At 62.9% G+C, this 230,686-nt stretch carries 204 protein-coding genes, 13 tRNA genes, 1 other RNA gene and 2 pseudogenes (1 of these 220 running past the window's edge); 143 read left to right on the forward strand and 77 right to left on the reverse strand.

What is annotated here, in order from left to right:
• The 8 genes from dnaJ to leuA all read left to right on the forward strand — a co-directional run.
• Positions 1-144, forward strand: the 3' end of a protein-coding gene (gene dnaJ / locus ACQUSY_RS00265) for a molecular chaperone DnaJ (protein WP_428902531.1). 963 nt of this gene lie to the left of the window's left edge; only the last 144 of its 1,107 coding nucleotides appear in the window; the start codon falls outside the window, past its left edge; the stop codon is at positions 142-144.
• On the forward strand, positions 144-872 hold the full coding sequence (locus ACQUSY_RS00270; protein ID WP_428902532.1) for a 16S rRNA (uracil(1498)-N(3))-methyltransferase: 729 nt from the start codon (positions 144-146) through the stop codon (positions 870-872). Before dnaJ ends, ACQUSY_RS00270 begins: the two co-directional genes overlap by 1 nt.
• 23 nt (positions 873-895) lie before the next feature.
• The gene (locus ACQUSY_RS00275; protein ID WP_428902533.1) at positions 896-1,246 is read left to right on the forward strand and encodes an HIT domain-containing protein; all 351 of its coding nucleotides are present in this window, start codon (positions 896-898) and stop codon (positions 1,244-1,246) included.
• A 43-nt stretch (positions 1,247-1,289) separates the two neighbouring features.
• Positions 1,290-2,303, forward strand: a complete 1,014-nt coding sequence (locus ACQUSY_RS00280; protein ID WP_428902729.1) for a PhoH family protein — start codon at positions 1,290-1,292, stop codon at positions 2,301-2,303.
• The gene (ybeY, locus tag ACQUSY_RS00285) at positions 2,297-2,761 is read left to right on the forward strand and encodes an rRNA maturation RNase YbeY (RefSeq protein WP_428902730.1); all 465 of its coding nucleotides are present in this window, start codon (positions 2,297-2,299) and stop codon (positions 2,759-2,761) included. The genes ACQUSY_RS00280 and ybeY overlap by 7 nt, the downstream gene beginning before the upstream one ends.
• A complete protein-coding gene (locus ACQUSY_RS00290) occupies positions 2,758-4,059 on the forward strand; it encodes a hemolysin family protein (protein WP_428902534.1) in 1,302 nt (433 codons plus the stop codon). Before ybeY ends, ACQUSY_RS00290 begins: the two co-directional genes overlap by 4 nt.
• Positions 4,059-4,943, forward strand: coding sequence for a GTPase Era (gene era / locus ACQUSY_RS00295; protein WP_428902535.1), 885 nt, complete (start codon positions 4,059-4,061; stop codon positions 4,941-4,943). The genes ACQUSY_RS00290 and era overlap by 1 nt, the downstream gene beginning before the upstream one ends.
• A 340-nt stretch (positions 4,944-5,283) precedes the next feature.
• Positions 5,284-7,038, forward strand: coding sequence for a 2-isopropylmalate synthase (leuA, locus tag ACQUSY_RS00300; protein ID WP_428902536.1), 1,755 nt, complete (start codon positions 5,284-5,286; stop codon positions 7,036-7,038).
• A 44-nt stretch (positions 7,039-7,082) separates the two neighbouring features.
• Here the strand turns inward: leuA and ACQUSY_RS00305 are convergent, their stop codons facing one another.
• On the reverse strand, positions 7,083-7,781 hold the full coding sequence (locus ACQUSY_RS00305) for a trimeric intracellular cation channel family protein (protein ID WP_428902537.1): 699 nt from the start codon (positions 7,779-7,781) through the stop codon (positions 7,083-7,085).
• A gap of 40 nt (positions 7,782-7,821) precedes the next feature.
• Here ACQUSY_RS00305 and ACQUSY_RS00310 point away from each other — a divergent pair, with 40 nt between their 5' ends.
• The 3 genes from ACQUSY_RS00310 to ACQUSY_RS00320 are packed head-to-tail and all read left to right on the forward strand — an operon-like array spanning position 7,822 to position 10,795.
• Positions 7,822-9,228, forward strand: a complete 1,407-nt coding sequence (locus tag ACQUSY_RS00310) for an RNB domain-containing ribonuclease (protein WP_428902538.1) — start codon at positions 7,822-7,824, stop codon at positions 9,226-9,228.
• A gap of 44 nt (positions 9,229-9,272) precedes the next feature.
• Positions 9,273-9,995: a DNA repair protein RecO gene (gene recO / locus ACQUSY_RS00315; RefSeq protein WP_428902539.1), complete on the forward strand. Its 723-nt coding sequence runs from the start codon at positions 9,273-9,275 to the stop codon at positions 9,993-9,995.
• Positions 9,995-10,795 carry an isoprenyl transferase gene (locus tag ACQUSY_RS00320; protein ID WP_428902540.1) on the forward strand — a complete coding sequence of 267 codons (801 nt, stop codon included), beginning with the start codon at positions 9,995-9,997 and terminating at the stop codon, positions 10,793-10,795. Before recO ends, ACQUSY_RS00320 begins: the two co-directional genes overlap by 1 nt.
• A 1-nt stretch (position 10,796) precedes the next feature.
• Here ACQUSY_RS00320 and ACQUSY_RS00325 read toward each other — a convergent pair whose 3' ends face one another.
• Positions 10,797-11,870: a PIG-L family deacetylase gene (locus tag ACQUSY_RS00325; RefSeq protein ID WP_428902541.1), complete on the reverse strand. Its 1,074-nt coding sequence runs from the start codon at positions 11,868-11,870 to the stop codon at positions 10,797-10,799.
• 116 nt (positions 11,871-11,986) lie between these two features.
• On the opposite strand from ACQUSY_RS00325, the gene ACQUSY_RS00330 reads away from it, so the two are divergent.
• Positions 11,987-12,649 carry a DsbA family oxidoreductase gene (locus ACQUSY_RS00330; RefSeq protein WP_428902542.1) on the forward strand — a complete coding sequence of 221 codons (663 nt, stop codon included), beginning with the start codon at positions 11,987-11,989 and terminating at the stop codon, positions 12,647-12,649.
• A 54-nt stretch (positions 12,650-12,703) separates the two neighbouring features.
• On the opposite strand, the gene ACQUSY_RS00335 is transcribed toward ACQUSY_RS00330, so the two are convergent.
• The gene (locus ACQUSY_RS00335) at positions 12,704-13,207 is read right to left on the reverse strand and encodes a glutathione peroxidase (protein ID WP_428902543.1); all 504 of its coding nucleotides are present in this window, start codon (positions 13,205-13,207) and stop codon (positions 12,704-12,706) included.
• Between the two features lie 114 nt (positions 13,208-13,321).
• Between ACQUSY_RS00335 and dusB the strand changes: the two genes are divergently transcribed.
• From dusB to ACQUSY_RS00360, 5 genes are all read left to right on the forward strand, one after another.
• Positions 13,322-14,476 (forward strand): tRNA dihydrouridine synthase DusB, encoded by a 1,155-nt coding sequence (gene dusB / locus ACQUSY_RS00340; protein ID WP_428902544.1) that lies wholly within the window; start codon positions 13,322-13,324, stop codon positions 14,474-14,476.
• A gap of 4 nt (positions 14,477-14,480) precedes the next feature.
• The gene (locus ACQUSY_RS00345; RefSeq protein WP_428902545.1) at positions 14,481-15,800 is read left to right on the forward strand and encodes a deoxyguanosinetriphosphate triphosphohydrolase; all 1,320 of its coding nucleotides are present in this window, start codon (positions 14,481-14,483) and stop codon (positions 15,798-15,800) included.
• A complete protein-coding gene (gene dnaG, locus ACQUSY_RS00350) occupies positions 15,800-17,713 on the forward strand; it encodes a DNA primase (protein ID WP_428902546.1) in 1,914 nt (637 codons plus the stop codon). The genes ACQUSY_RS00345 and dnaG overlap by 1 nt, the downstream gene beginning before the upstream one ends.
• A 32-nt stretch (positions 17,714-17,745) precedes the next feature.
• Positions 17,746-18,567, forward strand: a complete 822-nt coding sequence (locus ACQUSY_RS00355) for an ATP-binding cassette domain-containing protein (protein WP_428902547.1) — start codon at positions 17,746-17,748, stop codon at positions 18,565-18,567.
• 126 nt (positions 18,568-18,693) lie between these two features.
• Positions 18,694-18,766 (forward strand) — tRNA-Asn (locus tag ACQUSY_RS00360).
• Between the two features lie 110 nt (positions 18,767-18,876).
• Here ACQUSY_RS00360 and ACQUSY_RS00365 read toward each other — a convergent pair.
• Positions 18,877-19,401 (reverse strand): septum formation family protein, encoded by a 525-nt coding sequence (locus tag ACQUSY_RS00365; protein ID WP_428902548.1) that lies wholly within the window; start codon positions 19,399-19,401, stop codon positions 18,877-18,879.
• Between the two features lie 110 nt (positions 19,402-19,511).
• Positions 19,512-20,078, reverse strand: a complete 567-nt coding sequence (gene def, locus ACQUSY_RS00370; protein ID WP_428902549.1) for a peptide deformylase — start codon at positions 20,076-20,078, stop codon at positions 19,512-19,514.
• 47 nt (positions 20,079-20,125) lie between these two features.
• On the opposite strand from def, the gene ACQUSY_RS00375 reads away from it, so the two are divergent.
• The 3 genes from ACQUSY_RS00375 (at position 20,126) to ACQUSY_RS00385 (ending at position 21,994) form a co-directional block, all read left to right on the forward strand.
• A complete protein-coding gene (locus ACQUSY_RS00375) occupies positions 20,126-21,190 on the forward strand; it encodes a DMT family transporter (protein WP_428902731.1) in 1,065 nt (354 codons plus the stop codon).
• 35 nt (positions 21,191-21,225) lie between these two features.
• Positions 21,226-21,303: transfer RNA gene (locus ACQUSY_RS00380), tRNA-Ile, on the forward strand.
• A gap of 187 nt (positions 21,304-21,490) precedes the next feature.
• Positions 21,491-21,994 (forward strand): DUF3145 domain-containing protein, encoded by a 504-nt coding sequence (locus ACQUSY_RS00385; protein WP_428902550.1) that lies wholly within the window; start codon positions 21,491-21,493, stop codon positions 21,992-21,994.
• Positions 21,995-22,148: 154 nt separating this feature from the next.
• Here the strand turns inward: ACQUSY_RS00385 and ACQUSY_RS00390 are convergent, their stop codons facing one another.
• From ACQUSY_RS00390 to aceE, 6 genes are all read right to left on the reverse strand, one after another.
• Positions 22,149-23,384: a beta-ketoacyl-[acyl-carrier-protein] synthase family protein gene (locus ACQUSY_RS00390; RefSeq protein ID WP_428902551.1), complete on the reverse strand. Its 1,236-nt coding sequence runs from the start codon at positions 23,382-23,384 to the stop codon at positions 22,149-22,151.
• 64 nt (positions 23,385-23,448) lie between these two features.
• Entirely contained in the window at positions 23,449-23,697 is a 249-nt protein-coding gene (locus ACQUSY_RS00395) for an acyl carrier protein (protein ID WP_147825969.1), read from the reverse strand.
• Between the two features lie 47 nt (positions 23,698-23,744).
• Positions 23,745-24,746, reverse strand: a complete 1,002-nt coding sequence (locus tag ACQUSY_RS00400) for a beta-ketoacyl-ACP synthase III (RefSeq protein ID WP_428902552.1) — start codon at positions 24,744-24,746, stop codon at positions 23,745-23,747.
• The gene (locus ACQUSY_RS00405) at positions 24,743-25,663 is read right to left on the reverse strand and encodes an ACP S-malonyltransferase (RefSeq protein ID WP_428902553.1); all 921 of its coding nucleotides are present in this window, start codon (positions 25,661-25,663) and stop codon (positions 24,743-24,745) included. The genes ACQUSY_RS00400 and ACQUSY_RS00405 overlap by 4 nt, the downstream gene beginning before the upstream one ends.
• A gap of 85 nt (positions 25,664-25,748) precedes the next feature.
• On the reverse strand, positions 25,749-26,969 hold the full coding sequence (locus ACQUSY_RS00410) for a PucR family transcriptional regulator (protein WP_428902554.1): 1,221 nt from the start codon (positions 26,967-26,969) through the stop codon (positions 25,749-25,751).
• Positions 26,970-26,971: 2 nt separating this feature from the next.
• Positions 26,972-29,698, reverse strand: coding sequence for a pyruvate dehydrogenase (acetyl-transferring), homodimeric type (aceE, locus tag ACQUSY_RS00415; RefSeq protein WP_428902555.1), 2,727 nt, complete (start codon positions 29,696-29,698; stop codon positions 26,972-26,974).
• Positions 29,699-29,988: 290 nt separating this feature from the next.
• Here aceE and ACQUSY_RS00420 point away from each other — a divergent pair.
• Positions 29,989-30,064 (forward strand) — tRNA-Val (locus ACQUSY_RS00420).
• Positions 30,065-30,356: 292 nt separating this feature from the next.
• Here the strand turns inward: ACQUSY_RS00420 and ACQUSY_RS00425 are convergent.
• Positions 30,357-30,539 carry a hypothetical protein gene (locus tag ACQUSY_RS00425; protein ID WP_428902556.1) on the reverse strand — a complete coding sequence of 61 codons (183 nt, stop codon included), beginning with the start codon at positions 30,537-30,539 and terminating at the stop codon, positions 30,357-30,359.
• Between the two features lie 37 nt (positions 30,540-30,576).
• On the reverse strand, positions 30,577-31,755 hold the full coding sequence (locus ACQUSY_RS00430; protein WP_428902557.1) for an aminotransferase class I/II-fold pyridoxal phosphate-dependent enzyme: 1,179 nt from the start codon (positions 31,753-31,755) through the stop codon (positions 30,577-30,579).
• Between the two features lie 121 nt (positions 31,756-31,876).
• Here ACQUSY_RS00430 and ACQUSY_RS00435 point away from each other — a divergent pair, with 121 nt between their 5' ends.
• From ACQUSY_RS00435 to ACQUSY_RS00450, 4 genes are all read left to right on the forward strand, one after another.
• On the forward strand, positions 31,877-32,494 hold the full coding sequence (locus ACQUSY_RS00435; RefSeq protein WP_428902558.1) for a SatD family protein: 618 nt from the start codon (positions 31,877-31,879) through the stop codon (positions 32,492-32,494).
• Positions 32,495-32,609: 115 nt separating this feature from the next.
• Positions 32,610-33,437 (forward strand): hypothetical protein, encoded by an 828-nt coding sequence (locus ACQUSY_RS00440; RefSeq protein WP_428902559.1) that lies wholly within the window; start codon positions 32,610-32,612, stop codon positions 33,435-33,437.
• Between the two features lie 73 nt (positions 33,438-33,510).
• Positions 33,511-34,227, forward strand: a complete 717-nt coding sequence (locus tag ACQUSY_RS00445; protein ID WP_428902560.1) for a zinc ribbon domain-containing protein — start codon at positions 33,511-33,513, stop codon at positions 34,225-34,227.
• Entirely contained in the window at positions 34,224-35,942 is a 1,719-nt protein-coding gene (locus ACQUSY_RS00450) for a bifunctional 3'-5' exonuclease/DNA polymerase (RefSeq protein WP_428902732.1), read from the forward strand. Before ACQUSY_RS00445 ends, ACQUSY_RS00450 begins: the two co-directional genes overlap by 4 nt.
• A gap of 7 nt (positions 35,943-35,949) precedes the next feature.
• Here ACQUSY_RS00450 and ACQUSY_RS00455 read toward each other — a convergent pair whose 3' ends face one another.
• Positions 35,950-36,816, reverse strand: a complete 867-nt coding sequence (locus ACQUSY_RS00455; RefSeq protein ID WP_428902561.1) for a LuxR C-terminal-related transcriptional regulator — start codon at positions 36,814-36,816, stop codon at positions 35,950-35,952.
• Between the two features lie 133 nt (positions 36,817-36,949).
• On the opposite strand from ACQUSY_RS00455, the gene ACQUSY_RS00460 reads away from it, so the two are divergent.
• From ACQUSY_RS00460 to pxpB, 5 genes are all read left to right on the forward strand, one after another.
• The gene (locus ACQUSY_RS00460) at positions 36,950-37,255 is read left to right on the forward strand and encodes a DUF485 domain-containing protein (protein WP_428902562.1); all 306 of its coding nucleotides are present in this window, start codon (positions 36,950-36,952) and stop codon (positions 37,253-37,255) included.
• The gene (locus tag ACQUSY_RS00465) at positions 37,206-38,732 is read left to right on the forward strand and encodes a solute symporter family protein (protein ID WP_428902563.1); all 1,527 of its coding nucleotides are present in this window, start codon (positions 37,206-37,208) and stop codon (positions 38,730-38,732) included. Before ACQUSY_RS00460 ends, ACQUSY_RS00465 begins: the two co-directional genes overlap by 50 nt.
• A gap of 133 nt (positions 38,733-38,865) precedes the next feature.
• Positions 38,866-39,220: RNase P RNA component class A (gene rnpB / locus ACQUSY_RS00470), an RNA gene on the forward strand.
• Positions 39,221-39,253: 33 nt separating this feature from the next.
• Entirely contained in the window at positions 39,254-40,000 is a 747-nt protein-coding gene (locus tag ACQUSY_RS00475; protein ID WP_428902564.1) for a LamB/YcsF family protein, read from the forward strand.
• Positions 39,997-41,565 (forward strand): 5-oxoprolinase subunit PxpB, encoded by a 1,569-nt coding sequence (gene pxpB, locus ACQUSY_RS00480; RefSeq protein ID WP_428902565.1) that lies wholly within the window; start codon positions 39,997-39,999, stop codon positions 41,563-41,565. Before ACQUSY_RS00475 ends, pxpB begins: the two co-directional genes overlap by 4 nt.
• Here the strand turns inward: pxpB and ppgK are convergent.
• Complete coding sequence (gene ppgK, locus ACQUSY_RS00485; protein WP_428902566.1) at positions 41,562-42,314, reverse strand: polyphosphate--glucose phosphotransferase; 753 nt, start codon at positions 42,312-42,314, stop codon at positions 41,562-41,564. The genes pxpB and ppgK overlap by 4 nt on opposite strands.
• Before the next feature lie 61 nt (positions 42,315-42,375).
• On the opposite strand from ppgK, the gene ACQUSY_RS00490 reads away from it, so the two are divergent.
• The 3 genes from ACQUSY_RS00490 to ACQUSY_RS00500 are packed head-to-tail and all read left to right on the forward strand — an operon-like array spanning position 42,376 to position 46,981.
• A complete protein-coding gene (locus tag ACQUSY_RS00490; RefSeq protein WP_428902567.1) occupies positions 42,376-42,612 on the forward strand; it encodes an SPOR domain-containing protein in 237 nt (78 codons plus the stop codon).
• A gap of 29 nt (positions 42,613-42,641) precedes the next feature.
• Positions 42,642-43,982 (forward strand): type I glutamate--ammonia ligase, encoded by a 1,341-nt coding sequence (gene glnA, locus ACQUSY_RS00495; protein ID WP_428902568.1) that lies wholly within the window; start codon positions 42,642-42,644, stop codon positions 43,980-43,982.
• A gap of 8 nt (positions 43,983-43,990) precedes the next feature.
• Positions 43,991-46,981: a bifunctional [glutamine synthetase] adenylyltransferase/[glutamine synthetase]-adenylyl-L-tyrosine phosphorylase gene (locus ACQUSY_RS00500; protein ID WP_428902569.1), complete on the forward strand. Its 2,991-nt coding sequence runs from the start codon at positions 43,991-43,993 to the stop codon at positions 46,979-46,981.
• A 3-nt stretch (positions 46,982-46,984) separates the two neighbouring features.
• On the opposite strand, the gene ACQUSY_RS00505 is transcribed toward ACQUSY_RS00500, so the two are convergent.
• Both ACQUSY_RS00505 and glnA (ACQUSY_RS00510) read right to left on the reverse strand, forming a co-directional pair.
• The gene (locus ACQUSY_RS00505) at positions 46,985-47,590 is read right to left on the reverse strand and encodes a hypothetical protein (protein WP_428902570.1); all 606 of its coding nucleotides are present in this window, start codon (positions 47,588-47,590) and stop codon (positions 46,985-46,987) included.
• Between the two features lie 141 nt (positions 47,591-47,731).
• A complete protein-coding gene (gene glnA, locus ACQUSY_RS00510) occupies positions 47,732-49,156 on the reverse strand; it encodes a type I glutamate--ammonia ligase (RefSeq protein WP_428902571.1) in 1,425 nt (474 codons plus the stop codon).
• Positions 49,157-49,290: 134 nt separating this feature from the next.
• Between glnA (ACQUSY_RS00510) and ACQUSY_RS00515 the strand changes: the two genes are divergently transcribed.
• A complete protein-coding gene (locus ACQUSY_RS00515; protein ID WP_428902572.1) occupies positions 49,291-49,704 on the forward strand; it encodes an RDD family protein in 414 nt (137 codons plus the stop codon).
• Positions 49,705-49,779: 75 nt separating this feature from the next.
• Here ACQUSY_RS00515 and ACQUSY_RS00520 read toward each other — a convergent pair whose 3' ends face one another.
• Positions 49,780-50,490, reverse strand: coding sequence for a DUF4191 domain-containing protein (locus tag ACQUSY_RS00520; RefSeq protein WP_428902573.1), 711 nt, complete (start codon positions 50,488-50,490; stop codon positions 49,780-49,782).
• Positions 50,491-50,601: 111 nt separating this feature from the next.
• Here ACQUSY_RS00520 and ACQUSY_RS00525 point away from each other — a divergent pair, with 111 nt between their 5' ends.
• Positions 50,602-51,942, forward strand: coding sequence for a hypothetical protein (locus tag ACQUSY_RS00525; protein WP_428902574.1), 1,341 nt, complete (start codon positions 50,602-50,604; stop codon positions 51,940-51,942).
• A 53-nt stretch (positions 51,943-51,995) separates the two neighbouring features.
• Here the strand turns inward: ACQUSY_RS00525 and ACQUSY_RS00530 are convergent.
• Positions 51,996-52,687, reverse strand: a pseudogene (locus tag ACQUSY_RS00530) (SRPBCC family protein).
• A 2-nt stretch (positions 52,688-52,689) separates the two neighbouring features.
• A complete protein-coding gene (locus ACQUSY_RS00535) occupies positions 52,690-53,046 on the reverse strand; it encodes an ArsR/SmtB family transcription factor (RefSeq protein WP_428902575.1) in 357 nt (118 codons plus the stop codon).
• A 162-nt stretch (positions 53,047-53,208) separates the two neighbouring features.
• Between ACQUSY_RS00535 and ACQUSY_RS00540 the strand changes: the two genes are divergently transcribed.
• Genes ACQUSY_RS00540 through ACQUSY_RS00550 form a run of 3 tightly spaced genes read left to right on the forward strand, consistent with a single transcriptional unit; the run spans position 53,209 to position 55,927 of the window.
• Positions 53,209-54,441: a sensor histidine kinase gene (locus tag ACQUSY_RS00540; RefSeq protein WP_428902576.1), complete on the forward strand. Its 1,233-nt coding sequence runs from the start codon at positions 53,209-53,211 to the stop codon at positions 54,439-54,441.
• On the forward strand, positions 54,429-55,085 hold the full coding sequence (locus tag ACQUSY_RS00545; RefSeq protein WP_428902577.1) for a LuxR C-terminal-related transcriptional regulator: 657 nt from the start codon (positions 54,429-54,431) through the stop codon (positions 55,083-55,085). Before ACQUSY_RS00540 ends, ACQUSY_RS00545 begins: the two co-directional genes overlap by 13 nt.
• Before the next feature lie 2 nt (positions 55,086-55,087).
• The gene (locus tag ACQUSY_RS00550) at positions 55,088-55,927 is read left to right on the forward strand and encodes a DUF4097 family beta strand repeat-containing protein (protein ID WP_428902578.1); all 840 of its coding nucleotides are present in this window, start codon (positions 55,088-55,090) and stop codon (positions 55,925-55,927) included.
• A 55-nt stretch (positions 55,928-55,982) separates the two neighbouring features.
• Here the strand turns inward: ACQUSY_RS00550 and sucB are convergent, their stop codons facing one another.
• From sucB to ACQUSY_RS00565, 3 genes are all read right to left on the reverse strand, one after another.
• Positions 55,983-57,749 (reverse strand): 2-oxoglutarate dehydrogenase, E2 component, dihydrolipoamide succinyltransferase, encoded by a 1,767-nt coding sequence (sucB, locus tag ACQUSY_RS00555; protein ID WP_428902579.1) that lies wholly within the window; start codon positions 57,747-57,749, stop codon positions 55,983-55,985.
• 62 nt (positions 57,750-57,811) lie between these two features.
• A complete protein-coding gene (gene lpdA / locus ACQUSY_RS00560; protein WP_428902580.1) occupies positions 57,812-59,188 on the reverse strand; it encodes a dihydrolipoyl dehydrogenase in 1,377 nt (458 codons plus the stop codon).
• 32 nt (positions 59,189-59,220) lie between these two features.
• Positions 59,221-60,672 (reverse strand): leucyl aminopeptidase, encoded by a 1,452-nt coding sequence (locus ACQUSY_RS00565; protein ID WP_428902581.1) that lies wholly within the window; start codon positions 60,670-60,672, stop codon positions 59,221-59,223.
• Between the two features lie 149 nt (positions 60,673-60,821).
• On the opposite strand from ACQUSY_RS00565, the gene ACQUSY_RS00570 reads away from it, so the two are divergent.
• From ACQUSY_RS00570 to ACQUSY_RS00585, 4 genes are all read left to right on the forward strand, one after another.
• A complete protein-coding gene (locus ACQUSY_RS00570; protein WP_428902582.1) occupies positions 60,822-61,754 on the forward strand; it encodes a proteasome assembly chaperone family protein in 933 nt (310 codons plus the stop codon).
• Between the two features lie 219 nt (positions 61,755-61,973).
• The gene (locus ACQUSY_RS00575; protein WP_428902583.1) at positions 61,974-63,329 is read left to right on the forward strand and encodes an RNA polymerase sigma factor; all 1,356 of its coding nucleotides are present in this window, start codon (positions 61,974-61,976) and stop codon (positions 63,327-63,329) included.
• Positions 63,326-64,024, forward strand: a complete 699-nt coding sequence (locus ACQUSY_RS00580; protein ID WP_428902584.1) for a coenzyme F420-0:L-glutamate ligase — start codon at positions 63,326-63,328, stop codon at positions 64,022-64,024. Before ACQUSY_RS00575 ends, ACQUSY_RS00580 begins: the two co-directional genes overlap by 4 nt.
• Positions 64,025-65,101: 1,077 nt before the next feature.
• Positions 65,102-65,302 (forward strand): hypothetical protein, encoded by a 201-nt coding sequence (locus tag ACQUSY_RS00585; protein ID WP_428902585.1) that lies wholly within the window; start codon positions 65,102-65,104, stop codon positions 65,300-65,302.
• Positions 65,303-65,470: 168 nt separating this feature from the next.
• Here ACQUSY_RS00585 and ACQUSY_RS00590 read toward each other — a convergent pair whose 3' ends face one another.
• Positions 65,471-66,496, reverse strand: coding sequence for a sugar-transfer associated ATP-grasp domain-containing protein (locus ACQUSY_RS00590; RefSeq protein ID WP_428902586.1), 1,026 nt, complete (start codon positions 66,494-66,496; stop codon positions 65,471-65,473).
• A 191-nt stretch (positions 66,497-66,687) separates the two neighbouring features.
• Between ACQUSY_RS00590 and ACQUSY_RS00595 the strand changes: the two genes are divergently transcribed.
• From ACQUSY_RS00595 to ACQUSY_RS00605, 3 genes are read left to right on the forward strand one after another with little or no spacing between them, the layout of a single operon-like run.
• Entirely contained in the window at positions 66,688-67,707 is a 1,020-nt protein-coding gene (locus tag ACQUSY_RS00595) for a sugar-transfer associated ATP-grasp domain-containing protein (RefSeq protein WP_428902587.1), read from the forward strand.
• A 6-nt stretch (positions 67,708-67,713) separates the two neighbouring features.
• Entirely contained in the window at positions 67,714-68,388 is a 675-nt protein-coding gene (locus ACQUSY_RS00600) for an alanine racemase C-terminal domain-containing protein (protein WP_428902588.1), read from the forward strand.
• The gene (locus ACQUSY_RS00605) at positions 68,385-69,437 is read left to right on the forward strand and encodes an alanine racemase (RefSeq protein ID WP_428902589.1); all 1,053 of its coding nucleotides are present in this window, start codon (positions 68,385-68,387) and stop codon (positions 69,435-69,437) included. Before ACQUSY_RS00600 ends, ACQUSY_RS00605 begins: the two co-directional genes overlap by 4 nt.
• A gap of 52 nt (positions 69,438-69,489) precedes the next feature.
• Here the strand turns inward: ACQUSY_RS00605 and ACQUSY_RS00610 are convergent, their stop codons facing one another.
• Positions 69,490-69,705, reverse strand: coding sequence for a DUF7455 domain-containing protein (locus tag ACQUSY_RS00610; protein ID WP_428902590.1), 216 nt, complete (start codon positions 69,703-69,705; stop codon positions 69,490-69,492).
• Between the two features lie 191 nt (positions 69,706-69,896).
• Between ACQUSY_RS00610 and ACQUSY_RS00615 the strand changes: the two genes are divergently transcribed.
• Positions 69,897-71,975: a DNA gyrase/topoisomerase IV subunit B gene (locus tag ACQUSY_RS00615; RefSeq protein WP_428902591.1), complete on the forward strand. Its 2,079-nt coding sequence runs from the start codon at positions 69,897-69,899 to the stop codon at positions 71,973-71,975.
• Between the two features lie 61 nt (positions 71,976-72,036).
• Here the strand turns inward: ACQUSY_RS00615 and ACQUSY_RS00620 are convergent, their stop codons facing one another.
• Positions 72,037-74,484: a DNA gyrase/topoisomerase IV subunit A gene (locus tag ACQUSY_RS00620; protein ID WP_428902592.1), complete on the reverse strand. Its 2,448-nt coding sequence runs from the start codon at positions 74,482-74,484 to the stop codon at positions 72,037-72,039.
• 95 nt (positions 74,485-74,579) lie between these two features.
• Here ACQUSY_RS00620 and ACQUSY_RS00625 point away from each other — a divergent pair, with 95 nt between their 5' ends.
• Entirely contained in the window at positions 74,580-75,695 is a 1,116-nt protein-coding gene (locus ACQUSY_RS00625) for an alkaline phosphatase family protein (RefSeq protein ID WP_428902593.1), read from the forward strand.
• 17 nt (positions 75,696-75,712) lie between these two features.
• Here the strand turns inward: ACQUSY_RS00625 and sepH are convergent, their stop codons facing one another.
• Complete coding sequence (gene sepH / locus ACQUSY_RS00630; RefSeq protein ID WP_428902594.1) at positions 75,713-76,810, reverse strand: septation protein SepH; 1,098 nt, start codon at positions 76,808-76,810, stop codon at positions 75,713-75,715.
• A 282-nt stretch (positions 76,811-77,092) separates the two neighbouring features.
• On the opposite strand from sepH, the gene ACQUSY_RS00635 reads away from it, so the two are divergent.
• A complete protein-coding gene (locus ACQUSY_RS00635) occupies positions 77,093-77,383 on the forward strand; it encodes a DUF4193 domain-containing protein (RefSeq protein WP_217337690.1) in 291 nt (96 codons plus the stop codon).
• Here the strand turns inward: ACQUSY_RS00635 and ACQUSY_RS00640 are convergent.
• Complete coding sequence (locus ACQUSY_RS00640) at positions 77,361-77,849, reverse strand: DUF3093 domain-containing protein (protein WP_428902595.1); 489 nt, start codon at positions 77,847-77,849, stop codon at positions 77,361-77,363. The two genes, ACQUSY_RS00635 and ACQUSY_RS00640, sit on opposite strands and share 23 nt — an antisense overlap.
• A gap of 12 nt (positions 77,850-77,861) precedes the next feature.
• Here ACQUSY_RS00640 and dut point away from each other — a divergent pair, with 12 nt between their 5' ends.
• The 3 genes from dut to ACQUSY_RS00655 are packed head-to-tail and all read left to right on the forward strand — an operon-like array spanning position 77,862 to position 79,740.
• Positions 77,862-78,317 (forward strand): dUTP diphosphatase, encoded by a 456-nt coding sequence (dut, locus tag ACQUSY_RS00645; RefSeq protein WP_428902596.1) that lies wholly within the window; start codon positions 77,862-77,864, stop codon positions 78,315-78,317.
• Complete coding sequence (locus ACQUSY_RS00650) at positions 78,314-78,901, forward strand: DUF3710 domain-containing protein (protein ID WP_428902597.1); 588 nt, start codon at positions 78,314-78,316, stop codon at positions 78,899-78,901. The genes dut and ACQUSY_RS00650 overlap by 4 nt, the downstream gene beginning before the upstream one ends.
• Positions 78,898-79,740 (forward strand): DUF3159 domain-containing protein, encoded by an 843-nt coding sequence (locus tag ACQUSY_RS00655; protein ID WP_428902598.1) that lies wholly within the window; start codon positions 78,898-78,900, stop codon positions 79,738-79,740. The genes ACQUSY_RS00650 and ACQUSY_RS00655 overlap by 4 nt, the downstream gene beginning before the upstream one ends.
• Before the next feature lie 225 nt (positions 79,741-79,965).
• Here the strand turns inward: ACQUSY_RS00655 and ACQUSY_RS00660 are convergent, their stop codons facing one another.
• Positions 79,966-80,775, reverse strand: coding sequence for an endonuclease domain-containing protein (locus ACQUSY_RS00660; RefSeq protein WP_428902599.1), 810 nt, complete (start codon positions 80,773-80,775; stop codon positions 79,966-79,968).
• A 327-nt stretch (positions 80,776-81,102) separates the two neighbouring features.
• On the opposite strand from ACQUSY_RS00660, the gene ACQUSY_RS00665 reads away from it, so the two are divergent.
• Together ACQUSY_RS00665 and acnA are read left to right on the forward strand one after the other, a co-directional pair.
• Positions 81,103-81,651 (forward strand): hypothetical protein, encoded by a 549-nt coding sequence (locus ACQUSY_RS00665; RefSeq protein WP_428902600.1) that lies wholly within the window; start codon positions 81,103-81,105, stop codon positions 81,649-81,651.
• Between the two features lie 210 nt (positions 81,652-81,861).
• Positions 81,862-84,738 carry an aconitate hydratase AcnA gene (acnA, locus tag ACQUSY_RS00670; RefSeq protein WP_428902601.1) on the forward strand — a complete coding sequence of 959 codons (2,877 nt, stop codon included), beginning with the start codon at positions 81,862-81,864 and terminating at the stop codon, positions 84,736-84,738.
• Between the two features lie 69 nt (positions 84,739-84,807).
• Here the strand turns inward: acnA and ACQUSY_RS00675 are convergent, their stop codons facing one another.
• Complete coding sequence (locus ACQUSY_RS00675; RefSeq protein WP_428902602.1) at positions 84,808-87,516, reverse strand: hypothetical protein; 2,709 nt, start codon at positions 87,514-87,516, stop codon at positions 84,808-84,810.
• 141 nt (positions 87,517-87,657) lie between these two features.
• Between ACQUSY_RS00675 and dxs the strand changes: the two genes are divergently transcribed.
• Positions 87,658-89,616 (forward strand): 1-deoxy-D-xylulose-5-phosphate synthase, encoded by a 1,959-nt coding sequence (dxs, locus tag ACQUSY_RS00680; RefSeq protein ID WP_428902603.1) that lies wholly within the window; start codon positions 87,658-87,660, stop codon positions 89,614-89,616.
• Between the two features lie 146 nt (positions 89,617-89,762).
• Entirely contained in the window at positions 89,763-90,773 is a 1,011-nt protein-coding gene (locus ACQUSY_RS00685) for a hypothetical protein (RefSeq protein WP_428902604.1), read from the forward strand.
• Between the two features lie 58 nt (positions 90,774-90,831).
• On the opposite strand, the gene ACQUSY_RS00690 is transcribed toward ACQUSY_RS00685, so the two are convergent.
• The 4 genes from ACQUSY_RS00690 to ACQUSY_RS00705 form a co-directional block, all read right to left on the reverse strand.
• Positions 90,832-92,979, reverse strand: a complete 2,148-nt coding sequence (locus tag ACQUSY_RS00690; RefSeq protein ID WP_428902605.1) for a 3-hydroxyacyl-CoA dehydrogenase NAD-binding domain-containing protein — start codon at positions 92,977-92,979, stop codon at positions 90,832-90,834.
• 3 nt (positions 92,980-92,982) lie between these two features.
• Positions 92,983-94,185, reverse strand: a complete 1,203-nt coding sequence (locus tag ACQUSY_RS00695) for a thiolase family protein (protein ID WP_428902606.1) — start codon at positions 94,183-94,185, stop codon at positions 92,983-92,985.
• Between the two features lie 74 nt (positions 94,186-94,259).
• The gene (locus ACQUSY_RS00700; protein ID WP_428902607.1) at positions 94,260-95,453 is read right to left on the reverse strand and encodes an HRDC domain-containing protein; all 1,194 of its coding nucleotides are present in this window, start codon (positions 95,451-95,453) and stop codon (positions 94,260-94,262) included.
• Complete coding sequence (locus ACQUSY_RS00705) at positions 95,446-96,027, reverse strand: DUF3000 domain-containing protein (protein WP_428902608.1); 582 nt, start codon at positions 96,025-96,027, stop codon at positions 95,446-95,448. Before ACQUSY_RS00705 ends, ACQUSY_RS00700 begins: the two co-directional genes overlap by 8 nt.
• 25 nt (positions 96,028-96,052) lie before the next feature.
• Here ACQUSY_RS00705 and ACQUSY_RS00710 point away from each other — a divergent pair, with 25 nt between their 5' ends.
• On the forward strand, positions 96,053-97,303 hold the full coding sequence (locus tag ACQUSY_RS00710; protein ID WP_428902609.1) for an alpha/beta hydrolase family protein: 1,251 nt from the start codon (positions 96,053-96,055) through the stop codon (positions 97,301-97,303).
• Here the strand turns inward: ACQUSY_RS00710 and ACQUSY_RS00715 are convergent.
• Positions 97,295-97,741 carry a SufE family protein gene (locus ACQUSY_RS00715; RefSeq protein WP_428902610.1) on the reverse strand — a complete coding sequence of 149 codons (447 nt, stop codon included), beginning with the start codon at positions 97,739-97,741 and terminating at the stop codon, positions 97,295-97,297. The genes ACQUSY_RS00710 and ACQUSY_RS00715 overlap by 9 nt on opposite strands.
• A gap of 24 nt (positions 97,742-97,765) precedes the next feature.
• Entirely contained in the window at positions 97,766-98,671 is a 906-nt protein-coding gene (locus tag ACQUSY_RS00720) for a sulfurtransferase (protein ID WP_428902611.1), read from the reverse strand.
• Positions 98,672-98,799: 128 nt separating this feature from the next.
• Here ACQUSY_RS00720 and zapE point away from each other — a divergent pair, with 128 nt between their 5' ends.
• The 6 genes from zapE (at position 98,800) to ACQUSY_RS00750 (ending at position 116,079) form a co-directional block, all read left to right on the forward strand.
• Positions 98,800-99,834 carry a cell division protein ZapE gene (zapE, locus tag ACQUSY_RS00725; RefSeq protein ID WP_428902612.1) on the forward strand — a complete coding sequence of 345 codons (1,035 nt, stop codon included), beginning with the start codon at positions 98,800-98,802 and terminating at the stop codon, positions 99,832-99,834.
• Positions 99,835-100,051: 217 nt separating this feature from the next.
• Positions 100,052-101,278, forward strand: coding sequence for an ammonium transporter (locus ACQUSY_RS00730; protein WP_428902613.1), 1,227 nt, complete (start codon positions 100,052-100,054; stop codon positions 101,276-101,278).
• Positions 101,279-101,344: 66 nt separating this feature from the next.
• Positions 101,345-102,013, forward strand: coding sequence for a type II toxin-antitoxin system PemK/MazF family toxin (locus ACQUSY_RS00735; RefSeq protein ID WP_428902614.1), 669 nt, complete (start codon positions 101,345-101,347; stop codon positions 102,011-102,013).
• A gap of 72 nt (positions 102,014-102,085) precedes the next feature.
• Positions 102,086-103,039, forward strand: coding sequence for an EamA family transporter RarD (gene rarD, locus ACQUSY_RS00740; protein ID WP_428902733.1), 954 nt, complete (start codon positions 102,086-102,088; stop codon positions 103,037-103,039).
• A 312-nt stretch (positions 103,040-103,351) separates the two neighbouring features.
• Positions 103,352-114,460 (forward strand): hypothetical protein, encoded by an 11,109-nt coding sequence (locus ACQUSY_RS00745; RefSeq protein ID WP_428902615.1) that lies wholly within the window; start codon positions 103,352-103,354, stop codon positions 114,458-114,460.
• A 203-nt stretch (positions 114,461-114,663) separates the two neighbouring features.
• Entirely contained in the window at positions 114,664-116,079 is a 1,416-nt protein-coding gene (locus ACQUSY_RS00750; RefSeq protein WP_428902616.1) for a trimethylamine monooxygenase, read from the forward strand.
• Positions 116,080-116,133: 54 nt separating this feature from the next.
• On the opposite strand, the gene wecB is transcribed toward ACQUSY_RS00750, so the two are convergent.
• The 3 genes from wecB to ACQUSY_RS00765 form a co-directional block, all read right to left on the reverse strand.
• Complete coding sequence (wecB, locus tag ACQUSY_RS00755; protein ID WP_428902617.1) at positions 116,134-117,279, reverse strand: non-hydrolyzing UDP-N-acetylglucosamine 2-epimerase; 1,146 nt, start codon at positions 117,277-117,279, stop codon at positions 116,134-116,136.
• On the reverse strand, positions 117,242-117,526 hold the full coding sequence (locus tag ACQUSY_RS00760; RefSeq protein WP_428902618.1) for a hypothetical protein: 285 nt from the start codon (positions 117,524-117,526) through the stop codon (positions 117,242-117,244). The genes wecB and ACQUSY_RS00760 overlap by 38 nt, the downstream gene beginning before the upstream one ends.
• Before the next feature lie 214 nt (positions 117,527-117,740).
• A tRNA-Val gene (locus ACQUSY_RS00765) sits at positions 117,741-117,816 on the reverse strand.
• A gap of 146 nt (positions 117,817-117,962) precedes the next feature.
• Between ACQUSY_RS00765 and ACQUSY_RS00770 the strand changes: the two genes are divergently transcribed.
• The 3 genes from ACQUSY_RS00770 to ACQUSY_RS00780 all read left to right on the forward strand — a co-directional run bounded on the left by ACQUSY_RS00770 (position 117,963) and on the right by ACQUSY_RS00780 (position 118,253).
• Positions 117,963-118,035, forward strand: a tRNA-Gly gene (locus ACQUSY_RS00770).
• 51 nt (positions 118,036-118,086) lie between these two features.
• A tRNA-Cys gene (locus tag ACQUSY_RS00775) sits at positions 118,087-118,157 on the forward strand.
• 24 nt (positions 118,158-118,181) lie between these two features.
• Positions 118,182-118,253: transfer RNA gene (locus ACQUSY_RS00780), tRNA-Val, on the forward strand.
• 121 nt (positions 118,254-118,374) lie between these two features.
• On the opposite strand, the gene ACQUSY_RS00785 is transcribed toward ACQUSY_RS00780, so the two are convergent.
• The 3 genes and pseudogenes from ACQUSY_RS00785 to ACQUSY_RS00795 form a co-directional block, all read right to left on the reverse strand.
• Positions 118,375-119,613: an MFS transporter gene (locus tag ACQUSY_RS00785; protein ID WP_428902619.1), complete on the reverse strand. Its 1,239-nt coding sequence runs from the start codon at positions 119,611-119,613 to the stop codon at positions 118,375-118,377.
• Between the two features lie 98 nt (positions 119,614-119,711).
• Positions 119,712-119,936 (reverse strand): hypothetical protein, encoded by a 225-nt coding sequence (locus ACQUSY_RS00790; protein ID WP_428902620.1) that lies wholly within the window; start codon positions 119,934-119,936, stop codon positions 119,712-119,714.
• Positions 119,934-120,330 (reverse strand): annotated as a pseudogene (locus ACQUSY_RS00795) (oligopeptide:H+ symporter); the annotation flags it as partial. The pseudogene ACQUSY_RS00795 and the gene ACQUSY_RS00790, both read right to left, overlap by 3 nt.
• Positions 120,331-120,478: 148 nt before the next feature.
• Between ACQUSY_RS00795 and ACQUSY_RS00800 the strand changes: the two are divergent.
• The 4 genes from ACQUSY_RS00800 (at position 120,479) to ACQUSY_RS00815 (ending at position 120,838) form a co-directional block, all read left to right on the forward strand.
• A tRNA-Gly gene (locus tag ACQUSY_RS00800) sits at positions 120,479-120,551 on the forward strand.
• A 48-nt stretch (positions 120,552-120,599) separates the two neighbouring features.
• Positions 120,600-120,673 (forward strand) — tRNA-Cys (locus ACQUSY_RS00805).
• A gap of 16 nt (positions 120,674-120,689) precedes the next feature.
• Positions 120,690-120,761, forward strand: a tRNA-Val gene (locus ACQUSY_RS00810).
• Position 120,762: 1 nt separating this feature from the next.
• A tRNA-Gly gene (locus ACQUSY_RS00815) sits at positions 120,763-120,838 on the forward strand.
• 43 nt (positions 120,839-120,881) lie between these two features.
• On the opposite strand, the gene ACQUSY_RS00820 is transcribed toward ACQUSY_RS00815, so the two are convergent.
• Genes ACQUSY_RS00820 through ACQUSY_RS00850 form a run of 7 tightly spaced genes read right to left on the reverse strand, consistent with a single transcriptional unit; the run spans position 120,882 to position 127,174 of the window.
• Positions 120,882-121,979, reverse strand: coding sequence for a hypothetical protein (locus ACQUSY_RS00820; RefSeq protein ID WP_428902621.1), 1,098 nt, complete (start codon positions 121,977-121,979; stop codon positions 120,882-120,884).
• Positions 121,973-122,803 (reverse strand): hypothetical protein, encoded by an 831-nt coding sequence (locus tag ACQUSY_RS00825; protein WP_428902622.1) that lies wholly within the window; start codon positions 122,801-122,803, stop codon positions 121,973-121,975. Before ACQUSY_RS00825 ends, ACQUSY_RS00820 begins: the two co-directional genes overlap by 7 nt.
• Complete coding sequence (locus tag ACQUSY_RS00830) at positions 122,800-123,828, reverse strand: VWA domain-containing protein (RefSeq protein WP_428902623.1); 1,029 nt, start codon at positions 123,826-123,828, stop codon at positions 122,800-122,802. Before ACQUSY_RS00830 ends, ACQUSY_RS00825 begins: the two co-directional genes overlap by 4 nt.
• Positions 123,825-124,811 (reverse strand): vWA domain-containing protein, encoded by a 987-nt coding sequence (locus ACQUSY_RS00835; RefSeq protein ID WP_428902624.1) that lies wholly within the window; start codon positions 124,809-124,811, stop codon positions 123,825-123,827. Before ACQUSY_RS00835 ends, ACQUSY_RS00830 begins: the two co-directional genes overlap by 4 nt.
• A complete protein-coding gene (locus ACQUSY_RS00840) occupies positions 124,802-125,287 on the reverse strand; it encodes a hypothetical protein (RefSeq protein WP_428902625.1) in 486 nt (161 codons plus the stop codon). Before ACQUSY_RS00840 ends, ACQUSY_RS00835 begins: the two co-directional genes overlap by 10 nt.
• On the reverse strand, positions 125,274-126,161 hold the full coding sequence (locus ACQUSY_RS00845) for a DUF58 domain-containing protein (protein WP_428902626.1): 888 nt from the start codon (positions 126,159-126,161) through the stop codon (positions 125,274-125,276). The genes ACQUSY_RS00840 and ACQUSY_RS00845 overlap by 14 nt, the downstream gene beginning before the upstream one ends.
• 5 nt (positions 126,162-126,166) lie before the next feature.
• A complete protein-coding gene (locus ACQUSY_RS00850) occupies positions 126,167-127,174 on the reverse strand; it encodes an AAA family ATPase (RefSeq protein WP_428902627.1) in 1,008 nt (335 codons plus the stop codon).
• A gap of 230 nt (positions 127,175-127,404) precedes the next feature.
• Between ACQUSY_RS00850 and thrS the strand changes: the two genes are divergently transcribed.
• Both thrS and ACQUSY_RS00860 read left to right on the forward strand, forming a co-directional pair.
• On the forward strand, positions 127,405-129,333 hold the full coding sequence (gene thrS, locus ACQUSY_RS00855) for a threonine--tRNA ligase (RefSeq protein WP_428902734.1): 1,929 nt from the start codon (positions 127,405-127,407) through the stop codon (positions 129,331-129,333).
• Positions 129,330-129,878 carry an HIT family protein gene (locus ACQUSY_RS00860; RefSeq protein ID WP_428902628.1) on the forward strand — a complete coding sequence of 183 codons (549 nt, stop codon included), beginning with the start codon at positions 129,330-129,332 and terminating at the stop codon, positions 129,876-129,878. The genes thrS and ACQUSY_RS00860 overlap by 4 nt, the downstream gene beginning before the upstream one ends.
• Before the next feature lie 35 nt (positions 129,879-129,913).
• Here ACQUSY_RS00860 and ACQUSY_RS00865 read toward each other — a convergent pair whose 3' ends face one another.
• Positions 129,914-131,227 carry an aminotransferase class I/II-fold pyridoxal phosphate-dependent enzyme gene (locus tag ACQUSY_RS00865; RefSeq protein WP_428902629.1) on the reverse strand — a complete coding sequence of 438 codons (1,314 nt, stop codon included), beginning with the start codon at positions 131,225-131,227 and terminating at the stop codon, positions 129,914-129,916.
• A gap of 94 nt (positions 131,228-131,321) precedes the next feature.
• Here ACQUSY_RS00865 and pdxS point away from each other — a divergent pair, with 94 nt between their 5' ends.
• The 10 genes from pdxS to ACQUSY_RS00915 all read left to right on the forward strand — a co-directional run bounded on the left by pdxS (position 131,322) and on the right by ACQUSY_RS00915 (position 141,449).
• Positions 131,322-132,212: a pyridoxal 5'-phosphate synthase lyase subunit PdxS gene (pdxS, locus tag ACQUSY_RS00870; protein WP_428902630.1), complete on the forward strand. Its 891-nt coding sequence runs from the start codon at positions 131,322-131,324 to the stop codon at positions 132,210-132,212.
• Positions 132,213-132,214: 2 nt separating this feature from the next.
• Positions 132,215-132,799 (forward strand): pyridoxal 5'-phosphate synthase glutaminase subunit PdxT, encoded by a 585-nt coding sequence (pdxT, locus tag ACQUSY_RS00875; RefSeq protein ID WP_428902631.1) that lies wholly within the window; start codon positions 132,215-132,217, stop codon positions 132,797-132,799.
• 45 nt (positions 132,800-132,844) lie between these two features.
• Complete coding sequence (locus ACQUSY_RS00880) at positions 132,845-133,606, forward strand: YebC/PmpR family DNA-binding transcriptional regulator (protein ID WP_428902632.1); 762 nt, start codon at positions 132,845-132,847, stop codon at positions 133,604-133,606.
• Between the two features lie 50 nt (positions 133,607-133,656).
• Positions 133,657-134,220: a crossover junction endodeoxyribonuclease RuvC gene (gene ruvC / locus ACQUSY_RS00885; protein WP_428902633.1), complete on the forward strand. Its 564-nt coding sequence runs from the start codon at positions 133,657-133,659 to the stop codon at positions 134,218-134,220.
• A 63-nt stretch (positions 134,221-134,283) separates the two neighbouring features.
• Positions 134,284-134,892: a Holliday junction branch migration protein RuvA gene (ruvA, locus tag ACQUSY_RS00890; protein WP_428902634.1), complete on the forward strand. Its 609-nt coding sequence runs from the start codon at positions 134,284-134,286 to the stop codon at positions 134,890-134,892.
• Positions 134,889-135,917, forward strand: a complete 1,029-nt coding sequence (gene ruvB, locus ACQUSY_RS00895) for a Holliday junction branch migration DNA helicase RuvB (protein WP_428902635.1) — start codon at positions 134,889-134,891, stop codon at positions 135,915-135,917. The genes ruvA and ruvB overlap by 4 nt, the downstream gene beginning before the upstream one ends.
• Before the next feature lie 50 nt (positions 135,918-135,967).
• Positions 135,968-136,354 (forward strand): preprotein translocase subunit YajC, encoded by a 387-nt coding sequence (locus tag ACQUSY_RS00900; RefSeq protein WP_428902636.1) that lies wholly within the window; start codon positions 135,968-135,970, stop codon positions 136,352-136,354.
• A gap of 57 nt (positions 136,355-136,411) precedes the next feature.
• Entirely contained in the window at positions 136,412-138,139 is a 1,728-nt protein-coding gene (gene secD / locus ACQUSY_RS00905; RefSeq protein WP_428902637.1) for a protein translocase subunit SecD, read from the forward strand.
• Positions 138,139-139,134: a protein translocase subunit SecF gene (secF, locus tag ACQUSY_RS00910; RefSeq protein WP_428902638.1), complete on the forward strand. Its 996-nt coding sequence runs from the start codon at positions 138,139-138,141 to the stop codon at positions 139,132-139,134. The genes secD and secF overlap by 1 nt, the downstream gene beginning before the upstream one ends.
• Before the next feature lie 59 nt (positions 139,135-139,193).
• Complete coding sequence (locus ACQUSY_RS00915) at positions 139,194-141,449, forward strand: RelA/SpoT family protein (protein ID WP_428902639.1); 2,256 nt, start codon at positions 139,194-139,196, stop codon at positions 141,447-141,449.
• Here ACQUSY_RS00915 and ACQUSY_RS00920 read toward each other — a convergent pair.
• Both ACQUSY_RS00920 and ACQUSY_RS00925 read right to left on the reverse strand, forming a co-directional pair.
• Positions 141,436-141,978 (reverse strand): hypothetical protein, encoded by a 543-nt coding sequence (locus ACQUSY_RS00920; protein ID WP_428902640.1) that lies wholly within the window; start codon positions 141,976-141,978, stop codon positions 141,436-141,438. The genes ACQUSY_RS00915 and ACQUSY_RS00920 overlap by 14 nt on opposite strands.
• A 140-nt stretch (positions 141,979-142,118) precedes the next feature.
• Positions 142,119-143,393: a DUF349 domain-containing protein gene (locus ACQUSY_RS00925; RefSeq protein WP_428902735.1), complete on the reverse strand. Its 1,275-nt coding sequence runs from the start codon at positions 143,391-143,393 to the stop codon at positions 142,119-142,121.
• A 422-nt stretch (positions 143,394-143,815) separates the two neighbouring features.
• Here ACQUSY_RS00925 and ACQUSY_RS00930 point away from each other — a divergent pair, with 422 nt between their 5' ends.
• The 42 genes from ACQUSY_RS00930 to ACQUSY_RS01135 all read left to right on the forward strand — a co-directional run bounded on the left by ACQUSY_RS00930 (position 143,816) and on the right by ACQUSY_RS01135 (position 189,060).
• The gene (locus tag ACQUSY_RS00930) at positions 143,816-145,132 is read left to right on the forward strand and encodes a replication-associated recombination protein A (protein WP_428902641.1); all 1,317 of its coding nucleotides are present in this window, start codon (positions 143,816-143,818) and stop codon (positions 145,130-145,132) included.
• Positions 145,133-145,373: 241 nt separating this feature from the next.
• Entirely contained in the window at positions 145,374-146,003 is a 630-nt protein-coding gene (gene rpsD, locus ACQUSY_RS00935) for a 30S ribosomal protein S4 (protein ID WP_217337645.1), read from the forward strand.
• A gap of 60 nt (positions 146,004-146,063) precedes the next feature.
• Positions 146,064-146,336: an ATPase gene (locus ACQUSY_RS00940; RefSeq protein ID WP_428902642.1), complete on the forward strand. Its 273-nt coding sequence runs from the start codon at positions 146,064-146,066 to the stop codon at positions 146,334-146,336.
• Positions 146,337-146,378: 42 nt separating this feature from the next.
• Complete coding sequence (gene alaS, locus ACQUSY_RS00945) at positions 146,379-149,039, forward strand: alanine--tRNA ligase (RefSeq protein WP_428902643.1); 2,661 nt, start codon at positions 146,379-146,381, stop codon at positions 149,037-149,039.
• Entirely contained in the window at positions 149,036-149,509 is a 474-nt protein-coding gene (ruvX, locus tag ACQUSY_RS00950; protein WP_428902644.1) for a Holliday junction resolvase RuvX, read from the forward strand. The genes alaS and ruvX overlap by 4 nt, the downstream gene beginning before the upstream one ends.
• Positions 149,506-150,933 (forward strand): endolytic transglycosylase MltG, encoded by a 1,428-nt coding sequence (gene mltG, locus ACQUSY_RS00955; protein WP_428902645.1) that lies wholly within the window; start codon positions 149,506-149,508, stop codon positions 150,931-150,933. Before ruvX ends, mltG begins: the two co-directional genes overlap by 4 nt.
• Positions 150,933-151,763 (forward strand): shikimate dehydrogenase family protein, encoded by an 831-nt coding sequence (locus tag ACQUSY_RS00960; RefSeq protein ID WP_428902646.1) that lies wholly within the window; start codon positions 150,933-150,935, stop codon positions 151,761-151,763. The genes mltG and ACQUSY_RS00960 overlap by 1 nt, the downstream gene beginning before the upstream one ends.
• Before the next feature lie 4 nt (positions 151,764-151,767).
• Positions 151,768-152,979: a chorismate synthase gene (gene aroC, locus ACQUSY_RS00965; RefSeq protein ID WP_428902647.1), complete on the forward strand. Its 1,212-nt coding sequence runs from the start codon at positions 151,768-151,770 to the stop codon at positions 152,977-152,979.
• Positions 152,976-153,491: a shikimate kinase gene (locus ACQUSY_RS00970; protein WP_428902648.1), complete on the forward strand. Its 516-nt coding sequence runs from the start codon at positions 152,976-152,978 to the stop codon at positions 153,489-153,491. Before aroC ends, ACQUSY_RS00970 begins: the two co-directional genes overlap by 4 nt.
• A complete protein-coding gene (gene aroB, locus ACQUSY_RS00975) occupies positions 153,488-154,564 on the forward strand; it encodes a 3-dehydroquinate synthase (RefSeq protein ID WP_428902649.1) in 1,077 nt (358 codons plus the stop codon). Before ACQUSY_RS00970 ends, aroB begins: the two co-directional genes overlap by 4 nt.
• A gap of 18 nt (positions 154,565-154,582) precedes the next feature.
• Positions 154,583-155,029 (forward strand): type II 3-dehydroquinate dehydratase, encoded by a 447-nt coding sequence (aroQ, locus tag ACQUSY_RS00980; RefSeq protein ID WP_428902650.1) that lies wholly within the window; start codon positions 154,583-154,585, stop codon positions 155,027-155,029.
• An 88-nt stretch (positions 155,030-155,117) separates the two neighbouring features.
• Positions 155,118-155,678, forward strand: a complete 561-nt coding sequence (gene efp / locus ACQUSY_RS00985) for an elongation factor P (protein ID WP_428902651.1) — start codon at positions 155,118-155,120, stop codon at positions 155,676-155,678.
• 1 nt (position 155,679) lies between these two features.
• On the forward strand, positions 155,680-156,090 hold the full coding sequence (nusB, locus tag ACQUSY_RS00990; protein WP_428902652.1) for a transcription antitermination factor NusB: 411 nt from the start codon (positions 155,680-155,682) through the stop codon (positions 156,088-156,090).
• Positions 156,091-156,214: 124 nt separating this feature from the next.
• The gene (locus tag ACQUSY_RS00995) at positions 156,215-157,801 is read left to right on the forward strand and encodes a Rieske 2Fe-2S domain-containing protein (protein WP_428902653.1); all 1,587 of its coding nucleotides are present in this window, start codon (positions 156,215-156,217) and stop codon (positions 157,799-157,801) included.
• 116 nt (positions 157,802-157,917) lie between these two features.
• Positions 157,918-158,448 carry a bifunctional pyr operon transcriptional regulator/uracil phosphoribosyltransferase PyrR gene (gene pyrR, locus ACQUSY_RS01000; RefSeq protein ID WP_428902654.1) on the forward strand — a complete coding sequence of 177 codons (531 nt, stop codon included), beginning with the start codon at positions 157,918-157,920 and terminating at the stop codon, positions 158,446-158,448.
• The gene (locus ACQUSY_RS01005) at positions 158,445-159,413 is read left to right on the forward strand and encodes an aspartate carbamoyltransferase catalytic subunit (RefSeq protein WP_428902655.1); all 969 of its coding nucleotides are present in this window, start codon (positions 158,445-158,447) and stop codon (positions 159,411-159,413) included. Before pyrR ends, ACQUSY_RS01005 begins: the two co-directional genes overlap by 4 nt.
• Entirely contained in the window at positions 159,410-160,711 is a 1,302-nt protein-coding gene (locus tag ACQUSY_RS01010) for a dihydroorotase (RefSeq protein ID WP_428902656.1), read from the forward strand. The genes ACQUSY_RS01005 and ACQUSY_RS01010 overlap by 4 nt, the downstream gene beginning before the upstream one ends.
• Positions 160,708-161,208: a PH-like domain-containing protein gene (locus ACQUSY_RS01015; RefSeq protein WP_428902657.1), complete on the forward strand. Its 501-nt coding sequence runs from the start codon at positions 160,708-160,710 to the stop codon at positions 161,206-161,208. Before ACQUSY_RS01010 ends, ACQUSY_RS01015 begins: the two co-directional genes overlap by 4 nt.
• Before the next feature lie 4 nt (positions 161,209-161,212).
• Complete coding sequence (gene carA / locus ACQUSY_RS01020; RefSeq protein ID WP_428902658.1) at positions 161,213-162,367, forward strand: glutamine-hydrolyzing carbamoyl-phosphate synthase small subunit; 1,155 nt, start codon at positions 161,213-161,215, stop codon at positions 162,365-162,367.
• Entirely contained in the window at positions 162,367-165,657 is a 3,291-nt protein-coding gene (gene carB / locus ACQUSY_RS01025; RefSeq protein WP_428902659.1) for a carbamoyl-phosphate synthase large subunit, read from the forward strand. Before carA ends, carB begins: the two co-directional genes overlap by 1 nt.
• Positions 165,654-166,508: an orotidine-5'-phosphate decarboxylase gene (gene pyrF / locus ACQUSY_RS01030; RefSeq protein WP_428902660.1), complete on the forward strand. Its 855-nt coding sequence runs from the start codon at positions 165,654-165,656 to the stop codon at positions 166,506-166,508. The genes carB and pyrF overlap by 4 nt, the downstream gene beginning before the upstream one ends.
• On the forward strand, positions 166,501-167,403 hold the full coding sequence (gmk, locus tag ACQUSY_RS01035; RefSeq protein ID WP_428902661.1) for a guanylate kinase: 903 nt from the start codon (positions 166,501-166,503) through the stop codon (positions 167,401-167,403). The genes pyrF and gmk overlap by 8 nt, the downstream gene beginning before the upstream one ends.
• 130 nt (positions 167,404-167,533) lie before the next feature.
• Positions 167,534-167,788, forward strand: a complete 255-nt coding sequence (gene rpoZ / locus ACQUSY_RS01040; RefSeq protein ID WP_428902662.1) for a DNA-directed RNA polymerase subunit omega — start codon at positions 167,534-167,536, stop codon at positions 167,786-167,788.
• 82 nt (positions 167,789-167,870) lie between these two features.
• Positions 167,871-169,061: a methionine adenosyltransferase gene (gene metK / locus ACQUSY_RS01045; protein WP_428902663.1), complete on the forward strand. Its 1,191-nt coding sequence runs from the start codon at positions 167,871-167,873 to the stop codon at positions 169,059-169,061.
• A gap of 1 nt (position 169,062) precedes the next feature.
• A complete protein-coding gene (locus ACQUSY_RS01050; RefSeq protein ID WP_428902664.1) occupies positions 169,063-171,048 on the forward strand; it encodes a primosomal protein N' family DNA-binding protein in 1,986 nt (661 codons plus the stop codon).
• Between the two features lie 8 nt (positions 171,049-171,056).
• Complete coding sequence (gene fmt, locus ACQUSY_RS01055) at positions 171,057-171,977, forward strand: methionyl-tRNA formyltransferase (RefSeq protein ID WP_428902665.1); 921 nt, start codon at positions 171,057-171,059, stop codon at positions 171,975-171,977.
• A complete protein-coding gene (locus ACQUSY_RS01060) occupies positions 171,974-173,350 on the forward strand; it encodes an RsmB/NOP family class I SAM-dependent RNA methyltransferase (RefSeq protein WP_428902666.1) in 1,377 nt (458 codons plus the stop codon). The genes fmt and ACQUSY_RS01060 overlap by 4 nt, the downstream gene beginning before the upstream one ends.
• 11 nt (positions 173,351-173,361) lie before the next feature.
• Positions 173,362-174,051: a ribulose-phosphate 3-epimerase gene (gene rpe / locus ACQUSY_RS01065; RefSeq protein ID WP_428902736.1), complete on the forward strand. Its 690-nt coding sequence runs from the start codon at positions 173,362-173,364 to the stop codon at positions 174,049-174,051.
• A 12-nt stretch (positions 174,052-174,063) separates the two neighbouring features.
• Positions 174,064-174,327: a phosphoribosyl-ATP diphosphatase gene (locus tag ACQUSY_RS01070; RefSeq protein WP_428902667.1), complete on the forward strand. Its 264-nt coding sequence runs from the start codon at positions 174,064-174,066 to the stop codon at positions 174,325-174,327.
• Between the two features lie 21 nt (positions 174,328-174,348).
• The gene (gene hisG / locus ACQUSY_RS01075; protein ID WP_428902668.1) at positions 174,349-175,188 is read left to right on the forward strand and encodes an ATP phosphoribosyltransferase; all 840 of its coding nucleotides are present in this window, start codon (positions 174,349-174,351) and stop codon (positions 175,186-175,188) included.
• Positions 175,188-175,949, forward strand: coding sequence for an imidazole glycerol phosphate synthase subunit HisF (gene hisF, locus ACQUSY_RS01080; RefSeq protein ID WP_428902669.1), 762 nt, complete (start codon positions 175,188-175,190; stop codon positions 175,947-175,949). Before hisG ends, hisF begins: the two co-directional genes overlap by 1 nt.
• On the forward strand, positions 175,946-176,290 hold the full coding sequence (hisI, locus tag ACQUSY_RS01085) for a phosphoribosyl-AMP cyclohydrolase (RefSeq protein ID WP_428902670.1): 345 nt from the start codon (positions 175,946-175,948) through the stop codon (positions 176,288-176,290). The genes hisF and hisI overlap by 4 nt, the downstream gene beginning before the upstream one ends.
• Complete coding sequence (locus ACQUSY_RS01090; protein WP_428902671.1) at positions 176,287-176,877, forward strand: Trp biosynthesis-associated membrane protein; 591 nt, start codon at positions 176,287-176,289, stop codon at positions 176,875-176,877. Before hisI ends, ACQUSY_RS01090 begins: the two co-directional genes overlap by 4 nt.
• 63 nt (positions 176,878-176,940) lie before the next feature.
• Positions 176,941-177,171, forward strand: coding sequence for an HGxxPAAW family protein (locus ACQUSY_RS01095; RefSeq protein ID WP_428902672.1), 231 nt, complete (start codon positions 176,941-176,943; stop codon positions 177,169-177,171).
• Positions 177,171-177,944, forward strand: a complete 774-nt coding sequence (trpC, locus tag ACQUSY_RS01100) for an indole-3-glycerol phosphate synthase TrpC (protein WP_428902673.1) — start codon at positions 177,171-177,173, stop codon at positions 177,942-177,944. Before ACQUSY_RS01095 ends, trpC begins: the two co-directional genes overlap by 1 nt.
• Before the next feature lie 2 nt (positions 177,945-177,946).
• Entirely contained in the window at positions 177,947-179,152 is a 1,206-nt protein-coding gene (gene trpB / locus ACQUSY_RS01105) for a tryptophan synthase subunit beta (protein WP_428902674.1), read from the forward strand.
• Positions 179,149-179,940, forward strand: a complete 792-nt coding sequence (gene trpA / locus ACQUSY_RS01110) for a tryptophan synthase subunit alpha (protein WP_428902675.1) — start codon at positions 179,149-179,151, stop codon at positions 179,938-179,940. The genes trpB and trpA overlap by 4 nt, the downstream gene beginning before the upstream one ends.
• Before the next feature lie 34 nt (positions 179,941-179,974).
• The gene (lgt, locus tag ACQUSY_RS01115) at positions 179,975-180,916 is read left to right on the forward strand and encodes a prolipoprotein diacylglyceryl transferase (RefSeq protein WP_428902676.1); all 942 of its coding nucleotides are present in this window, start codon (positions 179,975-179,977) and stop codon (positions 180,914-180,916) included.
• A gap of 391 nt (positions 180,917-181,307) precedes the next feature.
• On the forward strand, positions 181,308-185,879 hold the full coding sequence (gltB, locus tag ACQUSY_RS01120) for a glutamate synthase large subunit (protein ID WP_428902677.1): 4,572 nt from the start codon (positions 181,308-181,310) through the stop codon (positions 185,877-185,879).
• Entirely contained in the window at positions 185,872-187,338 is a 1,467-nt protein-coding gene (locus ACQUSY_RS01125; protein ID WP_428902678.1) for a glutamate synthase subunit beta, read from the forward strand. Before gltB ends, ACQUSY_RS01125 begins: the two co-directional genes overlap by 8 nt.
• A 55-nt stretch (positions 187,339-187,393) precedes the next feature.
• The gene (pyk, locus tag ACQUSY_RS01130) at positions 187,394-188,842 is read left to right on the forward strand and encodes a pyruvate kinase (protein ID WP_428902679.1); all 1,449 of its coding nucleotides are present in this window, start codon (positions 187,394-187,396) and stop codon (positions 188,840-188,842) included.
• Positions 188,843-188,974: 132 nt separating this feature from the next.
• Positions 188,975-189,060: transfer RNA gene (locus ACQUSY_RS01135), tRNA-Leu, on the forward strand.
• A 69-nt stretch (positions 189,061-189,129) separates the two neighbouring features.
• Here ACQUSY_RS01135 and ACQUSY_RS01140 read toward each other — a convergent pair.
• Entirely contained in the window at positions 189,130-189,297 is a 168-nt protein-coding gene (locus tag ACQUSY_RS01140; RefSeq protein WP_428902680.1) for a hypothetical protein, read from the reverse strand.
• Between the two features lie 176 nt (positions 189,298-189,473).
• On the opposite strand from ACQUSY_RS01140, the gene ACQUSY_RS01145 reads away from it, so the two are divergent.
• Both ACQUSY_RS01145 and ACQUSY_RS01150 read left to right on the forward strand, forming a co-directional pair.
• The gene (locus ACQUSY_RS01145) at positions 189,474-189,785 is read left to right on the forward strand and encodes a DUF7882 family protein (RefSeq protein ID WP_428902681.1); all 312 of its coding nucleotides are present in this window, start codon (positions 189,474-189,476) and stop codon (positions 189,783-189,785) included.
• Positions 189,785-190,105: a DUF7882 family protein gene (locus ACQUSY_RS01150; RefSeq protein ID WP_428902682.1), complete on the forward strand. Its 321-nt coding sequence runs from the start codon at positions 189,785-189,787 to the stop codon at positions 190,103-190,105. Before ACQUSY_RS01145 ends, ACQUSY_RS01150 begins: the two co-directional genes overlap by 1 nt.
• Here ACQUSY_RS01150 and ACQUSY_RS01155 read toward each other — a convergent pair.
• Positions 190,102-191,181, reverse strand: coding sequence for a carboxylate-amine ligase (locus ACQUSY_RS01155; protein ID WP_428902683.1), 1,080 nt, complete (start codon positions 191,179-191,181; stop codon positions 190,102-190,104). The genes ACQUSY_RS01150 and ACQUSY_RS01155 overlap by 4 nt on opposite strands.
• Before the next feature lie 191 nt (positions 191,182-191,372).
• On the opposite strand from ACQUSY_RS01155, the gene ACQUSY_RS01160 reads away from it, so the two are divergent.
• The 3 genes from ACQUSY_RS01160 to ACQUSY_RS01170 all read left to right on the forward strand — a co-directional run bounded on the left by ACQUSY_RS01160 (position 191,373) and on the right by ACQUSY_RS01170 (position 192,529).
• Positions 191,373-191,573, forward strand: a complete 201-nt coding sequence (locus tag ACQUSY_RS01160; RefSeq protein ID WP_428902684.1) for a hypothetical protein — start codon at positions 191,373-191,375, stop codon at positions 191,571-191,573.
• A gap of 8 nt (positions 191,574-191,581) precedes the next feature.
• Complete coding sequence (locus tag ACQUSY_RS01165; protein ID WP_428902685.1) at positions 191,582-191,839, forward strand: DUF7218 family protein; 258 nt, start codon at positions 191,582-191,584, stop codon at positions 191,837-191,839.
• Between the two features lie 69 nt (positions 191,840-191,908).
• Positions 191,909-192,529 carry an ANTAR domain-containing response regulator gene (locus tag ACQUSY_RS01170; protein WP_217337600.1) on the forward strand — a complete coding sequence of 207 codons (621 nt, stop codon included), beginning with the start codon at positions 191,909-191,911 and terminating at the stop codon, positions 192,527-192,529.
• 83 nt (positions 192,530-192,612) lie between these two features.
• Here ACQUSY_RS01170 and ACQUSY_RS01175 read toward each other — a convergent pair whose 3' ends face one another.
• Positions 192,613-193,050: a hotdog fold thioesterase gene (locus ACQUSY_RS01175; protein ID WP_428902686.1), complete on the reverse strand. Its 438-nt coding sequence runs from the start codon at positions 193,048-193,050 to the stop codon at positions 192,613-192,615.
• Between the two features lie 46 nt (positions 193,051-193,096).
• Here ACQUSY_RS01175 and polA point away from each other — a divergent pair, with 46 nt between their 5' ends.
• The 6 genes from polA to ACQUSY_RS01205 all read left to right on the forward strand — a co-directional run bounded on the left by polA (position 193,097) and on the right by ACQUSY_RS01205 (position 201,030).
• Positions 193,097-195,727, forward strand: a complete 2,631-nt coding sequence (polA, locus tag ACQUSY_RS01180; RefSeq protein ID WP_428902687.1) for a DNA polymerase I — start codon at positions 193,097-193,099, stop codon at positions 195,725-195,727.
• A gap of 52 nt (positions 195,728-195,779) precedes the next feature.
• Positions 195,780-197,450: a DUF885 domain-containing protein gene (locus tag ACQUSY_RS01185; protein ID WP_428902688.1), complete on the forward strand. Its 1,671-nt coding sequence runs from the start codon at positions 195,780-195,782 to the stop codon at positions 197,448-197,450.
• Positions 197,451-197,590: 140 nt separating this feature from the next.
• Positions 197,591-198,622, forward strand: a complete 1,032-nt coding sequence (locus tag ACQUSY_RS01190) for an LLM class flavin-dependent oxidoreductase (RefSeq protein WP_428902689.1) — start codon at positions 197,591-197,593, stop codon at positions 198,620-198,622.
• A gap of 52 nt (positions 198,623-198,674) precedes the next feature.
• Positions 198,675-200,024, forward strand: a complete 1,350-nt coding sequence (locus tag ACQUSY_RS01195; protein WP_428902690.1) for an MFS transporter — start codon at positions 198,675-198,677, stop codon at positions 200,022-200,024.
• A 33-nt stretch (positions 200,025-200,057) separates the two neighbouring features.
• Positions 200,058-200,216, forward strand: coding sequence for a hypothetical protein (locus ACQUSY_RS01200; RefSeq protein WP_428902691.1), 159 nt, complete (start codon positions 200,058-200,060; stop codon positions 200,214-200,216).
• A 58-nt stretch (positions 200,217-200,274) separates the two neighbouring features.
• Positions 200,275-201,030, forward strand: a complete 756-nt coding sequence (locus ACQUSY_RS01205; RefSeq protein ID WP_428902692.1) for an SGNH/GDSL hydrolase family protein — start codon at positions 200,275-200,277, stop codon at positions 201,028-201,030.
• Here the strand turns inward: ACQUSY_RS01205 and ACQUSY_RS01210 are convergent, their stop codons facing one another.
• The 4 genes from ACQUSY_RS01210 to ACQUSY_RS01225 form a co-directional block, all read right to left on the reverse strand.
• Positions 201,031-201,513: a DUF2087 domain-containing protein gene (locus ACQUSY_RS01210; RefSeq protein WP_428902693.1), complete on the reverse strand. Its 483-nt coding sequence runs from the start codon at positions 201,511-201,513 to the stop codon at positions 201,031-201,033.
• A 71-nt stretch (positions 201,514-201,584) separates the two neighbouring features.
• Positions 201,585-201,953, reverse strand: a complete 369-nt coding sequence (locus ACQUSY_RS01215; protein ID WP_428902694.1) for a hypothetical protein — start codon at positions 201,951-201,953, stop codon at positions 201,585-201,587.
• A 33-nt stretch (positions 201,954-201,986) separates the two neighbouring features.
• On the reverse strand, positions 201,987-202,562 hold the full coding sequence (locus ACQUSY_RS01220) for a TetR/AcrR family transcriptional regulator (RefSeq protein WP_428902695.1): 576 nt from the start codon (positions 202,560-202,562) through the stop codon (positions 201,987-201,989).
• A gap of 61 nt (positions 202,563-202,623) precedes the next feature.
• Complete coding sequence (locus ACQUSY_RS01225) at positions 202,624-202,977, reverse strand: DsrE family protein (protein WP_428902696.1); 354 nt, start codon at positions 202,975-202,977, stop codon at positions 202,624-202,626.
• Between the two features lie 101 nt (positions 202,978-203,078).
• Between ACQUSY_RS01225 and ACQUSY_RS01230 the strand changes: the two genes are divergently transcribed.
• Both ACQUSY_RS01230 and ACQUSY_RS01235 read left to right on the forward strand, forming a co-directional pair.
• Positions 203,079-203,555 (forward strand): DUF2975 domain-containing protein, encoded by a 477-nt coding sequence (locus tag ACQUSY_RS01230; RefSeq protein ID WP_428902697.1) that lies wholly within the window; start codon positions 203,079-203,081, stop codon positions 203,553-203,555.
• Positions 203,555-203,758, forward strand: a complete 204-nt coding sequence (locus ACQUSY_RS01235) for a helix-turn-helix domain-containing protein (protein ID WP_428902698.1) — start codon at positions 203,555-203,557, stop codon at positions 203,756-203,758. Before ACQUSY_RS01230 ends, ACQUSY_RS01235 begins: the two co-directional genes overlap by 1 nt.
• An 11-nt stretch (positions 203,759-203,769) precedes the next feature.
• Here the strand turns inward: ACQUSY_RS01235 and ACQUSY_RS01240 are convergent, their stop codons facing one another.
• Both ACQUSY_RS01240 and ACQUSY_RS01245 read right to left on the reverse strand, forming a co-directional pair.
• On the reverse strand, positions 203,770-203,964 hold the full coding sequence (locus ACQUSY_RS01240) for a hypothetical protein (RefSeq protein ID WP_428902699.1): 195 nt from the start codon (positions 203,962-203,964) through the stop codon (positions 203,770-203,772).
• 93 nt (positions 203,965-204,057) lie between these two features.
• Positions 204,058-204,702, reverse strand: a complete 645-nt coding sequence (locus ACQUSY_RS01245; RefSeq protein ID WP_428902700.1) for a GNAT family N-acetyltransferase — start codon at positions 204,700-204,702, stop codon at positions 204,058-204,060.
• Positions 204,703-204,845: 143 nt separating this feature from the next.
• Between ACQUSY_RS01245 and ACQUSY_RS01250 the strand changes: the two genes are divergently transcribed.
• Entirely contained in the window at positions 204,846-205,424 is a 579-nt protein-coding gene (locus ACQUSY_RS01250) for an HdeD family acid-resistance protein (RefSeq protein ID WP_428902701.1), read from the forward strand.
• A 105-nt stretch (positions 205,425-205,529) separates the two neighbouring features.
• Here ACQUSY_RS01250 and ACQUSY_RS01255 read toward each other — a convergent pair whose 3' ends face one another.
• The 3 genes from ACQUSY_RS01255 to ACQUSY_RS01265 form a co-directional block, all read right to left on the reverse strand.
• On the reverse strand, positions 205,530-207,881 hold the full coding sequence (locus tag ACQUSY_RS01255; RefSeq protein ID WP_428902702.1) for an excinuclease ABC subunit UvrA: 2,352 nt from the start codon (positions 207,879-207,881) through the stop codon (positions 205,530-205,532).
• 117 nt (positions 207,882-207,998) lie between these two features.
• A complete protein-coding gene (locus tag ACQUSY_RS01260) occupies positions 207,999-210,002 on the reverse strand; it encodes a S9 family peptidase (protein ID WP_428902703.1) in 2,004 nt (667 codons plus the stop codon).
• Positions 210,003-210,007: 5 nt separating this feature from the next.
• Positions 210,008-210,772, reverse strand: a complete 765-nt coding sequence (locus tag ACQUSY_RS01265; RefSeq protein WP_428902704.1) for an SDR family oxidoreductase — start codon at positions 210,770-210,772, stop codon at positions 210,008-210,010.
• A 133-nt stretch (positions 210,773-210,905) separates the two neighbouring features.
• Between ACQUSY_RS01265 and ACQUSY_RS01270 the strand changes: the two genes are divergently transcribed.
• The 4 genes from ACQUSY_RS01270 to ACQUSY_RS01285 all read left to right on the forward strand — a co-directional run bounded on the left by ACQUSY_RS01270 (position 210,906) and on the right by ACQUSY_RS01285 (position 213,920).
• Positions 210,906-211,376: an NfeD family protein gene (locus ACQUSY_RS01270; RefSeq protein ID WP_428902705.1), complete on the forward strand. Its 471-nt coding sequence runs from the start codon at positions 210,906-210,908 to the stop codon at positions 211,374-211,376.
• Positions 211,377-211,442: 66 nt separating this feature from the next.
• A complete protein-coding gene (locus tag ACQUSY_RS01275) occupies positions 211,443-212,666 on the forward strand; it encodes an SPFH domain-containing protein (RefSeq protein ID WP_428902706.1) in 1,224 nt (407 codons plus the stop codon).
• A gap of 35 nt (positions 212,667-212,701) precedes the next feature.
• Positions 212,702-213,427 (forward strand): glycerophosphodiester phosphodiesterase family protein, encoded by a 726-nt coding sequence (locus ACQUSY_RS01280; RefSeq protein ID WP_428902707.1) that lies wholly within the window; start codon positions 212,702-212,704, stop codon positions 213,425-213,427.
• Between the two features lie 121 nt (positions 213,428-213,548).
• Positions 213,549-213,920, forward strand: coding sequence for an RNA polymerase-binding protein RbpA (locus ACQUSY_RS01285; protein ID WP_428902708.1), 372 nt, complete (start codon positions 213,549-213,551; stop codon positions 213,918-213,920).
• A 74-nt stretch (positions 213,921-213,994) separates the two neighbouring features.
• On the opposite strand, the gene lnt is transcribed toward ACQUSY_RS01285, so the two are convergent.
• From lnt to ACQUSY_RS01330, 9 genes are all read right to left on the reverse strand, one after another.
• Positions 213,995-215,554, reverse strand: coding sequence for an apolipoprotein N-acyltransferase (gene lnt / locus ACQUSY_RS01290; RefSeq protein WP_428902737.1), 1,560 nt, complete (start codon positions 215,552-215,554; stop codon positions 213,995-213,997).
• A 40-nt stretch (positions 215,555-215,594) separates the two neighbouring features.
• Positions 215,595-218,036: a DEAD/DEAH box helicase gene (locus ACQUSY_RS01295; protein ID WP_428902709.1), complete on the reverse strand. Its 2,442-nt coding sequence runs from the start codon at positions 218,034-218,036 to the stop codon at positions 215,595-215,597.
• Entirely contained in the window at positions 218,033-218,851 is an 819-nt protein-coding gene (tatC, locus tag ACQUSY_RS01300) for a twin-arginine translocase subunit TatC (RefSeq protein ID WP_428902710.1), read from the reverse strand. The genes ACQUSY_RS01295 and tatC overlap by 4 nt, the downstream gene beginning before the upstream one ends.
• 5 nt (positions 218,852-218,856) lie before the next feature.
• Positions 218,857-219,123: a Sec-independent protein translocase subunit TatA gene (gene tatA, locus ACQUSY_RS01305; protein ID WP_428902711.1), complete on the reverse strand. Its 267-nt coding sequence runs from the start codon at positions 219,121-219,123 to the stop codon at positions 218,857-218,859.
• Between the two features lie 107 nt (positions 219,124-219,230).
• The gene (locus tag ACQUSY_RS01310) at positions 219,231-220,205 is read right to left on the reverse strand and encodes a helix-turn-helix transcriptional regulator (protein WP_428902712.1); all 975 of its coding nucleotides are present in this window, start codon (positions 220,203-220,205) and stop codon (positions 219,231-219,233) included.
• Positions 220,198-221,187 (reverse strand): helix-turn-helix transcriptional regulator, encoded by a 990-nt coding sequence (locus tag ACQUSY_RS01315; protein WP_428902713.1) that lies wholly within the window; start codon positions 221,185-221,187, stop codon positions 220,198-220,200. The genes ACQUSY_RS01310 and ACQUSY_RS01315 overlap by 8 nt, the downstream gene beginning before the upstream one ends.
• A gap of 51 nt (positions 221,188-221,238) precedes the next feature.
• Entirely contained in the window at positions 221,239-222,213 is a 975-nt protein-coding gene (locus ACQUSY_RS01320; RefSeq protein ID WP_428902714.1) for an FKBP-type peptidyl-prolyl cis-trans isomerase, read from the reverse strand.
• A gap of 9 nt (positions 222,214-222,222) precedes the next feature.
• Positions 222,223-223,233 carry a tRNA (adenine-N1)-methyltransferase gene (locus tag ACQUSY_RS01325; RefSeq protein ID WP_428902715.1) on the reverse strand — a complete coding sequence of 337 codons (1,011 nt, stop codon included), beginning with the start codon at positions 223,231-223,233 and terminating at the stop codon, positions 222,223-222,225.
• The gene (locus ACQUSY_RS01330; protein WP_428902716.1) at positions 223,230-223,898 is read right to left on the reverse strand and encodes an HAD family hydrolase; all 669 of its coding nucleotides are present in this window, start codon (positions 223,896-223,898) and stop codon (positions 223,230-223,232) included. Before ACQUSY_RS01330 ends, ACQUSY_RS01325 begins: the two co-directional genes overlap by 4 nt.
• Positions 223,899-224,053: 155 nt before the next feature.
• On the opposite strand from ACQUSY_RS01330, the gene ACQUSY_RS01335 reads away from it, so the two are divergent.
• Positions 224,054-224,914, forward strand: a complete 861-nt coding sequence (locus ACQUSY_RS01335; RefSeq protein ID WP_428902717.1) for a PAC2 family protein — start codon at positions 224,054-224,056, stop codon at positions 224,912-224,914.
• 59 nt (positions 224,915-224,973) lie between these two features.
• On the opposite strand, the gene ACQUSY_RS01340 is transcribed toward ACQUSY_RS01335, so the two are convergent.
• The gene (locus ACQUSY_RS01340; RefSeq protein WP_428902718.1) at positions 224,974-225,804 is read right to left on the reverse strand and encodes an undecaprenyl-diphosphate phosphatase; all 831 of its coding nucleotides are present in this window, start codon (positions 225,802-225,804) and stop codon (positions 224,974-224,976) included.
• 97 nt (positions 225,805-225,901) lie between these two features.
• On the reverse strand, positions 225,902-227,197 hold the full coding sequence (locus ACQUSY_RS01345) for a M20/M25/M40 family metallo-hydrolase (protein ID WP_428902719.1): 1,296 nt from the start codon (positions 227,195-227,197) through the stop codon (positions 225,902-225,904).
• A gap of 103 nt (positions 227,198-227,300) precedes the next feature.
• Here ACQUSY_RS01345 and ACQUSY_RS01350 point away from each other — a divergent pair.
• Positions 227,301-227,384 (forward strand) — tRNA-Leu (locus tag ACQUSY_RS01350).
• Positions 227,385-227,646: 262 nt separating this feature from the next.
• Here the strand turns inward: ACQUSY_RS01350 and ACQUSY_RS01355 are convergent.
• Together ACQUSY_RS01355 and ACQUSY_RS01360 are read right to left on the reverse strand one after the other, a co-directional pair.
• Positions 227,647-228,723 carry a VIT1/CCC1 transporter family protein gene (locus ACQUSY_RS01355; protein ID WP_428902720.1) on the reverse strand — a complete coding sequence of 359 codons (1,077 nt, stop codon included), beginning with the start codon at positions 228,721-228,723 and terminating at the stop codon, positions 227,647-227,649.
• A gap of 115 nt (positions 228,724-228,838) precedes the next feature.
• On the reverse strand, positions 228,839-230,587 hold the full coding sequence (locus ACQUSY_RS01360) for a DEAD/DEAH box helicase (RefSeq protein WP_428902721.1): 1,749 nt from the start codon (positions 230,585-230,587) through the stop codon (positions 228,839-228,841).
• Positions 230,588-230,686 lie beyond the last annotated feature (99 nt).

Genomic DNA, 230,686 nt, shown 5'->3' on the forward strand with positions numbered 1-230,686 from the left:
GTCGTCACGCCGACCAAGCTCGACAGCAAGCAGCGTGCGCTCATTGAGCAGTTGCAGGGTTCGATGAAATCGCCGAAGCCAGCGCTCGCACAGCACCAGCAGGGGCTGTTCGCCAAGCTGCGCGACCGGTTCCGTACGCACTAATGGCACTGCACTTCATCGTTGATTCTCCCGAGGAGCTGGCGGGGGAGTCTGTTGCGCTCACCGGCCCCGAGGCGCACCACGCAGCCGCCGTGCGGCGCGTGCGCGTTGGCGAAACAGTCACGCTGGGCGATGGCCTCGGCGCATGGGTAACCGGCGTTGTCGCGTCGGTTGCTCCCAAGCGCGTGGAGATTGCGCTGGCGCAGCGCCAGCAGCTCGACGAGCAGACGCCCCGCATCGTGCTGGTGCAGGCGCTCGCTAAGGGCGATCGCGATGAACGTGCTGTTGAAGCCGCCACCGAACTCGGCGTGAGTGCCATCGTGCCGTGGCAGGCCTCCCGCAGCGTTTCGCGCTGGGATGCTGCGAAGGTTGCGAAGGGCGTCGCGCGCTGGCAAAGCATCGCACGTGAGGCCTCGAAGCAAGCCCACCGCGCATGGGTGCCGCAGGTGAGTGAGCCCGTCACGACGGCGCAACTCGCCGCGAAGGCAAGCGACGTTAGCATCGTGGTGCTGGAGCCTTCCGCAGAGCGGGCGCTCACGGCGCTTGAGCTGCCCGCCGACCGCGACGTCTGGCTCGTCGTGGGCCCCGAAGGTGGCATTACGTCGGAAGAACTCGAGAACCTCGAGAAGGCGGGCGCGACGCTCGCGCGCATGGGAACCACGGTGCTGCGCACGTCGACGGCAGGGCCGGCGGCATTGGCAGCGCTGAGCGTGGTTCTCGGCCGCTGGTGAAGCGGCTTCGGTAGACTTTCGGTATGAGCAGCGAGCCTTCGATCTTCACCCGCATTCTGCAGCGCGAGATCCCCGCGACCTTTGTCGCCGAAACTGACAACGTTTTTGCGATCAAAGACATTGCTCCGCAGGCTCCGGTTCACCTCCTGGTGATCCCGAAGACGCAGGAGTACCGCGATGTCACAGAACTTGCCGCTGCCGATCCTGCCCTGTTGCAGGAGATGGTGGCCGTTGCGCAAGAGCTCGCCAACGAGCACGCAGACGGTCACTTCCGACTGATTTTCAACACCGGCGCGAACTCGGGTCAAACCGTGTTTCACGTCCACGCCCACGTTCTCGCGGGCGGACTAAGCGAAACGAGTATGGGTGTCTGACCCACAAACCGTGACAGAGCAGATCTTCGCCGACGGCGTCGCGATGGTCCAGCTCTTGGGCCCACAAGACCGCCTGCTGCGGATGGTCGAAAAGCAACACCCCGGCGTGCAGATTCACGTGCGCGGCAACGAAATCACCCTTACCGGTGATGCCGAACCCGTCGCCGCAGCGAAGAGCCTCGTCGAAGAACTTCTCACGATGACCCGCTCGGGCCACCACCTGGCGCCGGAAGAGGTTGCCACGTCGGCGCGCCTGCAGCAAGACGGCATTCGCCCGTCAGAAGTGCTGAGCGAGCCGATTCTGTCGTCGCGCGGCAAAGTCATTCGACCGAAGACCCTCGGTCAGCGTGACTACGTTGATGCGATCGACGAGAACACGATTGTCTTCGGTATCGGCCCCGCCGGTACCGGAAAAACCTACTTGGCGATGGCCAAGGCCGTGCAGGCGCTGCAGCGCAAAGAGGTCAACCGCATCATTCTGACTCGACCGGCCGTTGAAGCGGGGGAGCGCTTGGGCTTCTTGCCCGGCACACTCACCGACAAGATCGACCCGTACCTGCGCCCGCTCTACGACGCGCTGAACGAAATGATCGACCCCGACATTTTGCCGAAGCTGATGGCGACCGGAACCATCGAGGTCGCGCCGCTCGCGTACATGCGCGGTCGCACGCTCAACGACTCCTTCGTCGTGCTCGACGAAGCGCAAAACACGACGCCGGAACAGATGAAGATGTTCCTGACGCGCCTGGGCTTCGGAACCAAGATGGTCGTCACGGGTGACATCACGCAGGTCGACTTGCCGCAGGGCACGAGTGGTCTGCGCCTGGTCTCCAACGTGCTCAAGAACATCGACGACATTCACTTCGCGCGCCTCACCAGCGCCGACGTCGTGCGCCACTCGCTGGTCGGCCGCATCGTCGACGCGTACAGCGAGTACGACGAGAAGCGCACCGCAGCCCGCCACGAACGCGAGCAGGCTTCAGAATTGGCGAATCGTGCGGAACGCCGCGCGGGTCTTCGCCCCCAAGACCGACAGCCCCGACGAGGACGATCATGATCGAGATCAACAACGAATCCGCCATCAGCATCGACGAGACCGTGCTGCTGCGGCTCACCGAAAGCAACCTCGCGGCGCTGTACGTCAGCCCCGACGCCGAAGTGGCGATCCAACTCGTTGACGAAGGCGCGATGGAAGCCCTGCATGTGCAGTGGATGGACGAGCCCGGTCCCACCGATGTGCTCTCGTTCCCGATGGATGAGCTGCGCCCCGGAACCATGGACAAGCCGACTGAGCCAGGTCTGCTTGGTGACATCGTGCTGTGCCCGCAGGTTGCGGAGTCGCAGGCGAAGACGGCCGGCCACACCATGATGGATGAGCTGATTCTGCTTACCACGCACGGCCTGCTGCACCTGCTCGGATACGACCACGCTGAGCCCGACGAGGAGCGCGAAATGTTCGGACTTCAGCGCGAACTGATCGCTCACTTCCATGAGGGCGAGAAAAACGCGCGATGACAATCTTCTTGCTCATCGCCGCAGTCTTGCTGGTGGCGTTTGGCGGATTGATGGCGGCAGTTGATGCCGCGCTTGGCGTGACCAGCAGGCAAGACTTTGCCGACTGGTCGCACTCAGGTCGCAATGCGAAGGCGTTGCGGATTATCGGTGATGACGTGTCGGCACATGCCAACGCCGTCGTCTTTATGCGTATTCTCGCGGAGACCACCGCGGCCGTGATGGTCACCGCGCTCTTCATGCTCTTGCTCGACCACATCGGCTGGTCGATTCTCGCCGCCGCCCTCATCATGACCGCCGTGTCGTTCGTGCTCGTGGGCGCCAGCCCGCGCTCTGTCGGGCGCCAGCACTCCACGGGCCTGTTGCGCGGAACAGCACTAATTATTCGGGCGTGCCGCATCGCCATCGGCCCGCTCGCTCACGGTCTCGCCGCGCTCGGCGACCGTGTGACGCCAGGCGTGTCGCGCGGGGCATCGTTTACGTCCGAAGAACAGCTGCTCAGCATGGTGGATGAGGCGGCAAGCCACGACCTCATCGAAGAGGATGACCGCGAACTTATCCACTCGGTCTTTGACTTCACCGACCGCTTTGTGCGCGCCGTCATGGTTCCGCGCACGGAAATTGTCACGATCGAAAACGACGCGACGACCGAAGACGCCGTGAGCCTGTTTCTTTCGTCGGGTGTTTCGCGTATGCCGATCACCGAGGGCGACGACGTTGTCGGCATGCTGTACCTGAAAGACATTATCGCGTCGACGTTTGCCGATGAGTCAGGGTGGCGTGCCCGCCCCGCGATTGACCTTGCCCGAGAACCGGTATTTGTGCCGGAGGCGATGAAAGCTGAGACGCTGCTGCAGCAAATGAAGCGCGACTCCATTCACGTGTGCCTTGTTGTCGATGAATACGGCGGTGTTTCGGGCCTCGTGACGCTGGAAGACCTTATTGAAGAACTCGTTGGCGACATTTCTGACGAGCACGATGCTAAGGGCTCGGAGATCATCGACCTCGGCGACGGCCGGTACCGTGTCTCGGCACGACTGCCGCTCGACGAGGTGGGCGATCTGTTCGGTATCGAGCTTGAAGACGAAGACGTCGATTCAATCGGCGGACTCCTCGCGAAAGAACTCGGTCGTGTGCCGGAGTCAGGCTCAATCGCTGAGTCTGACGGCATCATCATGACCGGCGGTGAATCACGGGGGCGCCGCAAGGGCCTCGCGAACATCATCGTCGAACGGAGCGCCTCGCTGAAGGCGGCCGAAGAGGCATTTGCCAACGAAAACTTGGAATCAGGAGACGAATAATGCGCAGCGGATTCGTAACGTTTGTCGGCCGACCCAACGTCGGCAAGTCCACTCTCACGAACGCGCTGGTGGGCGAGAAGGTCGCCATCACGAGCGACAAGCCGCAGACCACGCGTCGCGCGATCCGTGGCATCGTCAACCGACCGACCGGTCAGCTCGTGATCGTGGACACCCCGGGTATTCACCGTCCGCGCACCCTGCTCGGTCAGCGCCTCAATGACCTCGTTGAGCAGGTGCTCGGCGATGTTGACGTGATCGCATTCTGCGTGCCCGCTGACCAGAAGGTGGGCCCGGGCGACACGCGCATCGCGGCATCGCTTGACGGCTACAAGCGCGCCAAGAAGGTCGCGATTGTGACCAAGACAGACACCGCTTCGCGCGATGACATCATGGAGCGCCTCATCGAGGTTGACGCCCTGCGCGAAGACTGGGCGGCTGTGATTCCGCTTTCTGCCGTCACGAACGAGCAGCTCGACGTGCTCTCTGACGAGTTGCTCGCACTCATGCCCCAAGGGGAGGCGCTGTACCCGGAGGGTATCGTCACCGACGAATCGATCGAAGACCGCGTCTCCGAAATCATTCGTGAGGCCGCTCTCGACGGCGTGCGTGATGAGCTGCCGCACTCGATTGCGGTCACGGTTTCGGAGATTGCGGAGCGCGAAGACAGCGATCTCACCGACGTCTTCGCCGACATCATTGTTGAGCGTGACAGCCAAAAGGCGATCATTATCGGCCGCAAGGGCTCCCGACTCCGCGACGTCGGTGCTCGTGCCCGCGCGGAGCTGGAACAGCTCCTCGGCAGCCGCGTCTTTTTGAGCCTGCATGTGCGGGTTGCGAAGGAGTGGCAACGCGACCCCAAGCAGTTGGGGCGTCTCGGCTTCTAACTCAATCTGAAGTTATCCCCAGAAACGCCACGGTCTCTTGTCGTGGCGACGTCGTGCTGGTTATGCTGGCGCTACCTCAAAGGCAACGAAATTCGCATTCGTTGAAAGAGTTGTCGAGGCTGAGATTTCGTGGGGACGATCACCAGCTTCGGCGTATGCCGCGATAATGAGCATCCGCTCTTATCGCGGCATCACTTGTTCTGGGAGCGTGCTACGCTGAAAATATGCGCGCGGGCATGCTCCTTCTTAGCTGCCGCGACGAGACCTCGTTCTAGGGCCTTCCTCGTCGCGGAGTTTGCCGTTGGTCCTTCTGGTTTCTATCAACGAAGAAGCAAACATCATGGAAAACACTCAGCGCCCCTCCGGAATGCCGATCCACAAGTACCGTCCGTTCCACGAAATCATCAAGGTTGACCTGCCTGACCGTACGTGGCCGAGCAAGCACATCGAAAAGGCCCCGCGTTGGTGCGCGGTTGACCTGCGTGACGGCAACCAGGCCCTCATCGACCCGATGAGCCCCGAACGCAAGCGCGTTATGTTCGAACTGCTGGTTCGCATGGGCTACAAGGAGATCGAGGTCGGCTTCCCGTCGGCGAGCCAGACTGACTTCGACTTCGTGCGTCAGCTCATCGAAGAGAACCTGATTCCGGACGACGTGACGATCCAGGTGCTGACGCAGTCGCGCGAGCACCTCATTGAGCGCACGTTTGAGTCGATTGCCGGCGCCAAGCAGGCCATCGTGCACTTCTACAACTCGACGAGCATTGTGCAGCGTGAGGTCGTTTTCCGCTCTGACAAGCAGGGCATCATCGACATCGCTCTCGAAGGTGCACGTCTGTGCAAGGAATTCGAGAAGCGCATTCCGGAGACCAAGGTCTACTACGAGTACTCGCCGGAGAGCTTCACCGGTACCGAGCTCGAGTACGCCGCTGAGATCTGCAACGCCGTGCTTGACGTCCTGCAGCCGACGCCCGACAACAAGGTCATCATCAACCTGCCGGCCACGGTCGAGATGGCGACGCCGAACCTGTACGCCGACTCGATCGAGTGGATGAACCGCAACCTGAAGTACCGCGAGAACGTCATTCTCTCGCTGCACCCGCACAACGACCGCGGAACCGCGGTGGCGGCTGCTGAGATGGGTTACCTGGCCGGGGCTGACCGTATCGAAGGCTGCCTGTTCGGCAACGGTGAGCGCACCGGCAACGTCGACCTCGTCGCACTGGGCATCAACATGTTCACGCAGGGCATCGACCCGATGATCGACTTCAGCGACATCGACCAGGTCAAGCGCACCGTCGAATACTGCAACCAGCTGCCCGTTCCGGAGCGCAGCCCGTGGGCCGGCGACCTCGTTTTCACCGCCTTCAGTGGCTCGCACCAAGACGCCATTAAGAAGGGCTTCGAGGCCATGGCCACGAAGGCTGAAGAGCAGGGCGTCAGTGTCGACGACATTGAGTGGGCGGTGCCGTACCTGCCCGTCGACCCGAAGGATCTGGGTCGCTCGTACGAAGCTGTCATTCGCGTCAACTCGCAGTCCGGTAAGGGCGGCGTCGCGTACCTGCTGAAGAACGACCACGCTCTCGACCTGCCGCGCAAGCTGCAGATTGAGTTCTCTGGTGTTGTGCAGGCCAAGACCGACGCGGAGGGTGGCGAAGTCACGAGCGACCAGATTTGGGCGATCTTCAACGACGAGTACCTGCCCGCAGACATCGCGGAAGACCGTTGGGGTCGTTTCGAGCTGCTCGCAACGCGCACCAGCTCGGAGATGACCGGTGAGGTCGTGCTCGACGTCGTGCTGCGTGACGGCGACGAGCGCATCCAGACGCAGGGCACCGGAAACGGCCCCGTTGCTGCTTTCGTTAACGTGCTGCAGGGCCTCGGCTTTGACGTAACGGTCTACGACTACGTTGAGCACGCGATGAGCTCCGGCGGCGACGCTCAGGCGGCTTCGTACATCGAGCTGCAGGTTGACGGCGACCGTCTGTGGGGCGTCGGTATCGACAGCGATATCTCGACGTCGTCGCTGCGCGCCATCGTCTCAGGTGTGAACCGCTCGATCCGCTCGCGCGACCGCGAGTCGGCGCTGGTCTAAGACAGATTCAAAATGGGGGCGCCGCACGGCGCCCCCATTTTTGTTTAGTCCGTAACCGGCGGCTTAATGATCGTGATGGTTCCGGTCTCGGCAGCCACCTTGCGGCGGTGCAGACGGCGCTGCTCCGGCAGCGACAGGTCAAAGATCACGGCGAGCACACGGATCACAGCGGTCACGATGATGCCGGCGATGGCGGCAGGAACCATGGGAGCGCCGACAGAGTGGGCTACGGCGACGGTCGCGCAACCGAGCCCGGCGGCGACGGCGTAGAGCGACCCGACGTGCATGATGGCGACCGGGAGGCCCATGATGACGTCACGGAGAATGGAACCACCAACAGCGGCACAGACGCCGACAAAGACAGCGGGAACGACGGGAAGGCCCACCGTGAGGGCCTTGACCGTGCCAAACGCACCGAACATGCCGATCGCGCCGGCATCGAGAACAACGATGATCGTATTGGCGCGGTGAAGCACTCCGGCGAGCAGCATACCGATGAGAGCGGCGCCCGACGCGGTCAATAGATACCAGTTCGATTGCAGGGTCGCCGGCGGTACGCCAATGAGCAGGTCACGGATGAGACCGCCACCCATACCGAGCAACAGGCCAATGATCGCGACACCAAGCAGATCCAGGCGACGCTGGCCCTGGAATCCGGAGGCAAAGAGGGCGCCTTGCACGCCGCCGAGGCCGACGGCAAGGAGATCAGCCCAGAGCGGAATCACGAAGATGGTGTCGATCACCTATCCATTCTCGCGCCTGCGATGGGGTTAGGTTGAAGGCATGCCGTTTCGCACGACACGCTTAAAAACACCCCACTCTGACCTTGCTGCGCAGTTTGCGGCCATTCGTGATGGCTTGGAGATCAGCGTGAGCTTTGACGCCGCTGTCGAAGCCGAAGCGCGCCGGGCCACCGCACACGTGCCCATGCCCGAAGCGGATGCGACTGACATTGAGTTCGTCACGATCGACCCCGAAGGTTCCAAAGACCTCGATCAGGCGCTCTTCATTGAAAAGACGGAATCCGGGTTTCGTGTCTTTTACGCGATCGCCGATCTGCCGTCGGTGGTGGAGCCGGGTGGAGCGATCGATCGCGAGGCCCGTGAACGAGGGCAGACGATGTATTCGCCGGACGAAAGTGCGCCGCTGCACCCGCGGGTGATCAGTGAAGACGGGGCGAGCCTGCTGCCCGGTGTGGTTCGGGCTGCCTATGTCTGGGCAATTGACCTGGACGAGACTGGCAAACGTGTGTCGTCGACGCTCAAGCGGGCGCGCGTGCAGAGCCGTGAACAGCTCACGTACGACGAAGCGCAGCGCCGTGTCGACAGCGGTGACCCGCTCATGACGTTGCTCAAGCAGGTCGGTGAGCTCCGCATCGCGCGCGAAGCAGATCGCGGTGGGGCCTCGCTGGATATGCCGGAAGAAGAGATCGTCGCCGACGGCAACTCGTGGACGATCAAGCGCAGCCAACTCTTGCCGGTGGAACAGTGGAACGCCCAAATTTCGCTGATGACGGGGATGGAGGCTGCTCGGCTCCAGTTGGAAGCGGGCCGCGGCATTCTCCGCACGATGCCACGTCCGCCACACGACGCGATGGTGAACTTCCGCCGCGAAGTGCAGGAGATGGGCATTCCGTTCGCAGAAGACGAAGAATACGGCGCATTTCTGCGTCGCCTCCACCGCAACCACCCGGCCGCGGTCGCCGTACTGATGGCCGCGCGGTCGCTGTTCCGCGGCGCTGACTATCACGTTCTCACCGGCTCCGAAAACCCCGACGACGTCATTCAGGCCGCGATCGGTGCGCCCTACGCGCACACCACGGCGCCACTTCGTCGACTCGTTGACCGCTACGTGCTCGCGCATTGCGAGGCCATCGCCAACGGCACCGAGATTCCGGCGTGGGCATCAGAAGGCCTGGAGGACCTGCCGGAAATCATGGCCGCGAGCTCGCAGAAGGCGGGAGCGCTCGAGCGCGAATGCATCGCGGCAGTGACTGCCGTTATTCTCGCGCCGCGCGTGGGCGAGACGTTCGATGGGCTGATTGTCGACCGTCGGGAGAAGCGCGCCGAGGTCGAACTGCTTGATCCGCCGGTGACGACGACCGCGGTGATGGCGGGGGAGCCCGGAACCGCGGTGCAGTTGCGGCTGGAAAGCATCACCGATGCGAAGCCCGTGTTTGTGGCCGCCTAGCGAGGCGCAACCCGCAGTGTCGGTGCCACGCGAGATAATGGGGTGTGCCCACCTATCGTGATGAAGCCGTCGTGCTCCGAACCCACAAGCTGGGGGAGGCCGACCGCATTGTCACGCTGCTAAGCAAGCGCCACGGCAAGATTCGCGCCGTTGCGAAGGGTGTGCGACGCACCAGCTCGAAGTTTGGTTCGCGATTGGAACCATTCATGGTCGTTGACGGCCAGTTCTACGAGGGTCGTTCGCTCGACATCGTGAATCAGGCTGAATCCCTCGCTACCTACGGCGCCGACATCGTGTTGCACTACGAACGCTTCACCGCAGCCAACGCCATGGTTGAGGCCGCCGACCGCCTCGGTGATTCGGAGGCCACGCCGCAGCAGTACCTGCTGCTCGTCGGCGGTCTGCGTGCGCTGGCCCGCGGCGAGCACGCGTCACGGTCGATTCTTGATTCGTACCTGCTGCGGGCGATGTCGCTCTCCGGCTGGGCGCCTGGCCTCGATCACTGCGCCCGTTGTGCACAAGAGGGGCCGCACCAGACGTTTGTTGCCCAACTCGGCGGCATGGTGTGCGACAGTTGCGCACCCGTTGGTTCCGCTCGCATTCCCGCCGGAACCACCACAATGCTTGACGCTCTCATTCGCGGCGATTGGGCAACCATCGAAGCCGCGAGCCCGAACGACCACACCCGGGCGTCTGGCCTGATCGCCGCGTACACCCAATGGCACCTCGAGCGCAGCATTCGCTCGCTCGCACACGTGGAGGCGTAGTGACCCCGAAGCCATACACCCACAAAGATGCCGTTGAGTTTCGACCGCTGGACTGGACCGGAATCTACCCGCCTGAGTATCCGAAGAAGTCGGTCCCCGCGCACGTCGCCGTCGTGATGGACGGCAACGGTCGCTGGGCGAACCAGCGCGGGCTCAACCGGGTTGAGGGTCACAAAGCTGGGGAGCTGGCGCTCCTGGACGTCGTTGCCGGTGCGATTCAAGCGGGTGTCAAGCACCTGTCTGTCTACGCCTTCTCGACCGAGAACTGGGCGCGTTCACCCGAAGAGGTGCGCTTCTTGATGGGCTTTAACCGCGACGTGCTCCACCGCCGTCGCGACCAGCTCAACGAGTGGGGCGTTCGCGTGCGGTGGGCTGGGCGCACGCCGCGGCTGTGGCGCTCGGTCATCAAAGAGCTGCGCTACGCCGAAGAGCTCACAAAAGACAACACCACCCTCACCCTGACGATGTGCGTCAACTACGGTGGCCGCGTTGAGCTCGCCGATGCCATGACCTCGATCGCTGAAGACGTTGCAGCCGGCAAAATCAAGCCGAGCGCGGTCAACGAGAAGCTCATCGCGAAGCGGCTGTATTTGCCAGACATGCCCGACGTCGACCTATTCGTACGGTCATCGGGCGAGCAGCGCACGTCAAACTTCTTGCTGTGGCAGGCGGCCTACGCCGAAATGGTCTTTCTCGACACGCTGTGGCCCGATTTCACACGTGCCGATCTGTGGGAGGCGATCGACATTTATACCGGTCGCAACCGGCGCTTCGGCGGCGCCGTCAACGCCCCGAAGTGATCTAGAGCTCTCCGTCCGTCAAGAAGTATTCGCGCTCGAGGGAGTGACCAAACATCTTGATGTCGAGGCACGCGACGGGCGTATCGCACTTCATGACGTGGTCGTATTTCGTGTACTCGAAGAACGCGCGCAGCTTCAGATCGAGCAGGTCGCCGGTGACGTTGGCAGGCTTGTCTTTGTTGCCGTAGCCGGTGGCGTAGCGCATGACGTCGACCGACAGTCCTGCTGCTTGCGCCGAGTCACGAACGAGCGAGCCGACGGTGCTGTGATCGGAGTGGTCGCGGTGCGAAACCCACGACCAGCCCGGCACCAGAGTGATGAGGGCGGTCGGGTGTGCCGCGGTGATGAGTTCACCGATCGACTGCTTGAGCAGGTCGAGCGAAACCGGTGTTGCCGTGTCGACGGTGTGCATGACATCGATGGTCTGACCGTAGAGTCGCGACAAACTCTCCCACCCGGTGGCTTCAAAGCCCTGGCCGGAGATATTGCCGTCGGGCAATCGAATGAACGTGACCGCGATATCGGGGTCATCGGCCGGGGTGAAACGGGTGACAGGCAGGCCGGTTCCCAACACGAGGTGTTCTTCGGTCCACTCGCCATCGACCCCGCGCAACACGTCGTAGGCGCGGAGAATTCCGGTCTCTCGCGACGTCGCGTAGGTCATGCCTGACCCAGCGTCGCCCGCCGTAACAAACACCGTGCGCACGCACTGGCCGTTTGCGATGGCGTTCGTGATCGCCGGGTTCGCGAAGATGAGATCGTCGTCGTAGTGCGCCATGACCGACATCGTCGTGCCGGCCGCACACGCTACGGGTGGTGGGGGAGTCGGAGACGGCTCCGGTGCTGTCGACGTCGCCGGTGGTTCCGGAACCTGCGGTGTCGTTGTTGGGGGAGCGGGCGTCGGAGATTCGGCTGAAGACCACGGCGTTGGCGTCGCGAAGATGGGGATAAGCCCAGTGGCGGCGCCCGCAGAGAAGCCGACGACACCAAGGACGATAACGCCGATAACGCTCCACATGACCGTCAGGCGCGCACGCCGACGGCGCGCACGAGCGTAACGCCTCGTCCCCTCCATGATTCCCCTTCAATGCAGAAGTGATGACTGCACCTCTAGCGTAGAACTCCACACGAGCAAATGACTCAGGGAAAACTCCGGGAATAGAAATCGGCGGTCCTGATGTTGTGGCTTATGTGACCGAAAAGATTCAGATTGACGTGTGGAGCGACATCGCCTGCCCGTGGTGCTACATCGGAAAGCGAAACCTCGAAGGTGGCATTGCCGCTACCGCTGCAGACGCCGACGCCCCGCAGGTTGAGATTACGTACCACTCGTACGAGCTCTCGCCCGATACCCCCGTTGACTTCGACGGCAGCGAAATTGACTTCCTGGCAACCCACAAGGGCATGCCGAAGGAAAAGGTTTCGGAAATGCTTGACCACGTGACGAACGTGGCTCAGGGCGTCGGCCTGGAGTACAACTTTGACGTGCTGAAGCACACCAACACGGTCCGTGCTCACGAGCTGCTGCACTTCGCCAAGGCGCAGGGTCAGCAGCACGCCATGGCTGAGCGCCTGATGTCGGCATACTTCACCGAAGGTAAGCACGTCGGTGAGATCGACAGCCTTGTTGACCTCGCGACTGAGACTGGCCTCGACGGCGACGCCGCCCGCGCAGCCCTCGAATCGCAGCAGTACTTGAACGACGTTCGCGCCGACCAGGCGCAGGCCGCGCAGTACGGCATTCAGGGTGTTCCGTTCTTCGTTATCAACGGTAAGTACGGTGTCTCGGGCGCGCAGCCCGCAGACGCTTTCGCGCAGATCCTCCGCCAGGTGTGGGCTGAAAACAACGCGTAATCCTGCCGACATGACAATGGCGCTCACCCTTACGGTGAGCGCCATTGTTTTGCGTTAGCGGGGCAGGTTCGCCTCGATGACGTCGACGACAGCCTTGTCAGTCGGGATCACCGGGGGACGGAACCGGTGCAGCGTGTTGTCGGGCGTCAGTACGAACTTCTCAAAGTTCCACAGCACCGGGCCACGCTTGCCATCGGCGTCTTTCGTCTTCTTCAACGCCTTGTACAGCGGGGCGGCGTAGCGCCCGTTGACCTTGATCTTGTCGTTGATCGGAAACGAGACGCCCCACGTCACCGCACAGTAATCGAGAATCTCTTCCATGGTTCCGGGCTCTTGTCCCATGAACTGATTGCACGGAAAGCCCAGCACGGTGAAGCCGCGGTCGCCGTACGTCTTCTGCAGCTCTTCGAGCTGCTCATACTGCGGCGTGAGGCCGCACTTTGAGGCGACGTTCACAATCATGACCACGTTGTCGCGGTACTCGGCCAGCGTATGTTCGTTGCCCGCAGCGTCAACAAACGCGATGTCGCGCAGCGGAGTCTCAGTGGTGTCGGTCATGCTCCGAGACTACTGCCGTGCGGCGGAACCAGGGCGAAAGCGCAGAGAAATATGTGCGGCTGTGAGCGAGCCGCATCCCGCGGGCTTCGCATAGGGGAGAATAGGGAGGTGACGATGACTACAGCTCCTACTCAGCCGCTACGCATCGGGCCGATCGAATTGGAAGCTCCGGTCGTCCTGGCGCCGATGGCGGGTATTACCAACACCGCGTTTCGTCGGCTCTGCCGCGAGTACGGGGCGGGCCTGTTCGTCAGCGAGATGATTACGTCGCGTGCGCTTGTCGAGCGCAACGAAGTCACGATGCGTTTGGTGACGCATCACGAGTCGGAGAATATCCGCTCGATTCAGCTGTACGGCGTTGACCCGAAGACGGTCGCCGAAGCTGTGCGCATCATCGTCGCTGAGGATCGCGCTGACCACATTGACTTGAACTTTGGTTGCCCGGTGCCGAAGGTCACCCGCAAGGGCGGTGGCTCGGCGCTGCCGTGGAAGCACACGCTCTTCAACCAGATCGTGACGCAGGCTGTCGAGGCTGCCGAGCACTTGCCGCTCACCGTCAAGATGCGTAAGGGCATTGACGACAACCACCTCACCTACCTCGACGCGGGTCGTATGGCCGAAGACGCGGGTGCTGCGGCGGTGGCGCTGCACGGTCGCACGGCGAGCCAGATGTACTCCGGTAAGGCCGACTGGTCGGCGATTGCGACGCTTAAAGAGACCGTCACGAGTATTCCGGTGCTCGGCAACGGTGACATTTGGTCTGCCGACGACGCCGTGCGCATGATGGCCGAGACCGGTGCTGACGGTGTTGTCGTTGGCCGCGGCTGCCTCGGTCGCCCGTGGCTGTTCGGCGAGCTCGCCCACGCCCTCGGCGATGGCATTGCCGCGAAGTCTGTTGACGCCACGCTGGGCTTCGTCGCCGCGGCCTTCAAGCGTCACGCTGAACTGCTCACCGAGTTCTTCGAAGACGAGGTTCGCGGGTGCCGCGACATTCGCAAGCACGCCGCCTGGTATTTCAAGGGATACCCGGTTGGTGGCGATATTCGCTCGCAGTTCGCTACGGTGAGTACGTTGGCGGAAATTGACGAGCTGACGACCCTGCTTGATCTGGATGCGCCCTACCCCGGTGAGGCGGCAGAAGGACAACGTGGTCGAGCTGGCACTCCCAAGCGCACCGTTTTGCCAGATGGCTGGCTGAACTCGCACGACATCGCAGCTGATGTCGCGTGCAACCTGACTGAAGGAGAAGCGGATACCAGTGGCGGTTGATGGCGTGGGATCAGGGCGTATCGCGGACGGTTACGATGCGCATGATGTCGAGCGTTTTCACCCCGAGCTGCACCGCTCCGAACGCGACAACTTCGCACGCGACCGCGCTCGCGTGTTGCACTCCGCCGCGTGGCGTCGCCTCGCAGCGAAGACGCAGGTGCTGTCGCCGGCGTCTCCCGCTGACTTTGCGCGCAACCGCCTGACGCACTCGCTCGAGGTGTCGCAGGTCGGCCGCGAACTGGCGACGAGCCTGAGGCTCAACCCCGACCTGGTCGACACCGCGTGCCTCACGCATGACCTCGGCCACCCGCCGTTCGGCCACAATGGTGAGCGCGCGCTCAACTCGTGGGCTCGCGACATCGGTGGCTTTGAAGGCAACGCACAGACCCTGCGCATTTTGGTGCGGCTGGAACCAAAGGTGCTGGATGAGAATGGCGACCCGTTCGGTCTGAACCTCACGCGTGCCAGTATCGACGCGTCGTGCAAGTATCCGTGGACGCTGGACGCGCCCGTGCCCGACCCGGGTGGGCGCCTAAAGTTTGGCGTTTATCCCGACGACGAGCCGGTATTTGAGTGGATGCGTGCTGGTGCGCCCGAACGCGTGCGCTGCATTGAAGCCGAGGTCATGGATCTCTCCGATGACATTGCGTATTCGGTGCACGACTTCGAAGACGCCATCGTCAACGGCTACTTGAGCCCCGCTCGATTGTCAGACCCAGCAGAGCACGAAGCGCTCGTTTCTGGCATTCAAGCGTGGGTGGGCTTTGACTACTCACGTGACGAGCTCGACGAGGCGCTGTACCGCCTCACGCGCATCCCGCCGTGGCTGAAGAGCTTCGATGCCTCGCGTCACGACCTGGCCCGCCTCAAGAACCTCACGAGCGAGCTCATTGGCCGCTTCGCGCGTGCCGCGACCGTGGCAACCCGCGAGTCGTACCCCGTCGAATCCATGACTCGATACCAAGCGCATGTCGTAGTTCCGCGCGACGTCGAAACCGAAGTTGCTGTTCTCAAGGGCATCATCGGTGCTTCGGTCGTATCGATCGAGGGCCGCAAGTCGATCTACAAGGAGCAGCGCAAGGTGCTTAAGCGCCTCGCTTCGGCATTGTGGGACGAGGGCGGCCACGCGCTGGACCCAGTGTTCTCCGCTGATTTCCGCGCGGCACGCGACGATGTGGCCCGCAAGCGCGTCATCGTCGACCAGGTCGCCAGCCTGACCGATGCCACCGCTCTCGCTTGGCACCGCCGCTTTGTCGGCGACATTGACGCCGCTGACGTCGGCATTTGGTCGCCCGGAGCTCGTCCGTTCACCAGGTCGTACTGATGCCCCGCATTTTGCAGGCCGACGTCGATGAGGTGAAGGCCCGCACCCGTATCGAAGAAATCATCGGCGAACGTGTCGCACTGCGCAATGCCGGTGTGGGGTCGATGAAGGGGCTCTGCCCTTTTCACGATGAGAAGTCGCCGAGCTTCCACGTGCGCCCGCAGGTTGGCTACTATCACTGCTTTGGCTGTGGCGAGTCTGGCGACGTCTATACGTTCTTGCGTGAGATGGACCACGTCACCTTCACCGAGGCCGTTGAGCGCCTCGCCGGGCGCCTCGGCTATCCGTTGCACTACGAAGACGGCGGCTCGGCACCCGAGACGAGCGGGCGCGCTCGTCTGTATGCGGCCAATGCGGCAGCGGCAGAGTACTTCCGCACCGAAATTGGCTCACCCGAGGCCGAGACCGCCCGTGCGTTCTTGGGCGAGCGTGGCTTTGACGCCGCGCACGCGAACCACTTTGGCGTGGGCTACGCGCCGCGCGGGTGGGACAACATGACGAATGCGCTCACCCGCAAGGGCTTCACGCGCGAAGAGTTGCTGGCGGCTGGTCTTGTGTCGCAGGGTAACCGCGGTGTGTACGATCGGTTCCGCGGACGTCTCATCTGGCCGATTCGCGACGTTACTGGGCAGACCATCGGTTTCGGCGCCCGCAAGCTTTACGAAGATGACAAGGGGCCGAAGTACCTCAATACGCCCGAGACGCCGATCTACAAGAAGGCGCAAGTGCTGTACGGGCTTGACCTCGCGAAGCGCGATATTTCACGCGGCGACCCCAAGCGGGTCGTCGTGGTCGAGGGGTACACCGACGTCATGGCGTGCCACGTCGCCGGCATCACGACGGCCGTTGCGACGTGTGGCACGGCGTTCGGCGTTGATCACATCAACGTGCTGCGTCGCGTCATGGGTGATGAGTCCAGCCACGGCGAGGTTGTCTTCACATTTGACCCCGACGCCGCAGGCCAGAAGGCTGCGCTTCGTGCCTTCGCCGAGGAAAAGCGCTTCAACGCGCAAACCTACGTTGCCGTTGCACCCGACGGCCTTGACCCGTGTGACCTCCGTTTGCAGCGGGGCGATCAAGCCGTGCTGTCGCTCATGACGTCGAAGGTGCCGATGTTCGAGTTCGTCATCGACCAGCGCCTCGCAAGCTACGACCTCGCCACCGTCGAAGGGCGCGTCGGCGCGTTGCGCGCCGCAGCCCCTGTGCTGGCTGACATCCGCGACGCGCTGTTGCGCCCCGAATACGAGCGCGTTCTTGCACGACGCCTGGGCATGGACCCGACCGACGTGCACCGTGAGGTGGATGCCGCTGTGCGTCGTGCGCCAGCGGAGAAGCGATCGGACGAGCGCCGCGCCCCGCAAGCAGCTCACGACCCGTACGCTGGCAGCTCGGCATCCCATGGTTCCGCACCCTATGATTCCGACCCTGAACATGCTCCCGCCGTCGCGGTGACGCTCGCGACGCTGCCCCGCACGCCCGACGTCTACCGTGACCGCAACACGCTGATGGCGTTTTTGCAGTACGGGCACCTGCTTGATCAGGATCTGATGGCGCAAGCGCTCGAAGCCCCGTTTAGCCACCCGGCGTTTGACGCGGTGCGGGCGGCGATTCTGGCACACCCGGAGCGGACGAAGCCGGGCTGGGCGTTGACGGCTATCGGTGGCGTGCGCGAGCCGTTCCGGCTTATCGCGGGGGAGTTGCTGGCCGCGGAGTTCCCAGCGAAAGACGAGCAAGCCGCTGTTGTCGCGGCTCAAGATCTTGCGCTGTCGAAAGTGGAGCGCGCCATGATTGCGCGCAAGAACGAGCTTCTCGGTGCGGTGCAACGTATTGCGCCGGACTCGGAAGAGGGGCGTGCGCTGCGGGTGCAACTGCGCGACCTCGACGTTCGCATTCGCAGTCTGCGTGGCGAGTAGACCTCACCGCTCGCCTAAGCCAGGATGGGATGATGGCACGCCGACGACATGACTCCGCCGCGGTTCGCGCCGTTGATCTCAGTATCGGAACCAAGCAGTTGCGAATCGTTGATGGCGTGACGTTCACGATGGAGCCGGGAGAGACGCTCGTTGTTGCTGGGCCTGCGGGCGCAGGCAAGAGCACCCTCGCGTCGCTCGTGGCGGGGCAAGCGGCCTCTGGAGTAGAGATTGTGGGTGGCGACCTCACGGTCGGTGGCATCCCCGGCAAGCGCCCGGGACGCCTGCGTCGTGAGTGGCTCGTGCGCACCGGTTACCTGCCGCAGGGCGCAGGCGCGCTTCTCCCGGCCCAATTCACGGTGGGGGAGATCATTGCGTCGCCGATCACGTCGCGTTCGCGCAAGCACAATGCTGCCGCGTTGCGACAGCGCGTTGCCGCGCTGCTTGACGAAGTGCATCTCCCGCTCGGTGCGGCAGACAAGTTTCCGTACGAACTGAGTGCCGGCATGCTGCAGCGCGTTGCGTTCGCGCACGCCGTCGTACTCGAACCGACGTTGCTCGTCGCTGATGATCCGATGGCGAATCTCGATGTCGAAATGCGGCCGGTGATTTACGAGGCCATCCGTCGTCGCCAGCGTGAGCGCAATATGGCGAGCCTCATCGTCACGAACGACGTGAATCTGACACGCGAGCTTAACGCCTCGGCAATTGCGCTGCGTGCTGGCCATGTTGTCGCCGATGGTGACTTCACCGCGGTGCCGCGACCGACGCCCACCGGGCCGATCGCGGCGGCTTTTCTGGCGGAACCGGCGGAAAAGCCGCGCACGCGTCGGCAGCGTCGCGAGCGGCGTCACTAGCGGTTTCTCCGTGTGTGCGGCGGGTTGATTCGGAGGCATTCGCGCGACGCGCCCGGAAGTCGGGCCGTGTTCTGATGCGCCGATCTTCTTTGCTATGCTGGTGTGGTTGCCCCGCATCGGGGCTGATCCCTCATAGCTCAATTGGCAGAGCAGCCGACTGTTAATCGGCAGGTTTTTGGTTCGAGTCCAAATGGGGGAGCAAGAAACCCCCGGAGATATTCTCCGGGGGTTATTTGTTTGTGTCGACGAGACGGGGCGACCAAAAAGCGGCCCTCGTCGATGACGAGAGCCGCTTTTCAACGGTGAAAGTTATTCAGCGCGACCCTGAACCGAACCGGTGGTCTGCACGAGCGAACCGTCGGTTGCGTCAGCCTGGTAAGCAACGCACGTGATGACGCGGTCGCCGTCTTCCCAACCAGCCTCAAGCGGCGTGAAGTAGGTGTAGTCGAAAATCGACGTCTCCCAGTCGAGGCCAACGTACGACTGGAACTCCGTAGCGCACTGCTCGTCAGCCTCGGCGTACATCTCTTCTTCATTGAACTCAGCAAGCGCCGACTCGAAGTTCAGAATGACCTCGGAGTCGTGTGCGTCGCCGCACGGAACCAGCTCAACGTCGCTGAACTCGTCAGCGGCGGGGAAGTTCAGGCAGTCGCCAACTTCGAGATCGTACGCCGAGCCCGTTCCCTGCTCGGTGACCTGGCCATCGTCGTCGCGCGGGACGTCACTGCCGCCGCCGAAGATGTTCTGAACTGCAGAGCAACCGCCGAGGCTCAGTGCGAGGGCAAGCGCTGCACCGGCAGCAAGCGAACGGCGCGCAATAGTGCTGTTAGTCATGTGTGTGATTCTCCCCATAAGAAACATTGTTGTGCTTCGGGTAACGAAGCTCGGGAGCAACGGGCCTGCGAGAGTGAACGTTGTTCCTCGTGTACTCTAGCCGATTTGGCTTAACTCTCGAATCCGTCGACACCAGGTGTCCACGACAAACCGGGCCTGCCCCAGCCACGCTTCTTCGCGATCTTCTGCACGGTCTTCCAGTCGGAGTCGTGCAGACGGTCGACGTAGATCACGCCGTTGAGGTGATCAAACTCGTGCTGCATGATGCGCGCACGCCAGCCGGTTACCTCGATGAGAACCTCGTTGCCCTCGAGGTCAATGCCAGAAACCCGCACGTGATCGGAGCGGCGGAGCGGGAAGCGCTCACCAGGAACCGACAAGCAGCCCTCCGACTCTTCGTCTTCATCCGGGTGTCCTGGTTCCGTCGGCGTCATAAACAACTCGGGGTTGATGATCTCGCCGCGCCACGGCTGTCCCTCGTCGTCTTCGTATGAGTACGTGAAAATGCGCAGCCCCACGCCCACTTGCGGCGCGGCTAAGCCGACGCCGGGAGCCGCGTCCATCGTCTCGTACATGTCGGCGACAAGCGTGCGAATCTCAGCGGTGATCTCCCCGACAGGAGAAGCTGTCGCGTGAAGGACGGGGTCACCCATAATGCAAATTGGTCGAATAGCCACGCGTCAAGCCTAGTCTGGGCACCGGAGCCCCGTATGCTCGTGATGTGATACTTGCCGAGATCGAGAACGTCGGAGATGTGGGGGAGACGCTCGTGGGCGTCTTTCAGAACCCCGGTCTGCTCCTCGGTATCCCGCTTGCCATCGCCGGTGCGGCATTTTTGTCGCTCGGAACCCAGTACCAGCACCGCGGCGTGCAGAAGGTTGCGCTCGAACTCGGGCGCGATGGTGGCAAAGGACTCAGCGGCAATCACCTGAAGCATTTGCTGGTGCGCCCCAGCTGGGTAATCGGAACCTTGATGCTGGGCCTCGCGATTGTCTGCCAGTTGGCTGCACTCGCGCAGGCGCCGCTCATCGTGGTGCAGCCGCTCGGTGCCATCGCGCTCGTCATGACAACGCTGCTGAACGCGCGTATTTCGGGGCACAATCCGACAAGACGGTCGGTCGTCGCGATTTCAGCGTGTGTTGGCGGCGTCTTCCTCTTCGTGCTCATTGCCGCTCTTTTCGCGGAAGATAAAGACGTTTCGGACTACCAACTCTCGATCGTGCTGAGCATCTTGATGGTCGTCATCATCGTGCTGGGTGGGCTGTGGCTTGGGCTCCGTCGCAAGATGGGCCCACTGTTCTACATTTTGTGCGCCGGCATCATCTATGGTTTCGTAGCCACGCTCGCAAAGGTTGTCATCAAGCGCATCCAGGCGGGCGACTTTGAATGGCTCACGCTCGTGTGTGTGATCGCGCTGGTCGCCGGTACTGCTGTGGGTGGCTACTTCGTGCAGACCGCGCACGCCTCTGGCCCGCCCGACCTGGTTATCGCGGGACTCACGGTCATCGACCCCATCGTTGCCGTGCTGATCGGTCTGCTCGTGCTGGGTGAAGCAGCGGGCGCGCCGTCGTGGGCGTACGTCGGCTTCGCGATTGCCGGTGCCATCGCGATTTGGGGTGTCATTGAGCTCGCGCGTTATCACCCGCAGGTCGTCAGCGAGAGTCAAGAACTCGGAATCCCGCGCGGGGGTGCTACGCGGCGGCCACGCGCCGAAGGGGATGTGCCCTTCGCGGGCGGCCCGCTTGAGACTCCTCCTTCTGACCCCGAAGTGCCGCGTGACCGAGCATAGAATACCGATGAGCCTGCGATAGGCTCATCTAACAGGGGGCGGTGGCCAAGCTGGTTAAGGCAGCGGGCTCATAACCCGACGATTCGTGGGTTCAAGTCCCACCCGCCCTACCAAATCGGTGTCTGATCAAGCCTTTCTGATTCGGGCACCGTTTCGCTTTTAGGTCAAGCGGGACTCTCGGAATCACATGGTTGTGATTCGGAGGTGGGTTTGTGATAATGCAAGGGAACAATCAAAAAGATGTTGCCGGGTATCCGTGCAGGTCGTTGGGGAAGACGCACCTGAAGAAACGGAGAGATCATGGCGACACCACAGGCGCGCGGGGTGATTTACATTCACTCTGCGCCACGCGCGTTGTGCCCCCACCTGGAGTGGGCGGTAGGCGGCGTTCTTGGTCGCGCCGTGAACTTTGAATGGACTGACCAGCCGGTGCTGACCGGTGCCCGCCGCACCGAGTTCTACTGGGAGGGACCCGCTGGCACGGGCGCCGCACTCACGACGGCTATCCGCGGGTGGGAACACCTCCGCTATGAAGTGAGCGAAGACCCCACGCCCCGCAGCGACGGTGGTCGCTGGATGCACACGCCGGGCCTCGGCATTCACTACGGTCAGGTCGACACTGCCGGCAACGTCGTGATTGGTGAAGACCGCGTGCGTTACGCGATGGAGATTGCCGACGGCGACGCGTTTGAAATGCAACGCGAACTGGAGCTTGCGCTGGGAAGCGCATGGGATGAAGAGCTGGAACCATTCCGTCACGCCAGTGATGGCGTGCCGGTGGTGTGGCTACACAAAGTTGGATAGGGGATTCCGCGTCCGCGTGGCGCGGGATGGGTGTGGAGCGGTAGGCGCAAGTACCGACCATCGGTGATTATTCCCGGAGGGCGAGAAAGTGAATCCGCTCCCTACGTACAAAGAGGGCTCCCGGAATACCGGGAGCCCTCTAACAATGTGTGCGTTACGCGCTACGGAATGCGATGACGGCGTTGTGGCCGCCGAATCCGAACGAGTTGCTGATCGCGAGCTGGTCGCCAGCGCCCAACTCTGCGGGCTTCGGTGTGATCAAGAACGGAACCTCGGGGTCTTGTTCGTCGACGTTGATCGTCGGCGGAACCGTGCGGTTCTTGAGCGCCAGTACGGTGAACACGGCCTCGAGCGCACCGGTGCCACCGAGAAGGTGACCGGTGGCAGCCTTGGTCGCAGCCACCGGAATCTCGCGAATGCGGTCACCGAAGACGGTCTGCAGTGCGACGAACTCGTTGGGGTCTCCCACCGGGGTCGACGTCGCGTGAGCGTTGATGTGCGTGACATCGTCAGCCGACGCGCCAGCAATTTCGAGCGTCTGACGAACGGCGCGGGCGGCGCCCTTGCCCTCCGGGTCGTTGCCCGTGATGTGGTACGAGTCTGCCGTTAGCGCGCCGCCGACGAGGTAGGCGTAGATCTTCGCGCCACGAGCCTTGGCGTGCTCTTCGGTCTCGAGGATGAGTGCGGCAGCGCCCTCTCCCATGACGAATCCGTCACGCGAAACCGCGGTCGGGCGCGATGCCGTTGCCGGGTCGTCGTTGCGCTTCGACAGCGCCTGAGCGGCAGCAAACGAAGCCATCGTGATCGGGTGAATAGCCGATTCGCTACCACCGGCGATAACGATGTCAGCGAGACCCGCCTGCAGGTGGTTGTAAGCGTTGAGGATCGACTCATTACTTGAGGCACAAGCCGAAACCGCGGTGGATGCGTAGGCGCGAGCCTCAAACTGCAGCGACAGATTGCCGGCAGGGGCGTTGGCCATCAGCATCGGAACCGTGAGCGGCATAACGCGGCGCGGTCCTTTTTCGCGCAGGGTGTCCCACGCGTCGAGGAGGGTCCAGATGCCGCCGATGCCGGTGGCCCAGTCGACGCCGAGTCGCTCGGACTCGACTTCGGGGGCGCCAGCGTCAGCCCAGGCTTCACGTGCAGCGACAAGAGCAAACTGGCTGGACGGATCCAAGCGCTTTGCTTCGTGGCGGGCAAGAACTTCTTCGGGGCGAACGACGGCCTCAGCTGCAAAGTTGACAGGCAACTCGTACTGCTCGACCCAGTCGTGCTCCATGGTGCGCGCGCCGGAGACACCTGCGAGCAGGTTGCTCCAGTTGTCACCTGCTGTGCCGCCGATACCCGACGTTGCACCGATGCCCGTGACGACAATGCGCTTGGTCATTGATACTCCTCTGTGGTCATAAGCTGGCGTGCCCCGGCAGGTTGCGTGGCACGCCAGCAACGCCTTACTCCTGGTTGGAGGCGATGTAGTTGACTGCGTCAGCAACCGTCTTGAGGTTCTTGACCTCGTCGTCCGGAATCTTGACGCCGAACTTCTCTTCTGCGTTGACAACGATCGTCATCATCGAGATCGAGTCGATGTCGAGGTCGTCGGTGAATGACTTCTCAAGAGCGACCTCGCTACCGTCGATGCCGGTCTCGTCGATGATGAGCTCGGTCAGGCCCTCAAGGACCTCGTCGTTCGTGAATGCCATGGTGTTTCTCCTCTGATTAGGTTGGCTGTGAAAAGTCTAGGGGTCCCCTACGGCAGGACAACGACCTGCGCGCCGAAAACGAGACCAGCGCCGAAGCCGATCTGCAGGGCGAGGCCACCGCTGAGTTCCGGGTGCTCTTCGAGCAGACGGTGTGCGGCAAGCGGCACCGAAGCTGCCGACGTGTTGCCTGTGGTCTCGATGTCGCGTGCGATCGCGACGGTCTCCGGCAGCTTCAGCTGCTTGGCGAACTCGTCGATGATGCGCATGTTGGCCTGATGGGGGATGAATGCCGCGAGGTCTTTCGCGTCGATGCCGGCGACTTCGAGCGCCTTCTCGGCGACCTTGGCCATTTCCCACACTGCCCAGCGGAAGACCGTCTGGCCCTCCTGGCGCAGCGTCGGCCACTCGGCTTCGCCGTCGCGGTACTCAACGAGCGTGTGGTTCATGCCCACGGCGTCAGCCTTCGAACCGTCGGAGCCCCACACGGTGGGGGAGATGCCGGGGAAGTCGCTCGGGCCGACAACGGCAGCACCCGCTCCGTCGCCCAGCAGGAACGAGATCGAGCGATCGGTCGGGTCAACGATGTCGCTGAGCTTTTCAGCGCCAATGACGACGGCGTACTTCGCCGCACCAGCACGGATGAGGGCATCGGCCTGCGCTACGGCATAGGCGAAGCCCGCGCACGCAGCGTTGCTGTCATACGCAGCGGCCGGGTTGGCGCCGATGCGATCCGCAACCACAGCAGCCATCGACGGCGTCTGCTGCACGTTGCTGATGGTTCCGACGATCACTAAGTCAATGTCAGCGGGGTTGACGCCGCTCTTTTCGACAGCTTCACGAGCGGCCTCCGATGCGAGGTCGAGTGCCGACGTCGTGGCAACAGCGCGCGTGCGCGTGATGATGCCAGTGCGCTGGCGGATCCACTCGTCGCTCGAGTCGATCGGGCCGATCAGGTCGTCGTTGGGAACAGCGACCTCGCCACGGGCCGCGCCATATGCGTAGATTCGAGTGAATTCGGGGCCCTTGGCCTGGTTCAAGGTCACAGTCATGCGGCCACTCCATTCAGCAGCGCAACCGCTGCTTCGAGATCTTCTGGGGTCTTCACGGCGACCGTGGGCGTGCCCTTGAGGCCGCGCTTGGCGAGGCCGACGAGCGCACCAGCCGGGCTGAGCTCGACGAGTCCGGTGATGCCGTTATCGGCGAAGGACTGCATGCATAGGTCCCAACGCACGGGCGACGATACCTGGCCGACGAGAAGATCAAGAGCGCGCTGGCCATCTGCGACGACGGAACCATCGCTATTGGTCCAGAGGCTCGTTGCGGGAGCCTGGGCACCGGCTACGGTTGCGACAGCGCCGCGCAGTGCCTCGACAGCCGAGCCCATGTAACGCGTGTGGAAAGCGCCAGCGACCTGGAGCGGAATGACGCGCACACCACGCGGCGAGTTTTCAGCGAGCTGCGCGAGAGCATCGAGGGCGCCGGCGGCAACGATCTGGCCGCCGCCGTTGAAGTTCGCGGGCTGCAGGCCGTGCTCGGCGATCGCGGCGAGAACGTCTGCCTCGACGCCGCCGACGACGGCGCTCATGCCGGTTGCGGCTTCGGTCGCTGCCTGTGCCATGGCACGGCCACGCTCGCCGACGAGGTACATCGCGGTCTCGTCGCTCACGACACCGGTTGCGGCGATGGCGGCTAGCTCGCCGACCGAGTGACCAGCAACGCCACCAGCGCGGCCAGCCGCCTCGCCGAGTGCGTGCCACGTCAGCAGCGATGCTGCGACGATGAGGGGCTGAGCGATCTGCGTGTCACGAATCGTGTCGGCGTCAGAAACGGTGCCGTGAGTGATCAGGTCAACCTTCGCGGCGTCCGAGTACGCTTCGAGCCGCGCGCGGGCTCCGTCGAGCTCGAGCCAAGGCGACAGAAAACCGGGAGTTTGAGACCCCTGGCCGGGGCATGCAACAACGATCACTTGTCTATCTTGCCAATCTCATCGGGTCTGTGCTGGGGGTTCCCACACATAAATGCCGAAAAGCTTTGTGCCTACTCGACAGGAATTACGGTGTTCGGCGTGTCGGACGACGACGCAGCAACTCAGTGGTGCCGATGGAACCAAGAATCAGGGCCATCTGCAAAATGAGGGCTTCGCGGGGGCCCGTGGCGTCCCACCCGATCACTTCGCTGACGCGCTTGAGGCGATAGCGCACCGTGTTGGGGTGCACGAACAGCTCGCGCGCGGTGGCTTCAAGAGACCGCCCGTTGTCGAGGTAGCTCCACAGCGTGGTCACCAAATCGGCCGAGTGCGCCTGCAAAGGACGGTAGATGCGGTCGATGAGGGTTTGCTTGGCGAACGGGTCTCCGGCGAGGGCGCGTTCGGGCAGAAGGTCATCGGCCTCGACCGGTCGCGGGGCGTGACGCCAGCCGCGGGCAACGGCAAAGCCGGCGAGGGCCGCGCGCGCACTCTGGCTCGCGTCGACGAGCGTGGCAACGGTCGGGCCGAGAACGAGGTACCCGGGGCCGAAGTGCGGCTCGAGATGGCCGGCGATTTCAATGAAGGGGATGTCTGGGGTGTCTTCGCTGCGCGTGGAGGTGACGGCGCGGCCGATGACGAGCACGAGACGCGAACCCTGCACACCGATGAGAACGTCGATGCCGAGCTTGCGAGCCGCGCGGCGAAACTGGTCTACGTCAAACTGCTGCGGCGTGGTTCCGACGAGCACGCAGACTTCACCGTGACCGTGCCATCCGAGTGCGGCAATACGGCTGGGAAGTTCTTCGTCGGCTTCGCCCGTGAGGATCGAGTCAACGACGAGGGCTTCGAGGCGGGCGTCCCACAGGCCGCGAGCCTCGGCTGCGCGAGCGTACACGTCGGCCGAGGCGAACGCGACGTCGCGGGAGTATTCGAGGATTGCCTGGCGCAGGCTTTCGCTGCGGCCGGCGACGCGCTCTTCGGTCACCGAAACGGTGACGCGAATGAGCTGCAGGGTCTGTTGCAGGCTGACGCTGCGCAACAGCTCACGAGGAGCGGCAGCGAAGATGTCAGCTGCAATCCAGGGTGTCGACGTGGGATCGTCGAACCACTGGATGAATGAAGTGATGCCAGCCTGGGCGACCAGGCCAACCGCCGACCGGCGGGCCGGCGGCATTTCGGCGTACCACGGGAGGGACTCCTCCAAGCGCGTCAGTGTTGCTGTTGCCAGGTCGCCAGAAATCTTGCGCAACCAGGCCAGGGTTTCTGCCTTGCTTTGGGGCGCAGCCCCTCCCGTAGTCGATGCCATGCTTAGCTCTCGCCGCCTGCGTTGCCGCTGGTTCCGGCGTTCACGTTCAGCAGGTCGTACTTGTCGATTGCCTGCTTCGCGAGCGAACGGTCAACGACGCCGTCTTCGGCGAGAGAGAGGAGCGTGCGAACCACGATCGAGGGGCCGTCGATCTTGAAGAAGCGACGAGCCGCAGCGCGCGTGTCGGAGAAGCCGAAGCCGTCAGCACCGAGCGATGCGAAGCGGTTCGGAACCCACTGGCGAATCTGGTCTTGCACGGCGTGCATGTAGTCGCTGACAGCCGTGACGGGACCTTCGGCACCGCGGAGCTTCTCGGTGATGTACGCGGTGCGCGGCTCTTCGTCGGGGTGGAGGAAGTTGTGCTCGTCGGCGGCGAGGCCGTCCTTGCGCAGCTCGTTCCAGCTCGTGACCGACCAAATGTCAGCCACAACACCCCAGTCGTCCTTCAGTAGCTGCTGAGCTTCGTAAGCCCAGCCCAGGCCAACGCCGGATGCGAGAATCTGAGCGCGCGGGCCCTCACCCTCACCGGTTGAGACCTTGTGGATGCCCTTGACGATGCCCTCGACGTCGACGTTCTCCGGCTCAGCGGGCTGAACGATCGGCTCGTTGTAAAGGGTGATGTAGTACATCACGTCAGGGTTCGGGTGGTTGCCACCGTACATCTGGTCAAGACCAGCCTGAACGATGTGCGCGAGCTCGTAGCCGTATGCCGGGTCGTACGAAACCGTTGCCGGGTTCGTCGATGCGAGCAGGTGCGAGTGGCCGTCAGCGTGCTGCAGACCCTCACCGGTCAGCGTCGTGCGACCGGCGGTCGCACCCATCACGAAACCGCGTGCCATCTGGTCACCGGCAGCCCACTGCGCGTCACCGGTGCGCTGGAAGCCGAACATCGAGTAGAAGACGTAAACCGGAATCAGTGGCTCGCCGTGCGTCGAGTACGAGGTTCCGAGTCCGGTGAACGCCGCAACGGCGCCAGCCTCGTTGATACCCACGTGAACGATCTGACCCTGCGGGCTCTCCTTGTAAGCAAGGAGCAGTTCGCGGTCGACCGACGTGTAGTTCTGGCCGTGCGGGTTATAGATCTTGGCGGTGGGGAAGTAGGCGTCCATACCGAAGGTACGGGCCTCGTCCGGGATGACCGGAACGATGCGCTTGCCGATTTCCTTGTCGCGCAGCAGATCCTTGAGCAGACGCGCAAAGGCCATCGTGGTGGCAACTTCTTGCGTGCCCGAGCCCTTCTTGACCTGCTTGTACATGTCGTCGCCCGGCAGGTTCAGGCCCACGTGCGTCGTGCGACGCTCGGGCAGGAAGCCGCCGAGAGCCTTGCGGCGCTCGAGCATGTACTGGATCGTCTCGTCACCGGTACCGGGGTTGTAGTACGGCGGCTGGTACGGGTTCTCTTCGAGCTGCGCATCGGTAATCGGGATGTGCAGTTCGTCGCGGAAGCCCTTGAGGTCTTCCAGCGTCATCTTCTTCATCTGGTGGGTCGCGTTGCGGCCCTCGAAGTGCGAACCGAGACCGTAGCCCTTAACCGTCTTCGCAAGGATGACCGTCGGCTGACCCTTGTGAGCCATTGCAGCCTTGTAGGCGGCGTAGACCTTGCGGTAGTCGTGGCCACCGCGCTTGAGGCCCCAGATCTGGTCGTCGGTGTAGTCCTTGACCATGGCGGCGGTGCGCTCGTCGCGACCGAAAAAGTGCTCGCGCACGAAGGCGCCCGACTCTGCCTTGTAGGTCTGGTAGTCACCGTCGGGGGTGACGTTCATGAGGTTGAGCAGCGCGCCGTCGGTGTCGACGTCGAGCAGCGAGTCCCACTCGCGGCCCCAGACGACCTTGATGACGTTCCAACCGGCACCGCGGAAGAAGCTCTCGAGCTCCTGGATGATCTTGCCGTTACCGCGCACCGGGCCATCGAGGCGCTGCAGGTTGCAGTTAACGACGAACGTGAGGTTGTCGAGACCTTCGTTGGCAGCAACCTGAAGCTGACCGCGCGATTCGACCTCGTCCATTTCGCCATCGCCGAGGAAGGCCCACACGTGCGAGTCGCTGGCGTCCTTGATGCCGCGGTTCGTGAGGTACTTGTTCGTCATGGCCTGGTAGATCGCGTTGATCGGGCCGAGACCCATCGACACGGTCGGGAACTGCCAGTAGTCCGGCATCAGACGCGGGTGCGGGTACGACGGCAGCGCGTTGGGGGCGGCCGACTTCTCCTGACGGAACCCGTCGAGCTGCGCCTCTGAGAGACGACCCTCGAGGAACGAGCGGGCGTAGATACCGGGGGAGGCGTGACCCTGAATGAAGATCTGGTCGCCACCCGACGGGTGGTCTTGGCCACGGAAGAAGTGGTTGAAACCAACTTCGTACAGCGACGCGCTCGATGCATAGGTGGAGATGTGGCCACCAACACCGATGCCCGGGCGCTGTGCGCGGTGCACCGTCAGCGCAGCGTTCCAGCGGGTCCAGGCGCGGTAGCGGCGCTCAACTTCTTCTTCACCGGGGAACTCAGGTTCGTTCTCCGATGCGATCGTGTTGATGTAGTCGGTCGTCGGAACCATGGGCACACCAAGGTGCAGTTCTCGCGACTTCGACAGCAGGCTGAGCATGATCTCGCGACCACGCTGCGGACCCTTAGCGTCGACGAGCTGGTTGAGGGACTCTTGCCACTCACCCGTCTCCTCAGGATCGCTGTCGAGGGGTTCTTGGGAGTACGGATCCTGGTCGTGAACAGTCACCGGGCGACCTTTCGTCGTTCTGGCAGATCATGCCAAGGGCATCGGTTCGACGCGCGGGGGGCTTTGTCGGCACCACACAACACGCGTAGTCCACAGCCTACTCATAAATGGCGTGTACGGCCAGGATCGGACATCGGTTTTATTGTCTTAATTCGTCGCACGGGCGTGTTTGGCTGATCATGGGGGATTTGTGACGCCGTAATGGAACCATCGTGCGGGTTTGTTGCGAGGTTTTGCGTTGCCGATGGTGCAGAGCACGCGATTTCACCCGCTAGGATGGAATGACACCAGGGCCTTTAGCTCAGCTGGTAGAGCGCCACGTTTACACCGTGGATGTCATCGGTTCGATCCCGGTAGGGCCCACCACAAGCAAAACCCCCGAGAATTTCTCGGGGGTTTTCGCGTTCCCGCACCCCGTGGTTCCGCACCCCATGGTTCCGCACCCCATGGTTCCGCACCCCATGGTTCCGCACCCCATAGCTCCGCCCCATAGTTCTGCCCCGTGGTTCCGCACTCCGTGGTTCTGCTCAACGACCGTTATGCACGGTTGAGATCGGTAGGCACGCACTATGTGCCACATCAGCCCCTCTGGTCACACCAGTCACACCGGATCGTGCGTAACGGTTGTTCGTGGCGGTGTGCTGGCAGCCCAACGGGGTTAGCGCTCGATCGCGCGGCGGTCTTCGCCGGCAACGCCGCCGGCGTATTCCCACCGCGCGTGCGAGCGCAGGGCGTTGCGTACGGCGAAGTAGATCACGCCATACGCGATGAGGAGGCCGAGAATGAACAAGCCGAGCCAGATGGCGAACATCGCGAGCTGAAACTGTGAGAACGGGTCCATGCCAACATCGTGGCATAGGGCGAACCTGCGGCCGCTGCTACCCCTTAACCGAGGCCAAGAATCCGCCTAGTCGGCGCAATCCCTCCGCGAGCTCGTCGCGCGAGGCTGCGTACGACAAGCGCACGTGACTGTTTGCGGTGCCCTGAGCGAAGTCGCGGCCGGGAGTCAGCGCGACGTGCGCTTCGTTGAGCACGCGTTCACAGAAGGTCCACGCGTCGAGCCCGGTGCTGCTGACGTCGAAGTAGATATAGAAGGCGCCGTCGGGGGAGACCGGAACCACGAGATCCAGTGCCGCGAGACCCTCAAGTACCAGCGTGCGCCGTTCGTGCAGTTCTTCACGCCGCGCTTCACAGACTGCGATCGACTCGGGAGAGAACGCCGCGACCGCAGCGTGTTGCACGGGTGTCGATGCGCACAAAAAGTAGTTCATCGCAAGCTTCTCAACCGGCTCAACCAGCGGTTCCGGCAGCACCATCCAGCCCAAGCGCCAGCCGGTCATGCCAAAGTACTTCGAGAAGCTACCGATCACGATCGCATCGGGGTCGATCGCGAGCGCCGTGCGCGCCGGGGTGCCGTCGGCCGCCGGATCAGCGAGGTCGAGGTAAATCTCATCGATGATGCGCCACGCGCCGCGTTCACGCGCGAGGGTGCAGACGGCGTCGAGTTCGGCGGTCGTGACCGACGTGCCGGTTGGGTTCGACGGGCTCGCGACCATGACGGCGACGGTGCGATCGGTCCACGCCGCCGCAACACTCGCGGCGTCCAACTGGTAGCGGGTATCGGCTGACGTGGGTAGCGAGACGATGGTTCCGCCGAAGGTGCGCACAAGTTCGCGATTGCACGGGTATGACGGGTCAGCGATGATGACTTCGTCGCCGGGATCGGTGGTCGCGGCGGTTGCCAACAGAAGCGCCCCGGAGGCGCCGGCGGTGATCGCGATCCGTGCCGGGTCAACAGCGACGCCATGCTTCGATCGGTAGTACTCGGCGATCGTTTCTCGTAGCAGGGGGAGGCCGAGCGCTGGCGTGTAGGGGAGGGCGCGCCCATCCATGACCTCGCGCATGGCCGCATGCACCGCGGGCGGGGCGCCGAAATCAGGCTCGCCAATCGAGAGCTTCACAACGTGGTGACCCGCGGCCTCAAGGTCGGCGGCGCGCTGCCCAAAAGCGAGAGCGTGGAAAGGCTCGGCGGTGGCCGCGCGCTGGGCGAGTTTCACGGGGCATACTCCTTGAATGCGGGCGTATATCTACGGTACCTAGTGATTCCGACACTCACGGCCACGCTCGATCATTAGCGATTCACTTATACTTTGTTGTTATAAGTGATACGCTTATGTCATGAGTAGTGTTGCTGCAGTGATTCTTGACGTGGTCGGTTCGCGCAATCTCGACGACCGCATGGCTGCGCAGCGCACCATCGCCGAGGCGTTTGCGCAGGCCGACGGTCTCATTGCGCCCGTGCGCCCAGCATGGCCGACGTTTGCCGACGAGTTTCAAGTGATCTACCGCACTCTCGACGATGCCTGCGCGGCCACCGGACTCGTGCGCCTGGCTCTCGCCGATGGCGTCGACGTGCGGTTCGGTATTGGTGTTGGTGAATCGCGCGAAGTGGGCCCCGGCGCCACCGGCCCCGTGCTCGATGGCGACGCCTGGTGGCGTGCCCGCAATGCGATTGACGAGGCAGAGAAGCGCGGTGCGCGAAGCGGAACCAGAACGTGGGTTGTCGGGGAAGGGGGCGTGCAAGCGAACGTCAGTCTGCTGCTGCGCGATCACCTCATCTCGGCGATGCGGCCCCGTGAAATGCGCATCGCCCTGAAATTGATTGGCGGTAGCACTCAGCAGGAGATTGCCGACAGCGAGGGCATCACCCAGGCCGCGGTTTCGCAAGCAGCGAAGCGTTCGGGTGCGGCAGTTGTGGCGCAAAGCTACGAGCTCTGGCTCAACCGAGAAGCGTGACGCCGACGGCGGCCGCGCTCGCCGAACATAAGCGATTTGCTAATAATTCGAAAACATAAGCAAATCGCAAGTCAATGTCGGGGCAACCGCCTACGGTGGGGCGTGGAGGACACCAATGACTGCCGCCCTACTGCTTTTGACGATTGCGATTGCCGACCTCACGATGCTCGTGTGGTTGTCGGCACGGCAACGCCCGATCGCTATCGTCACTGCCGTCGTCGCACTCGCGGGGTGGCCCATCGTTCTCATCGCCGTGTTCTCCGCACCCTGGTGGGTCGCGCTGGGGCTGATTGTCGTAGCCGCGCTCTGGGCGCTGACGCTCGCCAGCCGGTGGTCGTCGCGCCTCGTCGTCCCCATTGGTCTCCTGCTGGCGGCAAAGCTCGCAGCGCTCCTGCTGGTTCCGTCTCTCGCGACGCTCGTGCAGCCGTCGTGGGCCGACGCGTGGGAGGCAACGGGGGCGGTCGTCTCGCCGACGGTCGCGACCATGGCCGTTGCCGTCGCCGCGTTCCTCGCGCACAGCGCCAACGTCGTGGTTCGCGCCACGCTGACCCTTGCGCGACGAGCCGACACTCATGCACCCATGCCGCCGACGGAGATACCCGCACCCGTGGGCTCGTGGATCATCGCCGGCCGCTGGAGATGGGCGCGCGTGCAGGTCGTGCCACCCGAGCCTGCCGCGCCTCGCGTGATCTCCACGATGCGCGGCGGTCGGTGGATCGGCCCGCTCGAGCGCTGGGCCATCGTCGCCCTCGGTCTCGCAGGCGCTGTCGGCATCATCGCGGCACTCATGGCGGGTAAGGGCATCGTGCGTTTTCCGGAGATTAATGCTGACCGCGGCATTGGTTCCAAGGCCGAAGAATTTCTGGTCGGCAGCCTGTTGAGCTGGTCGCTCGCAGGCTGCGGCATCGCCCTCATCATCGGTGCGGCCACGGTTGCGGCCTAACACGGCGGCAGAGAACGGAACCATTGTTCCGGAACACTCCCGAGATTCCGGCTTTCTGCCGTAAGTTGGAAGGGTGAACGCGACCCCAGCTGACCAGCGCATCCTGCTTGACCTTGTTGACCTCGACCGCCGCATTCTCGTGGCCGAAGCGAGCCGCAAGAACCCGCCGCAGGCCGCTCGCATCGCCGAGCTCACCGCGCAGAAGCAGGGCCAGAGTTCAGAGCTCTCGCAACGCCTGGGTGTGCGCGATGATGTCGCGCTCGAACTCAGCCGCCTCGAAAGCGACGTCAAGGTTGCTCAAGCCCGCCGCCAGCGCGACCAGGAGCGCCTCGCAACGGCATCCGACCCGAAGCAGGCCGTCGCATTCGAGCACGAGATTACCGCGCTGACGAAGCGCCTGAGCGACCTCGAAGATGCCGAACTCGTCATCATGGAGCGCCTCGAAGAAGCCGAGACGGCCGTCAACGAGCAGAAGGCCATCATCGACGTCACGAACGAAGAGGGTGCACGCCTCACCGCCGAAGCACGCGAACTGATCTCCAAGACCACGACCGAACTCGAAGAGCTGGCCCGCGACCGCGTCTCGGTCATCGGCCGTATTCCCGAGGCCCTCGCTAAACAGTACGACCGCGTCGGCGCTGGCCTGCTGACCCGTAACACGTGCGGTGCGTGCAACATGGTGCTCAACGCCACTGACCTGCAGGAAGTCCGCGTTGTCTCGGTTCACGAGATCGCGAACTGCCCGAGCTGTGGCGCGATCCTCGTGCGCACGGAGGAGTCGGGGCTCTGAGCCTGTCGGCCACCGACCCCGCTTGGATTCTCAACGCCCGAAACGGCGTTAACTACGTCGCCACGCTCATCAGCGCCGACGGTACCGAACGCACCCAGCAGATTGCCGTTGCCGATTGGCCCGCGTGGGTTCAGCAGCACGAGCACCCCAACAGCCCGCGCTGGGTCTTCAATGACACTGCGCTGGTCTACCCAACGCTCCTGAACGCCGGGGTCCGCGTTGCACGCGCCCACGACCTGCGGCTGTGTCACGCCATTCTGCGCGACTCTGCCTTTGTCGCGGGTGGTGAGTCACTCCGTCACGCCACCGCGTGGGAAGTCGCACCGGCGGCGGAACCATCAGAGCGGCCCATCGAGGCGCTGTTTGATTTTGGAGTGCAGGGTCCGCGGCACGTGCCCGGCGACCCCGCAGACGTACGTGCCGAATTCGATCGTCAACGTGCCATTCTCGACGCCGCAGACGGGCGATTGCGCCTATTGACAGTCGCGGAATCCACCGGAGCCCTCATCGCCGCCGAGATGCGCAGTGCGGGGCTGCCGTGGGACGTGCTGGCCCACGAACAGATGCTGGCCGAAACGCTGGGGGTGCGGCCTCCCGGTGGCGGCACCCCGTCGATCATGGTGCAGCGCGCCGACGAAGTACGGCAGCTGCTCGGCGACCCCACCGTGAGCCTCGACAGCCAACCCAAACTCCTCCGGGCGCTCCACCGCGCTGGCATCATGGTCGAGTCGACCAGCAAATGGGAGCTGGAAGAACAAACCCACCCCGCGATCGAGCCGCTACTCGAATACAAGAAGCTTTCGCGCCTCTACTCTGCCAACGCGTGGGCCTGGCTTTCCGAATGGGTCCGCGACGGTCGTTTCCGTCCGGTCTATGTGCCCGGCGGTGTCGTTACCGGCCGCTGGGCGTCTTCCGGCGGCGGTGCCCTCCAAATTCCCCGCGCACTTCGCGCCGCGGTGCGTGCGGCACCGGGCTGGCGTCTCATCGTCGCTGACGTCGCGCAGCTCGAACCCCGTGTGCTCGCCGCGATGAGCGGAGACCTCGCGATGGCCGATGCCGCACGCGGCCAAGACCTGTACTCGGGTCTTGTCGATCGCGGCATCGTCGCCACCCGCCAAGAAGCGAAAATTGCCGTGCTTGGCGCGATGTATGGTTCCACGACCGGCGAAGCGGGCCGCCTCGTGCCACGCCTCCGTCGCGCTTTCCCACAAGCGATGGCCATGGTCGACGACGCTGCACAGACCGGCGAAGACGGCGGCATCGTGTCAACGCTCCTCGGCCGCTCGTCACCACCCGCGAGCGACGAATGGACCGCCGTGCAACGCGCGGCCACCGACGCCGACGCTGATTCGAGCTCAGAGCAACGCGCGCGCCGCTCAGCACGCGACCGAGGTCGATTCACCCGCAACTTCATCGTGCAGGGCACAGCTGCCGAATGGGCGCTCGCGTGGCTCGCTGAAATTCGCCGCGGTCTTGCCGCACTTCCCGAAACAACCGGGCAGAAAACGGAACCATCAGGTGCGGCGTTCCAGGCGGTTCCGCACCTGGCATTCTTCCTGCACGACGAAGTCATTCTGCACGTTCCCGGCGACCTCGCCGATGCCGCCGCCGACGTCGTGAGACAGGCCGCAGCGCGCGCCGCGACGCTCCTGTTCGGAACCTTTCCGCTCGACTTTCCGCTCGATCTAAAAATCGCGGAAAACGCCGGAAAGTAGCCGAGCGTTAGGGGAGGAGCCCCAGCAGGCGCGCCTTCGTGACGGCCGCGTGGCGCGTTGACGAGTCGAGCTTCGCCATCGCCGTGCCGAGGTATGCCTTGACGGTGCCCTGCTTCAACCCGAGCTGCGCTGCGATCTCTGCCGTCGTCGATCCGAGTGCGGCGCAGGCAAGCACGTCGGTTTCTCGCGACGAGAGGTGAATGTCGGTGGCGACCGCAACAGCAGCACCCTCCGGTGCGAGGCCTGAGAGGCCAGCCAGGCGGCGCTCGAGACCTTCGAGCCGTGCCCGCAGCGTCTGATCCGTCACGGCCGCGCTCAACGAGCGTAGCTCGGCGTAGCTCTCACGCAACTCTTCTCGTTGTGCCGGTGACATGGTTCCGGTCGGCGCACTGGACGGCGTGCGCGCCAACCGGCGGCGCACCTCGTCGCGAATGCGAATCTCGGTGGCAAGTTCTTCAGCAACCTGAAATGCCGGTGCGGCGATGACGCCGGTCATGCTCGCGGCGTCCCACGCACCGCCATAAAGTACGCCGCGGGCCTCGCCGTTCACGACAACAGGAACAGCCAACAAAGTCGCAATTCCCTCGCCCAAAACTTGGCGGTCGTAGTCATGTGTGATACGCGGGTTGGAACGGTAATCGCTCGTCATTCGCGGGCGCTGTTCAGCGACCGCTTGGCCACCCAAACCGCGCTGCGGCATGACCCGCAAATCTTCAAGAAACATAGTTCGTGCGCCAAAAATGTGCTTGACCTGCACCTCGCCGTCGGCGATGAGTCCACCGAATGCTACGGGAAAGTTCGTGCGTGCCGCGAGGCTTCTGACGGCCTTGGCGACAGCATCATCGTCACTAGGCGAATTGTCAGCGATCGGCATTGATACCAACTTTCGGGGGGTGACACGAGAAGTGGCTTTTCTCTAGGTTGACATCCTACGCGCTAACCACCCAACGGTTACGCGGGCGGGCGGCAAAGATGCCGCTTTAACCGGAGCCGGGCAAGGAGGCCCCATGACCGATTCACCACCAACGACTGAAATCGACTATGTCGAAATTCAGGAATCGGAGAGGTTCGCAACTCTTCGAAAGTCGCATCGCAGCTTTGTTTTTCCGCTCGCGATCTTCTTCTTGGTTTGGTATTTCGCATACGTTCTGCTTGGTGCGTACGCCCATGACTTCATGGCAACGCCCGTATTCGGGCACATCAACGTCGGACTCATCCTTGGGCTCTTGCAGTTCGTGACGACGTTCGCGATCACGGGTTGGTATGTCTGGTACGCGAATTCGCGCCAGCCGCAACAACAAGTCGGCGGCTGACTACTACGCCGCCGGGCGTTCCTTCACGGGCCCGCAGAACGGCTTCGCTATCGCCGGTGACTACCTGTCGGCGGCATCGTTCCTCGGCATTGTTGGTGCCATCGCGATCAACGGCTACGACGGGTTCTTGTACTCGATTGGCTTCCTGGTGGCGTGGCTTGTCGCCCTGCTGCTGGTCGCAGAGCTGATGCGCAACACGGGTAAGTTCACGATGGCCGACGTGCTGTCGTTCCGTCTGAAGCAGGGCCCGGTTCGTATGGCCGCTGCCATCACGACGCTTGCCGTCTGCCTCTTCTACCTGCTGGCACAGATGGCCGGCGCTGGCGCGCTCGTGTCGCTGCTTCTCGGTATCAAGGAAGCTATCGGCCAGTCGATCGTTATCGCCGTCGTTGGTGTTCTGATGATCGTGTACGTACTCATCGGTGGCATGAAGGGCACGACCTGGGTTCAGATCGTCAAGGCCTTCCTCCTCATCGGTGGTGCGATCGTGATGGCGGTATGGGTTCTGGCGATCAACGGTTTCAGCCTCGACACGCTGCTCGGCAACGCTGTGAAGCACGCCACCGCGACGCCTCCGGAGGCCGTGCTTGCCCCGGGTATTCAGTATGGTTCCAACCCTCTTGACTTCATCTCGCTCGGTCTTGCTTTGGTGCTCGGTACGGCTGGCCTCCCGCACGTGCTGATGCGCTTCTACACGGTTCCGACCGCGAAGGAAGCACGTCGCAGTGTGGTGTGGGCCATCGTGCTCATCGGCCTGTTCTACCTGCTGACGCTCGTTCTCGGCTACGGCGCTGCAGCGCTCGTCGGCCCGGATGTCATCAAGAACGCACCCGGTGGCGTGAACTCGGCAGCACCGCTGCTGGCTAACGCGCTCGGCGGACCGCTGTTGCTCGGCTTCATTTCGGCCGTCGCCTTCGCAACGATCCTCGCTGTGGTTGCAGGTCTCACGATCACTGCCGCTGCATCGTTCGCACACGACATCTACTCGAACGTGATCAAGAAGGGCCAGGACTCGTCGGAGGGCGAAGTCAAGGTCGCTCGTCGCACCGTTGTCGTGATCGGTATTCTCGCCGTGCTCGGTGGTATCGGTGTGCAGGGTCAGAACGTTGCGTTCCTCGTGGCACTGGCCTTCGCGGTCGCAGCCTCGGCTAACCTGCCGACGATCCTCTACTCGCTGTTCTGGAAGAAGTTCACCACCCAGGGCGCTGTCTGGAGCATGTACGGCGGTCTCGCCGCAGCACTCATCCTGATCGTGCTGTCGCCGGTGTTCTCGGGCTCGCCCGACAGCGTCTTCAAGGACGTCGACTTCGCCATCTGGCCGCTGAAGAACCCGGGTATCGTCTCGATCCCCGTCGGCTTCTTCCTCGGTTGGCTCGGATCGGTCGTCAGCCAGCGCGTCGAAGACCGCAAGCTTGCGGCTGAGATGGAAGTGCGCTCGCTCACCGGTTACGGCGCCGAGAAGGCCGTCGAACACTAAAGAGCGGAACTACGGGGCCGCGGACGAGAAATCTCTCGTCCGCGGCCCTCGTGCGTTTCTCAGCCCGTGGTTCCGGTGCCGCAGGCTTCGCCGCGCAGAGCGGAACCAAGGGAGCGATACGATAGGAGAAGAATGGGTCGGCCAGACGGTCGCGTTGCGGGCTACCGCACCGAGGAACGTCCGGGCTCCACAGGGCAGGGCGGTGGGTAACACCCACCCGGAGTAATCCGCGAGATAGTGCCACAGAGAGTAGACCGCCGAGCGTACTCGGTAAGGGTGAAAGGGTGGTGTAAGAGACCACCGGGGTCATGGTGACATGACCCGCAAGGTAAACCTCGTCCGGAGCAAGGCCAGACAGGGGATGTTGACGCGGCTCGCCGAGTCCCCGGGTAGGCTGCTGGAGCGCTACGGCAACGTCGCGCCGAGAGAGATGGCCGTCAGAGGGAGCAATCCCCGAACAGAACCCGGCGTATCGGCCGACCCATTCCCTTACTTCCTCGGGAGCGTGCCAGGGTAGAGGTATGGATCTCAACGCAGACCTCGGAGAGAGCTTTGGCGCGTGGACGATGGGCGATGACGCCGCGATGCTCGAGATCGTTTCGAGCGCTAACGTCGCGTGCGGATTCCACGGCGGCGACCCCATCGGCATCATCGCTACGCTCACGGCTGCCGCGAGCGCTGGCGTTCGTGTGGGCGCACACCCGTCATATCGTGATCGCGCCGGTTTCGGCCGCCGCTACGTTGAGATGGCCTCCGATGAGCTGACGGCTGACGTCGCCTACCAGCTTGCAGCGCTCGACGGGCTTGCCCGCGCGGCCGGCGCACCGCTCGCATACGTCAAGCCGCACGGTGCGCTTTACAACACGATGGCAGGCAACGAGAAGGTCGCCCACGCCGTTTACGACGCCATGCAGCTGGTGACTCCCGCCCTCCCCGTGATGGGGCTCGCGGGTTCCGCCGGCCTGTGCTGGGCAGCAGAACGCGGCATCGGAACCATTGCTGAAGCGTTCGTCGACCGCGGGTACCGCGCAGATGGCACGTTGGTCCCGCGATCCGAACCCGGTGCCGTGCTTCACGATGCTGACACCGCGGCGGCCCGCATGGTGCGGTTTGTGACAGAGGGGGTGATGGAGACGGTGGACGGCGGAACCATTGAGCTCGCGGCGCAGTCGGTGTGCGTGCACGGCGACAGCCCGTCAGCGCTCGAGATGGCTCGTCGCACGCGCGCGGCGCTGGAGGCGGCGGGCGTCACCGTGTCTGCGCTGTGACCGCGCCACAACGCATCCTGCCCGTCGGGCAGCACGCGGTGCTCGCCGAGTACGCCACGCTCGCCGATACGATGGCGGCCTTCGCCGGGCTCCCGCCCGAGCGTCCCGAGGGCGTCATTGACGTGGTTCCGGCGGCCCGCACGATTCTCGTGAACTTCGCCGTGCACGTTTCTCGCGCCGAGGTCGAGGAGTGGCTGGGTTCTGCTGACGCCAGCGCTGTGTTGGCGACCCAACCCGTGCCGATTGACATCGATGTGGTCTACAACGGCGACGATCTCGACGAGGTGGCGACACTGCTTGGCCTCTCTCGCGACACCGTCGTCTCGCTTCATACGGAATCCGACTACCGGGTCGCGTTCACCGGGTTCGCACCGGGTTTTGCCTACCTCGTCGCCCCCGACACCCGCCTGCACGTACCGCGACGGTCATCACCACGACCGCGCGTGCCCGCCGGGGCTGTGGGTCTGGCGGGGGAGTTCTCCGGTGTTTATCCCCGCGCGACCCCGGGCGGATGGCAGCTCATTGGGCACACGGGCACCGCACTCTGGGACAGCGAACGCGAACAACCCGCGCTGTTACACCCGGGCGACGCCGTTCGGTTCCGCGCAGTGCGCCGCAGCGTTTCGCTCGCCACGCCGCACATGGCAAAAGCCACGATCCCGGGTATCACCGTGATCAAACCGGGCCTGCAACTTCTCGTGCAAGATCTCGGGCGCCCCGGTCACGCCGCCGACGGCGTCACGGCGTCCGGTGCCGCCGACCGTGCAGCGCACAACGCCGCCAACACGGCCGTCGGCAACCCGCGCACCGCGGCCACGCTCGAACTCGCCCTCGGCGGCGCCGAACTGCACTTCGACGTTGACGCCGTCGTCGCCATCACCGGAGCCAACGCGCCCGCGACGCTCACGACACCGGGCGCTGACGTCGACGGCAGCCCTGACGTGATCGATACACCGATCGCCCCGGGCACACCCACAGCGATCCCCGCTGGCGGCACCCTCACTTTCGGCTACGCCAGCCGCGGCGTTCGCACCTATCTCGCGGTCCGCGGCGGTTGGGCAGCACCATCCACGCTCACGTCACAAGCCACGGATACTCTCTCCGGCCTCGGGCCCGCCCCGATAACGGCAGGTACCCGAGTTGGCATCTCGCCAACACAACCATCCAACGCCGTGACGCCCGTGGTTCCGGCCCCCACGCCCCTCGCCGCACCGGCCGACACGGTCACGCTCGACGTCACGTTCGGCCCCCGCGCTGACTCGTTCACCGCGCAGGCCCGAGAAACCCTCACGAGCGCAGATTTCATCGTCTCGGCAACGTCAGATCGCGTCGGACTCCGTCTCGAAAGCGGCACCCTGCTCGAGCGCATCAATACCGCTGAACTCCCCAGCGAAGGGGTTGTGCGCGGCGCGATTCAGGTACCCGCAAACGGCCAACCGGTGATCTTCCTCGCCGACCACCCGGTGACCGGTGGTTACCCCGTCATCGCTGTCGTGGTTCCGCGGCACCGCGACATCGTCGCGCAGGTGCCCGCCGGAACCACGGTGCGGTTTCGCGCGATTTAGTCGCCGGCGAGAGCGGCGGCACCGATGATGCCCGCCGCATTGCGGTGCGTTGCCGCAACGATCGGCGTCGCCAGATCGAGCAGAGGCAAGAACTGTTCCGGGTGCTTCGATACGCCTCCGCCGACGACGAAGAGGTCAGGGGAGAAGAGAAACTCGACCTGCGAATAGAACTCCTGCAGGCGTGCCGACCACTTCTTCCATGACAGCGACTCGCGCTCCATCGCGGAGTACGCCGCCCACGCTTCGATCTTCTCGCCTTTGCGCTGCAGGTGGCCGAGCTCGGTGTTCGGAATCAACACGCCATCGTAGATAAACGCCGACCCAATACCGGTGCCGAGCGTCGTCACGATCGTGAGGCCATCGCGGCCCTGAGCGGCACCGTAACGGTGCTCGGCAACACCAGCAGCATCAGCGTCGTTGACGAAGTGAATATTGCGGCCGAGGCCGTCTTCGAAGAATTTCTCGGCTTCGAAATCGACCCAGTCCTGTGACACGTTCGACGCCGACAGCGTCTTGCCGTACTTGACGATCGCGGGAAAGGCCACGCCGAGCGGAACATCGTGGTCGTCTTCGACGCCGAGGGTTGCGAGCACGGACTGTACGGCCGCCAGCACATCAGCGGGAGCCGCGCCTTCGGGGGTCGCCACGCGCACGCGTTCCGAAACCATTTCGCCGTGCTGCAGATCTACGATTCCGGCTTTAATGCCGGTGCCTCCAATGTCGACGCCGACGGCACGCTGAGAACTCATGCGCTCAGCCTATATCGGTGAATGCGTTGATCCTCCTAGGATCGAAGCGAAGGAGGCGTACATGTCAAACGAAGCACCCTACGTCGACCCGATGGCCGACGACCAGTACTGGTACAACACCCTCACGCAGGAGGTGGAGAAGGGGCGGCAGTCGCCGTCGCCGTACCGGCTCGGGCCGTTTGCCACCGAAGCTGAGGCCGCTGATGCGCCCGCCGTCGTCAAGCGTCGCGCTGAAGCGTGGGCCGCCGAAGACGAAGCCGAAGACAACTGGGGAAGCTCGGGCTCGTCAGCCCAGTAGTCTGGGAACACCCCGAGGAGAGGAAGCGAATGGACAAGCAGCGCGACTTCGTGTTGAGGACGATCGAAGAACGAGGTGTCAAGTTTGTGCGCCTGTGGTTTACCGACGTTATTGGCACCCTCAAGTCTGTTGCGCTGGCCCCCGCCGAAGTCGAGGGCGCATTCGCTGAAGGGCTGGGCTTCGACGGTTCAGCGATCGAGGGTCTGACGCGCGGATACGAGTCTGACCTGCTCGCCAACCCCGACCCGGCGACCTTCCAAATCCTCCCGTGGCGCGGTGAGACCGACCCCACGGCTCGCATGTTCTGCGACCTCACGACCCCCGACGGACAGCCTGCTGTTTCCGACCCGCGTCACGTGCTCAAGCGCACGCTCGCGAAGGCCGCCGACCGCGGATTCACGTTCTACACGCACCCGGAGATCGAGTTCTACCTGTTGCGCTCGTCGCAGCTGGGCCCCGACGGGCAACCCGTTCCGGTTGACTCTGCCGGATACTTCGACAACGTGCCCGGCGGAACCGCGCATGACTTCCGTCGGCGCTCCGTGCGGATGCTGGAAGACATTGGCATCTCGGTGGAGTACTCGCACCACGAGGGCGGCCCCGGTCAGAACGAAATTGACTTGCGGTATGCCGATGCGTTGGCGACGGCCGACAACATCATGACGTTTCGCACCGTCATTAAAGAAGTTGCGATCGAGCAGGGCGTCTACGCGACGTTCATGCCGAAGCCGATGTCGGGCGAGCCAGGCTCGGGCATGCACACGCACATGTCGCTATTCGAAGGTGACACCAATGCCTTCTACGAAGAGGGCGCGAAGTATCAGCTCTCCAAGACGGGCCGCCACTTCATCGCGGGCCTTCTCAAGCACGCTAACGAAATCACGGCGGTCACGAACCAGTTCGTGAACTCCTACAAGCGCCTGTGGGGTGGCGACGAGGCCCCGAGCTTCGTGTGCTGGGGCCACAACAACCGCTCAGCCCTCATCCGCGTGCCGATGTACAAGCCCAACAAAACGCAGTCGACCCGCGTCGAGTATCGCGCGCTCGACTCCGCTGCGAACCCGTATCTCTCCTACGCGCTCATGCTGGCCGCCGGTCTCAAGGGCATCGAAGAAGAGTACGAGTTGCCCGCCGAAGCCGAAGACAACGTGTGGACTCTCACGGAGTCGGAGCGCCGCGCGCTCGGCTACGCGCCGCTGCCCGCGAGCCTCGACCACGCCCTCGAATACATGGAAGAATCGGAGCTCGTCGCTGAAACGCTCGGCGAGCAGGTGTTCAGCTACGTGTTACGCAACAAGCGCAAGGAATGGGCTGACTACCGTTCACAGGTCACGCCGTTCGAACTGGCTAACAACCTCGAAATGCTCTAGGCGGCATCATGGTGTCGCGCCGCTCAACGAGCCTCAGCGACCTTGCCCGCCGTGGCTTTAGTGCGCTCAGTAGCGCTGCCGCATTACTCGATGAACTCTCTGCACTGACCGGGCTTTCCACCGACGTTTTGCTCGATGGTGCGGAGGGTGCTGCTGACCCCGACCGTGCGCTCACCGGACTCATCCGTATCGCGCGCCGTGACGTGGTTCCGGTGCGCACCGTGCTGGCGGAACCAGTGGCCGCCGAAACAGCGTGGCGCGTGCTTGGAGTGTCGACGGGGCTCGCTGATTTCTACTTGCGTCACCCGCACGAGTTGACCGACCTCGCGGTGGCGCGCGATGCGTTGCCGACGGCAGACGAGTTGCGCGCCGAGTTACTGGAATCCGTCGGCGATATCGACGGATTCGCGTGCTCCGGCAGCGAAGCGGCCTGGGTTGCACTACGCGTACGCTATCGCCGCATGGTCGCGCGCATTGCCGCCTTTGACACCGCAGCGATCGACCCCGTGATCGTGGTCGATGACGTCGCGGCGGCCCTCGCTGACGCGGCCGCCGCAGCACTCGAAGCCTCGCTGTCGGTAGCTCGTGCGAAGCTCACCGGTGTGGGCGGACCCGCAATGTTCAGCCACACTGAAATGCAGGCAACGCGCCTCGCCATCATCGGCATGGGTAAAACGGGTGCGCGCGAACTCAACTACGTCAGTGACGTCGACGTCATATTTGTCTCAGGCACAGCTGACGAGGAGCTGGTCTCTGAAGCCCGCGCGATTGACATTGCGACGCGACTCGCCGTGCAACTCATGCGCGGAATCTCTGGCGTGGAGACGGAACCACCGCTGTGGGAAGTTGACGCTAACCTGCGACCCGAAGGTAAGCAGGGCGCGCTCGTGCGCTCGCTCGATTCGCACCTGACCTACTACGACCGGTGGGCGAAGAGCTGGGAGTTTCAGGCCCTGCTGAAGGCGCGTGCGCTGGCCGGTGACGTCGAGCTGGGTGAAGCCTACGTTGCCGCGGTGCAGCCCAAGATCTGGATGAGTTCGGCGCGCGAAAACTTTGTCGATTCGGTGCAACGCATGCGCGAGCGCGTCACCGAGCACATTCCTGCCGATGACATCGAGTATCAGCTCAAGCTCGGCCCCGGCGGTCTGCGTGACATCGAGTTCACGGTGCAACTGCTGCAGCTCGTGCACGGTCTCTCAGATGAGAAGATCCGTGAACGCTCCACCCTCGGCGCCATCGATACGCTCGCGGCCGAAGGTTACATCGGTCGAGAAGACGCCGCCGCGTTTGCGCAGCACTACCGTCAGCTGCGTGTGATCGAACACCGGCTGCAGTTGGAGAACCTCCGCCGCACGCACCTGATGCCGCGTAGCGAAGAGGGGCAGCGATTCATCGCACGCGCCTCCAAGCTCGCCGTCACCGGCGGCGAGCTGATCGCGGCGTGGGAGGGCATCAAACGCGAAGTGCGTGAGATTCACGTGCGCCTGTTCTACCGGCCACTGCTCAGCGCCGTCGCCTCGCTCGGCGCAGAAGAACGCTCGCTCTCCTCGGAGCACGCACACGCCCGACTCGCCGCGATCGGGTTCCGCGACCCAGCCGGTGCGCTTCGCCACATTCAGGCGCTCACCACGGGACTCAGCCGCAAGGTTTCAATTCAACGGCACCTGATGCCGATCATGATCCGCTGGTTCAGCGAGGGTGCAGATCCCGACTACGGACTCCTCGCGTTCCGCCGCATCTCCGAGCGCCTCGGCGACTCGCCGTGGTTCCTCGGCATGCTCCGCGACTCCTCGGTCGCCGCGCAGCACCTCACTCGCGTACTCTCCGGCTCTCGCTACGTCGGTGAACTCATGGAGTGGATCCCCGAGTCCGTCGCCTGGCTAGACCAGGCGGACGGGTTGGAACCACGTGCCGGCTTCGTGTTGCAGGAGGAGGCGCGCGCCATTCAGTCTCGCCACGAGACCACGAAAGACGCCATGAAGTCGGTGCGGATGCTGCGCCGCCGCGAGTTGCTCCGCACCGCCATGGCGTCGATGCTCGACGCGATCACGCTCGAGCAGACCGCTGCGGCGCTCACCACGATTACCGAAGTTACGATCCAGGCGACCCTGCGCACCGTGCGCCGTGAAGTGGTTCCGCCCGAAGACAACGACCTCGATTTCTCGGTGATCGCTATGGGGCGTTTCGGAGGAGCGGAACTCACTTTTGGTTCCGATGCCGACGTCATGTTTATCTACGACCCCAATGGGGTTGAACCGCAGCGGGCCCAGGAGCTGTCCCTCCGACTCGTCGCGAAGCTGCGTGAGCACAGCGAAGATCACCGCGTGCCTCTCGAACTCGACGCCGATCTGCGCCCCGAGGGACGCTCAGGGCCTATGGTGCGGTCATATGCGGCTTATGAGGAGTATTACGAGCGCTGGTCGCAGCCCTGGGAGGCTCAGGCCCTGCTGCGTGCTCGCGGTATCGCCGGTAGCGTCAAGCTCATTCGTAAGTTCACGATGCTCGCCGACAGCATGCGGTACCCCGAGCAGCCCGAGATTGCCGCAACGCGTGAGATTAAGCGCATCAAGGCTCGCGTCGAAGCCGAGCGGTTGCCGCAGGGTGTTGATCGTTCGCGCCACCTCAAGCTCGGGCCCGGCAGCATCAGTGACGTCGAATGGCTCGTGCAGCTCATGCAGCTACAAAACGCGTGGCGTGTGCCGGAGTTGCGCACCACCTCGACCGTTGAAGCCATGGCCGCGGCGGTCGCCGCTGACCTCATTAGCGAGTCGTCAGCGTCGCGTCTCATGCAGGCGTGGGAGCTGTCGTCGCGCCTGCGTTCGGCGATCACTCTGCTCACCGGTCGCGCGTCAGACGTATTGCCCGGCGACCGTCAGCAGCTTGACGGCATCGGTCGCGTTGTCGGGTACCCCGACCGCTCCGCCACGCGGGTCGAGGAGGATTACCTCGGCGCCGCGCGGCGGTCCCGTCGGGTGTTTGAGAAGCTGTTCTACGGGTAGTCGCTAGATCCGCAGAAGCTGTTTAGCGACCTCAACCGCTGCCGCATCGCGCAGCGGTGGCAGGCTCGCGTGTTCGCTGGCCGAAACAGTGAGGTCAATGCCGGGAACACTTACTGTCGTGGCGCTGACTCCCGTCATCGCCGTCTCCATGTCCATGCTGTACGCAACGCCGCCGACGGCTGCCAGTGCCTCGTCTGGGTGCTCAACCAGGCTCTCCGTCATAGCGAGCTGCTCCGATGTCAGCACGAACGAGTTCTGCGCGAGCGTAATCGACACCGTGCGCACATCCACCCACTCCACAGGATCCGGGTGCTCCCATTCGCACTGGATCTCATACTCAGAGAAGTAGTTCTCCACCAGGACGAGGTCGGCGGTGTACTGCGCCACCGGTGCGCCGATCTGTTCGCAGCTCGTGAGGTGGTCCCACGTGAACGACTCGGCGTCGGAACCATTCGTTGCGTCGTCGGGTGCTGGTTCCGTTGCTTCCGTGGATGCCGATGTATCCGTGTCCGGCTCCGGAACCGCGGTGTCGGTGGTTGGGGCGGAACACGCGGTGAGTGCGAAGAGCAGAGCGGCGGTTGCGCCGGCAAAGACAAAGCGAGAAGTCATGACTCCCACAGTGGTGGAACTTGACCTGCGGTTCAAATTGAGAAATGTGGGATTTGGGGAACATTCATGTTCTGCGCGAATGAGCGCAGAAGCGACGGAACCCCGCCACCTGTTGGTGACGGGGTTTCAATCTCGTGAGAATTAGACTCCGTAGTAGAGTTCGAACTCAAACGGGTGCGGGCGCTGAGCGATCGGCTTGATCTCGTTCTCGATCTTGTAGTTGATCCAGGTCTCGATGAGCTCTTCGGTGAACACACCGCCTTCGAGAAGGAACTGGTGGTCGGCGCGCAGTGCCTCGAGCGAGTCGAGCAGCGAGTTCGGAACCTGCGGAATGTTCTTTGCTTCCTCGGGGGGCAGCTCGTACAGGTCTTTGTCGATGGGCTCGAGTGGCTCGATGCGGTTCTTGATGCCGTCCAGACCTGCCATCAGCTGCGCAGCGAATGCGAAGTACGGGTTCGATGCGCCGTCCGGAACGCGGAACTCGATGCGCTTTGCCTTCGGGTTTGAACCGGTCAGCGGAATACGGATCGCAGCCGAGCGGTTTCCAGCCGAGTAGGCCAGGTTGACCGGAGCTTCGAAGCCCTTGACCAGGCGGTGGTAGGAGTTCAACGACGGGTTCGTGAACGCGAGAACAGCGTTGGCGTGCTTGAGCAGACCACCGATGTACCAACGTGCGATGTCGGAGAGCTGACCGTACCCCTTCTCGTCAAAGAAGAGGGGCTTGCCGTCGAGCCACAGCGACTGGTGGGTGTGCATGCCCGAGCCGTTGTCGCCAAACAGCGGCTTCGGCATGAACGTTGCGGTCTTGCCCCACAGCTCAGCCGTGTTCTTGACGATGTACTTGAACTTCAAGATGCCATCGGCAGCCGACACCATGGTGTCGAATTTGTAGTTGATCTCCTGCTGTCCGGCGGTTCCCACCTCGTGGTGCGAGCGCTCGAGCTGGAGGCCTGCCTCGATCAGACGCAGCGACATGTCATCACGCAGGTCAGCGGTCTTGTCGACCGGCGAGACGGGGAAGTAGCCGCCCTTGAAGGGGGTCTTGTTGGCGAGGTTGCCGCCCTCTTCCTTGCGACCGGTGTTCCATGCGGCCTCTTCCGAGTCAACGGAGTAGAAGCTCTTGCCCTCGGAGACTTCGTAACGAACGTCGTCGAAGATGTAGAACTCGGCTTCGGGAGCAAAGAATGCCGTGTCGGCAATGCCCGTGGACGCCAGGTACTTCTCTGCCTTCTTGGCGACCTGACGGGGGTCCTTGCTGTAGACCTCTCCAGTGCGCGGGTTGAAGATGTCGAAGATCATGATGAGCGTCTTCTCGGCGCGGAACTGGTCCAGGTACGCCGTGGTGACATCAGGAATGAGCTGCATGTCCGACTCGTGGATCGACGCGAACCCGCGAATCGATGATCCGTCGAAGAGCTGGCCGACCGTGAAGAATTCTTCATCAACGGTCGAGGCCGGAATGTTGAAGTGCTGCTGCACACCGGGGAGATCCGTGAAACGGATGTCAAGAAACTTGACGTCGTTCTCCTTGATGTACGCCAGCACTTCAGATGAATCGCGGAACATGCAATCTCCAATGGGGTAGAGCGGCGTTACAGTGCCCAAATGTCGGGCGACTAACGTGACGTTACCTTTTCGTCGTGTCTCGAGCGTATCCCGAATGTTTCAAGCGTGTTACATACGACGATTAGGCTGGAGGGGTGACCAACCCTTCTGCGTACTACCCTGGCCAGGGTCTTGGCCTCCCCGAAACCGGCGTCGGAAGCATCGCCCGTTTCCCCGCCCGCATCCTCGCACTCATCATTGACTGGATCCCCGTCACGATCCTGTCGATGGCGTTTTTCGACTACAGCCCACTGGCGCAGATGCTGATCTTCCTGGGAATCAACGTGGTCTTCGTTCCGACGCTCGGTGGCACCCCTGGGCACCGCATCGTCGGCATGCGAGTGCTGCGTGCTGACGGCGCTTGGACGGGCGTTGTGCGCCCCATCGTGCGCACCGTTCTCATCCTGCTTGTGATCCCGGCTGTCGTCTGGGATCAAGACCAACGCGGCCTGCACGACAAGATCGCCGGAACCATGCTGGTACGTGCGCCGGGAATCTTCCGCCGCTAAATGGTTCCGCTATAACCAAATGAAGAGAGGCACCCGAGTCGGGTGCCTCTCTTCATTTGTCTGCGGGCCTTGCGCTTAGCGCGGGCGCGGGGCGCGAACCTTCGTCGGGTCGATGCCCTTCGGGATGGGCAGTGACGCCATGCCCTGCGTCATCGACGCCATGCGCTTGATGACAGCGGCCTGCGTTGCCTTGTCGATGCTCTTGGGCAGGGCCTTGACGGTCTTGGCGAGGGCCTTGATCGGAACCTGGCCTTCGCCGTTGCCGACGTAGATCACGTGAACCGGAACCTGCGGGGCGACGCGCTTGGCGCGCATCTTCTCTTCGCTGATGAGGCGGGTGAGACGACCTTCGGCGCCCTCGCCGAGAACCAGGATGCCGGCGCGGCCGATGGCGCGGTACACGGCGTCTTGCGTCTTGGGGTTGACGCCAACGGGCGTCTCTTCGGCATTCCAGCCACGACCCAGGCCGCTGGTGATGACGTAGCCGGTGGCGCCGGGCATGCCGTCGATCTTGACGTACATGGCCTTCGTCGCCAGGCGCGACATCGTGATCATGGCACCGAGGAAGCCAAGCAAGAGGCCGGTGACGCCCCAGAGGATGATGCTCCAGATGGCAACCGGCGGAATCAGGAATCCGAGGCCGACACCCAGCGCGATACCCGCCACCAGGATGCCGATGAGCAGCCACGGAAGCCAGGGGTAGACATCTTTCGTGAACTTCACGAGGGTCTTGATCTGGGAAATGAGTCCGGGGCGCTTCTCAGGAGCGGAATTGCGGGCAGCCATGGTGTCAAGAATACCTGGAACGGCTCCTCCACATGTTCACCTGACCCGCCGTCTACCCACAGTTTCGCTCATGGCCGACGTAGCACGGCGCGGCGGGGTGAACCTGGGGGCATGTCTTCGACTCTGCTGACGCGCGACCTTCGCGCTATTCGTCGCGTGGCACCGCCGGATGCCCCGTGTGAGGCGACGCTGGCGATTGCCGAAAACGGGTCATGCCTGTTGGTCGATAGCGACAATGCGGTGCCCGCCGCGGCAATGCGATTCGTCGGTGCCGAACACGTGTGGGCGCCTCTCGATGTGTTTCGACGCACGGATGGGCACGACGTTCTGATGCCGCGGGTGGTGGAACCATTGGAAATGTTCTTGGAGCGCCGTCGCGGCAGTGAAATGCGTGCGGGGGAGATCGTCACCCTCGGTTGCAGCATTCTGCGGGGAGTGACTGAGTTGCGCGCGGACGATACGGCTGAGCCCGTCGCGGGTCGGTGGTGGGTGACGGAGGCGGGGCGACCGGTGTTCGTGGTCGCGACGGGGGACTCGGTGGCGGGCGGTGCTGCTCGCATGTTCGAGATGCTGACGGAGCACGCGGCAGATCGAGACCTGAATAGGGTGCTGACCGACGCTACGGGGTTGGTTGCGGTCGCTGATGCGATAGAACTTACCGACATCGAGCGGCAGCTGGTTCACATCGCGGCACCGCAGCCCGTCGAGCTGACGACGCTCGGCTCGCAACTGCAGACCACGCGCGCCTCGGCTGATGCGCTCGTGCCCAAGCGCCGTGCCGCGTTCGACCGGTTGCTGGAGCCTGGCGGGGCAAGGGAAGTGTCGCAACCAGCGGCGGTGGTGCGTGGGGCTGTCGCGCGGCTGCTCGGTGTCGTGAAAGAGCGGCGTGAGTCGCGCCGTAAACCGGTGCCACAAAGTAGGAAGCACCGCGCCTCGAAAAAGCGTATGTGGCTCGTGGCGGTCGCGTTGGGACTCACCGTCGTGGTCGTCGGAACCATGTGGCCAGACAGCAACGGACCGGAGGGTGTGACGAAGGTCTCTGCGCCGACGACGGAAGCGCCGCCGCAACCCGGTGACGCGGATACTGAGGTGCCAGCGCCCCCGGCGGCAGAACCTGCCGCGGCGTCACCAGCCGCGCCCGAGGTTCCGGAACCCGCTCCGCCAGCTCCGGCGACGATCGTCGCGAAAGAGGGGCAGCCAGAGATCACGGCTGTCGCGACGGCGCTACTCATTGCGGTTGCATCGTGTGAAGGCGAACCGACGTGCGCCGGGCTGTTGAGCGATGCGACATCTGCGGCCCTCGTGCCGCACGCGGGCGTTGTCGAGCTCATCGATGATTACGGCGGCATCGCCGTGTTTTCAGTGACCCCGCCGGACGCATCGGCGGTCACGGTCGTCATCGAGAATCGTGGCGACCAGTGGCTGATTCGGGAGGTCTATGAAAAGAAGTGAATGTGGGTCCATGCCGAAGTCGGCCGATATGACATCGGCCGGCTTCGTGCGCGTCAGGCGTTCTGCAGAATCGCGTGCTCGAGGGGAGCGAACGACGCCTCCATGCCGTCTGCCATGCCGGTCGCGAGGATCATGTTGCGGGTTTCCTTGTCGGGGTACTCGATAAGCACCGTGATGAGGGTGGCACCGTCCTCTTCGTAGAGGTTGAGGTCATTGAGTGTCTCCGTCGGCATGCCCTGCATGCGCTCGGTCGTGACCACGCGGCGTGGCGCGTCGAACATGAGCACTTCGCCTTCGAAGCCGAATGGCTCACCCTCGGTGTCGCGATGACCTGCTCGAGCGCTTCGGCCGACGTGAAGTAGCTGGTGTTGACCATGCGGCTACCGTCAGCGGTGCTCTCAAACGTGAACGTCATGCGCATCGAGGGGAAGCCGTCGAGGGCATCGCCGTCTTCGTCAACAAACGTGTCCATGACTTCGAAGCTGTGCGGCTCGTTGATCGCGAGAAGCTCCCACGAACCCGTCGACGACTCGCCGCGCGGGCCGTGCATCGTGTAGATCGCGCGGCCGCCGACCGTGTGGTCCCACGCGGTGAACGTGGCGGACCATCCCGGAGGGCGCCAAAAGCGTTCGAGCTGCGACGGCGTGGTGAACGCGTTCCAGAGTCGCTCGACGGGTGCCGCGAAATCGGCGGTAACCGTCATCGTGAGATTTTCGGCATCGGTGTGGATATCGGTGACAGGCATTGTCATGCTTCTTTAGCTGGGGTGGCCTCTGCGGCCATCAGGTCATCAAGTCGGGCGATACGCGACCGCCACATGGCTTCGTAATGGGCGAGATGTGCCCGCGCGCGGGCGATCATCTCGGGATTGGCGCGGACAAGCCGCTCGCGTCCTTCGGCGCGTTTGACGATGAGGTTCGCGGCCTCCAGCACGGCGACGTGCTTTTGAACTGCCGCGAACGACATATCGTAATCAGCGGCGAGCGTCGAGACTGACTGCTCCTGCTCGATCGTTCGGCGCAGGATGTCGCGCCGCGTCGACGTCGCCAGTGCATGAAATACACGGTCGATCTCCGCATCGCCTAGTTCTATTTGTGCAACCATTTGGTTGTACGTTACGCCTGCGTAGGAGTCACGTAAAGGGTTTTGAAACATTCGTCGCGACGGTGGGGCCCGCCAGGGGAAGATGGCAGGTGGGGGATATCCCCCACACGGTGTGAGGACAACGCCACTGTGCTCTGATCGGCAGAAATTTAGCGTAGAAGCATGAAATCAACCGTCAAACCCATCGCTGGTGCTGTTGCCCATTTGTGGGCGCTGTTCTTCGTCGGCGTCGCGGCGACCGCTATCATGGCTGCGCTCACGGCCGCCGGCGCGGGACTCCTCGTTGTTCTCGGCATCGGGCTGATCCCGCTCGCCCTCGCACTGCTGTTTCTCGCCGGAATCGCGCGGATGGAAGAGGCGCGTGTCGCTGGCCTCTTTGGCTTCGACGTACCGCCTCACCCGTACGCACGCTCGCCGCGAACCGACTGGCTTCGCGTCCCGCACACCGTGTGGCTTCAGGCCAAAGACTCCCGCAACTGGATCGGTGCCCTGCACTTCACGATCATGTTCGTGCTTGCGTCCGTCGCTATCGGCCTTCTCGGCACGATCTTTTCCGCGCTCACCGTGCTCATTGGTTCCGCTCGCTTTCCGCAACGCGAGTTCTGGATTCTGATTTTTGGCCCGATGAGCGGTGCGGGCGCCACCATTGCCGCGGTCATCGCGATTCTGGTCGCCCTCGCCTTGCTTGCTGCGCTTGGCGTCGCGCACCGCGAGATCTCCCGGTCGATGCTGGTGCCGTCACGTGAAGCGCAACTTGTCGCTCAGGCGAATGTCGCGTCACATCGCCGGAACGAGGCCATCAACGCCGCCGAGATTGAACGCACGCGTATTGAGCGTGACCTTCACGACGGCGTTCAGCCACGACTTGTATCGGTCGGGATGACGCTCGGTATGGCCAAGAACAAGATGGCGACCGACCCCGAAGCCGCTGCGGCGTTAATTGAAGAAGCACACCTGTCGACGAAGGCCGCGATCACCGAGCTTCGTCAGCTCGCCCGCGGTATTCACCCCGCGGTGCTTGACGACCGCGGTCTCGATGCCGCGCTCTCGGCGCTCGCCGCTCGCTCGCACGTGCCCGTGCTGCTCGACGTGCAGGTCTCCGGACGCTGCTCCAAGCCCACCGAGGCGGCGCTCTACTTCGTCATCGCCGAGGCACTGACGAACGCCGCTAAGCACTCGCACGCGCGACAGGTGCGCGTGACGGTACGTGAGCGCGACGGCGGCCGCGTCTGGGCGCGCGTGGAAGACGACGGAACCGGTGGTGCGGTACGCACGCCGGGCGGCGGTATCGACGGCATCGCTGGGCGGATCGCCGCCGTGGGCGGAAGTTTCTCGCTGACGAGCCCCGTGGGCGGGCCGACGACCGTGGAAGTGAGCGTGCCATGCGCATCGTAATCGTCGAAGACGCCGTGCTGTTGCGTGAAGGTCTCGTGCGCCTGCTGGAAGACGCTGGGCACACCGTGGCGGCGGCTCTGCCTGACGCTGGCGCCCTCATGGCAACCCTGGTGACGGCAGATGCCGACCTACTGATCCTCGATGTGCGACTGCCTCCGAGCTTCACCGATGAGGGTATTCGTGCCGCCCTTGCCGTGCGCGCGGCCAACCCGCAGATGGCGATCCTCGTGCTCAGCCAGTATGTCGAAGAGCGCTACGCCACTGACCTCATCACGGCGAACTCGGCAGGACTCGGGTATCTGCTGAAAGATCGCGTCGCCGACGTGAACGACTTTCTCGAAAGCGCTACGGCCGTCGCTGACGGAGCCACGGTGCTCGACCCGGAAGTAGTGGCGCAGTTGCTGAGTCGTCGCCGCCGGGACTCTCGTCTCGAAAGCCTCACCGATCGCGAGCGTGATGTGCTCGCACTCATGGCGCAGGGCAAATCGAACAGCGCCATCGCAAGCGCACTCTTTATCTCCGAGGGCTCAGTCGAGAAGCACATCTCCGCCCTCTTCACCAAACTTGACCTCGAGACCAGCGCATCTGATAACCGCCGCGTTCTCGCTGTCCTGACGCACCTCGGTGCGGATTCTGGAGCATGATCATGACGAACAACAACGCAACCACAAGTATGTCGTCGACGACTGGCCCGCGCCGCGGGCGCGGGATTGCCATCGCCTTTACCGTGGTGGGGCTCGTGATCGCTGGCAGCGGCATCGCGGTCGCCGCGGCCAGCGCCGCGCGCATCGGTGACAAGCAAAGCGACGTGCTGACGGCCGACGCTGAAGGTGTGCAACGCATCGACGTCAACAACTCGGATTCTTCGTTCACCGTTGTCTTTGACGACGTCGATGAGGCAACACTCACCGTGCAGACCAACCGCGCCAAAGGCATCAGCTCGTGGAACCTGACAACGCAGGACGACACACTCGTCGTTCATAACGACAGCGGGTGGTTTAGCGGCGGGCCCTGGTTCGGATTCTTCGGCGAGGAAACCGTGACGCTGACGCTGCCAGAAGAGCTCAACGGAAAGCTCGAACTCGACCTGCAGAACAGTGCCGGCGCGGCCATCGTGACCGGAGACTTCGTCACCGCCGACATTGAGATCAGCGCTGGCGATGTGCAATTGAGCGGTGTGATTGACGATCTTGCGGTCACTGTCAGCGCGGGCTCAGCGCGACTCGCCGCCCGCGATGTCGAAACTCTCGACGTGGAGGTGAGTGCTGGTTCCGTCCGCGGCACCATCGCTGGCACCGCGCCGACCACGTCGACGTTCTCGGTATCTGCCGGCGACGTCAACCTGGCTATGCCGGACCAGGAGTACCGCGTATCGAGCGACGTGTCATTTGGTGATGCGGATATTGATCTCGACACCAACTCATCGGCTTCGCGCAGCATCACGGTGAACGTATCGGCTGGCGACCTGACGCTGCGCCGCGACTAACCAGCAACGACGAGGGGCCCCGGTAAAAACCGGGGCCCCTCGTCGTTAACGGAACTTAGATGCCGAGGTCGGCAGCGAAGTTTGCGTCTTCCAGGCGTGCCTTGATGGCGCCGAGGAAGCGAGCAGCGTCAGCACCGTCGACAATGCGGTGGTCGTACGACAGCGCGAGGTAGACGTAGGAACGAACGGCGAATGCTTCGTTGCCGTCAACCTTCACGACGCCGGGACGCTTCACAACGATTCCGGTGCCGAGGATTGCCGACTGCGGCAAGAACACGACAGGCGTGTCGAACAGTGCGCCACGCGAACCGGTGTTGGTCAGCGTGAACGTGCCGCCAGCGAGCTCGTCGGGCTTCAGCTTGTTGTTGCGCGTGCGGTCAGCCAGGTCAGCGATGTCGCGAGCGATCTGCGCGATGTTCTTCGAGGCAGCGTCACGCAGAACCGGCGTCAGCAGGCCACGCTCGGTGTCAACAGCAATCGACAGGTTCTCGGTCGCGGGGTAGACGATGTTGTCACCGTCAACCGTCGAGTTGACAACCGGGAACGCGCGGAGTGCCTCAGCAGCAGCCAGTGCGAAGAACGGCAGGAACGACAGCTTGTCGCCGGTCTTTGCGAGGAAATCAGCCTTCTTCTCGTCGCGGAAGTTCGCAACCTTGGTTACGTCAACCTCAACGACAGTCGTCAGCTGAGCGGTCTGCTGCATCGACTCAACAGCGCGCTGAGCAAGAACCTTGCGCAGACGCGACATCGGAACCGTGGTGCCGCGCAGCGGCGACGTCTCGAGCTTGACAGCGGGTGCTGCTGCCGGAGCCGCGGCTGCAGCCGGGTTCTGAGCGGCCTTGAGGACGTCTTCCTTGCGGATGCGTCCGCCAACGCCGGTACCCTCAACGGTCGTCAGGTCAACGCCCTGCTGAGCGGCGAGGCGACGCACGAGCGGCGTGACGTAGAGACGGTCGTCGCCCTCGGCTGGCAGAACCAGCTTCGGTGCGGCGGGAGCGGTCGGTGCCGGCGCGGCGGCAGGAGCCGGTGCAGCGGCGGGTGCCGGTGCAGCGGCGGGTGCCGGAGCGGGCGCCGGCGCGGAAGGTGCGGCAGGAGCCGGGGCCGGAGCCGGAGCAGCAGGTGCTTCAGCAGCGGGTGCAGGTGCGGCGGCGGGAGCAACAGGTGCTGTGCCCGAACCGATGCGGGCAAGGACCGAACCGACCGCAATCGTCTCGTCTTCGGCAACCAGGATCTCCTGGAGCTTGCCTGCAACGGGCGAAGGAATCTCGGTGTCGACCTTGTCGGTCGAGATCTCAAGCAGCGGCTCGTCGACGGCAACATCGTCACCGATCTGCTTCAGCCAACGCGTGACGGTACCCTCGGTGACGCTCTCGCCCAGTTCGGGGAGCTTCACGTCGGTCGCGTCGCCAGCCGCGGCCGGAGCCTCAGCGGCCGGTGCGGCTTCTGCAGCGGGTGCTTCTGCGGCGGGTGCCTCTGCGGCGGGTGCCTCTGCGGCGGGTGCTTCTGCGGCGGGTGCCTCTGCCGGAGCAGCCTCGGCTGCCGGTGCTTCGGCGGCAGGAGCGGCGTCAGCCGGGGCAGCGCCCGAGCCATCACCGATCTTCGCCAGAATGGCGCCGACCTCAACGACCTCGTCTTCCTGAACGAGGATCTCTTCAATCACGCCGGAAACAGGCGACGGAATTTCGGTGTCAACCTTGTCCGTCGAAATCTCGAGCAGGCCCTCGTCAGCCTGAACCGTATCGCCGACTTGCTTGAGCCAGCGGGTGACCGTTCCCTCGGTAACGCTCTCGCCGAGAGCGGGGAGGACCACGGATGTGCTCATGTCGATGTCTCCTTCATGATGCTGCTTGTGACGTATCTAGCTTAGTGACGTAACGGGTCTCGTCACGACAATGCGTGAAGCGGTTTTCCGGCGAGAGCCAAGAAGGCTTCACCCATTGCTTCGCTTTGTGTGGGGTGTGCGTGGATCAGCGGTGCGAGATCTTCGGGGAAAGCTTCCCATACGACGGCCAGCTGGCCCTCGGTGATCATCTCGCCAACACGGTCTCCGAGCATGTGAACGCCGATGACGGGGCCGTCAATTTCACGAATGACCTTGATGAAGCCACCGGTACCGATGATCTCGCTCTTTGCATTACCCGCGAGGTTGAATTCGTAGGCCTTGATCTTGTCTGCGCCGTACTTCTCCGCAGCCTGAGCCTCGTTGAGACCGACGGATGCGATTTCTGGGGAGCAGTACGTAATCTTCGGAACCTCGTTGTCTGGAACCGAAGCGACCGTCTGGCCGTCAATGCGCTCAGCAACGGCAATGCCGTGCTGGAATCCGCGGTGCGCAAGCTGAAGGCCGGGAACAATGTCGCCGACTGCCCAGACACCGGGAAGGTTGGTGCGCAGTTCATCATCAACGATGACGAAACCGCGGTCCATCGTGAGCCCGGCTTCTTCAAAGCCGAGACCTGCCGTTGCAGGGCCACGCCCGACAGCGACAAGAAGGTAGTCCCCTTCAAGAGTGGAACCATCTTCCATCGTGACGGTGACACCCTCGTCCGTTTGCGCGGCGGACTGGAACCGTACGCCGAGCTTGGACGTGATGCCACGACGACGGAACGCGCGCTCTAATCCCTTGCTGACAGCGGCGTCTTCATTCGGAACCAGACGGTCCAGGGCCTCGATGATCGTGACCTCGGCACCGAAAGCGTGCCAAACGCTCGCGAACTCAACGCCGATGACGCCGCCGCCGAGAATCAGAACCTTCTTCGGAATCTCCGGAAGAGTGAGCGCCTGTTCGCTTGCGATCACACGACCCGAGATCTCGAGCCCTGGAAGCGAGCGCGAGTACGATCCCGTCGCCAGAATGACGTTCTCGCCCTGGTACACGTCGTCACCGACAAGGACGGTGCGGTCTGCACCGAGTTTGCCCTCGCCGGAGACGATCGTGATACCGCGAGCCTTGACCAGACCTTCGAGACCCTTGAACTTCTTCGCCACGATGTTGTCGCGGTACTTGTGTACGCCCGCGATATCAACGGTGTCGAAGCTTGCCGTCACGCCATAGGTGGCAGCCGTCTTGACGGTGTGCGCCACTTCTGCCGAGTGCAAGAGTGCCTTAGTAGGGATGCATCCGCGGTGCAAGCAGGTTCCGCCGACCTTGTCTTTCTCAATGAGAGCGACCGTCTTGCCGAGTTCTGCAGCGCGGAGGGCGGCTGCGTAGCCGCCACTACCGGCACCAAGGACGACGATGTCGAAGGTGTGGGTGGTCATTCATTCCTCCTGGAAGTCGTCAGCGTGCCGGGTTAGGCGTTACGCGTGACGAAGTTGATGAGCGAACGTACGCTCGCTCCGGTGGCGCCCTTGTCGGTGTAGCCGTACGGGGAGCCCTTGTGCCACGACGATCCGGCGATGTCGAGGTGTGCCCACGGAATACGCGGTGCGTCTTCGGCGTCGTTCGTCTTACCAACAAAGCGACGCAAGAACAGGCCAGCAAACAGCGCGCCACCGGCCGAGTCGCCGATCTTCGCGTTCTGCATGTCAGCGATGGGGGAGTCAAGCTCCGACTCCATGTGCTCGGGTAGCGGCATGTGCCACGCGAGCTCATCCTCCATGGCGGAGGCCTCAAGAAGGTCGGCGACGATCTCTTCGTCACCGAAGACGCCGGTGTGGCGCATACCGAGAGCGACAATGATCGCGCCGGTCAGCGTTGCCACGTCGATGATGACATCCGGGCGCTCTTCGCTGGCGGCAGCGATGCCATCACCCAGCACCAGACGACCCTCAGCATCAGTGTTGAGAACCTCCACCGTGGTTCCGCCAAAGTGCGTCAGCACGTCACCCGGGCGAATCGCGCGACCCGACGGCATGTTGTCGGTGATGCACATCCAGGCGGTGACGCGGTTGCTGCCGCCCAGGCGAGCAGCTGCCTGCACAACAGACAGTACGGTCGCCGCGCCCGCCATGTCTTCCTTCATGCCAACCATGGCAGCGGCAGGCTTCAGCGAGAGACCGCCGGTGTCGAACGTGATGCCCTTACCGACGAGGGCGATGTGGCGTTCGGCGTTCACGGGGTTGTAGTCGAGGTGCACGAGGCGCGGTGCTCGGTCTGAGCCCTGGCCAACGCCGAGGATTCCACCGAAGCCCTTTTCTTCGAGCATCTTCTCGTCAAGAACGGTGACGGTGATGGGTAGGCCATCGACAGCGACCACAGCTGCGTCAGCGAGCTCCGAGGGGCCCATGTCTTGTGCCGGCATGTTGACGAGGTCCTTGACAAGGGCGACAGCGTCACCGATGACAGCGGCGCGGCCCGTGTTGGCCTCGGCGAACAGGACAACGCTCGTTGCGCGCTCGGCGGGAGTGCTCGTCTTGTACGAGTCGAAAGAGTACGAACCGAGGGCTGCACCTTCGGCAGCTTCCTGCGGGTAGTTTGCGGTGTCACCGGTCAGCACGATGCCGAGCTTCGCGAATCCCGTCGTCGCGCGGACAACCTGGCCGACGATCGAGCGCACAGCCTCGGCGTCAATATCGCTACCCGCGCCAGCGACGAGGATCGGCTTGTTGGTGACAGCCGGGAGAGAAACGCGCATGGTGGAACCAGCGGCACCCTTGAAGCCGGTTGCGACGAGGTTGTCCTCGAGGCCAGGCCACGCGCTGAGAGCCTCAGCTGCCGGGAAGGTTCCGACGACCACAACAAGAAGGTCGGCGTCGGAGGAGAGGGGAGATTCGGACGAGGCCACGAGATCAGCGACAGACATAGTTCCTATCCTAGGTTTGTCTGGCACGTCACGGCATTGTTTGGCGCGGGCGCGGCGCAATGATCAGCACGAAATAGGGTCTTGCGGCGGACTGTTCGCTGTCAGCGTCAGTTCGCCGCCGATGTCGGCGTGACTCGTAGCATGGGGGTGTGCCCCTGTCTGATGATGTTTACGAGCGCGTAACCCACGGCCCCGAAGTTCCGCGCGGTCTTCCGCTTGTCGTTTTGATGACCGGCTTTACCGATGCCGGCGCCGCCGTGTCCGGAACCGTCGACTATATGCGGACTCACGCCGATCTCCAGCCCATCGCGATCTTCGATAACGATGTCTTGCTGGACTACCGTGCCCGTCGGCCGATTGTCACTTTCGACGCCGATCACCTCACGAACTACGTGCCGCCGCGGCTCGAACTGTGCCTCGCACGCGACGCCCTCGGCCAGCAGTTCCTCCTCCTCGCCGGGTATGAGCCCGACTGCGCATGGGAGGCTTTCGCCGACGCGGTTCTCGACCTCGCCGATGACTACGCCGTCGACTCGATGACGTGGGTGCACTCCATTGGCATGCCCGTGCCGCACACCCGACCGCTTGCGGTGACCGTGAGTGGCAACCGACGCGACCTCATTGATCAGTACTCCGGGTGGAAGCCGCACACCCAGGTTCCGGCGACCGCTGGACACTTGCTTGAATACCGTTTCTCTGAAGAAGACCACCGTGTTGCTGGTTTCGTCCTCCTGGTTCCGCATTATCTCGCAGACACCGACAATCCCGGTGCCACGATCGCGACGATCGAGTGGATCGCCCGCGCGAACGAGTTGGCGTTCCTCTTTGACGATCTGACTCGCGATCTCGATGAGTACATCGGCAAGGTTTCGGAGCAAGTGGCGGCGAACGACGAGCTGCAGCGGTTGATTGGGCGTTTGGAGAAGCAGTACGACGCCTACCGCGCCGGAACCACGGCAACGGGGGAGTCCTCGCCACTGTTGGGTGGCGCACCCATGCCGTCGGCTGATGAGTTGGCGGCGGAGCTGGAGCGATACCTGGCAAATCGTCCGAAAGACGACGGTAAGGGAACCACTACGTAGGTTCTGAGGGATTTCCGCTTGCGTGGTGGCGCGGCGGGAATAAATGTAGCCCTGACGCGTTATTTTCTTTACGTGTTGTCCTATCGGAGTGAATCCGTGTGAGACAATGAAGATTCGACCCGTTGCCAGGGCTGTATCCGCGTTTGTTTCGCGACACAGGACTTGACAAGGGTCTTACTAGTGTCCGAAACCTCCGGATCATCCGGTGAAAGGTGAAACGTGACCCCTGCTAGCAAGAACGCGCAGGCCGCTCAGGAAGAGACTGAGAAGAAGGCCCCTGCGCGCAAGACGAAGGCGGCCACCGCAGCCTCGACCGCGGCGAAGCCCGCCGCGAAGAAGACGGCGGCTAAGACCGCTACCGCTTCTGCAACACCCAAGGCGAAGACGGCGAAGGCCGCGCCCAAGGGTCGTAAGAAGAAGGGCGAAGACGACGAGCCCGGCGAAGACGAAGAGCTTGATGGCGAAGAGGTCGAACTCGACGAGGCTGACGCAGCCAAAGAGGGCGACGCCGCAAAGTCCGGTAAGGACGACGACGAAGACGACGAAGAGGCGAGCGACACCCGCAAGCCCGCGATGACCGAACCGCTGCCGACCGGCGCGATCGTTCTCACGGCTTCGGATGAAGATGACGCCCCGGTTTTCGCCACGCAGATCACCGGCGCGACCGCCGACCCTGTTAAGGACTACCTGAAGCAGATCGGAAAGGTTCCGCTGCTGAACGCAGTGGAAGAGGTCGAGCTCGCACAGCGCATCGAGGCGGGTCTGTTCGCCGAAGAGAAGCTGTCGACGATGACCGCCGCTGAGAAGCAGGCCCAGCTGGGCCTCGACCTGCAGTGGGTTGCGCGTGACGGCCAGCGTGCCAAGAGTCACCTGCTTGGTGCCAACCTCCGCCTCGTGGTGTCGCTCGCAAAGCGCTACACCGGCCGCGGAATGCAGTTCCTTGACCTGATCCAGGAAGGAAACCTGGGTCTGATCCGTGCGGTCGAGAAGTTCGACTACACCAAGGGCTTCAAGTTCTCGACCTACGCCACCTGGTGGATCCGTCAGGCCATCACCCGCGCCATGGCTGACCAGGCCCGCACGATCCGTATCCCGGTTCACATGGTTGAGGTCATCAACAAGCTGGCTCGCGTTCAGCGCCAGATGCTGCAAGACCTCGGTCGCGAACCCACCCCCGAAGAACTGTCGCGCGAACTCGACATGACCCCCGAAAAGGTCATCGAGGTGCAGAAGTACGGCCGTGAGCCGATTTCGCTGCACACGCCGCTCGGTGAAGACGGTGACAGTGAGTTCGGTGACCTTATTGAAGACACCGAGGCAGTGGTTCCGGCCGACGCCGTGGGCTTCACGATGCTGCAGCGTCAGCTCGAGTCGTTGCTTGACTCGCTCTCGGAGCGCGAAGCAGGCGTTATTCGCATGCGCTTCGGTCTCGGCGACGGCCAGCCCAAGACCCTGGATCAGATCGGTGACACGTTTGGTGTGACGCGTGAACGCATCCGCCAGATCGAGTCGAAGACGATGGCGAAGCTTCGCCACCCGAGCCGTTCGCAGTCACTGCGGGACTACCTCGAATGAGCGGTGCAGCCAACGAGGGCAAGAATCTCGAAATCGTTGTCGACGGTGAGTCGTTCCAGCGCATCCCGATCAAGACCCGCGTGGTCATGCCCGGCGATAGCCTCGACGAATTCATCACAGAGTTCGCTGGCGGCAAGGCTGGTGAGGGCGACGTCCTCTTCGTTACGGAGAAGATCGTTGCCATCACGCAGGGTCGTTCGTACCTGGTGACTGACATTCAGGTGCGCCCGCTGGCGCGCTTCCTGTCGAAGTACGTCACCCGCACGCCGTACGGCATCGGACTCGGCATGCCCGAGACGATGGAGATGGCGCTGCGCGAGTGCGGCACGCCGAAGATCCTGTTCGCGGCTGCTGTCGCGGCGGTGACCAAGGCGTTCGGCCGCAAGGGTGACTTCTACCGCATCGCCGGCGACAAGGCTCGCGCGATCGACGGCCCGACGAGCGGAACCATTCCGCCGTACAACAAGGCTGTCGTGCTGGGCCCTGAGAAGCCGAAGGAAGTGGCGTACCACCTCAAGGAGCTCCTCGGCACGAAGGCTGGCGTCGCGGTTGTTGACATCAACGACCTCGGTGGCAACATCCTCGGCTCGACGCTCCCGAAGGACGGCGAGGCCCGCCTCGTCAAGATCCTCAAGGACAACCCGCTCGGCCAGGGCCACCAGTCAACGCCGCTCGGCATCATCCGCCGCGCTTAACTTCGGCCCCGCGCCACGTTTCGGTCCCCCTCACGTTCTCGTGAGGGGGACCTGTCGTTTACCCGGTCTGGTGTGGTGAGCCAACGGGCCGCAGAACCTAGGCAGTAGCGCGTGGCTCTGTGGCCCCCGTTTCTCTATCTCGCACCCCGTGGTTCCGCCGTCTTGCGTCCCGTGGTTCCGCACCCCGTGGTTCCGCTCTCTTGCGTCCCGTGGTTCCGCCCACCGTACCCACGAATCCTGTTGTGCACGATGAAATGAGTGAAGAGCCCCGACTCGCCGAGCAAACGGACGGAGGCGGCGCCCTGATCGTGCACAACAGGGGCGACGGGTGATGGGCGACGGGCCAGCGGTCAGGATTCCTCCCCAACGGCCCACTCGTGCCGCCCAATGCACACATTGCGGATGGATGACCGGAGGTGGGCGGCTGAGGTTCACAGTCTTGGTATGAACATACGCGGCGCAATACATGACTGTGGAGGTGCTGCGCGCACCTGGCAACTACGCCAACGGGGTGCGTCGAATGATGAGGTGGTGGCAGCAGCGATGGACGGAACCATCGTGCGGCTCCGCAAAGGCGTATACGCGAACGACGGTGGTAGCGAAGTGGCGATTGCCGCGGCCCACGGTGGGATGGTGTCGTGCGTGAGTTCTCTGCGGGCACATGGGGTCTGGTTGCTTGACGAGGTCGCGAACGTTCACGTTGATGTGGGAACGAACGGTCGCGTCCACCCTCACTTTCGGTGTGATTGTGTTGACCATCACGAACGGAGGCAGACTGTTTTCGGACTAGCATCGCCCACTGAGGCGCTGCAGGTCGCGTGGCGGTGTTTGAGCGTTGAGGCGTATTTTGTCGCCTTCGAATCGGCGTGGCGGGTCGGCCTGCTCTCGAAAAGTCAGCGTCACCGCGTCATTGCGGCGACACCAGAACGTATTGCGCGATGGCTTCGCCGAGCCCGAGGCGACGCTGATTCTGGGCTCGAATCGTTATTTCGGTTCCGACTGATGATGATGGGTCTCGAACTTGAGTCGCAAGTCTTGATCCCGACAGTTGGACGAGTCGACTTTCGATACGGTCGTGTGCTTTTCGAAATCGATGGCCGCTCGAACCACGAAGGGGCGACCGAACGGGCACGCGATCTCATTCGAGATGCAAACGCCGTCACACTCGGGTACCTGACGATTCGCCTCACCTACGCGATGATCGTCTTTCGCTGGCCAACCGTCGAAGCCACAGTCCTCGCCGCGATCGACGATATGGCCTTTATCCCCGCCAAATGACGTCGCCTACTCCGTTACTCCCGAGCTCTTCCACATCGCGTTGATCTGTTGTGCACGACGAGTCTGGGGAAGACGTGGCAAAACACGGCGTGTCTTCGTAAGACGCCGAAATGGTCGTGCAGAACAGAATTCTCCGTGCGGCAGGGGAGAGTGAGCCGGGGCGCCCGGCTACTTCTGCAGGCTGAATCCGACGGCGTCTTCGTAGCGCTTGATGAGGCCGGTGCGCACGCCCGAAACCGACGGCTTCATCTGGAACACCGACGAGTTGTGGTTAGCTTCGAGAATCGCGGGGCCGGCGGGGGTCAGGGCGACATCCCAACCAACGTACGGCGTGTGGGGGAGTCGGTGCGACAGCTTCTCGACGAGGGTCACCATGTCGCGGTACATCGGAACCTGGAACCCCTTGATCGAAACACCGGTCGCGGGGTGCACATTGTAGGCGTTCGAGTGCTTGTCTACCGCGCCGTACATCGCGACACCATCGTCGTCGAGCATCGTGAACATGCCGCCGCCAGCGAAGTTATCGATCACACCACCGTTGCCCACACGAAGCACACCGGCAATCACGTGAAAAGACCCCTGCTTGTCGAGGTACGTGATCAACCGCACCGTATTGACCGAGCCGGGGTACAACCGAGCCATCTCATCGTGCTGCACCAAAAACTGCTCAACCAGTGTCTGGTTCCGCTCAATCAATAGCGCCTGAAACGCCGCGGCATCCGCGGCGTCGGCAGCTTCGTACCGGCCGAGACCAGCGCCACCAAACCCGTCAGCAGGCTTCGCCATAACCGCACCGTGCTTCACGACAAACGCCTGTAGTTCTTCAGCCGACACCGACTTCGCATCGATCCACTCGCGACCCATGACGTCAGCGAAGTCCGCGTTGAACTGCAGCTTGTTCTCCATGACCTCACGCGATTCGGCACCGTTGAGCGTCTTCGTGAGGCGGTACGACTTCGGGTGCGTCATCCACGTGCGACGCTCCTTGGCCTTCAGTAGGCGAATGTCCCACACCGCGTAGTCGCGAAAACCCATTTCGTATCGCACCGAGCACCACAGCATGTCGGCGATGATCACCGGCAGCGGAGCCTTGCTCACACGCTTGGTTTGCTTCGCGAATTCGACGATGTTGGAACCCGAAACATTGCGGGCACGGTCGAAGAGGTACTTCATGCGAAGCGCGAGTTGAGCCATTGCTCGATTCTATCGGGCGCACCCTGCACAACCCCGGAGCGCGACGCCGATGCACGCGCAGAAGGAGGCGGATCACGGAACCAGAGAGCACGCCATTCGGGCGCGGCTCAGTTTCTGAGAGGGTGCGGCGCGTAGAATGGGCACTTCAAGTGTTCGGCGCCTGTGGGCGTGACGAAAGGCAACGATTCCTGATGCAGATTGATCTGAAGGCGCGTGTTCGGTACTTCACGAACCGTCTCCGCAACTTCAACCCCGGACGCATCTGGGAGCTCGCGCAGAAGATCGGCAAGGAGCACAAGCGTGCGACCTTCCCGATCTTTATCGACATGCTCTACTCGGCGGGTTTCAAAGACACCGCGTTCATCGACTACTACGAGGCTGACTTTGCGTCGCTCACGCGAGCTGAGCGCAAGACGTTCATGACGTCGCTGCTGCAGCACCACATTGCGGTCAAGGTCAACGACCAGAAGATTGCTGAAGAGAACTTCATCTCGAAGCTCAACTTCAACCGTCGCTTTGAGAAGTACCTGGGCCGCGAGTGGCTCGACCTGCATAACGCCGATGCCGCGGCTCTCGAAGAGTTCGCGCAGCGCCACCGGGTGTTCATCGCGAAGGTGCCGATCAGTCGCGAAGGCCACGGCGTGTTCCGCTACGAGGCGAAAGACGTCACCGACTGGACTGCGTTCTACAACGAGCTCGTCTCGAAAGACCAGATGCTGATCGAAGAGAAGATCACGCAGCACCCGTACCTCGCCGAATACTGCGCAGGTACGGTCAACACGACCCGTATCACGAGCTACTTCGACGGCACCAACGTGCACATCCTGGTGCGCGTGCAGAAGTTCGGTCGTGGCTCTGTCTCTGACCAGTTCTCGTGGGGTGGCTTCTTCACGATGCTCGACGAAAACGGCAAGGCCGTCGGCCGCGGACACAACGGCAAGAACGACACCTTCTACGAAAACCACCCCGACTCGGGCAAGTCGATCATCGACTTCCAGGTGCCGCTGTGGGACGAAGTTGTGGCTCTCATCACCGAGGTCGCTCAGATCATTCCCGAGGTTCCGTACATCGGGTGGGACGTCGCCGTCGGCCCCAACGGTCCGATCCTCATCGAGGGCAACTGGATCCCCGGCCTCTACGAGTCCCGCGTGCTCGCCACCAGTATCCGCCGCGGCACGCGACCCGCGCACGAAGCGGTGATGACCTTCTAAGTCGCAATGGCTTACTCTGTCACCTCCCGCACCCTGCCGATCGCGCAGATCTCTCGTTCGGCGATTCGCCAGAACCTCGAGCCGCTTGATCGCGCAGCGCTCGTGAGCGTCGAACACGATGCTCTCGGCCTCGGCGCAGAATTGGTCACCGACATCGCGCACGAGCTCGGCTTTCTCGGCGTGCACGTCGGCCTCGACGAGATCGAGGTGTTCGACGGCAAGCCGCGGCCCCGCGGCGACGCCGCCCACGCTGCAGAGCACGTCGCCGGACTGGTCGACGGAACCACGCCTGCGGTTCGGTACGTGGGGCAAGTTCTCGGGGTGAAAGCGCTCAAGACGGGGGAGGGTGTCTCCTACGGACACACGTTCGTTGCCCCGGCAGACACCCGCATTGCGCTCGTGACCGGCGGATATGCCCAGGGCCTCGTGCGGTCTCTGGGTAACCAACTCACCGTACTTATCGCGGGCGAACGCAGGCCGATCGTTGGCCGCGTCGCGATGGACGTCTGCGTTGTCGACCTCGGAGATGCCACTGTCAACGACGGTGCCGAGGTGGTCTTTCTGGGGGATCCCGCACGGATCGAACCAAGCATCGCTGAGTGGGCCGAAATCACCGGCATGTCGCCGGCCGAGCTCGTGGCCCCACTCGGGCTTCGCGCCCGTCGAGAGGTGACCGCATGAGCCAGTATCGCGAACAACTCGCCCCAGCCGAGCTCGTCGTCGATCTCGATGCATTCGCGGCCAACCTCGCGACGATCCGCGAACGCGTCGCTCCCGCCGACCACATGCTCGTCGTCAAAGACGACGCCTACGCGCACGGCCTGGCGCCGATTGTCACCCGCGCGTGGCAAGAGGGTGTGCGTTGGATTGGCGCCCTCGACGTCGCCACGGGGGTTCGCGTTCGCGAACTCCTCGGAGCCGACGCAAGAATCTTCGCCTGGATGCTCCAGGGTGCGGCAGACATTGCTGACGCGGTTGCCGCCGATCTCGACTGTGGCATCGGAACCGAAGCGCTTCTCGAAGACGTCGCTGCAGGTTCCGTCGGCACTCCGGTCACCGTGCACCTCAAGATCGATACCGGGCTGCACCGCAACGGCGTACGACCCGAGCGGTGGCGCGCATTTGTCGAGCGTGCGCACGCGCTTGAGGCTGCCGGAGCCATTCATGTGCGCGGTATTTGGTCGCACATCGCAGAAACCTCGGATGCCTCCGACGACGAAGCACGCGCGATCTTTGACTGGGCAGTGGGCGAAGCTCGTGCCGTGGGGCTCACCCCGACACGCATGCACTTGGCGGCTAGCGCAGCGTCATTTGCGCGCCCCGATTACCGCTACGACATGGTGCGCATCGGTGCCTTTGCGTACGGCATTCGCTCAACCGACGGCCCATCCGACGCCGAGCTCGGCATCACACCGATCGCAACGCTCGAAGCGACCGTGCGCCACGTCAGTGACGACGCCGTCGTGATCGACGCTGGCTGGAATGGTCTGATGACGCTCGCCGAGACCAACACCGCCGTGCAAACGCCAGCAGGGTCGCGCCAGATCATGAGCATCAAGGCTGACGTTGTGACGTGCGAGCCGTGGCCCGCGCAACCGGGTGACCGTGTTGCCCTTTTCGGTGGTTCCGCTCTCGAGTCCGCGACGGATATTGCGGAACGTATCGGAACCATCGGTGAAGAAATCGTGCTGCGCGTGAGCCCCGAGATTCCGCGGAAGTATTTGCCGTAAACGCAGAAAAGGCACCGAATGATCGGTGCCTTTTCTTGTGTGTACGCGAAGGTCAGTCGACCTCGGCGAGACGTGCCGTCTCGTCGTGCCAGCTCGTGGCTACCGCGCGAAGCTTCTCTTCGTACTTACGGCCGTGGTGTGCGCAGAACAAGAGCTCACTGCCGTTAACCTCGGCGGCGATGTATGCCTGCGCTCCGCAAGAGTCGCAACGATCCATTGCCGTCAGGCGGTAGGACACGGTCTCCGTCGGCGTTGTCGCTGTCGTCATCGGGTGCCTCCTCGTGTCGTTCCCTGGTGTTTGGGATGTATTTATCAAACCACGCAACCGTGAGCGATGGCCGGTTCCGCGGCGTGTTTCGCTCACCGCGTACGCCCGCAATCCCAGCCCGCGCCTGTACGCCCGCCTTAGTGCGCGTCGATAACCTCGAGTGTCGGTAGGGGCGATTAGGCTTGATTCTCGTGACCTCCGAGTATTCCGCCCACCATCTTCAGGTGCTCGAAGGCCTGGAGGCCGTTCGTAAGCGTCCCGGTATGTATATCGGTTCGAACGGCTCGCCCGGTCTCATGCACTGCCTGTGGGAGATCATTGACAACGCCGTTGACGAAGCGGTCGGTGGCAATGGTTCCAGCATTGACGTCGTGCTTCGTGACGATGGTTCCGTTGAGGTGCGTGACCGCGGTCGTGGTATCCCCGTCGACGTCGAGCCCCGCACCGGTCTTACCGGTGTCGAAGTCGTCTTTACGAAGTTGCACGCGGGTGGCAAGTTTGGCGGCGGCTCGTACGCTGCCTCGGGTGGTCTGCACGGTGTCGGTGCCTCGGTCGTTAACGCGCTAAGTGAGCGCCTCGATGTCGAAGTCGACCGCGGCGGCAAAACCTACGCGATGTCTTTCCACCGCGGAGAACCCGGAACCTTCGCAGACGATGGTGAGGCACGTCCTGACGCGCCGTTCACGCCGTTCAACGAGGGCAGTGAACTTCGTGTGATCGGTAAGGCTCCGAAGGGCACCACCGGCACGCGCGTGCGCTATTGGGCCGACAAGCAGATCTTCACAAAAGACGCCGAGTTTCAGCTCGAAGACCTCCGCACCCGTGCTCGCCAAACCGCATTCCTGGTTCCGGGCCTCGGCATCACCGTTACCGACGAGCGTGGCGACGAACCCACTGTAACCACGTTCAAGTACGACGGCGGTTTGAGCGAGTTTGTCGAATACCTCGCCACCGATGCACCTGTCACCGACACGTGGCGCGTGCAGGGTGAGGGCACGTTCAAAGAAACTGTTCCGGTGCTGCAGGCCAATGGTTCCATGGTCGCTACCGAGGTCGAGCGTGTCTGCCACGTCGACATCGCGATGCGCTGGGGTACGGGCTACGACACCACGACGCGGTCGTTCGTCAACATCATCGCGACGCCCAAGGGTGGTACGCATCAGCAGGGCTTCGAGCAAGAGCTACTGAAGCAAATGCGTAGCGAGGTCGACAAGAACTCGCGCCGCCTCAAAGTCGGCAACGACAAGGTCGAAAAAGACGACGTGCTCGCAGGCCTCACCGCCGTGCTCAACGTCACCCTGCCCGAGCCGCAGTTCGAGGGTCAGACGAAGGAAGTGCTCGGCACGCCCGCAGTGAAGTCGATTGTTGCGCAGGTACTGCGCAAAGACCTGCAGGGTCGCTTCACGTCAACCAAGCGTGACGATAAGACCCAGGTAGCGCAGTTGCTCGACAAGGTTGTTGCCGAGATGAAGGCGCGTGTTTCGGCGCGTGCGCACAAAGAGACGCAACGCCGCAAGAATGCGCTCGAGTCTTCGTCGCTGCCGAACAAGCTTGTCGACTGCCGCTCCAACGACTTCGAGCAGTCTGAGCTGTTCATCGTTGAGGGTGACTCCGCGCTCGGTACCGCCAAGTTCGCGCGCAACAGCGAGTTCCAGGCACTGTTGCCGATTCGCGGCAAGATTCTCAACGTGCAAAAGGCTTCGGTGAGCGACATGCTCTCCAATCTCGAGTGCGCAGCCATCATCCAAACCGTGGGTGCTGGTTCCGGTCGTAGCTTCGACCTCAGCCAGGCACGTTACGGCAAGGTGATCCTGATGAGTGACGCCGATGTTGACGGCGCGCACATTCGCACGCTCTTGCTCACGCTCTTCTACCGCTACATGCGTCCGCTCGTTGAGGCCGGTCGTGTGTATGCCGCGGTGCCGCCGCTGCACCGCGTCATCGTCGTGAACCCGGGCTCCAAGCCCAACGAGACGATCTACACCTACAGCGAGGCCGAGCTACACAAGCTGCTCGCGAAGCTCACGAAGTCTGGCAAGCGCTGGCAAGAGCCGATTCAGCGTTATAAGGGTCTCGGTGAGATGGACGCCGAGCAGCTCGCATCGACCACGATGGACCGCTCCGGGCGCCTCCTGCGCCGCGTGCGCCTCGAAGACGCTGAGGAGGCGGGCCGCGTCTTTGAGCTGCTCATGGGCAACGATGTGCCGCCACGCCGCGAGTTCATTATTGAGTCGTCAGACCGCCTATCGCGCGAAGCCATCGACGCGTAAGCGCGACAAACACGAAACCCGCCGCCTTCATGTGAAGCGGCGGGTTTCGTCGTTGTGGGTGTTACGCGATAGCGGAACCAATGAAGCCGATGACAGCGTCGAGTGCGGTTCCGGAGCCGTCACGTCGCGAGCCGCCCTCGGGCAGGACGCGGGCGGAACCATCGGTGCCGATCGCGCGGGGGTTTTCGCCAACCCAGGCGACGGTGAGGCGCGATTCGCCCTTCAGGAACGCGTGGGCACGTACGCCGCCGGTAGCGCGACCCTTGCTCGGGAACTCGGAGAAGTCCGAGACCTTCGCACGGCCCGCATCAATGCCGTCGATGAATGCGTCGGCACCGGAAACCGTCGCGACGACGGCCTCCGAACCGATCGGAACCACGTTGAAGGCGATTACAGTGGCGCCCGAGCCCAGCTTGACGCCCGCCATACCGCCGGCCGGTGCGCCCTGCGGACGAACCATGGCCGACGAGTAGTGCAACAGTTGGGCGTCAGAGGTGACGAAGACAACGTCGGAAGCGTCGGGTGCGAGCGCGGCACCGACAACCTCATCGCCGGGCTTCATACCAATGATCTCGACCTCCGGGCGAACCGGGATCGTTGACGGCACGATGCGCTTGACGACACCCTCACGGGTACCAAGGGCCAGCGGTGTTTCGTCATCGAAGCTGATGAGCGCGAGCACGCGCTCCTTCTTGTCTGTGATGCCGAGGTATTCGCGAAGCGGCACACCGGCGGCAAGCTGTACGGACGCCGGTGGAATCGACGGCAGATCAACGGGGGAGAAGCGAATGACGCGCCCCTTGTTGGTGACAGCACCCACTTCGGCGCGCGTGGTCGTCTCGAGCGTTGCGAGAACCGCATCGTGCTTACTGCGTCGTGCGGGTGTGGCGATCGTCTGACCCTCAGCAAGCTCAAGGCGCACCGCGCGGCCGGTCGCAGACAACACGATCTGGGTCGGTGCGTCAGCGATCTGGAGGTCGGCGGCAGCCGCGGCCTTGGCCGACTTCGGTGTGGCCGGCTTTGCGTTCATGAGCAACGTGCGTCGCGGCGTGCCGAACGTGTCGGCGGCAGCGTCGAGTTCGGTAGCAACCTGCTTGCGGACAAGCACAGGGTTACCGAGAAGTTCTTCGAGAGCAGCGATCTCGGCGAGCAACTTGTCGCGCTCGGACTCCAACTCAATGCGCGAGAACTTCGTCAGTCGACGCAGACGCAACTCGAGGATGTATTCGGCCTGCAGTTCCGACAGCTCAAACACCTGCTGGAGGCGGTTGCGCGCGGTCTCAGAGTCGTCAGACGAGCGGATGACCTGGATGACCTCGTCGATGTCGAGGATCGCCACCAAAAGGCCTTCAACGAGGTGCAGACGTTCCTTGCGGCGTGCGACGCGGTAGGTCGAGCGGCGTGTAACAACCTCGATGCGGTGCTTGACGTAAACCGCCAGAAGCTCCTTCAGACCGAGCGTGCGGGGCTGGCCGTCAACGAGCGCGACGTTGTTGATGGAGAACGAGTCTTCCAGCGGTGTGAGGCGGTACAACTGCTCAAGCACGGCGTTGGCATCGAAGCCGGTCTTGATGCCGATAACGAGGCGCATGCCGTTTTTGCGGTCGGTGAGATCGGTGACGTCGGAGATGCCCTGAAGCTTCTTCGAATTAACCGCGTCCTTGATCTTGTCGATAATGCGCTCGGGGCCCACCTGGTATGGCAGTTCGGTGACGACAATGCCGGTGCGGCGCGGGCCGAGCGGCTCAATAGAAACCTTGCTGCGCACCTTGAAGGCACCGCGGCCGCTTTCGTAGGCGTCCTTCACACCGTCGAGACCCATCACGATGCCGCCCGACGGGAAGTCAGGGCCGGGGATGAACTCCATGAGTTCTTCGGTCGTGGCGTCGGGGTTCTCGAGCAGGTGCAGGGCGCCGGCCACCACCTCAATGAGGTTGTGGGGTGCCATGTTGGTAGCCATACCGACCGCGATACCGCTGGCACCGTTGACGAGGAGGTTCGGGTACGCGGCGGGAAGTACGGCCGGCTGCATGAACTGGCCGTCGTAGTTGGGTACGAAATCGACGACGTCTTCGTCGAGGTTTTCGGTGAGGGCAAGCGCAGGGGGTGCGAGGCGAGCTTCGGTATACCGCGAAGCCGCGGGGCCATCATCAAGCGAGCCGAAGTTGCCGTGCCCGTCGACAAGCGCAACGCGCATCGCGAAGGGCTGGGCGAGACGCACGAGGGCGTCGTAGATTGCCGAGTCACCGTGTGGGTGGAGCTTACCCATCACTTCGCCGACGACACGGGCGCTCTTGACGTGGCCCTTCTCCGGGCGCAGTCCCATGTCAGCCATTTGGTACAGGATGCGTCGCTGAACCGGCTTCAGGCCGTCGCGCGCGTCAGGGAGCGCGCGCGAGTAGATCACGGAATACGCGTACTCCAGGAATGACCCTTGCATTTCGGCAGAGACGTCGATCTCTTCAATGCGTTCTTCGATCGGCTCATTCGTCGGTGTGTTGCGAGGCATACGGTGCGGGCTCCCGGAAAGCGGGTGGGGGAGCGTGAGCTCCTACGTCGGTCGGGTCAGCTTCGCGATGTGGAAGACTGGCCACGATGCCTTTCATGCTACCTGTCCCTGCCGCTCACTCCCGGAGCATCACCGGGGTGGCGTCGGAGTTGATCACCTCGCTGACGGGGGATTCTGCGTTCGGGCGTGCGCGTTCGGTCGTGCTCGTCGTGATCGATGGCCTCGGTATCTTGCAGTTGCGCGCGCACGCTGGTCACGCACGACGGTTAAGTGCGCTCGTCACGAAGAAAAGCGTCGGCCATTCCCTCTTCCCATCGACCACAGCAGCTGCCCTCACGTCTTTGCTGACGGGTGCCGACCCGGGTGTGCATGGTCTTGTCGGATACCGCACGATGAACACGCAGACGGGCCACCTCAGCAACCAACTCTCCGGGTGGGAACACGACGGGCTGGACCCGGCGACGTGGCAACGGTGCGAAACGCTCTTCGAACGCGCAAGCGCTGCCGGGCACCCCACGTTTGCCGTCGGCCCCTCCGAGTATGTCGGCTCAGGCTTTAGCCAAGCGGTGTTACGCGGCGCCGAGTACGTCGCGGCCGATGTGCTGCGTGAGCGCTTCGCAAAAGCGCTGTCCCTTGCTGACGAGCACGATGGTTCCGTTGTCTACTGCTACATGCCGGAGGTCGACAAAGCTGGCCACAAGCGCGGCGTTGACAGTGCGCGGTGGCTTGCCGCACTTGAAGACGTCGATGCGGCGTTCGCGGCCTCTGTGCCAGACGGCGTTGGCGTGCTGATTACCGCCGACCACGGCATGATCGACGTCCCACCCACGCGTCACGTGCTGCTTGGTGCGAAAGACCCGCGCTGGCAGGGTGTTGCACAGCTCGGTGGTGAACCGCGCATGCTGCACGTGTACGCGGAACCAGGTGCTGACGCGCGTGCGCTGGCGGAACGCTGGCAGGTGCACAGCGACAAGACGGCCGATGTCATGACGCGAGACGATGCGATTGCCGCTGGCATCTTTGGCGCGGTGAATGCTGATGTTGCGCCGCGCATTGGTGATGTTCTCGTTGCAGCCCGCGGACTCTGGGCGTTTTATGACGACACGCTCCAAGACAAGGGTGCGCAACGCATGGTTGGCCAGCACGGATCCATCTCTCCGGAGGAGCTCATGGTTCCCATGCTCCGCGCCGGTGCCTTCGCGCAGGCGTAAGCGTCGCGGTTCGCGGGCTATTCGTCGGTGCGAGCGCCGAAGACGATGTCATCCCACGACGGCATCGAGGTGCGACCCTTGCGACGTCCGCCCGACTTCTCCCGCTCGGCAGCGGCCGCGCGCTTTTCCTCGATGATTTCGTGGTCGTCGTGAGTCGGCTCAGGCTCAGACGGCGCGTCGTTTAGCTCACCGAACAGCGACACCAAACCATCGTCATTCGTGCGGCGCTTCGGGCCCGGAACCACTGGTTCCGCTACCGGGGACTCTGCAGATGGCACCGGCTCACGCTGGCCACGACGGCGGCGCAACGCCTCAAGGAGGTCGGCGGTGTCAGGGCTCGTGTGGTTTTCAGGCTCAGGAGCACGCTTGACCGCAGCGTCCGCCGCCGTCGTGGGGCGGGCAGCCTGCTCCGGCTCGGCCGGTGCGGCCTCGGCCACTTCGTCTACCTGCTCCGGTTCGGGCAAGCGGCGTGGGCCGAAAGCACCGGAGTCAAAACGTGAGTTGTCCTTGAATGGATTGCTGTCGAGCGCGCGGAGACGGGGGATGAGCCCCTCCGGGAGCGAACCCTGACGCGAAAGCTGGGTGGCATCGGCATTGAGCGGCGACAGCGTTGAACGGCGCGGGTCGAACGACCAGCGGCCGTCGTGCTCCACTTCGTTCGCTGTGAAATCGACCTTGATGGTCCAGCCGGACTCGTCTTTCCAGCTTGACCACACTTCACCCTCGGCACCAGCTTCCGCCAGCTTCGCGCGAATTGCGGCACCAAAGCTCAGCGAGCCATCTGGTTCCAACTCTCCGCCCATCAGCACGGGAACAGCGAGTGCCTGATTGACGATGTGCTCGCGCTCGGCGAGAACCGGGCCCTCGTAACGTTCGACATCGGCGATCGTGGTGTTCAAGAGCTCGGCAACATCGGCGGCGGAAAGGCCAGCGCGAATGTGCATCTGAATCTCGCGCGGGCTGGCGCGCGGAGTTTCATCGGGCACGGCCGCCGGGCGAGCCTTGCGGAGTTCGACACGCAAAACATCGTCGATAGCGACCGAAAAACGTTCGCCGGATTCCGTCGCGAGGATGAGCTTGTCATCCTCGGTGCCGACGATTGTGAGCTGATCCATGGCCAGGCCTCTTCCGAACGTAGGTTTACCGGAACATCGTGACACAGACCGAGGTGCAAACCCGGGAATAGAACGGGCGCGCCGCCGGTTTTGAATCGAAGTACGTGACAAGAAAGCGAAATAAGTGTTGACTATCGCTCTGAAAGTCGGTATCGCATTTGCTAAACGGGTCAGGATCGTGCAAACTATCGCCCGCCTGAACCCGTCGGCGGCACCCCGTTTGGCCGCCCCTTTTTCACGGTATTACCCACATCACTATCGGAAGTAGAGAATTCCCCGGACATGGCCACCGATTACGACGCCCCGCGCAAGAATGAAGACGAAAGCGAGTCGATCGAGGCCCTCAAGGAGCGTGTACCCGACAAGCTTTCTGGCTCGGTAGACGCAGAGGACTCAGACAACCCTTCAGGCTTCGAACTTCCTGGCGCCGACCTGTCTGACATCGAGCTTGATGTCGTCGTCCTGCCCCCGCAGGAAGACGAGTTCACGTGCGTTGAGTGCTTCCTCGTGAAGCACCGCTCGCAGCTCGACCACGACTCCGCGGCAGGTCCTATTTGCCGCGAGTGCGCATAGCCTGCGCCACACCAATGGCTGCCGCGAGGCGGTCAGGTGTCCGCGAGGACACCACCCACGCCGGCGTCGGATCGGCGGGATCATTGACTGCAACAGTCACGATTCCGTCGATTCCGCCCCGGATCGTGGTGAAGCTGTGCGCTTTGAGGTTTTGACCTCGCGCCAGACGAGCTTCCTGTCCGGTCGTCGCGACCGGCTCTCCCAGCATTTCAACCGGAATGTGCGCCTTGCCGACACGCAACTCGCCGCCGGTTACTTCGACCACCTTTGACGTGGACAGCATCAGCGCGATGACGGCGATGGCAACGAGGCCGCCGGCGACAAGCGAAATCGACGGATTGTTGCGCATAAACACGAGCGCAGCCATCGGCGCGACGATCATGGCGGCAACGATCATCCACAGCGATGGCGTGAGCCGTTCGCGATAGGTGCGGCCGGTGGACATGGAACTGACTGAATTCTGCATTACCCTCGATGAGTGACTGATTCTGTTGATGTCCTCATTGTCGCACCCGATCTCCCGGTGTACGCGAACCCCGGCGACGCCGGCGCTGATCTGCGCTCATCCGAAGCCCTGACTCTCGCGCCGGGGGAGCGACGCCTCGTCGCCACCGGCGTGCGTATTGCGCTCCCCGACGGATATGCCGCTTTCGTGGTTCCACGTAGCGGACTCGCGGCCAAGCACGGAATTACGATCGTGAACTCGCCAGGAACCGTCGATGCGGGGTACCGTGGCGAGATCAAGGTGTGTTTGCTTAACACTGACCAGCACGCCTCCTACGACATTGCTGTCGGCGACCGCATTGCACAGATGATTGTGATGCCGGTGCCGCGCGTGAACTTTATTCCGGTCGAAGAGTTGCCGGAGAGCTTGCGCGGTGAGGGTGGATTTGGCTCGAGCGGATTCGGCCACAAGATTGAGGAAAAAGCATGACTGACGACATCGAAGAGTTCGGTAAGAACGCTCCGGAAGACCGCGCCGTAACCGGCCCGTTCGATGAGTCGGAAGCAAACCCGGTACGCCCGTACATCGACCTGGGTGGCATCAAGATTCTGCCGCGCGAGGGGCTGAATCTGCGCCTTGAGGTTGAAGAGCAGACCAAGCGCATCGTGGCTGTCGGCCTGGACTACGCCGAGTCGTCGCTGCAGGTGCAGCCGTTCGCTGCACCGCGCTCGACCGGGCTCTGGGCGGAAACCCGCACGCAGATTCGCGAGCAGGTGAAGCAGCAGGGAGGTCGTGTTGAAGAGCGCGAAGGCCCGCTCGGCCCCGAGCTTCTAGCCGAGGTTCCGGTCATCGCTGGCGGCGAAGGCGGCATGCGCCTGGCTCGCTTCGTCGGTGTCGACGGCCCGCGCTGGTTCTTGCGCGGCGTCGTGAGCGGCAAGGCAACGAGTGATCTTGACGCAGCGGCACAGATCGAAGACCTGTTCCGCTCCATCGTCGTGGTGCGTGGCGGCTCGCCGATGCCCCCGCGCGACCTGATTCCGCTGAAGATGCCGGCAAGCCCGGGCGCAGCGTGAGTCAAAACGCGAACGAGGCCGACGGGAAGCCTGAGGCTGAGTCGGCAGATACGCCGGGCACACCCAGGTCTGAGGCGACGGCACCGGAACCAGCGGTTTCTGACGTGCTGAGAGCCGCCCTTGGTGAGGCGGCGCGTCGGGCCGGCATTGATCCGAATGAACAGGCCACCACCGGACACGTCGTGTGGGGTGCCATGGGCGGCTGGCGTGGTGTCGTCGAGTCTGTCGTGCCGTCGTTCGTGTTCATCCTGGTGTTCGCGTTGACTACCGATGCGTGGCTCGCCATCGGGCTGTCGGTCGCGGTCGCAGCCGTCTTCACGGTCGCGCGACTGCTGGCCAAGACGCCGCCGGTTGCTGCCGTGGGCGGGTTGGTCGCGGCGCTCGTCGCCGCCGGGTTTGCACTGTTCACCGGCAAAGCCGAGAACAACTTCATCCCTGGCTTCCTCACCAACGCAGCCTATGGTTCCGGTCTCCTGATCTCCGCCCTCATCGGGTGGTCGATCATCGGACTCATCGGTGGCTATCTGATGAGCGAAGGAACCGCGTGGCGCCGCTCGAAGCGCAAGCGCCGCGTCTACTTCTGGCTGACGATCGGCTGGGCGGGGCTGTTCTTCCTGCGCCTTGCGGTGCAGGTTCCGATCTACCTGCAGGGTGAGAGTGCGTTGGCGGCGCTGGCGACGGCGAAGCTCCTGATGGGTATCCCACTGTTCGCCCCGATGATCGCCGTGACCTGGCTCACCGTCCGCTCCCTCTACGCCAAGGTCCCCGCCGAATCGGGCACGCCTTCCCCTGAAGTAGATTTCTCCGAACCAGAAACCGGAACCACCCCCGCTCCGTAACCCCCAAATTCCGTAACCCCCCAGGTTCCGTAACTTACGGTTCCGTAACCCCCGTGGTTCCGGCAGCCGCATGGCTCAACGACCGTTATGCACGACTGAAAACGGTACGCACGCAAAAAGTGCCACACCTGTCACCTCAGTCACAGTTTTCACACCCGTGCGTGCATAACGGTTGTTCAAACCCCGGCATCGCAGGTGGGTTGATGGAGAGGGTCAGCCTGTGAACTAGCGGGCGAGCGCGGCCAGGATGGCTTGTTCCGTGGCTGCCCAGTCATGCACGACCATCGCGTACGTCAGCCGGATGGTTTGAAAACCAAGGGCAGCTGCGGCGCGATCGCGGCGCAGATCCTCCCGGCGAGATTTGGGGTCGGCGTGCCCCTTGTCCCCGTCGGTCTCGATGATGACCTTGTCTATGAGGGCGTCCACGTGCCCCACCGTGGGAATTTGGACCTGTGAGCGCACGTCAAAGCCCAGAAGGCTGAGACGCAAGCGCACAAGCGATTCGAGTCCGCTCTGCGCGTTGCCCCTCGCACGGGTGAGCAGGCGACGAAGTCGGGGTGAGACCTGCGCCCGAACCCAATCGCGGTCCCGCTTTGCCAGCAGCCCATGGTTCCACGCCGATTCGAATGCTGCGAAGAATGCTTCGGGCGTGAGGCATCCGGCCGCGAGTAAGAGGGCCTCCGCCACCGTCACTGGCGTCAACGCTGTCGACGAACAGGTGTTGTGCGCGCGGAGGTTGCCGTCGTGTGCGTGATGGCGACGCCCATTCCTGCCTAGGTCGGCGTGGATGCGCTTGTCACCACTCAGAATCCAGACCTCTTGATCTCTGAGGAGTGAGATGCATGTCAAGCGCCCGCCATGTCGGGCTGCGTGGGAAGCGAGGGAGTGGAAGCTGAGCGCGTAGACGCCTTTGCGTAAACGCGCGATGTCTCCGCGCTCGACGCTCGCACGAATCTCGCCCGGCGTATGGGTTTCAAGGAGCTGGTGGGTTCGGGCGACACCCCCGAGTCCAGCGATAACGGTGCGAATCTGCATGCGGATAGCGTCCTCCGCCGACTGGCTAAGGTTGCGCTGATGGGGTGGGTGGTGGACAAAACATGGAACCATGTCGCCGGTGGAGGAACCTCCCGCGCCCGCCACAACAACCGTTATGCACGCACTGGTGTTAAAACTGAGGTTGATGGGGCTGGAGGGACACTTTTTGCGTGCGTACCGTTTGGAACCGTGCACAACGGTAGTTGCTAGTCTCTCGGGGGGCGAGATGGGGACGGGGTGTCGGAAATGAATGGGGTGTCGGGGGCACCGGGGACGTGGGACCGGGTGCTGATGCAGCCGAGTCGGTGGGGGACTCAGGCGGTTGCGGTGTCGATTGGCGTCGGCGTACTCGCCGCGGTCATTCTGTCGTGGCCCGTTATCAGTCTCGGCCGCTGGGAATCAGCGTGGGCGGTCATCGCACTCGCGGTGCCGCAATTGTTCAGTCGGGTCCATGGCGCAGCCGTGCTGACCGCGCTCGTGGTGCTCGGCACCATTTTCGCAACAGCCGCGTTCTTGGATGGCCCAAAGCTCGAGCTCATACAGGTCGGCAGTCTGCTCGCTGCCGCAACGGTCATCGAACTCGTCAACCTGTTCGGCAAGAAAGCTCGCTGGGGTATGCGACGCGGCCTCCAGGGTGCACTGCTCGGCATGCTCGTGCTGATGGCCGTTGCCTACTTTGGTTTCGACATCGGCACACGCCTCAGCCCCGACTCCGACCCGGCGCTCGTCGGAGCACTCTTGGCCGCCCTCGTGTTCGTTCCCCTCGTGCTCGCCGGCACCGGCGCGATCTACGTCGTGCTGCGAATCATCATCAGCTTCGCGATGGCAGCCTTCGAGAACCGCCGCCGTGGTTCCGCCGCTCCGTGCCTGCAATAGCGAACACCGCCGCCGGAACCACGAAGAGCGGAACCAGGGGAGTGGAAGCCGAGAGGGAGCGACATGCCCGCAGGGCTGAGGTCTGTCACTCGGCAAGCATGCTAGATTTATCTTGACGTCAAGATACTTTTGATGGGTTGATCTCTCGCGCTGAGGCGCGGAAACTGGTAAGGCGCACCTTGCTAGCCGCCGGGGCCTTTGAGCCCCAAGATGGAGATCAGCAGGATAGACCGGCGCAAAGGAGAGAGCCTCGTGTCAACGGTGAACAGCTTTGGTGCAAAAAGCACCCTGACGGTCGGCAGCACCGACTATGAGATCTTCCGGCTCGACTCTGTCGAGGGATACCAGAAGCTCCCGTTCAGCCTCAAGGTTCTTCTTGAGAACCTGCTCCGCACGGAGGATGGCGCGAACGTAACCAAGGAACAGATTCAGGCGCTGGGTTCGTGGGATCCGTCGGCTGAGCCCGACACCGAGATTCAGTTCACGCCGGCTCGCGTTGTCATGCAGGACTTCACCGGTGTTCCCTGCATCGTTGACCTCGCAACCATGCGTGAAGCCGTGACCGATCTCGGTGGCGACCCCAGCAAGATCAACCCGCTCTCGCCGGCTGAAATGGTCATCGACCACTCGGTCATCGCAGACCTCTTCGGTCGTCCTGACGCCATCGAGCGCAACGTGGAGATCGAGTACGAGCGCAACGGCGAGCGTTACCAGTTCCTGCGTTGGGGCCAGACGGCATTCGACGACTTCAAGGTTGTTCCCCCTGGAACCGGTATCGTCCACCAGGTCAACATCGAGCACCTGGCTAAGGTCATCTACGACCGCACCAACGGTGGCGTGCTGCAGGCGTACCCCGACACCTGTGTCGGTACGGACTCGCACACCACGATGGTCAACGGCCTCGGCGTTCTCGGTTGGGGCGTTGGTGGTATCGAGGCAGAGGCAGCCATGCTCGGCCAGCCCGTCTCGATGCTCATCCCGCGCGTTGTCGGCTTCAAGCTGACGGGTGAGATCCCCGCAGGCGTGACCGCAACCGACGTTGTTCTCACGATCACCGACATGCTGCGTAAGCACGGCGTCGTCGGTAAGTTCGTCGAGTTCTACGGCGCTGGTGTTGGTTCCGTGCCGCTGGCAAACCGCGCCACCATCGGTAACATGTCGCCGGAGTTCGGTTCGACCGCCGCAATGTTCCCGATCGACGACGTCACCCTCGACTACCTGCGCCTGACGGGTCGCGACGAGCAGGCTGTTGACCTCGTCGAGGCATACGCCAAGGAGCAGGGACTGTGGCACGACGCCGCGAACGAGCCCTCGTACTCCGAGTACATGGAGCTCGACCTGTCGACGGTTGTTCCCTCGATCGCTGGCCCGAAGCGCCCGCAGGACCGCATCCTGCTGTCGGAGTCGAAGGCTCAGTTCGAGAAGGACATCGTCAACTACGCGACGCCTTCCACGAGCGACGACATTGTCGACCTCGAGTCGAAGCACTCGTTCCCGGCATCTGACCCGGGCGCGACGCCCGGCGAAGAAGAGGCAACGACGCGTCCGGTACACATCAACAGCGGCGCTCCGGTACACGCGTCGAAGCCGGTTCACGTTCAGACGCCCGATGGCCTGAGCTACACGCTCGACAACGGTGCTGTCACGCTCGCCGCCATCACCTCCTGCACCAACACGTCGAACCCGTCGGTCATGCTTGCTGCTGGCCTCTTGGCTCGCAACGCGCTGGCTAAGGGCCTGAAGCAGAAGCCGTGGGTTAAGACCACGCTCGGCCCGGGCTCGAAGGTTGTCACCGACTACTACGAGAAGTCGGGCCTCGACAAGTCGCTTGAGGGCCTCGGCTTCTACACCGTCGGCTACGGCTGCACGATCTGCATCGGTAACTCCGGTCCGCTGATCGAAGAGGTATCGGCTGCGATCAACGAGAACGACCTCGCCGTGACGGCAGTCCTCTCCGGTAACCGTAACTTCGAGGGTCGCATTAGCCCCGATGTGAAGATGAACTACCTCGCCAGCCCGCCGCTGGTGGTGGCATACGCTCTCGCCGGTACGATGCACTTCGACTTCGAGACCGACGCGCTCGGCCAGGACGCCGACGGCAACGATGTCTTCCTGAAGGACATCTGGCCGTCGCCGGAAGAGGTTCAGGACGTCATCGACACCTCAATCTCGCGTGAGCAGTTCATCAAGCAGTACGCCACCGTTTTCGAAGGCGACGACCGCTGGAAGAACCTCCCGACGCCGGACGGCGCCATCTTCGAGTGGGACGACGCATCGACCTATGTTCGTAAGGCTCCGTACTTCGACGGTATGAAGATGGAACTGACCCCGGTCAAGGACATCACGGGTGCACACGTTATGGCTACGCTGGGTGACTCGGTTACGACCGACCACATCAGCCCCGCCGGTAACATCAAGGCCGGTACGCCTGCGGCTCAGTACCTCACCGAGCACGGTGTGGCACAGAAGGACTTCAACTCCTACGGTTCGCGCCGTGGTAACCACGAAGTCATGATCCGCGGAACCTTCGCGAACATCCGCCTGAAGAACCAGCTCGTTCGCGCCGTCAACGACGGTGTTGAAATCGAGGGTGGCTTCACGCGTGACTTCACGCAGGCCGGCGGCCCGCAGTCGTACATCTTCGACGCATGCGAGAACTACCAGGCAGAGGGCACCCCGCTCGTTGTCTTCGGTGGCAAGGAGTACGGTTCGGGTTCATCCCGTGACTGGGCTGCCAAGGGCACGAGCCTGCTCGGTGTCAAGGCTGTCATCACGGAGAGCTTCGAGCGTATCCACCGCTCCAACCTCATCGGTATGGGCGTTGTGCCGCTGCAGTTCCCGGCTGGCGAAAGCTGGGCATCGCTCGGCCTCGACGGTACCGAGATCGTTTCGATCACGGGCCTGGAGAAGCTGAACGAGGGCGTTACCCCGAAGACGGTCACCGTTACCGCAGCCCCGAGCGAGTTCTCGCCCGCTGGCAAGGAGACGGTCACGTTCGAGGCAACCGTTCGTATTGACACGCCCGGTGAGGCTGACTACTACCGCAACGGTGGCATCCTCCAGTACGTGCTGCGTTCGCTCGTCTAAGTAACCTGAACAATTCGCCCCTGATCCGCTGTGCGGGTCAGGGGCGAATTGCGTTGTGCAGCGTCAGAATCAGCTGTATGTGCGGATGAGCTCAAGCGCGCGCTCAGCAACAGCGGTTTCCCGCTCAGACAGCGAGGCGATGACCGTGTGCATGCGTTCCACCCGGTTACGCCATTCAGCACCACGCTGCTGGCGGCGGGGGAGCGACTCCAGCTCTTGCACTTCGCGCCACGCCGTGAGCAGCATCATTTCGTAGAGCCGTTGGTCTGCTTCGGCTGCCTTTCCGCCGTGCCCGTCGGTGCTGCCCAGTACGGCGACGGTGTCGAGCATCGACAGATCCAGCCCCAGCGCCAGCTTGTTGAGCTCTTGCTTCAGCTCGCGGAGCGCGCCACGTGCCTTGCGGGTTCCGGCGCCACGCCGCACGAGCTGCGCAAGCGACCATCCGGCAATCACAAGCACTTGGGCTGCCGTCCACGTGGCAATCGTGACGGTCCAGAACAGCGCGCTTGGCGGGAGCGTTTGCTTGCGAAAGTTGTTGTATTCCATTTCGCGGCCGAGGTCAGTCATTCGAGAGGCGACGACTCCGCCAACATCAACCGACGATGTGCCGTCAGGCTGATTAAACATTCTCGGTTCTGATGCAATGAAGTAGTACGCACCGAGTCGCGAATCGACTCCCGTGCTGAGCGTTCCCGTGAGGGGCAGCCCGGCGCCCAACGTGTCGTCTTGAGCAATCCAAATGGGCAATATCGCGTAGCCGGGGCGAACATCGCCGGTGACGTCGTCAATCGCGTCGGGATAGCTGGCCGCGATGTCGGACTTGATGCGAGGGTACGTGTCGAGCAGATCGAGGTAGTCGATGCGGATCGTGTCTTCGAATTCGTCGTGCGGCCGCGACTCGACGTAGTCCTCGAGGGGCAGCAGTGCGACGATCAGGTCGACACGCTCGGGCAAGAGCGCTGCGTCCGTCGACGACGTGTGGCTTTCCATCCTGTCACGGACGTAGTCCAGTGTCAGCGTGTCGATATTTGCCGGGCGGTCGACTGGGGCGGCGTCACCAGCGTATTCCGGCAAGAGCGCAGGGTCACCATAGATGCTCAACGACGCCAGTGGTTCGGTTCCGGTGAGGGGTCTGCCGTACGTCTTGTCAGAGGCCTCCATGGTCGCCACTGCAACGCTGCCGCTGATAAGCGCAACAGCGATCGGGACCACAACAGCAACGGCAATCCCGGCACTTTCCGCGTTGAGTTGTCGCGTCCACACCACGAACTTATTCGATGGTTCCGTCTGTACTGCGGAACCATCGATCGCCTCGAGAAGGAGGAGTACACGTTCTGCATGGTGCGTGGGCATCGTCGCGTCGCTATTGGCAAGGTCGAGCGAGGCGCGGAGCTCAGACATGTTGCTCAGGGTGCCACCGCTGGCGGCCTGCGCCCGGTTCTTCATGCGTCCCGCAATTGCGGTTGCTGTGATCTTCGCGGTGAGGCTGCGACCTGCCTGCCGACCCAGGCGCTTGTCGATCCGTTTGAGCGTGGTGATGATGTGCTGTTCGACCTGTTGCCACCGTCGCATGAGATCGGCGTGCGCAACGATCGCAGCCGGAGTGCTGTCGTTTCCGAAGGCGGACTCTGCCTCGTTCACGAGTGCGAGCAGATCACTTCGGTGATGGCCCAGTGTCTTGATTTCGTGGCTCGTGATGCGGTCGGAGCGTTTCAGAATCTCATCGAGAGCCAACGTCGTGGCGAGCGCGACCTGCCCGAGGATGTCGCCTCCGCCGGTGTGTCCGACGCGCAAAGATGATGCGGCAATGAGGGCGTTCGTGCGCCGCCATAAAGCATCGGCGCGAGCAACAAACTCATCGAGAGGCATCGCCTCGGTCGGCTTGCCGCGCTCGTGAACAGGGGCTCGTGGATCAAGAATCGCGCGGGTGAGCACTTGCTCTTCGTGGGCCAAGGCCAGGCTGTCTCGGCGAATTTCCGAGAGCTCGCTCGTCAGCTCACGCTTAATGCCTGCCGTGACCTTCCGCGCTGACTTATCTTTGGCGCGGTCAAGCGCAGCACCCGCGATGAGTACCCGCGCCTCGAGCAGATCGAGTTCCAGCACAACGCGGGCAAGGCGGAGTCGGGCCCGAGAAAAGGCGCGCTTGCGTGCGCGCTCGCGAGCAAGATCCCGTGCCCACAGCACCATGATCAGAATCGCGAAGAGGAGTGGAATGAGAGCGATTGAAATCCAGAAGACGGGGGACCGTTCGCCACCGTCAAATTCGCTGATTGCCGCCGTCGTGGCCGCACCGACGACAGCGGAAGGGCCTTGACCCTGCGACAGATTGTTGACAAGCGTCTCCCGGATGTCAGATGCCGCGCGGTGGTAGGGCATCCAATCGTCAAGATCGGCGAGCTTCGCGACGGCCACTCGGCGAGTGTCGGGCAACACCAGATCGATATCTTCCTCATCAAAACCCACAGACATCATGACATCGACGCCAGCGGGCAGTTCGCCCTGGTCGTATTCATCCCAGGTCAGCTCACGCTCGACGACCATGACAGTGAACGGCTCGTAGCTGTAAGCCGGAGCGACGGCCTCCACCGATTCTTGCGTGATGCCATACGGCAGACCGTCTTCGATGACGAAGGTGATGGCGTGTTCCGGCTGTGCGAGAATGTGCGTTTGTGCGACCTGGCCCAGACCCGCGGCGATGGCTGCGAGCGCGAGGGCTGTGACCGGAGCCACCCACGGGAGGCGGCGCCAGAACGTGGGCTTGTGTTGCTTGTCAGCCATCCAGCCATCCTACGTACCGAGGCGTACAGCGCCGGTACTGCGCTCGCCGAACCAGCCGTGGTTCACCACTCGTTGCGGTGCTCGAGGAGTAGACTGAAAGTTCGTTGCGGGTAGACCCAGCCCGCCGGAAGGAGGACCCGGATGGCTTTGCTGCCTCACCTGACCGGGCCGCGCGATCTTGACAAGCTCAGCATCGCTGAACTCAAGCAATTGGCACAGGAGATTCGAGATTTCCTGGTAGAGAACGTTTCCCAGACCGGTGGCCATCTTGGGCCGAACCTTGGCGTCGTTGAAATGACGATTGCCATGCACTTGGTGTTTGACTCGCCCAACGACCCCTTCGTCTTCGACACCGGACACCAGTCCTACGTGCACAAGCTCCTCACCGGTCGTCAAGACTTCTCCAAGCTGCGCTCGCGCGGCGGCCTGGCCGGCTACCCCCAGCGTTCCGAGAGCCCGCACGACGTTGTGGAGTCCTCACACGCATCGAGCTCGCTGAGCTGGGCTGACGGGATCTCCCGTGGCCTTACCCAGACCGGTCGCGCCGACCGCCACGTTGTCGCCGTCGTCGGCGACGGCTCGCTGACCGGTGGCATGACCTGGGAAGCCCTCAACAACATCACCGACGACAACGACCGCAACCTGGTCATTATCGTCAACGACAACGGCCGCTCGTACGCCCCCACAATTGGCGGCATGTCGCGCTACCTTAACCGTGTGCGCACCGCGGCTCCTTACAAGACGCTGCACCGTGGTTCCGACCGCCTCTTCCGCGCCTTTGGTCCAGTTGGCCGCGCCTTCTATCGTGGTGTTCGTGGCGGCACGCACGGCTTCCTGTCGCGTTTCACAAATAACGTGGCCCTCTACTCGAACCTTGACATCAAGTACCTCGGCCCGGTTGACGGTCACGACATGGAAGCCATGATCGAGACGCTGCGCCAAGCGAAGTCGTACGGCGCGCCCGTGCTCGTTCACGCGATCACCGAGAAGGGGCGCGGCTACCAGCCCGCGCTCGACGACAAGGCCGACCAGTTCCACGCCGTCGGCAAGATTGACCCGGAGACGGGGGAGACCCTCGGAACCTCGGGTACCGGCTGGACGGACGTCTTCTCTGAAGAATTGATTGCGGTTGGGCAGGAGCGCTCCGACGTCATCGCGATGACGGCGGCCATGTTGCGCCCCACGGGCCTCGCCCCATTTGCCGAGCGCTTCCCTGACCGCGTGTACGACGTTGGTATCGCCGAGCAGCACGCGGTCACGAGCGCCGCTGGCATGGCCTTCGGCGGGCTTCACCCGGTCGTGGCGATCTACGCGACGTTCATGAACCGCGCGTTCGACCAGGTACTGATGGACGTCGCGCTGCACCGCGCGGGCGTGACATTCGTGCTTGACCGGGCCGGCGTGACGGGCCCTGATGGCCCGAGCCACCACGGCATGTGGGATCTCGCGATGCTCCAGATCGTGCCACACATCCAGATCAACGTGCCCCGCGACGCTACGCGTTTGCGCGAGGCTCTGCAGGAGGCCGTGGCCGTCGATGACGCGCCGACCGTCATTCGCTTCCCGAAGGGCGACGTCTCACCCGATCTGCCCGCACTGGAGCGCGTCGGCGGCGTCGACATTCTGCACCGCGGAACCTCCGAAGACGTTCTGCTGGTTGGTATCGGCCCATTCGCGCACCTCGCGATGGAGGTCGCCGAGCGGCTTACGGCTCAGGGCATCGGCGCGACGGTGGTTGACCCGCGCTGGGTCATCCCGGTACCGCAGACGGTCGTTGACCTCGCAGCACGTCACCGCCTCGTGATTTCGCTGGAAGACGGCATCCGTGTCGGAGGCGTTGGTACCCGCATCCGTCAGGTCTTGCGTGAAGCCGGCATCGATACTGCGGTCGACGAACTGGGTTTGCCGGACGACTTCATCGACCACGCAACGCGCAACCAGATTCTGGAAGACGCTGGGCTCACCGCCGCCAAGATTGCGCAAGATGTGACCGCTCAGGTGCTCGGTGTGCGTGTGCCTGTCGCACGTCAGCACGCCGATGGTCAGCTCTGGACGGGCCAGATCGCGGCGCAAACCGGCCCCACCGGACTCACGCGTTAACGCGAGCCGCCTGGGCGAGCGCAACCACAGTGCTGTTGATGAGACGGCACCGGCGTTCAGCATGCCTCGGGCATTGTTCGGCAGAACACCAGAATTCTCGGGCTTCGTCGACATAGGCTGATCATGACGAGATTAAGGGGACCGTCATGACTGATTCAACGAACGAACCGTCGCGCCCAGAGCCCGGAACACCGGGCGGGGAGATTCCGCCGCGTCCACCGCTGCCAGATGCACCGGGAGCGCCCAGTGCTCCGGATGCGCCCACCGTGCCGTTTGGTGCACCGCCTGCCGGTTACGGCACGCCACCAGCCGGGTACGGCACGCCGCCGGCCGGCTATGGCCAACCGGTAGCTCCATACGCGCAGGCGCCCGGGGCCTACGGCCAGACGCCGGAGTATGGTGCGCAGAACCCATTTATTGCTCAGCAGCCGAGCGCAGAGCTTCCGGCTCTTGCTGCGAGTCCCTACCCGGCGCCGCCAAAGTCCAAGAAGAAGTGGCCGATGGCACTCATCGCGATCGTGGCCGGGCTTGCGATTGCCGGTGCATCGGTGGGCGTCACGCTCATGCTGACGAGTACGCCGGCGCCCATCATTGACTACGAACCGTCACCGAGCGTTACCGAGAAACCGACGCCGTCGCCCGAGCCTACGACAGCCAAGCCGACGCCGACGAAGACACCGAAGCCCACGCCGACGGCATCTGCGAAGCCTACGCCGCAACCGACAATAACGACCAAGCCGTCGCCGGAACCCACAGCGTCGATTCCGCCGCAGCCAGACCCAGACTCCGGCTCAGCCGATGTTCCGGACCGCTCTGGTGTGACCGTCTCCGCCAGCACCGTGCGCGGCCACATCGAGAGCGTGTTGAAGGAATACGACCAGCTCGACGCGAGTGGCGAGCTGTGGAAGAAAATTCCTGACACCGAGGCCAATACGTACGCCTACCTCGCGTTTCGCTACCTCGTTACTGACCTGAAAGCGGCGACCGCGTTTGGCGTCGATAACGAGGCTGCGACGGAGTACTGGAACAAGGTCATCGACTACGAGAAGAAGCTCCTGACGCAGAAGCCGCTCGGCACCGATGTGACGATTGAAACGAAGAAGACGTACTTCCACTACGACGGAACCACCGGTGAAGGTGAGTACAAGCAGCGGTAGTTCCGCACAGCAAAGCGGGCCGCCTCCACCGGGAGACGGCCCGCTTTTTGCTTGCGACTTACCGGTTCGCGATACCGCGGATCATCGGCTCGTGGAACGAACCACCGAACGCGCGCTGCGAAGCACCCTCGCGGTCGAGGTACGGGCTTGCGCCACCGTCGATGAACGGCCAGCCCGCGCCAAGAATGAGGCACAGGTCGATGTCTTCGACCTCGGGCACAACACCCTCGTCAAGCATGAGCTTGATCTCCTGTGCGAGGCCATCCTGCACGCGCTGCAGAATCGTGGCGTCATCAGCGGGCGTGGTGCCGACAGCACTCTTGACAACCTTTTCGGCTGCCTTCGTGAAGCCGGTCACGCGACCACCCTTGTCCTTCTCGACGACGGCATCCAGCTCTGCCAGAGCGTGGAAGTTGTCGTTCGCGTAGAAGCGCTCGGGGAAAGCACGCACCATCGTGTCTTGCACGTGTGCGGCAACCTTCCAACCGACGAGGTCGATGAGCTGGAACGGTCCCATCGGCAAACCGAGTGGCGCAAACGCCTTCTCGACCTTGCCGATCGGCGTGCCTTCGTAGACGGCGCGAGCAGCCTCACCCATGACCTTGGCCAGCAGTCGGTTCACCACGAAGCCGGGAGCGTCAGCGGTGAGAACACCGTTCTTGCCCAGGTTCTTCGCGACAACGAATGCCGTCGACAGAGCAGCGTCGTTGGTCTGCGGCGTCTTCACGATCTCGATGAGCGGCATGACCGCGACCGGGTTGAAGAAGTGGAAGCCGACGAGACGCTCGGGGTGAGCGAGCTTCGAGCCGATTTCTTCGACCGAGAGCGACGACGTGTTCGTCGCGAGGATGGCGTCTTCCGCAATGATCTTCTCGATGTCGCCGAAGACCTGCTGCTTAACGCCAACCTCTTCGAAAACAGCCTCAATCACGAAGTCGCAGTCAGCGAATTCGCTCTTGTCCGTGGTTCCGCGAACCAGCGCACGCAGCTTGTTGGCGGTGTCGCCATCGAGGCGACCCTTCTCCTGCAGCTTGCCGATCTCAGCGTGAATGTACGAAACGCCCTTGTCAACGCGAGCCTGATCGAGGTCGGTGATGATGACCGGAACCTGCAGGCGCCGCACGAACAGCAACGCGAACTGGCTGGCCATGAGACCAGCACCGATGATGCCAACCTTCGTAACCTTCTTGGCAAGAGCCTTGTCGGGGGCGCCGACAGGGCGCTTCGCGCGCTTCTGCACGAGGTCGAAAGCGTACATCGACGCTGCGAACTGGTCGCCCGTGATGAGTTCAGTCAGCGCTGCATCTTCACGCTCGAAGCCCTCGGCCTTGGTTCCGCCCTTGGCTTCCGACAGCAGGTCGAGTGCCATGTACGGCGACTTTGGAACGGTGCCGATCTTCGACTCGAGCATGCCGCGCGCCATCTTGATGGCGATCGGCCACTTCGTGAGGCGTTCGATCTTGCCGGGCTCGTTCTTACGAACGACCTTGGTCTTGCCGGTCAGCACGCTGTCGGCCCACGCGAGTGAGTTCTCGAGGTACGTCGCGGCCGGGAAGATCGCGTCCATGATGCCGAGGTCGAACGCCTGCTTCGGCTTGAGCATGCGGTTCTGCTTGAGCGGGTTCGAGATAACAACCTCGAGCGCGTTCTCAATGCCGATGAGGTTCGGTAGCAGGTACGCGCCACCCCAGCCGGGGATGAGGCCCAGGAAGACCTCCGGCAGAGCGATCGCAGCAGCCGAAGCGTCAACCGTGCGGTACGTCGAGTTCAAAGCGATCTCGAGGCCGCCACCGAGTGCGAGGCCGTTCACGAAAGCAAACGACGGAACGCCCAGGTCGCTGAGCGAGCCCAGCACCTTGTGGCCGAGCTGGCCGATCAGCAGTGCCGTGGCGGCATCCGGAACCCGTGCGACGTCGGAGAGGTCGGCACCGGCCGCGAGGATGTACTGCTTGCCGGTAATGCCGACAGCCTGGATCTCGCCGGCGGAGGCACGTGCCTTGAGCGTGGCGAGCGCCTCGCCCAGCTCCTTCAGCGTTGCCGGGCCCAGCGTGTTCGGGCGGGTGTGGTCACGGCCGTTGTCCAGCGTGATGAGGGCAAGAACCTTGCCGCTCGCCAGGCGAACGTCGCGCACGAGCGAGTGCGTGATGACCTCGTCGTCTTTGAACGCGTCGAGCGAAGAGAAGTCAATGGCGTCGTAGTTCGTCATGAATTACTTCTTCTTTCCGGTGTAGAACGGGTTCTCCCAAATGACCGAGCCGCCCTGGCCGAGTCCAACGCACATGGCGGTGAGGCCGTAGCGCACGTCGGGGCGTTCCTGGAAGTGGGCCGCGAGCTGAATCATCAGGCGTACGCCCGAGGCTGCCAGCGGGTGTCCGAGAGCAATCGCGCCACCCCAGGGGTTCACGCGCGGGTCGTCATCGGCGATGCCGAAGTGGTCGAGCAGCGAGATCACCTGAATGGCGAAGGCCTCGTTGAGCTCGAACAAGCCGATGTCGTCGATCGTGAGACCGGCCTTCTTGAGGGCCTTCTCCGTCGACGGGATCGGGCCGATGCCCATGATCTCCGGCTCAACACCGGCGAATGCGAATGAAACCATCTTCATCTTCGGACGAAGACCCAGTTCCTTCACCGCGGTTCCGCTCGCCAGCAGCGAGATGGTGGCACCATCGGTCAGCGGCGACGCCGTGCCCGCGGTCACACGACCGTGTGGGCGGAACGGCGTCTTCAGTGTTGCGAGACCCTCCATCGTGGTCTCCGGGCGGCGACCCTCGTCTTCCGTGGCCAGGCCCCAAGCGCCGGTGGCGTCCTTGATTGCAACCTGCACCAGGTCCGGCTGGAACTTGCCGGCGTCGTACGCGGCCTGCGCCTTGTGTTGGCTAAGCATGCCGAAACGGTCAGCGCGCTCCTTGGTGAGGTGCGGGAACCGGTCGTGAATACGCTCGGCCGTGATGCCCATGTTGAGGGCGTCAGCCGAAACCAGCTTCTCCGTCAGGAAACGCGGGTTCGGGTCAGCGTCGCCGCCGAGGGGGTGACGGCCCATGTGCTCGACACCACCGGCGAGGGCAATGTCGTACATGCCGAAGCCGATCGAGCCCGCCATCGTGGTGACACTCGTCATCGCGCCCGCGCACATGCGGTCAATTGCGAAGCCCGGAACCGTCTGGGGGAGTCCGGCAAGGATCGCGCCGGTACGACCGAGGGTGAGACCCTGGTCGCCCTGCTGCGTCGTCGCAGCGATTGCGACGTCGTCAACGCGGTCCTTCGGAACCTCGGGGTTGCGGTCCATCAGACCGATCATCGCCTTGACGACGAGGTCGTCTGCGCGGGTGTTCCAGTACATGCCCTTTTCGCCGGCGCGACCGAACGGGGTGCGCATGCCATCGACGAAGTAGACGTCCGAAATCTCGGCCACTCTGCCTCCAAGTTTGTGGGATTTAACCCAGCCTATTGAGGCGCGGGAGGTGAAAGGAATCGGTTGGGCCGATTCTACGAATGGGCTTCGGTCCCCTCGGGCGCAGTTTGGGCACTCTCTACAAAGGCGGTCGCGATTATCTGTGAGGTTTCGTCAATCTGCCATTCGCGTGCGCCCAATGAGCGGAGCGCGGTACCGATGGACGCTGCGTCGTCGCCGGGGTGCTCCCAAGCCACGCGACGGAGGTAATCCGGCGTCAAGAGGTTCTCTGTCGGCATGTGCAACGCCTCAGCTGCTACCTCGACGAGCGGGCGCGCCGCCTTGTATCGCAAGTCAGCTGCCGGGTTGCGATCTGCCCACGCGCGGGTGGGCGGCAACGCGTCGCTCGATACGCGCTCAGCGGGCAAGTCTTGCGCCAGGCGGCCGCGTTCAATCGCACTCCACCAGCGGTCAAGCTGGCTTCGGCTGGCGCGACCGTTGAATGCCTTCAGGGCACCCAGCTCTTGCTTAGACGATGGATCGGCGATGACGGCAGCCACGAGGGAGCGGTCGGGAACCAGGCGACCGGGTGAGACGTCTTGGTCGCGCGCGAACTCTTCGCGTGCCTCCCACAGTGATCGGGCAACGGCGAGATTGCGGCGGCCGCGAACCGAGTGCAGGCCGCTGAGGCGGCGCCAGGGGTCTTCGCGCGGCGGCTTCGGTTGCTTGAGCCGTACGGCCTCGAACTCTTGGCGCGCGATTTCCGTTTTGCCCTGCTCCTCAAGTTCTGCGCTCACGGTGTCCCATGCGTCTACCAGGTAGACGACATCGAGGGCGGCATATTCGAGCCACGATTGGGGTAGCGGGCGCGTCGACCAGTCATCGGCCGAGTGCGCTTTTGCCAGCGTGATGCCGAGCGTGCGTTCGACCACGGCGCCCAGGCCGACCCGGTCGTAGCCCAACAGGCGTGACGCAAGTTCGGTGTCGAAGATGGCTTCGGGATACAGGCCTTCATCGTGAAGTGACGGGAGATCTTGGCTGGCAGCGTGCAAAAGCCACGGAATGTCGCCAATAGTGTCTTGCAACCCAGAGAAGTCGCCGATTGCTGGCGGGTCAAACAGGAAAACACCGGCATCGCGGCGGAAGACCTGAATCAGATAGGCGCGCTGCGAATAGCGGAAGCCAGAAGCGCGTTCCACATCGACGGCTACCGGGCCGTTGCCCTCAGTGAGTTGTTCTAAGGCGCGCTCGTACTCGGAGCGGTCATCGATGACGTGATAATCAGTCACGCTCGACCTTTCTCGCACCGAATACCGCGATGCGCTCTGACCCGGGCGGCAAGCCGGCGAGCATGCAAACGAGCTCGGCCCAGGCCGCCACGTGGCCCGCAATGTTGTCTGTTGGTGACCACGACGCGCGAAGCTCAATCTGAGCGCCATCGCCCTCTTCGGCCAGCGTGCCGAACCCCCTCGAAAGGGTCTTCGTCGCGGTGCCAGAAACGGCGCGGTAGGGCGCTTGGTGTGAAGCCAGTGCGTCAGTTAGCCAAGACCAGGCTACCTCTGCGAGTAGGGGGTCGACCCCAATTTCGGTCTCCAGCGGCGCCTGCGCAAAGCTAACGATGCGCCACGGGCTCTCCCAGCCGTCTGGAACTTCGGGGTCGTAGAGCAAGACCAGCCGCCCGGTGCCGTACAGGGATTCACCCTCTTCGTGCGGTCGTACGTCGCCCGCAAGCGCGAGAGTCTCGGGCGCTAGACCGGCAGGCGCGGGTATCTCTCGCACCGCAAAGTCGCTACGCAGTTCCAGTGCCATCACGAGTTCGCGGGCGCGACTGAACTCAGCACTGAGCTCCGAATCTTCCGTCACGGCGCCAGACTAGAATGAGACCTGCATGAAGACTTCCAGGCGCGCCGTTTCGTTGCCCTTCGTGACGGCCATTCGCGTATCTGCGGGCATTGTTGGTGGTGCCGTTCTGCTCGCTGCGAGCGCGATCGGTGCGGCGTCGTTATTGATGGCGAAACGCGTGGTAACGCCGAGTAAACGTGAGCCTGACGCGCGCATTGAGGGCTTCGATCTGAAGGCGCAGACCATCACGTTGTCGCGCACGCCAGACACCGAGCTTCCTGGTCGCTACGGCCTGCACGTTTCGGGCACGCCGGACTATCTCAAGCTGGGTGCCGTGCTTTCGGCCACCGACACGTCGGTTACACGCAAACTTCTCACGCAGGTCGAAACGACGTCGCGGATTGATCGTGACGCAACGTTCTCGGGCTGGTATTTCGACACCCCCGATGACCTGCGTCTCGACTACACGCCCGAGCTGATCGGAACGGCCGTCGGGCCGAGCCCCGCTTGGCTGTTTCCCGGTGGCGACACCTGGGTGGTTGTCGTTCACGGACGCGGAACCACGAGGGCCGAGACACTGCGCGCGGTTCCGGTTTTTCACGCGCTGGGATACACGACGCTCGTGGTCTCCTATCGCAACGACGGTGAAGCACCGCGGAGCGTGGGTGGCACGTACGGGCTCGGCTCAACCGAGTGGCGTGACGTTGAAGAGGCGCTCGGCTATGCGCGCCGCAACGGCGCACAGCGTCTGCTGCTGATGGGCTGGTCGATGGGCGGTGCCATCGTCATGCAGACAGTTTTGCAGTCTTCGCACGCGGCACTGATCGACGGCATCATTTTGGACTCGCCGGTAGTCAATTGGCGTGAGGTTTTGGCCCACCAGGCGGAACTAAATCGAGTGCCAGCGGCGATCGGGTCGCTGGCTGTTGCCGCACTCGAGAACCCCGTCGTGGCTAAAGTCGCGGGCTCTGAGGCGAAGATCCCGTTTGACGACATGAACATGCTCGCGCGCGCTGACGCGCTCCGCGTGCCGACGTTGATTCTGCACTCCGATGACGATGGCTTCGTGCCCTCGGACGCCTCGCGCGCTCTCGCCGCGGCGCGTCCAGACATCGTGACGCTGGAATCCTTCACGGTTGCACGCCACACGAAGCTGTGGAATTACGACGAGATGCGATGGACGAACGCGATCACCGCGTGGGCGCGTAGCCGTGAGCAGTCTCGCCCATCTCTCGTGGTTCCGGAGCTGACGGTGGACGACGAAGCGGACCGCGTGCCGGCGGAAGAGTCAGACTGACGCGTGCTTCTTCTCGCGCACCTGGCGCTTGGCGCGCATCAGCATGCCGGTCATGCCGCCGATGCGCAGGGCTGAGACAGCTTTCGTCAGGCCGATGGTCTGCGGGTAGTCGTCGGGAATGGCGAGAACCTCGTCGGCGCTCAGGCCCGTGAGCCCCTGCGCGAGGATGCTCGCGAAGCCGCGCGTTGTCGGTGCTTCTTTCGGGGCCGTCGCGTGCATCGCCACGACGTTGTCGTCATCGACGTCAACGATGATGTACACCGGTGATTGGCACTCGACGACGCGCTCCTGAAGCTCGGGATGCCCCTCGTACTCTTCTGGAATATCGGGCAACTCGTTCGCAAACTCAAGAAGGAGCAGCAGGCGATCCTGCTGCTCCAACTCGAGGAAGTCTTCGCGGATGTCCGCGAGGGTCTGGGGGAGAGGTGAAGTGCTCATCGCCTCCATTCTCCCACGGTGCCGTTAGCGGCGGGCCGGAGCCTCACCGGGTGCGGTGCCAGCGACGATCGGCACGCGCACCGAGGAGCCCCATTCTGTCCACGAACCGTCGTAGTTGCGGACGTTCTCGAAGCCGAGCAGGTACTTGAGCGCAAACCAGGTGTGCGACGAGCGCTCGCCGATGCGGCAGTATGCGACGATGTCGTCATCGTCCTTCAGGCCAGCGCCGTCGCGGTACAGCGCGTCGAGCTCGACGCGCGACTTGAAGCCGCCGTCTTCGTCAACGGCCCGCGACCACGGCACCGACTGTGCCGACGGAATGTGGCCAGCGCGCAACGCACCCTCTTCGGGGTACGCCGGCATCGTGGTGCGCTCACCGGAGTACTCTTCGGGCGAACGAACGTCGATCAGCGGGTTACCGAAGTGCGCCAGAACGTCGTCCTTGTACGCACGAATAACGCTGTCATCGCGCTCGATGACGGGGTACTCGGTTGCCGGGCGCTCCGTCTTGTCAGTCGTCATCGGGCGGCCTTCAGCGATCCACTTGTCACGGCCGCCATCGAGCAGGCGAACATCTTCGTGGCCGAACAGTTCGAAAACCCAGAGAGCGTAGGCTGCCCACCAGTTGGACTTGTCGCCGTAGATCACGACTGTGTCGTCGCGCGAAATGCCCTTGCGGCTGAGTAACTCGGCGAAGCCCTCGCCCTCAACGTAGTCGCGCACAACCGGCTGGTTGAGCTCGGTGTGCCAGTCGATCTTGACGGCGCCAGGAATGTGACCGATTTCGTACAGCAGAACGTCTTCGTCAGACTCGACGACGACGAGGCCGGGCTGTCCCAAACGTTGCTCGAGCCAGTCTCCGGTCACCAGCTTTTCGGGGTGCGCGTATGCGGCAAACTTCTCGGATGAGGTGTCGAACTCGATAGGCACGAGAAACTCCTTCTGATGAAAGGGGTGAAGTGTGGTTCAGAGACGGCGTAGGGTTAATACCGTGCCTCCCAGCCTATGGCTCTGCGCGTGACGCGGCACCATTTCGTAAAAGTTCGACACAGGAAACTATGACCGTCAATGCTGCCCCGGTGGGCGTCGTCCATCTGACCGACCGTAATCCTCAGGTGAGTGGCGCCGACATGCTGGCTAGCCTGGTTCCGCCCCCGCAGTTTGACGACGCACGTTTCGACACGTACCGCGTCGATCCGGAGTTCCCGTCGCAGCAAGACGCGAAAGATCTCCTCACAACGTTTGCCATTGGTTCCGGCCCCATCAAGCGTGGCGGCTTCTTCTCTCGTAAGCAGAGAGAGCCCGAAATGAAGCCGGGTGTTTACCTTGACGGTGGCTTCGGCGTCGGCAAGACGCACCTGCTGGCGTCGATCTATCACGCGATGCCTGCCCGCCGGAAGTTCTTCGGCTCGTTCATTGAGTACACGGCCATCGTGGGTGCCCTCGGCTACAAGAACGCCGTCGAGCACTTCTCCGGTGCGGGCTTGCTCTGCATTGACGAATTCGAGCTTGATGACCCGGGCGACACCATGGTGATGACCCGCATGCTGGGGGAGCTCGTGCGCTCCGGAACCAAGTTGGCAGCTACCAGCAACACCCCGCCGAATGCGCTGGGTGAGGGACGCTTTGCCGCCCAAGACTTCTTGCGCGAGATTCACGCGATGTCAGACAGCTTCCAAACGATTCGCATCGACGGCACCGATTACCGCCAGCGTGCGCTCGATGGGCACGCGATCGCCCTGGGCGAGGCTGACTACGACACCCAGGTCGCGGAGTTCGCACAGGCCGGCGGTGCGTCAGACGATGCCTTCGACGACCTCATTCGTCACCTGGCGCTCGTGCACCCATCGCGCTATATCCGTCTCATCGATGGCCTCAGCGCGGTGGGCTTGCGTGGCGTGCACACGCTGACCGACCAGAGCGAAGCGCTTCGTTTCGTGGCTTTCGTTGACCGCGTTTATGACGCACAGATTCCGATGCGCGCGACCGGCACTCCGCTCGACCAGGTGTTTAGTGAAGAGATGCTCGGCGGTGGCTACCGCAAGAAGCACCTCCGCGCGATTTCGCGTCTTAACGCGCAGACGCACTCTTAACTCTTAAGCCCGGGGGCCTGGTTCCGCTCTCCCTGCACTTCAGTAGGGGATGCGAGCCAGGCTTTCGGCTTTTCGAAACAGGTTGTTAACAGACGGTGCTGACGCGTAATCGACGCGAAACACAACATGATCGTTTCTCGAAACTCACGACCGTGACACTGGGTTCACCCGGTTGAAGTTCACATCAATCCGGGACCCTAACGGATTGAGGAACGACATGGACAGTGGAAACCTCGCTTGGGCGGTGACCGCAACCGCACTCGTGCTTGTGATGACTCCGGGCGTCGCATTCTTTTACGGTGGCCTCGTCAAAGCGAAGAGCGTCATCAGCATGATGATGATGAGCTTTGGCGCGATCGCGCTGGTTGCGGTGTTGTGGATTCTCTACGGCGCCAACATGAGCGCGGTCGAGAACCCGACAGACTTTGCCGGCAACCCGTTCAGTGACTTTGGGCTTGCGAACGCGTCAAGTGACCAGCTCGTCGGCATCGCCTACGGCGCGACGTTCGCGATCATCACCGTTGCTCTGATCTCGGGTGCCATCGCCGACCGCGCAAAGTTCGGTTCTTGGATGATCTTCGTCGGCGTTTGGGCGACGCTCGTCTACTTCCCGGTCGCCGCGTGGGTATGGGGTGGTGGCTGGGCGTTCTCGCTCGGCGAGTTCTTCGGCTTCGACACCGCCACGATTGACTACGCCGGTGGCACCGCGGTTCACATTAACGCGGGTGCTGCGGCTCTCGCCCTCGCTATCGTGCTGGGCAAGCGCCTGGGCTTTCAGAAAGGCATTCAGAAGCCGCACAACGTGCCGCTCGTTCTTCTTGGCGCTGCGCTGCTGTGGTTCGGCTGGTTCGGTTTTAACGCGGGTGCTGAGGGCACGTTCGGTCTGCTGGGCACCGAAGACAGCCGGGTCGGGCTCATCGTCATCAACACGCTGGGTGCGACGGCTGCCGCGATCGTCGGCTGGCTCGTGATCGAAAAAATCAAGGTCGGCAAGCCCACCTCGGTCGGCGCTGTCTCGGGGGCGGTTGCGGGGCTCGTGGCGATCACGCCGGCGTGTGCTGACCTGGCGCCGGGCTGGGCGCTCGTGCTCGGTCTGATCACCGGTGCCGTGTGCTGCTTCGCGGTTGAGCTTAAGTGGAAGCTGGGCTACGACGACTCGCTGGACGTCGTGGGAATCCACCTCGTTGGCGGCCTCATCGGAACCATTTCTATCGGCTTCTTCGGAACGAACGTCGGCCTGCTGACGGGTGGTGACGCATCGCAGCTCGTGCTGCAGGTGCTGTCGTCGCTGGGCGTGCTCATCTACTCCTTCGTCGTCGCCTTCGTGATTGGTCTGATCATTGAAAAGACGATGGGATTCCGCATCAAGAACGAGGACGAACTCGCCGGCGTGGACACCGCCGTCCACGGCGAAGAGGGATACCTCATGGAGGAGCGCGTCTAAGCGAACCTCAATCCACAGGGGGTGCCGGCAAAGCGGCGCCCCCTGTGGCGTGGGTACAGTAGCCAGGTGGCGAATAACACCGGCTGGATCCGACAACTCATCGAAATGCTCCTTCGACTGCTGACGTCGTCGAAGTCGAGCGGAACCAGTGGATCGGCTGGCGGCACGTCACGACCTCAGGGCGGTGCGGGTAGCGCCAAGCTCAAGCCGCAGCCGCACAAGAAACCGAAGAAGCCGTCGGGCGGAACCACGTCGTCGGCTGCCGGAAGCAAGTCACCATCGCGTGGTGGCGACGACATCAGTGTTGGGCAGCTGGGGGGCACCCGCACGATCGAAATCGCGCCGCCTGCGAAGGGCAAGCTGACGATCAGCTACGACCCGTCGACCGACAATGACCCGGATGCTGGCGAGATCATCTGGACGTGGGTGCCCTACGAAGAGAAGGACGGCCGCGGCAAGGATCGACCCGTGCTGATCATCGGCCGTCAGAACCGTGACCGGGTGTACGCCGTGCGCCTTACCAGCAAGTCGCACGATGGTGACCGCGACTACCTCTCGATTGGTTCGGGGGCCTGGGATCCGCAGGGGCGGCCGAGCTGGGTCGACATCGACCAGGTCTACAGCGTGCATCACGACGGGATGCGACGCGAAGCCGCGGCCCTCGATCTCAAGCGGTTTGCCGTGGTCGCAGACGCCCTCGTGCGTCGCTACGGCTGGGCGGTCGCCGGTAAGTAGCTTCACGCACGGCGGGTAGGCTAGATAGGTTGTTGATCGGAGCCTGAAATCAATCCTCGCCCTGCCGTCGCGATCCCCGTACGCGGCGTTGTTGTATCCGTTATCGCATCGATTCTGTTTGGCGCGATTGCTCTCCTCGGCGCACGCCTCGATGGCTTCACGTCAGAAGAAGTGACGGCTTGGCGCGTTGTCTTTATCGTGCTGGCGTTGGCGGCGGTGCATATCCCGCGTAGCCAGCGCCGCGAGTTTGTCGCCGACGCGAAACGCATCGTGACCAGCGCGACCCGCATCCTTGTCTTGCTGGTCTGCACCATGATCATGTGGTTCCAACTCTGGGTCTTTATGTGGGGGAGCGCCAACGGGCACACCCAAGATGTCGCGATGGGGTACTTTCTGCTGCCACTCGTCATGGTGCTCGTCGGACGCGTGCTGTTTCGCGACGCCATGTCGCCGTGGCAGCGCGCCGCGGTTATTGCGGCTGCGGTCGGCGTGCTGGCGCAGCTGGTGTTGACGCGCTCGGTGGGCTGGCCGGTGCTGCTGATCGCGGGGCTCTACCCGGTGTACTTCGCGCTGCGTCGTTGGTTTGACATGGACACGAAGCACGTCTTTCTCATGGAAGCCTTATTGCTGCTGATTCCCGCAGCGTTCTTCATCGGAACCGGTGCTTTCGTCACGGGGGCGGCACCGGCATCAACACCCACGCTTCTCGTCGTCGTGGGGCTGAGCGGTATCGCGATGACGCTGTACATTCTGGCCTCGACGTGGCTACCGCTCGGACTATTCGGGCTTCTCAGCTACCTGGAGCCGGTGCTTCTACTGGCGGCCGCAGTTGCTCTCGGCTATGCCCTGGGCCTGACAGATATTTTTGTGTACGGCCCGATTCTGGTTGCGCTGGTGTTTCTCATTGTTGGGGGAGCGCGAGCCAAACGCGGTGAGCCTGTCACGATCAGCGGCCAAGCGGTGCTGACAACGACTGGCACGGTACCGATCGTGTTGCCCACGGCAGCCGAACTCAACGCGAAGTAGGGTTGACTGTGTAGAAAGTTGCCAGGCACGGCAGTCGCGATCGCATAAAATTGCTGCTGTCGGTGCATTAAACATGGCGGTCATAGTTTGACCGGTGTGCATTGTGCGTGTTCAATCAGAATAAGGTCAATTTTGTCTGCAGATTTTGCTCGCCCAACGCGCACGATCTGCGCTCCGTGTGGAAGTTTATGAATGTCTGTTGCCGGTTTGCCTCCAAAACCGTCCAAGTCAAAAAAGCGAACGAAGTCATTCGGGTTGAGGCGAACGCCAGCCATCACCGCGATCTTCGTTCTTATTGCAAGCCTTTTGGCGGTGCAACCCGCCCAAGCCGCGGTTCCGACGCCGCCAGCGGGCGGCTTCGCTAACGCGATCGAGACGACGGTCTCGGCGACAGACGTTCTTGCTGGTGGGAAGAGTTCGGTCTCGGTCTCGGGCAAGAACGCCAATGCCACGCCTGACCTATACAACGGCAGTGTCGTTGTGATGCTTCCGCACGGCGTGACGTACGACGCGGGCTCCACGAGCCCGGCGGATGCGGGCGCTCCGCAGATTCTGGAGTGGATTCCGGATCCCGCCTTCCCCGACCAGAAGGCTCAGGTATTGGTGTGGCCGAACGTGGCCGACCTGCCGACGGGGTCGAGTATCGACATTGATTTCACGGTCACGCCCTTCAAGCATCTCTACCCGGTCGGATCGACGATCGAGATCGGCGGCGGCGTGTACGCCAACTCCGATGAGCGTCGAGTGCCGCGGGTCACGATTGATGCCAACGGCCAGCCCGTCGTGAGCCGCGCTGATGCCGGTGGCTCGCACGAGACCACCGCTTCGGTATTGCCGATTGAGCTCAAGAAGAGCGAGAAAGACCCGGAGCTTGAGGTCTATCGTGGCCCCGCGAATGCTGCGGAGTACGAACTGACAGTTACCGCCGCTACCGCTGCGGGCACCGACGATGTCTTCGTCGTTGACCTTCTGCCCGCCGACTTCCAGCTCGTTGAGTGCGCCTCGGACGATTTCCCGTGCACCTCGCGCATCGTCGAAGTCGACGGCGAAGTCTTCACCGAACTCACGTGGAATCTGGGACGTGTGGGCGCGGGCGAGATCGTTACGCTCAACTACACCGCGTTTATTGGCCTGAACCAGATCACCGCGCCCGGTGGCGTTGCGAATGGCGCCCCGACCCGCCCCGCTACCGCGGGTGATGCCGTCAAGAACACCGCGACCACAACCGGTGTCTACTCCGGCGCCGTGGCCGGTGAAACGCCCAGGGAAGTGACGGTTACTGACTCCGAAACGGTCACCGTGCTCGACACCGGTGTGGTGAAGAGCGTGAATGTCAACGAGTTCGTTGTCGGTGGTATCGCTACCTACTCGCTGAGCGTGCGTTCGAGCGAGTACGTTGACTCGTCTGAGATCGTGCTGGTCGACCGTCTGCCCGACGGGCTCTGCCCGCTCCTGCCTGCAGGGGTTTCCGGGACCCTGCCGCCCGACTGCCGCGAGACGGTGGGCGTTGTCACGGGCGGAACCATGACGAGCGCCGTCGACAACGGTGATGGTACGTTCACAATCACGTTTGCTGTGGCCGACTTGGCCGCGGATGAAGACGTTGTGGTGACCTACCAGGCGTTCATGCGTGACCGCTACTCGAACGGTTTCAGCACCTCGGCTGGCGACACGTTCCCGAACACGGTGGAGCTGACGGGCGTCACTGACCCCGCTACCGGCAACACCGTCGACCAGGACTCGCGCGATGTGGAGAATGGTTCGTCGGCATCTCTCGCGACGAGCGGTGCGGGTATCACCAAGACGGTATGGTCAAACCCCGACCGTCAGCAGATCGAGTCTGTCGACGGCGCGAGCGCAAGTTGCGCGGTCGCTCCTCCCGGCGAATTCGTGGGCGAAAACGGACCGCTCCTGCAGCTCGGTGATCTGGTGTGCTTCCGAATCAAGGTCGACTACCCGACCAGTGTCGCAACGCGAAACGCGGTCATTACGGACTTCCTCCCCGATGGTGCAGAAATGGTTTCGTGGGCCGTCGGCCCCGGAAACAACGTCGCGAATGTGACCCCGATTCCTAACCGGGACGCGTGGATCACGGGTGCTCGTGCCCCTGGTGACACGACGGGCCCGTTCTTCACGCCACTGGGCAGCGTCCTGGTGCTCGACGTTCTGATGAGAGTTACGTCCGTCCCCACCGACGGTGACGTTGACCTGACCGGCAACCTCGCAAAGCTTCGTTACACCGACGGTGCGGGCAATACCATCGCCGCCCGCGACGACGTCGACATATCGCTGGCTCCGCCGCCCCCGCTTGCGCTCGACAAGAAGGTCAATGGCCAGGAGGCGTTGACGCCCGTGGTCGAGGGACAACAGCTCAACTACACGCTCGCGATCACCAACAACGACACCACCGCGGTCAACGAAGTTGAGGTGTGGGACGTACTCCCGACCGCCTTCGCGTGTGACGACCTCATCCTTCCGGCCAATGCAACGTGCGCCGACGGACGAATCACCTGGACGCTGAGTGGTGCGAGCCTGGGCCCTAACCAGCTGTTCACTGCAGGGGAGACCCTCACCTTGGCGTACACGGTGACGGTTCCGACGCCGTCGTCTATCGGATCAACGCACCAAAACCAGGCTGCGGTCACGCGCTACGAAGTCCCGACGACCGACGGCACAACCGATGGTTCCGTGACCTTCTACCCGGAGAACCCGGTCAGTGCTTACCCGAACGAAGACAAAAATGCACCTCAAGCTGCGGACACTGCCCGGGTAACCCTGCCGGGTGTTGGCGTCGCGAAGACCGTGGTTAAGACGAGCCGCGATGAAAGCGGCAATAACCTGACCGGCCAGGCCACGATTGGCGAAACGGTTACGTACCAGTATTCGGTGACGGTTCCCGGCAAGACGAGCGTCTTCCGTGGCATCCTGTCCGACACCTTCGCGCAGCCGTCGCAGATGACGATTCTTTCGGCGACCGCGTCGGCCCAGAATGTGCCCGGCTTCGTTGCCGTGCCTTCTGCGTCCTGCACGAAGGATGACGACCGCTTCACGCTGTGTTCGAACACGGGGGCCCTAGCATTCCCGGTGACGTGGACGAATGAGTCGGCGGACCCCGCCGTCTTTACGGTGCTTGTCGAAGCGCGAGTCACCGACATCAACGCAAACCGCCACAACGCGAACATCAACAACACGGCGCGGTTCCACTCCACGGCAACCGCGGCGTCGGAGACACGGATTGCTCGTGGTGAGCAAACCAGAACCGTAACGGTCGTTGAGCCGGCACCTACGATCCTTAAGCGTGCCGACAAAGCGACGGCCGCTGGTGGCGACACGGTGACGTACACGCTCACCGCGGCAAATACCGCTAATCGTCCGCCCGCGCACAGCCCGGTTGTCGTTGACTGTGTGCCCGGTGCGTTGCAGTCGCCGACATGGTTGACCGCCGGTAATGTCGCGGGCCCGGTGCCTGGTGACGGAACCAATGGTTGCGCCATCGGCACCCACAAGATGACGTGGACGCCCCCGAACGCCCTCACCACTGCGGCACAGACCGCTCAGTACACCGTCGTGATCCCGGCCGGTGTTGCGGCTGACACTGCGTACCTCAACACGGCAACGGTGACGGCGAAGTCGCACCCGCTGGCCGATGGCACCTCGCGTGACACGTACACGAAGTCGGCCACGGCAACCGTGCGCACCACCGAACCCAGGATCGTCAAGGATGTTGTGGATTTGACCATGGTTCCGGGTGAGACGGCGACCTGGACGATTCAGGTCACCGTTCCGAAGAACGTGGTTTTGTACAACGCTGTTGTGACCGACACGTTCCCTGTTGGGTTCGGTAGCGCGAGCGATGCCGTGGTTTCCGTCTCGTGCGATGCCGCGTGGACGACCGCGTGCGTATCGACGAACGACCGGCTGACGTCGCCCGCGAATGTGCTGGCTATGTCGCTTGGCACGATCGCCGCAGCGCCGGTCGACCGCGTCATGACGTTCACGGTCAAGGCCAAGCTCCAGACCTCACCAATTCCGGCGGCAGGCAACCGGGTCAACACTGCTCAGCTCCGCTGGAATTCGGAGGAGCGTACCCCGCCGACGTCGTCGACCTCGCCGTTCGATTCGTCGCGGAATGACGCCGCGACGACGACCGTGCGTCACCCGCAGCTCGCGATTGCGAAGTCTGTTACTGACGACGTTCTGGGGCAGACTGACCGCGCGACGTACAGCGTGACGGCGACAAACTCCTCGCAGGAGACGGCTTACGATGCCTTCATCCTCGACACGGTTCCCGCTGGCATCGTCATTCTTGATGGTTCCGGCACCCCTGTCGCCAACGGCGGCACTGTCGCTGGCGGCGGCATATGGAATGCGACCGCGCGCACGCTGACCTGGACTGTCGACAGCATCACGCCGGGCGCGAGTGTGCACTTGACGTACAGTGCCCGGCTCGATGCCGCGGCACAGCTGAAACCCGGCACTCTGACGAACAGCGTACGCATCACCGAGTGGAACTCCCTCGATGGTGGTGCGGGTTCGAAGTACGGCCCAACGGCGCCGGCTACGGAGACGGTCACGCCTAAGTTCCCGTACGTTTCCGCTGCGAAGTCGCAAGTGACGCTGAACCCCGTTGTTCGGGGTCAGGAAGTGACGTTCCGTGTTGTGCTGACGAACGCACCGGGCGCTGACATCGCGCAGCACGTGTCGATTGATGACGTGCTGCCTGCTGGATGGTCCTACAAGGCCGATTCCGCTGTCCTCTCCGTTCGGGGTGGCGCGGGCATTGCGGCACCGCCGACGATCGCAGGACAGAAGCTGACGTGGAACAACGTGGGCGGCGACATCGCACTCGGCGCGAACGAGTCCGTTGCTATCACTTATGTCGCGATCCCTGGCCCGAGCGCCGAGATTGGCAGCACGAAGAAGCACACGAACACGGTGACGATTACCGAGGTCGAAGACCGCTCCGGCGGCACTTCGTATGATGGCGGCACCGGTAAGTACCAGGGACCGCCGGTCACGGCCACTGCCGTTATCAATAGTGCTGATCTGCAGATTACTAAGGAGCCCAACGACGACTTCGTCGCTGGTGGCACTGGATCGTGGACCCTCACTGTCAAGAACAACGGTACAGACCCCGCCGTCGGTGTCTCGGTATCCGACGTGTTCGAGCCGGTAACAGGCGTTCAGATTGCGACCATCTCCGGCGAAGGCTGGGCATGCACGCTTGCTCCGCTACAGTGCAGCCGCCCCGCTGCCGAGCAGCTCGCTGCAGGGGCTGCGTTGCCTCCGATTACGGTTACGGCAACGATCGCCGCTGACGTGGCCGCCGGCACCGAGTTCCCGAACACAGCAACGGTGTCAGGAACGACTGATGACCCCACCCCCGACAACAACACGTCGACGGGTACCGGCATCATTGAGGCTCTTGCTGACCTTGCCGTCACCAAGCGGGTCACGGCACCAGCTGTCGCCCCCGTGATGGCCGGTGAAGACATTGCGTGGAGCATCACGTTGACGAACCGCGGCCCTTCGGTGTCGCGTGGCTCGGTTGCGGACCCCATTACGCTGACCGACCCGCTCCCCGCACAGGTGAAAGACGTCACTCTCGTTGGCCTACCCACTGGTGCGGACTGTTCCATCACTGATGGCACGCTGACCTGCCTCGTTACGCACGACATGGCTCTCAACGAGACGATCACGATCAACCTCGCTGGCAAGGTGGCTCCGAACGTGACTGCCGGGACCAATGTCGTTAACGAGGCGAAGGTTACACCGGGCGTCACCAACGACCCGGACGACTCGAACGATTCCTCGACGACGACCACGCCCGTTGCGATTGATGAGGACTTGACGATTTCAAAGTCCATCCTCGATCCCAAGCCGCCCGCAAACGTTGTGCCGGGTGAGACCGTCGATTACCAGCTCGTCATCGGCAACCGTGGACCGTCGACCGCCCGTGAAATTTGGGTGACCGACGTTCTACCGGCAGGTGCAACCTTGCAGGAGCTCCTGTCGGCCAACGGTTGGTCACTCGGAACCGATCCCAAGACGTTCGTCTACGACGGTGAGCTTGCGCCCGGTGGCACCCTCACGTTGACGTACCGCATTGCCGTCGACTCGGCTTTCCAAGGCGAATTGACGAACACGGCGACGGTGTCGTCCACGCATGAGCCCGACCAAGACACGTCAAGCACGACGACGGGTTCGTCCGCAAGTGCTGACCTTGAAATCGTGAAGACGGTGCAGGCGGCGTCGGTGATTCCCGGTGGCGCTGGCACCACCTACACCCTGACTGTCACGAACAAGGGTCCGTCTGATTCGCAGGCGCCGATCACCGTCACAGATCGGCTGCCCGGCGGCATGACGTTGGATGGTGTAGCACCGCAGGGATGTACCCCGGCGACGGACGGCGATCGCATCACGCTCACATGCGAGCGCACTGAGGTGCTGGCGGCAGACAACGAATGGGTCATCACTATCCCGGTGAAGCTCGCCGCAAACGTCACCGCGACAATGCTGGACAACACTGCGGTGGTCGACGGCACGACGACAGATCCCAATCCGGACAACGACGAGGACAACGTCCCGGTAGATGTCACGCCCCGTGCTGACATTTCGGTCAGCAAGGTTGCACGAGCTGACACCGTTGACGCCGGCGCCAAGGTCAAGTGGGACATCGTCGTTACGAACAATGGTCCGTCGGACGCACAGAACGTAACGCTGACCGACGCGCTGCCTGCTGGCCTGTACTACACAGGCCTAGAGACGCCGGACGGTGGCATGTGTCACCAGATGCCGGGCACGCTCGAATGCGCGCTCGGCGCCCTCGCACCGGGCGAATCCAAGGCCTTCGTCGTCGAGACGTTCGTCTGGCAGGTGCTCTCGAGCGGTGATGTGCTTTCCAACACGGCTACCGTGAACACCACGACTGTCGATCCGGTTCCGAGTAACAACACCTCGACGGACACCATTACGGTGACGACGAACAGTGTTCTGAGCATCGAGAAGACCGCAGAGCGTGAGTTGGTCGCCGCCGGTGACACGGCCGCGTTCCAGATTGCGGTCACTAACGAAGGCCCCAGTGCGGCAGCAGTGCCCGTCACGATTTCGGACACTTTGCCTGATGGTTTGACACTCGTAGCGGTAGAGACTGGCGGAGGCGGAGACGAGTGGCAGTGCGCTGTCGCAGATCAGTTGATCTCGTGCGTCTTGACCGACGGGGAAGGCGCCGAAGTGTTCTTGCCTGTTGGTGCGGCGCCGGTACTTCGCATCGTCGCCTCGACATCGCCAAGCGAGGTTGAAGGCACGCGGTTCACGAACGTTGCGGACGCAACTTCGGGCTCGACCACGACACCCGTGCGTGACACTGCTGATGTCGTTGTGACGACGAAGGCTGATCTCGGCATCGAGAAGTCGCACGATCCGCTCGCTACCGCGACGGCAGGTCTGCCGTTCGAGTGGACGCTGACCGTGACGAACCACGGCCCGTCTGACTCGTTGGCAACCGCGGAGGCTCCGATTATGGTCGCCGACCAGCTGCCCGCGGGAGTGTCTTTCGCGCCTACTGACCCGTCGACCACAACCTGCGTGGTTCCGGAGCCCGCGGCCCCGCAATCGGTCCAGTGCGCCATCCCGTCGACGATCCCCGCCGGTGAGTCGGTGGTCATCAAGATCCCTGTGATGATCGCAGAGACCGCGAAGGGTGACCTCACGAACACGGCAACGGTGACAGAATCGCTGACTCCGCAGCCCGAGGACGAGACCTACCCGGACGAAGACACCGACACGGTGACGATCACCGAGGTCGCTGACCTCACGGTCGTAAAGACCGCTTCGGCCTCTGAATTCCTGGCAGGCACGGCGGTTTCTTGGACCATCGCGGTGACGAACCGCGGTCCGTCGAACTCTGACGCGACGCCAGAAAACCCAATCCGGATCACTGACGCGATTCCTTCAGGCGTCACCGACGTCGAGGCTACGGGCGACGGGTGGACGTGTGCTGTTGCAGACGGAGTGCTCGAGTGCGTGCGCACCACTGACCTCCCGGTGGGTGCTGCGCCCGTGATCACGGTCAACGGCATGCTCGAATCGAGTGCGACGGGTGTGGTCGAGAACACCGCAGTGGTCACACCCGACCTCACGCCTCAGCCTGATGGTGGTGAACCCGACTCCTCGACGTCGACCACGCCAATCGTGTTGTCGGCGGATGTCTCGGTCGTGAAGGATCTGAAGACTGGCATCATCGCGGGCAAGAACGCGGCGTACACGCTACTCGTGCACAACGCGGGTCCGTCGGACGCTACTGACGTAGTCGTCGTCGACACACTGCCTGACGGACTCACATTCGTCTCGATTGACGAGACCGACGTGGCTACGTGTGCCGATGCTTCGGGTGTTGTGACCTGTACGTTGGTGGAACCACTGGTGGCGGGTGCGTCTGAAACGCTCACGCTGCACGTGGCAGTTGACGCTGGCGTCTTGGATGACGTGACGAACGTCGTGGAGGTGGCAACGTCAACGCCTGACCCGGAGCCCGGAAACAACGAAGACGAGCACACCGGCACGACGGCGAGCGTTGTCGACCTGTCGATCACGAAGACGACGGAGACCGAAATCGGTGCCATTGGTTCCGAACTTCAGTACACGTTGAGCGTCGCGAACGCTGGCCCTTCGGTGGCGCGCGGTGTCGTCATCACTGACCCCCTGCCTGAGAGCCTGACCGGGCTGTCGGCGGTCGGAGACGACTGGTCGTGTGTCATCACCGCCGCGAACGAGGTTTCGTGCCTCCTCGGCGAGTTGGCGCCCGGTGAGACTGCCGCCCCGGTGACGGTTACTGTCCGTATCGAGGCTGAGGCTTACCCCGAAGTCAGCAACACGGCGACGGTCGAATCGGCCACGCCGGAAGACCCGTCGACGCTCGGCGACAACACGTCGACCGAAACCATCCCGGTGGCACCGCTGAGCAACCTGACGATTGTCAAGACTGCTGAAAGCGCGGTTGTTGCGGCTGGTACCAACGCTTCGTTCCTGGTCGAGGTCACTAACCATGGCCCGAACTCGGCCGAGACCGATGTCGTGCTCACAGACACGCTGCCTGCCGGTCTGACGTTTGTCTCTGCGGAGACCGTCGATGACTCCGGTGCACAGTGGGCGTGTGACGCCGTCAACCAACTCGTGACGTGTGTTCTCACCGATGACGTCGGCGACAGCGTGCTGCTGCCGATCGGTGACGCGCCGGTGCTGCGGATCGTGGCTTCGACGTCGCCGAGCGACATCGGTGACATCTCACACGTGAACGTCGCGCAGGTCACGTCGCCGTCGGCTCCTGGCCCGGTCGAGGATGACGCCACCGTCACTGTGGTGCCGGAGGCTGACCTCGGTATCGAGAAGACACACACGGGTACGGCTGTTGCTGGCTCGGCGTTCGAGTGGACGTTCACAGTCACGAACCACGGTCCGTCGGATTCGCGTGCTGATGAGGCTTCGCCGATCATCATTCGTGATGAGCTGCCTGCTGGTGTGAGCTTTGCACCGGCGGATGCGTCGGCGACGACGTGTGTGGTTCCGGATGACGCGGCACCGCAGGTTGTGGAGTGCGCTGTCACGTCCACGATTGCGGCCGGTGAGTCGGTTGTCATTACGATGCCGGTTCTGATTGATCAGGCGGTGTCGGGCGAGTTGTCGAACACCGCAACGGTGACGGAGTCGCTGACGCCGCAGCCGGAGGAGCAGGAGCACCCTGACGAGAGCACCGACACGGTGATCGTTGACGAGGTTGCTGACCTGACGATCGTCAAGTCGACCGAGAGTGAGAGCTTCACGGCTGGCACGACGGTGACATGGACGATCGCGGTGACGAACCTCGGTCCGTCGAACTCCGATGCCACGGTCGAGAACCCGATCGTTGTCACCGACGTGCTGCCTGCGGGCGTCACGAACGTGACGGCGTCGGGTGACGGCTGGACTTGTGAGGTCACCGACGGTGAGCTCGAGTGCGCACGCACCGAGGATCTCCCGGTTGGCGCGGCCCCGGTCATCACGATGACGGGAACGCTCACGACCGACGCTGAGGGCGAGCTTTCGAACACGGCAACTGTCGTGCCGGATCTCACGCCGCAGCCGGAGGAGAACGAGCCCGACACGTCGACGGTGATCACCCCGATCGACCGCTCGGCAGACCTGTCGATCGTGAAGGAGCTCGCGACGAACATCGTTGCCGGTGAAAACGCGACCTACACGCTGCAGGTTCACAACGCGGGCCCGTCCATCGCGACCGACGTGGTTGTCGTCGACACGATGCCCGCCGGGCTCACGTTCATCGGCATCGATGAGACCGACGTTGCGGAGTGCGTTGACGCTGCTGGCGTCGTGACGTGCACGCTCGCGGAACCATTGGCTGCGGGGGAGAGCGCAACGCTCACCATGCAGGTGGCGGTTGCCGCAGACGTGCTGGGTGACGTTGTAAACACGGCAACGGTCTCGTCGACCACGCCGGACCCCAACCCGGAGAACAACACTGACGATGCCACGGGCCCCACGGCGAGCCTGATCGACCTCGCGGTCGTGAAGTCGACGTCCGTTGAGACGGGTGTTGTCGGCAGCCGGGTGCAGTACGAGCTCAGCGTGACCAACGCTGGCCCGTCGACCGCTCAGGGTGTCGTGCTCACCGATGTCATGCCGGAGGGCCTCACGGCCGTCAGCGCGACGGGCGAAGGATGGGTCTGCGTCATCACTGAAGACAACGCGGTGTCGTGCCTGCTGGGTGAACTCGCGCCGGGTGCTACGGCACCTGTCGTAACGGTCACCGCAGCGGTTGAGGCTGGCGCGTACCCCGAGGTCACCAACACGGCCTCGGTGACGGCGGCGACCCCGGAAGACGAATCGACGCTGGAGGACAACTCCTCGTCGGTGACGATCCCGGTCGCACCGCAGAGCGCGCTTACGCTGACGAAGAGCCTCATTGGCGCCCTCGTCACCGGACGCACTGCTGACTACGTGCTGGTCATCCGCAACGAGGGGGCGACCGAAGACCTCGGTCCGATCACCCTGGTTGACGAGCTGCCCGCCGGACTCACGTTCGTCTCGGCGCAAACTGCAGACGGTACCGATGTCTGCGAGGCCTCTGGTCAGACCGTGACCTGCGTGATCGACGGACCGCTCGCTGCTGGCGAGAGCGTTCAGATCACGATGACGGTTGCCGTCGCTGACACCGCGCGCGGCGTTCTCACGAACACCGCGACGGTGACGAGCGAGATCGACCCTGAAGGCGCCACGGCTGAGGCAACGGCTACGGTCGAGGTCACCACGATCCCGGTTACGGGTGGCGAGCTTTCGGCCCTCGGGCTGCTGGCACTGCCGCTCGTGGTCATCGGTGGTGGTCTTCTCCTGACCGGTCGCCGACGCCGCACGACTGACGCGTAATCCGTTCATAAAGCTGGGGGTGTGCTTGTGGGCACACCCCCAGCTTTCTGCGTACTCAGGCCAAAAACATAGGCACCTGATAGCGTGAGAGGGCAGTCGTGCCTGCCTCGGTTGATCGCGCAGCGATCCCGATTATGAGCATCAAGCTCCGCAACCGCAGTAAACGACTGTGCCTATACAGAACGAACTATGAGGTTGAATACGTGACGCAAAAAGAACGAGTAGCGATTATTGGCGCCGGCCCTTCAGGTATGGCGCAGCTGCGAGCCTTCGAATCGGCTGCCCGCGCAGGTGCAGATGTTCCCGATATCGTGTGCTTTGAAAAACAGTCCGACTGGGGCGGACAGTGGAATTTCACCTGGCGCACCGGACTCGACGAGTTCGGCGAACCGGTGCATTCCAGCATGTACCGGAACCTCTGGTCAAACGGCCCGAAGGAAGCACTGGAGTTCGCGGACTACTCGTTCGACGAACACTTCGGCAAGCCCATTTCGTCATACCCACCGCGCGCGGTGCTGTGGGACTACATCGCGGGCCGCCTCGAGAAGTCGAACGTGCGCGACCAGATTCGCTTCCAGACCGTGGTGCGCTGGGTTGACTACGATGCCGAGCGCGAAATCTTCACGCTCACGAGCGAACACTTGCCGACCGGTGAGTCCGTCACTGAAGAGTATGACCGTGTCATTGTCGCCAGCGGTCACTTCTCGTTCCCGCACATGCCGACCTTCGATGGCATTGAGACGTTTCCTGGTTACATCAGCCACGCGCACGACTTCCGCGGCGCTGAGTATTTCGAGGGCAAAGACGTCCTCGTGATCGGCGCGAGCTACTCCGCCGAAGACATCGGCAGCCAGGCATACAAGATGGGTGCCGCTTCCGTGACCGCGAGCTTCCGCTCGCAGCCCATGGGTTATGAGTGGCCCGACGGTATTGAAGAGCGCCCCGTCGTCGAGCGCTTCGACGGCAACGTCGCACACTTTGCCGATGGTTCCACTCAGCATGTTGACGCCGTCATTATGTGCACCGGGTACCTCCACAAGTACCCGTTCTTGCCGGACGACCTTGCGCTGTCATCGCCCAACAACGTGTACCCGGATGGTCTCTACCGGGGCATCGTGTGGCAGAATAACCCGCGCCTCATGTACCTCGGCGCGCAAGACCAGTGGTTCACGTTCAACATGTTCGACGTGCAGGCGTGGTTCGCGCGTGACTTGATTCTCGGCCGCATTGAACTGCCGTCTGAGGTCGAGCGTGACGCCTCGATCCAGACGTGGCGCGGCGAGTTCGAGAAGATCTCGACCGTGACCGAAGAGATTCGGTTCCAGGCGGAGTACATTCGCGACCTGCTGAATGCGACCGACTATCCGCACTTCGATATCGACCGCGTCGTCGAGATCTTCCTGGCCTGGAAGAACGACAAGAAGGAAGACATCATGGGATACCGTGATCGCGTCTACCAGTCGGTGATGACCGGAACCATTGCTGTCGTACACCACACGCCGTGGATTGACGAGCTGGACGATTCGCTCGAACGGTACCTCGACGAAGACGCTGAGGCCGGGGCAAGCAACGACGACGAAGAGCCCAGCTCTGACGTCAAGGAGCTTGTCGGCGCCTAACGCAGAGAACCCGATGGCCCGTCACCCGCGATGTTGGGTGACGGGCCATCTCTGTTAGTCGTCGACGTCTGTTTCCGCACGTAGTGGTTCCCGTGCCGTCTTCGCCCAGCCCTCGCGGCGCAAGACATGTCGAAACAGGCTGCGAATGAGCGCGGGAAACACAAGCCACGAGACGAGCGTGTGAGCCATATGAACTTCTTCGTCGCTGTTCACATCAGCGGGATCTTCCAAGTAGCCGGCCGCACGCCGGATGACGTTGCGGTCAAACCCGGTCACGAGGGACTGCGGCGCGTCGCCGCGGTAGGCGATGTACTCGCACGCGGCCACGATGCGCGCAGCGGCATGGCCGTCACCGTACGGGTTCGTGTGACCGGCTTGGCGATTGTGAGCCTCGGCATTGTCGAGCAGCTCAGCGGCGGCGTCCACAATATCTGCCGTGTTTGTGCCCACTAGCTTCACGGTTCCGGCGTCCACACCCTCCTGGCGCTCGGTAGTCTCACGAACCACGATGACGGGTGTACCGAGGGCTGGAGCCTCTTCCTGGATGCCGCCGGAGTCGGTGATCGCGATGTATGCGCGCTCGAGAAGGCGCGCAAAAATGCCGTAGCGCAGGGGGCGCACCATGGCGACGTTGTCGAGCCCTGCGAGCTCGGCGCGGAAGACATCGGCGACCGCAGGGTTGGGGTGCAGTGAGACGACGAAGAGGTCATCGACGTGCGACTCAGCAAGAATGCGGATGGCCGCGGCTATACGGGCAATGCCGCCGCTCCAGTTTTCGCGGCGGTGTGCGGTGACGACGATGACGCGGCGCGTCGCGTCATGCTCGAGCTCTTCGAGCTCAGGAACGCCGTACGGCATCTTGCGCTCAGCGACCAGCTGGAGCGCGTCGATAGCGGTGTTGCCCGTGATGAGAATGCGGCCCAGGGCAACGCCCTCACGCAGCAGGTTCTCGGCGTTGTTCGGTGTCGGCGCGAAGTGGGCAACCGCGATGCGGGAAATCAGCTGACGGTTGAGTTCCTCTGGGAACGGCGACAGCGTGTTTGACGTGCGCAGGCCTGCTTCGACGTGTGCGAGAGAAATGTGCAGGTGGAATGACGCGAGGGCTGCGGCTGCCGCACTCGACGTATCGCCGTGCACAAGCGTCGCGACGGGGTAGACCGCGTTATAGGCTCCAGCGCCAGAGCGGGGGGTTATCGCCATATGTCTCAGTAACGAAGTTTGAGAGGCCGCGCATGACAGTGCTGAAGAGGCCGTTCAGGGTGCGCTCATCGTCACGGATCTCGAGCGTCACATCGGGCGTGACGCCGAAAAAGCCGAGAACTTCGGCGACGAGTTTCGTGTGCTGGCCCGTTGAAACGACAACGGGGTCGATGTGAGCTGACTGCTTGAGAGCCAAAATGACCGGCATCATCTTGATCGCTTCGGGGCGAGTGCCAACAACAACCAATACTGAACGCTTTGTACGGGGCAGAGCTCGAGCTTATCGACGCCAATCATGGATTTTTCACAAAAAACGCCAGTTTAAAGTTGTTACTCAGTAGCAGAAGCGTTAAGGGTACAAGATTGTGACACTCGGTGCCCGTTCGGGCGGAGCGCGGGAAAGATAAAAGCCCGATCAGAAATTCTGATGGGCTTGATCTGGAATTCTGATTGGCTTGATCTGGTGGGCGATACCGGACTCGAACCGATGACCTCTTCCGTGTGAAGGAAGCGCGCTACCAACTGCGCCAATCGCCCCAGAACCGGGGTTCGGTAAACGAGCATATCTCACACCGGAAGTGCTGTGCGAATCGACACGGAGACACGCGCGGGCCGCGTTCGGTTTTGCATGAGGGATGATGTCAGCTATTCTCGATAGAGCGCCGGGACACCGGGGCGAAAATGCGGATGTAGCGCAGTTGGTAGCGCATAACCTTGCCAAGGTTAGGGTCGCGAGTTCGAGTCTCGTCATCCGCTCGAGTGTGAGATTCCCTTCGGGGAATATCGCGCGTGGGTTGAACCACACACGGTGATATGGCCGAGCGGCTAGGCACCGGCCTGCAAAGCCGTTTACACGGGTTCAAATCCCGTTGTCACCTCAACAAAACTAAATAGCCCATTGGGCGCGATTGGCGCAGCGGTAGCGCGCTTCCCTGACACGGAAGAGGTCACTGGTTCGATCCCAGTATCGCGCACAGGCGAAATCCCTCGGTTCTCGAACCGGGGGATTTCTTTTTTTGAGTCGTTGTCCGTCGTCAATGACGAGGAGGCTCGCCCGTGCTCGCTGCGCGTGCGTGGGCGAGCCGAAATCCGCGGCTAGCGCTGAGCGGGGCGCAGGAGCGCGTTGGTGAGGCCCAGGAGCAAGATCAACGCGGCGCTCGCAAGGGGCGCCCATAGCGCGACTGCAGAACCGGAACCATCAGCGATGGTGCCGACGATGGCGGAACCAGCGGACTGTCCGACGACAATGGCAGATCCCAGCATGGTCATGACGGTCGCCGAGCGGCCGCGTGGCGTGCGTTCGGTGGCGAGTCCATACGCATTCACGATGAGCGGACCGACGCCGAGGCCCGTGATGGCAAGTGCGACCATCATGGAGAAATCAGAAGAAGCCGTCGCAATGAGGTACGCACCGGCGACCATGACGGTGGCGAACGTGACCCAACGCGCGGCAAGCGAGAAGCGGGCAGGGAAGACCGCAACAGACAGGGCGAGCACGGCGCTCGTGACGCCCATGAGGCCGTACAGTAGGCCGGTCTGTTCGGCGGCCCCACGCTCATCCATCCAGCTCGTCAGCGACGTCAGGGCGGAGCCAAAGAATAGGCCGACGGCCAGCATACCGAGCACCACGATGAGCACCCGGATTTCGAAGAGTTCAGACACCGGCGCTTGGTCTTCTGCCTTGACCGTGCCGCCGCCAGTTGCCACATTCGCGGAGCGGTGCAGAGCGAAGGCCGACACGAAAATGACGGTCAGAATCGCAGCTCCGATGAGGGGAGCAGCTGGGTTCAGTGTGGTCGCAAGCGCACCCACGAGTACTGGTCCGAAGATGAAGACGATCTCGTCGACCGCTGACTCATACGCCAGCGTTCCTTGAATGGTCTTGGCGCGCTTTTCACGCGGTAGGCGTCGGATGTACGCAACCAACCGGGTACGTGACAACGGACCCACTTGGGGTGCCGTCGCGCCAACCAGTACGGCAACGGCAAGCACCCAGACGTCGGGCACCGCGGCAAATGCCACCCAGGCCATCAGCAGGAGCGCCAAGGCGTTGCCGATGCCGGCGAGCAGCATCACGTACCGCTGTCCGTAGCGATCCGCAGCCGCACCCAGCAGCGGGCCGGCCACCGCGGTTCCGACGCCCACAGCGGCAGCCGTGTAGCCACCCAGGAGAATCGACTCGCGCGCTGCCACCACCAACGTCATCACGCCGACGACGTTCATTGCGAAGGGCAATCGGGCGATCAGTGCGATCGGAAAGTAGCTGATGCCTGCCTGGCGCATGAGCCCGGTGGGCTCGGCATCGGTCACGGGTGACGCGGGTGTTTCAGACAATGTGCATTCCTTCGATGACGGCTTGTGCCGCCTTGTCATCGCGTGACAGGTAGATGCACACAACAGCGTTATGTCGCGCTGTCCAGTCTACTGGGCGCTTAGCGCACGCCCTTCATGAGCTTCAGGATGGGCTTCGCCGAGATGAGCACCAGCACACCGATACCGATGGCGATGGCACCAAGCAGAGCGAAGTACGGAACCTCGTTGGTCGGGTCGTAGAACTGCGCGACCCAGCCCGCAACAGCCGTTCCGAGCGAGATCGACAGATAGAACAGCGCGATCATCTGCGTGTGGAGCGCCGCCGGCGCGAGCTTCGTGGTCACTCAGGCCGCCCGAGCCCAGCGCCACGAGAATCAAACCGATGGCTACGCCGGCAAGCCCGGGAATGAGCGCGAGCGCGAGGTGGCCCGCGACGATGACCGCGGCGCTGCCAAACAGCACGCGCTCGGCACCAAAGAGGCGGTCAGCAATCCACGCGCCGACGATAGTCGACAGGTACACGGCACCGCCGTACGCGCCGACGTTACCCAGCGCCACCTGCTGGTCCATACCGAGGCCGCCGTCGACCACGGAGTAGTACAGATAGATCGCGAGGATGCCCTGCATGCCGTAGAAGCTGAATCGCTCCCACATCTCGACACCAAAGATGTTTGCGAGTGCGCGAGGTTGTCCGAAGAAAGTCTTCGTGGCGGCGGGTGGAGCGGGGGCGGGGGGCATGCGAGGAATGCATCATTCCAGGAAACCCGCACTCGCTGGGAACGATTCTCCTGCATAGATTTCGAGCCGTGCGACACGCGCGACATGGCGCGTTTCGCCCCCTTGTTCAATTTTCGGGTAAGCTCGACCCGTGCCCGAGAGGGTGCACGCGGATGTAGCGCAGTTGGTAGCGCATAACCTTGCCAAGGTTAGGGTCGCGAGTTCGAGTCTCGTCATCCGCTCGAGTGAGAGGGTCCCCTCGGGGAATCCCGGGGATTTTCTTTCCATCTGGTGGCGTGGCCGAGCGGCTAGGCACCGGCCTGCAAAGCCGTTTACACGGGTTCGAATCCCGTCGCCACCTCCACACTCACAGTCAATCCGGGCGATTGGCGCAGCGGTAGCGCGCTTCCCTGACACGGAAGAGGTCACTGGTTCGATCCCAGTATCGCCCACGCGGATGTAGCGCAGTTGGTAGCGCATAACCTTGCCAAGGTTAGGGTCGCGAGTTCGAGTCTCGTCATCCGCTCCACAGAAAAGGCCCCGAGAAGTCGGGGCCCTTTCGCGTTCGCAGACTATTCGTAGTCGCTCAGTAGCTCGTCGAATGCCACTTCGTCGTCTTCGCTGATCGTCGGGCCAGTAACGACGTAGACGATGACGCCCTCGAGCGGCTCGCCCGTGCGCGCGTTCCAATCTTCACGGTCTTTGCGAAACTTGCCGTCCGCGTTGTCCATGCTGAGGTCCACCATCTGCACGTACAGCGTGAAGTCGGCATCGTAGTCGCCGGTGTAGAACTCCCAAATGGCCTGTTCAGTGGGCTCTGCGGAACCATAGAGCTGTTCCAGCACCTTGTCGTCGCGGTAGCCGGGTTGCGTCAGTGAGTACAGCTCGTCGTAGCCAAAGTCGGCGGCCACACTGTTGATGCTGTTGACGACTGCGGTCTTGTCAGAGACACCGTGTACCGCTTCGTTCGTCATCCACTTCTGACTCGTGTAGGTGAAGAACCATGACTCGCCGCCATACCCGTTACGAATCGGGCGCTTCATCTCATCAGCTGGTTCCGTCCACGTAAACCCGAAGTCTGCCGTCAGACGCTCGCGCACCTTCAACAGAATCTCGTCGGCATCGGCCTTGTACTCTTCGTAGCTGGGCGCGCCAATCAAATAGATCGGTTCTTCGTCTTTGATGCCGGGATATTTCTCCCAGAACTTCTGCTCGTCCGTCTTCAGGTTCTCGTAGTTGCCCGTGTAGGCGCTCGTGAGTGCTCCGGCCGCGCCGATGGTCGCGACGTTCGCGACGAGGCAAACCGCGAGCGCCAACGAGCCCCAGCGCCTCGCGCCCGGCGTAAACAGTGCCACGAGCACGACGGCGAGCACCGCGAGCTGAATGGCGAGCATGTTGAAGCCGTACAGCGTGTGACTGCCGCCGACATTCCACACGATCAGCAGTACGACAACGAACGCGCCGGCAACGGCGAGAGCTACCGGACCCATCCACGCGCGTTTCGGTTTGCCATCGGAAGCGGAACCAGTGGGCGGCTGAGGAGCGCCGGGAGGCAGTTGCGGTGCACGCGAGCGTTGCGCGCCCCGGTAGCCACCGGGCGGTGGCACCGGGGGAGCACCTTCGCTGTTGGCCACGTACCGGTTAGAGGTGGCTTCGCCGGGGATCACCATGGCTTATCCGTTTCGTAGTTGCCCCAACCGTCATCGCCCTCACGGCCCATGTCGTCGCGGTCGCGTTCGCCCTGACCGAGGCGCTCTTCAATCTCGTCGAGCTGCTCTTGCCCGGGGCCCGGCTTCTCATCTTCGCCGCCATCGCCCTCACCAGGCTCAGGTTTCGTCTCCGCGCCGCCCTCGTCGCCGTCTTGCTTCTGCTGCTGTTGCTCCTGCTTTTCCTGCAGGCGCTGCTCCATCTCCTGCCGCTGCGAGTTCATGTCGCGGTTCGGGTCGCTCGAGTTTTGCGACGACTTCTCTTCGTCTTCGCAGTCTTTCGGCCCATCGAGCAGGTTGAGGAGTGCCTCGTCGTAGAGCTTCTTCGCGGCGTAGGGGTCACCCGCCTGATCTTTCAGATCACCGAGGCGCTCAATCGTGATCGACAGGTTGACGCGCACCGCACATTCTTCAAGACCCGTCACCATGCTCAATGCCTTTTCAAACTCGGCACGGGCTGGCGCATACTGCGCATTGGCCGCGAGACCGACAGCGTTATTGAACGGGGCTTTGAACGGCTCAAAGATATTCACCGGGTACTGCCACTGGGCGGCACGCGATGCGCCGGAACCATCACCGGTAATAAACGACGCAATCGACATATGCGCGGCGGCGTACATGCTCAGAATCTTCACAAGCAGCGCCATCACGACGAGGAGCACCGGAATGCTACCGATACCGATCCACTTGCGAATGCGACGGCGTCTGCGATTGCGTTCCAACAATGCCGCCGCAGCGGTTTCTTCCACGTTCGTGGCGTCGTCGGCCACGTCATCAGTGATGGTCATACGTGGCTCCCTTCATCCTCAGCACGTTGCTCGGCACGTGACGTGGCCTTCAAACCACGCAATTGCGTCGTCATCATGGTGGCGCGCAACAGTTCCCACGCGACGATGAGCGAGACGGCGATCGCAAGAATCCACGACAGGTCGAAAATGCCGCCCGCTGTTTCTGAGTTCGCCAACGTCATCGATGACCGGGGCGCGGCCGGGAACTGGACGGTCGAGCCAGCGTCGCGCACCTGCAGTTCGATGCCGAGATCATCCGCGATCGTCTGTAGATTCTCTTCATCCAAAACGGACAGCGCGATCTCACCCTCATATTCAATGTAGGAATCATCGGGCGAATCGGTCGCATACCCACTGGTGACCTTCATGGGGCCGCCCTCGGTGGTTCCGTAGCCGAACACGGCACCGCCATCGACGAGCTCAGCGGAGTCGACAAACGACTTCGGGTCTCTGCTCGATGTTTGCTCACCATCGCCGAAATAGAACACCATTCGTGAGCGGTCAGCAGTTGACTCTGCCGCCGCGGTGAGCACGCGTTCAAGCGTGGCGGAAGCTGCTCCGATATCGGAACCACGGCTCACGCTGGTGGTCTCGGGTCGCATCACAGCGAGCGACGACATGACAGCACTGGAGTCGGTTGTCAGGGGCAATCGAACTTCGGCGGTACTCGCGAACGTGATGAATGAGAATCGTGCGCCCGCGTACTCTGTCACGAGTTCCGCAATGTCGTCGCGGATGCCCGACAAGCGCGGTTCGCCGTCGCCCCAGTCTTCCGCGACGATAGACGCGGTGGTGTCGACGACGAGGTAGATGTCGGTGTTGGTCGCGACGGTTTGCGTTGGGGTACCCGCTATTCCGGGGCGCAACAGCATGGCGAAGCACAGCGCAACGAGCAGTGCGCGCGTGCTCCACAGGCCGCGCTGGCGCGCCGATTTCGCGGTGATGAGCGCGCGCACCACGATGAACACCAGCGGTGCGAACAGCACTACCAACAGGATCGGCATGATGACTGGTTGGAACGTCATAGCTTCACCCGCCAAAGCACGAGCAGGAAAGCTACGGACAAGCCGGCGAGCACCGTGATCCACAGGTTAGGGTCATCGGTCCACACGATCTGCACATCGCCCTGGAGCGCCGAGGCGTCTTCCTCCTGAACTCTGTCGACGATGTCAGCCACCGTCGTGGTTCCGCGGAGCTCATACATTTCGCCGCCCGTCGAGGCCGCCGCTTCCCGCATTTCCTCGGTCAGCAACGTGCTTGCCCCAGCCACCGGGTTGATCGCGAAAATACGCACGCCTTTCGATGTCGCATACGCGGCTGCCTCGGGCAGCGTCACGATGCTGTCGCCCAACTCTTCGTTATCGCTGGCGAAAATGATTGAGCGGCTACGATCTTCGTCTTCGTGGTCAAAACGCATTGCGCACGCCGTGAGGCCGTCACCAATGAGCGACGAACCGGCGCCATTCATGGTGCCGACCCAGTACTCCGGCATCGAATCCCAGCTGTCAAAGCTATCGCGCAGCGATTTCAAATGTTCCTTCACGAACTCGTAGTCGTCGGTGAGAGGGAAGACCTGAACCGGTGACGCGTTGAAGATCGTCAAACCGATGCGCTCGCCCTGAAAATCTTCGACGAGTTCGAGGAACGTGTCGAGGATCTCCATGTCGACTTCGGCCATCGAGCCAGAGACATCGAGGCACAGCATGATGTCGCGGCTCGTGTTCACTGGTTGGATGGTCTGCGCCGCCATCGGGCGCGCCGCAGCAACGCCGCCGACGCCCATCGCCGCGATGCCCAGCACGAGTGCTGCCGCGAGCGCGACGCGTCGGCGCTTGATGGCACGCGCGAAGCTCGGGAGATTACGCAGACGTTCGGCGCGGGCGAGTGGGGCACCGGCTTGGGCTTTGTGTCGCCGAGACCGTGCGATGCCGAGCACGATACCGGCGATGACTACCGCGGCGGCGAGGCCGAGGACAATCCACAGCAGAAAGGGAAAATCTAGTACCACTGTGACACCACCGCTCGTGCTGCCGCAGCACCCGCGACGGGGTCAATGACCATGTCTTTGCGGAAGATGCTGGGGTAATAGTGCCGCTGGATGGCGTCGATCAACGCGGGATGCACACCGATTTCTTGCAGGTCAGACAGCGACAACACCGGTGCTTCGAGGCCCGAGTATTCGTTGACGAATGCACGCACGGTGGCGCTAAGGTCGCGGTTCGCGGCCTTTGGCGCCAGGGCGCCTGCGGTGTAATCGCGTTCGATTTGATCGATGCGTGCGGCGTATTCGTACCGCAGCTGGGTCAGGACATCCATTGTGACCGGCGCCTGTGGTTCCGTCGTCGTCTTCGGCGGTTTCTCCATGCGGGTGAACCACAGCACGAGCGCCCATGCGATGAGCACCAGCGCAATGAGACCGATGGCAAGCAGCAGCCAGCCCCAGCCGTACTGGTACGGGGGATAGAACTCGTCAGGACCTTGCACGATCCCTCCGATCCAACATGCGCAGAATGTCGCCAATGGCGTTCGCGGTATCGCGGATCGTTACATGACTGATCGCGTACTTCTCAAACATGGCGCGGCGTTCGTTCTCTTCGCGCTCTTCTTCGGCGATAACGGCCGCGCGCAACGAGTTGTCACCGTGTACGAACTCGGGCACACCCCACCCCGTCACAACGTCACTACGGGCCGCTTGGCTCTGTTCGGCGAGTACCGGGTTCGCGTCGGTTACGGTGACCCACAGCATGTCGTGCTGCACACGCAAGCGGCGGATGAGTTGATCGGTGCGGTCGGTCATCGGCGCTTCGTCGGTGATGACGACGAGAATCATGCGGCGCGAAATCGTGGCAGCGACGTACGCGAGCAGCTTATTGATCGAGCCCGGTGCTGTGGTCGCGCGCGTCTCAGATTGGATCGTGCGCAGCGTGCCCTCGAGGACTGACTCCGTACGACCGCTCGCGCGGCGCTTCACCTTGGCGCCGTCACCATAAACCAGACCAATGTCATCGCCGTGCGAAATCGTCAGATATCCCAGGGCGCCAGCGGCTAACAGTGCGAGCTCATACTTGGGCTCCTCGTTTTCGGCGAGTGCGGCCATGGTTGAGCCGGTATCGACGACAAACATGACGGTGTGCATGCGGTCAGCACGCATGCGCTTGACGAGAATCTCGTTGTGGCGTGCCGAGGCGCGCCAATCGATATCGCGCACCTGGTCACCGACCTGATACTCCCGCAGGTCTTCAAAATCGGAACCACGACCACGCATGAGCGATGCGTACGCGCCGTCGAGCGGGTGCATCGATCGTCGCGCAGACGTGATGAAGAGCTTGCTCTTCACCTGCGTAATAAGGCTGGGCATGACCGTTACGGGGTCGGTACAGCGGCGAAGATCGCGTCAATGATCTCTTCGCTGCGGATGTTCTCCGCCTGCGCTTCGAACGTCAGAAGAATGCGGTGACGCAGCACAACGTGGCGGAGCGAGCGGACGTCTTCCGGAACCACGTAGGAGCGGCCGCTGAGAAGTGCGTAAGCGCGAGCCGCCTGCAGGAAAGCAATCGACGCTCGCGGGCTCGCACCGTACTTCAAGAAGCGAGCCTTCTCATCGCCGATGTACGGCCCGGGGTTACGGGTTACGTACACGAGCGACACGATGTAGTTGCGTACGGCCGGGTCAACGTAAATGCGGCTCGCAACATCTTGGAGCATCTTGACGTCGTCGAGCGAGACGACGTGAGCGACGTGGCCCTCGGAACCACGGCCCAAGACACCAGAGTCAATACGGTTGAGCACTTCGAGCTCTTCGTTCGGGCTTGGGTATTCGACAATCTCTTTCAGCAGGAAGCGGTCCATCTGCGCTTCGGGCAGCTCATACGTACCCTCCTGCTCAATCGGGTTCTGCGTCGCAATCACCAGGAATGGTTCCGGCAGCGGGTAAATCTCGCCACCGATCGTCGTCTGGTGCTCCTGCATGGCCTCGAGCATCGCACTCTGCGTCTTTGCAGAGGAGCGGTTGATCTCGTCGAGCAAGACGAAGTTGGCGTGCACCGGGCCCAGCACGGTGCGGAACGAGCCCGTGCTGTTGTCGTAAATCTGGTTGCCCGTAATGTCGCTGGGCAGCAGGTCGGGCGTGCACTGGATGCGCTTGAACTGCGCCTGCACGGTTGCGGCGAGCGTACTGGCCGCCGTTGTCTTCGCGAGGCCCGGGACGGACTCGAGCAGAATGTGCCCGTCGGCGATGAGTGCGATGAGCAGACTGGTGCGCAACCGCTCTTGGCCCACCATTTTGGCGGAGTAGGTGTCTGAAATCACCGTCAGGACCTTGGCGGCCTGTGCCATCTCTTGCTCAGTCGGTGCAGCGTGCCCAACGTTCATTGTCCGTCCCCTTTACGAGGGCAATTCTGAAGAGCCCCCGCAGTCACCCTACCCGCGGTGGGTGGTATTTCCGGCTCGATATTGCCTGAATGTGCAGAGTGAAAAGGGTGAGTGCCGGTGAGCGGTAACCTAGATCCATCGCCTATTTGGAGAACTCTGTGACTGAGAACACCCAGCCGTCCTTCCCGTGCGACGGCTTTGCACTCTTTTCCGACAAGTCCGTTATCGCCATGCGCGTTAACGGCGCGCAGAAAGACCTCGCAACGCAGGTTACTGCTGACGACACTGTCGAGCCGATTACGATCGACAGCGCCGACGGCTTGGCTATTCTCCGTCACTCCACGGCGCACATCATGGCGCAGGCTGTGCAGCGGTTGCGCCCGCAGTCAAACCTCGGCATTGGCCCGCCCATCACCGACGGTTTCTACTATGACTTCCAGGTCGACACGCCCTTCACGCCAGAAGACCTCAAGGCCATCACGAAGGAGATGCAGTCGATCGTTCGCGACGGCCAGCGCTTCGTGCGTCGTGTTGTCACCGACGATGAGGCTCGTGCTGAGCTCGCAAACGAGCCGTTCAAGCTGGAGCTGATCGGCCTTAAGGGCGGTAGCGCCGAGGCCGCTGAGGGTGCGAGCGTCGAGGTTGGCGAAGGCGAACTCACGATCTACGACAACGTCACTCGTGACGGCGAGACGGCATGGAAAGACCTGTGCCGGGGCCCGCACGTGCCGAGCACCCGCATGGCCGGCAACGGCTGGGCGCTGACGCGCGTCGCTGCCGCCTACTGGCGCGGTTCGGAGAAGAACCCGCAGCTGCAGCGCATTTACGGAACCGCGTGGCCGTCGAAGGACGAACTGCGTGCGTACCATGAGCGCCTGGCAGAGGCGGAGCGTCGCGACCACCGCAAGCTCGGTGTCGAGATGGATCTCTTCTCCTTCCCTGACGAAATTGGTTCGGGTCTCGCGGTGTTCCACCCCAAGGGTGGGATCATCCGCTACGAGATCGAAGAGAACCTGCGTCGTCACCTGTTGCGCAACGGCTACGACGTTGTTAATTCGCCGCACATCACGAAGAAAGACCTCTTCCAGACGTCGGGTCACCTGCAGACCTACGCCGACGGCATGTTCCCCCCGATGCACCTCGATGAGGTCGTTGATGACGAGGGCAACATCACTCGCCAGGGCCAGGACTACTACCTGAAGCCGATGAACTGCCCCTTCCACAACCTGATCTTCCGCTCACGCGGGCGCAGCTACCGCGAGTTGCCGCTGCGCTTTGCAGAGTTCGGAACCGTTTACCGCTACGAGAAGAGCGGCACGCTGTCGGGTCTGACGCGCGTGCGCGGCTTGACCCAGGACGATGCGCACATTTACGTCACACAAGATCAGGTGCGCGAAGAGCTGACCACGAACCTCAACCTCGTGCTTGAGCTGCTCCGCGACTACGGACTCAACGACTTCTACCTCGAGCTATCGACCAACGAAATCGGAAACCCGAAGTTCCTCGGCGAGCCCGAGCAGTGGACCACCGCGATCGAAACGTTGCGCGAAGTGGCTGTTGAATCGGGTCTCGAACTCGTCGACGACCTCGGCGGCGCCGCGTTCTACGGCCCGAAGATCTCCGTGCAGGCACGCGACGCAATTGGCCGCACCTGGCAGATGTCGACGATTCAGCTCGACTTCAACCAGCCCGAGCGTTTCGAGCTCGAATACACCGGCCCCGACGGCGCGAAGCACCGCCCGGTGATGATTCACCGCGCTCTCCTCGGCTCTGTCGAGCGCTTCTTCGCGATCCTGCTGGAGCACTACGCTGGTGATTTCCCGCTCTGGCTCGCTCCCGCACAGGTCGTTGGTGTCCCCGTTGCCGATGATTTCGCGCCGTACCTCGACGACGTCATCAAGCAGCTCCGCGCCGCCGGCGTGCGTGCGGAGCTTGACCGGAGCGACGAGCGTATGCAGAAGAAGATCCGCAACCACACGACGTCGAAGGTTCCGCTCATCCTCATCGCCGGTGCCCAAGACCAGGAAGCCGGAACCGTTTCGTTCCGCTTCCGTGATGGTTCCACTCGCAACGGTGTGCCGATCAGCGAGGCCGTCGAACTGATCAAGCGTGCGATTGCCGACCACCGTGTCGTGCTGAACGAGGCTGACTTCGCATGACGAACGACGCTGAACTCGAATCAGCCGCCCACCTCGCAGGCGTGCCTGATGAGTTTCAGCGGCTGTGGACCCCGCACCGGATGGCCTACATCCAGGCGGGGCCACAGCCTCTCGTCGACGAGTGCCCATTCTGCGCCGCACCGTACATGAGTGATGAGCAGGGGCTCATCGTGCACCGCGGTACGCACGCCTTTGTGCTACTGAACCTGTTTCCGTACAACTCCGGTCACCTACTGGTGTGCCCGTACCGCCACATCGGCATGTACGACGAAGCAACGGCAGAAGAAGTTGCTGAAATCGGTGAACTGACGCAGATCGCGATGCGCGTTTTGCGTGTCGTGTCGAACTGTGATGGCTTCAACCTCGGTATGAACCAGGGGCGTGTGGCCGGAGCTGGCGTTGCCGCGCACTTGCACCAGCACATCGTGCCGCGGTGGGAGACAGACGCGAACTTCTTCCCTATCATTGCCAAAACGAAGGCCTTGCCGCAGCTCCTCGGCGAGGTCCGCCAGGCCGTCGCTGACGCGTGGCCAACAACTGATTAGGACGAATGCTCGCACCCCGAGCAGCCACCGGAAGGCTATTGTCTCGTAATAGCCAGCGCCAGGTCGTCCGCGAGCTGGCGCTGGTCTTCATCTGCCAAATCGTGCACAGTGAGGCGAACATGGGAGCCGGAACCAGGGGAGCGGTGCAGGGCAAATTCGTCTTCCGTACGCGCGAGCCAGCCACGCTTCATCAGTTCGCGCACGACGGCGTCGGCCGAAACGCCGGTATCGACCCACAAACTGATGGCCGATAGCGCCGGAGCCGCGATACCGCGCGCGGTCAGCAAGCTCGCAAACGCGGCATTGCGTGCGGCGTAGTGCTTCGCCGCGTCGGCGACGAGCGCTTGCGCTGTGGGCGAGGTGAGCTGACTCAGCGTGAGCCGCTGCAGAATGTGGCTCACCCACGTGGTTCCGGGGCTCAACCGCATCGCGAGACGCGACTGGGTGTGCGGGTCGGTGGCAACGATCGCCAAGCCCATGTCGGGGCCCAAGAACTTCGACACTGACCGCACCAGGGCGAACCGCTGATGTTCTGGTCCGATGATGCTCTGCGGGGCTTGCGGCGCCAACATCGAGAAGTGATCGTCTTCAATCACGAGAACGTACGGGTGCTCGGCAAGAATGGCGCGAAGCTCGGCCGCGCGCGACGGCGTCATTGTCACGCCCGTCGGGTTTTGCGCACGGGGCGTCGTGACGATGGCACGTACGCCGGCATCGAGTGCCGCGCGCAGACCGCTAGGAGTAATGCCTTCCGCGTCAACCGCCATGCCGACAGCACGATAGCCGCCGAGCTTTACGGTGTGGATGCTGGCAAGAAAGCACGGGTCTTCGAGGCCGACGGCGTCATCACGCACGAGCGCACCGGCGAGGAGTCGCTCGATTGCGTCAACCGCACCGCTCGTCACCGTGATGGCGATATCGCTGGGCGCAAGATCAGGAGTGCACCACTGCCGCGCCCACTGTTCGAGGTCGGTGTCGATCGTCGGTTCGCCATACATCACCGGGCGGTCGGCCAGCGCCGCGAGCGCGGGAGCGAGCGGCGGAATGAGCGTGGGGTCAGGGTTGCCGGACCCCACATCGCGCAGCACGGTGCCATGCGCGTAGCCGTCTTGCGGAGAGTGAGCGGAACCATTGACGCGCGTGCCAGCGCGGCCGGCTGATGTCGTGACGCCGGCTTGCGAGAGTAGGCGGTAAGCCGCCACCGCGGTGTTGCGGTTAACGCCGAGCTGATCGGCCAGTGCGCGTACCGGGGGCAGCATCGTGCCAGGGGTGAGCGTGCCGCGATCCACGAGGGCGCGCACGCTTTCGGCGATCTCGGCGGCCGTGGTTCCTTCAATGTGTTGCGTCATATTTACTCACCTCCACTCTATGGTGCTCACGCGTGCTACTTTATGGCATAGGTCAAATTAATCATTGACATATCTTCTGTTCTAGGAGCCCGGAATGACTGAATCTACTACCGCCACGACGCGCGTCAAGCGCGGCCTCGCAGACATGTTGAAGGGTGGCGTCATCATGGATGTCGTCACCGCTGAGCAAGCGCGCATCGCCGAAGACGCTGGCGCCGTTGCCGTCATGGCGCTGGAGCGCGTGCCCGCAGACATTCGTGCCCAGGGTGGCGTTGCGCGCATGAGTGACCCTGACCTGATCGATGGCATCAAGGCTGCCGTGTCGATTCCGGTCATGGCGAAGGCTCGTATTGGCCACTTCGTCGAGGCGCAGGTTCTCGGTGCGCTTGGCGTCGACTACATCGACGAGTCTGAAGTGCTGTCGCCCGCTGACTACATCAACCACATCGATAAGTGGAACCACGAGATCCCGTTCGTTTGTGGTGCGACCAACCTCGGCGAAGCCCTGCGCCGCATCACCGAAGGCGCCGCAATGATCCGCTCCAAGGGTGAAGCAGGCACGGGTGACGTATCGGAGGCCACGAAGCACATTCGCACAATCAAGGCGGAGATCAACGCGCTGCGCGCCAAGACGAAGGACGAACTCTACGTCGCTGCCAAGGAGCTGCAGGCTCCGTACGACCTCGTCGCCGAGGTTGCCGCCACCGGCCAGCTTCCCGTCGTGCTCTTCGTTGCCGGTGGCGTTGCGACGCCTGCTGACGCGGCCATGATGATGCAACTCGGCGCTGACGGCGTGTTTGTTGGGTCCGGCATCTTCAAGTCCGGCAACCCGGCAGCACGTGCAGCGGCCATCGTGAAGGCGACGACCTACTTCGATGACCCGCACGTTATCGCCGATGTTTCGCGCGGTCTGGGCGAAGCAATGGTTGGTATCAACGTTGCCGACCTCGCCGCCCCGCACCGTCTCGCAGAGCGCGGCTGGTAAGTATGATCGTCGGTGTGCTCGCCCTCCAGGGCGGAGTCAGCGAGCACATCGCGATGCTCGAACACCTCGCGGTACCGTCACGCGCCGTGCGCCGTACTGAGGATCTCGACGGGATTGATGGGCTGATTCTGCCGGGAGGCGAGTCCGGTGTGATCGATCGTCTGACCCGACTCTTTGGGCTGCGCGAGCCGCTGCGGGCAGCGATCGGCGCGGGCTTACCGGTGCTTGGCACGTGCGCCGGGCTCATCATGCTGGCTGATCGCATTACCGGCGCAGCGCCCGGGCAACAAACCCTCGGTGGGCTTGACGTCACGGTCGAACGCAACGCCTTCGGCTCACAGCGTGACTCGTTCGACACCACCGTCGACGTCGCTGGCATCGGCGCGATCGACGCCTCCTTCATTCGGGCCCCGATTGTTACGGAGGTGGGGGAGGGTGTCGACGTCATCGCCACGCTGCCAGACGGCCGCATCGTCGGCGTACATGATGGCCACCGCATCGGTGTTTCGTTTCACCCAGAAGTATCTGGTGACCCGCGTTTACATGAGGCATTTGTGCGCTTAATCGCCGAGATCCGGCGACGATGACGATCTACGCGTAAACTGAGTGGCGCAAAACACGAGCGGAGACATATGTCAGGGCATTCCAAATGGGCAACCACGAAGCACAAGAAGGCCGTCATCGACGCGCGTCGCGCGAAGTCGTGGGCAAAGCTCATCAAGAACATCGAGGTTGCAGCGAAGCTCGGCGGCGCCGACCTCGCCGGTAACCCCACGCTCTTTGACGCCGTCCTCAAGGCGAAGAAGACGTCGGTTCCGAAAGACAACATCGACCGTGCCATCAAGCGTGGCGCTGGTATCGGTGGCGAGGCTGTTGAGTACACCTCGATCATGTACGAAGCGTACGGCCCCAACGGCGTCGCGCTCATGGTCGAGTGTCTCACCGACAACAAGAACCGCGCAGCGGCAGAAGTCCGTACGGCTCTCAGCCGCAACGGCGGCACGCTCGCAGACCCTGGTTCCGTCGCCTACAACTTCGCACGCAAGGGTGTCATCGAAGTTCCGATTGAAGGCACCACCGAAGACGACGTCATGATGGTAGCGCTCGAGGCTGGAGCCGAAGAGATCACCAACGAGGGCGAAACCTTCGAGGTCATCACCGAGCCTGGCGATCTCATTGCTACGCGTACCGCGCTGCAGGAGGCAGGTATCGAGTACGACAGTGCAGAAGCGCAGTTCGTGCCGAACCTCAAGGTCGAAGTTGATGCGGAGACCGCGCGTAAGATCTTCCGTCTCATCGACGCACTGGAAGACAGCGAAGACGTGCAGAACGTCTACGCGAACTTCGACCTGACCCCCGAGGTGCAGGCTGAGCTCGAGGCTGAAGACGAGTAGTCTCAGCGCGCCCCGCGCTTAACGTCGGAGTGCTCACATACCGTTGATGTGTGAGCACTCTGCGCGTTTTGGGGATCGACCCCGGCCTGACCCGGTGTGGCGTCGGCGTGGTCGATGTCAATCCCAATCGCACGGCATCACTCGTGCACGTGGGCGTTATTCGGTCATCACCCGACGACGAGCCGGGCGTGCGCCTGGCGTTGATCGCCCAGGGGATACGCGGCGTACTCGATGAGTTTTCTCCTGAAGCCGTCGCCGTGGAGCGCGTCTTTGCGCAGCACAACAAGTCCACCGTCATGGCAACGGCGCAAGCGTCTGGCGTCGCGTTGATGCTCGCGGCTGAACGAGGCATTCCCACCGCGACGCACACGCCGAGCGAAGTGAAGGCTGCCGTCACCGGCTACGGCAATGCCGAGAAGCTTCAGGTGCAGACGATGGTGGCGCGAGTCTTGCGTCTTGATGAGTTGCCGAAGCCAGCCGATGCTGCTGACGCGCTCGCCCTGGCACTCTGCCACGCGTGGCGTCGCGGTCCGGTCGTTGCTGCGGCGAGTGGGGGATTGACGCCCGCTCAGCGCGCGTGGGCCGATGCGGAGCGCCGCTCGCGTCGCGCCTGAACGCAATCGATGACTTTCGGAGTGTTGTCGAACATAACTACGATCCGCGCGTAGGGTGGAACCATGATCTCTTCTCTTCGTGGCCCCGTACTCCATGCGGCGCTCGACAGCGTCATCATCGATGTGGGTGGCGTGGGCTTCACCGTCGCGGTGCCGCCGGATGTCGCCCGTACGGCGCGCGTCGGCGACGTTTTGGTGCTGCACACGCACCTGGTGGTTCGCGAAGATGCGCTGAGTCTCTACGGCTTTCTGGAGCGCGAAGAACTTGGGGTTTTCGTCATCCTTATTTCGGTGACTGGGGTCGGCCCGAAATCGGCACTGGGCGTGTTGTCGACGTTGACCGCCGACCAGATCGCCCAGGCTGTTGCCGACGACGACGATAAGCCGTTCCGCAAAGTTTCCGGTATTGGGCCAAAGACAGCGAAGCTCATCGTGGTGCAACTGGCCGGCAAGATCGCACCGCCGGTTGCTGGTGCTGTGGTTTCTGGAGCGGTCGCGCCGGCTGTCGCCGAGCAGGTCACGGCGGCTCTCGCGGGCCTCGGCTGGAACGAACGTCTCGCCGCCGACGCTGTTGCTACCGTGGCAGCCGACGCTACCGAAGCTGAGCGCGCCAGCGTTCAGGCACTGTTGCGCCGGGCACTTGCCACACTCGGACCACAGGGGAGCCGATGAGCGACGATATCAGTCCGGTCTCGCCTGCGGCGCAAGACGACACTGAGCTTGCCATTGAAGGCGCGTTGCGTCCGGCATCACTCGATGACTTCATCGGCCAGCACAAAGTGCGCGGTCAACTCGAGCTACTTCTTGAAGCCGCCCGCATCCAAAACCGCACGCCCGATCACATTTTGCTGTCGGGCCCTCCTGGGCTTGGCAAGACGACGCTCGCGATGATCGTCGCGCACGAATCAAACCGGCCGCTACGACTGTCATCCGGCCCCGCAATTCAGCACGCTGGCGACTTGGCTGCACTGCTGTCGAGCCTTATGCCGGGGGAGGTGCTCTTCATCGACGAGATTCACCGCATGGCGCGCTCGGCGGAAGAAATGCTCTACCTCGCGATGGAAGACTTTCGCATCGACATCATGGTGGGTAAGGGAGCCGGTGCCACGAGCATTCCGCTGGAACTTGCGCCGTTCACCCTCGTTGGCGCCACGACGCGATCCGGCATGCTCCCGAACCCCCTACGCGATCGTTTCGGATTCACCGCGCACCTTGAGTACTACGATGCGTCCGAGCTCGAGCAGGTAGTGGAGCGCTCGTCGCTCGTCATCGGCGTGGGCCTGGGGCCAGAGGCTCGCGGTGAGATTGCACGACGCTCACGTGGCACCCCGCGAATTGCGAACCGGTTGCTCCGCCGCGTGCGCGACTACCTGTTGGTACACCGTGTCGACTCAGACCTCGAGGCCGTCTCGGCAGCACTTGATCTCTATGACGTCGACGCCATCGGGCTTGACCGCCTTGACCGCACAGTTCTGGAAGCGCTCGTGCGTAAATTCCGGGGCGGCCCGGTCGGACTCTCGACGCTCGCGGTTGCGGTAGGTGAAGAAGCCGATACGGTTGAGAGTGTGGTTGAGCCATACCTGGTGCGAATCGGGTTCATGGGTCGCACACCGCGAGGACGAATCGCGATGCCCGAAGCGTACGCTCACCTCGGAATCCCTCATTCCGACGGTGCCTTCCGTTTCGATGATTTATAATCGCTGAAGGTTTCTCACTACCCTTTAAAGCCCGAAAGGCACAATTTCTGATGCAAGATCCCAGCGGCATGATTCTGCTCGTCCTCGCGGGCGCGCTCCTCGTCTTCATGATGTTCAACTCGCGTAAGCGCATGAAGAAGATGAAGGAAGAGCAGGAAGCCAAGCAGAGCCAGACGGTTCCCGGCGCTGAGGTTCTTCTTCAGAGCGGTATTTACGGCACCATCGTGAGCTACAACCCCGAAGATCTCGACGCTCCGGCCGAGGTTGAGATTGCTCCCGGCGTCGTAATCAAGGCGCACAGCCAGGCGATCCTGCGCATTGTTGAGCCGATCGAGCAGGAAGAGTCTTTCGACGCGCCTGCCAACGAGAGCATCAACGACGAGCCGAACATCGAGTCAGCCGAAGAAACGCGTCGTCGTCTCGACAACAACGGCTAAGACCTCACAGTGACCGCGCGCTCAGCGATGAGCGCCTGTGTAGAAAGCTGACCATTCGTGGCCACATCAACTCCAGTCCGGCATGCCTGGCGTGCCCTCACCGGACTCATCGCCGTCATCGCGGTTCTTTTCGGCGTCAATGCTTTGGGCGTGCACGTGTTCGAGAAGAGCTCATGGACTCCCGAGCTCGCGCTCGACCTTCAGGGCGGCACCCAGATCACCCTGTCGGCGCAGACCGAAGATGGCGCTAACCCGTCGCCGGAGCAGCTGCAGCAGGCGGTCGGCATCATCCGCCAGCGTGTTGACGCGTCGGGTGTCTCGGAGTCCGAGATCCTCACCGAGGGTGGCCGCAACATCGTCGTGCAGGTTCCCGGAACCATTGACCAGGAGACGAGTGACCGTCTCGAGGCGAGCGCACAGATGACGCTGCGCCCGGTGCTGGTGGCATCGCAGGGTGCAAACACCTTCATCGGTGAAGACGGCACGGAGACCCCGTACCCGTGGCCGACGCAGTCGCTGGCGGCAACGCCCGCTGCGGAACCGACGAACGCTTCTGACCTCAACTGGGTCACCGAGAAGCTCGCTGCCGAGTTCAACGCGTTTGACTGTGCTGCGCCGCAGGAAGACCCTTCGAAGGCTGATCCTGACGCGGCCATGATTGCTTGTGACGCCGACGGCTTCACGAAGTACATCCTCGGTCCGGTCGAACTCGATGGCTCGCACATTGACGACGCCACGAACGGCTACGACCAGCAGCGTGCGCAGTGGCTCGTTCAGCTCGACTTCGACGACGAGGGCACGAAGATCTTTGCTGAGATCAGCAAGCGCCTCGTGACGATGACGGGCTCGCAGCGTCAGTTTGCCTTCGTGCTTGACGGTCTCGTCATTTCCGCACCGGAAATGCAGGCTCAGATTCTCGACGGTCGTCCGTCGATCTCTGGCCCGACGTTGGACGCTGAGGGAACCAAGGCGCTCGCTGAGCAGCTGAAGTTTGGTGCTCTGCCGCTGAGCTTCGTTACGGAGTCGAACTCGCAGATCTCGGCAACGCTGGGTACCCAGCAGCTGCAGATCGGTCTGATTGCCGCGCTTATTGGTCTCGCTCTCGTTGCCCTGTACTCGTTGCTCTCGTACCGCGCACTCGGTGTCGTGATCATCGCGTCCCTCGCCGTCATGGCGGTCATCACCTACGTGACGCTGTGTATTTTGGCGTGGCGCATGGGCTTCCGTCTGTCGCTCGCCGGTGTGGCCGGTTTGATCGTGACCATTGGTTTCACGGCCGACTCGTTCATCGTGTACTTCGAACGTATTCGAGACGAACTTCGTGATGGCAAGTCGGTTACTCACGCTGTTGAAGACGGTTGGGACCGCGCGAAGCGCACCATCTACATCTCGAAGTCGGTCAACGTTCTGGCAGCTGTCGTGCTCTATGTGCTGGCAGACTCGTCTGTCAAGGGCTTCGCATTCACGCTGGGTCTGACCACCGTCATCGACGTGCTGATCTTCATCCTGTTCACGCACCCGGTCATGCAGCTGCTGGCTCGCACCCGATTCTTCGGCGCAGGCCACCCGCTGTCGGGTATGAACCCGGACGCACTCGGTGCTGTCTACCGTGAGCGTGCGCAGTTCAAGTCACTGCCGACCGCGGCCCCGAGCCGTGGCAAGAGCGCGAAGGATCTCAAGAGCCGCGGCGAAGCGCAGCGCCGTCAGACGATCGCAGAACGCAAGGCTGCGGAGGCTGCTGTCGCCCGAAATGCCACCACGACGAAAGAAAGGAATGAAGACTAATGGGTGCAATGAGTCAGCTCGGTAATGACCTGTACACCGGTGAACGCTCCGTTCCCTTCGTGCAGAAGCGCAAGCTCTGGTTTGTGATTGCGCTCTCACTGGTGATCGCTTCGATCGCCGTGCTCTTCATCCGCGTTCCGCAGTTCTCGATTGAGTTCACCGGCGGATCCCAGTTCACTGTTTCCGGCGCGACAACGGCTGATGATTCGATTCAGGCGCAGGCGGACGCGCGCGACGCTGTCATCAGCGTGGTGCCTGAGGCGACGACGAAGGTCACCACGATCGGTGGCACCGATATCCGAGTGCAAACGTCGCAGATGTCGCAGGAAGACACCCGTTCGGTGTCTGCCGCTCTAGCTGACACGTTCGGCGTCGACGAAAGCAAGGCGGTCACGGCAAGCTTCGTCGGTCCGTCATGGGGTGCTGACGTCACGAAGCAGTCGCTGTGGGGCTTGGGTGTCTTCCTTGCACTCGCCTTCCTGATCCTGGCGATCTACTTCCGCACGTGGAAGATGTCGCTCGCTGCCATCATCGGTCTCGTGGATGTGCTGATCATCACGCTGGGCGTTTACGCCGCGTTTGGCTTCGAGATCTCGCCGGCAGCCGTCATCGGCTTCCTGACGATCCTCGGCTACTCGCTGTACGACACCACCGTCGTCTTCGACAAGATTCGCGAAACCACGTGGGAACAGGGCTCGGCCTCGACCCGCACGTTTGGTGAATCGGTCAACCTCGGTGTGAACCAGACGCTGATTCGCTCGATCAACACCTCGATCGTGGCCGTGCTCCCGGTCGGTGCGATCCTCATCATTGGTGCCATGTGGATGGGCGCGCAGACGCTCAGTGACATTTCGCTGTCGATCACCGTCGGTATCATCGTGGCCGCATACTCCACGCTGTTTGTCGCGGCACCGCTGTACTCGTGGTTGCGTGAGTCGGAACCAGAGATTCAGCGTCACGACGCCAAGGTCCTCGCGGCTCGCGAAGCGGCCTAAGACGCGCGCAGGCCAGGCCTGCGCATATGATGAGCTGACAGACCGGGGGAGGAGGATTCATGTCTGACACGCTTCCTCCTGCCCCCGGCAATCACTCCAGCCTGCGCTGGATGGTTCCGCGTATCTTCTCGCGTTCAGTGCGCCGTGACGACCTGGAGCACTTGCTTCGGACTGTCCGTTCGCACCACCCGCGCGGTGACCTCACGATCATCGAGCGCGCGTACGAAGTCGCGTCGGAAAAGCACGATGGTCAAAAGCGCCAGAGCGGTGAGCCGTACATCACGCACCCGGTCGCTGTTGCGCAGATCCTTGCTGAAATCGGCCTCGGCCCGCGCGCTATTGCTGCGGCACTCCTGCACGACACCGTCGAAGACACCGGCTACGCGCTCGAAGAGCTGCAGGCAGAGTTCGGCGATGAGGTTGCCCTTCTTGTCGATGGCGTAACCAAGCTCGACAAGGTCAAGTACGGCGAGAGCGCCCAGGCCGAGACCGTACGCAAAATGATCATCGCAATGTCGAAAGACATTCGTGTGCTGATGATCAAGTTGGCCGACCGCCTGCATAACGCGCGCACGTGGGGCTTCGTTCCCACGGAGAAGGCAGCGAAGAAGGCGACGGAGACCCTCGAGATCTATGCTCCGCTGGCGCACCGTCTTGGTATCCAAACGGTCAAGAGCGAGCTCGAAGACCTGTCTTTCGCGGTGTTGCACCCGAAGATGTACGCCGAGATCGAATCCCTCGTCAAGCAGCGCACGCCGCAACGCGAGCAGTACGTCAAGAGCGTTATCTCAGCCGTTGAAGAAGACCTGCGCGCTCAGCGCATCAAGGGCAAGGTCGCGGGTCGCCCGAAGCAGTTGTACTCGGTCTATCAGAAGATGATCGTGCGCGGCCGCTCGTTCGATGACATTTATGACCTCATCGGCATTCGCGTGCTGGTGCCCACCGTGCGCGATTGCTACGCAGTTCTCGGTGCCTTACACGCGCGCTGGACGCCGCTGCCCGGCCGGTTCAAGGACTACATCGCAACACCCAAGTTCAACCTCTATCAGTCGCTGCATACGACCGTTATTGGGCCCGGCGGACGCACGGTTGAGCTGCAGATTCGTACCTACGAAATGCACCAGCAAGCTGAGTACGGTGTGGCTGCACACTGGGCGTACAAAGAGCGCATGGCGGGCAACCGCCCGGACAGCAAGTCGACTGACGCCGACCTGGCATGGGTCGCGCGCATTTCCGACTGGGGTGCCGAAACGGCTGACCCGGGCGAGTTCCTTGACTCGTTGCGCTTTGAGATTGGCGCGAAAGAAGTCTACGTCTTCACGCCGAAGGGCCGCGTTATTGGTCTGCCGAGCGGTGCGACCCCCGTGGACTTCGCGTACGCCGTGCACACCGAGATTGGCCACCGAACGATGGGCGCCAAGGTAAATGGCCGCCTCGTGCCCTTGGAAACCAAGCTCAACTCCGGTGAGATCGTCGAAGTCTTCACGTCGAAGAACCCGGATGCCGGCCCCAGCCAAGATTGGCTGAACTTCGTTGCGTCAACGCGTGCACGCAACAAGATTCGTGGCTGGTTCACGAAGGAACGGCGCGAAGAAGCCATCGAACAGGGTAAAGATGCGATCGCCCGCGCGATGCGTCGTCAAAACCTGCCGCTGCAGCGCCTCATGAACCAAGACTCGTTCTTGGAAGTCGCCCTGCAGATGCGGTACGAAGACGTCTCGGCGTTGTACGCCGCCGTCGGCGAGGGCCACATTTCCACGCAGTCCGTGCTTGAAAAGGTCGCCGCGATTGTCAACGCCGACGACACGACAACGGGGCCGATCGAAATCCCGACGGTCGGGAAATCGCGTGCACCTCGCAACGGCGACTCCGGCATTCTTGTGCGTGGAGCCCCCGATATTCTGGTGAAGCTTGCGAAGTGCTGCACGCCGGTGCCGGGCGATGCGATCGTCGGTTTCGTGACGCGCGGTAGCGGCGTGAGCGTGCACCGTGCAGACTGCAACAACGTCGCCGCCCTCAAGCAAGACAAGGATCGCCTCATCGAGGTGGACTGGGCGCCGACGACGAAGAGCGTCTTCATGGTGCAGATTCAGGTTGAAGCCCTCGACCGCTCTGGCCTGTTGTCTGACGTCACGAGCGTGCTCTCAGAGCACCACGTGAACATTCTGTCGGCGACGGTGCAGACCACGACCGACCGGTTGGCGCTCAGCCGCTTTGTCTTCGAGATGGGTGACACCGTTCACCTCGACCGCGTTCTCAACGCAGTGCGTCGCATTGACGCGGTGTACGACGTTTACCGCGTCACGCAGTCGTAGTCGGGCCCGCGTCCAGGCGCTCCAAGAGCGCGATTGCTTTCGGAACGCCTGGCAGTCGCGTGTGGTGCAGACACCACGCCAGACCCTCAACGACCGCCGTGCGATGATTGAACGCCATCAGCGTGATCACCGCGAGATCGCGGGCACGCGCGAGGTCAGCGACGGTGCGCGCGATGGTCGTGACCGCGACATCACCAAACCACACGAGGTCGTCGGTGCCGACAAAGCCGTCCCGATAGACAACACGGGCGCGCGGCGCGGCATTGACCCGATGCTCGGTGGCTCGCTGCACGGTCAGAACTGTCGGACACTCGGCATGCGCGCCCCACACCCACGCTGCCAGCGCATGCGTAGCGGCCAACGTGGGGGCGAGCGCCGGTGCTAGTGACCGCGCGCGTAACCACGGCGTCTCCGGTGCGTCGGTCGGCACGTAGCCCTCGCCGAGTGCGACAACGTCGCCATCGAGCGCGGCAGCGCTGAGCTCTGCGAGCGAGAGCGCATCTCCCGGAAACCTCACGGCATGACTCATGCCTCCAGTGTCCCCCTCGCGCGGATGCCGCCTCGTGGTTCCGTCACATTCTGTGGAGAAATGGAACCATAACGTCGGTGGTGGAAAAAAGTGAAGGGGTGCCGCGCTGAGCGCGACACCCCTTCGAATCAGAAAACGACTTAGGCGCCGAGCGCCTTCAGCCATGCACGACGTGCGTCGAGAGCCTCCTGGGCTACCTTGACAGCCTTCGCGTTGCCAGCCTTCTCAGCGGCAGCGAGGTCTGCCTCGAGCTTCTCGATAGCGTCAAGCAACTGACGGCTCATGCCATCGGCGCGAGCCTGCGTCTCCGGGTTGTTCTTCTTCCAGTCGACGTCTTCGCGCGAGCGCAGTGCCTGCTCGATCTTGCGCATTTCGTCGTCGAGCTGGCGCTCCTTGTCGCGCGGGAAGATGCGACCAACCTCGTCCCAGCGACGCTGGATACCGGTCAGCAGCTGGCGAGCCTTGCGCAGGTCAGCCTCGTCGGCGACAGCGGCGGCCTCAACCAGGAGAGCCTTGCGGGCCTCGATGAGCGGCAGCGACTCTGCCTGCTCAGCGGCGTCGCGCTCTGAGCGCGCGGAGTACAGCGCGTCACCGGCCGCCTTGAAACGTGCCCACAGCGCGTCGTCGACCTTACGGCCGGCGCGACCCGAAGCCTTCCACTCGTCAAGCAGCGAGCGGTATGCGGCGATACCCTCTTCGCCTCGCGAAGCGAGAGCCTCAGCGCGCTCAACGAGCTTCGTCTTCGTCTGGCGAGCACCCTTGTGGGTCTCGTCCAGCTGCGCGAAGAATTCGCGACGGTGACGCTCAACGGTGCTTCGGGCGTTGCGGAAACGCTTCCACAGTTCGTTCGCGGTGTTCTTCGGCAGACGCGGACCGGTCTGCTGGTGTGCCTGCCACGCGTCGAAGAGCGCGGAGAGGTCTGCGGATGCGACCTTCCATTGCACCGTCTTCGGGTCACGAGCGGCGAGGGCTTCGGCCTTCTCAACCAGCACGGTGCGCTCGGCGATCGCGGCGTCAACCGCTTCGCGCTGGGCGCGCTGTTCTTCTTCGGTTGCGGCACTCAGCGTCTCGGTGAGCGCGGCGACGCGCTTCGTGAGACCGGCAAGGTCGCCAACGGCGGCAGCGCCATCGAGTTCCTTGCTGACGTGGCCAGCCTGCTGTGCAAGGTCGGCTGCGGATGCACCGCCACTACGGCGCTGCTCCAGAATGCGAACCTTGAACTCCAGCTCCTCAAACTTGCGTACGAAGTAGGCGAGAGCCTCGTCGGGCGTGCCGTCCGGGTATTCGCCGACAACGCGCCATTCGCTACCTTCGCGCACCGAAACCACGCCGGCTTCGTCAACGCGACCCCACGGTTCCGCGGGAGCGGCAGGAACTGCGGGCTTTGCCGGGGCCTTGGGCACCGGTCGCGGCATGGGTGCGGGCTTCGGCGTAGCAGCCGGAGCGGGCGTGGCAGCCGGGGCCTCAGCAGCCGGAGTCTCCTCGGCGGGAGTCTCGTCTGCCGCAGGCTTCGGCGCGGAAGTATCTTCGTTCTGCGTCTGCTCGACAGCACCGTCGTTTGTCGTCACCTCCTGCTCGGGGGTTTCGACAGTTTCAGCGGCGACCTCGGCGGTCGTTACTTCTTCGTTGGTGGGCTCTGTGCTCGACACGTGATTCTCCTGACGCGGCGGCCGCCGTGGTGGAGTGGAAAGGACAGCAACAGCCTAGTACGCACCGCAGAGTTCAGTTCAACCCTCTTCCAAAACGACACCGGGTGTGTTACCTGGTGGGGGAGAGTGGAACCTGGTGGCTCGGCGGCAAGACGCCGAGCGTCGGAGGTCGCCGATAGCATGAGGGTATGACCACGTCGGCTGCGCTTCACCAGGGCCAAACTCCGCTTGCCGTGAGAATGCGCCCGACATCTCTTGAAGAGGTCGCCGGTCAGCAACACTTGTTGCGCCCGGGCTCGCCGCTCGTCAAGCTCGCTGATCGTGATGCCGCACCCGGTGCCGTCTCCGTGATCTTGTGGGGGCCTCCCGGCACCGGCAAGACCACCCTCGCGCAGGCTATCGCCCGATCCAGTGGCAGGCGCTTCGTTGAGCTGAGCGCCATTACCGCGGGCGTAAAAGACGTGCGTGAGGTCATGCAAGATGCCATGACCCAGCGCGACCTGTACGGCGCGAGCACGATTCTGTTTCTCGATGAGATTCACCGCTTCACGAAGGCTCAGCAAGACGCCCTCCTGCCGGGCGTTGAAAACGGTTGGATCATTCTGATCGCGGCGACGACGGAGAACCCCTCATTCTCGGTGATTTCGCCGTTGCTTTCTCGTTCGCTGCTGCTGACCCTGGCACCGCTCACCGATGAAGACCTCACGATTCTGGTCGAGCGCGCCGTTGCCGACGTGCGCGGGCTGAACGGCAAGGTCGCGGTGGAGCCCGAAGCACTGCACGCGCTCGTGTACCTCGCGTCGGGGGACGCCCGTCGTGCCCTCACCGCGCTGGAGGCCGCCGCCGTCGTTGCAGGCGATGACAACGGCGAAGGCACCATCACAGCCGAGCATGTTTCTCAGGCCGTCGACCGCGCCCTCCTACGGTACGACCGTCAGGGTGACGAACACTACGACGTTGTGAGTGCGTTCATAAAGTCGATCCGTGGTTCCGACGTCGACGCGGCCATCCACTACCTGGCGCGCATGATCGAGGCGGGCGAAGACCCACGCTTCATTGCCCGACGACTCGTCATCTCGGCGGCAGAAGATATTGGGCTTGCTGACCCGCAAGCGCTCGTTATTGCTGTTGCAGCTGCCGACGCTGTTGCCTTCATTGGAATGCCGGAGGGGCGCATCCCGCTCGCCGAGGCGACTGCGTATCTTGCGACGACCGCCAAGTCGAATGCCGCTTACGTCGCGATCGACGCGGCAATCGCCGATGTGCGCGCCGGCGGGTTCGGTCGCGTACCCAAACCGATAAGAGACGCGCACTACGCCGGTGCAAAGCGTCTCGGCCACGGCAAGGGCTATAAATATCCGCACGACAACGAAGTGGGTGTCGTGTCGCAGCAGTACCTGCCTGACGAGCTCGTCGGTAGGCGCTACTACGAGCCCAAGAATCTTGGCGCCGAACGTGACGTCGCCGCTCGCCTCGAGCGCATTCGCCGCATCCTCGAAGGCTGACACGGCGCGCCCAGCAGTACCCCTGGTTCCGCACAGCCACTGCAGTTTTTACCCCCGCGGCCTCTCAGACTCGCTTCTCCCTATCTGGTAGCATTGACGCGGCTCGAACCAAGTTTTCGAGCATCCCCTTTCTCTTTATCACCACTGTGAGCGCCCCGGCGTGCGCATTCAGCGGGCGAGAAAGCGGGGATACGCCCGTGAGTCATGAACGACGTGACCACGTCAGAAAGGAAGGGCCTTCGTGTCGACGAAGTCTCGTACCCGTAGCAAGGCGCGCCTGTCGCGCTCGCTCGGAATCCCGCTTACCCCCAAGGCTGCACGCATTCTCGAAAAGCGCGCATACGGCCCCGGTGAGCACGGCCGCACCAAGCGCAAGGCAGACAGCGACTACGCTGTTCGTCTTCGCGAGAAGCAGCGTCTTCGCGCCCAGTACGGCATTCGCGAGAAGCAGCTCCGCATTGCATTCAACGAGGCTCGCCGCGTTGACGGTCTGACCGGTGAAAACCTGGTCGAGATCCTCGAGGTGCGTCTTGACGCTCTCGTGCTGCGTGCAGGTTTCGCTCGCACCACGGCACAGGCACGTCAGCTCGTCGTGCACCGCCACATCCTCGTTGACGGCCAGCTGGTTGACCGCCCGTCCTTCCGCGTGAAGCCGGGTCAGCTCATCCACGTCAAGGAGAAGAGCGAAGCTCTTGAGCCGTTCCAGGTTGCAGCAGCCGGCGGACACGCCGACGTTCTGCCCCCGGTTCCCGGTTACCTCGAGGTTCAGCTCGACAAGCTTCAGGCACGCCTTGTGCGCGCTCCGAAGCGCGCAGAGGTCCCCGTGACCTGTGAAGTTCAGCTCGTCGTCGAGTACTACGCAGCTCGCTAATCACAGCGCTTTTGGAGAGGCGTCGGGAATACCCGGCGCCTCTTCGCGTCTACGATGGAGATGCACGCGCGTGAAGCGCCCGACGACGAGGAATACGACATGAAGAACCTGCGGTGGTTCACGCTGGGCATCATCGGCGGCTTGATCGCGGCTCACCTGATTAATAAAGATCCGCGTGGCCACGAACTGTTCGAACAGGTCGATGCCCGCATCACCGAGTTCACCGATCGCATGTCTGACGCGTACCGTGACCAGCAGAGCACGCTTCACGCCATTGCCTCCGACGTCTCTGCCTCTGTCGCGAACGCGTCCAGCGTTCAGCAGACCAACTGATTCACCGAGCTTCACGCTCTATAAGGAACGACTCCCCACGTTATGAAGACCGCGGACATCGCACAGCGTTATCTGAACTACTTCGAGAAGAACGACCACACCATCGTGCCGTCGGCGTCGCTGGTCAGCGATGACCCGTCGATTCTGTTCACGATTGCGGGCATGGTTCCGTTCATCCCGTATCTCACCGGCGTGGTTCCGGCGCCGTACGCGCGCGCCGCCGACGTGCAGAAGTGCATCCGCACCAACGACATTGAAGAGGTGGGTAAAACCGCCCGCCACGGCACGTTCTTCCAGATGCTCGGCAACTGGTCGTTCGGCGACTACTTCAAGGAAGAGGCCATCCGCATGGCGTGGGGTCTGCTGACGACCCCCGAAGCTGAGGGCGGCCTCGGCTTCAACCCCGAAGACCTCTGGGTCACCGTTTTCGAGTCTGACGACGAAGCTGCCGAACTGTGGCAGAAGGTTGCGGGGCTTCCGATCGAGCGTATTCAGCGCCTCGGCGCCGAAGACAACTACTGGCACACCGGTCAGCCCGGCCCGGCTGGCCCCTGCTCCGAGATTTACTACGACCGCGGTCCTGCCTACGGCAAGGAGGGCGGCCCGGCTGTTGACGACAACCGCTTCCTCGAGATCTGGAACCTCGTGTTCATGCAGGATCTCATCGCCAACGTGCGCTCGAAGGTCGACTTCGACATCGTTGGTGAGCTGCCCAACAAGAACATCGACACCGGCATGGGTCTCGAGCGCGTTGCTTTCATCAAGCAGAACGTCGAGAACATGTACGAGATCGACCAGGTTCGCCCTGTCCTCGACAAGGCTGTTGAGCTCTCGGGCCGCGAGTACGGCGCCAACGCTGAAGACGACGTGCGCTTCCGCGTTATCGCCGACCACGTTCGTAGCGCCATGATGCTCCTCAGCGACGGTGTCACGCCGTCGAACGAGGGGCGCGGCTACATTCTGCGTCGCCTCATGCGCCGCACGATCCGCTCGATGCGCCTGCTCGGCGTTGAAGGCCCCACGTTCGCGCACCTGTTCGCCGCTTCGCGCGACGCGATGCAGGAGAGCTACCCGATCCTGGCCACCGATTGGGCTCGTATCGAGCGCTACGCACTCGGCGAAGAAGAGACATTCCTGCGCACACTGACCGCTGGTTCCGCGATTCTCGATGAGGCCATTGACGAAGCGAAGAAGGCTGGCGGAACCACGCTGGCGGGCCCCGAGGCATTCCTCCTTCACGACACCTACGGCTTCCCGATTGACTTGACGCTCGAGATCGCTGAAGAGGCGGGTATCACGGTTGACCGTGCCGCTTTTGACGAGCTCATGCTCGCGCAGCGCACCCGTGCGAAGGCTGACGCGAAGTCGCGTAAGCGCCAGATCGCTGACCTCACGGTGTACTCGGAGTTCCGCTCGCTCGGCGAGACGGTGTTCACCGGGTACAGCGACCTCGAGACGTCATCGCGGGTGCTCGGCATTCTCGTTGACGGTCTGCCCGTCACGGTTGCTCGTGCCGGCGACATCGCCGAAGTGATTCTCGCGGAGACCGCACTGTACGCCGAGTCTGGTGGCCAGGTGGCTGACAAAGGCACGATCATCGGTGACGGCTTTGAGCTCGAGGTCATCGACGTGCAGAAGCCCGTTCCTGGTCTCATCAGTCACACCGTCGAGGTGCTCACGGGTGAAGTCACGATTGACGCCGCCGCGACGACCGTCGTTGACGCTGCCAACCGTCGTGCAGCGCAGCAGGCGCACTCAGCAACGCACCTCGTGCACGCTGCTCTGCGCGACACGCTGGGCAAGACGGCAACGCAGGCGGGCTCGCTCAACCGCGCGGGCTACATGCGCTTCGACTTCGCATGGAACCAGGCGCTGAGCGCCGAAACCAAGACCGAAATCGAAGAGATCACGAACAACGCCGTGCAGGCCAACATGGAGGTCACCACGCGCATCATGTCGCTGGACGACGCCAAGGCTGCTGGAGCCATGGCGCTATTCGGCGAGAAGTACGGCGAAACCGTGCGCATGGTCGACATCGGTGGCCCGTGGTCGCGTGAGCTGTGCGCTGGTACGCACGTCTCGACGTCGGCTGAGATTGGTCTCGTGAGCCTCGTCGGTGAAGCATCGGTTGGTGCCTCGAACCGTCGCATCGAGGCACTCGTTGGTCAAGACGCTTTCCGTGAGCTGGCAGCGGAGCGCGCGCTCGTGAACGAGCTCACCGCATCGCTCAAGACGCCGCGCGACCAGCTGGCTGCCCGCATCGCTGAGCTCAGCGCCAACCTGAAGACCGCCGAGAAGAAGATTGCGGCGTTCGAGTCGCGTGCACTTGCCGACAAGGTGCCGAACCTCGTGGCCGGTGCTTTGACGCGCGATGGCTGGACGATTGTGGCTGAGAACCTCGGAACCGTCGGTTCGGCTGATGACGTGCGTGCCCTCGTGACGCTGGTGCGTGAGCGCCTCATGTCGCAGCAGGCTGTTGTCGCCCTTGCTGGTGTTGCCGGTGATCGCCCGGTTATCGTCGTCGCGACGACGGCTTCGGCTCGCGCCGCTGGTGCGCAGGCGGGCGCGCTCGTCAAGATCGCTTCGGGCGTTCTCGGCGGTGGCGGTGGCGGCAAGCCCGACATGGCGCAGGGCGGTGGCACAGACCCACAGGCGATCCCGGCCGCTCTTGACGCTGTCAGCCGAGCCGTAGGGGCCGCGTGAGCGAATTTCGTCGCGGCACCCGCATCGGAATCGATGTGGGTAAAGCACGCGTCGGGGTCGCGAAATGTGACCCCGACGGCATGCTGGCGACGCCGATCGAAACGGTTCCGCGCGATGAGCACGCGGTCGCCCGCGTGCGTGAAATCGCGGCCGACTACAGCACATTGGAGTACGTCATCGGCCTGCCGATGAATCTCCGCGGTGAAGAAACACCGTCGACGGCTGACGCGCGCGCATTTGCCGAAGAGCTCGCCCGCGGCGACATCCCGGTGCGGATGGTCGACGAGCGGCTGAGCACGGTCACGGCGCATTCGGCACTGCGTGCCTCTGGTCGCAACCAGAAGAACTCCCGTAGCATTGTCGATCAGGTCGCGGCCGTAGTCATTCTGCAGCAGGCCATCGACACCGAAAAGCGTTCAGGAACTACACCCGGGTTTCTGATCTCCTCTGAATCGGAGCCTGCGTCATGACGACTCCCACCAACGATGATCAGCCGCGCTCACGTCGTGAAATGCGTGAAGCGGCGGCTCACCAAGAAAACGTGGCGACCCCGGTACCCGTACCCCCCGAGACGGAACCCGCGGCGGCTCCTGCAGCCGTGGTTCCGACTGCGACTCCCGAGGCAGCAGTTGACCCCGCTGTTGCGCGTGAGGCCGCCGAACTCTTTCCCCGCCGGTCAGACGTATCGTCGTACGCGATGCGCACCGGAGCTGTACCCACTAACGCCGATGACGACGTGACGCCGGAGACCTCCTTGACCGACATTTTCGACGACGTGCGCGACATGCGCGAAGACCGCCCGAAGAAAAAGAAGCGCGCCGGCTGCATTGTCGCGCTCGTTGTTGTACTGGCCCTGCTCGGCGGACTAACCGCGGGCGGAATCTGGGTCTGGAACACGTACGGCGAGAAGATTCAAGACTTCCTCGGCACGGGCGAGCCTAAAGACTACGAAGCGGGTCTTGCCGAAGGCGAAGTGATGTTCACGATTCACCCTGGTGACGGCGGACTCCAGATTTCGTACGCCCTGCACGATGCGGGTGTAACGAAGACCGACGAGATCTTCTACGACTGGCTCCGCGAGAACCCGCCGACGCCGACCTTCTACCCGGGCACGTACCAGCTGCAGGAAAAGATGACGGCCGCGGCTGCCGCCGAGGTGCTTGGCAACGCTGAAAACAAGCTCTCGAACGCCGTACTGCTACGCGAAGGTGAGACCCTGCAGACGATTTTGCCGACGATCGCCGAGTCGCTGCAGATTCCGATTGAAGACCTGCAGGCGGCGACGGCTGACCCGTCGGTTTATGGCGTGTCGGCGCCGACCCTTGAGGGTTGGCTCTTTCCAGCGACGTACGACTTTAATGACGGTGTCACCGCGACAGACGTGATCACTGCGATGGTGAACCGCACCGTGCAGTCGCTTGATAACGCCGGTGTTCCGGTCGACGAACGTCAACGCATTTTGACGGTTGCCGCCATCATCCAGCGTGAAGCGGGTGCCGGTGACATGGGCAAGGTGGCTCAGGTGATCTACAACCGTCTCGGTCCGGACAACACGGAGACGTTCGGTCTGCTGCAGATGGACTCGACGGTCGCGTATGGCGTCGGCAAGTTGCACGACGGCGTCGTGGCAACGACGGACGAAGACCGCGCCAACGACAACCCCTACAACACCTACCTACACCCCGGACTCCCGGCAGGCCCCATCGCCAACAGCGGTGACGAAGCAATTGACGCAGCCATGCACCCCGAGCCGGGCCCCTGGTTCTACTTCGTGACAGTCAACCTGAACACGGGTGAGACGATCTTCTCGGAGACGTACGCGGAGCAGCTGGAGGCTGAAAAGGTGTGGCACGACTGGTGTGAAGAGAACCCCGACTCGGGCTGCTACGACTAATGGTCGCGCTGCAGGTTTGGGGAGACCCGATTGAACACAGCCGGTCACCGCTGCTTCACGCCGCGGCATACGCCGCGCTGGGGCTTGATTGGCAATACTCACGCCGCCAGGTCAGCGCCGCACGGTTTGATGCCGAACTGAGCGGCCTCGACGACTCGTACCGTGGTCTTTCGCTGACCATGCCGCTCAAGGAGGCGGCATTCGCGGCCGCCCAGTGGCGAGATGAGCGCGCGGAGCGCACCGGTTCGGTCAACACGCTGCTTCTCGGGCGCGGAACCGTGCGCGGATTCAACACCGACATTGGCGGCTTTCTCGGCGCCCTGCGCGAAAACGGCGTCACCGAAGTCTCGCGCGCTCGTATTGTCGGCGCCGGCGCCACGGCCGCTTCCGCCATGGTTGCGCTTGCTGAAGCAGGCGCGGAAACAGTTGAGGTCATCGCACGGACACCATCGAAGGCCATGCCGATTCTGCAGGCCGCTGGCGCGCTGGGTGTGACGGCCACGGCGATCGCGCTCGACGACGTTGACCGATTCGGTTCCGTTGATGCCACGATTGCGACGTTGCCGGGCGGAACCACGGTGTCGGATGCGAGTGCCGTTGGACTGGCTGAAACCGGGGGAGTGCTACTGGACGCCGTGTATGCACCCTGGCCGACGCAACTCGCCGGAGCTTTCACTGCGCTCGGCAAACCGGCCGCTTCTGGCGAACTCATGCTCCTTCACCAGGCACTTCTCCAGGTGCGTGTCTTCGTGAACGAAGACGTTCATGCACCGCTCGTGAACGAGGATGTCATCTTGGCCGCGATGCGTGCCGCGCTCATGGGAGACTAGAACAATGCTTCGTGTTCTGACCGCAGGTGAATCTCACGGCCCCGAGCTCATTGCCATCATGGAGGGTCTGCCGTCTGGCGTTCCCATCGCGATGGACACGATCCGCGCTGACCTCGCGCGCCGCAAGCTCGGCCATGGCCGCGGCTCGCGGATGAAGTTCGAAGCTGACGAACTGACGATCTCCAGCGGCGTGCGCCATGGTTCCAGCCTCGGCAGCCCCATTGCGATCTGTATTGGCAATACGGAGTGGCCCAAGTGGCGCGAAGTCATGAGCGCGGAGCCGGTCGAAGCGACCGAACTGTCGCGCGGTCGTGGTGCGGCGCTGACGCGTCCGCGCCCGGGCCATGCTGACCTCGTCGGTATGCAGAAGTACGACTTCGATGAGGCGCGCCCCATTCTGGAGCGCGCGAGTGCACGCGAAACCGCAGCACGCGTAGCGCTCGGTGCCATCGCTCGCTCTTTCCTGAGCGAACTCGGCATTCGGCTCGTGAGCCACACGCTGTCGATGGGCCCGGTGCGGGTGCCCGACAACATGCCGTTGCCGACCGCCGACGACGTCGACACGCTTGACGCTGACCCGCTGCGCTGCTTTGACGCGGCCACGAGCGAGGCGATGATCGCTGAGGTTGATGACGCCCGCAAGTCTGGCGACACCGTCGGCGGCATCGTCGAGGTGCTCGCCTACGGCCTCCCGCCGGGGCTCGGTTCGCACGTGCAGTGGGACCGCCGCCTCGACGCTAAGCTCGCGCAGGCTCTCATGAGCATTCAGGCCATTAAGGCAGTGGAGGTCGGCGACGGCTTCGAAACCACCCGCCGCCGTGGTTCCGCCGCGCACGACGAACTGCACCTGTCTGACGGAACCATCACGCGCTCTTCTGACCGCGCTGGCGGCATCGAGGGTGGCATGTCGACCGGCACACTCCTGCGTGTTCGCGCCGGTATGAAGCCGATCGCTACGGTTCCGCACGCGCTGCGCACGATTGATGTAGCAACGGGTGAAGAAGCCACGGCCCACCACCAGCGTTCTGACATCAGCGCGGTTCCGGCTGCCGGCGTCGTTGCTGAGGCCATGGTCGCGATCACGCTTGTCGACGTCATCCTGGAGAAGTTTGGTGGCGACTCGCTGGGGGAGACCCAGCGCAATATCGCCAGCTACCTCGCGCACATTCCCGAGACGCTGAAGACGGCAGACGCCAGCGACGCGTCATTGGCATGACCACGCGTGCGGTCGTTCTGATCGGGCCCATGGGCGTCGGCAAGTCCAGCATCGGACGAAAGCTCGCCAAGGCACTGTCACGCACGTTCACCGACACCGACACCGTGATCGTGCGTGAGAATGGGCCGATTCCTAAGATTTTCGAAGAACACGGCGAAGCGCACTTCCGAGAAATCGAACGCGACGTTGTCGCTCGCTCTGTCGAGGGCGGCGGCGTTGTTGCGCTCGGCGGTGGGGCGGTGCTCAACACGCAGACACAGGCAGTGTTGCGCGACCATCTCGTCGTGCTGCTGGATGTCTCGGAAGTCGTTATCGCCGGCCGTATTGGGCATGGCGAAGGGCGTCCGCTGCTCGCCAGCGACGATGATCCGATCGAAACGTGGAAGCGCATCCGTGCGGAGCGCTGGCCGGTATACGAATCGTTGGCTGACAAGACGTTTGACACGTCGCGCGGCCACATTGCACATATTGTTTCGGCGATTGCCGAGTGGGTTCAGGAGGAAGAACGATGAGTGAGATCACCACGATCTCGGTAGCGAGTACCCCCGGCTACGACATTACGGTTGGCAACGGCGTCATCGCGCAGCTGGGCGACGCGCTGCCTGCCGGAGCCAAAAAGGTACTCATCGTGCACACCGCCACCGTGGGCGCCGAAGCCGAAAAGCTCCGTGTCGCACTGTCGGGTGAGCGCGAAGTTCTCCTCGCTGAAATTCCCGACGCGGAGACCGGTAAGCGCATCGAGGTCGCCGCGTTCTGCTGGCAGATCCTCGGACAGAGCGACTTCACCCGCTCTGACGCGATCATCGGTTTCGGCGGCGGCGCCACGACCGACGTTGCGGGCTTTGTCGCAGCGACGTGGCTGCGCGGTATTGCCGTCGTCCAGGTTCCGACCACCGTGCTCGGCATGGTCGACGCGGCTGTCGGCGGCAAGACCGGCCTCAACACCAACGAGGGTAAGAACCTCGTGGGTGCGTTCTGGGAGCCGACCGCCGTCATCTGTGACCTCAACTACCTGTCGACCCTGTCACAGAACGAAGTGACCGCGGGCTACGCTGAGGTCATCAAGGCAGGCTTCATTGCCTACCCCGAGATTCTTGACCTCATCGAAGCAGACCCGGAGCTCGCGACCAACGTCACGTCGGCACCATTCCGTCGCACGATTGAGCTCGCGATTCAGATGAAGGCCGACATCGTCAGTGAAGACTTCCGCGAAGCTGGTAAGCGCGAGTACCTCAACTACGGGCACACGCTCGGCCACGCGATCGAGCACTCCGAGCGCTACAAATGGCGTCACGGTGCCGCGATCTCCATCGGCATGATGTACGCGGCCGAACTGTCGCGCCTCGCCGGGCGCTTGAGCGACGAGGCCGTTGACCGTCACCGTTCGATCTTTGAGTCGCTCGGCCTGCCGACGACCTACCGCGGCGGCGCGTGGAACGCGTTGCTGTCCACAATGCAGCGCGACAAGAAATCACGCGGCGGCATGTTGCGATTCATCGTTCTGGAAGACATCGGTCGCCCGACCGTAATGCAGGCACCCGACGAATCGTTGCTATTCGCGGCGTACCAGGAGATCGCCGAGTAATCGGCGGGGGAGCGACACATGAGCGCCGGAAGCATCCTGCTCGTCAACGGACCGAACCTGAATCTTCTCGGCGTTCGGGAGCCGGAGGTGTACGGAACCACGACGCTGGCTGACGTGGAAGCGCTGGTTCGCGATGTGGCTGCGGAGAGCGGCTTCGACGTGCGTGCCGTGCAGAGCAATCACGAAGGCGTCTTGATTGACGCGATCCATGAGGCCCGCACGGAATGTGTGGGCATCGTGATCAACCCCGGCGGGCTCACGCACACATCGGTCGTCCTCCGCGATGCGCTGACGGGTGTCTCCCTGCCATTCGCAGAGGTGCACATTTCTGACGTGTACCAGCGCGAGGCGTTCCGCCACCACTCGTACCTCACCGATGTTGCCGCCGTGCACGTCGTCGGTGAGGGAATCGCGGGCTATGCTCGCGCCACACGCGAACTCATCGCGCACATCGCACCGCGCTAGCGGTACGGACAGCGCTCAGGCGCAATAACGTAGACTGTTTGGCTGGACGCACTCGTCCACCAACCTCACGAACGGACATACATTCCTTATGGCATCGACCGCAGACATCAAGAACGGTGTCGTCCTTTCGATCGACGGACAGCTCTGGAGCGTCACTGAGTTCCAGCACGTGAAGCCCGGCAAGGGTGGCGCGTTTGTTCGTACGAAGCTGAAGAACGTCGTTTCGGGCAAGACCGTTGACCGCACGTACAACGCTGGTGCAAAGATCGACATCGAGAACGTCGATCGTCGTGACTTCCAGTACCTGTACAACGACGGTGACGGCTTCGTCTTCATGGACGTCGCTGACTACGACCAGCTCACGGTTCCGGCGGCCACGGTTGGCGACGCCGCCAACTTCATGCTCGAGAACCAGATGGTCACCATCGCGCTCAACAACGGCACCCCGCTGTACCTCGACCTGCCGGCATCGGTCATTCTCGAAGTGACTTACACCGAGCCTGGCCTGCAGGGCGACCGCTCGTCGGCTGGCACGAAGCCCGCGAAGTTGGAGACCGGTTACGAGATTCAGGTTCCGCTGTTCCTGGAGACCGGCACCAAGATCAAGGTTGACACGCGCACCGGCGAATACCTGGGTCGCGAAAAGTAAATTGAGCGCTCGCACGAAGGCGCGCAAACGCGCGCTCGACATTCTGTATTCGGCTGACGTACGCGGCGAAGGTATTGGCGTAACGCTGGCCGCTGAAGCAACGCGCGCCGCTGCCGAACCCGCTCGCGCGGCTTCGTGGCTCTACGCTCGCGAAATCGTTGATGGCGTCATCGATCACCAGAGCGAGATCGACGAACAGATCACGACGCACAGTCGTGACTGGAAGCTCGACCGCATGCCGGTGGTTGACCGTGCGCTGTTGCGTATCGGCGTGTGGGAGATTCTCTTCAACGAGGAGATCCCCACGGCCGTTGCGATTGACGAAGCCGTCGAACTGGCCAAGGAGTACTCGTCTGACGAGGCTGGCCCGTTCGTTCATGGTGTGCTCGCGCGCATCGCCCGCTCGTCGTAAGCACAACTCTTCAACGCTGAGGCCCCGGCTCTGGTCGGGGCCTCAGCGTTTTGTCACGGTTGTCTTCCCGCTCTCGACGGGGCGGCACGCGTAGACTCATTACGTTCCACACAGGAGGTAGAAAATGCGGATCACCGGCCTCGGCCACGCGGGTATGTTCATCGAAACTGCCGGCGGCAACATCCTCGCCGACCCGTGGGTAAAGCCCGCGTTCTTTGGGTCTTGGTTCCCATTCCCTGACAACCGTGGTCTTGACTGGGAAAAGTACGGCCGTGAGGCTGACTTCCTCTACATCAGCCACCGCCACCGCGATCACTTCGACCCGTGGCTTCTCGAGACCTACGTGTCGAAAGACATCGAAGTTCTCCTGCCGGACTACCCGACAGACGACCTCGAGCAAGACATTCGTGCGCTTGGCTTCAACAACATCACCTACACGCAGGCTGGCGAAATCATTGAGCGTGGCCCGCTGCGTCTCATGATCACGCCGTTGCGCGCGCCGTCTGACGGCCCGATCGGTGACTCGTCGTTGTCGGTCGATGACGGTACGGCGTCGATTCTCAACCAAAACGACTCGCACCCGCTCGACCTCGACGCGCTGATGTCGTTCGGCAAGGTCGACGCTTACTTCACGCAGTTCTCCGGTGCTATTTGGTGGCCGATGGTTTACGACCTGCCCAGCGAGGCGAAAGACAACTTCGCGCACCTGAAGCGCGAAGCGCAGCACAAGCGTGCGATGTTCTACATCGAGAAGGTCGACGCTCCGCACGTCTTCCCGATGGCTGGTCCGCCGATGTTCTTGCGTGATGACCTGATCGACAACAACGGTCTGGGGCGCAACGGCAAAGTCGGTATCTTCACCGACCAGGTTGAGTTCATCACCCGCATGAAGGAAGAAGCCCCGCAGTACAACGGGCACGTCTTCTTCCCCGGCACCGTCATCGAGCTGCAGGGCTCTGACATCACGGTGGAGCAGACCTTCTTCTCCCAGGAGGAGATCGACCGGATCTTCGCCGACAAGTGGGCTTACCTGGAGGAGCAGCGGGCATCGCGTCAGCAGGAGATCGCTGACGAGATTGCCTCGCGTGCCGAGGTTCTTGAGCCTGCGGAGATGATGGCGGCGTTGAAGGAGTGGTGGGAACCACTTATGCGTCGCGCACGCATCATGCGCAACGGCGTGGGGGGCCCGGTCCGCTACACCATCGGCGAACTCGATATGGTGGTGGACTTCCCGAAGGCGAAGATCCGCGAATATGCGGGGGAGGACTGCGAATTCTGGTTCCGCATTCCCGCCGACCTCGTCTCAACGAACATCCGCGATGGCGAGATTGACTGGTCAAACTCGATCTTCCTGTCGATGCAGTTCCAGACCACGCGTCAGGGCAAGTTCAACGAGTTCATCTACACGTTCATGAAGTGTCTCTCGCGCGACCGCATTGAGTACACCGAGAACTGGTACTCCGAGCAGACCGACCAGACCGAAGACGCCGAAGTCGGCGACTGGGTCGTTCAGCGTCGCTGCCCGCACCTGCGCGCCGACCTGACCAAGACCGGAAAGATCGACGAAGACGGTGTGCTCACGTGCTCCCTGCACGACTGGAAGTGGGACCTCAACACCGGTAAGTGCCTGACAACACAGGGGCACCCGATTCGGGCGACAAAGATCGGCGACGAGATTTCGCAGGCCGCTCTCGCACCAGCGAACGTCTAACTCACTGACAGAAAGGACTCACCTCCGGGTGGGTCCTTTCTTCATGCCCAGCCGCGATAGACTGGGGGCAATCAGCAACCTTTAACACCGTCCAGAGAGGCGGAGAAGGGAGCCGAATGAGCACGCGTACAGTGCTTCAGGAAGCCGATATCACGCGGGCATTGACCCGTATCGCACACGAAATCATTGAGTCCAATAAGGGCACTGATTCCTTGGTTCTGTTAGGAATCCCCACGCGCGGCGTTAACCTCGCCCAGCGCATCGGTACTCTGATTTCCACCATCTCGGGCGAAGAGATTCCCACCGGATCCCTCGACGTCACGATGTTCCGTGACGACCTCGCCCGCCAGCCGGTGCGGAGCCCCGGCCCCACGCACATTCCCGACGGCGGAATCGACGGCAAGACCGTGGTCCTCGTTGACGATGTGCTCTTTTCCGGCCGCTCCATTCGCGCGGCCCTCGACGCCCTCGGCAATGTGGGTCGTCCGCAGATCGTGCGCCTCGCCGCACTCATCGACCGCGGCCACCGCGAACTGCCGATTCGCCCCGACTTTGTGGGCAAGAACATTCCCAGCGCACGCGACGAGCGCGTCCGTGTGCGACTGGTAGAAACCGATGGCGTTGACGAGGTGACGATCGAATCATGAGGCACCTGCTCGATACTCAGTTCCTCTCGAAGGATGACGCGCTGCGCATCCTCGACGTGGCCGAAGACATGGTCGACTCGCAAACCCGCGAGATCAAGAAACTTCCCACGCTGCGCGGCAAGACCGTCGTCAACCTCTTCTTTGAAGACTCGACGCGCACCCGCATTTCGTTCGAAGCCGCAGCCAAGCGCCTTTCTGCCGACGTCATCAACTTCGCAGCCAAGGGTTCCAGCGTTTCCAAGGGCGAAAGCCTGCAAGACACCGCGCAGACGCTGCAGGCGATGGGAGCTGACGCGGTCGTCATCCGCCATGGCGCTTCCGGTGCGCCACGCACCCTGGCGACCAGCGGTTGGATCTCCGCTGGTGTCGTCAACGCTGGTGACGGTACGCACGAACACCCCACCCAGGCTCTGCTCGATGCCTTTACGATCCGCAAGCGCCTGCACGGCGCCGCGAGCCGCGGCAAAGACCTCTCCGGGGCCAAAGTCACGATCGTCGGCGATATTCTGCACTCGCGCGTTGCGCGGTCGAATGTGTGGCTCCTGCGCACCCTCGGTGCAGAGGTGACGCTCGTTGCTCCGCCCACCCTGGTTCCGCAAGACGTTCGCAACTGGCCCGTCACGATCGAGTACTCGCTCGACGCCGCAATTGCCGCCGCACCCGACGCGCTCATGATGTTGCGAATCCAGCTGGAACGCATGAATGCCGCGTATTTCCCAACTGAGCGGGAGTATTCCCGCCTCTGGGGTCTCGATCCTGAGCGTTTGAACGCTCTGCCAGAGGGTACGATGGTTATGCACCCCGGCCCCATGAACCGCGGTCTGGAAATTTCTTCCGCCGCTGCAGATTCTGAGCGCTCGACGGTGCTCGAACAGGTCGCGAACGGTGTTGCCGTGCGCATGGCCGTGCTGTATCTCCTGCTGGCAGGGGAGCGTACGAACGAACAACGAGAGGAAGACCGATGAGCGAACGGATTCTCATCTCGGGAGCACAGATCGAAGGCGGCGCGGTCGCTGACATTCTGATTGCAGACGGCACGATCGTCGAGGTTGGTACGGGCCTGACTGACAAGGATGCGCGTCGCATTGACGCTGACGGCCTGGTCGCACTTCGTGGCCTCGTCGACCTCCACACGCACTTGCGCGAACCCGGCTACGAAGCATCAGAAACAATTCTCACCGGTACGCGTGCGGCGGCAGCCGGTGGCTTCACCGCGGTCTTCGCGATGCCGAACACGTCACCGGTCGCTGACACCGCGGGTGTCGTCGAGCAGGAGCTCGCCCTCGGCGAGGCTGCTGGCTACGCCACCGTGCAGCCCATCGGTGCCGTCACGGTCGGCCAGAAGGGTGAACGCCTCGCTGAGCTGGGCGCGATGGCGTCCTCGCGCGCAAACGTCCGCGTCTTCAGTGACGACGGCTTTTGCGTCTTCGACCCGCTGATCATGCGTCGCGCACTCGAGTACGTCAAGAGCTTCAACGGAGTGATCGCACAGCACGCGCAAGATCCGCGCCTGACTGAGGGCGCACAGATGAACGAGGGAGCCGTCTCGGCAGAACTCGGACTCGCCGGCTGGCCCGCTGTCGCTGAAGAGTCGATCATCGCCCGCGACGTCTTGCTCGCCGAGCACGTCGGTTCACGCCTGCACGTGTGCCACCTGTCGACGGCAGGTTCGGTTGACATCATCCGCTGGGCCAAGAAGCGCGGCATCAACGTCACGGCCGAGGTCACGCCGCACCACCTGCTGCTGACCGACGAACTCGTTCGCGGCTACGACGCGCGCTACAAGGTCAACCCGCCGCTTCGTCGCCACGAAGACGTCATGGCGGTTCGCGAAGGCTTGGCCGACGGAACCATTGACATCGTTGCGACGGATCACGCGCCGCATCCGTCGGAGAACAAGACGTGCGAGTGGTCTGCTGCGGCGAACGGCATGGTGGGCCTGGAGAGTGCGTTGCGCGTTGTGCACGCCTCGATGGTCGAGACCGGCATGCTCGGCTGGGACGACGTGGCACGTGTCATGTCGGCAACGCCCGCCCGCATCGGTAGCCTGGCCGGCCACGGCACGCCGATCGCTGCCGGCCAGCCCGCAGAAATCACGCTGTACGACCCGTCCGTTCGCGGCACCTTCCAGGTCGGTGACCTCCGCGGTCGCAGCGTCAACTCGCCCTACCTCGACACCGAGCTGCCCGGCCAGGTGCGCTTCACGATCCACCGCGGCTACCTCACGGTGGCCGACGGTGAACTCGTTGGGGTGAACAAGTGACACGCGAGCTCGCGATCGCCATCACCATTGGTGTTGGCGTGCTCATCCTCATCGGAATGGCGTGGGGGTGGCGACGACGATCCCGCCGCGACGCCGGTCTGCAAGCCCCGGCAGGCGAACTCGGTGGCGACGTTATCGGCTCCTTTAGTGGGCTCTACGTCGCCACGACCGAGCACGAGCAGCCGCTCAACCGCCTCGCGGTTAAGCACCTCGCCTTCCGCTCAAAGGTCACCGCCACGGTCACGTCCGAAGGCCTCAACCTGATTATGCCGGGCGCTCCCACGATCGGAATCGCTGCGGCGAATCTGCTCGGCACGGGCCGCGCCACGTGGACGATTGACCGTGTTGTCGAAAAGGACGGCCTGGTCTTCGTCTCCTGGCGAATCAATGAGACGACGATTGCCGACTCCTACCTGCGCCTGCAGGAATCCAACCCCACTGCTTTCTTGGCCGCGCTGGAGCGCGTGCTTCCGACTCCGACTGCAACAGGAATCTGACGCAATGTCTTTGTTTTCGATTGAACCCGCCGTCCTCGTCCTTGAGGATGGCAGCCGCTACCCGGGTGCCGCCTACGGTGCCCGCGGTACGACCATTGGTGAGGTTGTCTTCGCAACCGGTATGACCGGTTACCAGGAGACCCTCACCGATCCGAGCTACGCCGGCCAGATCGTGCTGCAGACTGCGCCGCACATCGGCAACACCGGTATGAACGATGAAGACCCAGAGTCGCGACGCATCTGGGTTGCCGGTTACATCGTGCGCGACGCGTCGCGCGTTGTCTCGAACTGGCGTGCCGACGAGTCGCTTGACGACGCTCTCGAGCGCGACGGCATCGTTGGCATCAGCGGCATCGACACCCGCGCAGTCACCCGCGTCATCCGCGACGCTGGCAGCATGCGCGGCGCAATCTTCTCCGGAGACGCCGCAAACATCTCTGACGACGAGCAGTTGAGAATCGTGCGCGAAGCACCGCTCATGGCCGGGCAAAACCTCTCGGCAGATGTGTCAGTTCCGGCAACGGAGATTACTCCCGCCGTCGGCGAAAGCATCGGAAACCTGGCCGTCATCGACCTGGGTGTGAAGCAAGCAACCGTCAACAACCTCGCGCAGCGAGGCTTTACCGTGCACGTCATGCCGCAGACGTCGACGATCGATGAGATCACCGCGATCAACCCGGTCGCTGTCTTCTACTCGAACGGCCCCGGCGACCCCGCCGCGTCAGACGGTCACGTTGCTCTGCTGCGTAGCGTGCTCGACGCTGGTTACCCGTTCTTCGGTATCTGCTTCGGCAACCAGCTACTCGGCCGCGCTCTGGGCCTCGGCACCTACAAGCTGCCTTTCGGCCACCGCGGCATCAACCAGCCGGTGCTCGACAAAACCACCGGTCGCGTTGAAATCACCGCACACAACCACGGCTTCGCAGTGGACGCACCCATCGACGGCGCCTTCGACAGCCCCAACGGCTACGGCAAGGTCGAGGTCAGCCACATTGGCCTCAACGACCAGGTCGTCGAGGGGCTGCGCGCGCTCGACATTCCCGCCTTCTCGGTGCAGTACCACCCCGAAGCGGCCGCTGGCCCGCACGACGCCAACTACCTGTTTGACCGCTTCCGCGACATGGTCATCGCGCACAACGACAAGAAGGACTCGAAGTAATGCCGAAGCGCGACGATATCAACAGTGTTCTGGTGATCGGCTCCGGCCCGATCGTCATCGGTCAGGCTGCTGAGTTTGACTACTCCGGTACCCAGGCGTGCCGTGTGCTTCGCGAGGAGGGCGTGCGCGTCATCCTGGTGAACTCGAACCCGGCCACCATCATGACCGACCCCGACTTCGCTGACGCGACCTACATCGAGCCGATCACCCCCGAGGTCATCGAAACGATCATCGCGAAGGAAAAGCCCGATGCCATCCTCCCGACCCTCGGCGGGCAGACAGCGCTCAACGCGGCGATGCAGCTGGACGAGCTGGGCATCCTGGAGAAGTACGGCGTTGAGCTCATCGGCGCCAAGGTTGACGCCATCAAGAAGGGCGAAGACCGCCAGATCTTCAAGGACCTGGTTCTCGAATGCGGTGCCGACGTTGCGAAGTCGGTCATTTGCCACACGATGGACGAACTGCTCGCTGGCGCGGAAGAGCTGGGCTACCCGCTCGTCGTGCGCCCCTCGTTCACCATGGGTGGCCTCGGCTCGGGCTTTGCGTACAACGAAGATGACCTGCGCCTCATCGGTGGTGCGGGCCTGCACGACTCGCCCACGAACGAAGTGCTCCTCGAAGAGTCGATCCTCGGCTGGAAGGAATACGAGCTCGAGCTGATGCGCGACACCACCGACAACACGGTGGTTGTCTGCTCGATCGAGAACGTCGACCCGGTTGGCGTCCACACGGGTGACTCGATCACGGTCGCACCGGCCCTCACGCTCACCGACCGCGAGTACCAGAACCTCCGCAACATCGGTATCGAGATCATCCGCGCCGTGGGTGTCGACACCGGTGGCTGCAACATTCAGTTCGCTATTGACCCGGCTAACGGCCGTGTCATCGTCATCGAGATGAACCCGCGTGTCTCGCGCTCGTCGGCGCTCGCATCGAAGGCCACCGGCTTCCCGATCGCGAAGATCGCTGCCAAGCTCGCAATCGGTTACCGCCTCGATGAGATCCCCAACGACATCACCGAGGTCACCCCGGCCAGCTTCGAGCCGACCCTCGATTACGTCGTCGTGAAGGCGCCGCGCTTCGCGTTCGAGAAGTTCCCGGCCGCCGACGCGACGCTGTCGACCACGATGAAGTCTGTTGGTGAGGCGATGGCCATCGGCCGCAACTTCACGACCGCACTGCAGAAGTCGCTCCGTTCGCTCGAAAAGCGCGGCTCCTCATTCCACTGGGGTGCAGAAGAGCGCTCCGTCGACGAACTCCTCGCCATCGCGAAGACGCCGACCGACGGCCGCATCGTCACTCTGCAGCAGGCCATGCGCAAGGGTGCCACGATCGAGCAGGCATTCGACGCCACGGCCATCGACCCGTGGTTCCTCGACCAGATCGCCCTCATCAACGAGGTTGCCGCCGGTATCGCCGCTGAGGCTGAGCTGACCGAGCGTGTCTTCCGCGTAGCGAAGGACCACGGCTTCAGCGACGCTCAGATCGCTGAGCTGCGCGCAAGCACGGAGGCAGAGATTCGTGGCGTTCGTCACGGCCTCGGCGTGCGCCCCGTCTATAAGACGGTTGACACGTGCGCTGGCGAGTTCCCAGCACTCACGCCGTACCACTACTCGTCGTACGACACCGAGACCGAGGTCGCGCCGAGCGAGCGCCAGAAGGTCGTCATCATTGGTTCCGGCCCGAACCGCATCGGTCAGGGCATCGAGTTTGACTACTCGTGCGTGCACGCATCGTTCGCTCTCTCCGACGCCGGCTACGAGACCATCATGGTCAACTGCAACCCGGAGACGGTCTCGACGGACTACGACACGTCTGACCGCCTGTACTTCGAGCCGCTGACGCTCGAAGACGTGCTGGAGATTCTGCACGCAGAATCGCAGTCCGGTGAGATTCTCGGTGTTGTCTGCCAGCTCGGTGGCCAGACGCCGCTGGGTCTCGCACAGGGCATCCAGGACGCTGGCTATACGATTCTCGGAACCAGCCCGGAAGCTATTGACGCGGCTGAAGAGCGTGCGCAGTTCAGCAAGATCCTGGACAACGCCAACCTCGTCGCACCGCGCCACGGGACGGCAACCGATGTTGACGGTGCTGTGACGATTGCTGAAGAAATCGGTTACCCGGTGCTCGTGCGCCCGAGCTTCGTGCTCGGTGGCCGCGGCATGGAAATCGTCTACGACACCGCGTCACTGCGCGACTACTTCGTTCGCATGGATGGCCAGGCCATCATCGGTGCGGGCCGCCCGCTGCTGGTAGACCGCTTCCTTGACGACGCGATCGAGCTTGACGTCGATGCCCTGTACGACGGCCACGAGCTGTACATCGGTGGCGTCATGGAGCACCTCGAAGAAGCCGGTATCCACTCCGGTGACTCGTCCTGCACCCTGCCCCCGATGTCACTCGGTCGCAGCGACATCGACCGCGTTCGCACGGCAACGCTTGGTATCGCTGAGGGTGTCGGCGTGCGAGGCCTGCTGAACGTGCAGTTCGCCATCTCGGCAGACGTTCTCTACGTGATTGAAGCCAACCCGCGTGCCAGCCGCACGGTTCCGTTCGTCTCCAAGGCTCTCGGAATCCCGCTGGCGAAGGCCGCCAGCCGCATCATGACCGGCTCGACGATCGCTGAGCTCAAGGCTGAAGGGTTGCTTCCGCAGAACGACGGTTCGCGCGTGCCGCTGGATGCTCCGGTTGCCGTCAAGGAAGCCGTGCTGCCGTTCAAGCGCTTCCGCACGAAGGACGGCCAGACGGTGGATTCCGTGCTCGGCCCGGAGATGCGCTCGACCGGTGAAGTCATGGGTATCGACCGCGACTTCCCGACCGCGTTTGCGAAGAGCCAGGCTGGCGCTTACGGCGGAATCCCGCGCGAAGGCACCGTCTTCATCTCGGTGGCAGACTCCGACAAGCGCGCCGTGATCCTGCCCGCACACCGCCTCCAGCAACTCGGCTATAAGCTCGTCGCGACGGAAGGCACCGCAGAGGTTCTCGCCCGCAACGGCATCGCCGTTGACGTCGTGCAGAAGTTCAGCGAGACCGTGGAGTCGGGCGCGACGAACATTGTCGACCTGATCAACGCCGGCGACATTGACATCGTGGTGAACACGCCGAGTGGCGTTGCAGCTCGTGCGGATGGCTACGAAATTCGTGCCGCCGCCGTTGCCGCTGACAAGGCTCTGTTCACGACGATGGCTGTGCTCGGTGCAGCTGTTTCAGCAATGGACGCCATGGGCTCGCCGTTCCAGGTTCGCAGCCTGCAGGAGTACCACGAAGATCGGATGGCATCGCTTTCATGACAATTGCGTTTGGCACGAAGACTCGTGAGGCGATTCTGACGCACGGTGCGCTGTGTGTCGGGATCGACCCCCATGAATCCCTTTTGAACGAGTGGAACCTGCCGGTTTCGGCTGCGGGTGTGCGTGAGTTTGGCCTTCGGGTCGTTGACGCATCCGCGGGCGCCGTGGGTTTCGTTAAGCCGCAGGTGTCGTTCTTCGAGCGCTTCGGATCCGCCGGATTCGCAGCCCTCGAAGACACCATTCGCGCCGCTCGTGACGCCGGGATCCTGGTCATTGCCGACGCAAAACGAGGAGACATCGGAACCACGATGGCCGGCTACGCGCAAGCGTGGCTGGCATCGGGGTCACCGCTGGAATCTGATGCGCTGACGGTGAGCCCGTACCTCGGGCCGACATCGCTGCGCGAAACAATGGCCTTCGCACATGAGCACGGGAAGGGACTCTTCGTGCTCGCCGCTACCAGCAACCCGGAAGCCGGGGAGCTGCAGCGCGCGAAGGTCGCGACCGACGCCGGCGGTGAAACCGTTGCCGCGTCTGTCATCTCATCGGTGTCGTCGTTTAACGCCGCCACCGCGGACGGTCACGGATGGGGATCCATGGGATTCGTGATCGGGGCAACGGTAGATCAGGCTGCGCTTGACCTACCCGAGCTGCTCACGCCGCACGCGCCAATTCTCGCCCCGGGCTTCGGCGCCCAGGGTGCAGCGTTGGCTGAACTAGGGGAGTTGTTCGGTGCAAACGCACCGTCCGTCATTGCGAGCGAAAGCCGAGGCATTCTCCGAGCCGGACCCGCCGGTCTCGAGAACGCTATTCGCTCGCGCAAACACGAACTGGAGGTTACCCGTGGCTGACGCTCAGCGTCCCCCCGAGGTCGATCGAATCGCCGCTTCCCAGAAGGCTGTCGCCGCCCGCCGCGCCCGCGCTTCACTGAAGCGTGACATCGCACATCGCATTGTGACGCCGCAGCAAGTAACCCGACGTGCCTATGCCGACCCGAGTTCGGCTGCCGGAACGTTGCGTGTGACGGAGTTTTTGACGGCGATCCCCGCCATTGGCGAGGGAAAACGTGATCGTATTCTGGCTGACCTGGCGATCTCCCCGGTAAAGCGTCTCGGTGGTCTCGGTGCTCGTCAGCGCCGCGACATTGCCGAGTGGCTGGATGCTCGCCTGCCCGAGCCCAGCGCTCGCCCGCACCGCAGCCGCCTGCTCGTGCTTGCCGGCCCGACGGCCGTTGGCAAGGGCACCGTCGCCGCACACATTCGTGAAACGCACCCCGAAATTCACCTGTCGGTATCGGCGACGACCCGTGCGCCGCGCCCGGGTGAGGTCGAGGGGGAGCACTACTTCTTCGTCGATGACGCCGAGTTCGACCGCATGGTCGCTGCCGGCGAATTGCTCGAATACGCCACGGTGCACAATTCGTACCGCTATGGCACCCCGCGCACGCCGATCTTTGACGCGATTGCTGCGGGCAAGACAGTGCTGCTCGAGATTGACCTGCAGGGCGCTCGTCAGGTGCGCAAGGCTGAGCCGAGCGCGTCGCTCGTGTTCTTGCTTCCGCCGTCGTGGGACGAATTGGTCGACCGTCTGGTGGGCCGCGGAACCGAGGGGGAAGAAGAGCGCACGCGTCGCCTCCGCACCGCGAAGGTGGAGCTCGCGGCTCAGAACGAGTTCGACCACCGCGTCGTGAACGACGAGGTCGCTCGTGCCGCTGATGAGGTCGTTGCTCTCGCTACCACCGAGTAATTGTGACGCGGCCCGCGGCAAAAGCCGCGGGCCGCAAACAGTTACCACCAAAAGGGCGTAGACTGAACTCTTGCGTATGCGCGGATTCCGCCACGCCACGTCTTTTCCACTCCGACACAGGAGGTCTGCCATGGCCGGCACCAACCTGGGCATCATCGACCCGCCCATTGACAACCTGCTCAGCAAGGTTGAGTCCAAGTACGAACTGGTTATCTACGCGTCCAAGCGCGCACGCCAGATCAACGACTACTACTCGGACCTGCAGGAGGGCAACCTCTTCGACAACGTGGGCCCGCTCGTGGACTCGTCTGTTGAAGACAAGCCGCTGACGATCGCTCTTCACGAGATCAACGAGGACAAGCTGCGCCTGCGCGCTGCCGAGTAAATCTCGATTTATGACCCGCCGTCATGGAATGTCCGTGGCGGCGGGCATATTTGTGTGTGACACCTACGACTGGAGCCTATAAATGACTAGCCTGCGCCTGTTCACCTCTGAGTCTGTCACCGAAGGACACCCCGATAAGATCTGCGACCAGATCTCGGACAGCATCCTCGATGACCTGCTGAGCAAAGACCGCAACACGCACGCGGCGATCGAGACGCTCGTCACCACGGGTCTCATTCATGTTGCCGGTGAGCTGCGTACCGACGCCTACGCCGACATTTCGGGCATTGCTCGTCGTGTGGTGAACACCATTGGCTACACCTCGAGCGAGACCGGCTTTGACGGCGACTCGTGCGGTGTCACGGTTTCAGTTGGCGAGCAGTCAGGCGACATCCATGCGGGTGTTTCGCAGGCACTTGAGGCGCGCGAAGGTTCTGCTGATCGTCACGACCTGCAGGGCGCGGGCGACCAGGGCATCATGTTTGGTTTCGCCACGAACGAGACCCCACAACTGATGCCGGCATCGGCGTGGCTGGCACACCGCTTGGCCGAGCGCCTGGCGGCGGTTCGCCACGACGGAACTATCCCGGAGCTTCGCCCCGACGGCAAGACCCAGGTGACGCTCGGCTATGACGGTTTCACGCCGAAATCGATCGAGGCTGTCGTCGTGTCAACGCAGCACAACCCCAACGTGACGCAGGAGGCCCTGCGCGAGGCGGTGCGCACGCACGTCATCGAGCCGGTACTCGCTGAGTCTGGCCTGGACGCCCCCGATTACAAGCTGTACTTCAACCCCGCAGGTCCGTTCGAAATCGGTGGCCCGAAGGGCGACGCCGGCCTCACCGGTCGCAAAATCATCATCGACACGTACGGTGGCGCCGCTCGTCACGGTGGCGGTGCCTTTAGCGGCAAAGACCCGTCGAAGGTTGACCGCTCGGCGGCGTACGCGATGCGCTGGGTAGCGAAGAACGCTGTCGCCGCTGGCCTCGCTGACCGCCTTGAGGTTCAGGTTGCCTACGCGATTGGCAAGGCACACCCGGTTGGTCTGTACGTTGAGTCGTTCGGCACCGGAAAGATCGATGACGACGCGATCGCTTCGGCTATCAGCAGCGTCTTTGACCTGCGCCCGAGCGCGATCATTGAAGAGCTCGACCTGTTGCGCCCGATTTACGCGGCAACGGCAGCGTACGGTCACTTCGGCCGCGAGCTTCCTGACTTCACGTGGGAAAAGACCACCCGCGTCGACGAGTTGCGCGCTGCTGCCGGGCTCTGACATGCCGCAGCGAATCGTTCGCGTACTGATCGATTCGCCCCTGCCACAGCTTGACAGGCTGTTCGACTACACCGTTCCGGACGCACTCGAAAGCTCGGTGCAGCCGGGCGTTCGCCTCAGGGTGCCACTGCGTACCGTGGGACGAATTGTCGATGCCATCGCGATCGAAGTCGTCGCCGAGGCGAGCGTTGATCGCCCGCTCAGCGAAATCGATAGCGTCGTCTCAACCGCGTGCGTTGTTCCGCCGTTCCTCTACACGCTCGCGCGAAAGGTCGCCGATCGTGCCGGAGGCGCGGCGAACGACATTCTGCGTCTCGCCGTCCCCAAGCGTCAGGTGCGCGTTGAGAAGCAGTGGCTGACAGCGACGGAACCTGTTGCTGCGGTGGTTGCGGGCGACGCGGTTTCGTACGCAGACACGTTGGTTGACGACTTTCCTGGTCTAGCGGCCGCGGTCATCGCGCGCGAGCGTGTGGCCCTCACCGCGATTGCGCATCCCGTCACAACGAATGACGGCGGCACGGTGGGCGCCTGGGCGATGCTCGTGGCGGCACTGGCGACGCAGCGCCTTGCGAGCGGCGAGAGCACGATCGTCGTTGTTCCTGACTATCGTGATCAAGATGCGGTTATGACGGCGCTCAGCGACTTCGTCGCCGACGACGCTGTGGCGCGCGTGGACGCGCGTCAGTCTGGCCCCGACCGCTACCGCAGCTTCTTGCGAACACTCGCCGCGGCACCCGTCATCGTTGTGGGCAATCGTTCTGCGATCTATTCGCCCGTCGACGCGAGCCTCATCGTGATGTGGGATGACGGTGACAGCCTGCTTGAAGAGCCGCTTGCGCCGTACGTCCACTCGCGAGATGCCGCGCTCGTGCGCCAAGAACTGTCGGGCTGTGCATTGGTCTTCGCTGGCCACACCCGCACGTCCGATGTCGAGCGCCTGATCGCCCTCGGATACGTGACCGAGATTACGGCCGCTCGCCGGTATGCGCCGAGCACGGTCCTGACCGCTTCTACCGACAGCGAAGCTCCGGGCACGCGCATCCCATCGAGCGCCTATCGTGCGGTGCGCGAAGCACTGGCGACGGGCCCGGTCTTGGTGCAGGTGTCTCGCCCGGGTTATGCACCGGTGTTGGTGTGCGCGAAGTGCCGTACGCCCTCCAAGTGTGCGCACTGTTCCGGCCCGCTCCATGCGAAGGCTCGCGGCGCGGCGCCGCAGTGCCGTTGGTGCGGACGCACCGCGCACAGCTGGAAGTGCCCCGATTGTCAGTCGGTTAATGTGCGCCTCGCATCGTCGGGCAGTGAGCGCACGGCTGATGACCTGGGGCGCGCCTTTCCCGGTGCCCGTGTTGTCGTGTCAGACGGAGAGCACACGGTCATGGAAGTGGGGGAGAAGCCGGCCCTGGTTGTGGCGACACGCGGTGCTGAACCCATCGCCGCTGGCGGGTACCACGCCGTCCTCTTGCTCGACGGCGACCGCATGCTCATGAGCGACGACCTGCGTGTCGCCGAATCTTGCTTGCGGTGGTGGTCGAACGCCGCCGCTCTCGCCGCACCCGGCGCTCCCGTGCACCTCGTTGGTGTGACCGGAGACATCGCGCGCACGTTTGCGACGTGGACGCACGCGGCATTTGCCCAGTCCGAGCTTGCCGAGCGTGCGCCGCTGCGGATGCCTCCCACGTCTCGTGTCGCGATGCTCGAGGGCGACCACGAATCGCTCAGCACTGCACTCGCGAAGCTTCGTGACGACGTACCCCAATTGGCGCGTGACGCCGTGCTTGGCCCGCTACCGCTCGACGGCAACGGCGACGAGCTGGCTCGCACTCTCGTTCGCTACGACTATGCGCTAGGCCATGCCGTCGTGACTTCCCTTCGTGCGAGTGTTATCGCTGCGGCTGTCGCCGGCCGGCGCAGCACTCGCACCCGCCCGAATCGACCCCCGCGTGCGACGCTTAAGCTGCGCACCGACGTTGCCGATCCGCAACTTTAAGGACTCCCATGCGTATTGCATTTGCTGGCACGCCCGCCGTTGCTGTACCCACGCTTCGCGCGTTGGTCGCCGCGGGGCACGACGTGGCTGTGGTCATCACACGCCCGGACGCTCCGCTCGGGCGCAAGCGGGTTATGACGCCGTCTCCGATCGCCGATGCCGCTGCGGCGCTGGGCATTCCCGTCATCAAGGCCGCAAGACTCGATGCTGACGCGACCTCTGAGATCACCGCCTATGCGGTGGATCTCGGTGTCATCGTGGCGTATGGCGGGCTCGTTCGTGAGCCGCTGCTGAGTGCTCCGACGCACGGCTGGATCAATCTGCACTTCTCGCTGCTCCCGCTGTGGCGCGGTGCCGCGCCTGTACAGCGTTCGATGATGGCTAACGACGCCGTCACCGGCATCGCCGTCTTCCAACTCGTTGCCGCTCTTGATGCTGGCGATATTTTTGCCAGCCACGAGGTTCCGGTGCCCGCTGATGCCACCGCAGGCGAGTTCCTCGACGAACTTGCCGAACTCGGGGCACCCATCGTTGCTGACGTTGTTCGCGATATCGAAGCTGGCACCGCCGTCGCCGTCGCGCAGAGCGGTGAGCCCTCAGTTGCGGCGAAGCTCGACCGCGAAGATGGGCGCATTGAATGGAACCAGGAGTCCGGTGCTGTGTACGCGTACGTGCGCGGCGTGACGCCCGAGCCCGGCGCCTTCACGACCATTCACGGTGCGCCGCTCAAAGTGCTGCGAGCGGCCCGCTCCGGCAGTGTGGAACGGCCGGCTCCCGGTGAAATCCGTCTTGATGGCAAAGCTGTCATCGTGGGCACCGCTACCGCTCCACTTACTCTCGTGACCGTGCAACCCACCGGTAAAGCCGCGATGGCGGCCGCAGACTGGTGGCGCGGGCTCCGCATCGAATCGTTGAAGGCAGGATCATGACCACCTACGCCGCTCCCGCACGCCGCGTCGCCTACGAAGTCATTCACTCCGTGTCAACATCGGATGCGTACGCCAACCTGGCGTTGCCCGTGGCGATCCGTCGCCAGGCCCTCAGCCCGCAAGACGCCGGTTTCGCCACTGAGTTAACGTACGGCACGCTGCGCCGCCTGGGCACGTACGACGCGATCATCGAGATGGCCTCGAAACGTGGCATTGACAGTGTTGAGCCGGCCGTGCGCGACGCGTTGCGCCTGGGCGTGCACCAAGTGCTCGCGACCCGTGTAGCCGACCACGCTGCCGTCAACGAAACAGTGCAGCTCGTGCGTGACATGGTCGGCCAACGTGCCACCGGGTTCGCGAACGCCGTGATGCGCCGCGTTGTTGAGGCCGACTTCGACACCTGGATGACCCGGCTGGAAGATGCCGCACGCTCCGATGATGAACGAGTGTCGGTCACCGCATCGCACCCGGTATGGGTGATTCGTGCGTTCCGTCGCGCGCTGGCCGCCGAAGGGCGTGAAGACGAACTCGACGCACTGCTCGCCGCTGACAACGCCTCGCCCTCCGTCGTGATGACGGCCCTCCCTGGCCTTGCTGAGATTCCCGAAGACGCAACGCGCACGACGGGTTCGCCCGTGGGCTTTGTCAGCCCCGGCGGCGACCCGGCGACGATGGTGCGGGAATCTGAAGGACGCGTGCGCGTGCAAGACGAAGGGTCGCAGCTCGTGGCACTGGCGCTCGCACGCCACGGCGACGCCAAGCCGGGGGAGAAATGGCTTGACCTGTGCGCGGGCCCCGGCGGCAAGACCGCCATTCTCGCGGCGGAGGCACTGGCTGCCGGTGCAACGCTCGAGGCCAATGAGGTCACGCCCAAGCGAGCGGGCCTTGTGCGTCAGGCGCTGACGGGTATTCCGCTCGACGTCACGGTGCACGAAGAAGACGGTCGCGACTTCGCCGCGATGCGCCCGAACACGTATGACCGCATTCTGGTGGATGCGCCGTGCACGGGCCTCGGCGCGTTGCGTCGACGCCCGGAGTCCCGATGGCGCAAACAACCTGGCGACGTGGCTGATCTCGCCGATCTGCAGTTTGAACTGCTCGATGCGGCGCTCATGGCGCTGAAACCGGGCGGCACCATTGGGTACGTCACGTGCTCACCGCACCTTGCTGAGACAAACGGCGTGCTCACGCACCTCCGCCGCGCGGTGGGTGACGAGTTTGATGAGCTCGATGCGCGGGCTGCGGTGCAGGCCGTCTCGCTCACAGAACTTGACCTGCCTGCGCCAGCCGATGGTTCCGGGCGCGCCCAACTGTGGCCGCACCGTCATGGCACCGACGGTATGTTTCTAGCTTTACTCCAGAAGAAGGCGTGAGCCCGGCCATAATGGGAGGCGTGAGCGACGTGCGCATTAACCCCAGCATTCTGTCGGCCGACTTTGTCAACATGGAGCGTGACCTGCAGCGCATCGGCAACGCCGACTTTGTGCATGTCGACATCATGGACAACAACTTCGTGCCGAACCTCACGTTCGGTCCGCAAATGACCCAGCGCGTTCAAGATACGAGCCCGGTGCCGCTGGATGTGCATCTGATGATCAACGACTGCGACAAATGGGCACCGGCTTACGCAGAGCTGGGCGTTGCTTCCGTCACCTTTCACACGGAGGCGACGGTCGACCCGATCGCGACGGCGCGGCGCGTGCGCGACATTGGCGCGCGTGCGGGCATCGCGCTGCGGCCCGGAACACCGGCGGAGTTTCTGTACGACATCCTCGATGAGTTCGACCAGATTCTCGTCATGACGGTGGAGCCCGGCTTTGGCGGGCAGTCGTTCATGCCGGAGACCATGCCGAAGCTGTCGGCATTGGCTGCTCACGCGCGATCGGTGGGTTCCGAGGTGTGGTTGCAGGTTGATGGTGGCATCAATGTCGACACGATTGCCATCGCCGCCGAGAACGGCGCTGACACGTTTGTGGCGGGTTCAGCGGTGTTTGGTGCGGCCGATCCTGATGATGCGATCGTCACACTTCGTGGTTTGTGTGCAACGGCGTATCACCGGCACGGGAACCACTAGTACCCTAAGAGGGTGAAGACCTTCGACGATTTGTTTGCAGAGCTCAGCGACAAGGCGACCTCGGGAGAATCTGGTTCTCGCACGGTCGAACTCCTGGAAGCCGGCGTGCATACCATCGGCAAGAAAGTCGTGGAGGAAGCTGCTGAAGCCTGGATGGCTGCCGAGTACGAGTCAAACGACGACCTCGCGCTGGAAGTTTCCCAGTTGCTCTACCACGCCCAGGTTCTGATGCTGGCGAAGGGTATTACCCTCGCCGATGTTTACCGCCACCTGTAAAAACTTCACCCGAAAGCCCCCATGCTTCGTATTGCTGTGCCCAACAAGGGCTCCCTTTCTGACACGGCTTCGGCCATGCTCGCCGAGGCCGGTTACACCGGTCGTCGTGACCCCAAAGACCTGCACGTCATCGACACGCCTAACGATGTCGAGTTTTTCTACCTCCGCCCACGCGACATCGCGACGTACGTTGCTTCGGGCGCTCTCGATGTCGGTATCACCGGCCGCGACCTGCTGCTTGACGTGCGGATGCCGGCGCGTGAGATCGAAGCCCTCGGTTTCGGCGATTCGACGTTCCGGTTCGCGAGCCGCCCCGGTCGGTTCACTGACCTGAAAGACCTCGAAGGGTTCCGCGTCGCTACCGCCTACCCGGGTCTTGTCGACCGATTCCTTGACGAGCACGGCGTCGCCGTTGACCTGGTTCCGCTCGACGGCGCCGTAGAGTCTGCGGTCGACCTGGGCGTTGCTGACGCTGTCGCCGACGTGGTGTCCACCGGAACCACGCTGCGCCAAGCGGGGCTGGAGATCTTCGGTCCTGTGCTGCTCGAGTCCGAGGCCGTACTAATCGCGGGTCCGCAAGACGTTGAGGGCACCGAAACGCTCCTGCGCCGCCTGCGTGGCGTCATGGTTGCGCGCCGCTACGTTCTGATCGACTACGACCTGCCCTCACACCTTGTCGATCAGGCCGTTGCGCTCGCTCCCGGCATTGAATCGCCGACCATTTCGCCACTGCGTGACCCGGCTTGGGTTGCTGTGCGCGTGATGAGCCCGCGTAAGTCGGTTAACAAGGTGATGGATGACCTGTACGCCATTGGCGCCCGGGCCATTCTGGTCACGGCAATCGACGCGGCGAGACTCTAATGACCGTCGCCACCCGCGTCATTCCCTGCCTCGATGTTGCTGACGGCAAGGTCGTCAAGGGCGTCAACTTTCAGAACCTGAAAGAAATGGGCGACCCGGTCGAACTGGCCGCGCGCTATTTCGACGAGGGCGCCGATGAACTGACCTTCCTCGATGTCACCGCGACGGTTGATGACCGCTCGACAATGTACGACGTCGTGCGCCGCACCGCCGAACAAGTATTCATTCCGCTCACCGTCGGCGGCGGCGTGCGCAGCGTTGACGACGTTGCCCGGCTGCAAGCCGTCGGTGCCGACAAGGTGGGCGTGAACTCCGCCGCGATTGCGCGGCCCGAGCTCATTTCGGAGATTGCCGACCGCTTCGGCTCCCAAGTGCTCGTCCTTTCGCTCGATGTGAAGCGTTCGAGCGTCACCCACAGCGGATTCGTCGTCACGACGCACGGTGGCCGTAAAGAGACGATGATCGATGCCCTGGACTGGTCTCGCGAGGCGATGGAACGCGGCGCAGGGGAGTTGCTTGTCAACTCGATCGACGCCGACGGAACCAAGGCTGGGTTTGATCTGGAACTCATACGCTTGATGCGCGAGATTGCCTATGTTCCGGTCATTGCCTCCGGTGGTGCCGGAGCCGTGGAACACTTTGCTCCCGCTGTGGAGGCCGGTGCTGACGCGGTGCTCGCCGCGAGCGTTTTCCACTCGGGGCAATTCACGATCGGTGACGTCAAGACGGCGCTGCGTGAATCTGGAGTGTTGGTGCGATGACCCAGCCCCTCTTTTCGCAGGTCGTCTACAACAACGACGGCCTGGTTCCGGCCATCGTCCAACAGGCTGACACCAAAGAAGTGTTGATGTTGGCGTGGATGGATGAAGAAGCGCTCCGCCGCACCCTCACCGAGGGTCGCGTCACCTACTGGTCGCGCTCACGCGGCGAATACTGGCGCAAGGGCGACACGTCGGGCCACACCCAGACACTGGTTTCAGCGTCGTATGACTGCGACGGCGACACCCTGTTGCTCCAGGTTGAGCAGACCGGTGCCGCCTGCCACACCGGAACCCGTACGTGCTTCGACGACCGCGACCTGCGTTTGGATGATGCGGAATGACGAAGCGCGCACGACTTCTCAGCGTTTTGGGCATTCTGGCCGGCGGGCTTTTTGGGCTGATCGCCTCGACACAAACGTGGCTTGACGCCACGATCAATGATGGCGCAGCCGAACCGATCCACGTGGCCGGTGCCGGCGCCATCGCGCTGATGGCGCCGCTGAGCCTCGCCGCCATTGCCGCTGCCATTACGCTCGCCATCGCCGGAGTCGCCTTTCGGTACGTCCTCGGAGCCCTCGCCGTCATCATTGGTGCGGCCATGCTCGTGATGAACGTTCGCCTGATCACCGGTGCTTCTGCCCTCGATGTTGCGGCCGCTGTGACGGAAGCCACCGGTATCGCCGGGGACTCGGCGATTATCGCGATGGTGACGGAACTGACACTGACGCCGTGGGTGACGGTGACCGTTGTTGCCTGGTTGCTAATTACCGCGGGTGGGCTTCTCACACTGGTCACGGCAAAGTCCTGGGCGGCGTCCGGCAAGAAGTACCGCACGTCGACTGCGGGCACCGCGCACACCGGCCCGCTCGACAAAATCGATTCCTGGGACGATTTGAGCCGTGGGGAAGACCCCACACAGAGCGTCTGACCAGCGCGCGTACACAATCCCGATAGACTGAACATCCCTTAACGACTTTCTCGGAGGAGAACTATGAGCAACCCGATCGACGACCCCGGCCACGGACACTCGCCTGCCGCGTGGACCGCTGTGACGATCATGCTCGTCGCCTTTGGCGTCGGAACCTTTTTCTTCGTAACGCACAACCCGACGGGCGTCTACATCTCGGCTGGCCTGCTGGTAGTCGGCCTGCTCGTGGGCTGGCTGATGGCCAAGCTCGGTTGGGGTGTTAAGGGCCCGAAGTACGCTCCGAAGGCTCACTGATGGCACTCGCCGACCTGACGGCCGGCGCAGTCGCTGACGCAGAGGAGCGCGAAGCGCTCCGTCCGATCGCCGTGGTTGAGCGCGAAGCTTTGACGCGCCCCGCGGCGATTGACGCGTTGGCTGCATTGGCCCCGGCTGATGTTGTCAAGATTATCGCCGAGGTGAAGCGCGCTTCTCCGTCGCGCGGCGACCTTGCCGATATTCCTGATCCCGCACACCAGGCTGCTCTCTATGAGCAGGGTGGCGCCTCCGCGATCAGCGTGCTCACCGAGCGCCACAAGTTCAAGGGCAGCCTCGCTGACCTTGAGGCGGTGCGTGCTCGCGTTGGGCTGCCGGTGTTGCGTAAAGACTTCATCGCCACCGAGTATCAGGTGCTCGAGGCTCGCGCGGCGGGCGCCGACCTCGTGTTGCTGATTGTTGCGGCACTTGACCAAGCGACATTGGAGCGGCTGTACCGTCTGATTGTGTCGCTGGGTATGACGCCCCTCGTCGAAACGCACTCGGCCGAAGAACTCGAGCGCGCGAAGGCGATCGGCGCGAAGCTGATCGGCGTGAACGCTCGTAACCTCACGACATTCGAGCTCGACCGCGACCTCTTCGGCACGCTGGTAGACGCCTTCCCAGCTGACGCCATCAAGATCGCAGAGTCTGCCGTTCTCACCCCGGCCGATGTTGCGCACTATCGTGCGGCCGGTGCCGACGTGGTGCTGATTGGTGAGGCTTTGGTTACCGGCGATCCGGTAGCCACCCTGAAACAATTCCTGGCGGTATAAGCATGAGTCTTCGTGACGAACACGGACCCTTCTTCGGCGACTTCGGCGGGCGTTACATGCCCGAATCGCTCATTGCGGCGATAGATGAACTCACTGTCGTATGGGAAGAGGCTATGGCTGACCCTGCGTTCATCGCGGAGTACCGTGAGTTGCTGCGCTCCTACGCGGGCCGGCCCTCGGTCATCACCGAGGTTCCGCGGTTTGCCGAACACGCGGGTGGCGCACGCATCATTCTGAAGCGTGAAGACCTCAACCACACTGGTTCACACAAGATCAACAACGTTCTCGGCCAGGCACTTCTCACGAAGCGCCTCGGCAAGACACGAGTGATCGCCGAGACCGGCGCCGGTCAGCACGGTGTCGCCACGGCGACCGCTGCCGCGCTCTTTGGTCTCGAGTGCACGATCTACATGGGTGAGGTAGACACCGAGCGCCAGGCTCTCAACGTCGCCCGCATGCGGTTGCTCGGCGCTGAAGTCATTGCCGTCAAGACCGGTTCGCGCACGCTGAAAGATGCGATCAACGACGCCTACCGTGACTGGGTCGCGACGGTAGAGACAACCAACTACATCTTCGGTACTGCGGCTGGCCCGCACCCGTTCCCGGCGATGGTTCAGGGCTTCCAAGCCATCATCAGTGAAGAAGCACGCGCGCAGATTCTCGACCTGACCGGCCAGCTGCCGAACGCGGTTGTTGCTGCGGTCGGTGGTGGCTCGAACGCCATTGGTATGTTTGATGCATTCCTCGACGACGAAGGCGTAGCGCTGTACGGCGTCGAAGCTGCCGGCGACGGTGTCGACACGGTACGTCACGCCGCGTCAATCGAGCGTGGCCGCCCCGGCGTGCTTCACGGCTCGAAGACATACGTTCTGCAAGACGAAGACGGCCAGACGATCGAATCGCACTCGATTTCTGCGGGTCTCGACTACCCGGGGGTCGGCCCCGCGCACGCATGGCTCGCTTCAATCGGTCGTGCCGAGTACATTCCGGCGACGGACGATGAAGCAATGCAGGCATTGCGTTTGCTGAGCCGTACCGAAGGCATCATTCCCGCAATCGAATCGGCGCACGCACTCGCTGGCGCCATTCGCCTCGGGAAGGAGCTCGGCCCAGATGCCACGATCGCCGTATGCCTCTCCGGCCGCGGCGACAAAGACATGGATACCGCTGCGCGGTACTTCGATCTGTACGACAAGGAGCAGGCATGAGCCGCGTCGAAGCGGCGATCGCCGCAGCCGAGGCTGAGGGCCGCGGTGTTCTGATCGGGTACCTCCCCGCCGGATTCCCCGACCGTGAAACCTCGATTGAGGCCGCCGTTGCTCTCGCCGAGAACGGCGCCGACATCATCGAGCTCGGCCCACCGTACTCCGACCCGGTGATGGATGGCGAAGTAATCCAACAGGCAACGCAGCAGGTGCTCGCGCAAGGCTTCCGCCTCGCCGACCTTTTTCCGACGATCAAGGCCATCACGGAGCGCATCGACATTCCGGTCGTCGTCATGACGTACTGGAACCCGGTCATCCAGTATGGCGTTGACCGCTACGCCGACGACCTGTTGGCCGCCGGTGGTGCCGGGCTGATCACGCCCGACATCACGCCAGAAGCTGCTACAGAGTGGATTGCCGCGAGCAAGCGCACCGGGCTCGATCGCATCTTCCTGGCCGCACCGACATCTACCGAAGAGCGCCTCAAGATGATCGTCGATAACTCGACGGGCTTCGTGTACACGGTCTCGACGATGGGTATCACGGGGGAGCGCGCCCAGCTCGACGCGGCCGCCCGCACCCTCGTCGGTCGTCTGCGTCAGTACGGGCCGCTCCGCGCGTGCGTCGGCATCGGAATCTCCACCCCTGAGCAGATCGCGGGCGTGCTCGAATATGCCGACGGCGCGATCGTCGGAACCGCGTTGGTGCGTTCGCTGCGCGACAACGGTGTTGAGGGTCTCGCTGCCACGACCCGCGCACTGGCCGCCGGTAAACCTCGTCCTCGCGCCTAGAGCGCCCCAAAAGACACGGAAGTAGACTTCTCACATGCAGTCCTTCGCAAACAGCGTTGCCACGAGTATCCCGAGCCCTGATATCAACAGCTTCACGGTGGGTCCGTTCACGATCTACTTCTACGCGTTGTGCATCATCGCCGGCATTATCGTCGCGACGTTCATGACGAACCACCGACTCACCAAGCGCGGTGCTGAGCCGTGGGTGGTCATCGACATCATTCTGATCGCGGTGCCGCTTGCCCTCGTTGGTGCGCGTCTCTTCCACGTGTTCACGCACTTTGACGACTACTTCGGCCCCGAAGTAACTGACCCCTGGGCGTGGGTCAAGATTTGGGAGGGTGGCATCGCCATCTACGGCTCCCTGATCGGTGGCGCTATCGGTGCGTGGCTTGGTTGCCGCTGGACGGGCATTCGCTTTACAACGTTCGCTGACGCGCTGGCTCCGGGCATGCTGCTCGCACAGGCCATGGGCCGCTTTGGCAACTGGTTCAACCAGGAGCTCTTTGGCCTCCCCACCGACCTGCCGTGGGGTCTGGAGATCGCTCCTGGCAACCCCGCACTGCCGATCGGCGCCGCACCCGGCACGCTGTACCACCCCACGTTCCTCTACGAAGTGATCTGGAACGTGATGGGTGTCGTCGTGCTGCTGTGGCTGGGTCGTAAGGCCAGCATGCAGTGGGGCCGCCTCTTCGCGACCTACCTCATTTGGTATTCGGCTGGCCGCGTCGTTTGGGAGTCGATCCGTATCGACCCGAGCGAAATCATCCTCGGCCTGCGCACGAACGTTTGGTCGGCCATCATCGGTATCGTCGTCGGCCTGATCGTGCTGTTCATCCAACGCCGCCACTATGGCCTGGAGCCGTCGCCGTACGTGCCCGGTCGTGAGCCGGAGGGCAAGGCAGCCGATGTCGAGTACGTCGACACTTCCGCTCCGGAAGGTGCGGTTCAGGCCCCTGAGACCACCAAGGCGTAGCGCAACACGCCGTTCAGAAAGTCGTGAAGAAATATTTCTTCACGACTTTCTGCTTTTTCTGCAGCCGCACTCGTGGTTCCGCTCAGGAACTGACGAGTGGCGGAAAGACGGGGAGAAGCGGCCCTCAGGTTTCTGCGCACGGAACCATCGAGCGGGCTGCACGAAAGCGCATGGTTTCGCAGGTTTTGGGGATGGTCATGAGCGCGAAAATCAAAATGCTAGGATTTCAAAACAATCTCCCGATGGGTCGATGTGAGAGAACCTCCCACTGACTTTCATCAGCTCCGGTCGCCACAAGCTCGCCCGAATTTGCCTGATGTTTATGCAGGCTTCCGCACTTGGGCCAACGTCGTCCGAGTCATTGACCGCCACTTTTGTGAGGACGACTTCTATGTCTTCGACCCGTCAGCCGAGCCTCGTGGGTAATTTTCCTGCGAAGCAAGGCATGTACAACCCCGCGTTCGAGAAAGACGCCTGCGGGTTGGCCATGGTTGCCACGTTGCGTGGTGAAGCCGGACACGACATTGTTGCGTTGGCGCTGGAGGCGCTACGCAACCTCGAGCACCGTGGAGCCATTGGCTCTGACGCCGGTACCGGCGATGGCGCTGGCATTCTCACGCAGATGCCCGACGCTTTCTTCCGCGACGTTCTCGAGTTCGAGCTGCCTGTGGTCGGCGAGTACGCCGCAGGCATGGCTTTTCTGCCGCTCGACGAGCAGGAGCGCGAGGCACAGAAGCGTGGCGTCGAAGCGATCGCTGCGTCTGAGGGCCTGACCGTTCTGGGATGGCGCCTCGTGCCGACCGCGCCCGCGAACCTCGGCAAGCTCGCCTACAACGCACGCCCGCAGTGCGAACAGCTCTTCCTTTCTCGGCCGGCAGTCGGTGGCGCTCCGGCTATGAGCGGCGTTGAACTTGACCGTTTGGCCTACCGTCTACGCGCCCGTGCTCGAACCGAGCAGGGCGCGTATTTTGTTTCCCTCTCGTCGCGCACGCTCGGCTACAAGGGTATGGTCACGACGTTGCAGCTGGAGCCGTTCTACCCCGACCTGCAGGATGAGCGCTTCGCAAGCGAGCTCGCCGTCGTGCACTCGCGCTATTCGACAAATACGTTCCCGTCATGGCCGCTCGCACAGCCGCTGCGCATGCTCGCCCACAACGGCGAAATCAACACTGTCAGCGGCAACCGCAACTGGATGCGTGCCCGCCAGTCGCAGCTCGAGTCTGAACTGCTGGGTGATATGGCACCACTCCTGCCGATCTGCACCCCCGGTGTGAGTGACTCAGCGTCGTTCGACGAGGTGCTCGAGCTGCTCACCCTCACCGGCCGGAGCTTGCCGCACGCCATCATGATGATGGTTCCGGAGGCCTACGAAAAGCAGTCCGACATTGACCCGAAGCTGCGCGCCTTCTACGAGTTCCACTCGATGCAGATGGAGCCGTGGGATGGCCCGGCAGCGCTCATCTTCACCGACGGCACGGTTGTTGGCGCAACCCTCGACCGCAACGGTCTACGCCCCGGGCGCTGGACCGAAACGAAGGACGGGCTGATCGTCATCGGCTCGGAGACAGGCGTGCTGGAGTTTGAGCCCGACCGCATCAAGCGCCGTGGCCGCCTGCAGCCGGGCCGCATGTTCCTCGTCGACACGGCGCAGCGCCGCATTGTCAAAGACGACGAAATCAAAGAAGACCTCGCCAACCTGCACCCGTGGGAAGAATGGCTGGAAGGCGCCGTTCGCCTTGACGATCTGCCCGAACGCGAGCACATCGTGCACCCCGCCGCCTCGATCACGCGCCGCCAGCGCACCTTCGGCTACACCGAAGAAGAGGTGCGCACACTGCTCGCACCGATGGGACAGCACGGGGCAGAACCACTGGGTGCGATGGGATCGGACACCCCGATTGCCGTGCTCAGCGACCGCCCGCGCCTCCTGTTCGACTACTTCGTGCAGCAGTTCGCGCAGGTCACCAACCCTCCACTCGACTCGATCCGCGAAGAGGTCGTCACTTCGCTGCGCATGGGTATTGGGCCGGAGCGCAATCTGCTGACGTGGGGCCCTGAGCACGCGCAGAGCGTGACGCTCGACTTCCCGGTCATCGACAACGATGAGCTCGCGAAGATCCAGCACATCCACAAGGCGCTACCGAAACGCAAGAGCGTGACGCTCAAGGGTCTCTACCACTTTGATGCGGGCCCCGGAACCATGCAGAAGCGCATCGAGGAGATGTGCGCTGAAGCGGATGCGGCGATCGAAGCCGGAGCCGAGTTCTTGATTCTCAGCGACCGTGACAGTAACAAAGACCTGGTTCCGATTCCGTCGCTGCTGATGACGGCAGCCGTCCACCACCACCTGATTCGCAACGAGACCCGCATGAAAGTGGGGCTCGTGATTGAGGCCGGTGACGTGCGCGAAGTGCACCACGTTGCCACGCTCATCGGATACGGCGCCTCGGCAGTGAACCCGTATCTCGCGATGGAGACCGTGGAGTGGCTGGTCCGTACCGGTCGCATCACCGACGTGACCGAGCAAAAGGCCGTCAAGAATCTCATCTACGCGCTCGGCAAGGGCGTGCTCAAGGTCATGAGCAAGATGGGTATCTCGACCGTGCGCTCGTACGCCGGCGCCCAGGTGTTCGAGGCGATCGGCCTGTCGCAAGACGTCATCGACATTTACTTCACCGGTACCGAGTCCAAGCTCGGTGGCATCGGCATTGAAGACATCGCGAACGAAAACCAAGCGCGCCACGACTTCGCTTACCCCGAAGACACTGCTGTTCGTGCCCACGAACGCCTGTGGACGGGTGGCGAATACCAGTGGCGCCGCGAAGGCCCGCCGCACCTCTTCAACCCGGAGACGGTGTTCCGCCTACAGCACTCCACGCGCACGCGTCGCTACGACATCTTCCGTGAGTACACGAAGATGGTCGACGATCAGGCGGCAGAGTTGAAGACGCTCCGCGGCATGATTTCGCTGCGTAGCGGTGTGCGGCCGCGCGTGCCGCTTGATGAGGTGGAGCCGGTCTCCGAGATCGTGAAGCGCTTCTCGACCGGTGCCATGAGCTATGGCTCGATTTCGCAAGAGGCGCACGAGACTCTCGCGATTGCCATGAACCGTCTCGGTGGCAAGAGCAACACCGGTGAGGGTGGCGAAGACGTTGACCGTCTGCTCGACCCAGAGCGCCGGAGCGCCATCAAGCAGGTGGCATCGGGACGCTTTGGTGTCACGAGCCTGTACCTCACCGAGGCCGAAGACATCCAGATCAAACTTGCGCAGGGAGCCAAGCCCGGTGAGGGTGGTCAGTTGCCGCCGGAAAAGGTGTACCCATGGGTTGCCCGCACTCGTGGTGGCACGCCCGGTGTCGGTCTCATTTCACCGCCGCCGCACCACGATATTTACTCGATCGAAGACCTCAAGCAGCTCATTTTCGACCTGAAGCGCGCCAACCCGTCGGCCCGTATTCATACGAAGCTGGTGAGTCAGTCGGGTATCGGCGCGGTTGCCGCCGGTGTGGCGAAGGCGCTGAGCGACGTCGTGTTGGTCTCCGGTCACGATGGTGGCACGGGTGCGAGCCCCGTCAACTCGCTCAAGCACGCGGGTTCGCCGTGGGAGCTGGGTCTGGCCGAAACGCAACAGACGCTCATGCTCAACAACATGCGCGACCGCGTTGTGGTGCAGGTGGATGGTCAGCTCAAGACCGGCCGCGACGTTGTCATCGGTGCTCTGCTGGGCGCTGAGGAGTTCGGTTTTGCGACCGCGCCGCTCGTGGTCAGCGGCTGCATCATGATGCGCGTGTGTCACCTCGACACGTGTCCGGTTGGCGTTGCGACGCAAAACCCGGTGCTGCGTTCGCGCTTCAGCGGCAAGCCGGAGTTCGTCATCAACTTCATGGAGTTCATCGCTGAAGAGGTGCGTGAGTATCTGGCTGAGCTTGGTTTCCGCACGCTCGATGAGGCCGTCGGCCACGCCGAGCTGCTCGACACCGACGGTGCGATAGCACACTGGAAGGCGCGGGGCCTTGACCTCACGCCGATCTTGGTGGGCCCCGAGTTACCGGAAGACGCGCCGCGCAAGCACCTCCGTGACCAGGATCACGAGCTGGAAAAACACTTCGACGTGGCTCTCCTGGAGCACGCGCGTCCGGTGATCGAGCACGGGGGACAGGTCACGATCGACCTGCCGATCCGCAACACCGAGCGCGCTGTCGGCACCCTTCTCGGTCACTACGTGACGAAGAAGCATGGTGAGCACGGCCTCCCGCACGACTCCATCGTCGTCAACCTCACTGGTTCCGCTGGCCAATCCTTCGGCGCCTTCCTGCCGGCCGGCATTACGCTGCGTCTCGAGGGCGACTCGAACGACTACGTCGGCAAGGGGCTTTCCGGCGGCCAAATCGCGGTGTTGCCGCCGCGTGACGCGACGTTCGACGCCGCCCGCAACGTGATTGCCGGCAACGTGATTGGCTACGGTGCAACACAGGGAACCATGTTCTTGCGAGGCGTCGTCGGCGAGCGCTTCCTGGTGCGCAACTCCGGCGCGACCGCGGTCGTTGAGGGTGTGGGCGACCACGCGCTGGAGTACATGACCGGCGGTCTCGCGGTGATTCTCGGTAAGACTGGCCGCAACTTTGGTGCGGGCATGTCGGGCGGAACCGCGTATGTGTACCGCTTGCGCCGCGAATTGGTGAACCGCGACGCGCTGCGCTCGGGGGAGCTCGAGATTCAGACGCTCGGTGCCGCCGACCGTGAGATCTTGCGCGACCTGCTGACCCGCCACCAGACAACGACCGGCTCGTCGCGTGCCGCATCGCTCCTGGCGAACTTCCACGACGAAGCCCCGAACTTCGTTCGTGTTGTGCCGCGTGACTACGCGGCCGTTCTCAAAACTCGTCAAGACGCCGCAGCCGAGGGACTCGACCCCGACGGCACGGTCGTCTGGAATCGCATTTTGGAGGTGACAGGTGGCTGATCCGAGGGGCTTCCTGAAGGTAACGGAGCGCGAGCTCCCCAAGCGTCGACCGGTGCCGGTTCGCATCATGGACTGGAAAGAGGTGTACGAACCCGGCGACAAGGCCGTGCTTCGCCGACAGGCAGGGCGCTGCATGGACTGTGGCGTACCGTTTTGCCACCAGGGCTGCCCACTCGGCAACCTGATTCCGGAGTGGAACGACCTCACGTGGCGCGGCGAAGGCCGGCAGGCCATTGAGCGCCTGCATGCGACGAACAACTTCCCGGAGTTCACGGGGCGTCTCTGCCCGGCGCCGTGTGAAAGCTCGTGCGTGCTCGGTATCAACCAGCCCGCCGTGACGATCAAGCAAATCGAGGTTTCAACCATTGATGAGGCCTTTGCCAATGGGTGGGTGCAGGCGCAACCACCCGGGCGCATCACCGGCAAGACGGTCGCTGTTGTTGGTTCCGGCCCCGCGGGCCTCGCCGCAGCCCAGCAGCTGACCCGTGCCGGGCACACCGTCGCGGTGTTTGAGCGTGACGACCGTATCGGCGGTTTGCTGCGCTACGGCATCCCCGACTTCAAGATGGAGAAGTCTCACATTGAAGACCGCATCCGTCAGATGCAGGATGAGGGAACGCGTTTCCGCGGCGGCGTTGAGATCGGTAAGGACATCACATGGGCGCAACTGCGCGATCGCTACGACGCCGTGATCGTGGCCACGGGTTGCACTGTTCCCCGTGACCTGGCTATTCCCGGGCGCGATCTGCCCGGCGTGCACTTCGCGATGGAGTACCTCGTCGAGTCGAACAAGGTCGTCGCGGGCGACACGGTTGCCAACCAGATCACCGCAGCGGGCAAGCACGTCGTGGTGATCGGTGGTGGCGACACGGGTGCCGACTGCATCGGCACCGCACACCGTCAGGGCGCGCTGAGCGTAACAAACCTCGCGATCGGTCGTCAGCCCGGCGAAGAGCGGCCAGAACACCAGCCGTGGCCCATGATGCCGACCATTTTCGAAGTGCAATCTGCGCACGAAGAGGGTGGAGAACGTGTCTATCTCGCGTCGACCGTCGAATTCTTGGCGAATGATGCGGGGGAGGTGCGCGCACTGCGTGTCGCCGAAACCGAGTTCGTCGACGGCAAACGCGTGCCGAAATCGGGCACCGAGCGTGAGATCCCTGCCGACCTAATCTTGATCGCGATGGGCTTCACCGGAGCCGAGCGCGACACGCTGGAACCCCAGATCAAGGCACCCTTCACGAACCGCGGCACGGTGGCGCGTGAAGACGACTTCCACACGTCCCTTCCCGGTGTTTTCGTTGCCGGTGACGCTGGCCGCGGCCAGTCGCTCATCGTGTGGGCAATCGCTGAGGGGCGTGCGGCAGCGGCGCACGCTGACGCGTATCTGATGGGTACGACGTCACTGCCTGCGCCGGTCCGGGCGAGTGATGTCGCTATTGGACTACCGCATCAGTAGGCTGGAGACGGCCTACCTAATGGCCACAGAACCCTAACAACCGGAGCACATACGGATGAGACGCGCAAAAATCGTCGCAACCCTGGGTCCTGCAACATCCACATATGAAACCGTACGAGCGCTTCTTGAAGCGGGCGTCGACGTCGCACGACTGAACCTCAGCCACGGCGACTATTCGGTGCACGAGGCAAACTTTGCCAACGTGCGTCGTGCGGCAGACGACATCGGTAAAGCCGTTGCCGTGCTGGTGGACTTGCAAGGACCGAAGATTCGACTCGGCAAGTTTGCCGACGGACCCCACGAACTTGCAGAGGGCGACCTCTTCACAATTACGACCGAGGACATCCTCGGAACCAAGGATCGCGTCGGTACGACGTTCAAGGGCCTGCCCCACGACGTCAAGCCGGGCGACTTCCTTCTGATTGACGATGGCAAGGTTCGCGTCGAGGTCGTTTCGACCGACGGCGTTGACGTGATCACCAAGGTGATCGTCGCCGGAGCGGTGTCTAACAACAAGGGCATCAACCTCCCGGGCGTTGCCGTGAACGTGCCGGCGCTGAGCGAGAAGGATGAGGACGACCTCCGTTGGGGTCTGCGCATCGGAGCAGATCTCATCGCGCTGAGCTTCGTTCGTGACGCTCGTGACATCGAGCGCGTGCATGAGATCATGCGTGAAGAGGGCAAGTTCTTGCCCACGATCGCAAAGATCGAAAAGCCGCAGGCTGTCGAAGCGCTCGAAGAGATCGTTGACGCCTTCGACGGCATCATGGTCGCTCGTGGTGACCTCGGCGTTGAGCTGCCGCTCGAAGCCGTGCCGATCGTGCAGAAGGAAGCCGTTGCCCTGGCTCGCCGCATGGCGAAGCCCGTCATCGTTGCGACTCAGATGCTCGAGTCGATGATTTCGAGCCCCGTTCCCACGCGCGCTGAGACCAGCGACGTGGCAAACGCGGTGCTCGACGGCGCTGACGCCGTCATGCTGTCTGGTGAAACGAGCGTCGGCGAATACCCGACTGTCGTTGTCGAGACGATGGCACGCATCATCGAGTCGACCGAAGACCACGGCCTGGAACGCATTCACCCGCTGACCGCCAAGCCGCGTACGCAGGGTGGCGCGATTACCCTCGCCGCTGCGGAGGTCGCTGACTTCGTCGGGGCAAAGTACCTGTGCGTCTTCACGCAGTCGGGTGACTCGGCACGTCGCATGTCGCGTCTGCGCTCGAAGATTCCGATGCTGGCGTTCACGCCGCTCGAGGGAATCAAGCGCCGCCTGGCTCTGACGTGGGGCATCCGCGCCACGCTGGTTGACACGGTCAAGCACACCGACCTCATGTATGTGCAGGTCGATAACTACCTGCTCAAGAACAACCTCGCTGAGGTAGGCGACAAGGTCGTTGTGATCTCTGGTTCCCCTCCCGGAATCGTCGGATCGACGAACGACCTTCGCGTTCACAAGGTGGGAGACGCCATCAACGGCGCAGCCCCCATCTACCAAGAGGTCAAGTAGTTCCGTTCACGGGCCGGTGGCACCTTCGGGTGTCACCGGCCCGTGGCGTGTCTGCGGCGCGACGCGCCCGGCGTGCCATCGCGTCGCGCTGGCCCTCGCAACTGCGATAGTCTCGACTTGTTTCACCCACTTGCCGGTGTGGCGGAATGGCAGACGCGGAGCACTCAAAATGCTTTGTCCGAAAGGGCGTGTGGGTTCGAGTCCCACCACCGGCACCAAATGAAGAGGCGCACGAATGTGCGTCTCTTCTGTTTCAACAGGCCGCACCCGCGACGCTCGCAGAGCGGTTACTCGCCGACGGTGGGCGGTTCTTCGACGCCCGCCGGATTCGGGGGCACGACGGAGATCTCTCCGGAATCGAGTGATACCTCTCGCCACATTCGAGGTTTGTCCGTTCCGTTGCCGCCGTCGGCAGCTGGCGCTGCTGTTTCGGGATCGAGGTTCGGGTCGGCCATGATCTACCTTTCCTTCGCTTGGCGCCGAGATTACGCCTCCATGCTGTCGACCGGCAGGGGGTTGCGAACTTGATACCGCGGGGCTAAGGGTTGCTATGCCGCCGAATGCTTGATTGGGTGTACTCACCGGTGCGCGGTTTGTGCGCGGGACAACACGGGCTTCGTGAAGGAGAACCTTGGGAAAATTCATCTACGACACGAACGTCAAGATCGATGTCGAGGATCGCGCGCTCGCCCACTTGCAGGTTGTTATCGGTTCGAAGTTGCGTCGTAACGAGCCGTTCTTCTTCAGCTGGCGCGACGATGCGAGTGTGGGGGACGGGCGCACGAGCGTATGGATTCACAGCTCGGCATCGCTCGTCTTCAAGTTCTACGGCAGCCGACGACCGCAGCTCAATGCGGCATGGCTCGACGCGCTGTCAGAAACAGCGCACTCCGCGCACGGCTTGCACATGGTTCCGGAACCAGCAGAAAAGAAGGAAGCGTAATGGGCGTTCTGTTGTATGGGCACCCAGATAGCCCCATCGAGATCGAAGATCGCGCACTCGCCCACTTGAAGGTCGTCATCACGACGAAACTCCGTCGCGGTGAAAGCTTCACGCTGTCATGGATTCACCCGCAAGAAGATGACGGCGGGCGCAGCACGATCTGGTTGCACCCGGCGATTCCGCTCCGCTTCATTTTTGATTCGCCTGAACCGGCGGAGCTGAGCCCCACGTGGCTGGAAGAACTCGCGCGCTCGGCGCATTCGACGGGTGGCATCATGTTGGTGGCTGAACACTTCGAATCGCCCGACGCCGCTGACTAGTCAGTGGTCATACGCATGCAGTCGCGGTAGAGCTCGCTGAGTTGTGGGAGCCCTTGAGCGAACGCTTCCCTTTGCATCGTCGCCCCGTCTCGACCAGCAGTGATCTGGTCAATCTCGTTCATGACGAATGGCGGGGCCTGTTGGTCGCTGTCGCGCACCAACGCCGTGAGGTGCGACAAGGCCGCGACGCTGGGGGAATGCGACCGACTGCCGGGGTAGTACAGTCCATCGTTCAACCCGTGGCGTGCAGCGTGCCACAGTTCGGCGTCAAGAATGTGGTGCCGTTCGGGGGCTTCGCGCGTACTGTGGCGGAGCTCGCTATCGACCAACGCCCTCATCACCATGGCGATCGAAACGGCGCGTGCCGCGGTGAGTTGCGCGTCACTAATGCGGAGCTCGACTGTGGGGAGATTCTCTGACACGCGCACGCTCCAGCTGGCGGTGTTGTAGAGCTGCGTGGCACCGAGGCCGATGAGCCGTTCGCGCAGCCGGTCGTGATCTTCTTTGTCTTCGTAGATCGGTGGGATTCCGTTGGTGGTCCAACGCCGCGTTTGGATTGACCGCCAGCTGTGAAAGCTGGTGTCGATGCCGTTCCAGAATGGCGAGTTGGCTGAGATGGCCAGCAGTGCAGGGAGCCACGATCGGACGACTCCGAGGGCTCGCACCCGGTCATCGGGATCGTCAACGCCCACGTGAACGTGCATGCCGTTGAGAAGGTGTTCGCCGGCGAGGCGGCCTACGTCTGTCGCGATCTGGTGGTAGCGCGCTGACGTGGGTTCGATGCGGGATCGACCCGCCTCGAATGGCGTTCCCGACGGAACCACGACAAGACCCCGATGTTCGGCCCAGGCTTGCGCCGTGGTCCGAAACGCGGTGAGCTCTTCGAGCGCCTGTGTGGCATCGGTGCAGATGCCGGTGGCGAACTCAATTTGGCAATCGAGAAACTCGGCAGTGACAGTGCCCGGGAGATCGCGCGACCGAAGGTCTTCGATGGCGCCATGTGCCACATTGACCGGCGTGAGTGACTCAGCATCCGCGATCATGAATTCTTCTTCGATACCAAATGATCGCGTCATGAGCGGGCACCTTTTCTGTCAAAACGGGGGAGTGTCTGTACTCTGGCGGGCCGAGCGGTGCTTGGTCTAACCGGTTGACAGAGAACCCTTCGGTGTGCTTCTCGGGCGCGCCATCAGAGAGCAAGACTGCTGTCAAGGGGGTGCCCAAGGCGGAACACGGTTGAGAGGTTAGAGGCATCGAAGGGAGAACCATGTTGCCTGACATTCACACGTGGTGGCCGCAACTGAGTATCGAAGCGAAGCACGCCATTTGGGAGTCGCCCAATGAGGCGGTGCCGGCCTCAGCACTCGAGGAGATTCGTACGCTCACGGGCTACGCCGCTACGGGTGACGAAACACTGAGTGACGATGACCGCCAGTTCATTGAGACGCAACGCGAACCAGTTGATTGAGGTGTGCAATGCCGAACCCGCAGATTAAAGATGAAGAGGTTTACGAAGCGCTCCGCCGCGACGGCGCCTCAAAACAGAAGGCCGCCCGCATTGCGAACGCGAGCGCGCGCGATGGGCGCTCGGCGGTGGGTAAGCGCGGGGGAGAAGCAGAACCATACGATGAGTGGACAGTCCCAGAACTGCGGAAGCGGGCGAAAGAGTTGGGGCTCACCGGCTACTCGAAACTCCGCAAACGAGACCTCATCGCGAAGCTGCGCGATGGGTGATCGTCTTAAATCAACGTTGTCTGTGTGGGAAACGCCAATTGAACGGTGCCTGTGCCATAGGATTGAGCGGTGACCGATCAGGAACAAACCGAAGCTACCTCAGCGCCCGCCCCCCGCCGCGTGGTCGTCGCCGAAGACGAGTCGCTCATTCGCCTCGACATCGTCGAGATTCTCCGAGACAACGGTTTTGACGTTGTCGGTGAGGCTGGTGACGGTGAAACCGCCGTTCAGCTCGCGACCGAGTTGCGCCCTGATCTGGTGATCATGGACGTGAAGATGCCCCAAATGGACGGCATCACGGCCGCTGAGAAGCTCAGCAAGAACCACATCGCGCCCGTCGTGCTCCTCACCGCTTTCAGCCAGAAGGAGCTCGTTGAGCGTGCCAGCGAAGCCGGTGCCCTTGCCTATGTCGTGAAGCCGTTTACGCCGAACGACCTGCTCCCGGCGATCGAAATCGCCCTCGCCCGCTACGAGCAGATCATCACGCTCGAAGCCGAGGTCGCCGACATGGTCGAGCGCTTCGAAACCCGCAAGCTTGTCGACCGCGCGAAGGGCCTTCTCAACGAGAAGATGGGCCTGAGCGAGCCCGAGGCATTCCGCTGGATTCAGAAGGCATCGATGGACCGACGCCTGACCATGCAGGACGTTGCGAAGGCAATCATCGACCAGCTGTCCCCGAAGAAGGACTAGCAAACAAGACTTACACGAATGGCCACCCCGCAAGGGTGGCCATTCGTCGTTAACGGAACCAGTGGTTCCGCTCGCAAAAACAGTTAGCGCTGGTCGATGATCGCGTTGGTGATGCGAATCGTGGAGCAGCGGCGGCCTTCTTCGTCGGTGATGATGATCTCGTGCACGGCGAGGCTGCGGCCGACGTGGATTGGCGTGCAGGTGCCGGTGACGAAGCCGGCGCGCACCGAGCGCGTGTGGGTCGCGTTAATGTCGACGCCAACGGCGAGCTTTCCGGGGCCGGCGAGCAGGTTCGCATGCATCGAGCCGAGCGATTCGCCGAGAACGACGTACGCGCCACCGTGGATAAGGCCGACGGGCTGCGTGTTTCCCAGGGCCGGCATAGTCGCGACCGCGTGATCCTTGTCGAACGCGGTCATGACGATCTCCATGCGCTCAGCGAGCGCTCCCATACCGCGCGACTGCACCCATTCCAGGGGGTTGTCGTACAGCTCGGCGAGGTGGTCGTTATTCGTGGGCATTGATGTTCCTCCTGCGCTCGTCGGTATCCCTCGTTAGGCTGGAGGGGTGACGGACTCCGAAAAGCCTACCCTTCTTGTTGTCGACGGCCATTCCTTGGCTTTCCGCGCGTTTTACGCGCTTCCGGTCGAAAATTTCACGACCAAAGACAACCAACACACCAACGCGATTTACGGCTTCTTGTCGATGCTCGTCAACCTGATCAAGAACGAGAAGCCAACGCACATCGCCGTTGCCTTTGACGTTTCGCGTCAGTCGTTCCGTACCCGCGAATACGCGGAGTACAAGGGCACCCGCAACGAGACTCCGCCGGAGTTTTCTGGGCAGATTCCGCTGTTGCAGGAGACCCTGGGCGCGATGAACATCACGGTGCTGACGAAAGAAGATTTCGAGGCCGACGACATTCTCGCGACCCTCGCGACGCAGGGTGCTGACGAGGGCTACAACGTGCTCGTCGTCTCCGGCGACCGCGACTCGATCCAGATGGTGAACGACAAGGTCACGCTGCTGTACCCGTCGGTTCAGGGTGTGTCGCAGCTCAAGCGCTACGACCCTGAAACGGTGATGGAGCGCTACGGCGTGCCGCCGCACCAGTACCCCGACATCGCGGCCCTCGTCGGTGAGACGAGCGATAACCTGCCCGGCGTTCCCAAGGTGGGCGAGAAGACCGCGGTCAAGTGGCTGACGCAGTTCGGTACGCTCGACGCCATTCTCGAGAGCGCTGACGAAATCAAGGGCGTCGTGGGCAACAACCTGCGCGAGCACATGGATGATGTACGCCGCAACCGCAAGCTCAACCGTCTCCTCACCGACGTTGAGCTTGACGTGAAGCCGGCTGACCTCGCGGTGCAGCCGATCGATGCGCAGGCCGTGCGCGATATGTTTGCGCGCCTTGAGTTCCGCACGCTGTTGCCGCGCGTCTTCGAAGCGACCGGTGCGGTGGCTGAGGAGTCTGCTCCGGAACCATCACTACCTGTTCCTGAAGCCCGTCAGGTTGACGCTGCGGGTGCGGCTGCGTGGCTCGCAGCTAATTCGTCGGCACCTGTCGGTGTCACGGTGACGGTGCTCGACGGTACGCCGTCGCGCGTTGGTGTTGCCACGCTCGCTGAAGCGATTGAATTCGACTGGACCGACGACGCGGCTGTCCAGGGCTGGCTCGAATCCGACGCCGACAAGGTGCTTCACGACGCGAAGCCGCAGCTGAAGGCGCTTCGCCGCGTGGGCGCCGACCTGGGCGCGCTCACCTTCGACACGAACCTCGCCGGCTGGCTCATCCGCCCGAGCTACCCCGACAAGACGCTCGCCGACCTCGTCGATCGGTACCTGGGGGAGAAGCTCCCCGAGGCCGACCCGACGCAGCTTGTTCCCGAAACCGAGGGCGCAACGCCCGGCCAGCTGAGCTGGTTCACGCTGCGCGTCGCCGACGTCGTGCGTGCCGACATGCCGGAGAACATTCTCAGCGTGCTCGTCGACATCGAGCTGCCCACGCTGTCGGCACTCGCCGACATGGAGCTCGCCGGCGTCGCTGTCTCTCACGAACTATTGAGCGGCTTTTCTGCCGAACTTGCTGAGCGTGCCGATGGCATCGCGCAGGAGGCGTACGGAACCATCGACCGCGAGGTCAACCTGGGCTCGCCGAAGCAGCTCCAGGAGGTGCTGTTCGACGAGCTCGAACTGCCGAAGACCCGTAAGACCAAGACTGGCTACTCGACTGACGCTGCGGCTCTCGCCGATCTTCAGGAGAAGAGCCCGCACCCGTTCCTTGAGTTGCTGGGCCAGCACCGTGAGGCGACGAAGCTGCGCCAGATCATCGAATCGCTCGACAGCGCGATTAAGCCCGATCACCGTGTGCACACGACGTACGTGCAGACCGGTAGCCAGACCGGCCGCCTGTCGAGCACCGACCCCAACCTGCAGAACATCCCGGTTCGTACGCAGGAGTCACGTCGCATTCGCCAGGCGTTCGAAGTCGGCGAGGGCTACGAGACGCTTCTTACCGCCGACTACTCGCAGATTGAAATGCGCATCATGGCGCACTTGTCGGAAGACCCGGGCCTGATCGAAGCGTTTAACTCAGGCGAAGACCTGCACCGCTTTGTGGGCTCGCGCGTGTTCGGGGTTGACCCGAGCGAAGTCACCCCTGCGATGCGCACGAAGGTCAAGGCGATGTCGTATGGCCTCGTCTACGGACTCTCGGCATTCGGTCTGTCGAAGCAGTTGCGCATTGAGCAGTCTGAAGCCAAGCAACTGATGGTGGAGTACTTCAACCGTTTCGGTGCCGTGCGCGACTACCTGCGTGCGTCGGTACAGCAGGCCAAGATCGACGGCTACACCGAGACGATCTTCGGTCGTCGTCGTCCGTTCCCTGACCTGTCGAGCCCGAACCGTGTGCTCCGTGAAAACGCCGAGCGTGCGGCACTCAACTCGCCGATTCAGGGCAGCGCCGCCGACATCATGAAGATCGCGCTGTTCCACATTCACCAAGACCTCCGTGCAGCAGACCTGCGTTCGCGCGTTCTGTTGCAGATCCACGACGAACTCGTGGTCGAGGTCGCGCCGGGTGAATGGGAGGCGACGGAGAAGATCGTGCGCACCCGTATGGGTGACGCGGCGAGCCTCTCGGTGCCGCTCGACGTTCAGGTCGGCCGCGGCCCCAACTGGGACGCCGCCGGCCACTAGCCGTTATGTGCCGCCCCTCCCATGGTTCCGCTTTCTCGATAGGCTCAGCATCATGACTGAACAACGCACTCCCACGGAGATCGACCAGATCGCCGACGCGTGGGTCGACACGCTCGCTGAACAGCTTCCTACCCTCGCCACCTACCTCGGTCGTACTGAGTACAACGACCGCTATGGCGACTACAGCCCGGCCGGACACGAAGCGCTCATTGCTGAGACTCGTTCCACGCTGGCTAAGCTGAACGCTGCGACGCCCGTCGACACCATTGACGAGGTCACCAAGACTGACCTCGCGGCCACGCTTGAACTCGACCTCGAACTTAACGACGCCAAGTGGTCGCTACGTGACCTCAACGTCATCGCATCGCCCGCGCAGGAGATCCGCAATGTGCTGGATCTCATGCCCATGGCCACCAACGATGACTGGGCCACCATCTCGACCCGCCTCAGCAACCTCGGCGGCGCTATCGACGGCTACATCGAAACGCTCCGCGAAGGCATCGCGCAGGGTTCCGTGCCGGCTCAGCGTCAGGTTCGCGAGGTCATCACGCAGGTCGAGCGCTACGCGGCAGACAAGGGTTACTTCGTTGAGTTTGCCGCCGAGGCGAAGCCCGCCGACGGCGAACTTCCCGCATCGCTCGCCCGCGACCTCGCCGCCAACGCTGACGCGGCTCGTGCGGCGTACGGCAAGCTGGCGTCGTTCCTTGCTGACGAGTTGGCTCCCGCAACGCACGATGTCGACGCGGTCGGCCGCGACCTGTACGCACTGCACTCGCGCAGCTTCCTCGGTGCGACGATTGACCTCGACGAAACCTACGAGTGGGGTATCGACGAGCTGCGCCGCATGGTGACCGAGCAGACGGCGATCGCCAACGAGATTAAGGCTGGCGCTTCGGTAGAAGAGGCTGTCGCGTTCCTCGAGCAAGACGAGTCGCGCAAGTTGCACGGCACCAAGGCGCTGCAGGAGTGGATGCAGGCAACGAGCGACAAGGCCATCGCCGACCTCGCTGCGACGCACTTCGACATCGCCGAGCCGATCCGCAAGCTTGAGTGCATGATTGCCCCCACCAAGGAGGGTGGCATTTACTACACCGGCCCGACAGACGACTTCTCGCGTCCGGGTCGCATGTGGTGGTCTGTGCCGGAGGGCGTCGACACGTTTGACACGTGGCGTGAACTCACCACGGTGTACCACGAGGGTGTTCCGGGTCACCACCTGCAGATCGCTCAGGCGACCTACAACCGCGCCGAGCTGAACTCGTGGCGTCGTGTGCTCGCCGGAACCTCGGGTCACGCCGAAGGCTGGGCACTGTACGCAGAGCGTCTGATGGAAGAGCTGGGCTACCTGTCTGACCCCGCTGACCGCCTCGGCATGCTGGACGGCCAGCGCATGCGCGCAGCTCGCGTCGTGCTCGACATCGGTGTGCACCTCGGCAAGCCGCGCCTCGACGGCGAAGGTATTTGGGACGCGGAGTACGCGCTCAACTTCATGCGTAAGAACGTGAACATGAGCGACCAGTTCGTCCAGTTCGAAGTCAACCGCTACCTCGGCTGGCCAGGACAGGCGCCGAGCTACAAGGTCGGCCAGCGCATTTGGGAAAATGTGCGCGATGAGTACGCGGCCAAGCAGGGTGCGAGCTACTCGATCAAGGAGTTCCACAAGCGTGCGCTTGACCTCGGTGGTGTCGGCCTCGACACCCTGAAGAAGGCCCTGCTGGGCTAAGAACCCCAGGCAAAGGTGGTCGAGAGGTTCGCCTCTCGGCCACCTCTCTGGTTCCGCTCCCATTCACGGGAATGAATCCTTACCGGCTCGCGTTTCGAGTCATAGGCTTCACAAGCGGAGCCAGCAATTAAGGAGACACCGTGGCACTACAGTTCGGACTCGACACCTTCGGTGACGTCACGCGCGACAAGAACGGCGAGATGCTGTCTGACGCGCAGACGATCCGCAACATCGTCGAACAGGCGACGCTTGCCGATGAGCTCGGTATCGATTTCTTTGGTGTCGGTGAGCACCACCGTTCAGAGTTCGCCGTGTCAGCACCCGAAATGGTGCTCGCTGGCATCGCGACGGCCACCAAAAACATTCAGCTCGGTACCGCCGTCAACGTGCTCTCTTCCGATGACCCGGTGCGCGTCTACGAACGCTTCGCGACGCTCGATGCCCTCTCCAACGGTCGCGCCGAAATCGTGGTGGGTCGCGGGAGCTTCATCGAGTCGTTCCCGCTGTTTGGCTTCTCGCTCAACGACTACGATGCCCTGTTCGAGGAGAAGCTGGAACTCCTGACAACGATCCTCAACGACAACCCCAATATCTCGTGGAGCGGCCGCACCCGCGCGCCGCTCGATAACGTCGAGGTGTACCCGAAGACCGAATCAAAAATGCCGGTGTGGGTCGGCGTTGGTGGCAGCCCGGAGTCTGTCGTGCGCACGGCTCGCCATGGGCACGGCCTCGCGCTGGCCATTATCGGCGGCTCAGCCGACCGGTTCCGCCCGTTCGTTGATCTCTTTCACAAGTCGGTGCAGACGTTTGGCTTCAGTCCGCAACCGGTCGCGGTTCACTCGCCTGGCCACATCGGTGAGACCGATGAGCAGGCGTGGAACGAGGTCTATGAGGGCACGAAAGAGCTCAGCGACCGCATTGGCGCCGAGCGGGGCTGGCCGCCCTACAGCCGGGCACGATTCCAGCAGGATGTCGGCCCGGACGGCGCCCAGTACACCGGTTCGGTAGAGCGCGTGGCGCAAAAGATCGCTGCCACCGCGCGCGCACTCGAGATGGATCGCTTCGACCTGAAGTTTGCGAACGGAACCACGTCGCACGAAAGCTTGATGTCGTCGATTCAGCTGTATGGCACGCAGGTGATCCCGCGGGTGCGGGAACTGCTGGGGGAGTAGCGCTTCGTAATCTTTGTTCTCGGTTTGGGTATTAATGCTTTAGGCTGAGAACGTGACTGACACCCAGGTAGCACCGCTGAGCCGCAGCGCTCGTCTTGACCGCCTCCCGTTCACTCGAAAGCACGGCAAGATCCTGACCGGATCGGGCCTCGGATGGGCACTCGATGCGATGGATGTTGGCCTCATCAGCTTCATCCTCGCGGCACTGCCCGCGGTGTGGAACGTCACTCCCGCAGAAAAGGGCTGGATCGCCTCTGTCGGCTTCATCGGCATGGCACTGGGCGCGACACTCGGCGGCTTGCTGGCTGACCGCTTCGGGCGACGTTCTATCTTCGCGTTGACGCTGCTCGTCTACGGTCTCGCGACTGGCGCGAGTGCTCTGGTTGGGGGAGTGGCTGCGCTCCTAGTGCTGCGCTTCTTCGTGGGTCTCGGTCTCGGCGCCGAGTTGCCTGTCGCCTCGACCTACGTCAGTGAGTTTGCTCCGGCACGCAACCGTGGGCGCCTCATCGTCTGGCTCGAGGCATTCTGGGCCGTGGGCTGGACGGCCTCGGCGCTCATCGGCTACTTCGTGATCCCGAACGTGCCCGAGGGCTGGCGCTGGGCCTTCGCTATTGGCGCGATTCCGGCGATCTACGCGCTGGTCGTGCGCTGGGGACTTCCGGAGTCGCCGCGCTGGCTCGAGCGCAAGGGTCGTACCGCCGAGGCCGAAGCGATTGTTCAAGACTTCGAGCGTTCGGCCGGTATCGAGCCGCCGGCTGAGGCCGCGGAGCCAGTGGCCGTGACGGCGATGGCAACCTCACCGCGTGAGCGCCTCGCGGCTCTTTTCTCCCGTGAGTTCCGCGCGCGTACGGTGAGCCTGTGGGTGGTGTGGTTCTGCGTGAACTTCTCCTACTACGGTGCCTTCATCTGGATCCCCTCGATCCTCGTGGGCGCGGGCTTCGACCTCGTCAGGTCTTTCGGCTTCACGCTCATCATCACGCTCGCCCAGCTGCCAGGCTATGCGGTCGCCGCCTGGCTCATTGAGGTGTGGGGCCGCCGCACCACACTCTCCGTCTTCCTTGTTGGTTCCGCTATCTCAGCCATGCTGTTCGGCACGGCAGAGACCGAGACCATGATCATTGCTACCGGTATGGCATTGAGCTTTTTCAACCTGGGAGCGTGGGGTGCGCTGTACGCCGTGAGCCCCGAAATGTACCCGACGTCGATGCGTGCGACAGGTTCGGGTTGGGCCGCTGGTGTCGGGCGCATCGCGTCGATTATTGCGCCGATCCTGGTTCCGCTAATCCTCGCGAACGCCGGGGCTCCTACGCTGTTTGTGATCTTCGCCATCGCGTTCGCCATTGCGGCGGCGGCGGCCTGGGGTCTCGTGGACAAGTCTGGTGTCGCACTCGATGATCGGTAGCCGATTGTCGGAATCACGTGGCAAGATTTTCGCATGAGCACGATTGCAGATCGCAGTGGTTCGGTTCTTCTCGTCATCGATGTGCAGCGAGAGGTGTTTGCCGACGCGTATGACAGAGACGGCGTGGTGAGTCGTATCGCTTCGTTGGGTCGCACAGCACGCGTGGTTTCCGCCTCACAAATGACGTTTTAGTTGCGCAGCCTGGGCGGGTTCGAGCCTTTAGACTCGGTGCTCTCATAGAATCTGAGTTATGGCACAGGTTCGTTACGTCGCGATCGGAGATTCGTTCACGGAGGGCGTGGGCGATGAACTGCCAGATGGCACACCGCGGGGCTGGGCTGATCTGACCGCCGAAGGATGGGCGCGTTCGCTTGGCGAGCCGATCGAATACGCCAACCTCGCGATCCGGGGCAAGCTCGCCTGGCCCGTCGTCGAGCAGCAGCTTGAGCCGGCACTGGCGTTGAAGCCGACACACCTGTCGTTTAATGGTGGCGGCAACGACATGTTGCGCCCCAGCACTGACCCTGAGCACATCGCTGACGCATACACACGCGTCATCCGTCGCTGTGACGAGGAGGGTGTGCAGCTGATCATTCTTTCAGGCGCTTTTCCCGCGACCGGATTGCCCATGCCGGGTCTGATTCGTCGGCGCGGCAATGAACTTTCTGATGCCGTGATTGGCCGCTTGGCCTATCGTCCCGACATCATTCGGGCACTCAACTGGCCCGACCGCGAGCTTTCCGGACCCACCTACTGGGCTCCGGACCGCCTCCACATGAACACACGCGGCCACCACCGTGTCGCCGCCCGCGTGCTCATAGCGCTCGGCCAAGACGTGCCTGAGGGTTGGTGGTCACTGCCTCGTGATTCCGCAACGGCCCCGCTGCGGAACGGAGTCTACGTTCGCGAGCACTTGGTTCCGTGGGTCAAGCGCCGCGTAACCAAGACGAGTTCCGGCGACGGACGCCTCCCGAAGTTCGGCGACTGGGTCACCGTCCAGCCGTAACTACGCCTCGGCGAGCCAGTATTCCTCGCCACCTGCCGTGCGCTCGGCGACGCCGTAGTCAATGAGATGGCGACGCAACAGTACCGCGTCATCTGCCAGGCCTTCCAAGCGCACCGTGAGCACTGGTTCCGTCATCCGTTCTCCGGGTTGCAACGCACGCTTCGCCAGCATCGTCAGAAACTCGACCCGCGTTTCGTGATCCGACGGATACCGGTCAACGCGGCCGGTATCGGTGAGGAACCGATCGAGCCCTTCGCGCCGCGGCCGCGCCATCGCCTGCAGCGCCTCGCGCGCTTGCCCCGGATCAAATGTGAGGGCATCACCGTCAGCAGTCACCACGCCGGTGTCGATGAGCTTCTGCCGTGCACGGGCGCGCTTCGCGGGGGATAGAGGCTCAAGCCCCTCTGCGAGCGCCTCCGCGAGAACGAGGCGCAGATCGTCATTGATGAGCGCGGCGAGCAGCGGGCGTACAAGGTCGGTCATATCAACCACACTACGAGACGCGTGAGGCCCGCGACGAAATCGTCGCGGGCCTCACGGAGCATGGCAGTGCCTTAGCTGTAGGCCTTCCAGACCGTTGCCATGAAGATGTTGATCAGGGTCAGCACCATCAGTGAGGGCAGTACCCAGCCGGCGAGCGACGGCTTCTTCTTGTTCATGAAAGCGATCACGAAGATGGCGATGAGAACCACCGTCTTCGCGCCGATCTTGGCGTTGTTGACGAACTCGCCGGCGCCAGTCGCGTAGGCCATGCCGACGAGGGCGAGACCGGTGATCAGCATCGTCCACGCGCCGTGCATGATGGCGGGAACGATCTTGGTTTCACCCGTCTTCATGCTCTTCATCTGGACGAGCATGCCGCCCAGAAGGCTTGCGATACCAATGATGTGGAACGCAAGGATGACGTTCTTGAGGATCTCCATGGTTCCATTTTAGCGACACCCTGTCGGAAAGGACTAGTTTCGCAGTCCGTTCAGAATAAAGGCCGTCAGTTGCTGTGCGACATCGGCGATCGGGACGCCGTGATTGACGAGCGTCATGCCGGAACCAATCGCGCTGCGCACAAACATGGGGGAGAGGTGCGTGGTCTCGAATGGAAGGCTCGCGATGAGTTCAGTGATTGGTTTCGCCAGCGCGTCATGGAGCGCGGCGATGTCTTCGCGACCCTTGGGGGAGAGATCGACGTCGCGCAGCGCGGTCGCCAGATGGTGACGCCCGTCGCTCGTCATTTCGAGCGTCTTCGCAATGTAGACGCGCAGTCGTTCGGGGCCAGCGGGCGCGGCATCCGTCGCGGTGCGCAGTTCGGCGTTCCACTGCTCGAATGCCACGCGGGCGAGCGCGACAAGAATGTCGTCACGCGACGGAAAGTATTCGTAGAACGTTGAACGACCAAGCCCTGCCGCCGCAGTCACTTTGCCAGCGGTAACTGCCTCAACACCGTGCTCGATGAGAATCTGCTCGGCTGCAGCCAGCAATGCCGAATGCTGGGCGTGACGATGCTCCGCCATGGTTGACGCAGAAATTCTCGGCATGCGTCCATTATCCCGATGAGTGCGCTCGAGCGCTCGAGGCTCGACGGGGGAGTCACGCCGGTCAAACGACGACGAGCGCCCAGCCGTCCCACTGTCGCTCGACAATGCGGGCAACGGCTGCCGGAACCACGGAGAACGTGTCAGCAAGCGCAGACTCATCGATGTCATGCGTGTGTAGCGCGTTACGGCATGCCACGACCGTGGTTGATGGGTGGTCTCCGAGGAGAATTGCGGCGGCGACAGCGGTCGCGTGGCCGTCAATGAGTCCGTGAACAGCGGAACCAGAGACCACGATTTCGATGACGGTGGCGGGGTGCTCGCGAAGGAAATTAGCGGCCTTCTTCAGAGCGATCAGCGTGAGCTCTTCAGATTCTCCAGCTGCTTGAAAGACGGCGGAACGGGGCTGTGTGCTCATGGTTCCATTGTCCCGCTTTTTTGCAGCATTGCTATCGGGGTTGACGCTCATGCCGCACCCACCTATCGTTTATCAATACATCGTTGAACGATAGGGGCGACATGGGCCAGTTCGCAATATTCGGCGTGAGGGTGATGCTGGTCATCCTTTTTACTGTCGGTGTGCTCGCTCAGGTTTTCTGGATTCCGGACATCATTGAGAGCACGATTCATACCTTCCCAGAGGTTGCGGGACTGCGTTGGCCAGGCATGATCGTCGGAGTCGTGCTCGTACTATTCCTACAGGTCGCCGTGGTGTGTATGTGGCGGTTGCTCACGTTGGTAGATCGCGATGCAATCTTTGCGCGCGGGTCACTTGGGCCCGTAAACGTCATCATCGCCGCATTCGGGGGAGTAGCGCTCACGGGAGCCGTTGGTTTCGCCGTCATGACAGGAGCAGGATTTGGTCCGCCCGGAGTCATTCTGATGCTCATCGGTATCGTCGTAGCCGGAGTCGGGCTCGCGCTCCTGATGCTGGTGATGCGTGAACTCCTGATCCGGGCGATGCAGATGGACGCCGACCTCGCCGAGGTGATCTAATGCCGATCATCGTTAACCTCGATGACCAACTGGCGCAGCACAACATGACCGTTGCGCAGCTGGCACAGGCTATCGGCATTACGCCGGCGAACGTATTCGTGCTGAAAAGTGGGCGCGCGAAAGCGGTGCGATTCAGCACGCTTGAAGCCATTTGCCGCGTGTTCGATTGTCAGCCCGGAGACATCCTCGGCTACGAATCGTAGGGACGCGTTTGCTACCAGGGCGTCGGGCGCTCGGCGTCGCGTTCGGCATCGTTGGGGACGCTGACGAGTTGTTCGCCGCCCGCGCGGATGCACAGCCCGCGCAGTTCTTCGTCGCTGTGCTGCTCCTTTGCTGAATGGCGCGTGGTTGTGCGTTGATTCTGCCACGGCATGAGCGGGCGGTCGCGAAGTGTGCTTGATGTCAGCATGTCGACCCTGAGAGGGAGGCATCATAAAAACCAACCTGACATAATGTGCATTATCGGAGAATCTACGACAGCGCTGCCGATGGGGAAGTTCCGCTACGAATCGAGCCCGATAAACGTACGGAACGCTGCGGCGCCGGTGACAGTGATCGGTTCACCACGCACGAATGCTTCAGGCATCAGCACCAGTCGGCGACTGATCGCCAGGGCGTCACGGCGCTTCACGCGAATGTCACCATCGGGTCGATATCCGACTTTGCGGCTAACGGCCAACGAGTTCGGGTTGTCGGTAAATGCCGCCGACGTAACCTCTGCAGCGTCGGCGTAGTCAAACAAGAATGCACAGATCGCCTGACGCATCTGTGTTCCTATGCCGCGCCCCTGATGCTTAAGCGCCAACCATGAGCCGGTCTCGCCGGTAAGCGTGCTGACATAATCACGCGTCCCGAATCCTTGGGTTCCGACCAGCGCGCCGTCGTACTCGACTGCCAACTCAAGGTTCCACGCCGCCTCTGACCATCGTGCGCGATTGCCCCAGTGATATTGAGCAAGGTCTGTTCGGAGCTTTTCCGCCGGAGCATCCGTCCACGGAAAGCAAAACGGCATGAATGCCGGATCGTGAATGCCGCTCATGGCGAGCTCTGAGAGCGCAGGAATTAACTCGTCAGTGACACCCCGCAAGACGAGCGGCCCCGCTTCAATCCGTAGTCCGAGTGGAGGAAATGCGTCGACTAGGTCCATTTCTCAACACTGCCACAACTCCCCTACCCGGCGTTGATATGCCCAACAATTGATGAATTATGGTGCAGATAGGCGCGTACAACACGCACATCAGACCTTAAAGCGATACTTTAAGGTCAATAACCCTGGCTCAGGAGGCAAAAATGTCTGAATCGGTCGACAACACCACGGTCGGCGCCCCCGCGGCGGACTCACCCGTGCTGAAGAGCCTGAAGTGGCTCCTCGGACTCGGCGGTGCGCTCGCAATCATCATCGGCGCCCTGATCTTCCTTTGGCCGACCAAGTCGGCCGTCACCTTCACGATGATCCTCGCCGCATACGCACTCATTGGCGGCGTTTTCTACATCATTATCGCACTCACGGCAAAGGGCATGGGAGCGGGCGGCCGCATCGGTCACGCGCTCGCTGGTCTCGTATTCATCGCGGCCGGCATCATCGCGTTCATGAACCCGGCCTCAAGCACGGTCATCTTCGCGTCGATCGTCGTCATCTTCATCGGTGTCTCGTGGATCTTTGAAGGTATCGCGGCATTCACCACGCTCAAGCTCGCTCCGAGCAAGGGCTGGGCGGTCTTCTTCGCCATCATCAGCATCCTCGCTGGTATTGCCCTGCTGCTGTCGCCGCTGGTTGCCGGCGTCGTGCTGTGGATATGGTTCGGTATTTCGCTGTTCGTCATCGGTATCGTGCAGGTCGTCCGCGCCTTCACAATCGGCAAGGACTGACCTTACCGAGACCGTAAGACAACGTGCCCCCGCCGTCTGAAGCGGCGGGGGCACGTTTCGTCTCGCTGCTGCGCTGCTCGCTCAACGGGCGGGCACCGCCAGTGCTTATGCCCCTACGTAGCGGGCGAGGTGCTCCCCCGTAACTGTCGCACGCGCCTCGACGAGTTCGCGTGGTGTGCCTTCGAACACCACGGTTCCGCCGTCGTGGCCCGCACCAGGGCCCATGTCGATGATCCAGTCCGCGTGAGCCATGACCGCCTGGTGATGTTCGATGACGATGACCGATTTTCCGGCGTCGACCAACCGGTCCATCAGCCCCAACAGCTGCTGAACATCAGCAAGGTGCAGACCGGTCGTTGGCTTCAAGACGTAAACGCCACCTTTGTCTGCCATGTGCGTCGCCAGCTTCAGTCGCTGACGCTCGCCACCAGAAAGCGTTGTGAGCGGCTGCCCAATCGTGAGGTAGCCGAGCCCGACATCGTCCAATCGCACCAGGATCGAAGCCGCCGCAGCAAGCTTCCCCTCCCCTGCGGAAAAGAACTCACGGGCTTCACTGACCGACATCGACAACACATCGCTGATGTTCTTGCCGGCATACGTCAGCTCGAGGACTCCAGCAGCGAAGCGCTTGCCCTCACACGTCTCGCAGATGGCAGAAACGCCAGCGACAACCCCCAGGTCAGAGTAGATAACTCCGGAACCGTTGCAGGTCGGGCAGGCACCCTCAGAGTTTGCGCTGAAGAGCGCCGGCTTTACCCCGTTCGCCTTGGCAAACGCCTTGCGAATCGGCTCAAGCAGCCCAGTGTAGGTCGCGGGATTGCTGCGACGGGAATCACGGATCGCGCCCTGATCGACCACGATGACGTCGCCGTGCGCGGGCAGTGCGCCGTGAATGAGGGAGCTCTTGCCAGACCCAGCAACACCGGTAACCACGGTCAGCACGCCGAGCGGAATGTCGACGTCGACATTGCGCAGGTTGTGCGTGTTGGCACCGCGCACTTCGAACTGGCTGGTGGGCTTGCGCACCGTCTCCTTGAGCTGAGCGCGGTCGTCGAGGTGGCGCCCGGTGAGTGTGTCAGAAGCGCGTAGCCCGTCGAGCGAACCCTCGTAGCAAATCTCGCCGCCATTCGCACCGGCCCGTGGGCCCAGATCAACGACGTGGTCAGCAATCGCGATCGCTTCGGGCTTGTGCTCAACGACGAGCACGGTGTTGCCCTTGTCGCGCAAGCGCTCGAGCAGACCGTTCATGTTCTGAATGTCGTGCGGGTGCAAGCCGATCGTGGGCTCATCAAACACGTACGTCACGTCGGTGAGCGACGAGCCCAGGTGACGAATCATCTTCGTGCGCTGCGCTTCTCCCCCAGACAAGGTTCCGCTCGGTCTCTCCAGCGACAAATATCCGAGGCCGATCTCGACGAACGAGTCGAGCGACTCCTGGAGCGCCTTCACCAAGGGCGTAATGGATGGCTCATCAATCGACCGCAGCCACTCGGCCAGGTCCGAAATCTGCATGCGGCAGGCATCGGCAATGCTTACGCCGGCGATCTTCGACTCACGTGCGTGAGAAGCAAGGCGCGTACCGTCACACTCGGGGCACGCCGTGTACGTCACCGCACGCTCAACAAACGCGCGAATGTGGGGCTGCATCGCCTCACGGTCTTTCGAGAGCATCGAGCGCTGCACGTTGTTGACCAGGCCCAGGTAGGTCATGTTGATGCTCTCAATCTTGACCTTGGTGGGTTCTTTGTAGAGGAAGTCTTGGAGCTCTTGCTCCGTGTATTCCTTGATCGGCTTGTTCGGGTCGACAAAGCCTGACGCTGCGTAAATGCGTGTGGCCCAGCCGTCAGCCGTGTAGCCAGGAATCGTAATGGCGCCCTCAAGCAACGACTTCGATTCGTCGTACAACTGCGTGAGATCAAGGTCGGTCACCGACCCCATGCCCTCACACTTCGGGCACATGCCGCCGACCTGCGAAAAGCTCCGCTTTTCCGTCGTCGTTTCGCCACCCTTGCTGATCGTGACGGCTCCTGCGCCAGAAACGGAAGGCACATTGAACGAGTACGCCTGCGGGCTGCCGGCACTCGGAAAGCCCATGCGTGAAAAGAGAATGCGCAGCATCGCGTTGGCATCTGTCGCGGTGCCAACGGTCGAGCGGGAGTTTGCTCCCATGCGCTCCTGATCAACGATGATCGCCGTCGTCAGCCCCTCCAGAACGTTGACGTCGGGGGGCGACAACGACGGCATAAAGCCCTGCACGAACGAACTGTAGGTTTCGTTGATCATTCGCTGCGACTCGGCGGCAATGGTTCCGAAGACGAGCGACGACTTGCCGGAACCAGAAACGCCCGTAAACACGGTCAGCCGCCGTTTCGGAATGTCGACAGAGACGTTCTTGAGGTTATTTTCGCGGGCGCCCTGCACGCGAATGTAGTCATGGTTATCTGCGGGGTGCGACATGCGGGCTCCAGATGCGTTGCGGGCTGTTCAGCCTATAAGTTGCACCGACATCGCGTCTGCTGTAACAAGAAACGGGAGGCATCAGCGTGAGCCGACGCCTCCCGAATTCGAGGTGAGTTACTTCGCGACTGGAAGCACGCGATCCCACCACTCGAGCACCGCTGCGAAGCGCTCCAGACGGTGACGCGGCTGACCCGAACGCGTCAGTTCATGGTTCTCACCCGGGAAGATCAGCATTTCGGCGTCAACACCGTTGTGCTTGAGCTTCGAGTAGTACCGGGTGGCCTGCTCGAGCGGGCAACGGAAGTCGAGTTCAGAGTGAATCACGAGCGTCGGCGTCTTCACATTGTCAACGTGCGCGTAGGGGCTCTGCGCAGCAATCTGCTCAGCAGACCCACCTACATACTCGATGCCGAAGAACGAACCGATATCACTGGTTCCGACGAACGACTCCGGCTCCAAGAAGCCGCGCTCCACGATCGCACCGGCGAAGCGGTGATCTTGCGTCGTCACCCATGCTGTGAGGTAGCCACCGTACGAACCGCCCATGACGCCAACACGCTCGCCATCAAGGCGCGCGTCGCTCGCGACAGCACCCTCGAGGAAGTCAATGACGTCATGGAAATCGACGGTGCCCATGGCCTGGCGGATCGAACGACCGTGGGCCGTACCGTAGCCAGCGGAACCACGGGGGTTGCAGAATGCGACGGCGTAGCCAGCGTCAACCAGCGTCTGTACCTCATCGAAAACGTGCACGCCGTAGCTTGCGTACGGGCCGCCGTGAATCATGAGGATGACCGGGTGCGGGCCGTCGCCTGTGGGCGTCGCCAACCAGCCGTGAACGGGGTAACCGTCGCGGCCCGTGATGGTCAGCTCCGTCGGCGTTGCGATACCGCTACCCTGCAGGCCCTCACCGAAGTTGGTTACGGTGCGGGTGCCTTCGGCATCCGACACGAGCAGTTCGCCGAACGAATCCGCCTGCGCGACAGTCGCGACAACACGGAGACCGGCGGGGGTTTCTGCCGCGTCGATGCCGCCGATCTCAACGTCGCCGTCGATGACGGTCGAGATCTCGCCACCGCGGGCGACACGCAGAGCGTGCAAGCGGCCGCGCGTGCGGTTGAGTACGAGGAAGTCCTCGCCGACCGGCACGATGTGGCTGCCAACCTCGCCGAGGTCGATCGTTTCCGCATCCGTAAGCGCACTGGGTGCGTCGCCATCCAGAATCCACAGCCCCATACCGGGGGCTACGAAGTCTGTGCGTGATTCCCCGACCGAATACGCCAGCAGTGCGATGGTTCCGTCACTCGCGACGGCGATATCGCCAACCGACAGATTCGCCTCGGGAGCCACAACGACGCGCTCGGCGCCATCGGCGACAGCGACGGCCACGACCGTGCTGGTGAGATCGATCGTCGTCGGCTGAACATCGCCGACCGTCGTGATGACCTCGGTGCCGTCGGCCGTGAACGCGATACCCGCGTACGTCTTACCGTCACCGTGCGTGAGCTGGCGTGCCTCGGCGGGCACGACCTGCTGCTTCGGCTTCTCTGCGCCTTCTGCCAGCACCGCGGGCGCGGGCGCGTAGAACGGCTCAGCGGTGACGTCGGGTGCCGGAACCACGAAGAGGTGGCTGGGGCGGTCAATGGTGTAGCCGAGGCCGTTGGCGTGCCAACGGAATCCCGTCACCTTACGGGGCGCCTCAGCAGCCTCGCCAAGCCCGTCAATGGTTCCGTAGCGTCCTTCTTCGGCGACGCGAGCCGCGAAGACGAACGACTGACCGTCGGGTGCCCATTCAAAGCCGCTGACGCCGCCGTGAACGTCGGTGACCTGAACTGGTTCGCCACCAGCCGCGTCCACGACGTGCAGCTGGGCGCCCTTCTTTTCCACACCGCGCAGGAACGCGATGCGGGTGCCGTCGGGCGACAGCATGGGCGCAGCGTCTGCCACACCACGGGTGATGCGTCGCGGTGCGCCGGTGAAGTCGGTGCGCCACAGCTGGCCGACGCTGCGGTTAGCGGCGGCATCGGGGCGTGACGTGGCGAATACGGCGAAGGAACCATCGGGTGCGATGGACGGACGCGAAACAGAGATGAGGTGAGAAATATCCTGGGGCTTCATTGCGCTTAGTTGCCTTCGAATGCGGAAACGTCGCCGACGAGACGCGTGTTGTCAGCCGGGATCGGGTCAACCGCGGCCTGAGCAACCTCTGCGGCGAACTCCGACACGTTGTAGAGCTTTCCTGCCGATTCGCGACGCTCGGAGATGGCGCCGGGGTTGGCGCGCTCCAACAGCGTTGCGGTGATGGTGCCTTCGATCATGTCGCCGGAAACGACGACGAACTCGATGCCCTGCTCGGCCAGACCCGGGATGAGGTCGCGCAGTGCGTCTTCACCAGCACGCTTCGAAAGTGCAACGGGCTCGTACTCGGGCATCGTCGGCGTCGTGCGAATGTAGTGTGCCTGGTGGCTCGTCACGAAGACGACGCGCGAGCCCTCCGCCATGATCGTGCGCGCCGCGTTCAGCATGTTGAGCTGGGCGTCACGGTTGAGCTTGAGTGCATAGTCTTCGGCCATGCCCGACTCCATGCCACCCGAAGCGTTGAGCACGAGGATGTCGAGCTTGCCGTACGCCTCGCGCACCGCCTCGATCATGCCCGCGACCGATTCAGGGTCGGTGAGGTCAGCGCCAACGGTGATGGCCTGCACGCCGAGGCCGCGAAGTTCGGTGGCGAGCTTTTCTGCTCTCGGAGCCTTGTTGCGGAAGTTGATGACGACGTCAGCACCGGCTTCGGCAAAGTAACGCACCGTATCGGCGCCGATGCCACGAGAAGAACCGGTGACGAGGGCCACCTTTCCGTCCAAAGATCCGGGGGGAAGCAGCGTTGTCACAGAGACTCCTTTGATTGCGAACGCCGAAATGCGCTTTCTGAGACTATCAACGCTGTGCGTCTCCCCGACGTTGAGCGTCGACAAGAAGTGTGTCTATGGCTCGTGGTAAGTTCACTGCCAAGGGGAGGTTTCAATGGAAATCATCGAATTCTTGACCGACTGGGCATGGGTTGTTTGGCTCGTGTTGATCGCGCTGTTCATCGTGATTGAGATGTTCACGCTCGAGTTCACCTGTCTCATGTTGGCGCTGGGTAGCGCGGCGGGCCTTGTGGTGTCGCTCACCGGGGCTGAATTTTGGCTTCAGGTTGTCGTCGCGGCCGTCATCGGCGTGCTTCTCATCCTGTTCTTAAAGCCGCCACTGCTCGCGCGGTTGTCGAAGAACGCCGACCCAGCCAAGAGCAACGTCGACGCTCTTATTGGCATGCACGGCATGGTGATCGAATCCGTCACTACGACGTCGGGCCAGGTCAAGCTGCAGAACGGTGACACGTGGACGGCCCGCACCGGGTACCAAGTGCTCTCTCCGCAAACTCCCGTTGTCGTTTCTTCCATCAACGGCGCCATCGCCGTTGTGGTTCCGATCAACGCACCCGCTTCGCAGTAGCGCACACGCTCTTCGCCGTCTCTCGCAGTGACGGCTCTAGCTTCAGAGAAAGGAAACACCCGCGACATGGACAGCGATATTGTTCCCACGATCATCGGGTGGATCATCGCCATCACGTTCGTGATCATCGCGATCACGATTCTGGCGCGATCTATTCGCATCATCCCGCAAGCGGCCTCCGGCGTCGTTGAACGTCTGGGCAAGTACCACAAGACCCTCATGCCGGGTCTGAACGTACTGGTTCCGTTCATCGATCGCCTCCGCCCCCTCATCGATATGCGTGAACAGGTCGTTTCGTTCCCGCCGCAGCCGGTGATCACCGAGGATAACCTGGTCGTCTCCATTGACACCGTCGTCTACTTCCAGGTGACTGACGCCCGCGCTGCCACGTACGAAATCGCCAACTACCTCGGCGCCGTCGAGCAGCTCACCACGACGACGCTTCGTAACGTCGTCGGTGGCCTCAACCTCGAAGAAGCTCTCACCAGCCGCGACGAGATCAACGGTCAGCTGCGCCTCGTTCTTGACGAGGCAACCGGCAAGTGGGGTATCCGCGTCTCCCGTGTTGAGTTGAAGGCCATTGACCCGCCCCTGTCGATCCAAGACTCGATGGAGAAGCAGATGCGTGCCGAGCGTGACCGCCGTGCCGCAATTCTGACCGCTGAAGGTACCAAGCAGTCTGCGATTCTTGAGGCTGAAGGTGCTCGTCAGGCGGAGATTCTCCGCGCTGAAGGTGACAAGCAGGCCGCTGTGCTTCGTGCACAGGGTGAGGCTGAAGCCATCACCACCGTGTTTGGTGCCATCCACGTCGGCCAGCCCGACGACAAGCTGCTCGCATACCAGTACCTGCAGATGCTGCCGAAGATCTCCGAGGGTCAATCCAACAAGCTGTGGATCATCCCGAGCGAGCTCACCGAAGCCCTCAAGGGTATCGGTGGCGCCTTCACGCCCAAGGGTGGCGGCTCGTCGCCATTCCCCGGTGGCGGCATGCCGACGAGCGATGCTGGTCCGGCCGCCGCCCACCGCCAACAGCCCGCGTCGGGTCCGCTGCAGCCCGTCGTTACGGCGTCGGAACCAGTGGTTGCACCGGCACCGGCAAAGACGGCTGCCGATGAGGTCGCCACGAGCGTGCTGGACGGCGAGCCGTCCGTCAGCGACCTGATCGCTGAGGCGCAGGCAAACGATGTGCGCTCCGGTGCTGTTCCGGCGGAAGTCTACGAAGACGAGCTCGGGGTCACCCCGACGTTGCCGCCCGTTCCGCCGCTGCCGCCGCAGAATCCGGGTGTCTGATCGTTCATCCGTACCTCTCAGGCGCTGCTCCGCAGTTGCTTGCTCACCGTGGCCTCGTCGATTCTGACGGGGCCACGGCTGGCGTTGTCGAGAACTCTTTTGCTGCGGTTGCTGCCGCTCACGCCGCCGGCGCGCAATTCGTCGAGTCGGATTGCCATCTCACTTCTGACGGTGAAGTCGTGCTCTTTCATGACTCCTCGCTGCTGCGCGTCACGGGTGACGCACGCCTTGTCGCCGATGTAACTGCGCGCGAGTTGGAAGCGTTGATGGCAGACCGCGGTGGTTTGATCACGTTGCGCCAGGCGCTCGAGTCTTTTCCTCAGACGCGCTTCAACATCGACATCAAGGCCGACGCGGCAGCTCTCCCGGCGGCCGACATCATTGCTGCCTACGCTGATCGTGTGCTCGTGACGAGCTTCAGCGATCGCGCACGAGCGCGTGCGGCGGCCCGGTTTGCCGAACTCGGCGTGCGCCCCGCCTACTCCCCCGGTCAGTTCACCATGGCGAAGATCGTCGTGGCTGTCGCACTCGGTATCCGCCCGTGGCAAAAGCGGCTCTTTCATGGATTCGACGCCCTGCAAATTCCCGAGTCTCACGGCGCGGTCAAGGTCTTAACCCGTCGGCTTTTGGCTGCCGCGCACCGCAATCACACGGTCGTTCACGTATGGACTGTCAACGACTCCGCAGACATGCGTCGCTTGCTCGACTTTGGCGTTGACGGTCTTGTCACAGACCGTATTGATGTTGCATTAACCCTCTGACATCATCTGTTCAACGCCTATGCCCTGTGCGTTGCCTGAGAAACCCCGATATTGTCTCGCATTTTGGATGATCTGCACAGGCGGAGACGTTAGAACTAGGGACTGACGAGAGGACTCACCCATGGCAGAACGCAGCCTGCGTGGTATCCGACTCGGCGCTCAGAGCCTACAAAGCGAAGAGGGCGTCGTGCTCATGGACCGAACGAACCACACGTACGCGTGTACCCAATGTGAGCGCGAAACGACGCTCACCTTCGCGGCTGATGCAGAGCCGCCTGCAACGTGGGAGTGCCGCACGTGCGGTGCTGAAGCGTTGCTCATCGTCGATGGCGAAACCGTCACCGTCGACCACAGTGAAGACAAGGTTGCACGTACTCACTGGGACATGCTGCTGGAACGTCGCACGATTGAAGAACTCGAAGAGATTTTGGCTGAGCGCCTCGCATACCTGCGTGAGCGCCGCGGAGAAGCTCCGACACGAATCGGCGCATAACTCCTCACGACAAAGGGTGTCACCTCACGGGGTGGCACCCTTTTCGCGTACCCGGTGGTTCCGCTCTCGCCCGATTAGACGTCGCCTTGCTGTCGACGGCTGCGCTCGCGCACCACAATACCGACGGTGATCAGGGTAGCCAGGCTCCCCCACAACAGCACAAACTGAATGCCGGAACCAAGAATCACTGCCGGGGTGAGTCCGGTTCGCAGTTCCACCTCGGTGATCATGTAGCCGGGTTCAGCCTCCGGGAGCTGGTCGATCGTGCTGCCGTCGGGTGCAATCACCTGACTCGTGCCGACCGTTGAAATGTTGACGACCGAACGGCCCGTCTCAATCGCACGCATCCGCGCGAACGCCAACTGCTGCAGGTTCTCATCCGTGCCGCGGAAGTCAGCATTGTTGGTCTGGAACATGTAGACCTCGGCACCGTCGGCCGCGCCCTCCCAGATCACCGCGTCGTAAATAACGTCGAAGCAGATCGCGAGACCCACCGCAATGCTGTCAACGTCGACAACCGGGCTGTTGGTTCCGGCGGTGTATTCACGCTGGATCCGCCCGATGAGATCAGGCACGATCATTTCGTAGAACCAGCGGTCAGGCACGTACTCACCGAACGGTACGGGGTTGCGCTTATCGTAGTGCGCGGCGGCGCCCTCCCCCGCCTCCCACAGCATCGAGGTGTTGTAGAACAGGCCGTCACGCTGGGTCACCGCATTCATCAGCACGGGTGCGTCGACATCAATCGCCAGGCGGTCCAGGATGCGACCGACAGTCGGCTCCGCCTGCGGATCCCAGTCGACGCCGCCTTCGGGCCACAACAGCACGTCGAGGTCTTCGCCGCGGAGCGGCTCGGTGGCATCCAACTGCGCCTGCAAGACGCTGTGCTCAGAGCGATCGTCGAAGTACCCGGCGGGGCCGTTGCCCTGCACCGAGCCGACGGTCATGGTTCCGTTCGGTGTCGTCGGGAAAGCCGGGAGCAGTAGGAAGAGCACGAGCAGCGCCGCGACGGGAGTACCCAGCACGCCCCATCCACCGCGCCGCCACGCACCTTCGCGCTCCGTGGTTCCGTGAACTCTGCGCGTCGTCCACCAGAAGCGGAACCATTCGATGGCGAGAGCGGTGAAGGTCACCATCAAGAAGCTGAGGCCCGACACCCCCACCCACGACGTCAGGTGCGCCAGGGGGCTCTCGGACTGGCTGATGCCCATGCGCCCCCACGGGAAGCCGCTGTACGGCCAGGAGCCCATGAACAGATCGCGGGCTGTCCAGATGCCGCCCACGAGCACGGCAGTCGCGGTGTGCGCCACCACGGGGCGCGTCGACAGCCGCGGCATCCACCGGTACGCCAGCACGATCAGAATGGAGCCGAAACCCCAGAAGACACCCTCAATGCAGGCAAGCGCCAGCCACGGAATGTACCCGAGGTAGCGCGTGGCCCACAGGATATGCGTGAGGTAAAACGAGAGACCGAAGATCAGGCCGACGAGCAACCCGCCGCCGACGCTACGCCCGATGAGCGTGACAAGCGCGACCGCGATGCCGACGAAAGCGAGCGGCCAAATACCGACCGACGGAAACGCGAGGTCGAGAACGATGCCGCCGATGAACGCGAGAAAGGCGGCGAGCCACATCGGAATGAGCGCCTTCTGCGGCGCTAGGGGTGCTGCCACGTCACACTCCCGAGTAGACGACGATGCCGCGCCGCACGAGGTCAAGCGCTCGACGAGCCGTGGTTCCGATGTTACCATCAGCCACCATGCTCAGCTGGTCAAGGAGGTCGATCGTCTGCTTTGTCCAGCGTACGAAGTCGCCGGCCGCCATGTCTGCTTGCGTCAGTACACGGTCGAGGTTCGCCCCTCGTGCCCACGCATGCATTGCGGCGGAGAGTCCGGGAGCGATTGGCTCGGTGCCGGGCAGATCGAAGTCGTGCTCGACGTCGTCGAGCTGTGCCCACAGCATCGCGGTTGCATCGAGTGCGATGCGGAACGCCCCCTTCGGGAGATCGCGCATGCCGGTGCCGGCCTCGTCGCGGCGCGGCTCATAAACGAGAGCGCACGCGAGAGCCGCAAGCGACGGTGCGTCGAGATTCTTCCAGATCCCGGTGCGGAGGGACTCTGCGACGAGCAGGTCGCGATCGCCATAGATACGACGCATCGTGCGGCCAGCGGGAGTGAGGGTGGCGGAACCATTGGGTGCGACATCGACATAGCCAAGTTCGTCAAGCACGTCGACGACGCGGTCAAAGATGCGCGCTACGGTGCCGGTGCGGCGGTCGATCTGCGCGCGCCACTGGCTCACTTGACGTTCGAGCTTCCAGTACCGCTCTGCCCACCGTGCGTGCTTTTCGCGATCCGGACACGAGTGGCACGCGTGTTTCTGCATGCGTGCACGCACGTCGTTGATCTCTTTGCGTCGCTTCTCGGCACGACCTTCGCTGCCGTACAGCTCACCGCGGCTCTGCTTTTCGAGATCCGTAAGCTCGCGGCGCAATCGCGAATAGTCGAAGAAGTCGCCGCGGTCGCACGTCATGGCTTCGCGGTAGCCGTTCAACGACTCGTCGGCGTCACGTACCTTCACGGCGAGGCCGACGACGGCGCGGTCAGCCTGGAACTGCGCGAACGACGACTCCAGAATCTCGCGGGCGCGGGAACGGCCGAACTGGTCAATGAGGTTGACGGCCATGTTGTAGGTCGGGCGGAAGGACGAGTTCATTGGGTACATGCGGCGCGAGGCGAGAGCGGCGACCGCCTCAACGTCCATGCCCTCGTTCCACACCACGACGGAGTGACCCTCAACGTCAATACCGCGGCGTCCGGCGCGACCAGTCAGCTGGGTGTACTCCCCTGACGTGATCGGCACGCGTGCTTCGCCGTTGAACTTCTCGAGCTTCTCAAGCACGACCGTGCGGGCCGGCATATTGATGCCGAGGGCCAGGGTTTCGGTCGCGAACACGACCTTGACGAGCTTGCGCTGGAATAGTTCTTCCACGATCTCTTTGAACGCCGGCAGCATGCCCGCGTGGTGTGCGGCAATACCGCGCTCGAGGTTTTCGCGCCACGTCCAATAGCCGAGTACCGCGAGATCCTCATCAGGGAGCATGTAGATACGTTCTTCGACGTAGCGACGAATTTCGCGGCGCTCGTCTGCCGTGGTCAGCGAGATGCCATCGCGGGCGACCTGCTGAACGGCCTGGTCACAACCGACGCGAGAAAAAATGAAGAAGATCGCTGGCAACAGGTTGTCGCGTCGCAACGTTTCAATCGCTTCAGCGCGGTTCAGTCGATTGCCCCGCCCCGCCATGGACGGCTTTTGATACTTCGGCTTAGGTTTGCCGCGGCCGCGCGCGTTGGCGGTGCGCGAATTGTTCTCCCACGCCACGCCCTTGAAGGTACGCAGGCGTGCAAGCTCACGGTTCACCTGTTGCGTCGCGACACCGGAGCGCTCATCAAACAGCGGCAACAGGTCACCGCGCGCCAGCACGTGCTGTTGCAGCGGAACCGGACGAATCTCAGAGACGATCACTTCGGTTCCGCCGCGCACTGCAGCCAACCAGTCACCAAACTCTTCTGCGTTCGATACTGTCGCGGAGAGCGCAACAACGCGCACCTCTTCGGGAAGGTGGATGATCACTTCTTCCCACACCGCGCCGCGGAAGCGGTCGGCGAGGTAGTGCACTTCGTCCATCACCACGAACCGGAGACCGCGTAGCGCCTCCGCGTCGGCGTACAGCATGTTGCGCAGCACTTCGGTCGTCATCACGACGACGCGCGCGTGCGGATTGATGTTGGTGTCACCGGTCAGCAGGCCCACTTCACCGGCACCGTACACGTCGACCAGTTCGCGGAACTTCTGGTTCGACAGCGCCTTCATCGGCGTTGTGTAAAACGCCTTGTCGGTTCCGGTGCGCATTGCAAGATAGATCGCGAATTCACCCACGATTGTCTTACCCGCTCCGGTGGGTGCGGCAACAAGCACACCGTGACCGTCTTCGAGCGCGTGGCACGCTTCGATCTGGAACTCGTCCATGTCGAACGACAGCCGGGCGGCAAACTCCTGCGTCAGTGGGTGCTTGGCGCGCTCCTGGGCGGCGGCGTACTGCTCAGCAGCACTCATGCGGTCGCCGTCGGAGTGAACAGGTCGCCCTCACGCTTGCGACGGCGGCGGTCAAAGAGGAGCGCGACAACTGCGGCCGCCAGGTAAAGCACGACGAGAATAGCCGCCAGCAACAACATTGAGACGATGTCGGAACCAGGAGTCGTGATGGCAGCAAAGACCGAAGCGACCAGCACAGCAACACGCCAGCCCTTCAAAATCGCCCGCCCCGTCATGACACCCGCGAGGTTCAGAATGACCAGGAACAACGGCAGCACAAAAGCGACACCGACCGTCAGCAGGAGCTTGAAGACGAAGTCCCAGTAGTAACTCGCGTCGAAGAACTGGTTGTACGACGCGCCATCGGGCACGAACGACGCCATCACTTCGATGATGTGCGGCAGCACGAACCAGCCCGTGGCCACGCCGCCGAAGAACAGCGGAACCGCAACGCCCACGAAGCTGATCGTGTACATCTTTTCTTTTTTGGTCATCGCGGGCATGATATACGCCCACAACTGCCAGATCCAGATGGGCCCCGAAAGGATGAGACCGATCGATGCCGCAATGCGCAGCTTCATGTCGAACGCCATCGTGATGCGCGTGAACGTCAGCGCCGCTTCGCCATGACCTTCGGCAGCAATAATGTCAATCGGGTTATCGAGCTGGTCGATAACCCAGTCGGCGATGAAAAACGCCGCGACCATGCACACGATGAACGCGATGGCCGCAATCATGAAGCGGCGGCGCAACTCCACCAGGTGTTGCGCCAGCGACATGCGCTTGTCGCGTTTCGGGTCGCCCTCCAGAGCCGACTCGGGAGTTTCTGTGGTCACGCTCTTTAGGGGCGCGAGCCGTCAGGCGAGTTGGTGTCAGGCGTCTGCGGCTGCGCGGGCGCAACACCGGGCTGAGGGGCGGCCTCTGACGTCGCGGTCGACGCTGCTGCGGCTGCCGCATCGTCTTCCTTCATCGCCTTCATTTCACCTTTGAACGCACGCGCCGACTGGCCCAGGCTCTTGGCGAGCGCGGGAAGCTTCGCAGCACCGAACAGCAACAGGATGATCAGCAGAAGGATCAAAAGGTGTGCTGGCTGAAATGCGTTGCCCATGAGCGCTCCAATGGTTCGGGGGTGCGGGTTTGATCAGTCTACCCGGCGGGTGCTGGTAATACCTTGGTGTCACCTATACGTTTTGTCTGGCTGACGCTGTGTTCGCGTCAGTTCGCTTCAGCGTCGTACTGCGCGAGGGCACGTTGAGCCCAGTCGATTGTTGCCGCGCGTGCGGACTCCGGACCCAGCACTTCAATGGTTCCGCTTCTCAACGCCGCCAGGCGTTTCAACGTCAACGGGTCGCCCACCGTGAACCGTGCGATGGAGAATTCGTGCTCTGTCGTGAGTTCGGCGCCACGCAAGTAGTCGCCCACGAGTGAGGCCAGCTGGGACGGATACCGAATGACGGCTTCGGCACCATCGTGGGTGTCGCTAAACGCGGGTGGCGCATCGTCACCCGCGTGGGTGATCTCAATGTCAGTCACCGCGACGTCGGAGACACGGTCCAGGTGGAATGTGCGCATGGCGTGGCGCAAGTGGCACCAGCCCTGCAGATACCACTCACCACTCGTGATGTGTACGCGAACCGGGTCAACCGTGCGCGTCGTCGGCTCAGCGTCGGGGGCGCGATAGGTGAAGGAAACTGCTCGGCGCTGGCGCAGTGCGTCGGCGACAATTATGCGGACCGCGTCGGCACGCGGTGGCGCGACGATCACATTGACCGGCTCTGCAGAGGAGCCCGCGGTGAGCTTGGCAATCAGGCCATCAACGAGCTCGGGGCTGACGCCGGCGATGGCACGCGTCAGTTGCAGCCCCGACAGCAGCGCAGCAGCCTCGCGCGAGGAGAGCTTGGGTGCGCGTTCGAGCGCCACCATGTTGGTGAGCTCGATGACATCGTGTTCATCGAGGAGATCCCAGTTGATATTGAACAGGTCGGGATCAAGCTGGTAAAAACCGCTGTCGCCCGGGAGACCCATGACGGTCAGCTTTTCGGCCATCGCGCGCATTTCGTCGACGGAGACGTCGAAATCTGCGGCGGCGTCAGCCACGCTCACCTGTCCCCGCTCTGCGAGGTATGGCACAAGTGTCAGGTAGATGCGCACGCGATCCGGTGCCAGGAGCGGCTTCGGACGATCAGGCATGACGGGCCTCCTCGTGGTGCGCCAGCGTCGCGCGCAGGCGGGCAATGACCTGATCGCGGAGCTCGACCGGTGATATCACGCGAACTTCCGGACCATACGAGGCCAACTCATCGGCGAAAATGTGCAGATCGAGGAACGAAACGTCAATACCCTGCGGCGCTGCGGTGGCGCGGCGCGCAAGACGCAGCGCGGCTTCGGAACCAGGGTGCACTTCGATATGCGCAACGTTGCGGGCTGCGACTTCGGCGAGCCCGGCGAGGGCGCGATCCCCTGAGTTTACTTTGATTGCGGGGTCAAAGGACAGGCGGGTTGCCCTCACATCGTCACCGATGCGGCTCAACAGAAACGTGCGCTCGGCGTCGCGGTCGATGTCGAAGGCGAACAGGTGCCACCGGTTCTCTTGCTCAACGAGGGCGAGGGGCTGCACACGGCGCAGCAACGCGCGCTTCTCCCCCGGTTTGATGTACGTGAACGTGACGGTGCGGTTTGCCTCAATCGCGTTCTTTAAAGGAACGAAAGCGTTCGTTGTGAGCCCAAGCTCTGGTGCGAAACCAATCATGGGTTCATCGACGTCGATGCCGAGCGAACGGATCTTGCGAATACCCGCGTTGGAGTCATCGGACATCGAGCCCTCGCGCCATACGGTTGCGGCCAGCGTGAGCAACGCGAGCTCTTCCTGGGTAAACGTGAGGTCGTCGGGAAGCGTATATTCCGACTTTGGAATGCGGTATCGGGCCTCACGCAGATCGTTGGGATCGGCGTGATCTCCGATCGTTTCGACCGGGATGCCGAGCCCGCGGAGGTCGTCTTTGTCGCGCTCGAACATCTTCTCGAGAGCGTCGGCAGTGGTTCCGCTTTCGGCGCGTTGACGATACCCAGACACAGAATCCAGAATCTGCGCCTTCGTCAACCCACGGTCGGTTGCCATGAGCGCCACGACCAGATTGGTTTGTCGCTCTTCGGGAGGAATGTTCGCTGCCACACGCTCATCCTAGAGGCGGATCGACGCCTCTAGGATGAGCGACAGACCGGGTTACTCGGCGATGGCGAGAACGTCGATCACGAAGACGAGTGCGTCGTCTGCCGGGATGTTCGTGCCCTGCAATGCCTCACCGGGCAGTTCGCCAGCCGGGAGGACGACCATGACCTGCGAGCCAACCGTTGCGCCCTCGAGCGCCTTGACGACTGCTTCGGGGAATGCCTGGTTGATGGGCGTCGCGGGCATGTGCCCCTGAGCCCACGTGTTGACGAACGGCTCGTGTCCGCGCCACGCGACGCCGAGAGTGCGGAAGAACACCGTCGAATCTGCCGTGATGGCTTCGCCATCGCCCTTGAGAAGCGTCTGCGTGCGTACCTCGGTCGGTGCATCGCCCGACGGAATAACGAGGCCAGGACGCCCGGTCGTGTCGCGAATAACGGCGGGAAGGCCGCGGTCGGCGTTGAACACATCGGCACCGTCGGCAGCGAGCGGAACGACCTGGCCGACATCAACGAGAAGCACGACACCCTGGTTTTCACCGAGCTGGAGTTCTGTGGCCAATTGCGGCAGCAGATCGTCGGCGGGGAGAGTAATCAGAACGCGTGAACCTCCCGGAACGCAGAGAAGTTCTTCCGCGAGCCCGGGCAAGTACTGTGCCCACTGGTCGACAGGGCCCATCTGGCCTTCGTCGGACCCCATCGTGGCGGCGATCTTGCCGCTCGTGCTCGGCGCCACCCACACCGTGGTGTGTGCGAGCTGCGATGTGTCGGTAATCGGTGCGCCTTCGCCCTCCGTCACGATTGTGCGCTCGTTGCGGGGAATCTGGAGCGGATTCGGCATCGAGAGGGACGGCGACTCGCCAGCCTCGCCGGTCACGGAAACCGTGTCCAGGGTCGGGGTGTCAGCATCGAACGCGGAGCCGCAGCTACTCGCGTCAACACGCGTCGTATTCGGTGTTACCGCCGTGCAGCCGACAAGGGCCAGCGCAAGAGCAGAAACAGCGGTCAGAGCAACAACAGGTTTACGCACTCGCACAGCTTAGTTCTCCTCTTCTGAAAATTGGGTTGATGCGGCGGCGATGCGCGCGGCAGCAGCATGCTTCTCCGCGTCGCGTACGCGCTTGCGCAGGTTCTTGTCGGTGATCTGGCGGTCACCAACGGCACCGGGAGTCCAGGCCTCGACATCGGCGTCGCTGAAGCTCGTCTTCGACGCGCGGCGCTTCACCTCGGGCGGTACGGCACCGGGGGCCAGGCGACGTGCGGTCAGCAGGAAGCCCGTGTGCGCGACCATGCGGTGGTCAGGGCGCACGGCAAGGCCCTCAACGTGCCAGCCACGAACCATCGTTTCGCTCGCTTCGGGGTCGGTAAACATGCCGAGGTTGCGGATGTGCTCGGCGACACGTGAGAGCTGCGTAGCCGTTGCGATGTAGCAAATCACGACGCCGCCGGGGGTCAGCGCTTCGGCGACCGTTTCCATGCACTCCCACGGAGCCAGCATGTCGAGCACGACGCGATCGACGGTTCCGGGTTCCACCACGTTCTCAAGCTCTTCAGCGAGGTCACCGAGGTGCACAGACCATGTCTCCGGCAGTTCGCCGAAGAACGTCTCGACGTTGCCCTTGGCGACGTCAGCGAACTCTTCTCGGCGCTCGAACGAGTGCAGGCGCCCCTCCGGGCCAATCGCGCGCAACAGCGAAAGCGACAGGGCGCCGGAACCAACGCCAGCTTCGACAACGACGGCTCCGGGGAAGATGTCTGCCTGCGTGACGATCATCGCGGCATCCTTCGGATACACGATGGCCGCACCGCGCGGCATCGACATGACGAAGTCACGCAGAAGCGGGCGCAGGGCCAGGTAGTCGTGGCCACCGCTGTTCGTGTGCACGGAACCATCGGGCGAGCCGATGAGCTGCTCGTGACGCAAAACGCCGTGGTGCGTATGCAGTTCGCCTCCATCGCGGAGCGTCGTGGTGTGCAGCTTGCCCTTCGGGCCGGTCAGCTGCACGCGGTCGCCAACGCGGAAGGGGCCGCTGGGACGAGCAGAGCTCATGAAGTGTGCCTTTCGTGAAAAGCGATGAGGTCGGCGGTCGTGACGCCAGCGAGGGTGTCGCGGGTCTCCGTCACACCCGCGTCGTCCAGAGAGACGATGTGGGGAATGCCGATCGTGGGGATCTTGGCGGCGATGGCCGAGGCCACACCGTTCGGGGAGTCTTCAAGGGCGACGCACTCGTCGGGCCGAACGCCCAACGCTTCGCACGCCATCAAATACGGGTCGGGGAAGGGCTTCGGGCGGGTGACATCGTCGCCCGCGTAGATAACGTCGAAGGCGTCGAAGTCGATGAGACTGACAACCTCCGAAGCCATGCGACGAAGCGACATCGTCACAAGCGCCGTCTTGATGCCCGCCGCTTTCAGGTCGGCGAGGAGCTCACGCGCACCGGGGCGGAACGGAACCCCCTCGGTAGCAAGCTTGTACGTCACCTGGTCGGTGAGGTGGTTGATGATCGCGTCTTCATCCATGCGCACACCGGCATCCTGCAGAATGCGTGCCGACGTATCGAGGCCGAGCCCGACAAGTTTCATGGCCTGTTCGTCGGTCCAGTGACCGCCGTGTTCAGCAACCAGCTCCTCCTCGCTCCGCATCCAATATGGTTCCGTGTCGACAAGGGTGCCGTCCATGTCCCAGAGCACTGCGCGCATTGAAGCCGTTTTCACTTCACCATGCTAGCCCGAGCGATGCTGACCAAACGCCTGCGTCGACGCGCGTCTGCGTGTTACGTCGCGCATCGTGCCAAGGGCCAGATCGTAGTCATCTGAAACGCCCCGCGCGCGGTATCAATGCTGACGCTACGCTGAACAGAGGAGGTACCGTGCAGCTACTTGGAGACCGCGTTCTCGTCATCGCTTTTGAAGGCTGGAACGACGCGGCAGAAGCCGCAACATCAGCCGTCGATGCCATGAAGGCCGACGGTGACTACGTGTTGGCGCACACCGTTGACCCCGAATCGTACTTTGACTTTCAATACACACGCCCGAGCGTCCACCGCGATGATGATGGTGTTCGCCGGCTCACGTGGCCCGGTGCCACGCTCTGGAGCCCCCGCCATGGTTCCGGTATCTGGCTGCTGCGTGGTCAAGAGCCAGCGCGCCGGTGGAAGCGGTTTGCGTCGGAGTTCGTGGCGACGGCACGTGATGAGGGCATTACCGGAGTGATTCTGCTGGGCTCGATGATGGGCGATGTGCCCCACACCCGCCCGATTCTCGTGCACTCGTGGAGCGAAAACGAGTACATTCGCGCGAACTCGACGATTGAGCGCGGCCGCTACGAGGGCCCCGTCGGCATGCTGTCGGTGATGGCTGATGCGCTGGAGACAGCCGGCATTCCGACGATGAGCCAGTGGGCGAGCGTACCGCACTACCTGTCGATGCAGGCAAAGGCGCCGAAGGCGACGATCGCGTTGCTCGATAAGGTCGCTGATCTCACCGGCATTACGACATCGCACGATGAGCTCGACAGCGAAGCCCGCAAGTGGGAGGCCTCGATCGATGCCGCGATGAACGATGACGCCGAGATGGTCGAATACATTCGGTCGCTCGAACAGGCCCGCGATGCGTGGGACACTCCTGCCGCGAAGGGCGACGCGATCGCCCACGAGTTCGAGCAGTTCTTGCGTCGCGACAACGAGGGCCCGCGTAAGGGGCCGGCGTCGGGCCCGGGCGACCCCGCATAACCCCCGCTTCAACGACAATGGCCGCGATAATAATCGCGGCCATTGTCGTTTGTCTGGGGTTAGAACGCGCTCAGCACGCCCGTTGCCAGCAACACCATGATGACGACGCCGAGAATCACGCGGTAGATCACGAACGGCAAGAAGCTGCCCTTCTTGAGGTACTTCATGAGGTACGCGATCACGAGGAGGCCGACGATGAAGGCGACGACGGTCGCGACGGCGGTTTCAGCCATGCCATACGGAACCATGGGCTCGTCAAGGCTAGAGACCAGCTCGTAGAGTCCGCTGCCGAAGACGGCAGGAACGGCCAGCAGGAAAGCGTACTCAGCGGCCGCGGTGCGGTTGTAGCCCAGCGCGCGTGCCGCCGTCGTGGTGGCACCCGAGCGTGAAACGCCGGGAACCAGCGCGAGGGCCTGCGCAAAGCCCATCGCGATGCCGTGCGGGTACGTGATGTCTTTCAGTTCACGCGTGCGTTTGCCGTAGTGGTCGGCCAGACCGAGCAAAATACCGAACACGATCAAGACGATCGCGACGATCCACAGATTGCGGAATGCGCCGCGGATGTACTCCTGGCCGAAGAAGCCGAGCGCCGCAATTGGGAGCGAGCCGAGGATGACGAGCCAACCCATGCGAGCGTCGGGGTCGTTGCGCGGAATCTTGCCGCTGAGAGACAAGAACCACGCCTTGATGATCGCGGCGATCTTCTTGCGGAAGTACACGAGCACGGCGAGCTCGGTACCGATCTGCGTGATGGCCGTGAACGTCGCGCCGGGATCGGCTGCGTTCGGGAACATTTCGCCGACGATGCGGATGTGAGCGCTCGAGGAGATCGGCAAGAACTCGGTGAGACCTTGCACGATGCCCAGGATGATTGCTTCAAGGAATTCCATGACGTGCTCCTGTGCGTCTTGCGAGCCGGTGGGCACGCCAAGGTAGGACTCTACCGGCCGCGCGCTGAGTGTTTATCAGGCGCGCGGCGCGGCGAGGTCAGTAGCGGCGGATGAGGTCAGCGAGTACGCGCTGACCAAATTCGAGCGCGTCGGTCGGCACACGTTCGTCGACGCCGTGGAACATTCCGGTGAAGTCGAGGCCTTCGGGCAGCCGCATCGGCGCGAAGCCGTAACCCGCGATGCCGAGCGCTGAGAGCGCCTTGTTATCGGTTCCGCCGCCCAGCAGGTACGGAATCACCGGAACACCCGGGTCATGTTCGCCAATGCACGCGACCATTGTGTCGACCAGGTCACCGGCGAATGGCACCTCAAGCCCAACTTCGCCGACAACGACTTCGATCTCGATGTCTTCACCGACGATGCGCTGAATGTCAGCCAGCGCCTGCGCCTCGGTGCCCGGCAACACGCGCACGTCAATGAGCGCGTGCGCTTTGTCGGGGATCACGTTGTGCTTGTAGCCAGCCTCAAGCCCCGTGGGGTTCGTCGTGGTGCGCAGCGACGACCGGATGAAGCCTTGCGCGTTACCCGAGAGCGCCGCAAGCGTGTCGGGGTCTGTCTCCGTGGTTCCGCTCAGCCGCTGGAATTCGGCAAGCAGCGCCTCCGTCGTGGGCGTGAGGCTTACTGGCCAGGCCGTGCGGCCGAGGGCTGCAACGGCCTCAGCGAGGCGCGTGACGGCATTGTCGGGGTGGAAGCCGGAACCATGACCGGCACGGCCCTTGGCTGACAGACGTAGCCACAGCAAGGCCTTCTCCCCCACCTGCAGCAGGTACGCGCGCTGGCCAGCGACCGTGATCGAATAGCCGCCAACCTCGCTGATCGCTTCGGTGGCCCCTTCGAACCAGTCGGGGCGCTGTGCGACGACCGGCGTTGACCCTTCAACACCGCCGTTCTCTTCGTCAGCGAAGAACGTGATGATGATGTCGCGGCGCGGCTTCTCTCCGGCGCCTAGCACCTCGCTCACTGCGGCGAGGATCATCGCGTCCATGCCCTTCATGTCAACGGCGCCACGACCCCACAAGAGCCCGTCGGCGTCGATGTGGCCAGAGAACGGATCGTGCGTCCAGTCTTCAGCGATCGCCGGAACCACGTCGAGGTGGCCGTGCAAGATGAGGGCCGGCAGGCTCGGGTCGGTTCCCTTGATTCGGGCGTGCACGTTGGTGCGGCCCGGGACGGCTTCGTAGAGTTCGGGCTCGAGGCCGATGTTAGTGAGGATGGCGGCCACGTATTCGGCGGCTTCGCGCTCAGAATTGGCGCGTCCTCCCCCGTAGTTTGTGGTGTCGAAGCGAATCAGATCACGGGCGATGCTTACGACGTTGGAGAGCTCAGCGGTCATGCCTCCACGTTACGCCACGCCCGACGTGCGGCCTGGTTCGTGACGCCCCCACAGCCGTGCTAGGCTAACTATTCGTTGGTGAGAGCCAAACAAACACCCAAATGCGCGGGTGGCGGAATAGGTAGACGCGCTAGCTTGAGGTGCTAGTGCCCGTTAGGGCGTGGGGGTTCAAGTCCCCCTTCGCGCACAAAACGAAAATGACCCCCGGATCGAAAGATTCGGGGGTCATTTTCGTTTCTCGCGCATGAGCGGCCACGAGCGGCCTATAGGACAAAAAGTGTTTCGGTCAAAAGGGTGAATGGCTCCCACGTAATCGTGCGCATCATGAACTTCCCTCGGTGTTCGACATCCGAGGGACCAGTCGCCCGCACGGGGAACCGATAATAAATCGCAGAGCGCCTCGGAACCATGGTGCTGGTTCCGAGGCGCTCGACGCCTGGCGCGAGTGGTTATGCGGTGGAGACGCCGAAGAGCAGGCCGAGGGCGTAGGTGACGGCGGCGGCGGCGAAACCGATCGCGAGCTGGCGGAGGGCACGCATGAGGGGCGACGTGCCACTCAAGATGCCCACCATGGCGCCCGTGATCATGAGCGCGATACCGACGAGCACGAGCGCGAGCACGAGGGCAGCGACACCGCTGAGACCGAAGATCCAGGGCAACACGGGGATGATCGCGCCCGAGGCGAAGAACAGGAAGCTCGAGATCGCTGCGCCCCACGCATTGCCAACGATTTCGTCGTCGTCTTCAATCGCTTCACGCTGCGGCGCGATGCCGTTCTGCGCGGCCTGCACGACCTTACGCGCGCGGTTGAGGGCCTCGTCGTGATCCATCCCACGCGAACGGTAGATTAGCGCGACTTCGTTCGCGTCGATGTCAACGTGTGTCAGTGCATCGTCGGCAAAATCACTCGGCTGCGTGGCAGCGAGCAGCTCGCGCTGACTGCGCACCGAGACAAACTCACCAGCGCCCATCGACAACGCGCCTGCCAAGAGCCCAGCGACACCCGAGAACAGCACAAAGCCCGGTGCGACGCCGGTCGCCCCGATGCCCATAACGAGTGCCAGGTTGCTCACCAGACCATCGTTCGCACCGAACACCGCGGCACGGAAGGTGCCTGACAGTCGGCGGCGGCCACGAGCGGCAAGACCGCGCACGACCTCGTGGTGCACGCGCTCATCGGCAGCCATCTGAGCGGTGGCGTCAGCCTCGTCTTCGTACGGCGAACGCGCCTCCGCCGCCTGCGCGAGGGCGAGCACGAAGATCGAGCCGAACCCACTCGCCATCGCACCCAAGAGACGCGTACGCAGACCCGGGCGCGGGAGCTTTGCGGGCTCACCGCCCAACAACGCGAGCCAGTGGGATTCATGACGCCCCTCGGCGTCGGCAAGGGCGAGCAGAATCTCGCGCTCCTCCCCTGTCTTCCGCTTCGCGAGGCGGCGATAAACCTTGGCCTCGGCGCGCTCGTCGACGAGATACTTCGCCCATCGCTTGCGATCGGCGGCAGTAGCATTTGCGGGCGCGCTCATTGTGCTCCAAGTTCTGTGGGGGATGCTGCAACGCTACCCACGACCACACAACGAACCCCGCCATTTCGGTAAATTCGGCGCCCCGAATCGTTCGGCCTCCCGAAAAGAACGAGGCCTACGAGTGCACGCGGCGACGCAGGTGCTCGATGCGTGACTGAAGCTGAGCTACGGTGGCGGTGCCAACGGCCGGCCCACCGCAAATGCGTCGGAGTTCGGCATGTACGAGGCCGTGCGGCTCCCCTGTCTGGCGTGCGTACAGGCCAACGAGGCTGTTGAGTAGCTGGCGCTGTTCGCGAAGCGTGCGGTGCAACGGCGCGGGCAACGTTGTTTCGGGCGAGCCAGCGGCCTTCTCGCGGGCCTCACGAGCCTCGCGGTGGCGCGCTTGACGGCTCTGGCGCTGCATCAAGAGCTCATGCACGTGCTCGGGCTCCAACAGGCCGGGCAAACCAATGAACTCGAGTTCTTCGTCTGACCCGGGTTCAGCGAGCTCACCAAACTGCTTGCCTTCGAAAACGATGCTGTCGAAGTGCGCGGTCGAACCGAGCGCCGTGTACTTGAAGTCCTCGGTGAGCGCGTCTGACGCCTTGTCTTCGCGATTTGCCGATTCAAGAAGCGAATCGTCGAGCCCGTCGTCGTCTTTCTGCTTGTGGTCGAGCGCGTGGTCACGCTCGCGCTCCATTTCGTTCGCGAGCTTCAGCAGCGGCGGAACATGCGGCAGAAACACACTCGCGGCCTCACCGCGACGGCGGGCACGAACGAAGCGACCAATGGCCTGGGCAAAGAACAGCGGCGTCGACGAACTCGTTGCGTACACACCGACCGCGAGGCGCGGCACATCGACGCCTTCCGACACCATACGAACGGCGACCATCCACCGGCTGGTGTCGTCAGAGAACTTCTCGATGCGGCTCGACGCTTCTTTTTCGTCACTCAACACCACGGTCGGCGACTGCCCGGTCAGGCCCTTCAGAATCTTCGCGTACGCACGCGCCACTGTCTGGTCGGTAGCAATCACGAGCCCGCCAGCATCAGGAATGTGCTGACGCACCTCGGTCAAACGATCATTCGCAGACTTCAAGACGGCGTGAATCCACTCACCCTCAGGGTCCAGCGCAGTACGCCATGCCTGCGACGTGACGTCTTTTGTGTTGTCTTGACTGAGGTGCGCCTCCAGCTCATCACCCATGCTGGTTTGCCAGCGCATGGTTCCGGAGTACACGTGAAAAAGCACGGGGCGCACGACGCCGTCGGCGAGCGCACGGCCATAGCCGTAGTTGTAATCGGTGCGCGAAACACGCCCACCGGAAGCATCTGGCGCGTACTCCACGAACGGAATCGGCGCCGTGTCAGAGCGGAACGGCGTGCCCGACAGCAGCAGACGCTTGACGGCGGAACCAAAGGCGTCGCGAATCGCGTCACCCCAGCTGAGCGCGTCACCGCCGTGGTGCACCTCGTCAAGAATGACGAGCGTGCGCGCGCCCTCCGTCACGTGCTTGTGCACGGACGAGCGCGCGGCGACCTGCGCATACGTCACAACGACGCCGTGATATTGACGCGACGGCGCCACATGCGAGTTGCGGAACCTCGGGTCGAGTCGAATATGCAGGCGTGCGGCTGCGTCTGCCCACTGAGTCTTGAGGTGCTCGGTCGGGGCGACAACGACAATGCGGTTCACGACACGCGTGCGCAACAGTTCTTGCGCGAGAGTCAGTGCGAAAGTCGTCTTACCTGCGCCCGGAGTTGCTGCGACGAGAAAGTCGCGCTTGTTTTGCGCGAAGTAGACCTCAAGTGCCTCCTGCTGCCACGCTCGCAGTTTGCCTGCGGTACCCCAAGGGGCGCGTTGAGGATAGGACGGAGACAGCACCTGGTCAACGATAGTCGCCCCTTCAGACACTCGCTCAAAACTCGGTGTGTATTCGGCGTGCCGGTTAGGGTGGACTGCTGAACAACAACCCACAAGGAG

It is taken from the genome of Microbacterium daqui (assembly GCF_050408675.1).
In the GTDB taxonomy this organism is placed as follows: Bacteria; Actinomycetota; Actinomycetes; order Actinomycetales; family Microbacteriaceae; genus Microbacterium.

Excerpts from the sequence above, each read along its gene's own strand:
- aroQ (WP_428902650.1), top strand. The coding sequence starts at position 154,583 with ATGAGCGCCGGAAGCATCCTGCTCGTCAACGGACCGAACCTGAATCTT.
- pyk (WP_428902679.1), top strand. The coding sequence starts at position 187,394 with ATGAGACGCGCAAAAATCGTCGCAACCCTGGGTCCTGCAACATCCACA.
- ACQUSY_RS01355 (WP_428902720.1), bottom strand. The coding sequence starts at position 228,723 with ATGAGCGCGCCCGCAAATGCTACTGCCGCCGATCGCAAGCGATGGGCG.
- ACQUSY_RS01150 (WP_428902682.1), top strand. The coding sequence starts at position 189,785 with ATGGGCGTTCTGTTGTATGGGCACCCAGATAGCCCCATCGAGATCGAA.
- ACQUSY_RS00730 (WP_428902613.1), top strand. The coding sequence starts at position 100,052 with ATGGACAGTGGAAACCTCGCTTGGGCGGTGACCGCAACCGCACTCGTG.
- lgt (WP_428902676.1), top strand. The coding sequence starts at position 179,975 with ATGCAGTCCTTCGCAAACAGCGTTGCCACGAGTATCCCGAGCCCTGAT.
- ACQUSY_RS00565 (WP_428902581.1), bottom strand. The coding sequence starts at position 60,672 with ATGTCTGTCGCTGATCTCGTGGCCTCGTCCGAATCTCCCCTCTCCTCC.
- ACQUSY_RS01325 (WP_428902715.1), bottom strand. The coding sequence starts at position 223,233 with ATGAGCTCTGCTCGTCCCAGCGGCCCCTTCCGCGTTGGCGACCGCGTG.
- ACQUSY_RS00475 (WP_428902564.1), top strand. The coding sequence starts at position 39,254 with ATGGATCTCAACGCAGACCTCGGAGAGAGCTTTGGCGCGTGGACGATG.
- ACQUSY_RS00535 (WP_428902575.1), bottom strand. The coding sequence starts at position 53,046 with ATGGTTGCACAAATAGAACTAGGCGATGCGGAGATCGACCGTGTATTT.
- ACQUSY_RS01245 (WP_428902700.1), bottom strand. The coding sequence starts at position 204,702 with ATGGACCTAGTCGACGCATTTCCTCCACTCGGACTACGGATTGAAGCG.
- rpe (WP_428902736.1), top strand. The coding sequence starts at position 173,362 with ATGGGAGGCGTGAGCGACGTGCGCATTAACCCCAGCATTCTGTCGGCC.
- ACQUSY_RS00440 (WP_428902559.1), top strand. The coding sequence starts at position 32,610 with ATGACTGCCGCCCTACTGCTTTTGACGATTGCGATTGCCGACCTCACG.
- ACQUSY_RS00435 (WP_428902558.1), top strand. The coding sequence starts at position 31,877 with ATGAGTAGTGTTGCTGCAGTGATTCTTGACGTGGTCGGTTCGCGCAAT.
- ACQUSY_RS00605 (WP_428902589.1), top strand. The coding sequence starts at position 68,385 with ATGAGCCAGTATCGCGAACAACTCGCCCCAGCCGAGCTCGTCGTCGAT.
- ACQUSY_RS01310 (WP_428902712.1), bottom strand. The coding sequence starts at position 220,205 with ATGCCTGATCGTCCGAAGCCGCTCCTGGCACCGGATCGCGTGCGCATC.
- ACQUSY_RS00385 (WP_428902550.1), top strand. The coding sequence starts at position 21,491 with ATGGCGACACCACAGGCGCGCGGGGTGATTTACATTCACTCTGCGCCA.
- ACQUSY_RS01345 (WP_428902719.1), bottom strand. The coding sequence starts at position 227,197 with ATGACCGCTGAGCTCTCCAACGTCGTAAGCATCGCCCGTGATCTGATT.
- ACQUSY_RS00455 (WP_428902561.1), bottom strand. The coding sequence starts at position 36,816 with ATGCCGATCGCTGACAATTCGCCTAGTGACGATGATGCTGTCGCCAAG.
- ACQUSY_RS00830 (WP_428902623.1), bottom strand. The coding sequence starts at position 123,828 with ATGACGTTCCAACCAGTCATCATGCCGATCCTGTTGGTAGTGCTGTTC.
- ACQUSY_RS00505 (WP_428902570.1), bottom strand. The coding sequence starts at position 47,590 with ATGACTTCTCGCTTTGTCTTTGCCGGCGCAACCGCCGCTCTGCTCTTC.
- ACQUSY_RS00610 (WP_428902590.1), bottom strand. The coding sequence starts at position 69,705 with ATGACGACAGCGACAACGCCGACGGAGACCGTGTCCTACCGCCTGACG.
- ACQUSY_RS00325 (WP_428902541.1), bottom strand. The coding sequence starts at position 11,870 with ATGGAGGGGACGAGGCGTTACGCTCGTGCGCGCCGTCGGCGTGCGCGC.
- metK (WP_428902663.1), top strand. The coding sequence starts at position 167,871 with ATGACTAGCCTGCGCCTGTTCACCTCTGAGTCTGTCACCGAAGGACAC.
- ACQUSY_RS00600 (WP_428902588.1), top strand. The coding sequence starts at position 67,714 with ATGGCTTACTCTGTCACCTCCCGCACCCTGCCGATCGCGCAGATCTCT.
- sepH (WP_428902594.1), bottom strand. The coding sequence starts at position 76,810 with ATGGATCAGCTCACAATCGTCGGCACCGAGGATGACAAGCTCATCCTC.
- ACQUSY_RS01225 (WP_428902696.1), bottom strand. The coding sequence starts at position 202,977 with ATGAGCACACAGCCCCGTTCCGCCGTCTTTCAAGCAGCTGGAGAATCT.
- ACQUSY_RS00635 (WP_217337690.1), top strand. The coding sequence starts at position 77,093 with ATGGCCACCGATTACGACGCCCCGCGCAAGAATGAAGACGAAAGCGAG.
- ACQUSY_RS01205 (WP_428902692.1), top strand. The coding sequence starts at position 200,275 with ATGGCACAGGTTCGTTACGTCGCGATCGGAGATTCGTTCACGGAGGGC.
- ACQUSY_RS00900 (WP_428902636.1), top strand. The coding sequence starts at position 135,968 with ATGCAAGATCCCAGCGGCATGATTCTGCTCGTCCTCGCGGGCGCGCTC.
- glnA (WP_428902571.1), bottom strand. The coding sequence starts at position 49,156 with ATGTTCCGCGATTCATCTGAAGTGCTGGCGTACATCAAGGAGAACGAC.
- ACQUSY_RS00865 (WP_428902629.1), bottom strand. The coding sequence starts at position 131,227 with ATGACGCAACACATTGAAGGAACCACGGCCGCCGAGATCGCCGAAAGC.
- ACQUSY_RS00930 (WP_428902641.1), top strand. The coding sequence starts at position 143,816 with ATGACCACGTCGGCTGCGCTTCACCAGGGCCAAACTCCGCTTGCCGTG.
- ACQUSY_RS00280 (WP_428902729.1), top strand. The coding sequence starts at position 1,290 with ATGGTCCAGCTCTTGGGCCCACAAGACCGCCTGCTGCGGATGGTCGAA.
- ACQUSY_RS00625 (WP_428902593.1), top strand. The coding sequence starts at position 74,580 with ATGCTACCTGTCCCTGCCGCTCACTCCCGGAGCATCACCGGGGTGGCG.
- lpdA (WP_428902580.1), bottom strand. The coding sequence starts at position 59,188 with ATGACCACCCACACCTTCGACATCGTCGTCCTTGGTGCCGGTAGTGGC.
- ACQUSY_RS00355 (WP_428902547.1), top strand. The coding sequence starts at position 17,746 with ATGGCACGCCGACGACATGACTCCGCCGCGGTTCGCGCCGTTGATCTC.
- dxs (WP_428902603.1), top strand. The coding sequence starts at position 87,658 with ATGGCTTTGCTGCCTCACCTGACCGGGCCGCGCGATCTTGACAAGCTC.
- ACQUSY_RS00490 (WP_428902567.1), top strand. The coding sequence starts at position 42,376 with ATGTCAAACGAAGCACCCTACGTCGACCCGATGGCCGACGACCAGTAC.
- ACQUSY_RS01050 (WP_428902664.1), top strand. The coding sequence starts at position 169,063 with ATGCCGCAGCGAATCGTTCGCGTACTGATCGATTCGCCCCTGCCACAG.
- ACQUSY_RS00550 (WP_428902578.1), top strand. The coding sequence starts at position 55,088 with ATGACGAACAACAACGCAACCACAAGTATGTCGTCGACGACTGGCCCG.
- ACQUSY_RS00675 (WP_428902602.1), bottom strand. The coding sequence starts at position 87,516 with ATGGCTGACAAGCAACACAAGCCCACGTTCTGGCGCCGCCTCCCGTGG.
- ACQUSY_RS00850 (WP_428902627.1), bottom strand. The coding sequence starts at position 127,174 with ATGAACGTTGGGCACGCTGCACCGACTGAGCAAGAGATGGCACAGGCC.
- ACQUSY_RS01215 (WP_428902694.1), bottom strand. The coding sequence starts at position 201,953 with ATGGAGATCCTCAAGAACGTCATCCTTGCGTTCCACATCATTGGTATC.
- ACQUSY_RS00685 (WP_428902604.1), top strand. The coding sequence starts at position 89,763 with ATGACTGATTCAACGAACGAACCGTCGCGCCCAGAGCCCGGAACACCG.
- ACQUSY_RS00995 (WP_428902653.1), top strand. The coding sequence starts at position 156,215 with ATGCGGATCACCGGCCTCGGCCACGCGGGTATGTTCATCGAAACTGCC.
- ACQUSY_RS00595 (WP_428902587.1), top strand. The coding sequence starts at position 66,688 with ATGCAGATTGATCTGAAGGCGCGTGTTCGGTACTTCACGAACCGTCTC.
- dusB (WP_428902544.1), top strand. The coding sequence starts at position 13,322 with ATGACTACAGCTCCTACTCAGCCGCTACGCATCGGGCCGATCGAATTG.
- ACQUSY_RS00825 (WP_428902622.1), bottom strand. The coding sequence starts at position 122,803 with ATGACCATCACTGATGACGTGGCCGACGACGCCACGAACGTGGAAGAA.
- ACQUSY_RS00395 (WP_147825969.1), bottom strand. The coding sequence starts at position 23,697 with ATGGCATTCACGAACGACGAGGTCCTTGAGGGCCTGACCGAGCTCATC.
- efp (WP_428902651.1), top strand. The coding sequence starts at position 155,118 with ATGGCATCGACCGCAGACATCAAGAACGGTGTCGTCCTTTCGATCGAC.
- ACQUSY_RS01165 (WP_428902685.1), top strand. The coding sequence starts at position 191,582 with ATGCCGAACCCGCAGATTAAAGATGAAGAGGTTTACGAAGCGCTCCGC.
- pyrF (WP_428902660.1), top strand. The coding sequence starts at position 165,654 with ATGACAATTGCGTTTGGCACGAAGACTCGTGAGGCGATTCTGACGCAC.
- ACQUSY_RS00880 (WP_428902632.1), top strand. The coding sequence starts at position 132,845 with ATGTCAGGGCATTCCAAATGGGCAACCACGAAGCACAAGAAGGCCGTC.
- ACQUSY_RS01005 (WP_428902655.1), top strand. The coding sequence starts at position 158,445 with ATGAGGCACCTGCTCGATACTCAGTTCCTCTCGAAGGATGACGCGCTG.
- ACQUSY_RS00400 (WP_428902552.1), bottom strand. The coding sequence starts at position 24,746 with ATGACTGTGACCTTGAACCAGGCCAAGGGCCCCGAATTCACTCGAATC.
- ACQUSY_RS00525 (WP_428902574.1), top strand. The coding sequence starts at position 50,602 with ATGTCTTCGACTCTGCTGACGCGCGACCTTCGCGCTATTCGTCGCGTG.
- carB (WP_428902659.1), top strand. The coding sequence starts at position 162,367 with ATGCCGAAGCGCGACGATATCAACAGTGTTCTGGTGATCGGCTCCGGC.
- ACQUSY_RS00365 (WP_428902548.1), bottom strand. The coding sequence starts at position 19,401 with ATGACTAACAGCACTATTGCGCGCCGTTCGCTTGCTGCCGGTGCAGCG.
- glnA (WP_428902568.1), top strand. The coding sequence starts at position 42,642 with ATGGACAAGCAGCGCGACTTCGTGTTGAGGACGATCGAAGAACGAGGT.
- ruvA (WP_428902634.1), top strand. The coding sequence starts at position 134,284 with ATGATCTCTTCTCTTCGTGGCCCCGTACTCCATGCGGCGCTCGACAGC.
- ACQUSY_RS01260 (WP_428902703.1), bottom strand. The coding sequence starts at position 210,002 with ATGAAGCCCCAGGATATTTCTCACCTCATCTCTGTTTCGCGTCCGTCC.
- ACQUSY_RS00580 (WP_428902584.1), top strand. The coding sequence starts at position 63,326 with ATGAGCGGTGCAGCCAACGAGGGCAAGAATCTCGAAATCGTTGTCGAC.
- ACQUSY_RS00425 (WP_428902556.1), bottom strand. The coding sequence starts at position 30,539 with ATGGACCCGTTCTCACAGTTTCAGCTCGCGATGTTCGCCATCTGGCTC.
- ACQUSY_RS01275 (WP_428902706.1), top strand. The coding sequence starts at position 211,443 with ATGGACAGCGATATTGTTCCCACGATCATCGGGTGGATCATCGCCATC.
- ACQUSY_RS00715 (WP_428902610.1), bottom strand. The coding sequence starts at position 97,741 with ATGAGCACTTCACCTCTCCCCCAGACCCTCGCGGACATCCGCGAAGAC.
- ACQUSY_RS00410 (WP_428902554.1), bottom strand. The coding sequence starts at position 26,969 with ATGGCATCGACTACGGGAGGGGCTGCGCCCCAAAGCAAGGCAGAAACC.
- aroB (WP_428902649.1), top strand. The coding sequence starts at position 153,488 with ATGAGTGAGATCACCACGATCTCGGTAGCGAGTACCCCCGGCTACGAC.
- ACQUSY_RS00545 (WP_428902577.1), top strand. The coding sequence starts at position 54,429 with ATGCGCATCGTAATCGTCGAAGACGCCGTGCTGTTGCGTGAAGGTCTC.
- era (WP_428902535.1), top strand. The coding sequence starts at position 4,059 with ATGCGCAGCGGATTCGTAACGTTTGTCGGCCGACCCAACGTCGGCAAG.
- dnaG (WP_428902546.1), top strand. The coding sequence starts at position 15,800 with ATGCCCCGCATTTTGCAGGCCGACGTCGATGAGGTGAAGGCCCGCACC.
- acnA (WP_428902601.1), top strand. The coding sequence starts at position 81,862 with ATGGAGATCAGCAGGATAGACCGGCGCAAAGGAGAGAGCCTCGTGTCA.
- thrS (WP_428902734.1), top strand. The coding sequence starts at position 127,405 with ATGCGCGTTAACGGCGCGCAGAAAGACCTCGCAACGCAGGTTACTGCT.
- ACQUSY_RS00915 (WP_428902639.1), top strand. The coding sequence starts at position 139,194 with ATGTCTGACACGCTTCCTCCTGCCCCCGGCAATCACTCCAGCCTGCGC.
- ACQUSY_RS01175 (WP_428902686.1), bottom strand. The coding sequence starts at position 193,050 with ATGCCCACGAATAACGACCACCTCGCCGAGCTGTACGACAACCCCCTG.
- ACQUSY_RS01185 (WP_428902688.1), top strand. The coding sequence starts at position 195,780 with ATGACTGAACAACGCACTCCCACGGAGATCGACCAGATCGCCGACGCG.
- ACQUSY_RS00940 (WP_428902642.1), top strand. The coding sequence starts at position 146,064 with ATGCACGCGCGTGAAGCGCCCGACGACGAGGAATACGACATGAAGAAC.
- ACQUSY_RS01160 (WP_428902684.1), top strand. The coding sequence starts at position 191,373 with ATGTTGCCTGACATTCACACGTGGTGGCCGCAACTGAGTATCGAAGCG.
- carA (WP_428902658.1), top strand. The coding sequence starts at position 161,213 with ATGTCTTTGTTTTCGATTGAACCCGCCGTCCTCGTCCTTGAGGATGGC.
- sucB (WP_428902579.1), bottom strand. The coding sequence starts at position 57,749 with ATGAGCACATCCGTGGTCCTCCCCGCTCTCGGCGAGAGCGTTACCGAG.
- aroC (WP_428902647.1), top strand. The coding sequence starts at position 151,768 with ATGCTTCGTGTTCTGACCGCAGGTGAATCTCACGGCCCCGAGCTCATT.
- trpA (WP_428902675.1), top strand. The coding sequence starts at position 179,149 with ATGAGCCGCGTCGAAGCGGCGATCGCCGCAGCCGAGGCTGAGGGCCGC.
- lnt (WP_428902737.1), bottom strand. The coding sequence starts at position 215,554 with ATGTGGCTCGCCGCCTTTCTCGCGTTCATCGGCGGCATCGTTCTCGAC.
- hisG (WP_428902668.1), top strand. The coding sequence starts at position 174,349 with ATGCTTCGTATTGCTGTGCCCAACAAGGGCTCCCTTTCTGACACGGCT.
- ACQUSY_RS01200 (WP_428902691.1), top strand. The coding sequence starts at position 200,058 with ATGAGCACGATTGCAGATCGCAGTGGTTCGGTTCTTCTCGTCATCGAT.
- ACQUSY_RS01230 (WP_428902697.1), top strand. The coding sequence starts at position 203,079 with ATGGGCCAGTTCGCAATATTCGGCGTGAGGGTGATGCTGGTCATCCTT.
- ACQUSY_RS00465 (WP_428902563.1), top strand. The coding sequence starts at position 37,206 with ATGTCTGGTACGCGAATTCGCGCCAGCCGCAACAACAAGTCGGCGGCT.
- ACQUSY_RS01060 (WP_428902666.1), top strand. The coding sequence starts at position 171,974 with ATGACCACCTACGCCGCTCCCGCACGCCGCGTCGCCTACGAAGTCATT.
- ruvB (WP_428902635.1), top strand. The coding sequence starts at position 134,889 with ATGAGCGACGATATCAGTCCGGTCTCGCCTGCGGCGCAAGACGACACT.
- ACQUSY_RS01295 (WP_428902709.1), bottom strand. The coding sequence starts at position 218,036 with ATGAGTGCTGCTGAGCAGTACGCCGCCGCCCAGGAGCGCGCCAAGCAC.
- ACQUSY_RS01155 (WP_428902683.1), bottom strand. The coding sequence starts at position 191,181 with ATGACGCGATCATTTGGTATCGAAGAAGAATTCATGATCGCGGATGCT.
- ACQUSY_RS00970 (WP_428902648.1), top strand. The coding sequence starts at position 152,976 with ATGACCACGCGTGCGGTCGTTCTGATCGGGCCCATGGGCGTCGGCAAG.
- secF (WP_428902638.1), top strand. The coding sequence starts at position 138,139 with ATGGGTGCAATGAGTCAGCTCGGTAATGACCTGTACACCGGTGAACGC.
- mltG (WP_428902645.1), top strand. The coding sequence starts at position 149,506 with ATGACGACTCCCACCAACGATGATCAGCCGCGCTCACGTCGTGAAATG.
- ACQUSY_RS00520 (WP_428902573.1), bottom strand. The coding sequence starts at position 50,490 with ATGGCTGCCCGCAATTCCGCTCCTGAGAAGCGCCCCGGACTCATTTCC.
- wecB (WP_428902617.1), bottom strand. The coding sequence starts at position 117,279 with ATGGCGATAACCCCCCGCTCTGGCGCTGGAGCCTATAACGCGGTCTAC.
- ACQUSY_RS01140 (WP_428902680.1), bottom strand. The coding sequence starts at position 189,297 with ATGGCCGACCCGAACCTCGATCCCGAAACAGCAGCGCCAGCTGCCGAC.
- ACQUSY_RS00460 (WP_428902562.1), top strand. The coding sequence starts at position 36,950 with ATGACCGATTCACCACCAACGACTGAAATCGACTATGTCGAAATTCAG.
- ACQUSY_RS00500 (WP_428902569.1), top strand. The coding sequence starts at position 43,991 with ATGGTGTCGCGCCGCTCAACGAGCCTCAGCGACCTTGCCCGCCGTGGC.
- pdxS (WP_428902630.1), top strand. The coding sequence starts at position 131,322 with ATGACTGAATCTACTACCGCCACGACGCGCGTCAAGCGCGGCCTCGCA.
- ACQUSY_RS00845 (WP_428902626.1), bottom strand. The coding sequence starts at position 126,161 with ATGCCCAGCCTTATTACGCAGGTGAAGAGCAAGCTCTTCATCACGTCT.
- trpC (WP_428902673.1), top strand. The coding sequence starts at position 177,171 with ATGGCACTCGCCGACCTGACGGCCGGCGCAGTCGCTGACGCAGAGGAG.
- ACQUSY_RS00925 (WP_428902735.1), bottom strand. The coding sequence starts at position 143,393 with ATGCCGCGACCGGTGCCCAAGGCCCCGGCAAAGCCCGCAGTTCCTGCC.
- trpB (WP_428902674.1), top strand. The coding sequence starts at position 177,947 with ATGAGTCTTCGTGACGAACACGGACCCTTCTTCGGCGACTTCGGCGGG.
- ACQUSY_RS00290 (WP_428902534.1), top strand. The coding sequence starts at position 2,758 with ATGACAATCTTCTTGCTCATCGCCGCAGTCTTGCTGGTGGCGTTTGGC.
- ACQUSY_RS01250 (WP_428902701.1), top strand. The coding sequence starts at position 204,846 with ATGTCTGAATCGGTCGACAACACCACGGTCGGCGCCCCCGCGGCGGAC.
- ACQUSY_RS00660 (WP_428902599.1), bottom strand. The coding sequence starts at position 80,775 with ATGCAGATTCGCACCGTTATCGCTGGACTCGGGGGTGTCGCCCGAACC.
- ACQUSY_RS01220 (WP_428902695.1), bottom strand. The coding sequence starts at position 202,562 with ATGCCGAGAATTTCTGCGTCAACCATGGCGGAGCATCGTCACGCCCAG.
- ACQUSY_RS00710 (WP_428902609.1), top strand. The coding sequence starts at position 96,053 with ATGAAGACTTCCAGGCGCGCCGTTTCGTTGCCCTTCGTGACGGCCATT.
- ACQUSY_RS01340 (WP_428902718.1), bottom strand. The coding sequence starts at position 225,804 with ATGGAATTCCTTGAAGCAATCATCCTGGGCATCGTGCAAGGTCTCACC.
- ACQUSY_RS00920 (WP_428902640.1), bottom strand. The coding sequence starts at position 141,978 with ATGAGTCATGCCGTGAGGTTTCCGGGAGATGCGCTCTCGCTCGCAGAG.
- ACQUSY_RS01270 (WP_428902705.1), top strand. The coding sequence starts at position 210,906 with ATGGAAATCATCGAATTCTTGACCGACTGGGCATGGGTTGTTTGGCTC.
- ACQUSY_RS01090 (WP_428902671.1), top strand. The coding sequence starts at position 176,287 with ATGACGAAGCGCGCACGACTTCTCAGCGTTTTGGGCATTCTGGCCGGC.
- ACQUSY_RS00820 (WP_428902621.1), bottom strand. The coding sequence starts at position 121,979 with ATGGTGATCCCCGGCGAAGCCACCTCTAACCGGTACGTGGCCAACAGC.
- ACQUSY_RS00540 (WP_428902576.1), top strand. The coding sequence starts at position 53,209 with ATGAAATCAACCGTCAAACCCATCGCTGGTGCTGTTGCCCATTTGTGG.
- ACQUSY_RS00590 (WP_428902586.1), bottom strand. The coding sequence starts at position 66,496 with ATGGCTCAACTCGCGCTTCGCATGAAGTACCTCTTCGACCGTGCCCGC.
- tatA (WP_428902711.1), bottom strand. The coding sequence starts at position 219,123 with ATGGGCAACGCATTTCAGCCAGCACACCTTTTGATCCTTCTGCTGATC.
- ACQUSY_RS00270 (WP_428902532.1), top strand. The coding sequence starts at position 144 with ATGGCACTGCACTTCATCGTTGATTCTCCCGAGGAGCTGGCGGGGGAG.
- pdxT (WP_428902631.1), top strand. The coding sequence starts at position 132,215 with ATGATCGTCGGTGTGCTCGCCCTCCAGGGCGGAGTCAGCGAGCACATC.
- alaS (WP_428902643.1), top strand. The coding sequence starts at position 146,379 with ATGAAGACCGCGGACATCGCACAGCGTTATCTGAACTACTTCGAGAAG.
- ACQUSY_RS01095 (WP_428902672.1), top strand. The coding sequence starts at position 176,941 with ATGAGCAACCCGATCGACGACCCCGGCCACGGACACTCGCCTGCCGCG.
- ACQUSY_RS01210 (WP_428902693.1), bottom strand. The coding sequence starts at position 201,513 with ATGACCGACCTTGTACGCCCGCTGCTCGCCGCGCTCATCAATGACGAT.
- leuA (WP_428902536.1), top strand. The coding sequence starts at position 5,284 with ATGGAAAACACTCAGCGCCCCTCCGGAATGCCGATCCACAAGTACCGT.
- hisF (WP_428902669.1), top strand. The coding sequence starts at position 175,188 with ATGACCGTCGCCACCCGCGTCATTCCCTGCCTCGATGTTGCTGACGGC.
- ACQUSY_RS01255 (WP_428902702.1), bottom strand. The coding sequence starts at position 207,881 with ATGTCGCACCCCGCAGATAACCATGACTACATTCGCGTGCAGGGCGCC.
- ACQUSY_RS01285 (WP_428902708.1), top strand. The coding sequence starts at position 213,549 with ATGGCAGAACGCAGCCTGCGTGGTATCCGACTCGGCGCTCAGAGCCTA.
- pyrR (WP_428902654.1), top strand. The coding sequence starts at position 157,918 with ATGAGCACGCGTACAGTGCTTCAGGAAGCCGATATCACGCGGGCATTG.
- ACQUSY_RS01235 (WP_428902698.1), top strand. The coding sequence starts at position 203,555 with ATGCCGATCATCGTTAACCTCGATGACCAACTGGCGCAGCACAACATG.
- rpoZ (WP_428902662.1), top strand. The coding sequence starts at position 167,534 with ATGGCCGGCACCAACCTGGGCATCATCGACCCGCCCATTGACAACCTG.
- ACQUSY_RS00620 (WP_428902592.1), bottom strand. The coding sequence starts at position 74,484 with ATGCCTCGCAACACACCGACGAATGAGCCGATCGAAGAACGCATTGAA.
- hisI (WP_428902670.1), top strand. The coding sequence starts at position 175,946 with ATGACCCAGCCCCTCTTTTCGCAGGTCGTCTACAACAACGACGGCCTG.
- ACQUSY_RS00650 (WP_428902597.1), top strand. The coding sequence starts at position 78,314 with ATGACTGACGACATCGAAGAGTTCGGTAAGAACGCTCCGGAAGACCGC.
- ACQUSY_RS00640 (WP_428902595.1), bottom strand. The coding sequence starts at position 77,849 with ATGCAGAATTCAGTCAGTTCCATGTCCACCGGCCGCACCTATCGCGAA.
- ACQUSY_RS00310 (WP_428902538.1), top strand. The coding sequence starts at position 7,822 with ATGCCGTTTCGCACGACACGCTTAAAAACACCCCACTCTGACCTTGCT.
- ACQUSY_RS01010 (WP_428902656.1), top strand. The coding sequence starts at position 159,410 with ATGAGCGAACGGATTCTCATCTCGGGAGCACAGATCGAAGGCGGCGCG.
- gltB (WP_428902677.1), top strand. The coding sequence starts at position 181,308 with ATGTCTTCGACCCGTCAGCCGAGCCTCGTGGGTAATTTTCCTGCGAAG.
- zapE (WP_428902612.1), top strand. The coding sequence starts at position 98,800 with ATGACCGTCAATGCTGCCCCGGTGGGCGTCGTCCATCTGACCGACCGT.
- ACQUSY_RS01240 (WP_428902699.1), bottom strand. The coding sequence starts at position 203,964 with ATGCTGACATCAAGCACACTTCGCGACCGCCCGCTCATGCCGTGGCAG.
- fmt (WP_428902665.1), top strand. The coding sequence starts at position 171,057 with ATGCGTATTGCATTTGCTGGCACGCCCGCCGTTGCTGTACCCACGCTT.
- ACQUSY_RS00860 (WP_428902628.1), top strand. The coding sequence starts at position 129,330 with ATGACGAACGACGCTGAACTCGAATCAGCCGCCCACCTCGCAGGCGTG.
- ppgK (WP_428902566.1), bottom strand. The coding sequence starts at position 42,314 with ATGAGTTCTCAGCGTGCCGTCGGCGTCGACATTGGAGGCACCGGCATT.
- ACQUSY_RS00275 (WP_428902533.1), top strand. The coding sequence starts at position 896 with ATGAGCAGCGAGCCTTCGATCTTCACCCGCATTCTGCAGCGCGAGATC.
- ACQUSY_RS00690 (WP_428902605.1), bottom strand. The coding sequence starts at position 92,979 with ATGACGAACTACGACGCCATTGACTTCTCTTCGCTCGACGCGTTCAAA.
- ACQUSY_RS00335 (WP_428902543.1), bottom strand. The coding sequence starts at position 13,207 with ATGACCGACACCACTGAGACTCCGCTGCGCGACATCGCGTTTGTTGAC.
- ACQUSY_RS00390 (WP_428902551.1), bottom strand. The coding sequence starts at position 23,384 with ATGACCAAGCGCATTGTCGTCACGGGCATCGGTGCAACGTCGGGTATC.
- ACQUSY_RS00960 (WP_428902646.1), top strand. The coding sequence starts at position 150,933 with ATGGTCGCGCTGCAGGTTTGGGGAGACCCGATTGAACACAGCCGGTCA.